211 protein-coding genes and 1 tRNA gene (1 of these 212 running past the window's edge) are annotated in these 228,749 nt (G+C 66.0%); 119 read left to right on the top strand and 93 right to left on the bottom strand.

What is annotated here, in order from left to right; all coding sequences use genetic code 11:
• Positions 1–68 precede the first annotated feature (68 nt).
• From QX108_RS12485 to QX108_RS12470, 4 genes are all read left to right on the top strand, one after another.
• On the top strand, positions 69–1,427 hold the full coding sequence (locus QX108_RS12485) for an NAD(P)H-dependent oxidoreductase (RefSeq protein ID WP_315782227.1): 1,359 nt from the start codon (positions 69–71) through the stop codon (positions 1,425–1,427).
• 173 nt (positions 1,428–1,600) lie between these two features.
• Positions 1,601–3,061: an aldehyde dehydrogenase family protein gene (locus tag QX108_RS12480; protein ID WP_315721589.1), complete on the top strand. Its 1,461-nt coding sequence runs from the start codon at positions 1,601–1,603 to the stop codon at positions 3,059–3,061.
• A gap of 128 nt (positions 3,062–3,189) precedes the next feature.
• Positions 3,190–3,594, top strand: a complete 405-nt coding sequence (locus QX108_RS12475) for a carboxymuconolactone decarboxylase family protein (RefSeq protein ID WP_172112312.1) — start codon at positions 3,190–3,192, stop codon at positions 3,592–3,594.
• Positions 3,591–4,484 (top strand): NAD(P)-dependent oxidoreductase, encoded by an 894-nt coding sequence (locus tag QX108_RS12470; RefSeq protein ID WP_315721588.1) that lies wholly within the window; start codon positions 3,591–3,593, stop codon positions 4,482–4,484. Before QX108_RS12475 ends, QX108_RS12470 begins: the two co-directional genes overlap by 4 nt.
• Here the strand turns inward: QX108_RS12470 and QX108_RS12465 are convergent, their stop codons facing one another.
• The 9 genes from QX108_RS12465 to QX108_RS12425 all read right to left on the bottom strand — a co-directional run bounded on the left by QX108_RS12465 (position 4,485) and on the right by QX108_RS12425 (position 12,979).
• Positions 4,485–4,769 (bottom strand): YciI family protein, encoded by a 285-nt coding sequence (locus QX108_RS12465; RefSeq protein WP_315721587.1) that lies wholly within the window; start codon positions 4,767–4,769, stop codon positions 4,485–4,487.
• A 66-nt stretch (positions 4,770–4,835) separates the two neighbouring features.
• The gene (locus QX108_RS12460; RefSeq protein WP_315782224.1) at positions 4,836–5,810 is read right to left on the bottom strand and encodes a sugar ABC transporter substrate-binding protein; all 975 of its coding nucleotides are present in this window, start codon (positions 5,808–5,810) and stop codon (positions 4,836–4,838) included.
• Between the two features lie 39 nt (positions 5,811–5,849).
• Positions 5,850–6,827 (bottom strand): ABC transporter permease, encoded by a 978-nt coding sequence (locus tag QX108_RS12455; RefSeq protein WP_315782222.1) that lies wholly within the window; start codon positions 6,825–6,827, stop codon positions 5,850–5,852.
• The gene (locus QX108_RS12450) at positions 6,824–7,774 is read right to left on the bottom strand and encodes an ABC transporter permease (protein WP_315721584.1); all 951 of its coding nucleotides are present in this window, start codon (positions 7,772–7,774) and stop codon (positions 6,824–6,826) included. The genes QX108_RS12455 and QX108_RS12450 overlap by 4 nt, the downstream gene beginning before the upstream one ends.
• Positions 7,767–9,311 (bottom strand): sugar ABC transporter ATP-binding protein, encoded by a 1,545-nt coding sequence (locus QX108_RS12445; RefSeq protein ID WP_409998499.1) that lies wholly within the window; start codon positions 9,309–9,311, stop codon positions 7,767–7,769. Before QX108_RS12445 ends, QX108_RS12450 begins: the two co-directional genes overlap by 8 nt.
• Complete coding sequence (locus QX108_RS12440) at positions 9,308–10,702, bottom strand: FAD-linked oxidase C-terminal domain-containing protein (protein ID WP_315782219.1); 1,395 nt, start codon at positions 10,700–10,702, stop codon at positions 9,308–9,310. The genes QX108_RS12445 and QX108_RS12440 overlap by 4 nt, the downstream gene beginning before the upstream one ends.
• A gap of 64 nt (positions 10,703–10,766) precedes the next feature.
• Complete coding sequence (locus tag QX108_RS12435; RefSeq protein ID WP_315782217.1) at positions 10,767–11,651, bottom strand: intradiol ring-cleavage dioxygenase; 885 nt, start codon at positions 11,649–11,651, stop codon at positions 10,767–10,769.
• Positions 11,652–11,664: 13 nt separating this feature from the next.
• Complete coding sequence (locus QX108_RS12430; protein ID WP_315782215.1) at positions 11,665–12,672, bottom strand: NAD(P)-dependent oxidoreductase; 1,008 nt, start codon at positions 12,670–12,672, stop codon at positions 11,665–11,667.
• Positions 12,653–12,979, bottom strand: coding sequence for a Dabb family protein (locus QX108_RS12425; RefSeq protein ID WP_315721581.1), 327 nt, complete (start codon positions 12,977–12,979; stop codon positions 12,653–12,655). Before QX108_RS12425 ends, QX108_RS12430 begins: the two co-directional genes overlap by 20 nt.
• 131 nt (positions 12,980–13,110) lie before the next feature.
• Between QX108_RS12425 and QX108_RS12420 the strand changes: the two genes are divergently transcribed.
• Positions 13,111–14,040 (top strand): LysR family transcriptional regulator, encoded by a 930-nt coding sequence (locus tag QX108_RS12420; protein WP_315721580.1) that lies wholly within the window; start codon positions 13,111–13,113, stop codon positions 14,038–14,040.
• Positions 14,041–14,065: 25 nt separating this feature from the next.
• Here QX108_RS12420 and QX108_RS12415 read toward each other — a convergent pair whose 3' ends face one another.
• The 4 genes from QX108_RS12415 to QX108_RS12400 form a co-directional block, all read right to left on the bottom strand.
• Positions 14,066–14,437 (bottom strand): hypothetical protein, encoded by a 372-nt coding sequence (locus QX108_RS12415; protein ID WP_315782213.1) that lies wholly within the window; start codon positions 14,435–14,437, stop codon positions 14,066–14,068.
• Between the two features lie 360 nt (positions 14,438–14,797).
• A complete protein-coding gene (locus QX108_RS12410) occupies positions 14,798–15,898 on the bottom strand; it encodes an ATP-binding protein (protein ID WP_315782211.1) in 1,101 nt (366 codons plus the stop codon).
• A complete protein-coding gene (locus tag QX108_RS12405) occupies positions 15,895–16,332 on the bottom strand; it encodes a response regulator (RefSeq protein ID WP_315721577.1) in 438 nt (145 codons plus the stop codon). Before QX108_RS12405 ends, QX108_RS12410 begins: the two co-directional genes overlap by 4 nt.
• Positions 16,332–19,073, bottom strand: a complete 2,742-nt coding sequence (locus tag QX108_RS12400; RefSeq protein WP_315782208.1) for a PAS domain S-box protein — start codon at positions 19,071–19,073, stop codon at positions 16,332–16,334. Before QX108_RS12400 ends, QX108_RS12405 begins: the two co-directional genes overlap by 1 nt.
• Before the next feature lie 383 nt (positions 19,074–19,456).
• Here QX108_RS12400 and QX108_RS12395 point away from each other — a divergent pair, with 383 nt between their 5' ends.
• Positions 19,457–20,476: a glycoside hydrolase family 113 gene (locus QX108_RS12395; protein ID WP_409998498.1), complete on the top strand. Its 1,020-nt coding sequence runs from the start codon at positions 19,457–19,459 to the stop codon at positions 20,474–20,476.
• Between the two features lies 1 nt (position 20,477).
• Here the strand turns inward: QX108_RS12395 and QX108_RS12390 are convergent, their stop codons facing one another.
• From QX108_RS12390 to QX108_RS12365, 6 genes are all read right to left on the bottom strand, one after another.
• A complete protein-coding gene (locus tag QX108_RS12390) occupies positions 20,478–21,242 on the bottom strand; it encodes a hypothetical protein (protein ID WP_315782204.1) in 765 nt (254 codons plus the stop codon).
• Positions 21,243–21,322: 80 nt separating this feature from the next.
• On the bottom strand, positions 21,323–22,282 hold the full coding sequence (locus tag QX108_RS12385) for a response regulator (protein WP_315782203.1): 960 nt from the start codon (positions 22,280–22,282) through the stop codon (positions 21,323–21,325).
• 27 nt (positions 22,283–22,309) lie between these two features.
• Complete coding sequence (locus QX108_RS12380; protein WP_315782200.1) at positions 22,310–23,809, bottom strand: hypothetical protein; 1,500 nt, start codon at positions 23,807–23,809, stop codon at positions 22,310–22,312.
• Complete coding sequence (locus tag QX108_RS12375) at positions 23,806–25,680, bottom strand: glycosyltransferase family 2 protein (RefSeq protein WP_315782198.1); 1,875 nt, start codon at positions 25,678–25,680, stop codon at positions 23,806–23,808. The genes QX108_RS12380 and QX108_RS12375 overlap by 4 nt, the downstream gene beginning before the upstream one ends.
• Before the next feature lie 8 nt (positions 25,681–25,688).
• Positions 25,689–27,653, bottom strand: a complete 1,965-nt coding sequence (locus tag QX108_RS12370; RefSeq protein ID WP_315782196.1) for a hypothetical protein — start codon at positions 27,651–27,653, stop codon at positions 25,689–25,691.
• A 158-nt stretch (positions 27,654–27,811) separates the two neighbouring features.
• Positions 27,812–28,204 (bottom strand): hypothetical protein, encoded by a 393-nt coding sequence (locus QX108_RS12365; protein WP_315782192.1) that lies wholly within the window; start codon positions 28,202–28,204, stop codon positions 27,812–27,814.
• 546 nt (positions 28,205–28,750) lie between these two features.
• Here QX108_RS12365 and QX108_RS12360 point away from each other — a divergent pair.
• Entirely contained in the window at positions 28,751–29,611 is an 861-nt protein-coding gene (locus tag QX108_RS12360; protein WP_315782190.1) for a response regulator, read from the top strand.
• Between the two features lie 311 nt (positions 29,612–29,922).
• On the opposite strand, the gene QX108_RS12355 is transcribed toward QX108_RS12360, so the two are convergent.
• Entirely contained in the window at positions 29,923–30,285 is a 363-nt protein-coding gene (locus tag QX108_RS12355; protein ID WP_315721567.1) for a hypothetical protein, read from the bottom strand.
• A 308-nt stretch (positions 30,286–30,593) separates the two neighbouring features.
• On the opposite strand from QX108_RS12355, the gene QX108_RS12350 reads away from it, so the two are divergent.
• The 6 genes from QX108_RS12350 to QX108_RS12325 all read left to right on the top strand — a co-directional run bounded on the left by QX108_RS12350 (position 30,594) and on the right by QX108_RS12325 (position 36,860).
• Positions 30,594–31,055 (top strand): response regulator, encoded by a 462-nt coding sequence (locus tag QX108_RS12350; protein WP_315782188.1) that lies wholly within the window; start codon positions 30,594–30,596, stop codon positions 31,053–31,055.
• Positions 31,052–31,726 (top strand): LuxR C-terminal-related transcriptional regulator, encoded by a 675-nt coding sequence (locus QX108_RS12345; protein ID WP_315782186.1) that lies wholly within the window; start codon positions 31,052–31,054, stop codon positions 31,724–31,726. The genes QX108_RS12350 and QX108_RS12345 overlap by 4 nt, the downstream gene beginning before the upstream one ends.
• Before the next feature lie 88 nt (positions 31,727–31,814).
• Complete coding sequence (locus QX108_RS12340; RefSeq protein ID WP_315782184.1) at positions 31,815–34,820, top strand: ATP-binding protein; 3,006 nt, start codon at positions 31,815–31,817, stop codon at positions 34,818–34,820.
• Positions 34,817–35,533: a response regulator gene (locus QX108_RS12335; protein WP_315782182.1), complete on the top strand. Its 717-nt coding sequence runs from the start codon at positions 34,817–34,819 to the stop codon at positions 35,531–35,533. Before QX108_RS12340 ends, QX108_RS12335 begins: the two co-directional genes overlap by 4 nt.
• A gap of 137 nt (positions 35,534–35,670) precedes the next feature.
• Positions 35,671–36,147 carry a response regulator gene (locus QX108_RS12330; protein ID WP_315782180.1) on the top strand — a complete coding sequence of 159 codons (477 nt, stop codon included), beginning with the start codon at positions 35,671–35,673 and terminating at the stop codon, positions 36,145–36,147.
• Positions 36,148–36,431: 284 nt separating this feature from the next.
• Entirely contained in the window at positions 36,432–36,860 is a 429-nt protein-coding gene (locus tag QX108_RS12325; RefSeq protein ID WP_315782178.1) for a tyrosine-type recombinase/integrase, read from the top strand.
• Positions 36,861–37,171: 311 nt separating this feature from the next.
• Here QX108_RS12325 and QX108_RS12320 read toward each other — a convergent pair.
• The 5 genes from QX108_RS12320 to mobA form a co-directional block, all read right to left on the bottom strand.
• Positions 37,172–37,247: transfer RNA gene (locus QX108_RS12320), tRNA-Ile, on the bottom strand.
• Positions 37,248–37,432: 185 nt separating this feature from the next.
• Entirely contained in the window at positions 37,433–38,398 is a 966-nt protein-coding gene (locus QX108_RS12315; protein WP_315721561.1) for a tripartite tricarboxylate transporter substrate binding protein, read from the bottom strand.
• A gap of 84 nt (positions 38,399–38,482) precedes the next feature.
• Positions 38,483–39,718 (bottom strand): ABC transporter substrate-binding protein, encoded by a 1,236-nt coding sequence (locus QX108_RS12310; RefSeq protein ID WP_315721560.1) that lies wholly within the window; start codon positions 39,716–39,718, stop codon positions 38,483–38,485.
• A 177-nt stretch (positions 39,719–39,895) separates the two neighbouring features.
• Entirely contained in the window at positions 39,896–40,486 is a 591-nt protein-coding gene (locus QX108_RS12305) for a cation transporter (RefSeq protein WP_315721559.1), read from the bottom strand.
• A 9-nt stretch (positions 40,487–40,495) separates the two neighbouring features.
• Entirely contained in the window at positions 40,496–41,116 is a 621-nt protein-coding gene (gene mobA / locus QX108_RS12300; protein ID WP_315782279.1) for a molybdenum cofactor guanylyltransferase MobA, read from the bottom strand.
• A 191-nt stretch (positions 41,117–41,307) separates the two neighbouring features.
• On the opposite strand from mobA, the gene mobB reads away from it, so the two are divergent.
• From mobB to QX108_RS12285, 3 genes are all read left to right on the top strand, one after another.
• Entirely contained in the window at positions 41,308–41,841 is a 534-nt protein-coding gene (mobB, locus tag QX108_RS12295) for a molybdopterin-guanine dinucleotide biosynthesis protein B (protein ID WP_315782175.1), read from the top strand.
• A gap of 104 nt (positions 41,842–41,945) precedes the next feature.
• The gene (locus QX108_RS12290; protein ID WP_315726356.1) at positions 41,946–42,182 is read left to right on the top strand and encodes a sulfurtransferase TusA family protein; all 237 of its coding nucleotides are present in this window, start codon (positions 41,946–41,948) and stop codon (positions 42,180–42,182) included.
• Between the two features lie 737 nt (positions 42,183–42,919).
• The gene (locus QX108_RS12285) at positions 42,920–44,575 is read left to right on the top strand and encodes an OFA family MFS transporter (RefSeq protein WP_315721557.1); all 1,656 of its coding nucleotides are present in this window, start codon (positions 42,920–42,922) and stop codon (positions 44,573–44,575) included.
• Between the two features lie 195 nt (positions 44,576–44,770).
• Here QX108_RS12285 and QX108_RS12280 read toward each other — a convergent pair whose 3' ends face one another.
• From QX108_RS12280 to QX108_RS12270, 3 genes are all read right to left on the bottom strand, one after another.
• Complete coding sequence (locus QX108_RS12280; protein ID WP_315782172.1) at positions 44,771–45,046, bottom strand: hypothetical protein; 276 nt, start codon at positions 45,044–45,046, stop codon at positions 44,771–44,773.
• Positions 45,047–45,173: 127 nt separating this feature from the next.
• Positions 45,174–45,458 carry a hypothetical protein gene (locus QX108_RS12275; protein ID WP_315782170.1) on the bottom strand — a complete coding sequence of 95 codons (285 nt, stop codon included), beginning with the start codon at positions 45,456–45,458 and terminating at the stop codon, positions 45,174–45,176.
• A gap of 18 nt (positions 45,459–45,476) precedes the next feature.
• Positions 45,477–45,902 (bottom strand): hypothetical protein, encoded by a 426-nt coding sequence (locus QX108_RS12270; protein WP_409998497.1) that lies wholly within the window; start codon positions 45,900–45,902, stop codon positions 45,477–45,479.
• Positions 45,903–46,195: 293 nt separating this feature from the next.
• Between QX108_RS12270 and QX108_RS12265 the strand changes: the two genes are divergently transcribed.
• The 7 genes from QX108_RS12265 (at position 46,196) to QX108_RS12235 (ending at position 54,513) form a co-directional block, all read left to right on the top strand.
• Positions 46,196–46,357, top strand: a complete 162-nt coding sequence (locus QX108_RS12265; protein WP_315782168.1) for a hypothetical protein — start codon at positions 46,196–46,198, stop codon at positions 46,355–46,357.
• Between the two features lie 10 nt (positions 46,358–46,367).
• Positions 46,368–46,457: a K(+)-transporting ATPase subunit F gene (locus QX108_RS12260; RefSeq protein WP_006614032.1), complete on the top strand. Its 90-nt coding sequence runs from the start codon at positions 46,368–46,370 to the stop codon at positions 46,455–46,457.
• 34 nt (positions 46,458–46,491) lie between these two features.
• The gene (gene kdpA / locus QX108_RS12255) at positions 46,492–48,195 is read left to right on the top strand and encodes a potassium-transporting ATPase subunit KdpA (protein ID WP_315782166.1); all 1,704 of its coding nucleotides are present in this window, start codon (positions 46,492–46,494) and stop codon (positions 48,193–48,195) included.
• A 16-nt stretch (positions 48,196–48,211) separates the two neighbouring features.
• On the top strand, positions 48,212–50,329 hold the full coding sequence (kdpB, locus tag QX108_RS12250; RefSeq protein WP_315782164.1) for a potassium-transporting ATPase subunit KdpB: 2,118 nt from the start codon (positions 48,212–48,214) through the stop codon (positions 50,327–50,329).
• A 121-nt stretch (positions 50,330–50,450) separates the two neighbouring features.
• Entirely contained in the window at positions 50,451–51,056 is a 606-nt protein-coding gene (locus QX108_RS12245) for a K(+)-transporting ATPase subunit C (protein WP_315782162.1), read from the top strand.
• Positions 51,057–51,109: 53 nt separating this feature from the next.
• Positions 51,110–53,827: a sensor histidine kinase KdpD gene (locus QX108_RS12240; RefSeq protein WP_315782160.1), complete on the top strand. Its 2,718-nt coding sequence runs from the start codon at positions 51,110–51,112 to the stop codon at positions 53,825–53,827.
• Positions 53,824–54,513, top strand: a complete 690-nt coding sequence (locus QX108_RS12235; RefSeq protein ID WP_315721548.1) for a response regulator transcription factor — start codon at positions 53,824–53,826, stop codon at positions 54,511–54,513. Before QX108_RS12240 ends, QX108_RS12235 begins: the two co-directional genes overlap by 4 nt.
• A gap of 38 nt (positions 54,514–54,551) precedes the next feature.
• Here QX108_RS12235 and QX108_RS12230 read toward each other — a convergent pair whose 3' ends face one another.
• The 4 genes from QX108_RS12230 to QX108_RS12215 all read right to left on the bottom strand — a co-directional run bounded on the left by QX108_RS12230 (position 54,552) and on the right by QX108_RS12215 (position 61,200).
• The gene (locus tag QX108_RS12230; RefSeq protein ID WP_315782158.1) at positions 54,552–55,826 is read right to left on the bottom strand and encodes a DUF2130 domain-containing protein; all 1,275 of its coding nucleotides are present in this window, start codon (positions 55,824–55,826) and stop codon (positions 54,552–54,554) included.
• Positions 55,827–55,928: 102 nt separating this feature from the next.
• A complete protein-coding gene (locus tag QX108_RS12225) occupies positions 55,929–59,006 on the bottom strand; it encodes an efflux RND transporter permease subunit (RefSeq protein ID WP_315721546.1) in 3,078 nt (1,025 codons plus the stop codon).
• A complete protein-coding gene (locus QX108_RS12220; RefSeq protein ID WP_315721545.1) occupies positions 59,003–60,079 on the bottom strand; it encodes an efflux RND transporter periplasmic adaptor subunit in 1,077 nt (358 codons plus the stop codon). Before QX108_RS12220 ends, QX108_RS12225 begins: the two co-directional genes overlap by 4 nt.
• Positions 60,076–61,200, bottom strand: coding sequence for an efflux RND transporter periplasmic adaptor subunit (locus tag QX108_RS12215; RefSeq protein ID WP_315721544.1), 1,125 nt, complete (start codon positions 61,198–61,200; stop codon positions 60,076–60,078). The genes QX108_RS12220 and QX108_RS12215 overlap by 4 nt, the downstream gene beginning before the upstream one ends.
• A gap of 345 nt (positions 61,201–61,545) precedes the next feature.
• Here QX108_RS12215 and QX108_RS12210 point away from each other — a divergent pair, with 345 nt between their 5' ends.
• Positions 61,546–62,184 carry a TetR/AcrR family transcriptional regulator gene (locus QX108_RS12210; protein ID WP_172112265.1) on the top strand — a complete coding sequence of 213 codons (639 nt, stop codon included), beginning with the start codon at positions 61,546–61,548 and terminating at the stop codon, positions 62,182–62,184.
• Positions 62,185–62,217: 33 nt separating this feature from the next.
• Here QX108_RS12210 and QX108_RS12205 read toward each other — a convergent pair whose 3' ends face one another.
• From QX108_RS12205 to QX108_RS12195, 3 genes are all read right to left on the bottom strand, one after another.
• Positions 62,218–62,916, bottom strand: a complete 699-nt coding sequence (locus tag QX108_RS12205; RefSeq protein WP_315782155.1) for a hypothetical protein — start codon at positions 62,914–62,916, stop codon at positions 62,218–62,220.
• On the bottom strand, positions 62,916–63,212 hold the full coding sequence (locus QX108_RS12200) for a hypothetical protein (RefSeq protein ID WP_315782153.1): 297 nt from the start codon (positions 63,210–63,212) through the stop codon (positions 62,916–62,918). The genes QX108_RS12205 and QX108_RS12200 overlap by 1 nt, the downstream gene beginning before the upstream one ends.
• Positions 63,213–64,352: 1,140 nt before the next feature.
• Positions 64,353–65,537, bottom strand: a complete 1,185-nt coding sequence (locus tag QX108_RS12195; RefSeq protein ID WP_315782151.1) for a urate hydroxylase PuuD — start codon at positions 65,535–65,537, stop codon at positions 64,353–64,355.
• Positions 65,538–65,661: 124 nt separating this feature from the next.
• Here QX108_RS12195 and QX108_RS12190 point away from each other — a divergent pair, with 124 nt between their 5' ends.
• Positions 65,662–65,967 (top strand): hypothetical protein, encoded by a 306-nt coding sequence (locus tag QX108_RS12190; protein ID WP_315782149.1) that lies wholly within the window; start codon positions 65,662–65,664, stop codon positions 65,965–65,967.
• 17 nt (positions 65,968–65,984) lie between these two features.
• Here the strand turns inward: QX108_RS12190 and QX108_RS12185 are convergent, their stop codons facing one another.
• Genes QX108_RS12185 through QX108_RS12175 form a run of 3 tightly spaced genes read right to left on the bottom strand, consistent with a single transcriptional unit; the run spans position 65,985 to position 70,945 of the window.
• Positions 65,985–67,382 carry a nucleobase:cation symporter-2 family protein gene (locus QX108_RS12185; RefSeq protein WP_315782147.1) on the bottom strand — a complete coding sequence of 466 codons (1,398 nt, stop codon included), beginning with the start codon at positions 67,380–67,382 and terminating at the stop codon, positions 65,985–65,987.
• A 27-nt stretch (positions 67,383–67,409) separates the two neighbouring features.
• The gene (locus QX108_RS12180; protein WP_315782145.1) at positions 67,410–70,124 is read right to left on the bottom strand and encodes a molybdopterin-dependent oxidoreductase; all 2,715 of its coding nucleotides are present in this window, start codon (positions 70,122–70,124) and stop codon (positions 67,410–67,412) included.
• Entirely contained in the window at positions 70,121–70,945 is an 825-nt protein-coding gene (locus QX108_RS12175; RefSeq protein WP_315782275.1) for an FAD binding domain-containing protein, read from the bottom strand. Before QX108_RS12175 ends, QX108_RS12180 begins: the two co-directional genes overlap by 4 nt.
• Before the next feature lie 137 nt (positions 70,946–71,082).
• On the opposite strand from QX108_RS12175, the gene QX108_RS12170 reads away from it, so the two are divergent.
• A complete protein-coding gene (locus tag QX108_RS12170) occupies positions 71,083–72,429 on the top strand; it encodes an 8-oxoguanine deaminase (RefSeq protein ID WP_315782143.1) in 1,347 nt (448 codons plus the stop codon).
• A 79-nt stretch (positions 72,430–72,508) separates the two neighbouring features.
• Here QX108_RS12170 and QX108_RS12165 read toward each other — a convergent pair whose 3' ends face one another.
• From QX108_RS12165 to QX108_RS12150, 4 genes are all read right to left on the bottom strand, one after another.
• Positions 72,509–73,588 carry a BMP family ABC transporter substrate-binding protein gene (locus tag QX108_RS12165; protein ID WP_315782141.1) on the bottom strand — a complete coding sequence of 360 codons (1,080 nt, stop codon included), beginning with the start codon at positions 73,586–73,588 and terminating at the stop codon, positions 72,509–72,511.
• A gap of 81 nt (positions 73,589–73,669) precedes the next feature.
• On the bottom strand, positions 73,670–74,587 hold the full coding sequence (locus QX108_RS12160) for an ABC transporter permease (RefSeq protein WP_172112256.1): 918 nt from the start codon (positions 74,585–74,587) through the stop codon (positions 73,670–73,672).
• A complete protein-coding gene (locus tag QX108_RS12155; RefSeq protein WP_315782139.1) occupies positions 74,574–75,665 on the bottom strand; it encodes an ABC transporter permease in 1,092 nt (363 codons plus the stop codon). The genes QX108_RS12160 and QX108_RS12155 overlap by 14 nt, the downstream gene beginning before the upstream one ends.
• Positions 75,649–77,217, bottom strand: a complete 1,569-nt coding sequence (locus QX108_RS12150; protein ID WP_315782137.1) for an ABC transporter ATP-binding protein — start codon at positions 77,215–77,217, stop codon at positions 75,649–75,651. The genes QX108_RS12155 and QX108_RS12150 overlap by 17 nt, the downstream gene beginning before the upstream one ends.
• Before the next feature lie 104 nt (positions 77,218–77,321).
• Here QX108_RS12150 and QX108_RS12145 point away from each other — a divergent pair, with 104 nt between their 5' ends.
• Positions 77,322–77,627, top strand: coding sequence for a hypothetical protein (locus QX108_RS12145; protein WP_315721533.1), 306 nt, complete (start codon positions 77,322–77,324; stop codon positions 77,625–77,627).
• Positions 77,628–77,781: 154 nt separating this feature from the next.
• The gene (locus QX108_RS12140) at positions 77,782–78,903 is read left to right on the top strand and encodes a hypothetical protein (protein WP_315782133.1); all 1,122 of its coding nucleotides are present in this window, start codon (positions 77,782–77,784) and stop codon (positions 78,901–78,903) included.
• Between the two features lie 53 nt (positions 78,904–78,956).
• On the opposite strand, the gene QX108_RS12135 is transcribed toward QX108_RS12140, so the two are convergent.
• Positions 78,957–79,475 (bottom strand): nucleoside deaminase, encoded by a 519-nt coding sequence (locus tag QX108_RS12135; protein ID WP_315782131.1) that lies wholly within the window; start codon positions 79,473–79,475, stop codon positions 78,957–78,959.
• Between the two features lie 123 nt (positions 79,476–79,598).
• Between QX108_RS12135 and QX108_RS12130 the strand changes: the two genes are divergently transcribed.
• Entirely contained in the window at positions 79,599–80,561 is a 963-nt protein-coding gene (locus tag QX108_RS12130; protein ID WP_315782272.1) for a cation diffusion facilitator family transporter, read from the top strand.
• Between the two features lie 168 nt (positions 80,562–80,729).
• Here QX108_RS12130 and QX108_RS12125 read toward each other — a convergent pair whose 3' ends face one another.
• Positions 80,730–81,866 (bottom strand): MFS transporter, encoded by a 1,137-nt coding sequence (locus QX108_RS12125; protein WP_315782129.1) that lies wholly within the window; start codon positions 81,864–81,866, stop codon positions 80,730–80,732.
• A 31-nt stretch (positions 81,867–81,897) separates the two neighbouring features.
• Complete coding sequence (locus QX108_RS12120; protein ID WP_315782127.1) at positions 81,898–82,671, bottom strand: DeoR/GlpR family DNA-binding transcription regulator; 774 nt, start codon at positions 82,669–82,671, stop codon at positions 81,898–81,900.
• A gap of 124 nt (positions 82,672–82,795) precedes the next feature.
• On the opposite strand from QX108_RS12120, the gene QX108_RS12115 reads away from it, so the two are divergent.
• Together QX108_RS12115 and QX108_RS12110 are read left to right on the top strand one after the other, a co-directional pair.
• Complete coding sequence (locus QX108_RS12115; RefSeq protein WP_315782270.1) at positions 82,796–83,725, top strand: 2-dehydro-3-deoxygalactonokinase; 930 nt, start codon at positions 82,796–82,798, stop codon at positions 83,723–83,725.
• Complete coding sequence (locus QX108_RS12110; protein ID WP_315782126.1) at positions 83,725–84,363, top strand: 2-dehydro-3-deoxy-6-phosphogalactonate aldolase; 639 nt, start codon at positions 83,725–83,727, stop codon at positions 84,361–84,363. The genes QX108_RS12115 and QX108_RS12110 overlap by 1 nt, the downstream gene beginning before the upstream one ends.
• 104 nt (positions 84,364–84,467) lie before the next feature.
• Here QX108_RS12110 and QX108_RS12105 read toward each other — a convergent pair whose 3' ends face one another.
• Positions 84,468–87,122, bottom strand: coding sequence for a flavin-containing monooxygenase (locus QX108_RS12105; RefSeq protein ID WP_315782125.1), 2,655 nt, complete (start codon positions 87,120–87,122; stop codon positions 84,468–84,470).
• 289 nt (positions 87,123–87,411) lie between these two features.
• On the opposite strand from QX108_RS12105, the gene serA reads away from it, so the two are divergent.
• Together serA and QX108_RS12095 are read left to right on the top strand one after the other, a co-directional pair.
• On the top strand, positions 87,412–88,659 hold the full coding sequence (gene serA / locus QX108_RS12100) for a phosphoglycerate dehydrogenase (protein ID WP_315782124.1): 1,248 nt from the start codon (positions 87,412–87,414) through the stop codon (positions 88,657–88,659).
• A gap of 19 nt (positions 88,660–88,678) precedes the next feature.
• Positions 88,679–89,158: a TOBE domain-containing protein gene (locus tag QX108_RS12095; protein WP_172181545.1), complete on the top strand. Its 480-nt coding sequence runs from the start codon at positions 88,679–88,681 to the stop codon at positions 89,156–89,158.
• On the opposite strand, the gene QX108_RS12090 is transcribed toward QX108_RS12095, so the two are convergent.
• The 8 genes from QX108_RS12090 to QX108_RS12055 form a co-directional block, all read right to left on the bottom strand.
• The gene (locus QX108_RS12090; RefSeq protein ID WP_172133463.1) at positions 89,067–89,489 is read right to left on the bottom strand and encodes a winged helix-turn-helix domain-containing protein; all 423 of its coding nucleotides are present in this window, start codon (positions 89,487–89,489) and stop codon (positions 89,067–89,069) included. The two genes, QX108_RS12095 and QX108_RS12090, sit on opposite strands and share 92 nt — an antisense overlap.
• 36 nt (positions 89,490–89,525) lie before the next feature.
• Positions 89,526–90,077: a DUF2478 domain-containing protein gene (locus tag QX108_RS12085; RefSeq protein ID WP_315782122.1), complete on the bottom strand. Its 552-nt coding sequence runs from the start codon at positions 90,075–90,077 to the stop codon at positions 89,526–89,528.
• A gap of 11 nt (positions 90,078–90,088) precedes the next feature.
• A complete protein-coding gene (locus tag QX108_RS12080; protein WP_315782120.1) occupies positions 90,089–90,952 on the bottom strand; it encodes a xanthine dehydrogenase in 864 nt (287 codons plus the stop codon).
• A gap of 207 nt (positions 90,953–91,159) precedes the next feature.
• Positions 91,160–92,254 (bottom strand): molybdenum ABC transporter ATP-binding protein, encoded by a 1,095-nt coding sequence (gene modC / locus QX108_RS12075; RefSeq protein WP_315782118.1) that lies wholly within the window; start codon positions 92,252–92,254, stop codon positions 91,160–91,162.
• Positions 92,251–92,940, bottom strand: coding sequence for a molybdate ABC transporter permease subunit (modB, locus tag QX108_RS12070; RefSeq protein ID WP_172133467.1), 690 nt, complete (start codon positions 92,938–92,940; stop codon positions 92,251–92,253). Before modB ends, modC begins: the two co-directional genes overlap by 4 nt.
• A 24-nt stretch (positions 92,941–92,964) precedes the next feature.
• On the bottom strand, positions 92,965–93,732 hold the full coding sequence (gene modA / locus QX108_RS12065) for a molybdate ABC transporter substrate-binding protein (RefSeq protein ID WP_315782115.1): 768 nt from the start codon (positions 93,730–93,732) through the stop codon (positions 92,965–92,967).
• A gap of 261 nt (positions 93,733–93,993) precedes the next feature.
• A complete protein-coding gene (locus QX108_RS12060; protein WP_315782113.1) occupies positions 93,994–95,616 on the bottom strand; it encodes an amidase family protein in 1,623 nt (540 codons plus the stop codon).
• 22 nt (positions 95,617–95,638) lie between these two features.
• On the bottom strand, positions 95,639–97,057 hold the full coding sequence (locus QX108_RS12055) for a M20 family metallopeptidase (protein WP_315782111.1): 1,419 nt from the start codon (positions 97,055–97,057) through the stop codon (positions 95,639–95,641).
• A 296-nt stretch (positions 97,058–97,353) separates the two neighbouring features.
• Here QX108_RS12055 and QX108_RS12050 point away from each other — a divergent pair, with 296 nt between their 5' ends.
• Entirely contained in the window at positions 97,354–97,599 is a 246-nt protein-coding gene (locus QX108_RS12050) for a hypothetical protein (RefSeq protein ID WP_315782109.1), read from the top strand.
• Between the two features lie 6 nt (positions 97,600–97,605).
• Here the strand turns inward: QX108_RS12050 and QX108_RS12045 are convergent, their stop codons facing one another.
• Both QX108_RS12045 and QX108_RS12040 read right to left on the bottom strand, forming a co-directional pair.
• Positions 97,606–97,794 (bottom strand): hypothetical protein, encoded by a 189-nt coding sequence (locus tag QX108_RS12045; protein WP_315721516.1) that lies wholly within the window; start codon positions 97,792–97,794, stop codon positions 97,606–97,608.
• A gap of 52 nt (positions 97,795–97,846) precedes the next feature.
• Positions 97,847–98,002, bottom strand: a complete 156-nt coding sequence (locus QX108_RS12040; RefSeq protein WP_315717764.1) for a hypothetical protein — start codon at positions 98,000–98,002, stop codon at positions 97,847–97,849.
• Positions 98,003–98,120: 118 nt separating this feature from the next.
• Here QX108_RS12040 and QX108_RS12035 point away from each other — a divergent pair, with 118 nt between their 5' ends.
• From QX108_RS12035 to QX108_RS12010, 6 genes are all read left to right on the top strand, one after another.
• Entirely contained in the window at positions 98,121–98,699 is a 579-nt protein-coding gene (locus QX108_RS12035; protein WP_315721515.1) for a cytochrome c oxidase subunit 3 family protein, read from the top strand.
• Between the two features lie 3 nt (positions 98,700–98,702).
• Entirely contained in the window at positions 98,703–98,966 is a 264-nt protein-coding gene (locus tag QX108_RS12030; RefSeq protein ID WP_315721514.1) for a cytochrome C oxidase subunit IV family protein, read from the top strand.
• A 100-nt stretch (positions 98,967–99,066) separates the two neighbouring features.
• The gene (locus QX108_RS12025) at positions 99,067–99,519 is read left to right on the top strand and encodes a c-type cytochrome (protein ID WP_172112231.1); all 453 of its coding nucleotides are present in this window, start codon (positions 99,067–99,069) and stop codon (positions 99,517–99,519) included.
• Positions 99,520–99,556: 37 nt separating this feature from the next.
• Positions 99,557–100,903 (top strand): cbb3-type cytochrome c oxidase subunit I, encoded by a 1,347-nt coding sequence (locus tag QX108_RS12020; RefSeq protein WP_315782106.1) that lies wholly within the window; start codon positions 99,557–99,559, stop codon positions 100,901–100,903.
• A 60-nt stretch (positions 100,904–100,963) separates the two neighbouring features.
• The gene (locus tag QX108_RS12015) at positions 100,964–101,773 is read left to right on the top strand and encodes a CbbQ/NirQ/NorQ/GpvN family protein (RefSeq protein WP_315721512.1); all 810 of its coding nucleotides are present in this window, start codon (positions 100,964–100,966) and stop codon (positions 101,771–101,773) included.
• A 3-nt stretch (positions 101,774–101,776) separates the two neighbouring features.
• Positions 101,777–103,690 carry a nitric oxide reductase activation protein NorD gene (locus QX108_RS12010; protein ID WP_315782103.1) on the top strand — a complete coding sequence of 638 codons (1,914 nt, stop codon included), beginning with the start codon at positions 101,777–101,779 and terminating at the stop codon, positions 103,688–103,690.
• A 21-nt stretch (positions 103,691–103,711) separates the two neighbouring features.
• Here the strand turns inward: QX108_RS12010 and QX108_RS12005 are convergent, their stop codons facing one another.
• Positions 103,712–104,146: a DUF2267 domain-containing protein gene (locus tag QX108_RS12005; protein ID WP_172112227.1), complete on the bottom strand. Its 435-nt coding sequence runs from the start codon at positions 104,144–104,146 to the stop codon at positions 103,712–103,714.
• Between the two features lie 435 nt (positions 104,147–104,581).
• On the opposite strand from QX108_RS12005, the gene QX108_RS12000 reads away from it, so the two are divergent.
• Complete coding sequence (locus QX108_RS12000; RefSeq protein ID WP_315782100.1) at positions 104,582–104,824, top strand: hypothetical protein; 243 nt, start codon at positions 104,582–104,584, stop codon at positions 104,822–104,824.
• A 204-nt stretch (positions 104,825–105,028) separates the two neighbouring features.
• On the opposite strand, the gene QX108_RS11995 is transcribed toward QX108_RS12000, so the two are convergent.
• Positions 105,029–106,015 (bottom strand): LysR family transcriptional regulator, encoded by a 987-nt coding sequence (locus tag QX108_RS11995; RefSeq protein ID WP_315782098.1) that lies wholly within the window; start codon positions 106,013–106,015, stop codon positions 105,029–105,031.
• The gene (locus QX108_RS11990; protein ID WP_315782096.1) at positions 106,012–106,167 is read right to left on the bottom strand and encodes a hypothetical protein; all 156 of its coding nucleotides are present in this window, start codon (positions 106,165–106,167) and stop codon (positions 106,012–106,014) included. Before QX108_RS11990 ends, QX108_RS11995 begins: the two co-directional genes overlap by 4 nt.
• Between QX108_RS11990 and QX108_RS11985 the strand changes: the two genes are divergently transcribed.
• Genes QX108_RS11985 through QX108_RS11955 form a run of 7 tightly spaced genes read left to right on the top strand, consistent with a single transcriptional unit; the run spans position 106,166 to position 112,674 of the window.
• Positions 106,166–107,140 carry an N-carbamoyl-D-amino-acid hydrolase gene (locus tag QX108_RS11985; RefSeq protein ID WP_315782094.1) on the top strand — a complete coding sequence of 325 codons (975 nt, stop codon included), beginning with the start codon at positions 106,166–106,168 and terminating at the stop codon, positions 107,138–107,140. The two genes, QX108_RS11990 and QX108_RS11985, sit on opposite strands and share 2 nt — an antisense overlap.
• Before the next feature lie 27 nt (positions 107,141–107,167).
• Positions 107,168–107,989 carry an ABC transporter substrate-binding protein gene (locus QX108_RS11980; RefSeq protein ID WP_315782092.1) on the top strand — a complete coding sequence of 274 codons (822 nt, stop codon included), beginning with the start codon at positions 107,168–107,170 and terminating at the stop codon, positions 107,987–107,989.
• Positions 107,986–108,837: an amino acid ABC transporter permease gene (locus tag QX108_RS11975; RefSeq protein ID WP_315782090.1), complete on the top strand. Its 852-nt coding sequence runs from the start codon at positions 107,986–107,988 to the stop codon at positions 108,835–108,837. Before QX108_RS11980 ends, QX108_RS11975 begins: the two co-directional genes overlap by 4 nt.
• Entirely contained in the window at positions 108,837–109,601 is a 765-nt protein-coding gene (locus QX108_RS11970; protein WP_409998496.1) for an amino acid ABC transporter ATP-binding protein, read from the top strand. The genes QX108_RS11975 and QX108_RS11970 overlap by 1 nt, the downstream gene beginning before the upstream one ends.
• A 4-nt stretch (positions 109,602–109,605) precedes the next feature.
• Positions 109,606–110,424, top strand: coding sequence for an ABC transporter substrate-binding protein (locus QX108_RS11965; protein ID WP_315782088.1), 819 nt, complete (start codon positions 109,606–109,608; stop codon positions 110,422–110,424).
• Complete coding sequence (locus QX108_RS11960; RefSeq protein WP_315782085.1) at positions 110,411–111,304, top strand: polysaccharide deacetylase; 894 nt, start codon at positions 110,411–110,413, stop codon at positions 111,302–111,304. The genes QX108_RS11965 and QX108_RS11960 overlap by 14 nt, the downstream gene beginning before the upstream one ends.
• Positions 111,301–112,674, top strand: coding sequence for an amidohydrolase family protein (locus QX108_RS11955; RefSeq protein ID WP_315782083.1), 1,374 nt, complete (start codon positions 111,301–111,303; stop codon positions 112,672–112,674). Before QX108_RS11960 ends, QX108_RS11955 begins: the two co-directional genes overlap by 4 nt.
• 970 nt (positions 112,675–113,644) lie before the next feature.
• Here QX108_RS11955 and upp read toward each other — a convergent pair.
• The 3 genes from upp to QX108_RS11940 all read right to left on the bottom strand — a co-directional run bounded on the left by upp (position 113,645) and on the right by QX108_RS11940 (position 116,910).
• Positions 113,645–114,274: a uracil phosphoribosyltransferase gene (gene upp, locus QX108_RS11950; RefSeq protein WP_257169913.1), complete on the bottom strand. Its 630-nt coding sequence runs from the start codon at positions 114,272–114,274 to the stop codon at positions 113,645–113,647.
• A 140-nt stretch (positions 114,275–114,414) separates the two neighbouring features.
• Positions 114,415–115,638, bottom strand: a complete 1,224-nt coding sequence (locus tag QX108_RS11945) for a URC4/urg3 family protein (protein ID WP_315782080.1) — start codon at positions 115,636–115,638, stop codon at positions 114,415–114,417.
• Positions 115,639–115,653: 15 nt separating this feature from the next.
• Positions 115,654–116,910 (bottom strand): GTP cyclohydrolase II, encoded by a 1,257-nt coding sequence (locus QX108_RS11940; protein WP_315782079.1) that lies wholly within the window; start codon positions 116,908–116,910, stop codon positions 115,654–115,656.
• A gap of 254 nt (positions 116,911–117,164) precedes the next feature.
• Between QX108_RS11940 and QX108_RS11935 the strand changes: the two genes are divergently transcribed.
• Complete coding sequence (locus QX108_RS11935) at positions 117,165–118,394, top strand: amidohydrolase family protein (RefSeq protein WP_409998495.1); 1,230 nt, start codon at positions 117,165–117,167, stop codon at positions 118,392–118,394.
• 127 nt (positions 118,395–118,521) lie between these two features.
• Positions 118,522–119,448 carry an N-carbamoyl-D-amino-acid hydrolase gene (locus tag QX108_RS11930; protein WP_315782075.1) on the top strand — a complete coding sequence of 309 codons (927 nt, stop codon included), beginning with the start codon at positions 118,522–118,524 and terminating at the stop codon, positions 119,446–119,448.
• 221 nt (positions 119,449–119,669) lie between these two features.
• Here QX108_RS11930 and QX108_RS11925 read toward each other — a convergent pair whose 3' ends face one another.
• Entirely contained in the window at positions 119,670–120,329 is a 660-nt protein-coding gene (locus QX108_RS11925; protein WP_315721497.1) for an aspartate/glutamate racemase family protein, read from the bottom strand.
• Positions 120,330–120,456: 127 nt separating this feature from the next.
• Here QX108_RS11925 and hydA point away from each other — a divergent pair, with 127 nt between their 5' ends.
• From hydA to QX108_RS11910, 3 genes are all read left to right on the top strand, one after another.
• Positions 120,457–121,926, top strand: coding sequence for a dihydropyrimidinase (hydA, locus tag QX108_RS11920; protein WP_315782072.1), 1,470 nt, complete (start codon positions 120,457–120,459; stop codon positions 121,924–121,926).
• Positions 121,927–122,095: 169 nt separating this feature from the next.
• A complete protein-coding gene (locus QX108_RS11915) occupies positions 122,096–123,067 on the top strand; it encodes an NAD(P)-dependent oxidoreductase (protein WP_315782070.1) in 972 nt (323 codons plus the stop codon).
• 1 nt (position 123,068) lies between these two features.
• The gene (locus QX108_RS11910) at positions 123,069–123,830 is read left to right on the top strand and encodes an SDR family oxidoreductase (RefSeq protein WP_315782068.1); all 762 of its coding nucleotides are present in this window, start codon (positions 123,069–123,071) and stop codon (positions 123,828–123,830) included.
• Positions 123,831–123,926: 96 nt separating this feature from the next.
• Here QX108_RS11910 and QX108_RS11905 read toward each other — a convergent pair whose 3' ends face one another.
• On the bottom strand, positions 123,927–124,823 hold the full coding sequence (locus QX108_RS11905; protein WP_315782066.1) for a LysR family transcriptional regulator: 897 nt from the start codon (positions 124,821–124,823) through the stop codon (positions 123,927–123,929).
• 210 nt (positions 124,824–125,033) lie between these two features.
• Between QX108_RS11905 and QX108_RS11900 the strand changes: the two genes are divergently transcribed.
• The 37 genes from QX108_RS11900 to QX108_RS11720 all read left to right on the top strand — a co-directional run bounded on the left by QX108_RS11900 (position 125,034) and on the right by QX108_RS11720 (position 168,397).
• Positions 125,034–126,449, top strand: a complete 1,416-nt coding sequence (locus tag QX108_RS11900) for an NAD(P)/FAD-dependent oxidoreductase (protein WP_315782064.1) — start codon at positions 125,034–125,036, stop codon at positions 126,447–126,449.
• A gap of 112 nt (positions 126,450–126,561) precedes the next feature.
• Positions 126,562–128,181: an ABC transporter substrate-binding protein gene (locus QX108_RS11895; RefSeq protein ID WP_315782062.1), complete on the top strand. Its 1,620-nt coding sequence runs from the start codon at positions 126,562–126,564 to the stop codon at positions 128,179–128,181.
• A 310-nt stretch (positions 128,182–128,491) separates the two neighbouring features.
• Entirely contained in the window at positions 128,492–129,523 is a 1,032-nt protein-coding gene (locus QX108_RS11890; RefSeq protein WP_315782060.1) for an ABC transporter permease, read from the top strand.
• Between the two features lie 2 nt (positions 129,524–129,525).
• On the top strand, positions 129,526–130,386 hold the full coding sequence (locus QX108_RS11885; RefSeq protein WP_315726344.1) for an ABC transporter permease: 861 nt from the start codon (positions 129,526–129,528) through the stop codon (positions 130,384–130,386).
• A gap of 14 nt (positions 130,387–130,400) precedes the next feature.
• The gene (nikE, locus tag QX108_RS11880; protein ID WP_315782058.1) at positions 130,401–132,113 is read left to right on the top strand and encodes an ABC transporter ATP-binding protein; all 1,713 of its coding nucleotides are present in this window, start codon (positions 130,401–130,403) and stop codon (positions 132,111–132,113) included.
• A gap of 269 nt (positions 132,114–132,382) precedes the next feature.
• A complete protein-coding gene (locus tag QX108_RS11875) occupies positions 132,383–133,798 on the top strand; it encodes an FAD-binding oxidoreductase (RefSeq protein ID WP_315782056.1) in 1,416 nt (471 codons plus the stop codon).
• A 203-nt stretch (positions 133,799–134,001) separates the two neighbouring features.
• Positions 134,002–135,198 carry a mannonate dehydratase gene (gene uxuA, locus QX108_RS11870; protein ID WP_315782054.1) on the top strand — a complete coding sequence of 399 codons (1,197 nt, stop codon included), beginning with the start codon at positions 134,002–134,004 and terminating at the stop codon, positions 135,196–135,198.
• 52 nt (positions 135,199–135,250) lie between these two features.
• Entirely contained in the window at positions 135,251–136,282 is a 1,032-nt protein-coding gene (locus tag QX108_RS11865) for an L-idonate 5-dehydrogenase (RefSeq protein ID WP_315782052.1), read from the top strand.
• Positions 136,283–136,328: 46 nt separating this feature from the next.
• Positions 136,329–137,228: a sugar kinase gene (locus tag QX108_RS11860; protein ID WP_409998509.1), complete on the top strand. Its 900-nt coding sequence runs from the start codon at positions 136,329–136,331 to the stop codon at positions 137,226–137,228.
• Positions 137,225–137,866 carry a bifunctional 4-hydroxy-2-oxoglutarate aldolase/2-dehydro-3-deoxy-phosphogluconate aldolase gene (eda, locus tag QX108_RS11855; protein ID WP_315782048.1) on the top strand — a complete coding sequence of 214 codons (642 nt, stop codon included), beginning with the start codon at positions 137,225–137,227 and terminating at the stop codon, positions 137,864–137,866. The genes QX108_RS11860 and eda overlap by 4 nt, the downstream gene beginning before the upstream one ends.
• Before the next feature lie 246 nt (positions 137,867–138,112).
• On the top strand, positions 138,113–139,078 hold the full coding sequence (ytfQ, locus tag QX108_RS11850) for a galactofuranose ABC transporter, galactofuranose-binding protein YtfQ (protein WP_315721483.1): 966 nt from the start codon (positions 138,113–138,115) through the stop codon (positions 139,076–139,078).
• Between the two features lie 212 nt (positions 139,079–139,290).
• Complete coding sequence (locus QX108_RS11845) at positions 139,291–140,841, top strand: sugar ABC transporter ATP-binding protein (protein WP_315782045.1); 1,551 nt, start codon at positions 139,291–139,293, stop codon at positions 140,839–140,841.
• On the top strand, positions 140,838–141,830 hold the full coding sequence (locus QX108_RS11840; RefSeq protein ID WP_315782043.1) for an ABC transporter permease: 993 nt from the start codon (positions 140,838–140,840) through the stop codon (positions 141,828–141,830). The genes QX108_RS11845 and QX108_RS11840 overlap by 4 nt, the downstream gene beginning before the upstream one ends.
• The gene (yjfF, locus tag QX108_RS11835; protein WP_315782041.1) at positions 141,827–142,855 is read left to right on the top strand and encodes a galactofuranose ABC transporter, permease protein YjfF; all 1,029 of its coding nucleotides are present in this window, start codon (positions 141,827–141,829) and stop codon (positions 142,853–142,855) included. The genes QX108_RS11840 and yjfF overlap by 4 nt, the downstream gene beginning before the upstream one ends.
• Positions 142,852–143,595: a FadR/GntR family transcriptional regulator gene (locus QX108_RS11830; RefSeq protein ID WP_315782039.1), complete on the top strand. Its 744-nt coding sequence runs from the start codon at positions 142,852–142,854 to the stop codon at positions 143,593–143,595. Before yjfF ends, QX108_RS11830 begins: the two co-directional genes overlap by 4 nt.
• Positions 143,592–145,328 (top strand): IlvD/Edd family dehydratase, encoded by a 1,737-nt coding sequence (locus QX108_RS11825; protein ID WP_315782037.1) that lies wholly within the window; start codon positions 143,592–143,594, stop codon positions 145,326–145,328. The genes QX108_RS11830 and QX108_RS11825 overlap by 4 nt, the downstream gene beginning before the upstream one ends.
• Positions 145,329–145,337: 9 nt before the next feature.
• On the top strand, positions 145,338–146,267 hold the full coding sequence (locus tag QX108_RS11820; RefSeq protein ID WP_315782035.1) for a dihydrodipicolinate synthase family protein: 930 nt from the start codon (positions 145,338–145,340) through the stop codon (positions 146,265–146,267).
• Positions 146,268–146,270: 3 nt separating this feature from the next.
• Complete coding sequence (locus QX108_RS11815) at positions 146,271–147,197, top strand: Gfo/Idh/MocA family oxidoreductase (protein WP_315782033.1); 927 nt, start codon at positions 146,271–146,273, stop codon at positions 147,195–147,197.
• Between the two features lie 3 nt (positions 147,198–147,200).
• Positions 147,201–148,280 carry an aldose epimerase family protein gene (locus QX108_RS11810; RefSeq protein ID WP_315782031.1) on the top strand — a complete coding sequence of 360 codons (1,080 nt, stop codon included), beginning with the start codon at positions 147,201–147,203 and terminating at the stop codon, positions 148,278–148,280.
• A 2-nt stretch (positions 148,281–148,282) separates the two neighbouring features.
• Positions 148,283–149,164 carry an SMP-30/gluconolactonase/LRE family protein gene (locus QX108_RS11805; RefSeq protein WP_315782266.1) on the top strand — a complete coding sequence of 294 codons (882 nt, stop codon included), beginning with the start codon at positions 148,283–148,285 and terminating at the stop codon, positions 149,162–149,164.
• Positions 149,165–149,271: 107 nt separating this feature from the next.
• Entirely contained in the window at positions 149,272–150,342 is a 1,071-nt protein-coding gene (gene chvE, locus QX108_RS11800; RefSeq protein WP_315721474.1) for a multiple monosaccharide ABC transporter substrate-binding protein, read from the top strand.
• A gap of 124 nt (positions 150,343–150,466) precedes the next feature.
• Entirely contained in the window at positions 150,467–152,017 is a 1,551-nt protein-coding gene (mmsA, locus tag QX108_RS11795) for a multiple monosaccharide ABC transporter ATP-binding protein (protein WP_315782029.1), read from the top strand.
• 21 nt (positions 152,018–152,038) lie between these two features.
• On the top strand, positions 152,039–153,229 hold the full coding sequence (mmsB, locus tag QX108_RS11790; RefSeq protein ID WP_315782027.1) for a multiple monosaccharide ABC transporter permease: 1,191 nt from the start codon (positions 152,039–152,041) through the stop codon (positions 153,227–153,229).
• A gap of 646 nt (positions 153,230–153,875) precedes the next feature.
• A complete protein-coding gene (locus QX108_RS11785; protein ID WP_315721471.1) occupies positions 153,876–154,199 on the top strand; it encodes an STAS domain-containing protein in 324 nt (107 codons plus the stop codon).
• Position 154,200: 1 nt separating this feature from the next.
• Positions 154,201–154,566 (top strand): response regulator, encoded by a 366-nt coding sequence (locus tag QX108_RS11780; protein ID WP_172112185.1) that lies wholly within the window; start codon positions 154,201–154,203, stop codon positions 154,564–154,566.
• Entirely contained in the window at positions 154,557–156,611 is a 2,055-nt protein-coding gene (locus QX108_RS11775; RefSeq protein WP_315721470.1) for a chemotaxis protein CheA, read from the top strand. Before QX108_RS11780 ends, QX108_RS11775 begins: the two co-directional genes overlap by 10 nt.
• Entirely contained in the window at positions 156,601–157,131 is a 531-nt protein-coding gene (locus tag QX108_RS11770; RefSeq protein ID WP_315782024.1) for a chemotaxis protein CheW, read from the top strand. The genes QX108_RS11775 and QX108_RS11770 overlap by 11 nt, the downstream gene beginning before the upstream one ends.
• A 192-nt stretch (positions 157,132–157,323) precedes the next feature.
• Entirely contained in the window at positions 157,324–159,729 is a 2,406-nt protein-coding gene (locus QX108_RS11765; protein ID WP_409998508.1) for a methyl-accepting chemotaxis protein, read from the top strand.
• A 45-nt stretch (positions 159,730–159,774) separates the two neighbouring features.
• Positions 159,775–160,599: a CheR family methyltransferase gene (locus QX108_RS11760; protein WP_172133509.1), complete on the top strand. Its 825-nt coding sequence runs from the start codon at positions 159,775–159,777 to the stop codon at positions 160,597–160,599.
• The gene (gene cheD, locus QX108_RS11755) at positions 160,596–161,237 is read left to right on the top strand and encodes a chemoreceptor glutamine deamidase CheD (RefSeq protein ID WP_172133510.1); all 642 of its coding nucleotides are present in this window, start codon (positions 160,596–160,598) and stop codon (positions 161,235–161,237) included. The genes QX108_RS11760 and cheD overlap by 4 nt, the downstream gene beginning before the upstream one ends.
• Positions 161,238–161,246: 9 nt before the next feature.
• Positions 161,247–162,305 carry a chemotaxis response regulator protein-glutamate methylesterase gene (locus QX108_RS11750; RefSeq protein ID WP_315782021.1) on the top strand — a complete coding sequence of 353 codons (1,059 nt, stop codon included), beginning with the start codon at positions 161,247–161,249 and terminating at the stop codon, positions 162,303–162,305.
• Positions 162,306–162,308: 3 nt separating this feature from the next.
• Positions 162,309–163,433, top strand: a complete 1,125-nt coding sequence (locus QX108_RS11745; RefSeq protein ID WP_315782019.1) for a methyl-accepting chemotaxis protein — start codon at positions 162,309–162,311, stop codon at positions 163,431–163,433.
• Positions 163,434–163,442: 9 nt separating this feature from the next.
• Positions 163,443–163,742, top strand: a complete 300-nt coding sequence (locus QX108_RS11740) for an STAS domain-containing protein (protein WP_172114063.1) — start codon at positions 163,443–163,445, stop codon at positions 163,740–163,742.
• Between the two features lie 6 nt (positions 163,743–163,748).
• The gene (locus tag QX108_RS11735; RefSeq protein ID WP_315721465.1) at positions 163,749–164,387 is read left to right on the top strand and encodes an ATP-binding protein; all 639 of its coding nucleotides are present in this window, start codon (positions 163,749–163,751) and stop codon (positions 164,385–164,387) included.
• Positions 164,384–165,673, top strand: coding sequence for a fused response regulator/phosphatase (locus tag QX108_RS11730; protein ID WP_315782016.1), 1,290 nt, complete (start codon positions 164,384–164,386; stop codon positions 165,671–165,673). Before QX108_RS11735 ends, QX108_RS11730 begins: the two co-directional genes overlap by 4 nt.
• Before the next feature lies 1 nt (position 165,674).
• Positions 165,675–166,031, top strand: a complete 357-nt coding sequence (locus QX108_RS11725; RefSeq protein ID WP_315782014.1) for an Hpt domain-containing protein — start codon at positions 165,675–165,677, stop codon at positions 166,029–166,031.
• Positions 166,013–168,397: an ATP-binding protein gene (locus QX108_RS11720; protein ID WP_315799405.1), complete on the top strand. Its 2,385-nt coding sequence runs from the start codon at positions 166,013–166,015 to the stop codon at positions 168,395–168,397. Before QX108_RS11725 ends, QX108_RS11720 begins: the two co-directional genes overlap by 19 nt.
• 301 nt (positions 168,398–168,698) lie before the next feature.
• Here the strand turns inward: QX108_RS11720 and QX108_RS11715 are convergent, their stop codons facing one another.
• The 5 genes from QX108_RS11715 to QX108_RS11695 form a co-directional block, all read right to left on the bottom strand.
• The gene (locus QX108_RS11715) at positions 168,699–170,315 is read right to left on the bottom strand and encodes a rhodanese-like domain-containing protein (RefSeq protein WP_315782010.1); all 1,617 of its coding nucleotides are present in this window, start codon (positions 170,313–170,315) and stop codon (positions 168,699–168,701) included.
• 190 nt (positions 170,316–170,505) lie between these two features.
• The gene (locus tag QX108_RS11710) at positions 170,506–170,760 is read right to left on the bottom strand and encodes a hypothetical protein (protein WP_315782008.1); all 255 of its coding nucleotides are present in this window, start codon (positions 170,758–170,760) and stop codon (positions 170,506–170,508) included.
• A 1-nt stretch (position 170,761) separates the two neighbouring features.
• Positions 170,762–171,280 (bottom strand): hypothetical protein, encoded by a 519-nt coding sequence (locus QX108_RS11705; RefSeq protein ID WP_315782262.1) that lies wholly within the window; start codon positions 171,278–171,280, stop codon positions 170,762–170,764.
• A 2-nt stretch (positions 171,281–171,282) separates the two neighbouring features.
• Positions 171,283–171,663 (bottom strand): hypothetical protein, encoded by a 381-nt coding sequence (locus QX108_RS11700; RefSeq protein WP_315782006.1) that lies wholly within the window; start codon positions 171,661–171,663, stop codon positions 171,283–171,285.
• 164 nt (positions 171,664–171,827) lie between these two features.
• Positions 171,828–172,232 carry a nuclear transport factor 2 family protein gene (locus tag QX108_RS11695; RefSeq protein WP_315782004.1) on the bottom strand — a complete coding sequence of 135 codons (405 nt, stop codon included), beginning with the start codon at positions 172,230–172,232 and terminating at the stop codon, positions 171,828–171,830.
• Positions 172,233–172,406: 174 nt separating this feature from the next.
• Here QX108_RS11695 and QX108_RS11690 point away from each other — a divergent pair, with 174 nt between their 5' ends.
• Positions 172,407–173,981, top strand: coding sequence for a flavin monoamine oxidase family protein (locus QX108_RS11690; protein WP_315799404.1), 1,575 nt, complete (start codon positions 172,407–172,409; stop codon positions 173,979–173,981).
• A 25-nt stretch (positions 173,982–174,006) separates the two neighbouring features.
• A complete protein-coding gene (locus QX108_RS11685) occupies positions 174,007–175,722 on the top strand; it encodes an ATP-binding protein (protein WP_315782001.1) in 1,716 nt (571 codons plus the stop codon).
• 225 nt (positions 175,723–175,947) lie between these two features.
• On the opposite strand, the gene QX108_RS11680 is transcribed toward QX108_RS11685, so the two are convergent.
• Complete coding sequence (locus QX108_RS11680) at positions 175,948–176,589, bottom strand: glutathione S-transferase family protein (RefSeq protein WP_315782260.1); 642 nt, start codon at positions 176,587–176,589, stop codon at positions 175,948–175,950.
• A 194-nt stretch (positions 176,590–176,783) separates the two neighbouring features.
• On the opposite strand from QX108_RS11680, the gene QX108_RS11675 reads away from it, so the two are divergent.
• On the top strand, positions 176,784–177,233 hold the full coding sequence (locus tag QX108_RS11675; protein ID WP_315781999.1) for a Rieske (2Fe-2S) protein: 450 nt from the start codon (positions 176,784–176,786) through the stop codon (positions 177,231–177,233).
• Between the two features lie 200 nt (positions 177,234–177,433).
• Here QX108_RS11675 and QX108_RS11670 read toward each other — a convergent pair whose 3' ends face one another.
• The 6 genes from QX108_RS11670 to QX108_RS11645 form a co-directional block, all read right to left on the bottom strand.
• On the bottom strand, positions 177,434–177,673 hold the full coding sequence (locus tag QX108_RS11670; RefSeq protein ID WP_315721454.1) for a hypothetical protein: 240 nt from the start codon (positions 177,671–177,673) through the stop codon (positions 177,434–177,436).
• 20 nt (positions 177,674–177,693) lie between these two features.
• On the bottom strand, positions 177,694–178,011 hold the full coding sequence (locus QX108_RS11665) for a hypothetical protein (RefSeq protein ID WP_315781997.1): 318 nt from the start codon (positions 178,009–178,011) through the stop codon (positions 177,694–177,696).
• The gene (locus QX108_RS11660; RefSeq protein WP_315782258.1) at positions 178,008–178,745 is read right to left on the bottom strand and encodes an ankyrin repeat domain-containing protein; all 738 of its coding nucleotides are present in this window, start codon (positions 178,743–178,745) and stop codon (positions 178,008–178,010) included. The genes QX108_RS11665 and QX108_RS11660 overlap by 4 nt, the downstream gene beginning before the upstream one ends.
• A gap of 79 nt (positions 178,746–178,824) precedes the next feature.
• On the bottom strand, positions 178,825–180,468 hold the full coding sequence (locus tag QX108_RS11655; RefSeq protein WP_315781995.1) for a nitroreductase family protein: 1,644 nt from the start codon (positions 180,466–180,468) through the stop codon (positions 178,825–178,827).
• Positions 180,469–180,787: 319 nt separating this feature from the next.
• Entirely contained in the window at positions 180,788–180,991 is a 204-nt protein-coding gene (locus tag QX108_RS11650) for a hypothetical protein (RefSeq protein ID WP_315781993.1), read from the bottom strand.
• Positions 180,992–180,996: 5 nt separating this feature from the next.
• Positions 180,997–181,959 (bottom strand): PDR/VanB family oxidoreductase, encoded by a 963-nt coding sequence (locus QX108_RS11645; RefSeq protein WP_315781991.1) that lies wholly within the window; start codon positions 181,957–181,959, stop codon positions 180,997–180,999.
• Between the two features lie 270 nt (positions 181,960–182,229).
• Between QX108_RS11645 and QX108_RS11640 the strand changes: the two genes are divergently transcribed.
• Positions 182,230–183,390: a PcfJ domain-containing protein gene (locus tag QX108_RS11640; RefSeq protein ID WP_315781990.1), complete on the top strand. Its 1,161-nt coding sequence runs from the start codon at positions 182,230–182,232 to the stop codon at positions 183,388–183,390.
• 40 nt (positions 183,391–183,430) lie between these two features.
• On the opposite strand, the gene QX108_RS11635 is transcribed toward QX108_RS11640, so the two are convergent.
• Positions 183,431–184,711 carry a gallate dioxygenase gene (locus QX108_RS11635; protein ID WP_315721448.1) on the bottom strand — a complete coding sequence of 427 codons (1,281 nt, stop codon included), beginning with the start codon at positions 184,709–184,711 and terminating at the stop codon, positions 183,431–183,433.
• A 136-nt stretch (positions 184,712–184,847) separates the two neighbouring features.
• Between QX108_RS11635 and QX108_RS11630 the strand changes: the two genes are divergently transcribed.
• Both QX108_RS11630 and QX108_RS11625 read left to right on the top strand, forming a co-directional pair.
• The gene (locus QX108_RS11630) at positions 184,848–185,804 is read left to right on the top strand and encodes a LysR family transcriptional regulator (protein WP_315781988.1); all 957 of its coding nucleotides are present in this window, start codon (positions 184,848–184,850) and stop codon (positions 185,802–185,804) included.
• Positions 185,805–185,845: 41 nt separating this feature from the next.
• On the top strand, positions 185,846–186,565 hold the full coding sequence (locus tag QX108_RS11625) for a class I SAM-dependent methyltransferase (RefSeq protein WP_315781986.1): 720 nt from the start codon (positions 185,846–185,848) through the stop codon (positions 186,563–186,565).
• A gap of 34 nt (positions 186,566–186,599) precedes the next feature.
• Here QX108_RS11625 and QX108_RS11620 read toward each other — a convergent pair whose 3' ends face one another.
• A complete protein-coding gene (locus QX108_RS11620) occupies positions 186,600–187,079 on the bottom strand; it encodes a VOC family protein (RefSeq protein ID WP_172114082.1) in 480 nt (159 codons plus the stop codon).
• A 375-nt stretch (positions 187,080–187,454) separates the two neighbouring features.
• Here QX108_RS11620 and QX108_RS11615 point away from each other — a divergent pair, with 375 nt between their 5' ends.
• Complete coding sequence (locus QX108_RS11615) at positions 187,455–188,351, top strand: peptidoglycan-binding protein (RefSeq protein WP_315781983.1); 897 nt, start codon at positions 187,455–187,457, stop codon at positions 188,349–188,351.
• 224 nt (positions 188,352–188,575) lie between these two features.
• Entirely contained in the window at positions 188,576–189,277 is a 702-nt protein-coding gene (locus tag QX108_RS11610) for a peptidoglycan-binding domain-containing protein (RefSeq protein ID WP_315781981.1), read from the top strand.
• A gap of 192 nt (positions 189,278–189,469) precedes the next feature.
• Here the strand turns inward: QX108_RS11610 and QX108_RS11605 are convergent, their stop codons facing one another.
• A complete protein-coding gene (locus QX108_RS11605; protein ID WP_315721439.1) occupies positions 189,470–189,814 on the bottom strand; it encodes a hypothetical protein in 345 nt (114 codons plus the stop codon).
• 402 nt (positions 189,815–190,216) lie between these two features.
• On the opposite strand from QX108_RS11605, the gene QX108_RS11600 reads away from it, so the two are divergent.
• From QX108_RS11600 to QX108_RS11580, 5 genes are all read left to right on the top strand, one after another.
• Entirely contained in the window at positions 190,217–190,825 is a 609-nt protein-coding gene (locus tag QX108_RS11600) for a nuclear transport factor 2 family protein (protein ID WP_315781979.1), read from the top strand.
• An 87-nt stretch (positions 190,826–190,912) separates the two neighbouring features.
• Entirely contained in the window at positions 190,913–191,311 is a 399-nt protein-coding gene (locus tag QX108_RS11595; protein WP_315781977.1) for a hypothetical protein, read from the top strand.
• Between the two features lie 304 nt (positions 191,312–191,615).
• Positions 191,616–192,659, top strand: a complete 1,044-nt coding sequence (locus QX108_RS11590) for an aromatic ring-hydroxylating dioxygenase subunit alpha (RefSeq protein WP_315721436.1) — start codon at positions 191,616–191,618, stop codon at positions 192,657–192,659.
• Positions 192,660–192,664: 5 nt separating this feature from the next.
• Complete coding sequence (locus tag QX108_RS11585) at positions 192,665–193,420, top strand: GntR family transcriptional regulator (RefSeq protein WP_315721435.1); 756 nt, start codon at positions 192,665–192,667, stop codon at positions 193,418–193,420.
• Between the two features lie 11 nt (positions 193,421–193,431).
• Entirely contained in the window at positions 193,432–194,412 is a 981-nt protein-coding gene (locus QX108_RS11580; RefSeq protein ID WP_315781974.1) for a PDR/VanB family oxidoreductase, read from the top strand.
• A gap of 12 nt (positions 194,413–194,424) precedes the next feature.
• Here the strand turns inward: QX108_RS11580 and QX108_RS11575 are convergent, their stop codons facing one another.
• Positions 194,425–195,093, bottom strand: coding sequence for a hypothetical protein (locus QX108_RS11575; RefSeq protein ID WP_315781972.1), 669 nt, complete (start codon positions 195,091–195,093; stop codon positions 194,425–194,427).
• Between the two features lie 136 nt (positions 195,094–195,229).
• On the bottom strand, positions 195,230–196,264 hold the full coding sequence (locus QX108_RS11570) for a cobalamin-independent methionine synthase II family protein (RefSeq protein WP_315726333.1): 1,035 nt from the start codon (positions 196,262–196,264) through the stop codon (positions 195,230–195,232).
• 160 nt (positions 196,265–196,424) lie between these two features.
• Here QX108_RS11570 and QX108_RS11565 point away from each other — a divergent pair, with 160 nt between their 5' ends.
• From QX108_RS11565 to hemC, 3 genes are all read left to right on the top strand, one after another.
• Complete coding sequence (locus tag QX108_RS11565) at positions 196,425–197,612, top strand: acetate/propionate family kinase (RefSeq protein WP_315781970.1); 1,188 nt, start codon at positions 196,425–196,427, stop codon at positions 197,610–197,612.
• Positions 197,613–197,705: 93 nt separating this feature from the next.
• Positions 197,706–199,331 carry a choline dehydrogenase gene (locus tag QX108_RS11560; protein WP_315781968.1) on the top strand — a complete coding sequence of 542 codons (1,626 nt, stop codon included), beginning with the start codon at positions 197,706–197,708 and terminating at the stop codon, positions 199,329–199,331.
• Between the two features lie 15 nt (positions 199,332–199,346).
• On the top strand, positions 199,347–200,324 hold the full coding sequence (gene hemC / locus QX108_RS11555) for a hydroxymethylbilane synthase (RefSeq protein WP_315721430.1): 978 nt from the start codon (positions 199,347–199,349) through the stop codon (positions 200,322–200,324).
• A gap of 4 nt (positions 200,325–200,328) precedes the next feature.
• Here hemC and hemE read toward each other — a convergent pair whose 3' ends face one another.
• Complete coding sequence (gene hemE / locus QX108_RS11550; protein ID WP_409998507.1) at positions 200,329–201,360, bottom strand: uroporphyrinogen decarboxylase; 1,032 nt, start codon at positions 201,358–201,360, stop codon at positions 200,329–200,331.
• Positions 201,361–201,559: 199 nt separating this feature from the next.
• Here hemE and QX108_RS11545 point away from each other — a divergent pair, with 199 nt between their 5' ends.
• Positions 201,560–201,802: a hypothetical protein gene (locus tag QX108_RS11545; protein WP_315721428.1), complete on the top strand. Its 243-nt coding sequence runs from the start codon at positions 201,560–201,562 to the stop codon at positions 201,800–201,802.
• 171 nt (positions 201,803–201,973) lie between these two features.
• Positions 201,974–203,884, top strand: a complete 1,911-nt coding sequence (locus QX108_RS11540) for a diguanylate cyclase (RefSeq protein WP_315781963.1) — start codon at positions 201,974–201,976, stop codon at positions 203,882–203,884.
• Between the two features lie 13 nt (positions 203,885–203,897).
• Here the strand turns inward: QX108_RS11540 and QX108_RS11535 are convergent, their stop codons facing one another.
• Both QX108_RS11535 and QX108_RS11530 read right to left on the bottom strand, forming a co-directional pair.
• Entirely contained in the window at positions 203,898–204,131 is a 234-nt protein-coding gene (locus QX108_RS11535) for a SlyX family protein (protein ID WP_315781961.1), read from the bottom strand.
• A complete protein-coding gene (locus QX108_RS11530) occupies positions 204,118–204,897 on the bottom strand; it encodes a rhodanese-related sulfurtransferase (protein WP_315781959.1) in 780 nt (259 codons plus the stop codon). Before QX108_RS11530 ends, QX108_RS11535 begins: the two co-directional genes overlap by 14 nt.
• A 132-nt stretch (positions 204,898–205,029) precedes the next feature.
• On the opposite strand from QX108_RS11530, the gene ggt reads away from it, so the two are divergent.
• Complete coding sequence (ggt, locus tag QX108_RS11525) at positions 205,030–206,616, top strand: gamma-glutamyltransferase (protein WP_172133541.1); 1,587 nt, start codon at positions 205,030–205,032, stop codon at positions 206,614–206,616.
• Positions 206,617–207,459: 843 nt separating this feature from the next.
• A complete protein-coding gene (locus tag QX108_RS11520) occupies positions 207,460–207,918 on the top strand; it encodes an FKBP-type peptidyl-prolyl cis-trans isomerase (protein ID WP_409998494.1) in 459 nt (152 codons plus the stop codon).
• A 482-nt stretch (positions 207,919–208,400) separates the two neighbouring features.
• Here QX108_RS11520 and QX108_RS11515 read toward each other — a convergent pair whose 3' ends face one another.
• Positions 208,401–208,616, bottom strand: a complete 216-nt coding sequence (locus tag QX108_RS11515; RefSeq protein WP_315781956.1) for a CsbD family protein — start codon at positions 208,614–208,616, stop codon at positions 208,401–208,403.
• Between the two features lie 145 nt (positions 208,617–208,761).
• Here QX108_RS11515 and QX108_RS11510 point away from each other — a divergent pair, with 145 nt between their 5' ends.
• Entirely contained in the window at positions 208,762–209,280 is a 519-nt protein-coding gene (locus QX108_RS11510) for a cupin domain-containing protein (RefSeq protein WP_315721421.1), read from the top strand.
• 121 nt (positions 209,281–209,401) lie between these two features.
• Here the strand turns inward: QX108_RS11510 and zigA are convergent, their stop codons facing one another.
• The 6 genes from zigA to QX108_RS11480 form a co-directional block, all read right to left on the bottom strand.
• The gene (zigA, locus tag QX108_RS11505) at positions 209,402–210,607 is read right to left on the bottom strand and encodes a zinc metallochaperone GTPase ZigA (RefSeq protein ID WP_315781954.1); all 1,206 of its coding nucleotides are present in this window, start codon (positions 210,605–210,607) and stop codon (positions 209,402–209,404) included.
• Between the two features lie 518 nt (positions 210,608–211,125).
• Complete coding sequence (locus QX108_RS11500; RefSeq protein WP_315781952.1) at positions 211,126–212,304, bottom strand: integrase core domain-containing protein; 1,179 nt, start codon at positions 212,302–212,304, stop codon at positions 211,126–211,128.
• 234 nt (positions 212,305–212,538) lie between these two features.
• Positions 212,539–213,765 (bottom strand): TadE/TadG family type IV pilus assembly protein, encoded by a 1,227-nt coding sequence (locus tag QX108_RS11495; protein ID WP_315781950.1) that lies wholly within the window; start codon positions 213,763–213,765, stop codon positions 212,539–212,541.
• Between the two features lie 294 nt (positions 213,766–214,059).
• The gene (locus QX108_RS11490) at positions 214,060–215,502 is read right to left on the bottom strand and encodes an MATE family efflux transporter (RefSeq protein WP_315781948.1); all 1,443 of its coding nucleotides are present in this window, start codon (positions 215,500–215,502) and stop codon (positions 214,060–214,062) included.
• Positions 215,503–215,750: 248 nt separating this feature from the next.
• Positions 215,751–216,899: a hypothetical protein gene (locus QX108_RS11485; protein WP_315781946.1), complete on the bottom strand. Its 1,149-nt coding sequence runs from the start codon at positions 216,897–216,899 to the stop codon at positions 215,751–215,753.
• Complete coding sequence (locus tag QX108_RS11480) at positions 216,896–217,597, bottom strand: FecR domain-containing protein (RefSeq protein WP_315781944.1); 702 nt, start codon at positions 217,595–217,597, stop codon at positions 216,896–216,898. The genes QX108_RS11485 and QX108_RS11480 overlap by 4 nt, the downstream gene beginning before the upstream one ends.
• A gap of 132 nt (positions 217,598–217,729) precedes the next feature.
• Here QX108_RS11480 and QX108_RS11475 point away from each other — a divergent pair, with 132 nt between their 5' ends.
• The gene (locus QX108_RS11475; RefSeq protein ID WP_315781942.1) at positions 217,730–219,064 is read left to right on the top strand and encodes a phospholipid carrier-dependent glycosyltransferase; all 1,335 of its coding nucleotides are present in this window, start codon (positions 217,730–217,732) and stop codon (positions 219,062–219,064) included.
• A gap of 66 nt (positions 219,065–219,130) precedes the next feature.
• Here QX108_RS11475 and QX108_RS11470 read toward each other — a convergent pair whose 3' ends face one another.
• Positions 219,131–219,781: an OmpA family protein gene (locus QX108_RS11470; RefSeq protein WP_172114108.1), complete on the bottom strand. Its 651-nt coding sequence runs from the start codon at positions 219,779–219,781 to the stop codon at positions 219,131–219,133.
• 360 nt (positions 219,782–220,141) lie between these two features.
• Between QX108_RS11470 and QX108_RS11465 the strand changes: the two genes are divergently transcribed.
• The 4 genes from QX108_RS11465 (at position 220,142) to QX108_RS11450 (ending at position 223,314) form a co-directional block, all read left to right on the top strand.
• On the top strand, positions 220,142–220,372 hold the full coding sequence (locus QX108_RS11465) for a hypothetical protein (protein ID WP_172181678.1): 231 nt from the start codon (positions 220,142–220,144) through the stop codon (positions 220,370–220,372).
• A gap of 73 nt (positions 220,373–220,445) precedes the next feature.
• Positions 220,446–221,618 (top strand): winged helix-turn-helix domain-containing protein, encoded by a 1,173-nt coding sequence (locus tag QX108_RS11460; protein ID WP_315781939.1) that lies wholly within the window; start codon positions 220,446–220,448, stop codon positions 221,616–221,618.
• 126 nt (positions 221,619–221,744) lie between these two features.
• Entirely contained in the window at positions 221,745–222,302 is a 558-nt protein-coding gene (locus tag QX108_RS11455; RefSeq protein ID WP_315781937.1) for a TetR/AcrR family transcriptional regulator, read from the top strand.
• 49 nt (positions 222,303–222,351) lie between these two features.
• Complete coding sequence (locus QX108_RS11450; protein WP_315781935.1) at positions 222,352–223,314, top strand: alpha/beta hydrolase; 963 nt, start codon at positions 222,352–222,354, stop codon at positions 223,312–223,314.
• A 222-nt stretch (positions 223,315–223,536) separates the two neighbouring features.
• Here QX108_RS11450 and QX108_RS11445 read toward each other — a convergent pair whose 3' ends face one another.
• Positions 223,537–223,974, bottom strand: a complete 438-nt coding sequence (locus QX108_RS11445; protein WP_315781933.1) for a DUF2809 domain-containing protein — start codon at positions 223,972–223,974, stop codon at positions 223,537–223,539.
• A gap of 371 nt (positions 223,975–224,345) precedes the next feature.
• On the opposite strand from QX108_RS11445, the gene QX108_RS11440 reads away from it, so the two are divergent.
• From QX108_RS11440 to QX108_RS11430, 3 genes are all read left to right on the top strand, one after another.
• Positions 224,346–225,677: an MFS transporter gene (locus tag QX108_RS11440; RefSeq protein ID WP_315781931.1), complete on the top strand. Its 1,332-nt coding sequence runs from the start codon at positions 224,346–224,348 to the stop codon at positions 225,675–225,677.
• Positions 225,678–226,005: 328 nt separating this feature from the next.
• Entirely contained in the window at positions 226,006–227,112 is a 1,107-nt protein-coding gene (locus tag QX108_RS11435; protein WP_315781929.1) for an efflux RND transporter periplasmic adaptor subunit, read from the top strand.
• 239 nt (positions 227,113–227,351) lie between these two features.
• On the top strand, positions 227,352–228,749 hold the 5' end (the start) of the coding sequence (locus QX108_RS11430) for an efflux RND transporter permease subunit (RefSeq protein ID WP_315781927.1). Its footprint extends 1,743 nt past the window's final position; the window shows 1,398 of its 3,141 coding nt (coding positions 1–1,398); it begins with the start codon at positions 227,352–227,354; the stop codon falls past the right edge of the window.

Raw genomic sequence — 228,749 nt, 5'->3', positions numbered from 1 at the left:
TCAAGCGTGCGCAAACAAATTGCCCGAGAACTTTAGATTCGCCCTGACCAGCCGAGGAGATCCGCCCCGTGAACCTCTACGCCAAGCTCATGGAGCGCAACGTCGCGCGCCGGCCCGTCAGGGTGGGACTGATCGGAGCCGGAAAGTTCGGCGCCATGTATCTGCATCAGGTTCTCCGAACACCCGGCATCCATCTCGTCGGCATCGCCGATCTGTCGCCGGCCCGCGCGACTGAGAACCTGAAGCGCGTGGGCTGGACCGAGGAGCGCTATGCGGCTGCTTCCCTTGATGATGCGCTCAAGCATGGCACGACCTTCCTCACCGACGATTGGGAGTCTCTGATCGGATGCGATGCGATCGACGTCGTTGCCGAATGTACCGGCAACCCCGTGGCCGCGGTCGAGCACTGCCTCGCGGCGTTTGCCGCGGGTAAGCCGGTCATCAACGTCACCGTCGAGGCCGATGCCTTCTGCGGGCCGATCCTGGCGCACAAGGCGAAGCAGGCCGGCGTCATCTACAGTCTTGCTTACGGCGATCAACCGGCGCTGGCCTGCGATCTGGTCGACTGGGCGCGCGCCTGCGGGTTTCCGGTGGTCGCTGCCGGACGCGGCCACAAATGGCTGCCGCAATATCGGGAGTCGACGCCGGAGACGGTGTGGGATCATTGGGGCCTGACCGCCGAGCAGGCCGCGCGTGGCGGCATGAATCCGAAGATGTTCAATGCCTTTCTCGACGGCTCGAAGCCGGCGATCGAATCCGCGGCGATTGCGAACGCGACCGGGCTCGCAGCGCCGTCGCAGGGGCTCGCCTTTCCGCCCGGCTCCGTGGACGACATTCCCACCCTGATGCGTCCGCGCGCGGAAGGCGGCGTGCTGGAGGCCAAGGGGCAGGTCGAGGTCGTGTCCTGCCTCACTGCGGAGGGGCAGCCCATCCCCAATGACATCCGCAAGGGCGTGTGGGTCTGCTTCGAGGGCGACAGCGACTACATCCGCAATTGTTTCGAGGAGTACAAGGTGGTCACCGATCCGAGCGGCCGCTACATGAGCTCCTACAAGAAATGGCATCTCATCGGCCTCGAGCTCGGCATCTCGGTGGCGTCGGTGGCGCTGCGGGGCGAGCCGACCGGGGCCGCGATCTGCTTCAATGCCGACGTCGCCGCGACGGCGAAACGTGATCTGGCGCCCGGCGATGTGCTCGACGGCGAAGGCGGCTACACCGTTTTCGGCAAGCTCACGCCGGCGGAGACGTCGCTGGCGCAGGGCTATCTTCCGCTCGGGCTCGCGCACCAGGTCCGCCTGGTCCGGCCGGTCGCCAAGGATGCCTGCATCACGTGGTCGGACGTCGCGATCGACGAGACTCTGCCGGCCGTACGCCTGCGCCGCGAGCAGGAAGCCCTCTATGCGCCGACGATGAGCCGGCACGCCTAGCAGCGCCGGGTGCCCCGGACGAGCGGCGCCGGCATCCGGGGTGATCGACGGCGAGCCGCAGAAGGTCTATCTGTCCCACGGACCCTCCCGATCGCCGCCCCTGGGACCTCAGCGGGCGCGAATGGCTGCTCCAGCCGGACTGCGAGGGGATCGAGAGACGTGGGAGACCTGTCATGAACGCCAATGTCAAACTGCCTGCCGCCAAAGGTGTCTTCATCGACAACACATGGCAGCCTGCGAGATCGGGCCGGACCATTGCGATGCTCGCTCCGGCGACCGGCCAGGTGATCGCCTCGATCGCGGCCGGCGACGCGGCCGATATCGATCTCGCCGTTGCTGCTGCGCGCCGCGCCCTCGAAGGTCCATGGGGCCGGCTGGCCGCGGTTGAGCGCGGGCGCCTGCTGTCGAAGCTCGGCCGCCTCGTCGAGGACAATGCCGAGGAACTGGCGAAGCTCGAAGCGGCCGACACCGGCAAGCCGATGAAGCAGGCCAGGGCCGACGTCGTCGCCGTGGCGCGCTACTTCGAATATTATGGCGGCGCCGCCGACAAGGTACACGGCGACACCATCCCCTTCCTCGATGGCTTCTTCGTCACCACGGTGTACGAGCCGCTCGGTGTCACCGGCCACATCATTCCCTGGAACTATCCGGGCCAGATGTTCGGCCGCACCGTCGCGCCGGCGCTGGCGATGGGCAATGCGACCGTGATCAAGCCGGCCGAGGAGGCCTGCCTGGTGCCGCTGCGGCTCGCGGAGCTTGCCGCGGAAGCCGGTTTCCCAGCGGGCGCGATCAACGTGGTGCCGGGCCTCGGCGAGGAGGCGGGCGCGGCGCTGTCGGCGCATGACGGCATCGACTTCATCTCATTCACCGGCAGCCCGGAGGTCGGCACCTTGGTGCAGACGGCGGCTGCGAGAAACCATATCGGCTGCACGCTCGAACTCGGCGGCAAGTCGCCGCAGATCGTGTTTGCGGACGCCGATCTCGATGCGGCATTGACATCGGTGGCGGCTGCGATCGTGCAGAATGCCGGCCAGACCTGCTCGGCCGGGTCGCGCGTGCTGGTGGAGCGTTCGATCTGGGATCGCTTCCTCGCCGACCTCACCTCGCGCTTCGAGAAGATCACGGCTGGCACGCCGGAGATGGACCTCGATCTCGGCCCGGTCATCAGCGCGGTTCAGAAGAAGCGCATCGAGAACATGCTGGCGCGGGCCGAAGGCGGCGGGGCCAGGCGGGTGGCGTCCGGCAGGATCGCCGAGGGCGTGCCCGGCGAGGGCTTCTACGTCGCGCCGGCGCTGTATCAGCAGGTCGCGCGCGACTCCGAACTGGCGCGCGAGGAGGTGTTCGGTCCCGTGCTGGCGGCGATGCCGTTCGACGACGAGGCCGATGCGATCAGGCTCGCAAATGACACGGAGTTCGGCCTGGTCGCCGGCGTCTGGTCGGGCGACGGCTCGCGGGCGATGCGCGTCGCGCGCAAGGTCAAGGTCGGCCAGATGTTCGTCAACGGCTACGGCGCCGGCGGCGGCATCGAGCTGCCGTTCGGCGGCATGAAGAAGTCGGGCCACGGCCGCGAGAAGGGTTTTGAGGCGCTTTACGAGCTTGCGGCGATGAAGACCCTGATCGTCAAGCACGGCTAGACTGCGGAAATCGAACTTGGATCAATTCCGCCGGGCGGACGACGATGACCGCGTCCCCGCGGCCGCGTTGTCGGTCCGCACGGCGGCGCGCTAAGACACTTCAGCCTTGCATCAGAGGAGACGAGCGAATGAGTGACGAGAGCGAGTTGTTCGAGAAGGGTCTGAAGGTGCGGCGCGAGGTGCTCGGCGCGTCCTATGTCGATGGCAGCCTGGCCAAGGCCGACGACTTCATGATGGCGTTCCAGCACATCACCACCGAGATGTGCTGGGGCTATGCCTGGACGCGGCCGGGTCTCGATCGCCGCACGCGCAGCATCGTCAATCTGGCGATGCTCACCGCGCTCAGCAAGCCGAGCGAATTGAAGCTGCACGTCAAAGGCGCGCTCACCAACGGCGTGACCGTCGACGAGATCAAGGAGATCCTGCTGCACGCCACCGTCTATTGCGGCATCCCCGCAGGTCTCGAAGCCTTCAAGGCGGCGCATGAGGTGCTGGTCGCGGAGGGCGCCATCGCCAAGAAGGACGGCGCATGAGCGCGCCGCAGAGCATCCTGTTCGTCGGCATCGGCAACATGGGCTGGCCGATGGCCGCGCGCCTGCTCGGCGCCGGCTTCACCGTGGCCGTCAATGATGCCGTGCCGGGCCGCGGCGCCGATTTCGTCCGCCAGGTCGGCGGCGTCGCGGCGGATGATCTCACTGCGGCCGTGGCGCTGGCCGATATCGTCATCACCATGCTGCCGACCAGCAAGCATGTCGCGGACGCGGTCGCCGTGCTGCGGGCTGGCCTGAAGCCGGGCCACGTCTTCATCGACATGAGCTCCGGCGCGCCGGCGGCCACGCAGGCCATCGCCGCCGATCTCGCTCCGCTCGGCGTCGTCATGCTCGATGCACCGGTCAGCGGCGGCGTGCCGCGCGCGGTGACCGGCGAGCTCGCGATCATGGCCGGCGGCGATGCGGCGACGGTCGACCGCGTCGAGCCGGTGCTGCGCGCGATGGGCACCACCATTCATCGCATCGGCGGGCTCGGCTCCGGGCAGGCGATGAAGGCGCTCAACAATCTCGTTTCCGCTGGCGGCTTCCTGATCGGCATCGAGGCGCTGCTGATCGGCCAGCAGTTCGGCATCGATCCCGGTCTGATGACCGACGTGCTCAATGCCTCGACCGGCATGAACAACTCGACGCAGAAGAAGTTCAGGCAGTTCGTGCTGTCGCGCCAGTTCAACAGCGGCTTCGGGCTCGATCTGATGGTCAAGGACCTGTCGATCGCCCTCGAAGTCGCGCGTGCCGCCGGCGTCGCCGCGCCGTTCTCCAATCTTTGCCGTGAGCTGAGCGCCAGCGCGCAAGGCCTGCTCGGGCCGGGCCAGGACCACACGGCGCTGGCCAAGCTGAGCGAGGCGCTGGCCGGAATCGAGCTCAAGGGCTGATCAGCCCTTGCGCCGGAAGAAGCCGGTGACCGTCACCTTCTCCCAGATGCCGGCCGCGGCGAACGGATCGTTGCGGTTGAACGCCTCGGCCTCGGCGCGGCCAGGCGCCTCGACCAGGAACAGGCTGCCGATCATCGTCGCGCCGTCGTCGGAGACCAGCGGGCCGGACATCACGATGGTCACCGGGAGTCCATCGCTCTCGAGATAGGCCCTGTGCGCGTCGTAATTGGCGAGTCGGTCCGGCAGCGCGCCGGGCTTGTCGAGAGCGTGAATCGCAAACAGCATGTGTCATCTCCGGAGTGGGAGCGGGACGGCGGCCATTGCGCGCCGTCCCGCTGCGACGAGCCGATCCTACTTCGCGCCGAGCTTGCTGGCGTCCTCGAAGCTCGGGCAGGTGCGCTGCTCCAGCGAGACGTCGAACGGCTGATAATTGTCCTTGGTGATCACGGTCGGCTTCAGCACGATCTCGTTGATGACGGGCTGGCCGCGCAGTGAGCGGATCGCCATCATGGTGCCCAGGCAGCCCTGCGCGAAGCCGTTATAGTCGCCGCTGGCCAGCAGCTTGCCGGACTTGATGGCGTCGATCGCCTCCTTGGTGCCGTTGATGCCGATCACCAGCGCCTTGCGGTTGGCGCCGTCCAGCGCCTCGATCGCGCCGACCGCCATCGCATCGTTGGCCGCGAGCACGCCGTCGATCTGCGGGTTGGACTGCATCAGGTTCTCCATCACCTGCAGCGCCTGCAGCCGCTGGTAGTTGCCGGGCTGCGACGCCAGCAGCTTCACGCCGGGGGTCTCCTTCAACGCATCGTTGAAACCGCGGACGCGATCGACATTGGTCAGCGAGCCCTTGACGCCTTCGATGATGACCACGTTGCCCTTGCCGCCGAGCGTCTTGAGCAGGAAGCGTCCGGTCTCCAGGCCGAGGCTGTAGTCGTCCGCGCCGATGAAGGAGACGAACTTGCCGCCGGCGGAGCGGTCGGTGATGTTGACGACGGGGATCTTGGCGTCGTTGATCTTCTCGACCCCGGGCACCATCGCCTTGTAGTCCACCGGCGTGAATACGATGGCGCTCGGCTTCTTCACCACGACGTCCTCGATCTGGCTGAGCTGCTCGGGGATCGAGTCCGGCTTGGTCGGGATGTAGTGCAGGATCTTGGCGTTCAACGCCTTCGCCATGTTGTCGGCGCCGACCCGCACGGTCTGGAAGAACGGGTTGGTCTGGTTCTTGGTGAACACGGCGATCGTCTCGCCGTCGGCGCGGGCCTGTGTCGTGACCGAGGCGATCAGCAACGATAAAGCGAGATAGCAGGATTTCCGGTGGTTCATTTCGTGTCCTCCCTGGTTGTCATTCTTGTCGTTGAAAGCTCATGTCGTCGGACGCCGCGTTTTCATGTCGAGCCAGACGGCGATGATCACGATGATCCCGGTGACGAGCGGCTGCCAATTGGCGTTGATCGACAGCAGGTTCATGCCGTTGAGCACGAGCGTCAGGATCAGTGATCCGACGAAGGTGCCGAAGATGGTGCCGACGCCGCCGAACAGCGAGGTGCCGCCGATCAGCACGGCTGCGATCGCCGGCAGGGTCAGGCTCTCGCCGATATCGGCCTCGGCCGAGTTCAGGCGCGACAGGAAGATGATGGACGCCAGCCCCGCCATGGTGCCCGATACGGTGTAGACCAGCAGCAGCCTTCGGTTGACCGGAATGCCCGAAAGGCGTGCCGCCACGGGATTGGCGCCGATCGCATAGATCTCCTGACCCCAGATCGTCCGCTGGGCGAAGAACGATCCGATCGCGAGAAACACCAGCAGCAGATAGACCGGGATCGGCAGCCCCAGGAAGTAGCCGCTGCCGATCTGGCGGAAGCCGGCGGGGAAGCCGTGGATCGTCTCGCCGGCCATGTACCAGTAGGTCACGCCGTTCAGCACCCACAGCATGCCATAGGTGGCGATGAAGGAGGGGATGCGCATCGCCGTTACCATGACCCCGTTCATCAGTCCGACGATGCCGCCGGCGAAGAGGCCGGTGACAATGCCGAGCGTGGGCGAGCCGGTCTGATGAATGACGGTGCCCGCGAGGCAGGCCGACAGCGCGACATTGGCGCCGACCGACAGATCGAGGCCGGCCGTCAGCACCACGAGCGTCAGGCCCGAGGCGATGAAGAAGGTGAGGCTCGCCTGTCTCAGCACGTTGAGAATGTTGCCGAGGCTCAGGAAGGACTCGCTCAGGACGCTCAGCACGAGGCAGATGAGGAAGGCGGCCAGCAGCCGGTAGAACAATTGCGCCGCATTCTGCGACAGGAACGACCATGGCGGCAGCGGCGCAGGTTTGGCGACATCGCTCATGCGCGGCTCCGCAATCCGTCGAGGAACATGGCAGCGATCACCAGCACGCCCACGCTCGCGACCTGGACGGAGGAGGGTAGCGAGATCAGATTGAGCCCGTTGCGCAGCACGCCGACGGCGAGGACGCCGAGCAGGGTGCCGAGCAGCCAGCCATTGCCGCGCTCGAACGACGTGCCGCCGACCGCGACCGCCGCGATCGCATCGAATTCGAGCCCCAGCCCCGCGGTCGGATGCCCCGAATTCATCCGCGCCGTCATCAGCAGGCCCGCAACGCCGGCCATCAAGCCGCCGATGGCGTAGACCGTGATCAGCAGCCGGGTGGGCGACAGGCCTGCATATCTGAGCGCCTCGCGGTTGCCGCCGAGCGCGAACACATAGGTGCCGAAGCGGGTGTGATAGAGCAGGCCGTGGAAGACGCCGTAGCTCGCGACGCCCATCAGGATCGGCACGGGAATGCCCAGCAGCTGCGCCGAATAGATGTCACGCACGCTGTGGGGGATGCCGACCACGCTCTGGCCGTCGCTGACGATCAGCGACAGGCCGTGCGCCATGCCGAGCGTCGCGAGCGTCGCCACGAAGGGCGGGATCTTGGCGATCGCGACCAGCCAGCCATTGGCGAGGCCGAACACCGTCCCGACCAGCACGGCGGCACAGAGGCCCAGCAGCATGGATGTCGTCGCAAGCGAGACGATGGCGACGCAGAGCGATGTCAGGGTGAGCACCGCGCCCATCGACAGGTCGATGCCCTCGGTCATGATGATCAAGGTCATCGGCAACGCCAGCATGGTCAGGATGGTGGATTGCACCAGCACGTTGGAGAGATTGGCGGCCGACAGGAAGCCCGGCGCGATCGCGCCGAACAGCGCGATCAGCAGCACCAGGACGATCGCCACGCCGGGCAGGCGCCGCAGCGTGCGGATCGGCGAGACGATGGCCGTGTCACTCATCATGCATCCCCAGTCGCACGATATTCTCCTCGGTCAGCTCGCTGCGCGCGAGGTGCCCGGCGACGCGGCCCTCGCGCATGACATAGGCGCGGTCGCAGACGTGGCAGATCTCGATCTGCTCGGACGAGATCATCAGCGCCGCCGCGCCCTCGGCGACCAGCCGGTCGATCAGCGCGAAGATCTCGGACTTGGCGCCGACGTCGATGCCGCGCGTCGGCTCGTCGAAGATGAACAGCCTGGCGCCGGCCGCCAGCCATTTGCCGATCACAACCTTCTGCTGATTGCCGCCGGAGAGCAGGCCGACCGTCTGCCGCGCCGCGGGCGTCGCGATCCGCAATTGCCGGATCAGCCCGTCCGCCGTGCGCTGCGCGCCGCGCGGATCGAACAGCCCGCTCGGAAACAGCTTCTTCAGCGCCGCCACCACGAGATTGTCGCCGACCGAGCGCAGCAGCGCCAGACCCTCGCTCTTGCGGCTCTCCGGGATCAGCGCGATGCCGCGCCGCGCGGCGACATCGGGCTCGCCGGCGATCGGCTTGCCGTCGAAGATGATCTCGCCTTCGCTGATCGGATCGGCGCCGAAGATCGCGCGCGCCACTTCGGTGCGGCCGGACCCGACCAGGCCGCACAGCCCGACGATCTCGCCGCGCCGCACCTCGATGTTGATGTCGGAGATGCCGGTCGGCGAACTCAGCCCTTTCACCTGCAGCACGAGCTCGCCCGGCTGCGCGGCGAAATGGCGCGGATAGGTCATGTCGACGTTGCGGCCGACCATCATGCGAACGAGCTGGTCGGGCGTGACGTCGGCGGGGCGGATCTGGTCGATGCGACGGCCGTCGCGCAGCACGGTGATGCGGTCGCCGATCGCGAACACCTCGGCCATGCGGTGAGAGATGTAGACGATCGCGACACCCTCGGCCTTCAGCCGCCCGATCAGCGCGAACAGCAGCTCCGCCTCGCGGTCGGACAGCGCCGCGGTCGGCTCGTCCATCACCAGGATGCGAGCGTTCTGGCTGATCGCCTTGGCGATCTCGACCATCTGCTGCTGCGCGACGCCGAGCGTGTCGACGATGACGGAGGGATCGATGTCGAAGCCGATGCCCTCGAGCACGCGCCGCGCATCGGCCAGGATCTTGCGGCGGTCGATCGTGCCGGGCAGACGGCCTTTCGGCTCGCGGCCGAGAAACATGTTCTGCGCGATGTCGAGGAACGGAACGAGCGAGAATTCCTGGAAGATGACGGCGATGCCGAGGGTCTGCGCGTCGGCCGTCGAGGCGATCGTGACCTCGTTGCCCTTGTAGTAGATCGCTCCGGCGTCGGCACGATAGGCACCGCACAGCACCTTCATGAGGCTGGATTTGCCGGCGCCGTTCTCGCCGAGCAGCATGTGGACTTCGCCGGGGTGGATCGCAAACGACACATCGTCCAGCGCCTTGACGCCGGGAAAGTCCTTGCTGATGCCGCGCAGCTCCAGCAGCGGCACGGGCGATGTCGCATCGAGCGTCGCAGTGCTGATCTCGGCGCTCATCCCGGCACTCATGGCAGCGCTCCGCCGGCAAGGATCTTGCCAGGATTCATCAGCCCGTCCGGATCGAGCGCGGCTTTGACGGCGCGCATCACCGCGACGGCCTCGCCGAGCTCGTCCTGGAGGTAATCGACCTTGCCGAGGCCAATGCCGTGCTCGCCGGTGCAGGTGCCGTCCATCGCGATCGCCCGCGCCACCATGCGCGCCTGCAGCGCCTTGGCGCCGGCGAGCTCGTTGGGATCGTCGGGATCGACCAGGATCAGCATGTGGAAATTGCCGTCGCCGACATGGCCGACGATCGGCGCAATGAAGCCGCTGGCATCGGCGTCCCGGCGCGTCTGCGTCAGGCAGTCCGCGAGGCGCGAAATCGGCACGCAGACATCGGTGATGACGGCGCGGGCGCCCGGCCGCAGGCCAAGGCCGGCATACAGCGTGTTGTCGCGCGCGTGCCAGAGGCGGCTGCGGTCCTCGGCGGCCTTGGCCCAGGCAAAGCCGCGGCCGCCATGCTCGATTGCGATCGCTTCCGCGGTCTGGGCCTGCTCGGCGACGGCCGCCTCCGAGCCGTGGAATTCGAGGAACAAGGTCGGCGTCTCCTGATAGCCGAGCTTGGAATAGGCGTTGATGCCGCGGATCATGACGTCGTCGACGAGCTCGATCCGGGCGGCAGGGACGGCCGACTGGATCAGCGCGATGGCAGTGTCGACTGCGCCGTGCAGGGTCGGGAAGCTGCATGTCGCGGCCGAAATCGCCTGCGGAATCGGATGCAGCTTCAGCGTGATCTCGGTGATGACGCCGAGCGTCCCCTCCGCCCCGACGAACAGCCGCGTCAGATCGTAGCCGGCGGCCGATTTGCGCGCGCGCCTCGCGGTGCGGATCACCCGGCCGTCGGCCAGCACCACCTCGAGGGCAAGCACATTGTCCTTCATCGTGCCGTAGCGCACCGCCATGGTGCCGGAGGCGCGCGTCGAGGTCATGCCGCCGATCGAGGCGTCGGCGCCGGGATCGATCGGAAAGAACAGGCCTGTCGTGCGCAGCTCGGCATTGAGCTGCTTGCGCGTGATGCCGGGCTGCACCACCACGTCCATGTCGGCCTCATGCACGGCCAGCACCTTGTTCATGCGGCTGAAGTCGATACACACGCCGCCCGCCACCGCCGCGGCATTGCCTTCGAGCGAGGTGCCGGCCCCGAACGGCACGATCGGCATGCCGGCCTCGGCGCACAGCCTGACGATGGCAGCGACCTCCCGCGTCGTCTCCGGGAACACGACGATGTCGGGCGGCATCGCCGGATAGTACGATTCGCTCCGGCCGTGCTGATCCAGCACGGCGCGCGCCAGGCTCGCGCGTGGCCCGATCAGGTTCGAAAGCCGCTCGGCCAATGCGCCGGTGCCGACCCGCAAATCCATCATTCCTCCCGTCCGCTTCTTCGACGATGACAGGACTCTTGACGGTCCTTGTCGTCCGCTCAGCTCAAGCCGGATCGTCTTGCTTCGCAAGCTGTTTCAGGCCGAAATCATAGTTGAGATGGAAATATCCCTCGCTCGCCATGCGGCCATCTGGCGCACGGCCCGGCGGGCAGCGCGTGAAGTCGCGGATCAGGCTGTCCTTGACGCCGAACACGACGTCGGAATCGAGATACTGGTCGCCCGCCACGAACACGTGGGTGACCAGCCGCTCGAAGCCCGGCGCCGAGATCATGAAATGCACATGCGCCGGCCGCCACGGATGGCGTCCCTGCGCCGCCAGCATGTCGCCGACCGGACCGTCATTGGGGATCGGGTAGGCCGCCGGCTTGATCGACCAGAAATGGAAGCGCCCCTCGGCGTCGGTGCGGAAGCGCGCACGCATCGCGAGATCGCCGATCTGCTCGAGCCGCTGCACGTCGTAATAACCGTCATCGTCGGAATGCCAGACGTCGACGACCGCTCCGGCGAGCGGCAGGCCGTCTGCGCTCGACACCGAGCCGGTCACCAGCAGCGGATCGCCCTTCATCGGCCCCGAGATGTCGTCGCCGCTGGCGCGCTCCGGCGCGGCCTGGACGAAGAACGGGCCGAGCACGGTGGTCTCGGTGGCGCCTTCCGGCACGGGATGGTTGATGGCGTCGACCAGCATGGAGACGCCGAGCGTGTCCGACAGCAGGATGAACTCCTGGCGCTTGTCGTCGCACATCCGGCCGGTGCGGGTCAGAAAGTCGATCCCGTATTCCCATTCCTGCTGGGTCGGACGGACCTCGCGCACGAAGGCATGGAGATGGCGCACCAGCGCCGCGCTGACCTGTTTGATCCGCGCATCACTCGCGCCCGCGAGGCGTTCGAGCACGGCATCGGTGATCGTGGTCTCGTTGAAGTTGCGCAAGAGGCGGCTCCTTTCAGACGGGCTCGCCGAGCCCGGACAGCCGTTCGACATGCCGGACGGTGGCGAGGAAGTCGGTCTCGGCATCGCCCTGCGCGATCAGCGCGACATAGGTCTCGCGCACCTGCGCCGCCAATTGCAGCGGCACGCCGACGGCGTGGCCGGCGCCGAGGATGAGATCGAGGTCCTTGGCCATCTGCGCGCAGGAGAATGTCGCGGCAAAGTCGCGGGCCAGCAGCGGCGCGGTCTTGTACTTCACCATCGGCGAGGCGACCGCGCTGTCGTGCAGCACCTGCAGAATGTCCGGCCAGGCGATGCCGCCCTTGCGCGCCAGCGCCAGGCTCTCGGCCATCATCGCCGCGGTCGTCGCGATCATCAGGTTGACGGCAAGCTTGGCGTAGCGTGCCTCTTCGGCCGAGCCGAGATAGGTCTGCGCGCGTGTGAAGCTCGCCAGCAGCGGCGTGACCCGTGCGAAAGCCTCTTTCGGCCCGGACACGAAGCAGGTCAGCTCGCCGGTGTGGGCGATGCTGGCATTGCCGGAGACCGGCGTGCGGAGATACGCGATGGCGCGGGGCTCGGCGGCCGTGGCGACTGCGTTCGACGCCTCGACGCCGACGGTGCTCGTCTCGATCAGGATCGTGCCGGGCGTCATGGCCGCGATCAGTCCACCGTCGCCCAGCATCGCCGCCCGCAACGCGGTGTCGTCCGGCAGCGACGAGACGACCGCGGCCTGGTCACGCACCGCCTCCGTCGCGGACGTCGCGGCGACGATGCCGAGGCCGCGCGCCTCGTCGAGCCGTTCAGCGTTGCGGTCGAAGGCGGTGACGTCGTAGCCCGCCTTGGCGAGCCGCGCTGCGATCGGCAGGCCGATCTTGCCGATGCCGATGAAGGCGAGGCGTTGGTCGGGAAGTGACATCGATGCGTCCGCTATTTGCTTGATCCGCCGCGCGCGCCGCAGCCAGGCTGGCGCGGGCGGGGCAGGTTGTGGAAGGTGAATGCCCCGGTCATGCGCCGGTCGCCGCATCGATCGGATAGTCGACCTGGAAACGGCCGATCCTGAGGTCGCCGAGCTCCTCGCGCACGCGCAGGTGCTCGGGGTGCGAGGCATAGGCCCGCAGCGCCGCGCTGCTGGCGAATTCGGAGAACAGGACGACGTCGCAGGCGTAGTCGACGTCGCTGACGTCGAGACCGACCTCGATGTGGGTCAGGCCGTCGATGCGGCCCTTGAGGCCCTCGAACAGGGTCTTGACCTTGAGCCGGGCCGCCGCGCGCTCGGCGGCCGTCTCGGCGCGCAGCCGCCACATCACGATGTGCCTGATCGGCCCCGTCATTCCTGCGTCCTCACCCTGAGCTTTGTTCTTTGGCTTTGTTCTTGTCGGACGATTTTGCCTTGCAGGAAATGGAAATAAAGCCCAAAAATAGTAACTCTGTTTTCCGCTTAGCGTAACAATTCAGCGCAATAATGGACCGTCTGCTCCAGCTCGAGGTGTTTTCCCGGACGGCCGAGCTGGGCAGCCTGTCCAAGGCCGCCGAGTCGTTGCGGATGTCCAACGCGGCGGCGAGCCGGCATCTCAGTGCGCTGGAGGAGCGGCTCGCGGTGCGCCTGATCGAGCGCAACACCCGCCGTCTCTGGCTGACCGAAGCCGGGCAGGAGCTGCTGCAGCGCTGCGGCACGCTGCTCAACGAGCTGGCCGAGGCCGAGGATGCCGTCAGCGATCGCGCGCTGTCGCCGCAGGGCATGCTGCGCGTCACCAGCTCGCTGTCGTTCGCCACGATCTATCTCGCGCCGATGCTGCCGGCGTTCCGCGCGATGTATCCGAAGCTGAACCTGCAGATCATCGCCGCCAACCGCTATCCGGATTTCATCGAGGCGGGCATCGACGTGGCGATCCGCACCCGTGAGCATGAGCCGGACTCGGGCATCGTCGTCCGCCGCATCGGCCAGATGCGGCGCGTGCTGGCGGCGGCGCCGTCCTATCTCGCCAGCCGTGGTTGCCCCGTCGTTCCCGGCGATCTCGTGCGCCACGACATGCTGATCTACAACCTCGCCAACGATCCGTATTCGCTGTCCCTGCGCAACGGCACGACCGCCCAGAGCATTCGGATCGCGCCGACGCTCGACAGCAATGACGGCCAGGTGATCAGGGGCGCTGCGCTCGCCGGACTCGGCATCCTGATCCAGCCGCTCTACATCGTGCAGGGCGACATTCTGGCCGGCCGGCTGGTGCCGCTCCTGCTCGATTGGGAGCTGCCCCTCCTGACGATGAACATCGCCTACCAGAACCGCGTCCGGCTGCCGGCAAAGATCAGGGTGTTCGCCGATTTCCTCGTCGACCACATCCGCACCCGTTCCGACCCGGGAATCTGGATCGAGCCGCCGAAGCCGGATTGAGCCTGATGCCCTTTGCGCGGCAGCGTCATTGAGTGTTCTGTAAAAAATAAATTGCTTGCCATTTTTCAGAAATAATGCTTTTCTCCCTGCAGCCCGCCTCGTGCAGAGGGACGTACGCGTCGTCACGAACGTTGAGGAGGGTGGCGATGGACGTGACGGCCGTGCCAGACGAGCGCGAGCCGTTGCGGACGGCGAAGTCGTGTGGTCCTGGCCTCTCGACGCTGAGGTCAAGCTCGCGGTCGTTGCTGTGACGGCACGCGCGGGTGATGGGGGCAAGAGAGCCGATCCCCAGGGAGAGCACGAAGGACACCGTAAAACCGTCGCGCGGGGAAGGCCGGATCTGTCCGGCTGTACCTGTGGTACCTGCCGCCTGCATTCTTTTGAGCAGGCGGGCCACGGGCCTCAGCCGAGGTCCGGCCTTCTCCGCGCCCTCTCGCATGTCAGGAGGGACATGATCGATGCATCACCCGGGCGCGATGTGCCGCGGGATGAACGACGCGCGTGTGGATGTTGGTCATGCAGCCAGGCCCCTTCGCCCCACATTCGGTGTCGGCCCCCCATTGCCGCAGGAAGATGTGCGAGGCACGATGGCCGGACAACGCCGATGGCCCCGAGTGAAGTCAGGACCACAAGGCATGTGAAGCGCGTTCAAAAAATCAGCGCCACAGGCACCGAGCAACTGGTGGGCCCGGCAGGACTCGAACCTGCAACCAGCCGCGAGTCTGAAACGTGGTCGTTGCCTTGGGTGTGCGGATCTTCAAGCCGAAAGGGGAAGCGTGAAATTGAATGTTGTCCCTCCCTCAGGATTGGACTCGCACCAGATCTTCCCATTGTGACGTTCCACGATCTTCCGGCAGGTCGCGAGTCCGAGGCCGGTGCCCTCGAACTCGTCCCGGCCGTGCAATCGCTTGAAAGGTTCGAAGATCTGCTGGTGAAATTCCGGAGAGATGCCGATGCCGTTGTCGCGAACGCCGATCCGCCACGTGTCCGCTTTCTCCGGCGTGGCGGAGACGTGCAAGGCCGGTACGGTGGCCTTGCAATATTTGATGCCGTTTCCGATCAGGTTCTGGAGGAGCTGTGTCAGCAGCGGCGCGTGACCAAAGACGATCGGAAGGTCGCCACGTGTCACCTTCGCTCCCCTGTTGCTGATGATCTGTCCCAGATTGGAGAGCGTGTCCTCCACCACGAGATTCATGTCCACCGGCTCGAAGACGACATGCGCGTCCGATTTGGTGTATTCGTGAAGGGTGTCGAGCAGCGCGACCATGCGCTCGCCAAGGTGAACCATGCGTCCGCAGTAGTCGCTGATCTTGGCCGGGTCGGCATTGCCCGACTTGACGGCATGGCTGATGATCGATGCAAATCCGCGGATCGAGGAAATCGGCGATTTGAGATCGTGGACGAGGACGTCGGCGAACCGTTCCAGTTCCTCGCGCTGCTGATCCAGCGCAAGCTGCATGGCTGCCTTCTTGCGCGCATAGCGGAGAATGCGGCCGACGGATCGCTCGTTGATGTGTTCCTTCGCGATATAGTCCGATGCGCCACGCTTCATCGCCTCGGTCGCGATGGCGGCGTCGCCCTGGCCCGTCGCCATGACGATGAACATCGCTGGAGCGATCCGGTGCAAAGCTTCCACGCCATCGAGCCCATCGCGTCCCGGAAGTTGATAGTCGACGACCGCAACATCGAATGACTGCCGCTCGCACGTGGCCAGCGCCTTGTCGATGCTGTCGGTCTCGACGCATTCGCAGGCGATCCCCGCGCGCTTTAGCGCGCGCATGACGTTCTTGCGGTCTGCGTCGTCATCGTCCGTGATCAGGATCGTCACGGCATCACTGGCGGCATGTAGCTGGCTCATGGGAGCTCCACGATCCGCCAATAGCCCTGCATCAATTCGACGAGCTTATGAAAATTCTCGCCGACGCGTTCCTTGAGGATGTACCCCGCAACATTGAGGTTATAGGAGGCAAACTTGTCCTCGTCCCGGCTCGAGGTCGTCAGCATGAACACGATGCTGCGCTTCAAGCCGTCGTCCAGCCGAATTTCTCTGACGAACTCGATGCCGGTCATGCGAGGCATGTTGATGTCGACGAGCAGGATATAGGGCGAGTTCAGCTTCGTCTTTCCATTCGTGCCGCGCAATATGTCGAGCGCATCGACGCCGTCGTTTGCCCTCAGCAGCGGATTGATGATTCTTGCGGATTTGAATGCGCGTTGCACGGATCTGGCGTCGCCTTCGTCGTCGTCGACGAGCAGGATCGTCACGTCACGCGCCCGTTCGGCGTCGGCCATCATCGTTTCCGTTCCTTCGCCGCGTTGGGAGTAAGGAGGCTGAAATAGAAGGTCGTCCCCTCGCCGACGGTCGATTCGAGGAGGATCGATCCGCCGGAGAGTTCAATCTGTTTGCGTACGATTGCGAGACCCATGCCACTGCCTTCGACTTGGTCTCGCGGTTTCAGAGTCTGAAACATCTTGAATATCCTGTCGTGGAACTGAGCCGGAATGCCGGGACCGTCATCCTTGACGGCAAAGGCGTGGTGCGACCCGCGATCCACGACGGAGATCTCGATGCGACCAGCCGCTTTGTGATGGTGCTTAATGGCATTGCCGATGAGGTTCATCATGATCTGCTGCAAGGGCATGCGAAAGACCTCGATCGCGCCGAATGCGGGGTCCACGATCACCTCGAAGCCATCAGGCGGCGTCATCAGGGCAAGTACGTTGTCCATGAGTTCGGCACCGGAAATGACTTCGCTGCCGGCGGCCTCGCGGCCAATGCGGGAGAATTCCAGGAGATCGTCGAGGAGTTTCTCAAGCCTTCTCACGCGGCCGCGCAAGAGCTGCATGCTCACCAGGTTTTCTCCGGTCAGGTGCGGCGCAAGATCCTCTTCGAGCCATCTCGAAGCATTGTCGATGACCCGCAGCGGCGCCTTGAGGTCATGCGATGCCGCATAGGCAAAATCGTCGAGCTCCCTGTTCGCGGCCTCCAGCTCGGCGGTGCGTTGCGCCACCTGTTGCTCGAGCCTCTCATTGAACTGCCGGCGTTCCTCCTCGGCCAGCTTCCGATGCGTGATATCGAAGATTGCGCCGAGCACCATGAGGCCCTCGTCCGTGTCGATCGGCGTGAGGCTGATCTCGATGGGAAACTCGCTGCCATCCTTGCGCCGGGCATAGATTTCGCGCCCTGGACCCATCGCTCGCTGCAACGATTCCCTGAGGGTCGGACTGGCGAAGTACCGCTCGATGTGGGCCTGATGCTTACCCCGTTCGTCGGCCGGCATCAGCAGTTCGACGCGCTGCCGGAGCAGTTCGTTGCCTTCGTACCCGAATAGCCGTTCGGTTTGTCGGTTCACCAGCGAAATCAGGCCGGCGCGATCGATCATGATCATCGCGGTCGGGGTCGACTCGACCACGAGACGAAATTGCTCCTCCGCGGCCTTGCGAGCCGATATGTCCCTGAGTGCGCCGACGATCCCGGTCGTCTCTCCCGAAGCCGGATCCCTGATCGCTCTCATCACGGCTTCGAGCCAGATCCGGCGGCCGTCGCGATCGTGGGCACGGATGGAGATCGAACTCTGCTCGACCTCGTCGGTCAGCAGCGAATTGAGGGCCGTCTGCAATTGCTCGACATCCTCGGGATGGATCGGGCCATACGGCTGTTGGCCGAGCAGCTCGCTTTCATCCACCCCCAATATGTCCCGACATGCCGGAGAGACGTAGCGGAGGCGAAGGTCGCGATCGAGCTGGATGATCAGGTCCGAGCTGTGATCGGCAAGAATGCGATACCGAGCTTCGCTCTCCTTGATCATGCGCTGTGCTTCGCGCATCTCCGTGATGTCGGTGATGAGCACGAACAAGCCGAGCACGTTTCCGCTGGCGTCGCGATGCGGGATATAGTTGGTCCAGGTGTTGCGGATGCTTCCATCCGCCTTGTTCAGCATGCGCTCGTAGTTCTGCCGCTGGCCCGACAGGGCGGCCTGGATGTGAGGCTCGGCCTCGGCGAACAGGGTCTCGTCCAGCAGGGACGTGACGTGGCAACCGACGAGCTCCTCCGGCGATCGGCCGAACCACTCCTCATAGGCCGTGTTTGCGAAGCGGCATCGAAGGTCGCGGTCCCAATACGCGATGACGCTCGGGACGGCATCGATGATGGTCTTGAGCTCTGCCGTTCTGGCGGCGACCTGCTGCTCGAGGGAGAAATTGCTCTTCCGAAAGTGGTCTTCCACCCGCTTCTGCCGGCTGATATCCCGCTCGATGATCGATGCGCCGATGATCGTCCCATCCTGACGCCGGATCGGTATTGCCCTGATCGACACGTCGATCGCAGTGCCGTCCTTGCGCAAACGGCGCGTCTCCAGATTGTCGATATGTTGTCCCCGTCTCACCTGATCGAGGATATAGTCGTCATGGATCAGCTGCTCGGGCGGGATGTGGATACGGATGCTCCGGCCAATGACCTCGTTCGGCCGGAATTGGAAGAGACGCTCGGCAGCGGCGTTCCATGACAGGATCGTGCCCGAGAGGTCCTTGGCGACGATCGCGTCCTCCGAGGAGTCGAGGAGGGCGTCGGCTATTGCGGCTTTTTCTTCGAGTTCTTTCTTCGCTTTTTCCAGTTCGCGGTGGCTCTTGCAGAGGATTCCGTTGATTTGTGAGCAGAGCGAAGTGGGATCGAAGGGCTTGGCGATGACACCTGCGACGCCGACGCGCCGAAGGTCGTCCACCTCCTTTGCGCTCGTGGCGGCAGTGACATAGATCACGGGAATGCCGGCGGTCTGCGGTCGCTCCCGCAAGCGCGCCAGCGTCGTGGGGCCGTCCATGCCGGGCATGTTGTGGTCGAGCAGGATGAGGTCAGGAGACCATTTTGCGGTTGCGGCTAGTGCCTCCTCGCCGGAGGCGCAACTGCGCACATTGAAGTTCGAATCGAATGCGATGGCCGTCCCGACGATCTCCCGGGCGTCGGCGTCGTCATCGACATGCAATACGTCGACCGAGCGCATCTGGAATTGCACATTCATGTCGATGTCGACCAACATCCAGTGATGAAAGTGAATACGCTGTCCATCGGATCAAGCGCCGACGAAAACTCGCAACTAATAAATGACGTGCATAAAAGGTGAGTTTCACTGATGCGCGTAATACTACCTAATGGTTGCAAGATAAACGTTTGCAGCGAGAATATAAACATCTAAGTGCAGGTTGATGCTGTTTGCGGAGTTTCATTGGCAGCGATATCCGGAGTTTTGCGGAGTTCGTTGTTCGATCTGTGCGACGACGGTTGCCGAAAGAGGAGCGATTCGACCGAGGTCCTGATCGCGGCGGTATCGGGGGCTTGGCGGTCATCGAGTCTCGACTCTGAGTTCTGCGGGAAAATCGTTGATGTGAGAACCGTTGCCAAAACAACGACAGGCCGAATCAAATGCGCAATAGATCCATGCGGCTGGTAATTCGATCGCTGGTATGGGGCGCATGTGCCAGCTGCCTCCTCGATCCGGCGCTTGGCCGTCGCCTGGACGGGTTCAACATTGTAGCGACACCAGACCATCCGTTCGGCTCCGCGACAGCGGAGCAGGCGTTGTCGATGGCGAAGAGGCTTGGCGCCACGTCGGTCGCCGTGATTCCATTTCTCTGGCAGTCGACGCCTTTGGCACCGGACATCGTCGCGGGAAGCGCCATGTCCGACGAGGAGCTGCGCGCGGCGATCCAGCAGGCGCGCCGGCTCGGTCTGACCGTGATCGTCAAGCCGCACGTCTGGGTGCCGGGCAGCTGGGCCGGCGCCGTCGAGCCCGCATCGGAGCAGGATTGGAAGGCCTGGTTTGCGCGGTACCAGGCCGAGCTCGAGCGGATTGCTCGAATAGCAGCCGATGAAGGTGCCGATGTCCTCGCCATTGGCACCGAGCTCGCCAGGACCACGCGGCGTACGGAATGGAACGCCGCAATCGCGGCCGTGAGGTCGGCGTTTCCACGGACCTTGCTTTACGTCGCGCACAATGCGGACGAAGCCGAAGCGATTGCGTTCTGGCCACTTCTGGATGTCATCGGCGTATCCTTGTATCCGCCACTCGGCGCCGATGACGACCGCGGCGGCCGTATCGCCATGATGGAAGCAGAGGCCGAGCGCCTCGATGCGCTGTCGAACCGTTGGCGTAAGCCCGTGCTGGTGGCCGAGATCGGATTGCGTTCGGCCAAGGGCGCTGCCGCCAAGCCCTGGGAGAGTGCCGAAGAGAGGGCCGCGCCCGTGGATGTGCAGCTTCAGGCCGATGTCATCGAGGACTGGCTCGCGGTGCTCAAGCGCCCGGCGGTTGCGGGCGTCCTGGTCTGGCGCTGGTTCACCGATCCGGCCGCCGGCGGGAATGCTGACACCGACTTCACCGTGCAGGGCAAGCCGGCGGAAGCCGTGCTGTCCTGCGCATGGGCCGGTGTCTGCCGCAAACCCTGAGTCAGAACCTGTACCAGGCTCCGACCACGAGGCCGTTCTCTTGCAGAGCATTCCGCCCCCAATAGGTCGAGTAGCCGCCGATCTGCAGCGACAGCGCCGGTGTCAACGCGTAGACGGCGCTGAGCTGGGCCTTGTGATAGGAGTAGCTGCCGAAGCCAGTGGTGCCGGCGCCCTCGGACAGCACATTGAACGATTGCGCGAGCAGCAGCCAGCGTTCGGTTGGGCGAATGCCGAAGGTGATATCGGTCCGGAATTCGCTCGGCGGACCATCCAGGCGATAACGTTGCGCGATCTGGAGATCGACGAAGGCGGGGAGCGTTCCGGCCTTGAAACTGTAGCCGGCGAGGCCGCGAAGCTCGATCTGCCGGTCGGTCTGACCAATCGCTGCCAGGTTCGATGTGTCGGACGTGCCGGGCATGCGGAAGATCGCCTGCACGGAAAACACCCAGGAGGAATCAGACCAGACACGGACCCGGGCTCCGATGTCGGTGTAACCGATGCCGCTGCGCTGCGCTCCGACAGGCGATCCGATGTCGATGTGCTGCAGCGAAGGCTGGACGATGCCGGTGATCCAGTCCGTGAGGCCATACTCGATCAGCAGCTGGGCTTCGTCCTTGCTGTAGCGCGGGATGCGACGCAGTGCGCTGCCGCTGTCGAAAAGGCGGGTCGACTGCATCGCCGTGCCGGTGAACACCAGGGCGCCCGTCCCGGCCTCGAGTGTCCAGGCGCCGGCCCACGCCTGGCTCGCGCAGCCCGCCGACGTCATGGCGATGAGGCACAGGATCTTGCGGCGCCCGGCCAGCGCGCTGAGGGAAGCCGTGGCATGCGTTCGGGCCGTCCAACGAGCTAAGCACATTGCGGCACGACACGGTCGCCGCCGGTTGCGGCAATGTCCGACACCGCCGCGATGGCGCGGGTGAGCAGATGGATGCGGCCTGCGCCGTTGACGCGCTCGGTCACGACGGCAACGCTTGCGGTCGCGTGATGCGCCGCGATCGCTTCCGGATTGGAGATCCTGAGACCCGCGATCGAGGCGCGCAACGTCTCGGCAAGCTTCATGGCGGACGCCCGCGACTGGTCGGGGAGGATGAGGACGATGAGCCCGTCGCGGTAGATGGCTGCGACCACGCCGACAGAGGCCGTGGCCGCGCGCACCGCGGCTGCGACCCTTGCCATGATGCCGGCTTCCGAGGCCTTCCCGGTCTCCAGTTGCACGCAAAGCCGATCAACGGCGAGCGCGATGATGGAGGTCTCTGTGCCGGGCGGAAAGTTCACATCCGCGAGCAGGTAAGCCTCGGCTATTTCGCCGACGAACAGACCCGTGCTCCGATCGATCCAGTTCGATGCGCGACGGTCGCCTGATCCCGATGCCAGTCGCGTCAACTCGGCCTCGCGGGCTTCGCGGCGGTCGAATTCTGCCTTCAGCTTGAGCGCCGATCGCACGCGGGCCAGCAGTTCGACTCTGTCCACCGGCTTGGTGATGTAGTCGGTCGCGCCGGCTATGAACGCATTGCCGAGGCTCGCGGTATCGCCGAGCGCCGTCACCATGATGATCGGCACGCTGGCGTAGCGCGGGTCGTTGCGGATCCGCGCGCAGGCCTCGATGCCGTCGACCTCGGGCATGACGATGTCGAGCAGCACGAGACCGACCGTCACCGGCTCTGCCGACGATGCACCGATCCCGAGCGCCCGGTAGGCATCGTGGGCCGACCCCGCCGTGACGACCTGTTCATAGCCTGCGGCCAGCAGCATCGCCTCGGTGATGTCCCGCCCATCTTCGGAATCGTCGACAACGAGAATACGCATGGTGAACTCCCTCGAATGATCCTCACTTCAGTCCCGGATGGCCGTCTGTCCCGGGATGGCGTCCGTACGCCTGAATAGTCGCCAGCCGGCCTTGTCGTAGATGAGCTCATAGCCCGCGGCTCCCCGCCGATAGAGCAGAGGGAAGGCCTTGTTCAGCCGGTCCTGCGCTCCGCTTCCGATGTCCGGATCGGGCACGGCGACGAACGGAGCGTCGATCCGCGAGAACAGGATCCCGAGCGTGAATGTCTCGTCGGATGGCGACAGCAATCCGCGCGCGCTGCCCCGCCCGATGACGATCGCGGGGGCGTTCAGCGTGTCGACGAGAATTCCATCTCGTCCGACGCTGGCCTGGCCCAGATCGATCGCCGCGCTCCGCTCCGCGTCGACGTGATGACTCTCCAGGGCGATGGCGACGTTGACGGCTCCGCTGGGGTCCGCGATCGCCAGGCCGGCGACGCCGCCGACCCAACCGAGCGCGAGCAAGGCCGTCACGATCTCCAACCGCTTGCGCAGCGGCGGCATGTGGATGATGACGATCGCCGCCAGGACCGGCGGCATCACCGCAAGCGCTGCGGGATCACCGAACAGGCCGGTCGTGACCGCGAGAACAGCCGCCGCGACGGTCGTCGCGACGAACATCAGGAGGGGCGCGAGCAGAGGTCGCTGGCGCCATATCGACACGATCGCGAAGCCCACGATGGGCGCGCCGATCAGGATCGCCGCCATGATCGCAAGGCCGGCGTCGATCGAGAGGGAGCCGGATAGTCCGTGGCCGAACAGGGTGAAAAATCCCGCCGCCCAGGTGGCGACCCCTTCGGCGGGCGCCACCAGGAAGGTCCAGCCGCTGCCGGGGAATATCCAGGACATGTAGGAGAAGGCCGCGACGCAGAACGCCGTCGGGAACAGCAAGGCGAGCACCAGGTTCAACGTCGTCCTGGAGAGCTGCTCGGGCTGGATCGCGAGAACCAGAAACGGGACGGCGGCGCAAGTGATCGCGGCGCCTATCGGATGCGAGAAGGTCAATCCGAGCAGCGCCAGCGCGACAGCCATCACCTCGGGCGCGCCGGTACGGGCGCGTAGTCTGAACACGGCGCAGCCGAGCAAAAACAGGAAGACCGTGAAGATCATCTCGGATGGCCCGGCAATGGCGGCACGCAGGATCGCGGGATGCATCACGATCAGAACGACGATCAACGGTGCGACAATCGCGGCGATGCCGATGCGGTGGAACGAGGTCAGCAAGCTGCCGGCGAGCAGCGCCAGGACGACCCCGGTCAGGAGAACGGGGGTGGGCGTCCCGGCAGGCGTGACGAATTGTAGCAGTGTCGTGGCGAGGAAAGGGATGGTCGGATAGGCCGCCAGAATGCGCCCGATCGGCATCTGCCCTTCGCCCGCGGTCATCGCGCTCGCCCACAACGTCACGGCATCGTTGGGAACGAGGCCGGCCGTTACGGCGCTGAGCGAGACGACGAAGACGGCCACGCAGGCGACGGCCATCAACGTCCCGAGCGGCAACAGGCGGCTCATGCGGCGGCCTCCTGCGCCCGCGCCAGTTCGCGAGCGACATGCTTGGACACGCCGTGGTGCGTCTTCTCCCAATAGAACGGATTGCGCAGCAACTGCCACAGGCCGCGATAGGTCGCGATCGAGAGCATGACCCAGTAGCCGAACGCCGTGAGGCTATAGGGAATGAGATTGAGCCAGCCGCGCCGGATCGGCGCCAGCATGTTGAGGAACATCAACGCGCCATTGCCGGCGAGAAGGTTGAACAGGGCCAGGAACAGCAGCGGTTCCGGAAACACCGCCTCGAGCCCGCTGATCGCGGCGATCATCCAGGCGAGATAGAGCAGCCAGAACACCGGGTTGAGCAGGCCGGACAGCACAGTGCCGCCGATGAAGAAGACGAAGCCGAGAAAACCCAACGGTCCGATCATGCGCATGAAGCGGAGCGGGCGCCTTGTGTGAACCAGCAGGGTCTGCATGTAGCCCTTCATCCAGCGCGAGCGCTGCCTGATCCAGTTGCCGGCGTGGCAGCTTGCCTCCTCGAACGTGGTGGAATCCACGATGCCCACGCGATAGCCATGCTGCGTCAGGCGCACGCCGAGGTCGGCGTCCTCGGTGACGTTGAACGGATCCCAACCGTGCAGTTCGCGCAGCACGTCGATCTTGAAATGATTGGACGTGCCCCCCAAGGGGATCGGAATGCGGAGGTGGTCCAGCCCGGGCAGCATCTGGTCGAACCACAGGCCATAGTCCAGCGTGAACATGCGCGTGAGCCAGTTTTCGCTGGCGTTGAAATAGCTCAGGCTGCATTGCAGGCAGGCCGTATCGGCCGAGGACTTCCGGAACGTCGCGACCACCTTGCGAAGCTGGTCCGGCTCCGGCCGGTCCTCGGCATCGTAGATCACGAGGAATTCGCCGCGCGCGAACTGCAGCGCGAAATTGCAGGCCTTGGGCTTGGTCTGCGGGAGCGATGGCGGGACCCGGATGATCTCGAACATGCCTTCGAGACCGAGCTTGCTGGCGACCTCGATCGTCTCGTGGTCGCTGGCCTCCAGCACCAGCTTGATGTCGAGCTTTCCCAGGGGGTAGTCGAGGTCGCGCAGCGCCTGAGCCAGCATCGGCAGCATGGCCGGCTCCTTGTACATCGGCACCAGCACCGTGAAGACCGGGAGCTCGTCGTCCGTGAGCGCGCGCGCTTCGATTGCGATGGTCTCGTCGGCCATGCGCACGCCGCCAAACAGCACGAGCAGGCCCTTGAAGGCGAAATTGCCGAGATAGAAGACGCTCATGGCGACGTTGAGGGCGATCAGCGTCGTGAGGGGCGATAGCGCCAGGCCGAGCAGGATCAGGCTGAGCAGCGCATAGCCGAAGACGATCTGTCCCGGGGTGAAAACCCGCTGCGCCGAGAGCTCCGGATTGAGGTCGGCGAGTTCGTAGACGGCGCGCGCCGACAATGCGTCGTCAAACGCGGCCTGCACCGCCCAGACGATGTCGAACTTGGTCGCGACGACGAAGCCGATGTTCGCTCCCCAGCGCTTTCTCGCAAAAAGCAGCGTCTCGGGCCCAGGCTCGGCGGTCGCGATCATCAGCCGCCCGTCGCTCTGCTTCCACGGCATGATCAGCATGCGGGCGTAGATGTCCGCCTCTCCCTCGCGAAGGAGTGCGAGGTCCGGTGGCTCACGGATCAGATCGACGAACGGCAATTCGTAATGGTAGGCGACAGCCTGATAGTAGATCGCCGGCTCGGCCCAGTTGCGCGACAGGATGGCGTTGCCGAGGCTGACGTGCCAGGCCTCGGCGAGAGCGATGGCCTCGTCGAGCTGGCCGAGCGTGAGGACGCGGCGGGCGACGAGGATGTCGCCGAGGGCGCGATCGGAAGCTGACAATGGCTGCATGGCAGGTCCTATTCGCCGGCGCGGCGAGCTGCACGGCGGCGGTACATGCGCTGGGCCAGCATCAGCAGTGCGAGAGTTGCGAGCACCCAGGTGATGCCAACGATCCATGGCCAGCCGCGATCGAGGTTGGCTGTCCACGACGGCTGGTCGGCATAGGTGACGCGCAGTAGGGTGTCGCGATAGCTGGAGAGCGCGAGGGCGACGCCGCTCCGGTCGAGAAATGCGACGTCGCCGCGGTCGAGATTGATGGCGGGCGAGGCGGACAATGATCCGTCGCCGCTCAGCGGGCGAACCCATAGTCCGGGAAATCCGTTCGCAGTGACGATCTGCGCGACCGCGCCGGTGGTCATCCCCCCGACATCGAGCAGAACGCGCTCGCTGCGATCGGTGATGGCGACGCGGCCGCGATCGAACCGCACGCGTTGATCGGCTCCGGCGGGAGGCGAGTTGCCGACCGAGATGAAGGGCGCCGACGGTGCCGCCGCGGCCCTGGCGTCGACATAGGTCACCTCGATCGGCGTCGTCCTGTTCGACAGGCCGCTCACCACGTTGGACAACGAGGCCAGCACCGAAAGGGGGCGATCAGCCGTCGATGCCGGAAGAAGAATCTGGATACCATTGCCCCACAAGCTCACCAGATCGGAGAAGTCGCGTGCTGCCGGGCCCGCTGGCGACAGCATCACCTGGCTGGAGCCGAGGAGCTCGGCAGGGTAGCCCTGCGGCTCGAACCGGCAGTCGCCCTGCGAACTGCGACGCTGCACGACCGTTCTGACATTCGCGATCGTGCCTACGAGTCCCTCTGGAAGAGCGAAATCGAGCCGCGTCGGTCCGCCGATCGCGGCGACCGTGCTGGCGAGCAGGTGTTCGTTGACGAAGGCGCTGACCACGGCCTTTTCGCCGGCACCGTCGGGAGCAACCATGACGTCGAGGACGAGGCGCGAGGGGCGGGTGCCTGCCGGCAGCGACTGGCTGGCGATCGTGATGGGAAGCTCGGCGCGGCCGAACACATCGACGCGCGGCGCGGTCAGACCGAGGTCGTTGAAACTGATTCGATCGGACAGCTTCCTGGCGGCCGAGATCGACCCGATCGACGCTGTCGGCGTATCGCGCAGGGCCAGGAGCGAGGGATCGCCGAGCAGCCTTCCGATCTGAGACGACCCGGAATCCGTGGCCAGAAGGACCGGAACGCCGCCGATCCGACCTGCTGCGAGCGCGTTGTTTGTCCGGGCCCCGCGCGCGTAGTTCACCAATGTTGCCGTCGGTCCATCGAGCCGATCCGCGATCTCATCGAACGATCCGACGACGATGAGGCCACGCGTCCAGCGCCCCCTGTTGTCCTGGTCGACCATGTCCGGCATGCCGTTCTTGCCGTGATGAAAGCTGACGGTCCGGCCGGCGGCCTTGAGGGATCGGGCGATCGTCAACGCGGTGGCGATATCGGCAGCCGGCGGCGATGCGCTGGACAGCAGAATGCCGACGTCTCGGGGCATCAGCGCCGCGGTCGCCGCAATGTTCGGCGTGCCCGAGAGTCCCAAGGCAAAGTCGACCATGGTTTCGGGGCGGATGGTGACGCTGTCTCCGACATAGCGGACATCGATGCAGCGATCCTGCGTCGCCGCGCCGGAATACACGAACGACAGCTTGAGAAAGCCCTCGCGTGCCGACACATTCGCAAGCGAGATGCGGGCCGTGCGCCCCGTACCCCTGCCGTCCAAGGTCAGCGCGGCGATCGAACGATCGTTCGCCAGGATTTCCAGGCTGCGGCGCGCCTCGTGAGCACTCACGTCGTCATAGGCCAGAACGAGTTCAGCCAGATTGAGTTCGACGCCCTGCGGAACGCGAATATAGAGTTCGCGCCGCCCGCCGAGATTCGACAAACGAAACCCTTCGGGAAATCCGGCATCGGCGATGGGAATACCGACCCGCAGCGATTTGGGTGTCGTCTCGCCGATCGCCGCCGGGAGCGCGGCCATGAGCGGCGACGGCTGGAAGGCGGCCGGTCGCGCCGGCTCCGGCGGAGCGGCTGGCGGCCTGCGTTGCTGGGCATGGACTGACGACGCCTGGATTGCGAGAGCCGCAGCCAGGACAAAACGCACGAAATACGACACGATATTCCCCCGTCACTACAATATTAGGTTCCCCGGCTCTCATCCGCGCCGCATTGCGCGGCTTCCGCGGCAGTTCGGAGCCGTCCGAAATGCTTGGTCAATTCATTGAGTTCCTCAGTCTCCAATCCTCGCCGAGAGCGATAGGGCTCGACCAGAATGATGTCGCATGCTCGCGCCGCCTCACCGACCGCCCCAAATCCGATCGTCGAGGCGATCCCGCAAATCTCGTGGATCCAGCAATAGGTCTTCGCAACCATCTCCGCCGAGGTTGCCTCATCTTCCCTCATTCGCACCAGGTCGATGGCGGCCTGCTGCAAGCGTTCGACCAGTCTTACCGAGAAGCGCCCGCGCACGACGGCGAGACGCGCCTCGAGTTGTCGGTCCATGGCGGTGATTTGGGACGTCTCGTCCAGCATCCGACGTTCCCTAGGTCTCGGCGGATGCGGCCGCGGCGGCAAAATAAGGTGGCGCAATGGACGCGCGCCGCTGACAGGATGCTGCTAGCCTGGCCGCAACTATCATCCTCTCCGATGGCGTGTTGACCTGATCGTGCATGGATGACTGCTCCACATCCAAGATGAATATTCAGCGCGGCATTTCCGCACGTCGATAAAAGCTGAGCGAGTTTTGTTACTTTTGGACGCATGCTTTCGCGCGTAGAAATACGCTCGCTGACGACGAAATCTCATCGTCGCGTCGAAGTCGCGCTGCGGGCGGCACGTTCGCCGGGAGCTCCAACGGCCACGATGCCGGCGCGATCACTGCGCGCCGGCGGAGCGCACCGGGCGGAAATCGCGTAGTTCTACCTGCGATGACCTTATCCTGACGTTTAGGCTGCCTTGATCGGATCGCGATGGGCCGGGCGTCGGATGCAGTCGGTGAGGCGTTGCGTGAGTCGGCTCGATCTACGGTGAAATCCCTCGTCAAGAACGGGATCTGGGACCAAAGTGGGAGCGCAAGCGATGGATGCACGGCAGGTGAGCAGGGCTACCTCGACAATTTTAATCGTCGACGATGATCCCCTGGTCCTCAAGGCGACCGCCGACTGGTGTACGTGGATGGGCTTCTTCGTCCTGACGGCGGCCACGGGATTGCAGGCTCTGATCAGGGCGGCCGAACACCGGCCCGATGTCCTTCTCATCGACGTCCACCTGCCGGAGATCGATGGATTGAGCGTCCTGAGCTATCTGTCGGACGCAGCCAAGAAGGCGCCTCATGTTATCGTGATGACCGGGCGGACCGATGAAAAAACCTTCGAGCTATGCGACGGGCTCGCCGCGACATGCATACCCAAAGGCCGTCTGTTCTGGAAAGAGCTCGCGGCAAGCCTCGCCGAGATCTATCCCGAGAGGAATGCCGCGATAGCACAAGCGGCCCGACAATTCTCTGCTGCCGACGTCAGGCGACGTCCACGCGTTCTGCTGGTTGATGACGACGTGAGCGTGAAGAGGATGCTCGAGCACCGGTTCGAAGGACTGGGAGTCGATCTTCTGTATGCCAGCGACGCTACACGAGGATTCTGGAAAGCGCGGCGTGAGCATCCGAGCGTCATCGTCACTGATTTCTGCATGCCGAACGGCGATGCCAACTATCTTCTCACGAAGCTGCGGAGTGCGTCAGAGACCCGCGACATTCCGGTCATCGTCCAGTCGGGACGGCATCTCAGCAGGCCGATCAAGCGCAAGCTTCAGGAGGAAATCGACGGTCGTCCCGGAGCGGCCCGGGTCCTGCGTAAATCGTCTGATGGCGCCGAGCTGCTGGACGCGCTGCAGAGGTATTGCGGGTTCGCCGCCATCCCTGAAGAGGCACCGTCTCCTTGTTGAGGGCAGCAATTCCCGCGTCGCAGGGATGCTCCTCCACCACGTCGTCGCATCGGGCATGGCCGTCACATACGCCGTCCGTTTCCATGCACGTCGTCCGGCGCCCTCGGAGTGATGTGGATAGCTGGCCCTTTGCCCCGCCGAGGATGCTAAGGCGGCGGAGGCAGGTCGGCCTCACTGCCTGACGGCAGCCGTTCCAAAATGGCGAAATGAGCGAAGCGACACCGCGCGCGGAGAGGGGCCGGCAACCAGGCCCGAATTGGCGGGGCGCCAGGACGTGTCGTCAGGCGCGTCCTGGCTTGGGGGCGGATCTCCTATCCACCGCGCTGATACATCATCCGCAATTCCGACGCTGCGGCCGATTGCAGATGAGCGAGCGCCTCCTTCAGGTTCGAGATCTCGCGATTGGTCGGCTTGCGCTTCTCAGCCATGGCGCGCAGCAGCGCCGTTTCGGCGGCGCGGGCCGCCTGCCCGGTGGCGGCGAAGCCGACCGTCGGACCGATGCCGCAGATGCCGTGCAGGTGACGATACGATTCGGAAACGAGTGCCCCACCGGCGTCGTCCCCCCGTGCCATACGGTCTGCAAAGATGAGAGTAGCCGTGATCTTGCTTTCGAGTGCGGTTGCGAAGCGGTGCCTCACTTTGGCAAGGCGGGCCTCGAATTGGTCGCCGGTCATGCAGTCCTCCTCGTGCTACATCCCAGCAGCGTCTCCCCGAAGAATTAATTTCACGTCATCGCACAAGGATCAATGCGTTCGATCGCGAACGTGATTATTCCGGTGGCCCGAGCATGGGACGGCTCGCCGGAGCAATCCGTAGGCGAAGCCGCTCGGGGCAGGAGGGGCGGACGGTCAGGTAGTTTTACGTGCAGTGAAATTAACGCACCGTCAGATATGGCTGAATAGCTTTGCCGAGGCGTAGCACCTCTGTTTGCACAGATCGCGGTGTTGCGAGGCTGTGAACTTGTCGCCGCTGGGGTTATACCATGTACGCGTCAGGGCAGGTCGCCCGTATCCAAGTCGATCGAGCCGTCACGGCTCCTCCGTTCTTGCGAGTGCTCGTCATCGACGACGACGAGAGCGTAGGAGCGGCGATCAAGGCGTTCCTGACGCGTCGCAGATGTCGTACCGAACTGGCATCGGGCGCCTATGCGGGTATTCAGGCGCTCGCGCATGCGAACTTCGACTTGGTTCTGGTTGATCTCTTCATGACCGGAATGAGCGGACTCGACGCGATTGACTATATCCGGCAACGATCAGCCATACCCATTGTCGCCATGTCCGGCTTCAGGTTGCGTAGCTCGCTCGAGCCGATCGACTATCTTCGCACGGCTTTGCAAAGGGGCGCCTCGTGCTATCTTCGCAAGCCGTTCTCCTCCCGCCAGTTGATTGAGGCCATAGATCTGAGCTTGCCCCCTCATGCTCATTCTGGAGCTCTGCTGCGATGAGCCGGTTCGGCGGCGAGATGACGGACGCGGCACGTTCCGAGGCGAAATCGCCCCGTGACGATCGTGCCATTGCCGCGAACGAGGTCGGCGCGGCGATCGCTCACCAATTGAATGGACCATTGACTGCGCTTCTGCTCTATCTCGAGGACCTTTGTCAGGGCGGCGGCGGGTTTCCTGAGATCGAACATGATGGCGTATCGCTGAGGGAAGTCGCTGAGAACGCGCTGCGCGAGGCCGAAGCCGTCTGCAGGTTGGTGCAGCGGCTTGGCGATACGTTCGAGGCGCCACTCAGGCAACAGACCGCATTTGCGCAAAGTCGTGATGTCATCAGGTGGTGGTCGCGGGTCGGTAACGCCCGCGACGAGGCACAACCGATTCCGCAAAACGCAGTCTGGCTGCGTTCGCTGACCACGCGCGAGCAGGAAGTTCTGGGGCTGGTCCGAGACGGGTATTCGAACAAGGAAGGTGCGGCGCGGCTGCAGATCAGCCCGCGAACGTATGAAGGTCACCGGGCCGCTCTGATGCGGAAATCCGGAGCGAAGAACCTCGCAGACCTGCTTCGCTTGGCGGCTCAAGATCAGGAGACAGCCGACCGTCAGTTGCCGGCGAAGGCCGTGCGACGCCGGGCGGCCGCGCCGCAGCCGCGCGGGAAAGTCAGATGCGGAAGTTGAACGGCGAGACCGAGATCGATCGTTCCGTCACCGAGCCGGCCACCCGCCAGATCCAGGCTGCCGGAAGCAGGCAAGGCCAATCCGGCGCATGTCATCGATCAATCAACGCGAGGCGTGGACAACATTGATCGCGGCATCCGGCAGGCACAGTGTTTCGCAGCGTGCGCGTCAGTCGATCCAGTCAAGGCTGTTTCGCATCATACTCATGCTGTCGGTTCCTGCCTTCGTCGGTCTGGCTGCACTCGCATGGGGGCTGTACCAGCACGAACGCGAGCAGGCCTCCCAGGGCGCGTTGGCGACGGTCCGCGCTCTCGCCGCAGCGCTCGACAGGGATCTGGCAGGAACGTCCTCCGCGGCTCAGGTCTTGGCAGAATCGGCAGCTCTCGCGACGGACGATCTGGGGGCCTTCTACAAAGAGGCCAAGGGCAGCCTCCCTCATCTGGAAGGTTCGGCCGTCGTGGTGGCGGATGCGGCCGGCCAGCAGGTCGTCAATACGGCGCTGCCCTATGGCGCCCCGCTGCCCATGCGCTCAGATCTGGCGAACCACAGGAAGGTGTTCGAAACCGGCAAGCCGTCGGTCTCCGACATCTTCATTGGTGCCGTGTCGAAGAGACCGGCTCTCTCCATCGATGTACCGGTGTTTCGAGAGGGAAAGGTGAAATACACGCTCGGCGTCGCCCTGGGCATTGAGAGGCTGAACGGCCTGTTCGCGAACCAGAAACTGCCGGCCGGTTGGATTGCGACCGTCACCGATTCGGCAGGCATCATCGTCGCGCGGACCCACGATCCCGAACTGATAGGCAGGCCTGCTCCTGTGAGGCTGGCTGACATCAAATCGTCGCGGCCGAATGTCGTCGACACATATCGGGCGGACGGGACGCCGATACTGGTGGGCTTCGGCCGGTCCGAGCGCTCCAATTGGACGGTCGCGCTCGGGATTCCGCTTTCCGATCTGTATCGCCGACCGAACTCCATTCTCCTGTACGGCATCACCGGCGTATTCTGCGTCCTACTCGTCGGGCTGATCGCGGTGATGTATGAGGCGAAGCGGATCGCGCGCGGCGTTCGAAGCCTGCTGCCCGCGGCGCTGGCTTCGGGATCGGACGAAACCACCGCCGCTGCGCGATCTCACGTTCAGGAGATTGACGACGTTGCCGTGGCGATCGAGCGGGCGCGCCGGTTGCTGCATCAACGCACGCTTGAGCGCGACAACGCTGAGATGGCCATCGCGGCAAGAAATCTAGCGGATGAGATGTTTCGCCTCGCGGTCGAGGCCTGTCCGAACGGAATGTTGATGGTCGATGCCGAGGGCAGGATCTCGATGGTCAACAATGAGCTCGAACGCCAGTTCGGATACACCAGACAGGAACTGATCGGCCAACCCGTGGATATGCTGGTGCCCGAGCGTTCTCGCGTGAGAAACGCCGTGCTCCAGCACGCGTTCAATTTGCGGCCCGAAACCCGTCAGATGGAATCCGGTCGCGAACTCACCGGATTAAAAAAGAACGGGACTGAGTTTCCCATCGAGGTCGGTCTCAATCCGATTCGGGTTGGCCAGGGGCTCATGATCCTGAGCGTCGTCGTCGACGTCAGTGAGCGCCGGCGCGCCGAACGTCTGAAGGACGAATTCGTTGCGACCGTGAGCCACGAACTACGGACACCGCTGACATCGGTCACGGGTTCATTGGGGCTGCTCGTCGGATGCTGGAGCAAGACGATCCCTGAGCCGGCGGCACGGTTGCTGAGCATCGCGCATGCCAACAGTGAGCGCTTGGTACGTCTCGTCAACGACATTCTCGACATGGAAAGGATCGAGGCGGGCGATGACACGTTCAACCTCAGGCGGGTTGAAGTCAGATCGCTGGTGGGGCGCGTCGTCGAGGAGAGTCGCGGCTACGCGGACGATGTTGGCGTTTGCGTCGAACTCGGTGCTGGTGTCGTGGGCGTCTATGCCAATGCCGATCCAGAGAGATTGGCGCAAGCGGTGGCGAACCTGGTCTCGAATGCAATCAAGTTCTCTTCGGCCGGCGGGAGCGTGCAGGTCACGGTGGAGGACAACGGGGACAGCCTGCGGATTGCGGTGCGTGATCACGGTCCGGGCATACCCGAGGATTTCGAGCCGCATCTGTTCGAGAGGTTTGCCCAGGCGGATGCGACCGATACGCGTCAGAAAGGCGGGACCGGTCTCGGCCTCAGTATTGTGAAACAGATCATGGCGCGCCTGGGAGGCAAAGCGGGCTTCGAGAATGCCGATGGCGGCGGCGCATTGTTCTTCGTCGAGCTGCCGATGTGGGACGATACCGTCGGAGGCGCGATCGAGATCGCCACCACCGGCAGTCCGTCACGGATCCTGCTGTGCGAGACCGATCCGGTCGTCAAGCAGGCGGTGCGGATGAAGTTGGCACCGGCCGGTCTTACGGTGGATTTCGCGCATTCGGTACAGGCCGCGTTACTGCGCTCCAGCGCCAACCGTTACGCAGCGATCGTCATCGGCCTTCCGCTCGACGAGGTCGAATGTCGCGACGTGGCGGCGCAGATTCGCCGGATTCCCCATCAACGCAACACCACGATCATCATCGCCTGCGATGCCTCCGCGGGCGGCCAGGCCGATGCCGGACTACGGGAGATGAGCGACCTGCAATGGATCAGGCGCCCGATCGACGTTGAGCAACTCGTTTCGCAGCTGTCTGCAACGGTGCCGTCGTCCCGTCCGAGGCCTCGCGTTCTTCATGTCGATGACGATCCGGAGACGCTCGTCGCCGTCGCACATGAGCTGGAGACGATGGCCGACATGGTGTCGGCCCGCAGCCTGGAGGCTGCGCGGCGCGTCTTGGCGACAGAACACATCGATCTTGCGATCGTGGATGTCCGCCTCGGTGCGGAGCCCGGGCTGGATCTGTTGCCGCATCTTCGCGACCGCGCCGGCAAGATCATTCCGGTGATCATCTTCTCCAACTCGGATCAGAATTTGCCGGAAGACGATCAACAGCAACTGACCTTTTCTAGGAAGACATCACCCCTCGATCGCTTGGCCTCAATCGTGCGCGATCGTCTGGGGCTATCCCCTCTATTGTCCGTCAGGGAGGTCGCATGACCGCAATTCATATTCTGCATGTCGACGATGAGCCGGATATCCGCGAAGTCGTCGAGCTGTCACTGGGTCTCGATCCCGATTTTATCGTCCATAGTTGCGGCTCGGGCCGCGACGCTGTGGCCATGGCGGCGGAGCTGGCGCCGGACATCATCCTGCTCGATGTCATGATGCCGGTGCTGGACGGGCCGGCGACACTGGCTCAATTGCGTCAGAGCCCCGCGACAGCCGATGTCCCCGTGGTCTTCATGACGGCCCGGACCCAGGCGCGGGAAACGGATCGCTTTCGGTCGCTGGGAGCCGTGGGCGTGATCCAGAAACCGTTCGATCCCATGACGCTCGCCGCATCGCTCCGGACCTATGTCCGGCCTTCGTACGATCCGCTCGAGCATTTGCGGGCCGAGTTCGGGCGCAGGGTCCAGCGCGACGCCGAATCTATTTCTGAGCACTGCAGGATGCTCGGGGCAGTGGGGCGATCATCGGATCTGCTGAATCAAATCAGAGTGATCGCGCATGCGCTGTCCGGTGCGAGCGGCATCTACGGTTTTACAGAACTAAGCGAAGCGGCAGCGAATCTGGAGGACGCCGTCTTGGCCGAGATCCGCGGCGACGGGCCCGGCGCGGACACGGATCGCCTGCTGGACGCTCTGCTCGTCGAGATGCAGCAGTGCGGTGGCCCCGCACCTCTCGCCGCTCGGTCTCTGCAGCGGGCCTAGGGTCGATGGTTCAGTCGGTCCGCGTAGTCATACCTGGGCGGCCGCTAAGGGAGCATTAGGCTCAACATCGTCATCTCGATCCAGGAAGCCGGGCGAGCGTTTGACCAGGATCCGGCAACGATGACAGGAGCGAAGACATGCGGCAGGCTGCGCAGCTGATCGAAGCTTTCAGGGGACGGGGATCGGTCGACGGTTTCGACACGGCGAGCTCATTTGGCCACGCGCCGAGTCTGCTGATCGCCGATGACGACGCAGCGGTGGTCGGGCTCCTCTCACATCACTTCGCGCGCCTGGGCTTCGAGGTGGACACGGCGTCTGACGGCCTTCAGGCGTTCTTGAAGGCGACGCGAGGCAAGCCAAGCGTGTTGGTGATCGACGTCAACATGCCGGAGCTGGACGGCCTGTCAGTCTGCGGGCATCTTCTCGATGCTGATCGTGCGCCGGCGAAAGTGATCATCATCACGAGCAGCAGCAATCAGCATACGCTGCAGCGATGCGAGCGCGTGGGGACCCGCCACGTCAGGAAAGGCCCCGATTTCTGGAGGGACCTCGACGCCGCATTGCTTGAGATCGATCCTCGGATGGCTCGTCGACTTCGGCGCACGACCTGCTAGCAGCCGACGTCGCTGGATCGCCGGACACGTCTAGGCGTTCGATGCCGTGACAGTCCAGGAATTGGGATGCGGTTTCGGATGAATGCTGTCGCGACCAACAAGAGCACGGGACCGGAGGGGAATTGCTCCGTCTCGACCTGCCGGCGATCTGCCTGGGAGACCAAGCATGTGCGTGCCGCGTTGAAAGGCCAGCGCAAAAAGACTGACCGCGCAGACTCTCATCAACCCGCTGATCAGAACGTCGCCGGCGTCAGCAGCGGCCTGTAGCACGGCGCGGTGTTGATATGCGCGCGCCGGAACGAGCCAGTGCGTATGATGTGCCGATCCCTTCGCGCCTGCTGGCCCATTTGCGGCGTTGGCACCGGATCGATCCGGAGACCAAGCATTTCGTCGAGTTCAATGGCAAGCCGGTTGCTTCCGTCAAAACTGCCTTCAAGAGCGCCGTGAAGCTCGCCGAGCTCGGCCCTGGAATATCGCCCCATACGCTCAGGCCTACGGCGGCAACGTGGCTGATGCGGCGTGGCGCGGACCCGTGGCAGGCCGCGGTCTATCTCGGAATGTCGCTCGATGTCCTGCTGAATACCTACGGCCACCATCATCCGGACTATCTGCTCGACGCTGTCGAGAAGATCGCGAAACGTGATTCCGTGCCCGGGCAAACGGCGACGACGTCGGGGACGGTCATTGCGTTGCAACGGGCCAAGTCGGAATGAACGCCTCGCGGCCTTGAGCGACGCGAACGGCCGACATCGCGTCGACGTCCGCGTGTCATGCGGGTCCCGCGGTGGTCTGCTTGCTCGGTCCTAGCTCATTTGCTGCGCGTGACAATGCTGGCGTTGGGCAGGGCAGCGTCTCTGCGGCCAGGAATTCTGCTACATCGTCGAGCCTTCCCGACGCTGGCGTGAAGCGGTGGTCGCTGAGCCTTGCGGCTTCCGTACGAGCGAAAAGTGGACGTATCTGGCGCGGTTTCTGGTGCAGCGAGGCTGAGGCGACAAAATCCGAGCGAGCAAACCATTGAAATTACTGGTGGGCCCGGCAGGACTCGAACCTGCAACCAGACCGTTATGAGCGGCCGGCTCTAACCATTGAGCTACAGGCCCCGCGGCGCGGGGGTCGTGGCGGTGGCGGGCGGGGACGGGCCTGCCCGCAGCGGCGCGGCGGACCCGGCGACGGTGCGGGCTTCGTTTACAGCCCCGGCGGCGATCCGGCAATGCCGCTGCCGGATCGTTTTGGCCGGTTGCCGGCACCTCCATCGGGACCACCCGCGCCCGGGACGGCCGTGGCGCTAATCCACCGAGACGCCGGCGAATTCCACCACCTTGCGCCACTTCTCGGTCTCGTCGGCGACCAGCTTGCCGAACTCGGCCGGGGTCATGGCGCGCGGGATGCCGCCAGTCTCGGCCAGCCGCGCCACCAGCTTGGGATCCTTCAGCGCTTCGCCGACCGCCTTGTTGAGGATCTCGACGATCTCGGGCGGCGTGCCCTTCGGCGCGGAGATGCCGTAGAAGCCGACCGATTCGTAGCCCGGCACGGTCTCGGCGACCGCCGGCACGTCCGGCACGGTCGGCCAGCGCTGCGGCGACGTCACGCCGAGCGCGCGCACGGTGCCGCCACGGGACTGCTCCAGCGCGGTCGGCAGGTTGTCGAAGATCAGCTGCACCTTGTTGGAGATGATGTCCGGGAAGGCCAGCGCCGAGCCCCGATAAGGCACGTGCAGCATGTCGCATTTCGTCATCGCCTTGAACAGCTCGGCCGCCATGTGCACGGAGGTGCCGTTGCCGGAGGAGGCGAAGGCGATCTTGCCGGGATTGGCGTGGCAGTAGTCGATGAACTCCTTGACCGTCTTGGCCGGCAGGTCGTTGCTGACCACCAGCATGTTGGTGAGCTGCATGATGCTGGCGACCGGCACGGTGTCGCGGATGAAATCGTAGGGCAGCTTCTTGTAGAGCGAGGTGCTGATCGCGTTGTTCGGCGCCACGAACAGCAGCGTGTAGCCGTCCGGCGGCGAGTTGATCGCGGCGGCGGCGGCGATGTTGCCGCCCGAGCCGGTGCGGTTCTCGACCACGACCTGCTGGCCGAGGCGGTCGGACAGCCATTGCGCCATGATGCGGGCGACGATGTCGACCGGGCCGCCCGGAGCGAACCCGATCAGCCAGCGGATCGGCCGGTCCGGATAGGCGGCCGCAGCCGGTTGGACGGCGAGCCCCGCCGTGACGATCAATCCGAACAGCAGTGCGCGCGCCAGCTTCATGCTCGTCTTCCCCCATGTGTTGTCGTTGTGCAGCTCGAATGCGCCGGCCCGGTCGCGCCGGGCCGGCCGGTGTCCAGTTCGCCGTCACTTCTTGATCAGCGGGCAGGCCGGATCGGGCGGACCGAACGCGTCATCGCCTTTGATGGTCGCGAGGATCTTGTAGTAGTCCCACGGATATTTGCTCTCCTCCGGCGACTTGACCTGGGCCAGCACAAGATCGTGCACCATCAGATTGTCGGCCCGGAGCTTGCCGTTGCGGGCGAAGAAGTCCTCGACCGGCGTCTCACGCATTTTGGCGGCCACCGCGAGCGGCTCGTCGCTGCCCGCGGCCTTGATGGCGTTGAGATAGTGCGTGACGGCGGAGTAGACGCCGGCCTGCCACATCGTCGGCATCCGGTTCATCTTGGCGAAATAGCGCTTCGACCATTCGCGGGTCTTGTCGTCCATGTCCCAGTAGAACGAGGTGGTCAGCAGCAGGCCCTGCGCCGCCGGCAGGCCGAGCGAATGGATGTCGGTGATCAAGGCCAGCAGCGCCGCCATCTGCTGGCCGCCCTTGAGCAGGCCGAACTCGGATGCGGTCTTGATCTCGTTGATGTTGTTCGGCGGGCCGGCGGCGATACCGATGATCTTGGCCTTGGAGGCCTGCGCCTGCAGGATGAAGGACGACAGATCGGGCGTCGCGAAGGGCGGCCTGACGGCGCCGACCACCTTGCCGCCATTGGCCGTGACGACGCTGGATGCATCGCGCTCGAGCGAATGACCGAAGGCGTAGTCGTCGGTGATGAAGAACCAGCTGTCGCCGCCGCGCTTGACGACCTCCTTCGCCGTGCCGGTGGCCAGCGCCCGGGTGTCGAACACCCACTGCATCGCGTAAGGCGAGCAGAACTTGCCGTGGAAATCGGCAGCCCCCGTCGACTGGGTGATGAACAGCTTCTTCTTCTCGGTGGCGATGGTCTGCACCGCGAGGCCGACCGCCGAGACCGGGACGTCGACGATGAGATCGACCTGCTCGGTGTCGTACCAGCGCCGCGCGAGCGCCGCGCCGATGTCGGGCTTGAGCTGATGGTCGCCGACGATGACGCTGATCGGCTTGTCCAGCACCTTGCCGCCGAAATCATCCACCGCCATCTGCGCCGCGGTGACCGAGCCCTGTCCGGTCGGCGTCGAGGCCGGTCCGTTCATGTCGCTGAGCACGCCGATCTTGACGACGTTGTCGGAAATCTGAGCTTGCGCCGCCGTCGTGGCCACCAGCGCGGCAGCGGCAAGCGCCGCCGTTCTCACCAAGCTGAGCTGCAATCCGTCCTCCACCGATGTCGGCATCACGCCGTTGTCCGTTGCGGCTCTGCCGGCCGCTCAGCCTATCTGCAATCAATCCAAGCCGGCCGTCAATCATGCCGGACGACGGATGGGGACGGCGATCATGTGTGCTGCAACGCCAGACATGTGTGCTGCAATGCCAGAGGCCGTGTTTCCAGGCCGGAGCAGCGTCTCGGCGGCTCACGCCTTGGCGGCCTTGTGCTCCTCATGTGCAGCCTCCCACACCTCGCGCGCGGCATCCGCGTTCATGAGTGCGATGCCGACGCCGACGATCAAGTCGGGCCACACCGACCGCCAGAGACCGGCGGTGACGAGGCCGACGGCGATGATCGCGATATTGGCATAGGCATCGTTGCGCGCGGACAGGAAGGCGGCGCGCGTCAGGCTGCCCTGGTGATCCCTGACCCGCGCCAGGATCAGCGCGCAGCCGAGATTGACGATCAGCGCGCCGAGACCGGTGACGGTGAGCGGCAGCGGCGCCGGCACCGCGGGCGTGAAGAACTTCTCGCCCGCGGTCCACAGTCCGGCGATGGCCGGCGCGAGCAGGATCAGCGCCAGCACCTTGCCGAGCTGGGCTCGCTTGGCCGGGCTCCAGCGCAGCGCCAGCGCGATCAGGATGTTGACGGAGGCATCCTCGAGGAAGTCGACGCTGTCCGCGAACAGTGCAACCGAGCCGATCGCGAGCGCGACCGCGAACTCGATGCCGAAATAGCCGAGATTGAGCGCGGCGACGGCGAGCACGGCGCGGCGGACCGGGGCGGTATCATCCATCGGGCGACCTCAATCGTCGAGCGCGGCGAGCCGCTCCGCCTCGGCGAGATCGTCGGCGGTGTTGGCATTGAAGAACGGGTCGAGTGGCACCACCGGCCAGCTCACGGTTGCGACCGCGTAGCGGGCCGTGAAGCGGGTGACCTTGCGGATGTCGTCCGTGACCAGCGCATGACGGAGATCGGCGCGCAAGCCCACCGGCCACAGGCCGACCACCGGATGGAGCTGGCCGCCGGAGGCCGCCAGCGCCAGCTCGCTGTGCTCCGCCGCGCGCGCGGCCACGAGGCGCGCAACGAGATCGCGCGGCAGGAAGGGGCAATCGGCGGCGGCGCTGAGCATCCATTGTGTTTCCGGCATGTGCGACGCCACCCAGTCGAGACCGGCGAGAATGCCGGCGAGAGGGCCCTTAAATCGGTCCACGCTGTCCGCCACGACGGGCAGGCTGGTGGATGCGAATCGTGCGGGGTCGCCATTGGCGTTGAGGATCAGCCGGCTGCACTGCGGCGCCAGTCGCTCCATCACGCGCTGCAGGATGGTGCGGCCATCGACCAGCCGCATCGGCTTGTCGCCGCCGCCCATCCGCTGCGCGAGGCCGCCGGCGAGCAGCACGCCGGGAATCGAGGTCGTGGTCATGGCTGTCATCACCGGTTCCGTTATCATGTCTTCCGCCGCAGAGTCGCGCTTTGCCTGCCGTCGCCTGGTCTGCATGGCTGCTGGCACGACACTGCCATCCGTGGATATAGAGCTTTGCGAAAGCCCATCGGGCCATCGATTGATCACGCGCCTGCCTGTGCCGAGCATCAGGGGCCTTTTGGGAGACTGCGATGAACGTCATCGGCCTCGCCGGGTGGAGCGGCGCCGGCAAGACCACGCTGCTGACGCGGCTGATTCCTCACCTCATCGGGCAGGGTCTCCGTGTCTCCGTGATCAAGCACGCCCATCACAAATTCGACGTCGACGTTCCCGGCAAGGATTCCTGGCGGCATCGCGAGGCCGGCGCGGAGGAGGTGCTGGTTGCATCCGGCACGCGCTGGGCGCTGATGCACGAGCTGCGCGGCGCCGGCGAGCCCGCCCTGGCGGAACTGCTGGCAAAGCTGTCTCCCGTCGATCTCGTCGTCATCGAGGGATACAAGGCCGGGCCGCATCGCCGCATCGAGGTGCACCGCACGGCCAACGGCAAGCCGCTGCTGTTTCCAGACGATCCCGGTATCGTCGGCCTCGCCACCGACGACGATGTCGACACGGCTTTGCCGCGGGTTCATCTCGACGATATCCCGGCGATCGCAGCGCTGGTCCGGCGGCTGGCCATGCCGTTGGCCGACGTGCTTGCGCTCGCGGACAAGGCTGCGGCGCCATGATGGAACTCGGACGTTCTGGTATCCCAGGAACCCGGTTCCGACATCCTGGGCGACATTCTACGAGCCGGTTGACGGGCCCGGACTGCTTCGCCATGGTCCCGCGCATGACGATGACGAGGCTGGATTTGACGGGCCTGAAGTGTCCGTTGCCGGCGCTGAAGACCCGCAAGGCGTTACAATCGCTCCAGGCGGGGGAGCGCCTCGAAGTGCGCTGCACGGATCCGCTTGCGGTGATCGACATCCCCAACCTGATTCGGGAGACCGGGGATCGGGTCGAGATCGTCGATCGCAGCGATCGCGGCATTCTGTTCCTGATCGAGAAGGCGACGGCGGCTGAATGACGAACGCAGGAGATTGCAGGCGCATCACATGCTGCAGGTTGTTCGAACTAAGTAGCTCGTCCGCGGTCTCTCGTGCGGGGGTGGTGTCAACAGCGCGCGCCGCTTCCTATCGTCGCAGCAGCGCCGGCGCCCGCTCACAACAATGCCGCGTTCTCGGTCAAAGCTTGCGCGCTGGTTGGGAGGCAAGGACAGGTTGTTCGTGCTTCACGTTTTCGAGAGCGCGTGCTCCCAGTTCGGTAACCTGCAGAGCGCTGATCGCTCGGCGATCTCATTAGTTGATTCTTTCAGGTATCGCCGTGGATCGTCTGGAAGTAATCGCGAGCAGAATGACTACAGCCGTGAGTGGCGACGGCGTCGGTTGCACGTGAATTTGTGTGTTTGTTAGCAACACATGGACGCTGCAGTGCAATCAATCCACGACGTTCGACCGATTATTACCATTTTACTATCGACAATTTGCCTTGGTTCTGCACCAATTGAGACGCTTCCGCGGAGGTTGCGAGAGGCGAGTCATGCCCGCTGGGGAGCGGGCCAGGTGGAGCCGCGGCACGAAGATGGTCGGGGCATAACTCTCGGGTGGGGGTGTTATGCGCATCGAGCAAGTCATCAATGTTTGTGCGTTGCGAAGCCGCTCTGGCACGTCGATAGCGGGCACGGTGAGTAAGCGTATTGATTCTGATCAAGGGGACAGAACATGACGTCGTTGCGTTGGACGGGAGTCCGTAGGGGAGGAATGCATGGCTACCATTGAAAGCGCGGGGGCTCTCCCGAACGCGCAGGCGGGGATCTTCGATCGTGAGCACACGGTCGCGAAAGCGGGATTCAACCGTTGGCTGGTTCCTCCGGCTGCGCTGTGCATCCATCTCTGCATCGGCATGGCCTATGGCTTCTCGGTGTTCTGGCTGCCCTTGTCGCGCGCGATCGGCGTGACGCAGAGCCAGGTCTGCGCCGACATGACGCTGGTGCAGGAGCTGTTCACCACGAGCTGCGACTGGAAGGTCGCGAGCCTCGGTTGGATGTACACGCTGTTCTTCGTGCTGCTGGGCGGCTCCGCTGCCATCTGGGGCGGCTGGCTGGAGCGGGCCGGACCGCGCAAGGCGGGTGCCGTTGCGGCCTGCTGCTGGGGCGGTGGCCTCTTGATCGCGGCGCTCGGCATCTATGTTCACCAGCTCTGGATGATGTGGCTCGGTGCCGGCGTCATCGGCGGCATCGGCCTCGGCCTCGGTTACATCTCGCCGGTGTCGACCCTGGTGAAATGGTTCCCGGACCGGCGCGGCATGGCGACGGGCATGGCCATCATGGGCTTCGGCGGCGGCGCCATGATCGGCGCTCCGCTGGCCAACCTGCTGATGAACTACTTCAAGACGCCGACCTCGGTGGGTGTCTGGGAGACGTTCGTCACCATGGGCGTGATCTACTTCGTGTTCATGATGATCGGTGCCTTCGCCTATCGCGTCGCCCCGGTCGGCTGGCAGCCCGAAGGCTGGACGCCGCCCGCGGTCAAGAAGGCGATGATCTCCGACCATCACGTCCATCTGAACAACGCGCACAAGACGCCGCAGTTCTGGCTGGTCTGGTGGGTGCTGTGCTTGAACGTGTCGGCGGGTATCGGCGTGATCGGCATGGCCTCGCCGATGCTGCAGGAGATCTTCGCCGGCAAGCTGATCGGGCTGCCCGACGTCAGCTTCAACCAGCTCGACGCCACGCAGAAGGCGACCGTCGCGGGTATCGCGGCAGGCTTTGCCGGCCTGCTCTCGCTGTTCAACATCGGCGGCCGCTTCTTCTGGGCGTCGATGTCGGACCATATCGGTCGCAAGGCCACCTATTACTGCTTCTTCCTGATCGGCATCGTGCTCTACGCGCTGGCGCCGACCTTCGCGGCGATGGGATCGAAGCTGCTGTTCGTCGGCGCCTTCGCCATCATCCTCTCGATGTATGGCGGCGGCTTCGCGACGGTGCCGGCCTATCTGGCCGACCTGTTCGGCACCCAGTTCGTGGGGGCCATCCATGGCCGTCTGCTGACGGCCTGGGCGACCGCGGGCATCATCGGCCCGGTGGTGGTGAACTACATCCGCGAGTTCCAGCTCGCCGCCGGCGTGCCGCGCGACCAGCTGTACAACACGACGATGTATATCCTCTGCGCGATGCTCCTGGCCGGCCTGATCTGCAACTTGCTGATCAAGCCCGTGGATCACAAGTGGAATATGAGCGCGGACGAGGTCGCGAAGTATCAGGCCCAGCTCGCCAAGAACGAGTCGGCGATCCAGCACGGGTCGTTCGGCATCGGCAAGGGTGGCCTGGATGCCAAGTCTGCCTTGTTCTGGGCTTTCGTCGGCGTTCCGCTGGCCTGGGGCGTCTGGAAGACGCTGGAAAGCGCGGTCAAGATCTTCTGATCGTGAGACGATGATGCAACGGGACGGCCGATCGGCCGTCCCGTTTTTTTGTCCGTAGCCTGCACGCTGCCCCCGGAATGCCGGTCCTGCGCGCCACGCCTTCATCCGCCCGCCTTCAATTCCCGATGACGAGCGGGCCTTCCAAGATCTCGGCCCTCTGACGCATGCCGCAGGGGATGATTGTGGAAGCATTCCTCATGCGACCGGCCGCTTGCCGCTCGCGAACAGCAGGCCGACCGGAGCCAGCCGGCCATCGGCATCGAGCTCGATCGTAAGCGAGAGCTCGACGATGGTTTCCGGATGATGGCCGTTCTCGAACAGCGCATATTTCATCGCCTCGGCCCGGCTGACGAACAGGCCGCCATAGAGCCCGTTCTGCTCCTGGGCGACCCACTGTCCCTGGCTGTTCCTGCCGATGAAGACGAGTGGGAGCCCGGGTATGTTGCGCGGTGGGAGGGGGAGACCTTTCACGGGGCTGATCCTTTGCGTGTGAGCAGGCCGATCGGAGCGGCCTGCGCTCGCGGTCGGAAATATCGAGGCGAGGGGTAGGAATTCGAGATGACGCCGCGTGCGTTCGCATAAAGGCGGCGTATGGGGCTTAGTTTCCTGCCCGCTGAATCAGCGCCATCACCGCGCAGTAGAGCGCGGTGTAGCCGATCATCTCGTCCCAATGGTTCAAGCTGGCGGCGAACACGCGCTCCCGGCGCAGCACCGCGAGCACGGCACACAGGATCGTCGTCATCCACAGCAGGGCTGCGAGGCTGCGGCCGAGGCTGATGCCGCCGAAAGTTGCGAACACGACGAGGATTACCATTCGCAGCAGAAATCGCAGCAGCACCCTGGCCGCCGGAAGCTCCGCGGGCTTTTCGGTGGACATGAGCATGGCGCGCGTGACGGCGGATCAGAAATTGTCGCAGCAGAGCAGGTCGCCGACCCCCGCTTCGGCCGTGACGCCGCGCCTTGCGCCCGGTGGCGAGACGTTTGACCCGAGACGGCGCGCTTCGGCTGCGGCGTGGAGAATGGCGAGGGCGAGATCGCTGTGGTGGGCTTCAGCGCAACGATCGAGCCAGTCCGGCAATTCGCGCTGTTGCGACAATGCGCAGTGCCATTCGCCGTCATCATAGGCAATCCGGCGGAGCTGCCATTGCGGCAATTGTAGCGCGATCAACTCCAGCGCGGCATCGATCCGTGCTTCGGCTTCCAGCAATCTTGCGATCCGCTGCCGGCGCCGCCCGTGCGCCGACAAGGGTGAGAGGCCCTCGTCGTCGCCAAGCAAAGCCGTGAGCATCGTCGTCGTGGTCTGCGCGATCTGCGCCAGTTCCAGCACATCCGGTCGTGTCGTCAAGGCAGCCATGCTGGCCTCCCCTCGTCGGTGAGCGATGGCCCGATGGGCCCTGACCGGCAATGTGGCCGACGGTGCCGTAGGAATGCGAGACGAGTGGGGGCGGGGAGAAATAGGCGGCGCATAAAGATGTCTCCGCTAGGAGGCCGCTCTTATGCGGGCGCCGCTGCGGCCGCGCGATTTTGCGCAGGGGAATGCCGCGGTCTTTATGGGATTCCTATAATTCTGTCGGCGGCGCCGTCTCGAAAACCTACGAGGTCCGATGCCATCTGTCCGCCATGGAACGGATCGTGGCCGCGGCGGCGCTCCCGGCCGCTCCATGCATTGCGCGCCTTCGCGCGCATGAGGAGCACACCATGCTGGACACCCTGATGCTGGCGCTGGCCGCCGGCTTCTTCGCTCTCGCGATCGGCTACACCTATGCCTGCGAGCGGCTGTAGGAGACGCACCATGATCGTCGACTACTCCCTCGCCGGCGCGGTGTCGCTCGGCCTCCTGATCTACCTCACCTACGCCTTGCTGCGGCCCGAGCGGTTCTGACCGCCGACCGTCGGCTCTTCGAGGACAACATCCCATGACCGTGATCGGCTGGATTCAGATCCTGCTCTACTGCGCCGTCGTCGTCGCGCTCACCAAGCCGCTCGGCTGGTACATGACGCGCGTCTTCAATGGCGAGCGCACCTTCCTCTCACCGGTGCTGCGGCCGGTGGAGTCCGCGATCTACTGGATCGGCGGCGTCGACGAGCGGCGCGAGCAGCATTGGCTGACCTACACGGTCGCGATGCTGCTGTTCCATGTCGGCGGCTTCCTGATCATCTACGGCGTGATGCGGCTGCAGGCCGTGCTGCCGTTCAATCCGGCCGGGCAATCGGCCGTCGCCGAGGATCTCTCCTTCAACACCGCGATCAGCTTCCTGACCAACACCAACTGGCAGAACTACGGCGGCGAGAGCACGGTCTCCTATCTCGTGCAGATGCTCGGCCTCACCCACCAGAACTTCCTGTCGGCTGCAACCGGCATCGTGCTGGCGATGGCGCTGATCCGCGGCTTCTCACGCGCATCCGCGCGCACCGTCGGTAATTTCTGGGTGGATGTAACGCGCTGCACGCTCTATGTGCTGCTGCCGCTCTGCATCGTCTACACGCTGTTTCTGGTGTCGCAGGGGATCCCGCAGACCCTCGGGCCGTACGTCGAAGCGACGACGTTGGAGGGCGCCAAGCAGACCATCGCGGTCGGCCCGGTCGCCTCGCAGGTTGCGATCAAGATGCTCGGCACCAATGGCGGCGGCTTCTTCAACGCCAATGCCGCGCATCCGTTCGAGAACCCGACCGCGCTGTCGAACTTCATCCAGATGCTCTCGATCTTCACGCTCGGCGCCGCGCTCACCAACGTGTTCGGCCGCATGGTCGGAAATCAGCGCCAGGGCTGGGCGATCCTTGCTGTGATGGGCGTGCTGTTCATCGCCGGCGTCGCCATCACCTACTGGGCCGAGGCCAATGGCACGTCGACGTTGAACGCGCTCGGCCTGACCGGCGGCAACATGGAAGGCAAGGAGGTCCGCTTCGGCATCGTCGCCTCCTCGCTGTTCGCCGTGATCACCACGGCCGCATCCTGCGGCGCGGTCAACGCGATGCATGACAGCTTCACCGCGCTCGGTGGCATGATCCCGCTGATCAACATGCAGCTTGGCGAGATCATCATCGGCGGCGTCGGCGCCGGCCTCTACGGCATGCTGCTGTTCGTCGTGCTCGCGATCTTCGTCGCCGGCCTGATGGTCGGGCGCACGCCGGAATATGTCGGCAAGAAGATCGAGGCCCGCGAGGTCAAGATGGCTATGCTGGCGATTCTCGTCCTGCCGTTGATGTATCTCGGCTGGACCGCGGTCGCGGTGGTGCTACCGTCGGCTGTTGCATCGATGGCCAATGCCGGCCCGCACGGCTTCACCGAGGTGCTCTACGCCTTCACCTCCGCGACCGCCAACAACGGCTCGGCCTTCGGCGGCCTCACCGGCAACACCTTCTTCTACAATCTGACGCTCGCCTCCTCGATGTTCGTCGGCCGCTTCTTCATGATCATCCCGGCGATGGCGATCGCCGGCTCGCTGGCCGAGAAGAAGTCGATCCCGCCGTCGGCCGGTACCTTGCCGACGACCGGCGGCCTGTTCGTCGGCCTGGTCGTCGGCGTCATCCTGATCATCGGCGGCCTCACCTTCTTTCCCGCTCTCGCCTTGGGTCCGATCGTCGAGCATCTCGCGATGACCGCCGGCACCGTGTTCTGATCTCGGAGCAACCTCCATGGAAACCGTCAAACTGCAGGCGCGCTCGTCGATGTCGACGATGCTCGATGCCAAGATCGTGCTGCCGGCCATCAAGGCCGCGGTCGTCAAGCTCGATCCGCGGCTGATGATCAAGAACCCCGTGATGTTCGTGGTCGAGGTCGTCGCCGCGCTCACCACGGTGATCTTCCTGCGCGACGTCGTCACCGGCGGGGCCAATCTCGGCTTCACCTTCCAGATCATTCTCTGGCTGTGGTTCACCGTGCTGTTCGCCAATTTCGCCGAGGCCGTCGCCGAAGGGCGCGGCAAGGCGCAGGCGGATTCGCTGCGCAAGACCCGTACCGAGAGCCAGGCCAAGCTGCTGACCGGCTCTGGGACGTCCGATCACAGCTACAAGCTCATCCCGGGCACGAGCCTCAAGGTCGGCGACATCGTGCTGGTCGAGGCGGGGGACACGATTCCCTCGGACGGCGAGGTGATCGAAGGCGTCGCCTCGGTGAACGAGGCCGCCATCACCGGCGAGTCCGCGCCGGTCATTCGCGAATCCGGCGGCGACCGCTCGGCGGTGACCGGCGGCACGCAGGTGCTGTCGGACTGGATCCGCGTGCGCATCACGGCCGCGCAGGGATCGACCTTCATCGACCGCATGATCAAGCTGGTCGAGGGCGCCGAGCGGCAGAAGACGCCGAACGAGATCGCGCTGAACATCCTGCTTGCCGGCCTCACCATCATCTTCGTGTTCGCGACGGTCACGATCCCGAGCTATGCCGCCTATGCCGGCGGCTCGATCTCGGTCGTCGTGCTGGTGGCGCTGTTCGTGACGTTGATTCCGACCACGATCGGCGCGCTGCTGTCGGCGATCGGCATCGCCGGCATGGATCGCCTGGTGCGCTTCAACGTGCTGGCGATGTCCGGCCGCGCCGTCGAGGCCGCCGGCGACGTCGATACGCTCTTGCTCGACAAGACCGGCACCATCACGCTCGGCAACCGCCAGGCGACGGCGTTCCGGCCGGTCAGGGGCGTGAGCGAGCAGGAGCTGGCCGACGCCGCGCAGCTCGCCTCGCTCGCCGACGAGACGCCGGAGGGGCGCTCGATCGTCGTGCTCGCCAAGGAGAAATACGGCATCCGCGGCCGCGACATGGCCGAGCTCGGCGCGAACTTCGTGCCGTTCACGGCGCAGACCCGCATGAGCGGTGTCGATGCCGGTGGCTCGACGGTGCGCAAGGGCGCGGTCGATGCGATCCTGAGCTATCTCAGTGGCGGCACCACGCAGGTTGCCTCCGGTAACACGGTGCGCGCGATCCAACCGGCTGAAAGCGAGCTCGCCCGCGAGATCCGCGGGATCGCCGACGAGATCGCCAAGTCCGGCGGCACGCCGCTCGCGGTCGCCAGGGACGGGCGCCTGCTCGGCGTCATCCAGCTCAAGGACATCGTCAAGGGCGGCATCCGGGAGCGCTTCGCCGAGCTGCGCCGCATGGGCATTCGCACCATCATGATCACCGGCGACAACCCGATGACCGCGGCCGCGATCGCTGCCGAAGCCGGCGTCGACGACTTCCTGGCGCAGGCGACGCCCGAGGACAAGCTCAAGCTGATCCGCGACGAGCAGGCCAAGGGCAAGCTGGTGGCGATGTGCGGCGACGGCACCAACGACGCGCCGGCGCTGGCGCAGGCTGATGTCGGCGTCGCCATGAACACCGGCACGCAGGCGGCGCGCGAGGCCGGCAACATGGTCGACCTCGACTCCAACCCGACCAAGCTGATCGAGGTCGTCGAGATCGGAAAGCAGTTGCTGATGACGCGGGGCGCGCTGACCACGTTCTCGATCGCCAATGACGTCGCCAAGTACTTTGCCATCATCCCGGCGATGTTCCTGGCGTTCTATCCGCAGCTCAACGTGCTGAACGTCATGAATCTCGCCAGCCCGCAGAGCGCGATCCTGTCGGCGATCATCTTCAACGCGCTCGTCATCATCGCGCTGATTCCGCTGGCGCTGAAGGGTGTCGCCTACCGCGCCATCGGCGCCGGCGCGCTGCTCGGCCGCAACATGCTGATCTACGGCTTAGGGGGCATCATCATCCCCTTCATCGGCATCAAGGCGATCGATTTGATCGTGACCGCCTTGCATCTGGCCTGAAGCCTAACCGCCGTCATTGCGAGCGAAGCGAAGCAATCCAGAACTGTCTCGACCTACACGACTCTGGATTGCTTCGTCGCTTCGCTCCTCGCAATGACGGCCGAGAACTCGGAGATACACAATGCTCAAAGAAATCCGTCCCGCCGTCTTCGTCCTGCTCGCCCTCACGCTCATCACGGGCCTGCTCTATCCGCTCGCCATGACCGCCGTCGCCGGCCTCGTGTTTCCGGCGCAGGCCGAAGGCAGTCTCATCACGCGCAACGGCCAGGTGATCGGCTCGGCGCTGATCGGCCAGGAGTTCAAGGACGACAGATACTTCCATGGCCGTCCGTCCGCGACCTCGGCCGCCGATCCGAACGATGCCACCAAGACCGTGCCGGCGCCCTACAACGCCGCCAATTCCGCAGGCTCCAATCTCGGCCCGACCAGCAAGGCGCTCGCCGATCGTGTCAAGGAGGACGTCGACAAGCTCAAGGCCGAGAATCCCGCGCAGGCCGTACCGGTCGACCTGGTGACCACGTCGGCGAGCGGGCTCGACCCTGACATCTCGCCGGAGGCAGCGCTGTTCCAGGTGCCGCGGGTGGCCAGAGCGCGCGGCATTCCCGAGGATCGCGTGCGGGCGCTGGTTGCGAGCACGACGGAAGGGCGGCTGATCGGGCTGCTTGGCGAACCCCGCGTTAACGTGCTTGCGCTCAATCTGGCGCTCGACGCCGCCAAGGCGCAATGAGGCCGCTCTACGCCCTGGCCTTGGCGCCGAGGTCCCTCCGTCTATAATGCCGCATGGCCCAGCAACGCCGCGATCCTGACCAACGTCCCTCGCCGGAGGCCCTGCTCGAAGCGGCCCGGCGGGAGGATAGTCCTGCCGGCAAGCTCAAGATCTTCGTCGGCGCCGCGCCCGGCGTCGGCAAGACCTACGAGATGCTGTCGAGCGCGCATGCCAGGATGAGGGCCGGCGTCGACGTCGTCATCGGCTTCGTCGAGACCCATGGCCGCATCGAGACCGAGGCGCTGGTGCGCGGCCTCGAGGTCATCCCGCGCAAGCGCATCTCCTACAAGGACCAGGTCGTCGAGGAGATGGACCTCGACGCCGTGATTGCGCGGCGGCCGAGGCTCGCGATCGTCGACGAGCTCGCGCACACCAACGTCGCCGGCAGCCGGCATCCCAAGCGCTATCTCGACGTCGAGGAACTGCTGTCGCACGGCATCGATGTCTACACGGCGGTCAACGTCCAGCACATCGAGAGCCTGAACGACGTCGTCGCCCAGATCACCCATGTGCGCGTGCGCGAGACCGTGCCGGACTCGATCCTCGACCGCGCCGATGCCATCGAGCTGATCGATCTCACCCCCGACGATCTGATCCAGCGGCTGAAGGAGGGCAAGGTCTATGTGCCCAAGCAGGCCGAGCGTGCGCTGGAGCACTATTTCTCGCCCGGCAACCTGACCGCGCTGCGCGAGCTGGCGCTGCGCCGGACCGCCGAGCGCGTCGACGAGCAACTGCTCACCCACATGCAGGCCAACGCCATCGCCGGGCCCTGGGCCGCCGGCGAGCGCATTCTCGTCTGCGTGTCGGAAGATCCGCGCGCGATGAGCCTCGTGCGCTACACCAAACGGCTTGCCGACCGCGTCCATGCGCCATGGACCGCGGTGACGATCGAGACCCGGCGCAATCTCCAACTCACCGACAAGCAGCGCGACCGGCTCGCCGACACGCTGCGGCTGGCGGAGAGCCTCGGCGCTGAGGCGCTGACGATCCCCGGCGTCGGCCGTCGCATCGCTGACGACATCATCGGCTTTGCGCAGTCCAATAACGTCACCCAGATCATTATCGGCAAGTCCAGCCGTTCTCGCCTGTTCGAGATGATCAGGGGCTCGGTGGTGCATGATCTCGTCCGGCGCGCCGGGAACATCAGCATCCACGTCATCGCCGGCGAGGAGGCGCCGGACGCCGCGGGCACCTCGGTGCAGACGCGCCCGCGCAGCGAGCCGCTGCAGCCGAAGCCCTATCTGAAGGCGCTGCTGATCACGGCCGTCGGGCTCGGTTTGGCCGAGCTGATTCAACCCTTCTTCGGTATCGAGAACGTCGATCTGGTGTTCCTCACGGCGGTGGTCGGCGTCGCCGCGCGCTATGGTCTGTGGCCGTCACTGCTGGCGAGCCTCGCCGCCTCGCTCTGCTACAACTTCTTCTTCCTGCCGCCGCTGTATACGTTCACGATCACCGATCCGACCAACATCGGTGCATTCTTCTTCTTCATGCTGATCGCGATCCTGGTGTCCAATGTTGCCGCGCGCGTGCGCGTTCAGGCTGACGCCGCCACCTACCGCGTCCGGACCACCGAGCAGCTCTATGCCTTCAGCCGGAAGCTTGCCGGCACCGCGACCCTCGATGACGTGCTGTGGGCCACGGCCTATCAGGCTGCGCTCATGCTGAAGGTCCGCGTCGTGCTGCTGCTGCCGCAGGATGGCAGGCTCACGGTGATGGCGGGCTATCCGCCGGAGGATCAGCTCGACGATGCCGATCTCGCGGCGGCGAGCTGGGCGTGGAGCAACGACCGCGCGGCCGGCCGCGGGTCCGACACGCTACCGGGCGCCAAGCGCCTGTTCCTGCCGATGCGCACGGGGCGCGGCTCGATCGGCGTCATCGGCATCGACGATGATCGCAGCGGGCCGCTGCTGACGCCCGACCAGCGCCGGCTGCTCGACGCGCTGGTCGATCAGGGCGCGCTCGCGATCGAGCGGGTGCTGCTGGTCGAGGACATGGACAAGGTCAAGCGCACCATGGAGCAGGACCGGCTGCGCTCGGCGCTCTTGACCTCGATCTCGCACGACCTCAAGACGCCGCTCGCCTCGGTGCTCGGCGCCGCCTCGACGATGCGCGATCTCGCGACGCGGCTTTCGGACAAGGAGAAGCTCGACCTGCTGGCCACCGTCATCGACGAGTCCGAGCGGCTGAACCGCTTCATCGCCAATCTGCTCGACATGACGAAACTCGAGTCCGGCGCGATCGTGCCGAACGCGGCGCTGCATGATATCGGCGAGATCGTCGGCAGCGCGTTGCGGCGGGCGAGCAAGATCCTCGCCGGCCACCACGTGTCGCTCGAAATGACGGCCGACCTGCCGATGGTCGAGGTCGATGCCGTGCTGTTCGAGCAGGTGCTGTTCAACCTGCTCGACAATGCCGCGAAGTACGCCCCGGCCGACACGTCGATCGCGATCCGCGCCATCAGGGACGGCAACTGGGTCGTGCTCGACATCCGTGACGAAGGCGACGGCATTCCCGCTGATGAGGTCGAGCACGTGTTCGACAAGTTCTATCGCGTGCAGAAGGGCGACCAGGTGCGGCCCGGCACCGGATTGGGACTTGCGATCTCGCGCGGTTTCATCGAGGCGATGCACGGCCGCATCTTCGCCGGCAACCGCACCGATCGGCGCGGCGCCATCCTCACCATCCGCCTGCCGGTGCCGGCGCAGGCCAGACCCCTGGACACGGCCGCATGACAGGCGCTCCCATCAAGGTCCTGGCGATCGACGACGAGCCGCCGATCCGCAAGTTGTTGCGGATGGGGCTGGCGACGCAGGGCTATGAGATCCTGGAGGCGCCGAGCGGCAAGGTCGCGCTGGAAAAACTCGCGGAAGGTCCCGCCCTGATCATTCTCGATTTGGGGCTGCCCGACATCGACGGTCACGAGCTGCTGCGCACCATCCGGGCGCGCAACGACAGCATTCCGATCGTCGTGTTGTCGAGCCGCGGCGACGAGGCCGGCAAGGTCAAGGCCCTCGATCTCGGCGCCGACGACTACGTGACAAAACCGTTCGGCATGGACGAGCTGCTGGCGCGGCTGCGCGCCGCGCTGCGTCATCAGCTGCAGGCGCAGGGCGAGCGCCCGGTGTTCCGCACCGGTGATCTCTCGGTCGATCTCGTGCGCCGCATCGTCAAGCTCGGCGAGCGCGAGATCAAGCTGTCGCCGAAGGAATACGACCTGCTGCGCGTGCTGGTGCAGCACGCCGGCAAGGTGCTGACACATCGCTTCCTGCTCAAGGAATTGTGGGATGAGCTCACCGACGCCCAATATCTGCGCGTCTATGTCCGCCAGCTCCGGCAGAAAATCGAGGCGGACCCCGAGCGGCCGCAATTCGTGCTGACCGAGACCGGCATCGGCTATCGCCTGCGCGCGCCGGATTAGCGCGTCTGCATCAGACGGGAGCAGGGCGGGCGCGCCGACTACTCCGCCGCCTGGCTCTTGCCCTCGATCAGCAGCACGTCGAGGCTCTCAATCTCCTGCATCGCGCGACCGGCGATGCCCTGCAAGTCGCCGTACAGTCCGGCCGTCGAATCCAGCACGCCGCGCAGCTGCTCTTCGCGCTTGGCCCAGAGACGCATCATGGTCTTGCGCTCGCGGTCGAGATCCGACTGCATCTCGGTGAAGCGCTCGACAATGGCGTCGATGCGGTGGCGGAATCGCGGCCCGGTGAGATAGGCGTAAACCATCTCCATCTTGGTCTGCTGGCCCTCCTGCGCGAGCTTGCTGCAGGCGACGTCGATCAAGGACTGTCGTAGGGCGAGCGACAGCGGCAGCGCGAAGCGCGGCTCGGCGACCCAGACGCCGTCGATGAGGTCGAAGCCGTCGACACCCTTGGGCAACGCGGTCGAGACGATCAGCGCGATGTCGGCCTTGGCCGCGCGCTGGTCGTCGCGCAGCTTGACGAGCCAGCCATCGCTCCAGTTCTTGGTGCGCTTGGATTCCCACAGGATCGCGCCGCAGGCCTGGCCGCCTGGGCCGACCACGCGATGGATGACGTCGCCGCCGAACTCGCCCTTCGGCACGGGCTCGACGAGGTCGCGCGGAAAGCGCGCGCGCAGCTGCGACTCCAGCTCGATCTCCAGCGCCTCGCCCTGCAGCTGCTGCGAGCCTTGCTCGGCCTTGCGGCGAAGCTCCTCGATCTGGCGCTGCATGCCGGCGATCTGGGTCTCCTTCTCGGCGACCTTGGCCTTCAGCGACTCCTCCGCCTCGAGCCGGGCCTTGTCGCGCACGGCAACCAGCGACTCCTGCACCTTGGTCTCGATGGTGAGATCGAGCTCGCGACGGGCCTCGTCGAGCTCGCGCTGCTTGCGCATCATCTCGGCCTGCGCCTTCTGCGCATCGGCGAGCTTGGCGTCCTTGCTGACGATGGCCTCGTGCAGCTCGGCGAGCTGGCGGTCGCGATTGCCCATCTCGTCGGCGACGGCCTGGCGCGCCTTCTCGGCCTCCGCTTGCGCGATGGCCGCACGCTCGGCCTTCAGCTTGGCGGCGACCTGCTGATCGATCGCGGCCTTGGCCTGCGCGATCTGCTCCTGCGCTGCCTTGAGCTGCGCCTCGCGACGGCCGAAATCGGCCTCCTTCGCCTGGAGCTGCTTCTCGAACTGCCGGCGCGTCTCCGCGATCAGGGGCGCGGCGAGCTGCTCGGTCAGCTTGATCTCGGTGCGGCAGGAGGGGCAGACGATCTGGGGATCGGTCATGATTCGCATCTCTCCATGGAGACCGAATCTAACCGGCCGCCGCGTGGCGTTTAACCCACGCGGACGGCTTATCCCACGCAATTATCCGCGATTCGCCGGGCGTCAGGCGCCGTGCGGCGTGGCCTCGGGCGAGGCATCCTTCTCCGGGGCCTTGATGCGGAACCAGGCGACGTAGAGCGCCGGCAGGAACAGCAGCGTCAGCACGGTGCCGACGATGATGCCGCCCATCATGGCATAGGCCATCGGCCCCCAGAACACCTCGCGCGCGATCGGGATCAGCGCGAGCGAGGCGGCGGCCGCCGTCAGCATGATTGGCCGCATGCGGTGCTCGGTCGCCTCCATCACCGCCTCCCACGGCGGCCGTCCTTCGTCGCGCAGATGCTCGATCTGCACGATCAGGATGACGGAGTTGCGGATCAGGATGCCGATCAGCGCGAGCACGCCGAGGATGGCGACGAAGCCCAGCGGCGCGCCGCTCGGCAGCAGCGCTGCGACGACGCCGATCAGGGCCAGCGGTGCCACCGCGAACACAAGGAAGAGCCGCTGGAAGCTCTGCAGCTGCAGCATCAGGATCGTGGCCATCGCGAACAGCATCATCGGCACCACCGCGACGATCGGCGCCTGGCTCTTGCCGCTCTCCTCGACGCTGCCGCCGGTGACGACCTTGTAGCCGGCCGGAAGCTTGGCGTTGAAGGCCGTGATCGCCGGGTTGAGCTGATCGACCACGGTGTTGGGCTGCACCTGATCGATCACGCTGGCCTTCAGGGTCAGCGTCGGCTGGCGTGAGCGGCGCCAGATCTCCGGCTGCTCGATCTGGTAGCGCAGGGTCGCCAGCGCCGCGAGCGGGATCGACTGGCCGTTCGATCCGGACAGCTGCAGGTCGCGCAAGGTCTCCAGCGACTGCCGTTCCTTGGCCTGGGCGCGGCCGCGGACGTCGATCAAATAGATGTCGTCGCGCACCTGCGTGATCGAGGTGCCGTCCAGCACGCTGTTCAGCGCATTGGCAATGTCCTCGGAGGTGACGCCGAGCTGACGCGCCTTGTCCTGCAGCACGTCGACCTTGACGACGCGCGCGGGCTCCATCCAGTCGAAGATGACCGCGCCGAGATGGCTGTTGCCGCGCATCACGCCGGCAACCTCCTGGGCGATCTCGCGCACCTTGGCGACATCGGGGCCGCTGACGCGGTACTGCACGGGGCGGCCGACCGGCGGGCCGATGTCGAGCAGATGCACATAGGCATCCGTGCCGGGGAAGGTCTTGGTCAGATAGGCCTGCAGCTTGCCGCGGGCGCGGTCGCGCGCCTCGAGGCTCTTGGTGACGATGATGATCTGGCCGAACGACACGTCGGCCGGCTGCACGTCGAACGACAGCACGAAGCGCTGCGCACCGGAGCCGACATAGGTCGACCAATGGTCGATGTCGGGATTGCCCTTCAGCGCCTCCTGCTCGAACTGCGCCATCTGCGCATTGGTCTCCGCGATCGAGGAATTCTGCGGCAGGTTGAAGTCGATGACGAGCTCGTTGCGGTCGGAGGAGGGGAAGAACTGCTGCTGCACGAAGCGCATGCCGAACACCGAGAGCCCGAAGACCAGCACCGTGGCGACGATCGTGGTCCAGCGATGCTGCATGCAGGCCTTCAGCATCGCACGGAACACCCGCGTCAGCCGGCCGCCCTCGGCATGATGGCTCGGCAGCGAGGCGGGGAGAATGGTGACGCCGAGCAGCGGCGTGAACAGCACGGCCACGATCCACGATACGACCAGCGACACCGCGATGACGACGAACAGCGTGAAGGTGAACTCGCCGGCGGCGCTGTTGTTGAGGCCGATCGGAATGAAGCCGGCCACCGTCACCAGCGTTCCCGTCAGCATCGGGAAGGCCGTGGAGGTGTAGACGTAGGTCGCCGCCTTGCGCAGGCTGTCTCCCACTTCGAGCCGCGCCACCATCATCTCGACCGCGATCATGGCGTCGTCGACCAGCAGGCCGAGCGCGATGATCAGCGCGCCGAGCGAGATGCGCTGCAGGGAAATGCCGGTATAGGCCATGACCAGGAAGGTGATCGCGAGCACCAGCGGAATCGAGATCGCGACGACGAGGCCGGCGCGCACGCCGAGGCTGACGAAGCTGATCGCGAGCACGATGATGACGGCCTCGTACAGCGCCTTGGTGAAGCCGCCGACCGCTTCCTCGACGATCTTCGGCTGATCGGAGACGAGATGCACGCCGACGCCGACCGGCAGGTCGGCGATGACCTTGGTCATCTCCTCCTTCAGCGCCTCGCCGAAATCGAGCAGGTTGGCGCCGGCCTTCATGCCGATGGCAAGGCCGATCGCAGGCTGGCCGTTGAAGCGGAACAGCGACGTCGGCGGATCCTCGTAGCCGCGCGTGATGGTGGCGACGTCGGTGAGCGGGAAGAAGCGATCGTTGATGCGCAAATTGATCGCCTTGAGGCTGTCCTCCGAGGTGAACTGGCCGGAGACCCGCACCGCGACGCGCTCCGGGCCCGCCTGCAGCACGCCGGACGGCGACACCGCGTTCTGGGCCTGCAGGGCGGTCAGGATGGTGCGCTGGTCGATGCCCAGCGCGGCGACCTTGCGCGGCGAGAATTCGAGATAGATCACCTCGTTCTGCGCGCCGACGATGTCGACGCGGCCGACATTGGGCACGGTCAGCACCTTGGCGCGAACCTCCTCGACGCGGTCGCGCAGCTGGCGCTGGCTCAATCCGTCGCTGGTGAAGGCGTAGATGTTGCCGAACACGTCGCCGAAGCGGTCGTTGAAGCCGGGTCCGATCACGCCCGAGGGGAAGTCGCCCTTGATGTCGTTGATGAGGTTGCGCACCTGCAGCCAGGTCGGCACGACGTCGCGCGCCTTCGTCGTGTCGCGCAAATTGACGAACACGGTGGTCTGGCCGGGCACGGTCAGGCTCTTGGTGTAGTCGAGCGCCGGCAGCTCCTCGAGCTTCTTCTCGATGCGGTCGGTGACCTGGCGCGTCATCTCCTCGGCGGAGGCACCCGGCCATTTGGCCTGGATCAGCATCGTCTTGATGGTGAAGGAGGGATCCTCCTCGCGGCCGAGATGCAGGTAGGAGTAGAGCCCCGCCGCCATGAAGGCGATCATGAAATACCAGACGAGCGAGCGGTGCTCGAGCGCCCAGTCGGAGAGATTGAAGGACTTCACGGCTGAGCTTCCTGATCGATGCGGACGGACTGGCCATCCTTGAGACTGTGCACGCCGGCGGTGACGACACGCTGCCCGGCCTCGAGACCGCCGGTGACGCGGACGCTGCCGTCCTCGTTGCGGGCGATGGTGATTTCCTGTCGCTTGACGGTCTTGCTGGCGGCGTCGACCAGCCAGACGAAGCTCTTGTCGTTCTGCTCGAGCACGGCCGAGCGCGGCAGCCTGATGACGGTCTTCTGCTCGGTGTCGAGCGTCGCGGTGACCGTTGTGCCGAGACGCATGCTCTCCGGCGGATTGTCGAGCGTGATGCGGATGCGGCGCGTGCGGGTCGTGGCGTCGGCGCGCGGCGCGATCTCGCGCACCTTGCCTGCCGCGCTGATGTTCGGATCGACCTGCAGCCGCACCGTGAACGGTGTGCCCGCCTGCAGGCCGCTGGCGATGTCGTCGCCGACATCGATGACCGCCTCGCGCACATCGGGCCGCGCCACGGTGACGACGCTCACGCCCGGCGAGACGACCTGTCCGACTTCCGCGCCCACCGCGGTGACGATGCCCGCGAAATCCGCCTTCAGCCGGGCGTAGCCGAGCTGCTCTCGTGCCTTGGCAAGATTGGATTGCGCCTTGATCACCGAGGCCTGTGCAGCCGCGCGCGACTGCTCGGCGCTTTCCAGCGTGGCCTTGGTCGTCGCATCGGTCTCCAGCAGCGTGCGCTGCCGTCCTTCGGTGCCGGTCGCATTGGTCAGCTGCGCCTGGCTGCGCGACACCTCGGCGGCGGAGGCGCGGACCGCGAGCTCGAGCGCGGCGGGATCGATCGCGGCCACCACCTGGTCCTGCTTGACCATGTCGCCGACGAAGACGGGCCGCGCGATCAGCCGTCCCAGCACGCGGAAGCTGAGATCGGCCTTGTAGCGCGGCTCGATCGTGCCGGTGACGGCCGAGCCGTTGGCGGCCTGCGGCTCGACCTTCATCGACAGCACCGGCCGAACCGGCTCAGGGGCCGCGGCCTTGTCGTTGCAGCCGGCGAGCAGAGCAAGCGCGAGAAGCGGAATGGCCCAACGCATCGGCGTCATCACGACCGCGTCTCCTCGTTGAATGTGATCTGTTGTCCGACGCTCAGCAGCTTGCCGCCGTCGGTGACGACACGGTCGCCCGGTTGCAGCCCGGCGGAGACGACGATGGCGCCGGTCTCATAGTCCTCGATCTTGATCGGCTTGAGCGAGACGGTCTTGTTCGCGGCGTTCACCAGCCAGACCGCCGGTGTCTTGCCGGCGGCGGTCAGCGCACTCCATGGCAGCACGATGCGCTGCTCCGGCTTGATGAAGCCGGTGGCGCTGACGGCGCTGCCGAGGGTCATCTCCGGCGGCGGATTTTCGATCGCGATCTTGACGCGGACGGTGCCGGATTTGGGATCGATGGTCGGCGACACCTCGCGCACGGTGCCCTTGGCTGTGACCGAGGGGTCCGAGAGCAGCGCCAGCGCCACCTTGGTATCGTCGAACTTCAGCGACAGCGCCGCCTCGTAGACGTCGATCACGGCGTCACGGTCGCCGTCATGCGCCAGCGTGAACACCGACTGCGCGGCCTGGGCGACCTGGCCGACCTCGATGTTGCGCGCGGTGATGGTGCCGCTGGCGTCGGCGCGCAGCTCGGTGAAGGTCAGGGCGTCCTTCGCGGTGTCGCGCTGGGCCTTGGCGGCCTCCAACGAGCCTTCGGCCGTGCGCAGCGTCTCCTGCGCCTGGTCGAAGGTCGCGCGTGTCGTGAAGCCGCTCGAGATCAGCGTCTGCTGGCGGTTGAAATTGGAGGTCGCGACTTTCACCTGCGATTCCGCAGCCGCCACGGCGGCCTCCGCGGAATCAAGGTCGGCCTGTTGCTCGGCCGGATCGATCTTGGCCAGCAGCTGCCCGGCCTTGACGTGCGCGCCGACCTCGACGAGCCGCTCGGTGACGCGACCGCTGACCCGGAACGACAGGTCGGCGAGCACGCGCGCCTGGACGTCGCCGGTCAGGGTGATCGATTGCCGCCGCTCCGACAGCTTGACCACCTCGGTTCGCACCACCCTGGCCGGAGGCGCCGTCGCGGCGGTCTTCTGCTCGCAGCCCGCCAGGAGCAGTCCGATCGCGGCGCAGCCGACGGCCGCAAGCAGGCGCGAGCTGGGCGCGCGAAACGCAGGTGGAGATCGCGTGGGTGAGGTCATGGTTGCACGTTCGAGCCCAAAGCAAGGTTGGCGGTCGCAGCTCCGACCGAGGTCCGGGACCGTCGGTCTGGCGCGTCCGGACGGAGGGGACGGTTGCCGCAATCAGCCGATGAACCCGAACCGGGCGTTGCCCGCTGGGAGGTTCATGGCCGTAGGGGAACAAGCTGAGCACCATCCCCTTGACAGCACGTGAATTAGACAATCATTTCTAGAAAAAAATGTCTAGTAACATTCCTGTTGACGGGTTTAAAATAACGCATGCCAGCCAATCCGCCGGAAGGCCGGTCGGGATGACGCCTTTGCGGGGGACTCCCGCGAACTGCGAAACCAGAGTGTGAACGTGACGTGCGACGAAAAGATCTAGCGGACAAAGAGGGGGCTGCGCGGGCGTCGGCGCGCGAGCCGCGCCAGGCTCGTGGACGCGAGCGCCGCGAGCAACTGCTCGATGCCGCAGCCGCCCTCATCGCGGAATCCGGCCTCGCGGCCGTGAGCATGCACGCCGCAGCCGAGCGCGCCGGCGCCTCGATCGGCTCGGTCTATCACTTCTTCCGCGACAAGGGGCAGATGCTCGACGCTCTCGCCGAGCGACACGATGCCGAGCTCCAGCCGGCGTTCGATCGCGTGCTGCAGCGGAGCGATGCGGAGTGGGCCGCCCTGTCGCCCGCCGAGGTCGTCGAGCAACTGATCGGCTGGGCGATCCGCTACTTTGTCCGTCATCCCGATGCGCTGGCCACGCTCGACCTGCACGACCAGACCATGCATGCCGAGTTCAGGGCCGTCATCGATCGCGTCATGCGCGCCAAGCTCGGGGAGGAGCTGGGTCCGCAGGCGGCCACGACGCTCGACGCCGTCGTGCTCGGCACGCTGCTGTTCACGCGTGAGCAGGACCCGCGCAGTCGCGACGTCGTCGTTGCGGCGCTGCCGGAGATGATGGCGACCTATCTGATCGCGCTGGAGGCGAAGCGGAAGCGGGCGAAGCGGTGAGGTAAGGGCGGCGTATCGACGCGATCAGCGCAGCTACTTGAACAGCCACGCGTTCTTCCTCCGATGGATCGCCACCAGGTGCGGCGTCGCCGTGTCCCCGACCGGCTTGGCCGAGAGGACGATCTGATCCTCGTTGTCCCAGCGTTCGAACTCGTAGCGCCATTTGCCATCCTCCGGCGTGCGATGATGCCAGTCCTTCAGGTTCCGATCGCGTTTCGCCGGGATGACATCGATGCCGTCAGCCGGCCCCGAGCGGCTCTGCCGCGATGCGACCGACACCAGCCAGCGCTTCTCCGGCGAATAATGCGGCGGGGCGACGATGCCGATTTCGTCCCCGGTGTCGCCGCGCACCAGAAGCCAGTCGACGCCATCCAGACGGCCGCATTCGAGCAGGATCAGATCATGATCGGGGAAATAGCCGGTGAGCTGAAACTTGACGCAGCCCTTGGCGTCACCGCTTGCGCATTTGGCGTCCTGATTTCGATAGACGCGCGTGTGGCCATTGCGAAAGGTCAGCTTCAGTGCGGAGCCATTGCGTTGCGCGACGTTCGGGATCTGGGCGAGGCAGGCCGTCTCCGAGCGGTCGAGATCGCCGCGCCCTCGATCGTCGCTGCAGCGGCCGTCCTGCGATGGATGGTCGACGACGGAGAAGGCCGGCCGCTCCGCGCCCGCGGCGATGCCGCTGATCAGGCAGAGAAACGACGCCGCCGCGAGGCCACGCATCCTGCTCATCACAGACGCCTCGCCGTCGAATGCGTGTCGACATGATCTACCGTCGTGATCGGCAGCGGCTTGGAGGCCGCGATGCCGCCTGAGTAGCGACGGCGGTGGCGCCGCCGCCGTTCTCCGTTCGAGTTGCGCTGCCGCGCGAGCCGTTCGACCAGCCAGGCCACGACGCCGACAACGGCGAAGCTCACCAGCAGCGAGACGAAAAGCAGCCCCAGATAGAGCTTCAGCACCGATCCTGCGAAGCAGGCAAGCGCGATGAGCGCGGCAATGGCCAGCCGGCCTTTGACGGAGATCGACATGATGGGGCGTTTCGCTAAGAGCTGATTGTTGGCGCCACTGTAGCGTCATCATGCCTGCCGCCAAGCCGCGTCCAGATGGGTGGTAAATTTTGCCGCAAGGTCATGCCGACAATCGAACGTGCTCGAACTCATTCGTCGTCGCACGCGTAGCAGTTCAACTGCCCGTTGCGAAAATCCGGCTGTTGCAGAGTTCACTTCGCGCAACAGTCGCGAGGGGACGGAGCTGTCTCGAGCCGCGTGCGGTTGCTCGTCTTGCGTGTGTTGATTGTCGCAGACGAGGTCTGCACGCTTCACCGCAAATGCGCGTCGCAATGACCGCGGAGAGAGCTTCATTCGTCGTTGTCATCCCGGCGACGTTGCCGCGGACGCAGAGCGTCGTCGGGTGCGAGCCGGGACCACAGCCATCGAACGTCACGGGACGGGCCGCCGTCAGCTCGCCTGCCGGCGCAGTCGATGTCCTTGGCGGAAGCGATGCCGCCACTGCCTGCCGAGGCATCTCGATCGCGTGCGCGGCCAGGCGATTTTCGCAAATCGTTTCAGGCTGATTTGCCCTGTCCAGTCTCTCGGCGAAAAATATTCGTCTTTCGTTTTATCGGAAGATGTGGTTGTCTGTCGCCATCCCGCCTCGTGAAGAGGGACGTACGCGTCGTCACGATACGTGAGGTGGGGAGCGGTGGCCGCGAAAGGCAGCGTGTGACGATCGCTGTGGCGCGGACGCGAAATTGCGTGGTCCTGGCGCCCCGATGCTGGCGCCAAGCCCTGCGGGGATGATGATCCGCTGGGTGACGGTGGCTAACAAGCCGGACACCGAGGAGAGCGCGACATAAGCGTGAAGACCATCGCGCAGGGAGGGCCGGGTCTGTCCGGCTGTACCTGTGGTTCCTGCCCCGTGCAATTTTTTCGCACGGGGGCCACGGGCCTCAGCCGAGGTCCGGCCTTCCCTGCGCCCTCTCGTTTGATGGGGCGGACATGACGCACAACCCGGACCGATGGGCCGCGGGAACGCCGTGGTGCGACGTCTCCTTGCCGACGAATGATGTGAGTAAAGAGGGGCTCGCCTGCCGCGCGTGAACTCATCGCAACGCTGCACGCGGCGAGATCGGTTGTTTGAGATGTGAAGCAGGGCGACAGACGACGCTGCTATTGCGCGCCGGCCCAGGCGGCCAGCACGGCGCGCTCCTCGCCGGTGATCTCGGTGATGTTGCCGGGCGGCATGGCGCTCGACCAGGCGGCGTTGCGCGCGATCAGCCGCGCGTTGCGCCGGATGTTGTCGGCGTTGTCCAGCAGCACGCCCTTGGGCGCCGCGACGATGCCGTCCCACACCGGCTCGGCGGCGTGGCACATGCTGCAGCGGGAGGTCACGATCTCCTCGACCTGCGCGAAGCTCGGCCGCGTCGTCGCGGCCGTCCTGGTATCGCGCGGACCGGCGGCCGACAGCAGCAGGATTGCGATCATGCCGGCTGCGGCTACGCCCCACACCCACCATGGCGACGGATTGCCCTTGTGGCGCTCGTTGAAGAAATGGCGGATGACCGGACCGAGCGCCAGCACGATGGCGACGATGGCCCAGTTGTAGCGGGTACCGAACAAGAGCGGGTAGTGATTGCTGATCATCAGCACGACGACCGGCAGGGTCAGGTAGTTGTTGTGGACCGAGCGCTCCTTGCCGGCCTTGCCGAGCCTGGGGTCGGGCGCCTGGCCCGCCAGCAGCGCCGCGACGATCTTCTTCTGGTTGGGAATGATCACCGCGAACACGTTGGCGACCATGATGGTGCCGATGATGGCGCCGATCTGGTTGAAGGCGCCGCGGCCGCTCAGCACGTGGGTGAAGGCGTAGGTGAGCGCGACCAGGAAGACGTAGCCGCCGATGGCGAACGGCAGCTCGTGCTTCGCCAGCCCGCTACGGCAGGCGGCCTCGTAGAGCAGCCACGCCAGGGCCAGCGAGCCGAAGCTGAACAGGCCGGCCTGGATGGGCGTCAGATCGAGGATCGACTTGTCGACCAGGAACAGGTCGGCATTGAGATAATACACCACGATCATCAGCACGAAGCCGGACAGCCAGGTGGTGTAGGCCTCCCATTTGAACCAGGTCAGCTCGCTTGGAATCTGCGCCGGCGCTACCAGATATTTGACGATGTGGTAGAAGCCGCCGCCATGGACCTGCCAGGCCTCACCCATCACGCCCTTCGGCAGACCTTCGCGAGGCTTCAGGCTGAGGTCGAGCGCGATGAAGTAGAACGAGCTGCCGATCCAGGCCACCGCCGCGATCACGTGCAGCCAGCGGAAGATCAGGCTCAGCCATTCCGATATGATCGAAGCCCACATCGCGCGGTCATCTCCTTGTATGTTCTACTTGCGTGCGGATCGCGCCGCTCTATGTGTTCGTTGCAGTGGACTTCCGCAAAGCGATTGCGTTCAATAAGTTCGAAAGCAAAGCGGAACGGTTGTGATGAAGAGACTGGGTCTGATGATTCTCGTGGCGGCGCAGGCGGCCCTGACACACGCCGCAATGGCCCAGACCACGCCGAAGGGCGCCGCCAAGCGCACCGATGCCTGCGCGCCGATCGGACGTACCGAGGACGGCAAGCTGGTTTACTCGATGAAATGCGAGAGCATTCCAAAGCCGGTCGCGCCCGCGTCGTCGCCGCAGGCGGCCGCGCCGCCGGCGCAGCCCGCTCCGGTCGCCGAGCCGGAGCCCGAGACCGAGCGGAGCGGCTTGTTCGGCTGGTCCTACGACCGCCGGCCGAAGCAGTAGCGCAGCCATCCCCGGCCTCAGACGTGCTGCGCGGACGACGCAGCAGCCGCCGCATCGGCCTCCGCGGCCTTGCCGCTGCCGAGCCCGTTGAAAAAGGCATTCAGCAGCACGGCGACGACGGCGCACAGCAGGATGCCGGACTCCAGCAGCGGCTGCAGGTCCTTCGGCAAGGCGTGGAAGAAGCGGGGAGCAACCAGCGGGATCAGGCCGAAGCCGACGGAGATCGCGACAATGAACAGGTTGAAGCGGTTGGTCTTGAAGTCGACATTGGCGAGGATGCGCGCACCGGTCGCCGCCACCATGCCGAACATCACGAGGCCTGCGCCGCCGAGCACGACCTGCGGCACGGCTTCGACCAGCGCGGCCATCTTCGGCAGGAGGCCGAGCAGCAGCATGATGACGCCGCCGGCGATCGTCACCCAGCGGGTGCGCACGCCGGTGACCGAGACCAGCCCGACATTCTGCGAGAACGAGGTGTAGGGGAAGGTGTTGAAGATGCCGCCCAGCAGCGTGCCGAGGCCGTCGGCGCGCAGCCCGCGCGACAGCGCCTCGCGATCCACGGTCTTGCCGGTCATCTCGCCGAGGGCCAGGAACATGCCGAGCGATTCGATCATCACCACGATCATGACGATGCACATCGTGACGATCGGCACGAGCTGGAATTGCGGAACGCCGAACTTGAACGGGATCACCAGCGCGCCCCAGGGCGCTGCCGCCACCTTGTCGAAATGCATCACGCCCAGCAGCGTGGCCAGCACGGCGCCGGCGACGATGCCGAGCAGCACCGAGACGTTGGCGAGGAAGCCGGTGCCCCACTTGATGAGACCAAGGATGAACAGCAGCACGAACAGCGCGATGCCGAGTCCCTGCAACTGTCCGTAGTTCGGATTGGGAAAGGCGCCGGGCACGCCGTCGACCACCTTGGTGATGGTCGGCAGGCCGCCGCCGGCCCAGTTGATGCCGACGCGCATCAGCGAGATGCCGATGATCATGATGATGGTGCCGGTCACGACGGGAGGAAACAGCGGCAGCAGCCGGCTGATGAAGGGCGCGACGATGATGCCGAAGATGCCGGCGGCAATGACCGAGCCGTAGATGCCGAGCAGGCCGATGTCAGGCGAGGCCGCCATCGACAGCATCGGACCGACGGAGGCGAAGGTGACGCCCATCATGACGGGCAGGCGGATGCCGACGCCGGGAAAGCCGATGCACTGCACGAGCGTGGCAAGGCCGCAGGCGAACAGATCGGCGCTGATCAGGAAGGCGACGTCCTCCGGCGGCAGCTTCAGGGCCCGGCCGATGATCAGCGGCACCGCGACCGCGCCGGCATACATCACCAGAACGTGCTGCAAGCCGAGCGCGAGCAGTTTCGGCACCGGCAGCATCTCGTCGACCGGATGAATATCCTTGCTCATGTGTCCCCCCAGGTCCCCAGAACGATCTCAGTCGCCGAACGTCTCCTGCAACTGCGGAAACAGGTGGTCCGGCTTGAACGGCACGGATGTGAAGCGGATGCCCGTCGCCGCGCGCAACGCGTTGCCCAGCGCAGCCGCCACCGGATTGTACGGGCTCTCGCTCATCGACTTCGCCCCCAGCGGGCCGATCGCGTCATTGGTCGCGGCAAACAGCACCTCGGTGCGCGGCACATCGGCATAGGATGGCAGATGATAGTCGCGGAAGCGCGGATTGACCACGCGGCCGGTGTCGTCGATCACGATCTCCTCGTAGAGCGCAGCACCCAGCGCTTGCGCCACGCCGCCCTCGATCTGGCCGCGGCACTGCATAGGATTGGCGATGCGGCCGGCATCCGCCGCCTGCACGCTCCTGAGGATCTCGATCACGCCGGTGTGCTTGTTCACGGCCACGCGAAAGCCCTGGACGTTGAACGCGACCGACCGCGGCGTGCCCCGCGAATGGCCGCTGGCGGCGAGGGACGATCCGTTGGCCATCGCGAGCTCCGCGAAGGAGAGACGACGAGCGCCGCAGCTGATCGCATCATCTGCGATCACGCAATCAGCCGGAGCGACGCTCCAGCGCTGCGCGGCGAGGCCCTTGAGCTCGGCGGCCAGCGCCTCGGCCGCAGCCTGGGTGGCGCGGCCCGCAACGAAGGTGCCGGTCGAGCCGTAGGCGCCGGTGTCGTGACCGCCATGGGCGGTGTCCGACTGCTTCAGTGCGATGCGGTCGACCGTGGTGCCCAGCACGGTCGCGGCGATCTGGCGATGCACGGTGCTGGTGCCGTTGCCGAACTCGGCGGTGCCGACGGTGAGCGTGAAGCCGCCGTCGTCGTGCAGGCTGATGGTGGCATCGGCGATGTGGCCGTCAGGCGGCACGGTGTCGATCATCGTCAGCGCGATGCCGTCGCCCGTGAGCCACTCGTCCGACAGTTCCGGTGTCGGCGTGGCTTCGGCCATGGCGCGCTCGACGAGATCAAGGCACTGGTCGAGCCCGTAGGAGCCGTACAGCACGTCGCTGTGCCCGGAGCCGGGCGGGGCAAGCATCGGATCGCCGGGCCTGACGATGTTGCGGCGGCGCATCTCGAAGGGGTCGATGCCGAGTTTCAGAGCGAGCTCGTCGATCGCAGCTTCGACGGCGAAGGTGGTCTGCGGCAAGCCGTAGCCGCGATAGGCGCCGGCCGGCACCGTGTTGGTGTAGACGGCGATCCCGTCGACCTTCTTGTTGGGACAATTGTAGACGGAGATCGACTCGCCGCAGGCGTGGAACAGCACGGGACCGGCGTGATTGCCATAGGCGCCGGTATTGGAGAGCACGTCGAGCTGCAGCGCGGTCAGCTTGCCATCCCGGTCGGCGCCGGCCTTGACCGTCACGCGCATCGGATGCCGCGTCGACGTGGCGATGAACTGCTCCTCACGGGTGAATTCGAGCTTCACGGGGCGGCCGGTCTTCAGCGCTGCGAGCGCCAGGATGTCCTCGACGAACATCTCCTGCTTGCCGCCGAAGCCGCCGCCGACGCGCTCGCAGAACACGCGGACCTTGTCCGGGGCGAGCGCGAAGATCTCGGCAAGGGCCCGGCGCGTCAGAAACGGCACCTGGGTGCTGGAGCGGACGTTCAGCACACCCTCGCCGTCGAGCCAGGCGAGACCACCATGCGTCTCCAGCGCGGCATGCTGAACGCGTTGCGTCGTGAACGTGCCTTCGTAGGTCACGGCGGCCGAGGCCAGGGCGGCAGCCACGTCGCCGAACTCGCCATGGGTCTCGGCGACGATGTTGCGATTGACGTCGGCGATGCGATGCTCGGTCGAACGGCCGGCGTGAATGACGGGGGCACCGGGCGCGGTCGCGGCGGCGGGATCGACGATCGCCGGCAGGATCTGGTAGTCGACGACGAGCCGTCGGCAGCCTTCCTCGGCGGCGGCCTCGCTGTCGGCGACCACGGCGGCGACCTTCTGGCCGACGAAGCGAACGACATCGTCGAGCACGCGGGTGTCGGCCGGATCCATCCAGGCCTGCTCGTGGCGCGCCGTCGAGAACGGCACGGCCGGCGCATCCTCATGCGTGAGCACCGCATGCACGCCGGGGACCGCCAACGCTGCCGCCCTGTCGATCCCGATGATGCGTGCATGGGCATGCGGCGAGCGCAACAGCTTGATGTGCAACAGGCCGCCGATCGCCGTATCGAACGTGTAGCGCGCCTGACCCTGAACCACGTCGGGCCCTGCGGGAGCGGGCAGGCTGCGGCCGAAGGCTTCGCCGGCCACGACCTCTTCGACATGGGTCCGCCCGAGCAGCGCGTCCTCGATGGCGCGATAGCCGGTGCAGCGGCAGAGATTGCCCTTCAGGGCAGCGCCGAGATCCTTCTTCTGAGCCTGGTTGAGCGAGGCGCAGGTGACGATCATGCCCGCGGTGCAGAAGCCGCATTGAAACGCCTGGGCATCGAGGAACGCCTGCTGCATCGGGTGCAAGCCATCATCGGAGGCGAGGCCTTCGACCGTCGTGACCGCCTTGCCATCGGCGCGGAAGGCCGGGATCAGGCAGCTGTGCACCGGCTCGCCGTCGAGCAGCACGGTGCAGGCGCCGCAATCGCCGGCGTCGCAACCCTTCTTGACGCCGAAATGGCCGGTGTCGCGCAGGAACGTCCGCAGACATTGCCCGGGACGCGGGACGGATTCGACGGCTCTCCCATTGACGATCACGCTCATGGCCTGACGCCTGCGAGCTCGGCGCGGATCGCCTCGGCGAGACGCAAGGTCATCGCCTTGCGCCAGGCAGGTTTGCCATGGACATCGTCATGATACAGCGCATCAGGAATGTCGCCGAGAATGCTGGCGCGCAGCGCGGCTTCGTCCGGCATCGTGCCGAAACGCAGCTGCAGCGGCTTGACGGTCGAACCGGTCACCGTCAGCAGCAGGTCGCCGTCGCGGCCTTGCGTGCCGATCAGCAGCGCGCCGGAGCGGCCAACCGGGCTGAGCGCGATCTGGCGGAACGCTGTCCGCCGCTTCAGCGCGGTCAAGGGAATGTCGATCTGACGCAGCAGATCGCCGGGCGCAAGCACGTTGCTATTGTTGCCCGTGACGAAGTCCACGACCGAGATGCGCCGCTCGGTGCCGTCATTCTTCCAGATCGTGCAGACGCCTTCGAGCGCGGCGAGCAGCGAGATCATCGGGCCGGCCGGCAGCGACATGCAGAGATTGCCGCCGACGGTCGCCGTCTTCCAGATCTTGAACGAGGCGAGGAACGCCCGGCAGCATTGGTCGATCAGCGGCGCCGCGATCCAGTCGGCCGGGCAGGGCAGCGCATCGAACTCGGCGACGCTGCAGGTTGCGGCGATGCAGAGGCCCAGGTCATCGATGGTGAGAGCCGGCCAGGCGAGGTCGCTGAGATCGATCAGCCGCGACAGCTGGACCTGCGGTTCCGAGAACAGCCATGTGCCGCCGGCCAGCCAGGCATCGCCTGCCTTCCAGGCGGGCAACTCGGCCCGTGTTGTCGGGCGCACGACCTCGGTGATGGTGTTCAGGTCCATGGTCACGCAAGCTCATCGGCGCAGCATCTCGCCGGTGAAATCCTTGCAAGACCAACGCCAACTGGCAATAGGATGATGCTGGCCCTGCGCTTGCAGGCAGGCGACACGAAGGCGCAATCAGCGAGACGAGGGCAGCCATGAGCACCACGCCGATCTGGATCAAGGACCCGCTCGCCATCCTGGCCGACGGCGCTGCGCGAGGGATCGTCATCAGGGATAGCCGCATCGTCGAGCTGGTGGCGGCCGGCGCCGAGCCGGCGACACCGGGCGCTGTGGCCTATGATGCAAGCGCGCATGTCGTCATCCCCGGGCTGATCAACACGCATCATCACTTCTACCAGACGCTCACCCGGGCGCTACCCGCCGCGATGGACCGCGAGCTGTTTCCCTGGTTGAAGGCGCTCTATCCGGTCTGGGCGAAGCTCACGCCGGAATCGCTCGATGCCGCGGTCACGCTGGCGATGGCGGAGCTGATGCTGTCGGGCTGCACCACGACGACTGATCATCACTATGTCTTCCCAGCCGGCCTCGAAGATGCCGTCGGCATCGAGGTCGCCGCGGCCAGGCGGCTCGGCATCCGCGTGCTGCTGACGCGCGGCTCGATGAACCTGTCGGAACGCGACGGCGGCCTGCCGCCTGACCGCGTGGTGCAGGACGAGGATACGATCCTCGCCGACAGCGAGCGGGTGGTCGCGGCCTATCACGAGCGCGGGCCGGACGCGATGGTGCAGATCGCGCTGGCGCCGTGCTCGCCGTTCTCAGTGACAGGCTCATTGATGCAGAAGACGGCGGCGCTGGCCGACAAGCTCGACGTGCGCCTGCACACGCATCTGGCCGAGACCGAGGACGAGAACCGCTTCTGCGAGGAGATGTTCGGGTGCCGTCCGCTCGACTATCTCGAGCAGAACGGCTGGCTCGGCCCGCGCACCTGGCTGGCACACGGCATCTTCTTCAATGCCGAGGAGATGAAGCGGCTCGGCAAGGCGAAGACCACCATCAGTCATTGCGCCTGTTCGAACCAGTTGCTCGCCTCCGGCTGCTGCCCGGTCTGCGAGATGGAGGAGGCGGGTGTCGGCATCGGCCTCGGCGTCGACGGCTCGGCGTCGAACGACGGCTCCAATTTGATGCAGGAGGTGCGCTCCGCCTTCCTGCTGCAGCGGGCGCGCTATGGCGTTGGCCGGATCAGCCACAAGGATGCCTTGCGTTGGGCAACCAAGGGCTCAGCCGCCTGTGTCGGTCGGCTCGAGCTCGGTGAGATCGCGGTGGGGAAGGCCGCGGATCTGGCGCTGTTCAAGCTCGACGAGCTGCGCTTCTCTGGCGCCGGCGATCCGATCGCCGCGCTGGTGCTGTGTGGCGCGCACCGCGCCGATCGCGTGATGGTTGGCGGCCGTTGGACCGTGGTCGACGGCGCCATCCCGGGTCTCGACATCGCTGGCCTGATTAGCCGGCACAGCGCGGCAGCGAAGACAATGCGGGGAGGGTAAGACGGAGCTTACTGAGCATCGATCGCGACTGCTCTCTCCCCGCTGGCGCGGAGAGAGAGGTCAGAACGGGACCGGGCGCCTACTTGCCCGGCAGCTTGTCGTCGACGCCCTTGACGTAGAAGTTCATGCCGAGGATCTGGCCGTCGGCGAGATGGTCGCCGCCCTTGCACTCGACCTCCTTGCCGTCCTGCGCCACGATCGGGCACTTGAACGGATGCAGCTTGCCGGAGGTGATCGCGGCCTGCGTCTCCTCGGCCATCTTCTTCACGTCGTCGGGCATGTTGGTGTAGGGCGCCATCTCGAACATCTTGGAGTCGAGGCCGCCCCAGGTGTCCTCGGACTTCCAGGTGCCGTCGAGCTCGGCCTTGACGCGGGCGATGTAATAGGGACCCCAGGTATCGAGGATCGAGGTCAGCTGCGCCTTCGGGCCGAACTTGATCATCTCGGAATCCTGTCCGAAGGCGAGCTTGCCGCGCTCGGCCGCGACCTGCATCGCCGCCGGACTGTCGGTGTGCTGCATGATGATGTCGGCACCCTGGTCGAGCAGCGCCTTGGCGGCGTCGGCTTCCTTGCCCGGGTCGAACCAGGTGTTGACCCAGATGATCTTGACCTTGATGTTCGGATTGATCGACTGCGCGCCGAGCATGGTGGCGTTGATGCCGGAGACGACCTCGGGGATCGGGAACGAGCCGATATAGCCGAGCACGCCGGCCTTCGACATCTTGGCCGCGATCTGGCCCTGGATGTAGCGGCCCTGGTACCAGCGGCCCGAATAGGTCGACATGTTCTTGTCGCGCTTGTAGCCGGTGGCGTGCTCGAAATGCACGTTCGGATACTTCTTGGCGACCTTCAGGGTCGGGTCCATGTAGCCGAACGAGGTCGTGAAGATCAGCTTGTTGCCGGCGCGGACCAGCTGCTCGATGGCGCGCTCGGAGTCCGGGCCCTCCGGCACGTTCTCGAGATAGGTGGTCTCGATCTTGTCGCCGAGCTCCTTGACCAGCGCCTGGCGACCGAGTTCGTGCTGATAGGTCCAGCCGAGATCGCCGATCGGGCCGAGATAGATGAAGCCGACCTTCAGCTTGTCTGCGGCGTGCGCCACGCCGGCGATGTTGCTCGCCAGCACCAGCGCGGCGGCAGCCCCCAGAAGCCTTTTCATCATCGTCAGTATCTCCAAACAGTGAGGGGAAAACCGGGTGGTCCCGAGCGCCGCGCCCCATCGCAGGCGATTGGGATGATGGCTTCAGCGGTCCGGTACGAACACGGTGCCCAACGCCGCGGGTGCGGTCGAGCCGCCGGTGCGGGCGCGCGACAGCAGCACGAGCACGATGACGGTCGCAAGGTAAGGCAGCGCCGACATGACCTGCGAGGGGATGCCGACGCCCGCACCTTGCGCATGCAGCTGCAGGATCGTCACCGCGCCGAACAGATAGGCGCCGATCACGAGACGGCCCGGTCGCCACGATGCGAACACGACCAGCGCCAGCGCGATCCAGCCGCGGCCTGCGGTCATGCCGGGAATGAAGAACGGCGTATAGGCCAGCGGCAGATAGGCGCCGGCGAGCCCGGCGCAGCCGCCTCCGAACAGCACGGCCAGCAGGCGAATGCGCAGCACGGGATAGCCGAGTGCGTGCGCGGAGACGTGGTTGTCGCCGCAGGCGCGCAGCACCAGGCCGGCGCGGGTGCGGTAGAGAAACCACCAGACGGCAATGATCAGGGCCAGCGACAGGTAGACGAAGGCATCCTCGCCGAACAGGATGCGGCCGACCAGCGGGATGTCGCTGAGACCGGGAACGGAGAGTTTCGGTGCCGTGGTGATGCGTTCGCCGACGAAGCGGGCGCCGATCAGGCCGGACAGGCCGATGCCGAGGATGGTCAGCGCGAGGCCGGTCGCTACCTGGTTGACGGCGAGGCCGAGCGTCATGAAAGCGAAGATCAGCGACATCAGCATGCCCGCGACGATGCCGCAGAGCGCACCGACGATGATCGAGCCCGACATCCAGGCGCCTGCGAAGCCGCAGGCGGCACCGACGATCATCATGCCCTCGACGCCGAGGTTGAGCACGCCCGCGCGCTCGGTGACCAGCTCACCGGTGGCTGCGAGCAGCAGCGGCGTCGATGCCGCGAGCACCGACAGGATGATTGCTTCAACCAGCACCACTTTGCACCTGCCGCGAGGCGAAGACGAGCTTGAAACGATAGAGGATGAGGGAGTCGCAGGCGAGCACGTAGAACAGCAGGATGCCCTGAAAGACCTTGGTGACATCGAGCGGAATCTTCATCGTGATCTGGGCCTGCTCACCCCCAATGAAGGTCAGTGCAAGGAAAAGTCCTGCAATTAATATTCCAACCGGATTGAGCCGGCCCAGGAACGCCACGATGATCGCGGTGAAGCCGTAGCCCGGCGAGATGCCCGGTTGCAGATGGCCGATGGGACCCGCGACCTCGATGATGCCGGCAAGTCCCGCCAGCGCGCCCGACACCGCGAAAGTGAGCAGGACAAGCTGGTTGGCGTTGAATCCACCGAAACGTGCGGCCCGTGGCGCGACACCGACGACGCGGATCTCGAAGCCCTTGATGGTCCGGTCGAGCAGAACGAAGGCACCGGCAACGACGACGAGCGCAATGATGCTGCCGAGATGAAGGCGCCCGCCTTCGATCAGGACCGGCACGGTCGCGACCGGATCGAATTCCGCCGTGGTCGGGAAGTTGAAGCCGGCCGGATCACGCCACGGCCCGCGCACGAGATAGTCGAGCAGGAGGTCTGCGACATAGACCAGCATCAGGCTGGTGAGGATCTCGCTGGCGCCGAACTTCACGCGGCACAGCGCCGGGATCAGCGCGTAGAGCGCGCCGGCAACGGCTCCCGCGACCAGCATCGCCGGCAGCACCCAGTGCCCGGCATCGGTGCCCTGCGTGTTCACCGCGATCCAGCTGCCAGCGACCGCGCCCATCAGGAACTGGCCCTCGGCCCCGATGTTCCAGGCATTGGCGAGGTAGCACAGCGACAGGCCGATCGCGATCATCACCAGCGGCGTCGCCTTCACCGCGATCTCCTGCAGGGAGTAGCCGTCGGTCAGCGGCGCGATGAAATAGACGCCGAGCGCGGTGATCGGGTTCTTGCCCAGGATGGCGAACAGAATGCTCATGGTGACCAGCGTCAACCCGATCGCGATCAATGGCGAGACCAGCGCGATGCTGCGCGAACGCTCGGCGCGCTTCTCAAGCACCAGCTGCATGCGAAGCCTCCTTCCGATCGAGATTGGCGCCGCCCATCAGCAGACCCAGTCTTTCGCGCGTGGCGTGCACGCGCGGCAGTGGCTCTGACAGATGCCCATGAAACATCACCGCGATCCGGTCGGAAATCTCGACCAGCTCGTCAAGGTCCTGGCTGGTGACGAGCACCGCGGCTCCCGCGCTGGCGAGATCGATCAGAGCCTGGCGAATGATCGCGGCGGCGCCGGCGTCGACGCCCCAGGTCGGCTGGTTGACGATGAGGACCGCGGGCTTGCGCAGGATCTCGCGTCCGACGACGAATTTCTGCAGATTGCCGCCGGACAGGCTCGCGGCCTCGGGGTCGCGCTTGGCCTTGCGAACGTCGAACGTCTCGGTTGTCAGGTCGACCGTGCGCAGGGTCGCCGCTGCATCGATGAAGCCGTGCCGGACCATGTCGCTGGCGGCGTGCCCTGTCAGCAAGGCATTCTCGGACAATCGCATGCGCGGCGCGGTGCCGTGCCCGAGCCGCTCCTCCGGCACGAAGGCTGCGCCCATCTTGCGGCGCTCCGTGATCGAGCGGTTGCCGCAGGCCAGGCCGTCGAGGATGATCGTGCCGGGCTCCTTGACGAGGCGTTCGCCGGACAGGGCGGCGAAGAGCTCGTCCTGGCCGTTGCCCGCGACGCCGGCAATGCCGAGAATCTCGCCGCCCTTCAGCTCGAAGGAGATATTCTGCAGGCGGACACCGTGCAGCTCGGCCGGCGCAAGTGTGAGATCGTTGACGACCAGCCGCGGCACCGTCGTGCGCCGCTCGGCCGGGGGAATCACCTCCCTGATCTCCGTGCCGACCATCATGCGGGCCAGCGAGGCTGCGGTCTCGCGCTTCGGATTGCAGGTCGCGACCTTCTTGCCGCCACGCAGGATGGTGGCGGTGTCGCACAGCCGCTTCACCTCATCGAGCTTGTGGCTGATGTAGAGGATGGCCCGGCCTTCGGCCTTCAGGCGCTCGAGCACCACGAACAGCTGGTCGGCCTCCTGCGGCGTGAGTACCGCGGTGGGCTCGTCGAGAATAAGGAATTTCGGGTTCTGCATCAGGGCGCGCACGATTTCGATGCGCTGCCGCTCACCGACGGACAATTGCCAGACCTCGCGCTTCGGATCGAGCGGCAGGCCGTAATCGCGCGCAACGTCGGCGAGCCGGGCGGTGATGGCCTTCAAAGGCTCCTTGCCGTCGAGCCCAAGAGCGACATTCTCGGCTACAGTGAGGTTGTCGAACAGCGAGAAATGCTGGAACACCATGCCAATGCCCAGGGATCGCGCCTCCGCGGGGCCGGACAGTCTGATGGGCGCGCCCTGCCAGCGCAGCTCACCCGCGCTCGGTTGCACCAGTCCGTAGATGGTCTTGACCAGAGTCGACTTGCCGGCGCCGTTCTCGCCCAGCAGCGCGTGAATCTCGCGGGGGACGACCTCGAGGTCGATCTTGTCGTTGGCGAGGAAGTCGCCATAGCGCTTGGTCAATCCGATCGCCTGCAGGAGCGGATGCGTGGTGTTCGGATCGGCCGGCGCGGGGTCAGGCATCGGGGTCATGGGCAAGGAATGGAACTGCCTTAATTGTGAGCTAATTCGTGGCGGCGCGTAAGAGGCGAAAAGCGCCAATCTGTGCTCAACGCTTGCTCAGCGAAATGTCCCGCGTCGCCGAGGATTGCCGTGCGATCCCGGTTGCAGAACGGTTGTGCTGCAATTTCCTGATCTCCACTCACATGTGGCAGTTCTGCGACAGTCCGCCGGAAATTCTCAGGCCGCAGCAGCATGCCCGTTGGATGAGCAGCGTCATGTCATCCTCGCCCGGGATGGTGTTCTCGCGGCTCGCGTGCTCGCGAAACACGCTCGAGATCGCAATCCGGCGTTCGGAAAAACTTCAGCAATGTGAAGCGGCAAGATCGCCTGCTGCGCCGGTGCCGCCCGCGGCCAATCGTCCCATGTTTTGAGACTGCTGCGCCACCGCAGCTTGGGCAATGCGGCCGAACCTTGATCAAACCGCGAGCAAGGCCTGGAGAAAGTTGAGGCTTCTCGCCCCGAGGCAACGGCGCAACTGTGCATGCAAGTCGGGGAATCGGCGCTTGTTAATTGGGGGTGATTGAGATGTCGTTCTACAAAACCATCGCGGCTGCCATCGCACTCGGCGCGGCAGCGCTTACGTCGGTCGGCTCCGCCGGCGCGGCTGATCTGCCTGCCAAGGCGATCGCGAAGAAGGCTCCGGCCGAGGTGCCGTTCTTCCTCGTCGTCGACAATCGCGTCAGCTACTCCTACATCTTCAACGCGGTTCAGCCGGGCGCGTGGAGCGTGAAGCCCAACGGCGGCTTCGACCCGAACACGGCCAAGCAGGTCTACTCGTTCACCCATTTCGACGTGTGGGGCTACGGCACCAACTTCTTCACCATCTCGCTGTTCAAGTCTGACCACAACGACCCGGCCGGGCCGTGCACGCAGACGGGCGGCATCGTCTCGCCCAACGCCGGCTTCGCGTTCACGCCGGCGAGCTGCGCCGGTGCGACCGAGATCTATGGTCTGTTCCGCTCGACCTTCGGCTGGAACCAGATCTTCAACACCAAGGCCTTTACCATGGGCCCGCTACAGAACATCTCGTTCGAGGTGGGCATGGATGCCAACACCGAGAACCGCTATTTCGGCGCTGCCAAGCGTGACGTGGTCGCCGGTCTGCAATTCGCGTTCAACCTGCCCTACAAGGGCTATTTCAACGTCGCTCCGTTGATGTACTGGGAGTTCGCCAACCACAACTCGTTCTCGCAGTGCGGTGCCGGATGGTCGAACCCTTGCATCGCCGATGGCAACACCTCGTTCAAGCCGACCTGGGCGGTCGAGACCAACTACTACATGGATCTCGGCTTCCTGCCGGAGAGCATGCAGTTCTTCTCGATCTCGGGCCGTGCCGGCTGGTACGGCAAGAAGGGCACCGACACCGAGCCGCTCCCGGCTAGCGTCGCGAACGGCGTCTATCCGACCAAGATCGAATTCAACTCCGAGCCGATCCGTCTGACCTTCGATGCGTCGAAGGCGATGTGGGGGGAGAAGCACAGCCACATGATCGACGTCTGGGTGGCCTATCGCTACTGGCAGAACAAATTCGGCCTGGACCACAACAACGCGGTCGGCTGCTCCGTGGCTGGTGCCGGCGGTACCCGCGTGAGCACCGGGGCGTGCACCGAATCCTCGCTGTATTCGGGCGTGACGGTGAAGTTCTAAGGGAGCACCGGTCGCACGGGCGCTGCAGCTTCGGCTGCGGCGCCCGTTGCTGTTCATTTGTCCCAGACGCCGACATGCAACGCGGCGGCCTCGTCTTCCAGTAGCGGACCGATGACCTCGGTCGGGCGCTGGCCACCGGCGAAGACGTTGCGGCAGGGCAGGTCCAGGGTCGGGTTTTCCGGATGGTTGCCGGTGAAGCGGCGCAACCGCCCTTCGCTGAGGCCGTAGACGACGCGGCCGATGCCGGCCCAGTAGATGGCACCCGCGCACATCGCACATGGTTCGGCCGACGAATACAGCGTCGCCGTCGCCCTGATCTCCGGAGCAATCGTCGTGCAGGCCTGCGTCGCGACCAATCGCTCTGCATGCGCCGTGGCATCGCGTGTCGGCATGTAGCCGTTCTCGGCCTCGATCAGCACTTGGCCATCGGCGCCGACGAGGATGGCGCCAAAGGGATGATTGCCGTGCGACAGCGAGCGGAGCGCGACGGAGAAGCTGTGGCGCAGGAAACGCGCGTCACGCGCATCCGGGTCGCCGACATTGCTCTCCTCTGAGGAGCTCGTGCCGCTCACCGTGATCTCCACTGCTCGTTTGCTCTTTCGCAATTCTGAGCCCTTCGGGTCTGCCCCGCAAGGGAACCGATACGCTCAGCCGGCGTTGCCCGGCGCATCGAGGAGAGAGAAATGGCGGGTTCGATGGCGGCGAGCACGGATTCCAGGATTGCCGTCTACGCCGCCCTCGTCGGAAATCTGCTGGTCGCCTGCACCAAGATCGCCGCGGCGCTCTGGACAGGAAGTTCGGCGATGATGAGCGAGGCGATCCACTCGGTCGTCGACACCTTCAATGAGCTTCTGCTCCTCTACGGCATGCATCGTGCGACCCGTCCGCCGGACCGACGGCATCCGCTGGGTTACGGTCGTGAGCTGTACTTCTGGAGCTTCATCGTCGCGCTGCTGCTGTTTGCGCTGGGCGCTGGCGTGTCGCTCTATGAAGGCGTTGCGCATCTGATGCATCCGCTGCCCATCGAAGATCCGACCGTGAACTACATCGTGCTCGGCCTGTCATTCGTGTTCGAAGCCGGCTCCTGGTGGGTCGCGGTCCGACGCTTCCGCGCAGCCGCCCCGGAGCTCAGTTATGTCGAGGCGTTCCGGCGCAGCAAGGATCCGCCGGCGTTCATGGTCGTGTTCGAGGACACTGCCGCGCTGATTGGTATCCTGATCGCTGCTGCCGCCACTTCAGCTGCGGTCGCATTCGACGAGCCGTCGTGGGACGGCATCGGCTCGATCCTGATCGGGCTCCTGCTCGCGGTGACCTCGATGGTGCTCGCGCGGGAGAGCAAGAGCCTCCTCATCGGCGAGCCTGCGGACCCGGAGCTCGACCGTTCGGTTCTCGAGATCGCGCGACGAGCAAGCGCAGTCCGTGCCGCCAATGGCCTGCTCACGGTGCAACTGTCGCCGCAGCAGGTCGTGGTCGCGCTGAGCCTCGAATTCGCCGACGATCTGCGCGCTGACGACATCGAGCGTGCGGTCGTTGCGATCGAGGCCGAGCTGCGCGCCCGCCATCCGATGATCGTGACGCTGTTCGTCAAGCCGCAGACCGGCGCTCGCTATCAGCAAATCCGCGAACGCCGGCTGCAGGGTGGGGCGGCCCCTGCCTAGGCTTCCAGTCCGTCGCCGGTGATGCGGCATCAAAGCGCCTCAGCGATAGACGACATCGCTTCGTGCAGAGGAGAGCCGCACAAGCATGCCGATCTGGTAGATCGCCGAAGGCGCGACCAGAACGTAGACCATGCGGGAGATCGGCGAGGAACACCGGGTGGCTCTTTCCTATCGCGGCGACCTCGCCACCAGAGGCGCGCTCGCCAGCACGATGACGAGCAGCGCGGCAAGGATCCAGAATGCGGTCGGCAGGCTGGTGGCGGCAGCGACGAAGCCGATTCCGGCAGGTCCGAGCAGCACGCCGGAATAACCGGCCGTCGTCACGGCGGCGACAGCCAGGCCGACCGGCATCGCGGTCTGTGCGCCGGCTCTCCGGAACAGCACCGGCACCAGGTTGGAGGCGCCGAGCCCGATGAGGGCGAAGCCGGTCATGGCGGCGAGAATCGAGGGAACGGCGAGCAGGGACGCAAAGCCGGCGATCGCGATGGCGCTGCCCCACAGCAAGGTGGCGCGATCGCCGATCCGCGCCACGACGGCATCGCCGACCAGGCGGCCGGCGGTCATTGCGATCGAGAACATGATGTAGCCCAGCCCGGCCTGAGCAGCGGGCAGGCGGCCGGAGCTGGTCAGCAGCAGGGCGCTCCAATCGAGCATCGCGCCTTCGACCAGGAACATGATCGCCGCGAGGGCGGCGAGCAGCAGCACCGCGCCATGCGGGAGCACGAGCATGGGGCCGGACTGCTCCGGCTTGCTCGCCAGCAGCCGTGGGGCCGCGACGATCATTGCAGCCAAAGCGAGCGCGCAGCACACCAGCGTGCCGAGCAGCGGCGCGACGTCCAGCGCAAGCAGGGCGGTCATCACGCCGGAGCCCGCAAAGCCGCCGATGCTGAATTGGGCGTGGAAGCCGGACATCAGCGGTCGCTCGCTGTGCCGCTCGACCTCGATCGCCTGAATGTTCACGGCCACATCGAGCGAGCCGAGCGCGGCACCGAAGACCAGCAGCGCGAGCGCGAGCGTGACCGGCGTCGCCGCAACCGTCAGCGGGGGCAGCAGCATGCTGAGAGCGAGGCCGCTGACGATCACCACCGGCTTACTGCCATAGCGGGCGCTCAGAAGACCGGCCGCGAGCATCGAAGCCACCGAGCCGACCCCGAGCGAGAGCAGCAGCAGCCCGAGCGTCGCGTCATCGACGCCGAGCCGTTGCTTGGCGAACGGCACCAGCGGCGCCCAGCAGGCAATGCCGAAGCCAGCGACGAAGAAGGCGAGGCGTGTCGCAATCCGCGACGCGCGATGGTCGAAGGTCATGTGAGAAATTCCTGATACTCTGAAAGCGCCGTCATTCCGGCGGGGCAGCCGTCGCGATGGTGGCTCCTGCCCGTCGGAGCAAAGCGAGCCGGGCCGCCGGCGCATCGTGTTCGACGGTGATCTGGCTGATCGACTTGGCGCTGGCGATTCGATGAGGCGCGCGTGTTTCGAGCTTCTCGTTCGTGACCATCGCGACACTGATGCGGCTCAACGACAGCAGCGTCCGCTTGAAGGCCGCGTCCGTGGGATCGACCGCGCTGATGCCGCCCTGCGCCGAGACGGCACAGGCGCCGATGAAGCAGCGGTCGATGTTGAAGCGCTGCACCTGGATGAGGGCGTCCGTGTCGACGCAGCCGCCGACTGCGGCGTGAACGGAGCCGCCGATCACGATCAGGCGCAGATCCTGGCGGTGCAGCACGGCTGCCGCGATGTCGATTCCGTTGGTGGCGATGGTGAGATCGAAGTCATCGGGCAGACGTTCGACCAGCGCAAGATTGGTGCTGCCGCTGTCGAGAAAGAGAAACTCCCCGCGCGCAATGTTGCGGGCAGCGGTCCTGGCGAGCGCCAGCTTGCGCTCCCGATCTTGGCCGATCCGCGCCGCCATCGGAACGACGCCGCCGGCCATGGGCAACGCGCCGCCGTACACCCGACGGCAGCGTCCTTCGGCGGCAAGCGCCCGCAGATCGCGCCGGATCGCATCCTCGGAGACGCCGAATTCAGTCGCGAGGGCCGCGGCGATGACGGCCTGCCCTGCGGAGAGGCGGCCGGCGATTTGGTCGCGGCGGGCCAGTGGAAGCTCTGACATGCGGCTTCCGTACCATGCATAAACAAGAGAAACAACGTGCATAAACGTGCATCATCAGTTTATTGTTTCCGCGGACCGCCGGGCATGCCATTGCGGAGCGGATCGAACTGTCCGGGAGCAGGATGTGACCACCGCCGCTTCGTCAGCAACGCCGGCCTTTGTTGCCGTCGACTGGGGAACTTCCAGCTTTCGCGCCTGGCTCATGGCCGCCGACGGAACGGAGCTTGCCGAGACCCGCGGCAGCGAAGGCATGCTGCATTGTGCGACGTCGGGCTTCGCGCCGGTTCTGCATGATCATCTCGGCAAGCTCCGTGCACCGGCCGAACTGCCCGTGCTGATCTGCGGAATGGCTGGGGCACGGCAGGGCTGGATCGAGGCGCCGTATCTGCACACCCCGACACGGCTCGACGCCCTCCACGCCGGTGCCATCCGCGTCGAGACGGAGGGCGATGTCAGGATCCTGCCCGGACTGGCTCAGGCGCGTGCCGATCGGCCCGACGTCATGCGCGGCGAGGAGACTCAGTTGCTCGGCGTCACCGAGCCGGACTTCTCCGGCACAGTCTGCATTCCCGGTACCCACAGCAAATGGATCCGGATCGAGTCCGGCGCCGTGGTCGAGTTCGCCACCTACATGACCGGCGAGTTGTTCGCCGTGATCTCGCAGCATAGCATCCTGATGCATGCGGTGGAGCCGAATGCCAGCTCGGAGGGCGGAGCCGCGTTTCGGGCGGGGCTCGAAACGGCGTTAGCGGCCCCGACGAGCTTGACCAACGCGCTGTTCCGGTTGCGTGCTGCCCAGCTCCTTGGATTCGAGCAGCGTGCCGAGGGCGCGGCTCGCTTGTCCGGCCTTTTGATCGGCAGCGAAATCGTGGATGCCCGCGCGCGCTTCGGCGCGGATCGCCCGGTCCGGCTGATCGGAGCGGGCCGACTCGGCCGCCTCTATCGTGAGGCCCTCGCCGCAAGTGGCTTCGATGTGAGTGAATGCGATGCCGAGCAGGCGTCGCGCCGCGGCCTGATCAAGGCGGCGCGGCAGATCTGGGGAGCGCGTTTCTGATGACACAGTCGGTTGCCTGGCCGCCCGTCAAGCGGTCGCTCGTTGCGATCCTGCGCGGCATCAAACCCGAAGAGGCCGAAGCGATCGTCGAGGTCCTGATCGAAGCCGGCTTCGAGATGATCGAGGTTCCGCTCAACTCGCCGGACCCGTTCGTGTCGATCTCGCGCCTGGCCGCCCGGTTCGGCAATGATTGCCTGATCGGGGCCGGGACCGTCGTCAATGCGCCGGATTGCGTGCGCGTCGCCGAGGCCGGCGGGCGCCTGATGGTCAGCCCCAACGTCGATGCCGAAGTGCTGGCGACGGCGCAAGCCTATGACATGGTGACCATGCCCGGCGTGCTCACGCCGACCGAAGCGTTCCTGGCATTGCGCTGCGGCGCCTCGGCCCTGAAGTATTTTCCGGCATCCGTGCTCGGCCCGTCCGGAATTTCGGCACAGCTGGCCGTGCTGCCGAAGGGCGTCGTGGTCGGCGCCGTCGGCGGCGTGTCGGACAAGAACCTCGCGACCTACGTGGCCGCCGGCGTGCGCGCCTTCGGCCTCGGCTCGAGCCTGTACAAGCCGGGCATGACGGCGAGCGATGTGCGCGAGACCGCATGGGCCTCGGTGAACGCCTATGACGCGGCGATGGCCCTGTATTAGCCGCGCCCGCCGCGAACTGCGTTCGTCCGCCGCAATCTCACCATCGCGGCCCGCAGATCTGCGGGCCGTTCCGATATCGATCAATCGGCCGCGGCCGCCGCTGGTCAGCTCGCCGCGGCGTTGATCTCCGGCGCGCTGCTTTCTTCCCCCGACTGCGTGAACGCCTGTAGCGCCTCCGCCATCTGCACGCGGCCGCCGACGCCCGTGATGACGACGTCCACCATCGTGAGCGATGAATGGAAGTGGCCGCGGGCCTTGAGCTGTCCGACCGGCACGCCAGCCGCCGCGAGCGCTTCCGCATAGGCGGCACCCTCGTCGCGCAGCGGATCGAACTCGCAGGTGACAATGTAGGCCGGCGGCAGGCCCTGCAGCTTGCCACGCAGCGGCGAGACGCGCGGATCGGTGCGGTCGGCCGGCGAGCAGTAGATGTCCCAGAACCAGTACATCAGCCCGCGTGTCAGGAAATAGCCGGCCGCATTCTCGGTGTAGGATGGCCGATCGAAGCTGCAATCGGTGACGGGGCACACCAGCAGCTGGCCGCCGATGACCGGACCGCCGCGGTCGCGCGCCAGCTGGCAGGCGACGGCGGCGATATTGCCGCCAGCGCTCCAGCCGGCGACCAGCACCGGGCCATCGCGGCCGCCGAGCTCCGCAGCATGCTCGGCGATCCAGCGCGTCGCCGCGTAGCCGTCCTCGGCTGCAGCAGGAAAGCGATGCTCCGGCGCATGGCGATAGCCGACGCTGACGAAGATCATGTTGGAGCGGCGGCACATGTCCCGGCAGAACGGATCATCCGACTGCTCATCGCCGAGCACCCAGCCGCCGCCATGGAAATACACGACGATCGGATGCGGGCCGGGCGTGGCCGGACGATACAGCCGGTAGGCGAGGGGGCCCTCGGCGCCCTGCAGCGTGCCGTCCTTCACCTCGCCGACGGGGCGTCCCGGCGGCCTTGCCGCATTGAACTGCGTCACGAATTCGCGGGCGCCCGTCGCGCCCATCGATTCGATCGGCGGCAGGTTCATCTCGGCGAGCATGTTCAGCACCAGCCGGACATCCGGCTGCAGCTTCACGATCTCGCCGTCGTTGCACTGGGTCGCGCCGTTCGGGCCGGTCAGCCTGAAGCCGAGCATGCCGCGGCTGACGATCTCGTTGCAGATGCCGCGATAGGGACCGACGCCGCCCGTATACGGCATCAGCGCCTGCGGCTTGCCGGGCACGTTGGCGCCTGTGTACCAGGTGTTGGCGAGCCGATGCAGCGTCACGGTGGCGCAGTCCGCCATGTGACGCGACCAGCCTGCCTGTGCGGTCTCCGTCGGCTCGATGGTCGTGAAGCCCGCGTTGCGCATCTCCGCGAGGCGATCGACCACGAAGTCGACATGCTGCTCGATCGACACCGCCATGTTCGACAGCACCGATGGGCTGCCGGGACCGGTGATCAGGAACAGATTGGGAAAGCCTGCGACGGTCAATCCGAGATAAGTCTCCGGCCCATTCGCCCAACTATCGTCGAGCGACTTGCCGCCGCGCCCCTTGATCGGATGCACCGCGCGGATCGCGCCGGTCATGGCATCGAAGCCGGTCGCGAACACGATGACGTCGATGTCGAAGCTGCGCTTGTCGGTCTTGATGCCGTTGCCGGTGATCGACGTGATCGGCTCCTTGCGCAGATTGACCAGGGTGACGTTCGGGCGGTTGAACGTCGCATAGTAGTTGGTATCCAGGCATGGACGCTTGGCGCCGAACGGATGATCATGGGGCGTGAGCGCCTCGGCCGTCTCGGGGTCCTTGACGATCTCGCGGATCTTCTCGCGGATGAGATCGGCGAGCAGCGCATTGCCGTCGGCATCGACGCCCTGGTCGGCCCACAGCTGGGTCAGCATGCCGACGAGATCGCCGGAGGCCCACATCTTCTCGAAGCGCTCGCGGCGCTCGGCCTCGCTCAGTGCCCAGCTGAATTCGGTCGCTGGTGGGATCGGCACGCCGGCCATCGACCAGCGCGCCTGCTCGCGCAGACCGGCGCGATCCTGTGCGAGCTGCGCGGCACGATCCGCCGGCGGCGGGCCGTTGTGCGCGGGGAGCGCGAAGTTCGGCGTGCGCTGGAACACCGTCAGCTGCGATGCCTGCTCGGCAATGATCGGGATCGACTGGATGCCGGACGAGCCGGTGCCGATCACCGCGACGCGCTTGCCGCGGAGGTCGACGCCGTCATGCGGCCAGCGGCTGGTGAAGTAGATCTCGCCCTTGAAGTCGTTGATGCCGTCGATCTCCGGCGGCTTCGGCTGCGACAGGCAGCCGGTCGCCATGATGTAATGGCGGCAGGACACGGCTGAGCCGTTGTCGGTCGTGAGCAGCCAGCGCTCCCTGGCCTCATCCCAGGAGGCGCCGAGGACGCGGGTGCCGAAGCGGATGTCGCGACGCAGATCATAGCGATCGGCCACGAAGCCGAGATAGCGCAGGATCTCCGGCTGGGTGGCGTATTTCTCCGACCACTGCCAGGCGGCCTCGAGCTCGGGATCGAAGGTGTAGCTGTAGTCGACGGTCTGGATGTCGCAGCGCGCGCCAGGATAGCGGTTCCAGTACCAGGTGCCGCCGACATCGTTGGCCGAGTCCAACGCGACGGTCGAGAAGCCCGCCTTGCGCAGCCGATGCAGCAGATACAACCCCGCAAATCCGGCGCCGACGACGGCGACGTCGACCGTCTGGGCTTCGCCGTGAGTCGCCTCCTGCTCGCGTGCCTCGACCATTCCGTCTGACATGCTGACCTCCCGATGATTTTGTGATTGCCGGAAAGGCTAGCTCTGCTCGCGGGGTTTGTCAGCACACAAAACAACGATCTGCGGTTGTTGCGGCGCAAGAGGCCGGGTGAATCCGGTATGCCAGGCGCTGATTTTGCATTGCCGCTGAAAATGCCGCTGCGGAGTGGACAAGACTCTGAGAAAGCGACAGAAAGCGATCCTGCCGCGCCGCATTCACCAAGTTTCAACGCATCGCGACTGTAACAACCGCTACACTACGCCACACCCACGATTGATTCAGGCCAGGCCCATGCCGCTCTCGCTGCCCAAGCAAAAGATCCGTGTTCTGCTCCTGGAGGGCGTGAACGACTCGGCCGTCCGCATGTTCGAGGCCAACGGCTATACCGAGGTCGAACGGCTGCCCAAGGCGCTCGGCTCGGCGGAGCTGAAGCGGATGCTGTCCGGCGTGCACATGCTCGGCATTCGCTCGCGGACGCATTTGACCGAGGAAGTGCTGCAGGCGGCGGACCGGCTGATGGCCGTCGGCTGCTTCTCGGTCGGCACCAATCAGGTCGATCTCGACGCGGCGCGGCGGCTCGGCATTCCCGTCTTCAACGCGCCCTATTCGAACACGCGCAGCGTCGCCGAGCTGACCATCGCCGAGGTCGTGATGCTGATGCGGCGGATATTCCCGCGCTCGGTGTCGGCGCATGCCGGCGGCTGGGACAAGTCGGCCAATGGCAGCCGCGAGGTGCGCGGCAAGACGCTCGGCATCGTCGGCTACGGCAATATCGGCTCGCAGCTGTCGAACCTCGCCGAGACCATGGGGATGCGGGTGATCTTCTTCGATCTCACCGACAAGCTGCGGCATGGCAACACCGAGCCGGTCGAGAGCCTCGAAGAGCTCCTGGCGATGAGCGACGTCGTCTCGCTGCACGTGCCGGAGACGCCGGCGACGGCGAACATGATCGGCGAGCGCCAGATCCGTCACATGAAGGACGGGGCTTATCTGATCAACAATTCGCGCGGCACGGTGGTCGACATCGACGCGCTGGCCAGCGCGCTGCGTGACGGCAAGCTCGCCGGTGCTGCGGTGGACGTGTTTCCGGTCGAGCCGGCGTCGAATGCCGATCCGTTCGTGTCGCCGCTGCAGGGCCTGCCCAACGTGATCCTGACCCCGCATGTCGGCGGCTCCACCGAGGAGGCGCAGGACCGCATCGGCGGGGAGGTCGCGCGCAAGCTGATCGATTATTCCGACGTCGGCTCGACCTTCGGCGCGGTCAACTTTCCGCAGGTGCAATTGCCGGCGCGCCCGACCGGCACGCGCTTCATCCACGTCCACCGCAACGTTCCCGGCGTGCTGCGCCAGGTCAACGAGGCGGTGGCGCGGCACAACATCAACATCCTCGCGCAATATCTGCAGACTGATCCGGAGGTCGGCTACGTCGTGCTCGAGACCGACGTGGTCGGCGGCGAGGGCGAGGAGCTGCTGTCGGAGCTGCGCGCGGTGGAGGGCACCATCCGGGTGCGCGTGCTGTACGACCACGACCGGCCGTGAGCGCGGAGAGCTGACGCCGATGAGCGCTCAGTCCACATCCTCGCCAGACTCAGCCGTCGTGCTCAGCACCACCGTTCCGGCGCGGGTGCTGCGGCATGATCCGCAATATGGCATGTCGACGTTGTTCTTCGCCGACGGCGAGCTGCGTGTGCCGATGGTCGATGCCGCTGTCGACGCCGGCGTCTCCGTGACCATCGAGGCCCGCGACGTGTCGATCGCGCTGTCGCGGCCGATGGATGTGTCGATCACCAACCGGCTGCCCGGCCGGATCGAGGAGATCCTGCCGCTCGATCCGCCCTATGTTCGCGTGACGTTCGATCTCGGTGCGACGAAGCTGCACGCCTTGGTCACGCTGGAGTCCGTCGAGCGGCTGGCGCTGGAGCCGGATTTGTCGGCCTGGGCGATGATCAAGAGCGTTGCGATCGGACCCGGCGCGGTTCGGCCTTCGGAGCTGCCTCGGCCGCGCCGCTGGCCCGCTTCTGATAGCGGGGATCCGTAGCCTTCTGCAGCTCGGCGAGCGCCGCAGCGGTGGCCGTGCGGGTGCGTCGCTCCATCGAGCGATACAGCGCGATCAGCCGCTCGCCGAACGGCGTGATCTCGGCCCCGCCGCCCCGCCGTCCCGGATGAGTCTCGAACACCGGCGTTTCGAAGGTGCGGTTGAGCGCATCGACCATCAGCCAGCACTTGCGATAGGAGATGCCGCTTGCGCGCGCCGCGCCCAGGATCGAACGCTCCTTGCGGATGAACTCGATCAACTGCAGATCCTCGGGCGACAGGCTGCCGCCATTGCTGAAGGTGATGGTCAGTTCGATCTGCGCTGCGCGCTTCATGTCCGTCCGATCTGGCGTCACATGACTCTGATCATGTCATACGCATGCCCGCGATGTCATGACCCGACGAGACCAGTCCGTCAACCAGGCGGCGCGCCGCGCGATTTCGGCTGGCACGTACTCAGCCAACCCGCCGGTATAATTTTGCCACTCACTCATCATCGCCGGCGAGACCGCGGTGATGACCGGAAGCCCGGCGGAGATCGCCGCGCCGAATGCGTCGGCGAGACCGCTGCCCGCCGCTTCCTGTTTGCCGAACTTGCTGAGAATGACGACGTCGGTGCCGCGCGCGATCGACTGCTCGACCGCGGCGCAGGCGAGCACGAGGCCTTCCGGATCGAGGTGGCAGGCCTGCGATCCCGGGCCGAGATCCTGCGAGATCGAGAACACGCTGCCATCGTCGAGGCTGCGCAGCATCATGGCCTTGCACGGCCTCGTCTTGTCGACGCTGCTCTCGATCACGCCGGAGACGCGCAGCCCCATGCCTGCGAGCCGCTTGGCAAGCTCGTCGAGCAGATCCTGGATCACACTGGACGCGGCGCCCTGCAGCGCCACGATCTGACGCGTCCCGACCTCAGCGACATCCATGGCAGTCCTCCTCACACATTGGCGGAGACGCGGCCCGCCTTCCGACCGGTTTGCATGATCTCGTGGACAGCCGAGACGACGCTCGCGGCGATCGACCGCCCGCGCTCGTCCATGCCGGTCCAGGCGGCGTGGCGACCGCGTGGATCGATCTCCAGCAGCTTGACGTTGGCCGGCACGCGCAGACCGTCGCGCGCGATGCCGCGCAGTGCGCCATCGAGCGGCGCCAGCACCGGCGCGCCGCCGAGCGAGCCGAGCTGCAGTCCCTTGTAGACGCGGGTGCCGATGTCGAGCGGCGTATGCCAGACGGCGTCCTGATCGGAATAGACGAAGCGCTCGCGGCCGGCGCCGCCGAGCGCGCGCGCCTTCCCGTCCGCGTCGCGCGTGGTGCCGCGCGCCACGATCGCGCCTGTCTCGCAAGGATGCGTCTCGATCGCGATGTCGCAATTGTGCCCGACCGCAAAGCGTGGCCCGATGCCGACCGCGATGCCGGCGACGCCGCGCAGATCCGGCGTGGCCAGATGCTTCTGCATCCGCGCGTCGACGATGACCGCGGGATAGCGGAACGCGATGATGTCGGTGAGATGCATCCCGGTGACGGCGACCTGGTCGGGCTCGCGATGAATGCGCACGACGTCCGCGATGTCCTCGGCCCGGCAGCCGATCACGCCGTCGATGTCGCACGCCTCACCGTAGAGGACGTCGTGAAACGCCATTCCGCGTCGGATCACCGGCGGAAAGGCGTCATGGCAGAGAACGAGCGCGAAGCGCACCTGGCTGAGCTTTGCCGCGATCGCCGAGGCGATCTCGTTGGTGCCCAGCACCAGCGCGAGCGGCTTGGGCGCGTTCGGATGCCAGGTGACGGCGGCGGCTTTCATGCGGATGACCTCGTGTTGCGAGATCGAATGAGCAAGCCGCGGGCCAGATCGTCATGCGCCGATCAACTTGTTCATTGCATTGAGGAAAAGCAAACGGGCATCGGCTCGTCTGCTTCTTAGCTATATTGTTTAGGATATAACATTAAATGCTATATTGTCGCTTATACAACATGGCGCGACGGCGCGGAGGGTGGCGGCGTGTGCCGATCAGGCGATGGGCTCTTCGCGCCGAACCAGCGCGACGCCCTTGACCTGGGCGTAGACGGCAAGCCCCGCCCGCAGGCCGAGCTCGTTCCACGAGCGTTGGGTGACCCGCGACAGCAACCGCGCGCCCTGGCCGTCCTCGCCGAGGCCGAGCAGGGCGGTGACGCGGTGGTCCGACTGGCTGCGGATTTCCAGGATCTTCGCGCGCAGCACGTTGACGATGGTGCTGCGGCTCGGCGTTTCCACGGCGAGGCTGACGTCATCGGCCAGCACGCGCAGGCGGCGGCGTGTTCCGGGCGCGAGCGGCTCGGCCGGCAGCACGAAATGCCCGCCCGGCACCGCAAGCGTCACCATGCCGTCGATGGCGTCGTGCTTCAGAACGGTGGCATCGAGACTCACCGCAGCATCGCGCGAGAGCGCGAGCGGCAGTGTCAGGTCGGCCTGGAGCACGGACAGCGGGCCCGAAGCCAGGACGCTGCCGTTGCGCATCAGCACCAGCTGATCGGCGAGCCGCTCGACCTCGGCGATATCGTGGCTGATGTAGAGGATCGGCAGGTCGAGCGCGGCGTGGAGCCGCTCCAGATAGGGCAGGATCTCGTCCTTGGTCATCTGGTCGAGCGCGGACAGCGGCTCGTCCATCAGCAGCAGCTTCGGCTGGCTGAGCAGAGCGCGGCCGATCGCCACGCGCTGCCGCTCGCCGCCGGACAGATGGCGCGGCGAGCGCTCCAGCAGCTTGGCAATGCCCAGCAGCGACACGACCTCATCGAAGCCGATGGCGGTGGGGCCGGTCGGGCCGGGATGCCCGTACATCAGGTTGCGACGGACGGAGAGATGCGGAAACAGATTGGCTTCCTGAAAGACGTAGCCGATCGGGCGCTGGTGCACTGGGCGGAAGGTCTTCTCGTCCTGCCAGACGTCGCCGGCGACCGAGCATCGTCCGTCCAGGCGGTTGAGGCCGGCGATGCTGCGCATGACGGCGGTCTTGCCGCAGCCGGATGGGCCGAAGATCGCGGTGACGCCGCGCGCCGGCACCTCGAACCGCGCGTTCAGCTCGAAGCGCCCGAGCGTCCCGTGGAAGTCGACCTTGACGGTGCTCATGACGCGCGTCGCGTCATCTTCTTCTCGATCAGCATCATCGTCAGAATGACGCCGAACGAGAACACGACCATGCCGAGCGCCAGCACCGAGGCTTCGGTCCATTGCGAGGTCTCGACGTAGTCGTAGATCGCGACCGACAGCACCTTCGTCCTGCCGGGAATGTTGCCGCCGATCATCAGCACGACGCCGAACTCTCCGACGGTGTGGGCAAAGCCGAGGATTGCGCCGGTGAGGAAACCGGGGCTCGCCAGCGGGACGGCGATCGTCCAGAACGCGCGCCATGGCGAGGCGCGCAGCGTGGCGGCTGCTTCCAGGGGCTTCTCGCCCATCGCTTCGAAGGCGTTGCGGATCGGCTGCACGACAAACGGCATCGAGAACAGCACCGAGCCGATCACGAGGCCCGGAAAAGTGAAGGCCAGGGTGCGCGCGCCCCACAAGGAAGCGAGCGCCCCGCCCGGACCGCTCGGGCCGAGCGCGACCAGCAGGTAGAAGCCGAGCACGGTCGGCGGAAGCACCAGCGGAATCGCCACCAGCGCTGCGACCGCCTCCTTCCACCACGCCTGCGACCGCGCCAGCCACCATGCGATCGGTGTTCCCAAGATCATCAGAATGACGGTCGTGATCGCCGCCAATTCGAGGGTCAGGCTGACCGGTTGCCAGATGTCGGCTGGGACGTGCAGGTTCATTCCTGGAGGTTCGTCGATAAGGGCTCAGCTGCCGGATTTCGGATCCAGAGCATAGCCGAACTTCTCGATGATCGCACGGGCTTCCGGAGTCCTGAGAAAGGTCAAGAACGCGGTCGCCGCCTCGTTGCCGGCGGATGGCTTCAGCAGCACGGCATCCTGACGGATCTCGCTGTAGAGGGTCTGCGGCACCAGCCAGCGCGAGCCGCCCGCATTCGGCATCAGCTGCGACAGCGCGACGAAGCCGACCTCGGCATTGCCGGTATCGACGAACTGGAACGCCTGCGAGATCGTGTTGCCCTGGACGATCTTGGGCTGGATCGTCTCATAGAGCTTGAGCGCCTTCAGCGTCTCGATCGCGGCGGCGCCATAGGGCGCGGCCGTGGGATTGGCGATCGACAGCTTGTTGAACGCGTTCCCCTTCAGCGTTTCCTCGCCTTTCACCGCGTTCGGGTCCTTGCTCCACAGCACGAGCTTGCCGATCGCATAGGTGAAGCGGCTCTCGGCGACGCCGAGGCCCTCGTCGACAAGCTTCTTCGGCCGTTCGTCGTCGGCGGAGAGCAGGATCGCGAACGGCGCGTTCTCCTTGATCTGGGTGTAGAACTGCCCGGACGAGCCGAAGCTCAGCACCAGCTCGTGGCCCGTCTTGGCCTTGAACAGGCCCGCGATCTCCTTGGCCGGCTCGGTGAAATTGGCGGCGACGGCGATGTTGGCGCTGCCGGCAAAGGCGTTCGCGCCGGTCAAGAGGGCAACGACGGCGCAGAGGGCGGCGGTAGCGAAGCGCATCGATCTCATCACAATTGTCCCTTTGTATTCACCGAACCTGGGTCGTGTCGGTGAATTGCAAGTCCCGTTCCGTCGCACCGGGCGGATCCGATGCCATGCTATATCCATTCGTATATATCAGAATAGACAGCTCGGCCGGTTCCCGTCAACACGAGGGCTGCCTCGTGCCGGCGCGATGCGCGTCAATGTTCGGGTTTCGACAATGGATGCGGGCGCCGTGTCGCAAACACGACCGGCCCGGGGATCACGATCCCCGGGCCCTTGGCAGGACTAGGCCATCCGGTCCCAGAGCTGCCGCACCAGCATGCCCGCGCGCTTCTCGATTGCCGCAGCGGCATCGAGGGCGAGATCCTCGCGATAGCGGCCGGCGATCAGCTGCACGCCGATCGGCTGGCCATTGTCGACCGTGACCGGCACCACCGCGCCGGGCAGACCGAGCACGTTGATCGCCGAGATGAAGCGGATCTCGTTGAAGAAGATCTCGCGCACGCGCTCCGGGCTGACGGTGTCGTCGCGCGGACCGGGCGTCGGCTTCACCGTGGTCGGTGCCAGGACCACCGGATAGTCCTCGAAGAACATCTGCCAGGCCCGGATATGAGTCGAGCGTTGCGCCGTCGCATTCATCCAGCCTGCGAGGTCGAGGATCTCGGCCTTGGCCCGCATCCCGCCCCACGCCTTGTGGAAGTCTTCCGAGGTGACGGCCAGCATCTTGGCCTCCTGCATCACCACCACCTCGGTGGTGATGACGTCGCACCAGGTCTGCCAGACACCGGAGATGTCGGGGACCTCGACCTCGCTGACCCGGTAGCCGGCGCGCTCCAGATGATCCGCGGCCTGCCGGAGCGCGGCCTGCACCGACGGATCGACGTCCATGTCATCAGGGATCTTGGCGAGCGCGACCTTGATCGGCCGCTTCGGCTTCTCGCCCTCGAGCGGGGCCGGCACCCACCACGGATCGCGCGGATCGCGCTGGCTCATCACCTCCAGCGCCAGCCTGACGTCGGCGACGCTGCGCGCCAGCGGGCCCTGCGACGACATCAGATGCGCCAGCATCGGCCGTTCGGTCGCGGCGCTTTCATTATAGGCTGGGATACGCCCCTGCGTCGGCTTGATCGTGACCACGCCGTTGCAATGCGCCGGCCAGCGCAGCGAGCCGCCGATGTCGTTGCCATGCGCGATGGTGCCGATGCCGGCGGCGACAGCAGCTCCGGCGCCGCCCGAGGAGCCGCCGCAGGTGATCTCTGGATCCCACGGATTGAGCGTCAGGCCATGCAGCGGATTGTCGGTGAAGCCGCGAAACGAGAATTCCGGCGTGTTGGTGAGGCCGAGTACGATCGCGCCGGCCGTCTTGAGGTTGCGCACGATCGGCGCGTCGGAGGGCGCAATGATGCCCATCTGCGCTGGAACGCCGTTCGGATTTGGCCGCCCCTCGTAGTCGACGTTCTCCTTGATCGTGACCGGCACGCCGTGCAGCAGGCCGCTCTTGTCGCGCGCCTTGTCGGCCGCACGCGCAGCCTTCAGGGCGTCTTCCGACAGATCCACGACGACCGCATTGAGCTTCGGGTTGACCTCGTGCATCCGCGCGATGTGCGCCTCGGTCACCTCGACCGAGGAGACGGCGCCGGAGCGGATCGCGGCGGCGGTGTCGACCGCCGACCACTGCCAGACCGGCCCCTTCGGCAGCCGTGGTTTCGGCGCGGCGGCCTTCGCCGGCGGTTTGGGTGATGTCTTGGTCTTGGTCTTGGTCGTGGTCTTGGCCTTGGCCGCAGGCTTCGTCTTCGCCGCAGGCTTCGTCTTGGCCGCAGGCTTCGTCTTGGCCGCGGCGCGCGCGGCCGCGCGTTTCGGCGCCGGCCGGGCGGTCTTCGCCGCCGGCTTCTTTGCTGTCTTTGCCATGTTATTCCCCCCAGTTCTGGTTTCAGGCCACCGACATCGTCAGCGGCGGCTCGACATCGGCAGGCAGCGGGCTGACATAGGGCGTGCGCGTCGTCCGCTTCGTGAGATCGGCCTTGGCGGCGGCGATCAGAGCGGGCTCATTGAGCGCCTTGATGCCGAGCCCGGCCATGGCCTTGGCGGCCTGCACCATCGCCTTGTGGGCGGCCGGCGTCTTGCCTTGCGCGACCACCTGCCAGGTGTGGAACGGCGTGCCGATCGCCACCGTTGGCGCGTGCACCTGCACGGTGGGCACCACCCAGCTGACGTCGCCGACATCGGTCGAGCCGATCTGCGGATTGCGCTTCGTGTTGAGCGGCACGAGGAAGTCGGCGAGTGGCTTGTCGGCCGGCTCCATGCCGATGCTGTAATAGACCGACTCGATGTCCTTGTCGGTCAAGGTCGCCTGGATCTGCCCGGCGAAGTCGCGGTCGCTGTCGTCGAAATGCGGCGGACCGAGCTCCTGCATGACCTCGTACAGCGCCTCTTCGAGCGGCGTGTTCGGCAGGATGTTGGAGACCGCGGAGATGATCTTCATCTCGACCTTGGTCTCGGTCATCATCGCCGCGCCCTGTGCGATCTTGTGGACGCGCCCGACCAGCTCGTTCATGCCGGGCAGGTCACGGGCGCGGATCGAATAGCGCACGCGCGCATGTGCCTGCACGACGTTGGGAGCGATGCCGCCGGTGTCGAGCAGCGCGTAGTGCACGCGAGCGTCGCTCGGCATGTGCTCGCGCATGTAGTTGACGCCGACATTCATCAGCTCCACCGCGTCGAGCGCGCTGCGGCCGAGATGCGGCGAGGCTGCCGCATGCGAGGTGCGCCCGGTGAAGATGAAGTCCGCCCGTGTATTGGCGAGCGACGGCGTCATCACCACCTCCCAGAAGCTCGACGGATGCCAGGTGATGGCAATGTCGGCATCCGCGAACGCGCCCGACCGCACCATGAACGCCTTCGCCGCTCCACCTTCCTCGGCGGGGCAGCCATAATAACGGACGCGGCCCGGAACCTTGTTGGCTGCCAGCCAGTCCTTCACGGCGGTGGCCGCAAGCAGCGCGGCGGAGCCGAGCAGATTGTGGCCGCAGCCGTGCCCATGGCCTCCGGTCTCGATCGGACGATGCTCGGCGACTCCCGCCTCCTGGCTGAGCCCGGGCAGGGCGTCGTATTCGCCCATGAAGGCGATGACCGGACCGCCCTCGCCCCATTCGCCCATCAGCGCGGTCGGAATACCCGCCACCTTTTCGGTGATGCGAAAACCCTGGTGCTTCAGCTCGGCGAGATGTTCGGCAGACGAGCGGGCCTCGGTGTAGCAGACCTCGGGCATGCTCCACACTCGGTCGCTGAGCTCAATGAAACGGGTCTTGATCGCGTCGACGCCGCGCCAGATCTCGCTGCGGTTGTCCATCTCCGGTCTTGTCCTCTTTAGCCGATAGGAAGCCGGTATGGTTATCAGCTAAGTTCCCGGACGCCTAGCGATCCGCCGCGAGAGCAGCCATGCGGCACGCGCCAACGCGCGGACGAGCGCGTCATCCCGTGAGCAGATGATGCCGCGATTGGATGCAGCGCGATGCTTTCGGCAGCGCAGCGTGACGAAGCGGGCGCGGCGTTCCCACATTTCGGAACTGCCGCTGTGCGCCGTTACCGCAACCGTCCAGGAACGATCGTGACCGCTTCCTGTTCTCGTGGCAGGAGTCGACCGCCATGCGTGCAGGACCGATCGCCGTCATCGTTGCATTGCTGCTGATTCTCGCAGCCGCCAGCGTATTCGCCTATCAGGGAATGACCCTGCCCGGCGATCCGATGCCGACCGAGGGCTGGATCGCACTCACGCTCGGCGTGGTGTTTTCGCTCATCGTGGGGATCGGGCTGATGGTGCTGTTGTTCTACAGCAGCCGCAAGGGATACGACGAGCCCGCCCATTTCCGGGCCGACGATCGTCCCGAGTGAGACCGCTCACGCCGGCTGCGGCGGATGCTCCGTGCGCGGGTGACGGTCGTGCAGCAGCTTCGCCAGCTCATGCCGCAGGTCGTCGTGACCGCGCATCGCAGTCTCGAACAGCGCCTCCTGGATGTCGCGTGGCATGTCGCCCCACACGCTGATTGCGGCGTTCCCGAGCAGCTCTGCGAATCGGTTGTCGTCCATGCCGCACCTCCGAACGATCTGACGCCCGAGGCCGGCAAAGGTTCCAGGCCGACTATTGCGTGGTGAACAGGACGACCGCGATCGCAACGGAGAGCGCAATCGCGGACACGGTCCCCGTGGTCGACAGCACGCCCATGCGCCGCAGCGCTGCCGCAAACACGATGATGATCGGGGTGGCGGTGACGAGGCCGAGCTGCGCTTCGGTCATGGACGTGCTCCTGATGGCGCCGATCCCGTAGCGCGTCCCGGCGCCGCGCTGTTTGTGCGCCGACAAAGAGCATGTCTGCTGCCCCGATTAGCTTTGCCGCATCTGATCGGAGATGACCGTGTCGGCACTCGCATATGAACCGGAAACGACGGAGCGCTGGGGCCTGCTCGACGGGCTGCCGGGCGACCCCATGATGTGGGTCCTGATCCTCAGCGAGCTTGTTGCCTTCGGGCTGCTGCTCGGCGCCTTCGTCGTGGCGCGAACGGTCAATCCAGTCGTGTTTGCGGCCGGGCAGGCCATGCTGGACGGCCCTCTCGCGGCATTGAACACGATCGTGCTGGTCACGAGCGGGTGGGCTGCGGCGCGCGGGGCGGCCGCGGCCAGAGGCGCGTCACCCGCTGTCGCACGGCGCTGGATCGCGCTGACGGTCCTGCTCGGCGCGGCCTTCATTGCCGTCAAGCTGACCGAGTATGGCGTGGAGATCGCAGCCGGCGCCGGTCTCGAGACGTCTCCGTTCTTCACGCTCTATTTTCTGCTCACGGGCTTCCATCTGCTCCACGTCGTGCTCGGGATGATCATTCTCGGAATCGTCGGTCGTCATGCCTCGCCCAACGGTGTCGAAACCGGGACGGCGTTCTGGCACATGGTCGATCTGGTCTGGATCGTGATGTTCCCGATCCTCTATCTGGTGGGATGAGCCATGGTCCGCGATCGCCTCACGCTCGCTTGGCTCACCCTGCTGAGCCTCGCCATCGCCACGCTCGCGGCCTCGCTGCTGCTGCCGAACCGCTGGCTGGCCGATGCGCTGGTGCTCTCGCTGGCATTAGCCAAGGGCAGGGTGATCGTGCTGGATTTTCTCGGCCTGCGCCATGCGCCCGCGCTGTGGCGCGGCCTGCTCACATCCTGGCTTGTGGGTCTGGTTACGTTCGCCGGGCTCGCGGTGGCGCTCCGCGCGCTGGTCTGACGGGCGATCGCCGTGCTGCTTGCGCCGCGACAAAGAGAGCCCCGGCGGTGTCGTTAGATTGCTTTCACCATCGATCTTCACCAACCGGAAAGGACGTGTCATGGCGGAACGCCTGACCAAGTCGGCCGCACGGAACGTCTTCTACGGCGGTTCGGCCTTCTTCTTCGCGATCTTCCTCGGGCTGACCGCGCACAGCCACTACTACATGGTCACGACCTCGACCAACGCCACCACGCTCTCGGACGGCGTCGCGCGCGGCAAGCATGTCTGGGAGAAGAACTCCTGCATCAACTGCCATACGCTGCTCGGCGAGGGTGCCTACTTTGCGCCGGAGGTCGGCAATGTCTGGGACCGCTGGGGCGGCAGGCAGGACCCCGCCGCCGCGCGCGAGATGCTGAAATCCTGGATGCAGTCGCAGCCCTCGGGCGCGCCCGGCCGGAGGCAGATGCCGCAGTTCAATCTCTCCGACCAGGAGCTCAACGACCTCGCCGACTTCCTGCAATGGACCGACACGATCAAGCGCCAGGATTGGCCACCGAACAAGGCCGGCTGAGCCGGCATCCCGCCCTTCACCATGAGAGAGATTCGCGATGAGATATGAGACCCAGAAGGTCGCGATGCTGTATTTCTACGGCGCGCTGACGCTCTTCCTCGCCCAGGTCATATTCGGCCTGCTCGCCGGCACGATCTATGTGCTGCCGAACACGCTGTCGGTCCTGCTGCCCTTCAACATCGTCCGCATGATCCACACCAACGCGCTGATCGTGTGGTCGCTGATCGGCTTCATGGGCGCTACCTATTTCCTCTTGCCCGAGGAGACCGAGACCGAGCTCTACAGCCCGCTGCTCGCCAAGATCCAGTTCTGGATGTTCTTCGGCGCCGCGGGTGCCGCCGTCGTCGGCTATCTCTTCCATTATCATGAAGGCCGCGAGTTCCTCGAGCAGCCCTTCATCATCAAGGTCGGCATTGTCGTCGTCTGCCTGATGTTCCTGTTCAACGTGACGATGACGGCGCTGAAGGGCCGCAAGACCACGGTGACCAACATCCTGCTGTTCGGCCTGTGGGGCGTGGCGATCTTCTTCCTGTTCGCCTTTTACAATCCGGCCAATCTCGCCGTCGACAAGATGTACTGGTGGTACATCGTCCATCTCTGGGTCGAGGGCGTCTGGGAGCTGATCATGGCCTCGATCCTGGCCTTCCTGATGATCAAGCTCAACGGCATCGACCGCGAAGTGGTCGAGAAGTGGCTCTATGTCATCATCGGCCTCGCGCTGTTCTCCGGCATCCTCGGCACCGGCCACCACTTCTATTGGATCGGCGCGCCCGGCTACTGGCAGTGGATCGGCTCGCTGTTCTCGACCCTCGAGGTCGCACCGTTCTTCACCATGGTGATCTTCACGGTGCAGATGACGCTCAAGGCCGGCCGCAAGCATCCGAACCGTGCCGCGCTGCTGTGGTCCGTCGGCTGCTCGGTGATGGCGTTCCTCGGTGCCGGCGTGTGGGGCTTCCTGCATACGCTGTCGAGCGTGAACTACTACACCCACGGCACTCAGGTGACAGCCGCACACGGCCATCTCGCCTTCTTCGGCGCCTATGTGATGCTCAACCTCGCTGTCATGGCCTATGCGGTACCGCAGCTGCGCCAGCGTGCGCCCTACAACCAGTGGCTCTCGATCGCGAGCTTCTGGATCATGTGCACGGCGATGATGGTGATGACCTTCGCCCTGACCTTCGCCGGCATTCTTCAGGTCCATCTGCAGCGCGTGCTCGGCCAGAGCTACATGGACGTGCAGGACCAGCTCGCGATGTTCTACTGGGTGCGACTAGGCTCGGGCGTGTTCGTGGCGATCTCGGCGCTGATGTTCGTTTGGGCCGTGCTGGTGCCCGGCCGCGCGAAGCAGGCCGTGATCCCCGGTGCCCTGCAGCCCGCGGAGTGAATGCCGGCAGGCGGCGGCCCCGCGGTCGCCGCCTGTAGTCCCCGCTTTTGGAGAGAGATCATGAAAACCGCGCTGCACGCGATCGACACCGTTCCCTCGTTGCCGCCGTACACGCCGACCGCCAACGAGTGCGCGTTGTTCGAGCATGCCTTCCGGCATCGCCTGCCGGTGCTGCTGAAAGGTCCGACCGGCTGCGGCAAGACCCGCTTCGTCGCGCACATGGCGGCGCGACTCGGCCTGCCGCTGCACACGGTCGCCTGTCACGACGATCTCACCGCCGCCGATCTCACCGGGCGCTATCTGCTCAAGGGCGGCGACACCATATGGACCGACGGGCCGCTGACCCGCGCGGTGCGTGACGGCGGCATCTGCTATCTCGATGAAGTGGTCGAGGCACGCAAGGACGTGACCGTCGTGCTGCATCCTCTCACGGACGACCGGCGCATTCTGCCGCTGGAGCGCACCGGAGAGGAGCTGGTCGCGCCCGACGGCTTCATGCTGGTCGTGTCCTACAATCCCGGCTACCAGTCGCTGCACAAGGCGCTGAAGCCATCGACGCGGCAGCGCTTCATCGCCATCGAGTTCGGCTTCCTGCCGGCCGAGCAGGAGATCGCGGTGGTCGCGGCCGAGAGCGGGCTGTCGCCCGAGCGGGTGCGGCCGCTGGTGGGGCTGGCGCATCGCCTGCGCGCGCTGCAGGGCCACGACCTGGAGGAGGGTGTCTCGACACGGCTCCTGGTCTATTGCGCGACGCTGGTTGCGGCTGGCACGCCGGTCGCCGATGCCGTGCTCGCCGCGATGATCGAGCCGCTCACCGACGACGCGGACGTCAAGGACGCGTTGCGCGAGGTCGCGCACGTCGTGATCGGGTGAGCCATGCTCGACTTCCTGGAACTGGAGGAGACCGTCGGCCGTGCCTGGCATCGCCTGGTCGGCACGACGTCGAGCTACCCGGTCCATCCGGATCATGCGGTCGCAATGACCGAGATCAGCGGGCGCATCGCCGTGATGTTCCGTGCGCTCGGTGGCGAGACCGGCGTGCAGATCGCGAGTAGCAAGGCGCGCAAGTCGGGCCACCGGCTCGGCTGGCGCCAGCGCATCGGGCTCGGAGACGAATGCCTCGACCAAGCCGGGCGCGATGGTGCCACATTGTTCCTTCCCGAGACCATCGCGCTGTTGCCGGATCGCGCGCTCAACGCGCAGCTCTACCGATGGCTTGCCGCGTGGTTTGCGACCATGTCGGTCGAGCCGATCGCGGAGGCGGATCCGCTGCGCCGGGATCTCATGATGCTGCGGCGTGCCGGCGAGACGACGGCGCTGGTGCTCGCGCGCTTTCCCGGGCTCGTCGCTCCTCATGCACAACTCGCCCAAGCGCTTGCCGCGGCTCGGCCGCGACGGCCGCTGCCGCGACTGGAGCAGCAGGTCGAGTCCATCGTCATGGCGCTGCTGGGCGCCGGAGCGCCTCTCCAGGACGGGTTGTGGGCCGCGGTCGTCGCCGACGGCGCTCTGCCGGACACGGCGCCGCCTGGCTACCGGCCGATGCTGCCATGCCCGTTGTGGGGTGATTGCTGGAGCCGCGACGGCATCGCCGCCGGGCGTGATGACGAGGAGAGTGAGGCGCCGGCGCAGGACGCAACCGCGCCCGACGGCCGCAAGCGCTTCGCGCAACGCGAGCGTGACGAGAGAACCCAGCGCGACCCATTCATCCTCAATCGCTTCGAGAAGATTCTCGCGATGGCGGAGATGGTGAACGTCGATCGGCCCTCCGATGACACGGATGATGACGACGCCCGCAAGGCGGCCGATGATCTCGACGAGCTCGCGATCAGTAGGCGCCAGGGCAGGCCGGCGAGCAAGCTGAAGTTCGATCTCGATCTGCCCCCCGAGGCGGTCGACAGCGCGCGGCTCGACAGTGGCCGGCTCTACCCCGAATGGAATTATCGCAGCCGCGCCTATCTGCCCGACCATTGCCGCGTGGTGACGGGCGACGCCACCGAGGCCGGAGAGAGCTGGGCTCCGGATGACGCGATGCGCCGTCGCATTCGAGGCGTGCGGCGTCGTTTCGAGACCTTGCGGCCGCGCCACGAGGTGATGCGCGCGCAGGCCGACGGGCACGATCTGGACATCGACGCGCTGGTCCGCGCGCGCAGCGACCTCAACGCCGGCCATGGTGGGCTCGATCGCGTGCACCTCGCGATGCGTCCGCTCGCGCATGATCTTGCGGTGACCCTGCTGGTCGATGTCTCGCTGTCGACGGACGCGTGGGTCGATGGCGTGCGCGTCCTCGACGTCGAGAAGGAGGCGCTGCTGGTGCTGGCGCACGGCCTGTCGGCCTGCGGCGACAGCCACAGCATTCTCACCTTCACGTCGCGACGCAATTCCTGGGTCCGCCTGGAGACCGTGAAGGCGTTCGGCGAGCCGATGAGCGGGCAGGTCGAGCGACGCATTGGTGCGCTCAGGCCGGGCTACTACACGCGTATCGGCACAGCCATCCGTCATGCGGCCGGCGAGCTTGCGGAGCGTCCGGAGCGCAAGCGCCTCTTGCTGGTGTTGACCGACGGCAAGCCGAACGACGTCGATCACTATGAGGGACGGTTCGCGATCGAGGACACCCGCAAGGCCGTGCAGGAATCCAGGCGAGCAGGTGTTGCGGTGTTCGGAGTCACGATCGATGGCTCGGCACAATCCTACTTTCCAACCTTGTTCGGCCGCGGCGGCTACGCCATCGTCGGCAATATTCGTCGCCTGCCCGCGGCGCTGCCGGCGCTGTACCGGCAGCTGGCGCATTGAATTTGGAAGCGGGCTTACGCCTCACGTCGCCGGCTCGCGCAGGTTTCGCAACGGCACCGGCAGGTGCCCCATCAGCTTGTCGAACTCGCCCGGATCCAGCTTCTCCCAGAGGATTTCGAAGATGCCGCGCGCGGCCTTGAGTGGATCGATCGGGAACTGCGGCGGCAGCTGGCGGAAGATGTCGTCGACGAATTCCTCCAGATGCCGGTCCTTCGTCGGTGTGGCCGCGTGCTGCCAGCCTTCGTAGTAGATGCCGCGGATGAGCAGCGGCAGCTGGGCGCCGAAGTTCGCAGCGGTGGCCAGCGGCAGACGGTCGCGCAACACGTGCAACACGGCTCGCAGCGCGTTGTAGGCCTGCTGGCGGCTCGCCAGCCCGAGCCTCTGCTCGATCGCCTTGAGCCAGATGTTGGTTTCCTGGACGGTATGGTCGAGTGCGGTCACGCCGATCTCGCTCATGTGATTCTCCATGACGATGCATAGGGATCGTTGGCGGAACGCCGAACGAGGGAACCGCAACGAGTGATTCGCTTGGACGCCGTGCCAGTAGGCGGCGTGTTCGAAGCGAGAATGTTGACATGCATCAATCTCACGATGTCGTGGTCGATCCTGAGGTAAACGAAGGGTCAACCGGTTCCTGCGGCCACGACGATTGCTCAAAAAGCAGGGAGCTGGTCGCAGGAGAATACCGGCCTGTCGCGGCCGCGTATCCGACATCCCGAGGTCGGTGCCGACCCTCGGTGCGCCATCAGGTTGAACCGTAATCGTCCTGCTTGTGCAGAACGCGTCTTCGCTTGCTCGTCGCGACAGACTCACCTTACATCGACGTCGTTCGAGGCGCGGCCATCTGCGCACTCGACGCCCCCTCAACTCACGAAACGACGTCGGCTCGCAATGCTCAAGTCTGCCCAAGAGAAGTCTGTTTCCAACAAGCCTGTTCAAGACAAATCCGGCAAAGACCTGCCGCTGAGCGGTTATGCCGTCGTGGTCGATGGTCAGATCAAGACGGAGTTCAAGACCAAGGAGGGCGCGCACAACGGTGCGCATGATCTGAAGCGCCGGTTCCCGATGTTGCAGATCAAGGTGTACGACGCCGAGACGAAGCAGACGCACGATATCGAGCTGGCACGCGCGTGAGGTTTGGGCCGCGGAGGCGTTGGAGCTAACGTCAGTAATTCCGTTCCTCATATGTCGCCGCAAGCGCGGTGCTCTTGATTGTGCCCTCGCCCCCAAGGCGAAGCGGAGCTTCGCCAGGGTGGGAGAGGGCATGCAGGGCAGATCAGCGAACTCGCTCGGGTGAGGGGTCTCTTTCGACGAGTCGCGCTTGTGGAAAGATGCCCCTCACCCGGGCGAGTGCGCGGATGAGCCGGTGATGCCCTCTCCCACAAGGGGCGAGGAGACCGTATTGGGCGGCGTTGTTGCTGAAACAATTGTGTTTGCCTTCTCCGTAAGACCCCGGCTGGCGTTGCGTACCTCGCTGCGAAACGTCTTTGCCAGATGCGATAGCGGCCTTGCCTCCGACCACAGCACGTAAGCCGAGACGGTCGTGCTCGGCGTGAATGGCCGTACCACGAGATCGTGTCCGCCCTGGCGCGGGGAGAACGGATCGACCACGGCGATGCCGACGCCGGCTGCCGCGAGCACGCAGGCCGTGTTGCAGTAGCGCACCTCGACGCTCGGCTGGAAATCCGCATCGAGCTGCCGAAAGCTCTCGCGCACGGCTTCGCCGAGCCGCGTGCCGCGCTCCAGCCCGATTAGTGGAAAGCCGGCGAGATCGCGCGCGGAAATCACGTCGCGCTCCGCGAGCGGATGCTGCGGCGGCACCACGCAGACCATCTCGCCGGTGTGCACGATCTCATGAGCGATGCCGGGATGATCCGACAGGCCGAGCGCGAAGCCGAGCTCGGCGACGTTGCCGAGCACGCCCTCGATGACGCCCTCATAGCGCCGGACGTCGAAGAACATCCGCGTCTGGGGCCTGCGTCGCAGGAAGCCAGACAAGGTCGGCGGGATGATGCTGTAGGCGAGCGGCGGCGTAGCGACGATCGACAGATGACCCGTTCGCTGCTCGCGCAGGTCGCGCACGCGATTTTCCAGCCGCGCATGCAAGGTGAAGATCGCCTCGCTCTCCTCGTACAAGGTCATCGCCTCCGGCGTCGGAAACAACCGGTTGTTGACGCGCTCGAACAGCGTGAAGCCGGCCTGCGCCTCCATCGCCTTGAGCGCATTGCTGATCGCCGGCTGTGACAGCGCCAATTCCTCGGCCGCGGCGACGGTGGTGCGATGGCGGATGACGGCCCGCAGGATTTCCAGCTGACGCAGGTTCATGTGAACGCCCTATAAGCCCGGGTGATGGTCTCGGCCAAAATATCATAGCGCGCGGCCGCATCGGCGGATTGCAAATCCCGCGCCGCTTTCGCCAAATGATCTCTTCTTTCGGTGCGCGCATACAGGCGGCCCTTCGCCTGATCCTTCGGCATGGCGCACAGATCGGAGGCACTCTTGAGCCGTATCTTCCGCGCCGCCGCCGCCCAGATGGGGCCGACCCAGCGCGCAGACAGCCGGGCGCATACGCTGTCCCGCCTGATAGAACTCCTGGAGCAGGCCGCCGGCCAGGGCGCGAAGCTGGTGGTGTTTCCCGAGCTCGCCTTCACGACCTTCTTCCCGCGCTGGATCCTGGAGGGCGATGTGCTCGACCAGTATTTCGAGCGCAGCATGCCGAATGCGTCGGTCGCCGCATTGTTCGATCGTGCGCGGGCGCTCGGGGTTGGCTTCTACGTCGGCTATGCCGAGCTGACGCCCGACGGCCGGCGCTTCAACAGCTCCATCCTGGTCGATTCCGACGGCGAGATCATCAGCAAGTACCGCAAGGTCCATCTGCCGGGCTCGGTGGAGCCGCGCGAGGGCGCCAAGTATCAGCAGCTCGAGAAGCGCTATTTCGGCTATGGCGATCTCGGCTTTCCCGCGGTGCGCGCAGGCAGCGACTGGGCCGGGGCGATCATGGGCATGATGATCTGCAACGACCGCCGCTGGCCGGAATCCTGGCGCGTGCTCGGCATGCAGGGCGTCGAGCTGGTGTGCGTCGGCTACAACTCCGCCGCCTATGATCCGAACGGCGGCAACACCGAGGATGCCGGCTTGCGCACCTTCCACTCGACCCTGGTGGCGCAGGCCAACGCCTACATGAATGCGACCTGGGCGATCGCGGTCGCCAAGGCCGGCGACGAGGACGGCAGCGGCCTGATCGGCGGCTCCTGCATCGTCGATCCCAATGGCTGCATCGTCGCGCAGGCCACGACGCTCGCCGACGAGGTGATCGTCGCCGACATCGATCTCGATCTGTGCCGGCAGGGCAAGGACAAGATGTTCAACTTCGCGGCGCACCGCCGGCCCGATCAGTACAAGGTCATCACCGAGCGTGCCGGCGTGGTCGAGCCGGTCGCCGTCGATTAGCCATTTCGCCCGGAGGAGTCTTGCACGATGAGCCGTTCGTTGTTCGCAGGTTTCGTCACCTTCGCGCTGCTGAGCGCGGCCGGCGCGGCAGAGCTTCCTGCCGACATCAAGCAGGCGGGGGCGCTCAAGCTCACGGTCAACTCGACCTACGCTCCGATGGAATATCACGACCCCGCCACCAACGAGCTGAAGGGTCTGGACATCGATCTCGCCAACGAGCTGGCGAAGCGTCTGGGCGTGAAGATCGTCTGGAGCGAGACGCCGTTCGCCGAGCTGATCCCCTCCCTCCAGACCAAGCGCGCCGACTTCATCATCTCCGGCATCTCCGACCGGGCCGCGCGTCGCGAGACGGCCGACTTCGTCGACTACCTCGTCACCGGCCCGCAATTCTTCGTGCTCGCCGAGAGCGATGCGAAGTCCGCGATCGATCTCTGCGGCAGGAAGATCGGCACGACCCGCTCGACCAGCTTCCCGCAGGAGATCGAGAAGTGGAGCAAGGCCAGTTGCGAGGCTGCCGGCAAGCCCGCCGCGCAATATGTGCCTGGGGAGAATTCGATCGACGTCCGCAACCAGCTGAAGCAGGGCCGCATCGACGCTGCCGTGCAGGGCAGCGAGACCTTGCCCTATGCGCAATCGCAGGAGGCCGGCAAGTACCGCATCGTCGGGGAGCCCATTGCGTTCGGTTATCAAGGCATCATGTTCCGCAAGGATGACGCTGTGCTGCGCGACGTGGTGACGGACCAGCTCAAGGCGATGATCGCTGACGGCAGCTACAAGGCGATCCTCGACAAATGGGGCCTCGGCGCCAATGCGGTGCGCGAGCCGATGCTGAACGCGGCGCCGCAATGAGCAGCGAAGCGCTCACCGACGGTTTTCCGGATCTCTCCGGCCATCGGATCGCGCGGCAGGCGCATTGGGGGCGCTGGCTGACAGCCGCCATCATCGTCGTCATCCTCCTTGCGATCGGCCGCGCCTTTGCGCGCGGGCAGATCGAATGGTCCTTCGTCGAGCGCTTCATCGCTGCGCCGGTGATCCTGCGCGGCATCGTCAACACCATGGTCATGGCGGTCGCTGCGATGACGCTCGGCATCGCGCTCGGCATTGTCGTCGCCATCATGCGGCTGTCGCCGAATCCGGTGCTGCGCTCGGTCGCCGCCGGATACACCTGGCTATTCCGCGGCACGCCGCTGATCCTGCAATTGCTGCTGTGGTTCAACCTCGCGCTGGTGTTTCCGACCATCGGCATTCCCGGCCTGTGGAGCGCGCGTGCGGTCGACGTGATGACGCCGTTTCTCGCCGCGCTGCTCGGGCTCGGCATCAACCAGGGTGCGTACACCTCGGAGGTGATGCGGGCCGGCCTGCTGTCGGTCGACATCGGCCAGTACGAGGCGGCGCAGGCGATCGGCATGGGCCGCTTGCAGGCGCTGCGCCGGATCATTCTGCCGCAGGCCATGCGCGTCGTGATCCCGCCGCTCGGCAACGAGTTCATCGGCCTGGTCAAGGCCACCTCGCTCGCGAGCGTGATCCAATATCCGGAAGTGCTGCATTCGGCCGAGAACATCTACTACGCCAACTCCCGTGTCATCGAGCTCTTGATCGTCGCGGGCCTCTGGTATCTGCTCGTGGTCTCGATCCTCACGCCGCTGCAGATGCTGCTCGAACGCCGCTTTGCGCGCGGCATCGCGCGGAGCCGCTGATGAAGCCGCTGGTCGCGATCCGCCAGGTCAGCAAGCGTTTTGGCGAGTTCCAGGCGCTGAAGCAGGTCTCGCTCGACGTGTTCGAAGGCGAGGTGGTCTGCCTGATCGGACAGTCCGGCTCCGGCAAGACGACCTTGCTCCGCTGCGTCAACCAGCTCACCACGGCCGACAGCGGCGGCATCTGGCTCGACGGCGAGCTGCTCGGCTTCCGCGAGCGGGACGGCCGGCTGCACCGGCTGTCCGAGCGCGAAATTGCGCGGCAGCGGCTCGCTTGCGGCATGGTGTTCCAGCGCTTCAATTTGTTCCCGCACATGACGGCGCTGGAGAACATCATCGAAGGCCCCGTGCAGGTGCAGAAGCGCAAGCCGGCCGAGGCGAGGGAGGCGGCGATGGCGCTGCTGCGCCGCGTCGGGCTCGCCGACAAGGCCGGCTCCTACCCGTCGCAATTGTCCGGCGGCCAGCAGCAGCGCGTCGCCATCGCACGCGCGCTCGCGATGGCGCCGCGGCTGGTGCTGTTCGACGAGCCGACCTCGGCGCTCGACCCGGAGCTGGTCGGCGAGGTGCTTGGCGTGATGAAGCAGCTCGCCAGTTCCGGCATGACCATGCTGGTCGTCACGCATGAGCTCGGCTTCGCGCGCGAGGTCGCCGACCGCGTGGTCTACATGGACCAGGGCGTGATCGTGGAGAGCGGTCCGGCCGGCGAGGTGCTGCGCGCGCCGCGCGAGCCGAGGACCAAGGCATTTCTGGCAGCTGAAGTGGGGTGAGATCATGAAGGTCAAGTCGATCATGTGGGCCGCCGTCGCGAGTGCGGCGATGGTGGGCGGTGCCGTTGCCGCCGAGCTGCCGGCCGAGATCAAGCAGAACGGCCTGCGCATCGCCGTGGTGCCGAACTATCCGCCGATGGAGTTCAAGGATCCGGCCACCGCGACCCTGACTGGCTTCGACGTCGAGCTCGGCGAGGCGCTGGCCAAGAAGCTCGGCATCAGGGCGGTGTGGCAGGAGACCAGCTTCGACCAGCTGATGCCCGGACTCGCCACCCAGCGCTTCGACATCATCCTGACCGGCATGACCGACCTGAAGAGCCGGCAGGAGACCGCGAGCTTCATCGACTATCTGCGCAGTGGCCCGCGCTTCTTCGTGCAGGCCTCGCGCGCCGCCGAGTTCAAGGAGCCGACGGCGCTGTGCGGCAAGAAGGTCGGCGCTTCCAGGCGCACGATGTTCCCGAAGGACATTGCGGCCTGGAGCGACAAGAACTGCGGCGCCACGCCGATCGAATTTGTCGGCACCGAGGGCTCGGCCGATGCGCGGACGCAGTTGAAGCAGGGCCGCATCGACGCTGCCGTGCAGGGCAATGAGACCTTGCCCTACATCATGGACCTCGAGCCGAACACCTATGTGCCGGTCGGCACGCCGATCGCCTTTCAGTATACCGGGCTGGCGACGCCGGTGAAGGCGGAGGAGTTGCGCGAGGCCCTGCGTGGCGCGCTTGAAGCGTTGATCGCCGATGGCAGCTACAAGGCGCTGCTGGCGAAGTGGAAGCTCAGCGACAACGCGATCGAGAAGGTGACGATCAATGCTGGACAGTAAGGCGCTCGCGGGCATTCCCCTCATTCCCTCCAATACGGCGCCGCCGGCGCCGGACTATCCGTGGCCGCAGCCCTATCGCGCGGCGATGTTCCTGTCGTTCGACATCGACGCCGAGAGCGCCTGGACCTCGAAGGACCCCGCACATGCCGCGCGCCTGGTCACGATGAGCTTTGGCGGTTTCGAGGCCCGCGTCGGCACGCCGAAGCTGCTGGAGCTGCTCGCCGAGCTGGATCTGAAGGCGACGTTCTTCATCACGGGGTGGGCGGTCGATGCGCATCCTGCAATGGCGGAGGCCGTGCTGAAAGCCGGCCACGAGATCGGCCATCACGGCTATCATCATCTGCTGCCCGATCCCGGTGATCCCTTCATCATCGAGGAGATCGAGCGCGGCTTCGAGACGCTGCAGCGCCGGCTCGGTGTCCGCCCGATCGGCTACCGCGCGCCGTTCGGCGAGTTCTGCGAGGAGCTGCGCGTCGCGCTGGTACGACAGGGCATCGTCTACACCTCGTCGTTCCGCGACGACGTCAGGCCCTACCGACATCGTCTCGCCGACGGCAAGCCCGGCACGATCGAAATCCCGGTGACGTCGAGCTACGACGACTGGATGCACGGCCTGTCGGCGCGGTTCTCGCCGCGCTCGATTTTCCCCAAGGAACACGTGCTGTCGATGTGGAAGGACGAGCTCGACGAGGTCCGCGACTGGGGCGCGATGGTCACCACCGTGCTGCATCCGCAGGTCTCGGGGCGGCCGATGCGTTTTCGTCTGCTGCGCGAGTTCCTGAACTACACCAAATCGTGCCAGGACGTCTGGATCACCACCGGGGCGGAGATTGCGGCCAACTACCAGCGTCATGAGGCGGCGGAAGCGAAGGGCGCATGAGCACCACGGCGATCTTCGGCAGCTACGTGCTGACGCGCAAGGACGGCGTGCAGCATGTGCTGCGCGACCATTGGGTGCTGGTCGAGGGCAAGCGCATCGCGGCGGTGACGCGCGACCGTCCCTTCGCCGACGAGGTGTTCGACCGGCCCGGCCGCTTCGTGCTGCCAGGCCTGTTGAATCTGCACAACCACATCTTCAGCGAAGCGATCGCGCGTACGCTCACCGAGGATGGCAATGGCCGGCGCAACAACAAGAGCATCGTCTACACGGTGCTGCTGCCGCTCTCCAAGCGCGGCGCGGAGATCCTGAGTGTCGAGGAGCGGCTGGCGATCGGCCGCATGGGCGTGCTGCAACTCCTGAAGGGCGGCGCGACCACCGTGATGGAGCCGTTTCGCAACACGATTCCCGAACTGTTCGACGCAGCGCTCGAGATGGGCCTGCGCTTCTACGGTGCGCCCTACCTGTTCTCGACGTCGGACGCCAAGGCGGATGCCTCCGGTGTCGTGCACTATGCCGGCGACGACGGCGAGGCCGACATGGCGACCTGGAACGCGCTGCATCGGCGCTGGCACGGGCAGGGCTACGGGCGCATCCGGCTGGCGATGAGCCCGCATGCGACCGACACCTGCGGACCTGATCTGTTGCGTGCTGCCGCCGCGCGCGCGCGCGAGCTGGACGTTCCCATCACCACTCACATGGCGCAAAGCGCTGGTGAGGTTGCGACCATCGGGCAGCGGTATGGCGGCCGCACGCCGGCGGAATATCTCGACTGGCTCGGCCTGCTCGGGCCCGATCTGCTCGCCGCGCATTGTCATGCCTCGACCGACGCGGACCTCGTACTGATGGCGGCGCGCGGAGCCGGCGTGCTGAATTGCCCGCGCGTGTTCGCGCGCGCCGGCGTCACCGCAGCGTTCGGTCGCTTCGCCGCGCATGGCGTGCGCACCGCCGTTGGCACCGACGGCTACAACATGGATCTGCTCGGCGAGCTCAACGCGGCGTCGCTGATCTCGAAGGTCGCGCTCGGCAACGCCGAGACCGCGAGCGCGCCGGAGCTGATCGATGCGGTCACCGCGACCGCGGCCGCGATGATCAGGCGCGACGATCTCGGTGTGATCGCGCCGGGCGCGACCGCTGATCTCACCGTCGTCGACATGACGCATCCGCATCTCCAGCCGCTGCACGATCCCCGCCGCGGGCTGATCGCGCTTGCCAACCGCGCCAATATCGACCAGGTGATGGTCGACGGCCGGCTGCTGATCCACGACGGCCGCTATCTGCATGGCGACGAGGCCGCGATCACGGCGGCAGGCGCGGCCGCGATCGAGAAGATCTGGGCGCTGCCGGAGGCGCAGGCGGCGTTCGCGGGCTGAGGCGTTTTCCTTCATCTCACTGAGCCTCGTCAAACAACGGGCAAGCCGCTTCGTTGCCGCGGCGCGGAGCGCGCCCGGATGATGCCGGTGTCTTGGCCCTCGTGAATGATGAGGGCGCAGGGAAGGCCGGGTGCCGGTCGCACCCATGGTCCGCGTGCAGCAAAAAGCACGCGGCAGAACCACAGGTACGGACCGGAGCATCCGGCCTTCCCTGCGCGATGGTTTACGGCTTATACGCGATCTCCCCGGCGCCCGGCTCGTTGGCCGCCGTCATCGTCCGATGCGTCACACCGGCCGACTTGATACCAGCTTCGGGGTATCAGAACCACGCGACTTCGCCGTCCGCAGAGCACCGCTCGTCCGCGCAAGCGCATCCGATGCTCCGACGTCCACCGCATTGCCGATCCAACATCTCGTGACGACGCGTACGCCCCTCATCCGGACCGGAACGGAGTGGAGGATAAATCAGAAAATCCGAAATTGGGAAGAGATTTATTTTTGCGTGAGGTCTTGAAGTCGATCTTGTTGTTGGATCCGCAGGGGAATATCGCGTTTTCGCGCCACGCAGAGCGACGGCCGCGACGAAAGAAATCGGCGGTGAGAACGTGTAGTGAGTGCCCGACGGGCGAATCAAGCCGCTGCGGCGTTGCCGGACGCTGTTGGTGCGGCTCGCAGCTCGGGCCTCATGGTTCGAGACGGCGCGCGCTTGTTCGTCGATTGCTCTCATGCGCAGATCGGCGCGCGCCTCCTCACCATGAGGGTCCGGCACGGACTTTGGTGCTGGATCCCGTGCTATGAACACGCCGACAGTCGTGTTCCTGGAGACCTGCCTCTCACGAGGCTTTCGCGTAGAGAACTTGGCCGACGCCGAATCCTGCCACTCCTCACCCTGAGGAGCGCGCCGAGAGGCGCGCGTCTCGAAGGGCGAGGCCCTGATTACTGCGTCCTCGTTGTCGAGTTGATGCGAGCCTTACCGCGTCCCATACGCGCGGTCGCCGGCGTCGCCGAGGCCGGGGACGATGAAGGCGTCGTCGTCCAGGCCTTCGTCGATGGCGGCGGTCCACAGCGTGACGTCGGGATGCAGGCCGCGGACGCGCTCGACGCCTTCGGGGGCGGCGATCATGCAGACCATGCGGATGTCCTTGGCGCCGCGCTCCTTGAGCCGGTCGACCGCGGCGACGGCGCTGTTGCCGGTCGCCAGCACCGGCGTCACCACCACGGCGAGGCGCTCCTGCAGGTCGGACGGCGCCTTGAAGAAGTACTCGACGGCGGTGAAGGTCTGCGGCTCGCGATAGAGGCCGATATGGGCGACGCGCGCGGTCGGCACCAGATCGAGCATGCCGTCGACGAAGGTGACGCCGGCGCGCAGCACCGGCACGAACACCAGCTTCTTGCCGGCGATCTTGGCCGACTGCATCCGCGCCAGCGGCGTCTCGACCTCGACCTCCGTCAGCGGCAGGTCGCGCGTGACCTCGTAGCAGAGGAGCATGCCGATCTCCTTGAGGAGCTCGCGGAACGACTTGGTCGAGATCGACTTGTCGCGGATCAGGGTCAGCTTGTGCTGCACCAGCGGATGATCGACGACCGTGACGCCTTCCATGGTTTTCTCCTATGCTCCAGCACATCGTCATTGCGAGGAGCGAAGCGACGAAGCAATCCAGACTTTTTTCCTGGCCCCTGGATTGCTTCGCTTCGCTCGCAATGACGAGCGGCGAGGCCGGCAAGTTTGGCTCAAACCCCTTAAAACACCGTGCCGTCGCTGATGATGGTCAAAGGCGGCGAGCCGTCCGGGCGGCGGGCGAAGGCGAGCTTGCGGCCGGCGGCCCAGGTGCCGCCTTCGAGGATGCGCGCCAAGGGCAGCTGTTCGGCGGTCCGGCCGGTACGCTGGCGGATCAGGGCGGCCAGCCGGTCGAGCAGGGCGACCGTCAGTGCACGCCATTCCACCACCAGCGGCGAGTCCACGGCGTGCGCCCGCGCGGCATCGGCGGGATCGCGCGGGCTCAGCACACCGCCGTCCACGAACAGGCCGCCATTGCGGTATTCGGCGAGGCCGGTGAGGCCGTCGACGTCGTCGACCACCAGGCCGGCGCGCTGCAGCGGTTCGATCAGCGAATAGCTCAGCCATTGCGACAGCTTGTGCAGCGGCACGAGGCCGATGGTCGAGTCGTCGGTGACCAGGGCCGGGTGTCGCCAGCAATCACCGAGTGCGAGGCCGTCCACGGTCAGCCGTGACGGCCAGATCGGGCCGAGTTGCAGCAGCACCTGCTGCAGGATGTCGGCGGCCTGCAGATGACCGCCGGACGCGCCAGCGGCGAGCTGATCGAACAGACCGCCGGGACGCGGATGATCCTTTGTTCCGAAGATCTCGGGCTTAGCAGCCGTCACCTCGCCCAACCGGCGCAACAGAGCGACGCGGCCTTCCAACCCGACCAATGGATTGTCGAGGCCCACCTGGAAGCCGCGTTCGAGATCGGCGACGGTGAGCTGCTGCAGCTTCGCGGCATCGGCGCGCAGCGGATCGTTCGCGTCGGCGGAGAACGCGCCGCTTGCGAACATGTCGAGGCTTGCCAGCGCCAGCCCCTCGGAGCGGCCGATGCGCGTGCCGGTCACGGCATCCTGATAGCGCCACGCAGCACCGGCGCCGGCGTCGAGCAGCACGCTGGCGATGGCGAGATCGAATTCGGCGCGCGCCCGCGCCGCCGCGTCCGGCCACCGCACCTCGGCCGCGATCGCAGCCCAGCGATCAACGCCGCCGACCACGAAGTGCCGCCAGCGTGAATGGAACGGCACCTCGCCATTTGGATAGGCCTTGCTCGTGACCTCCAGCACGAGATCGGCGATCGCATCGAGCTTGCCGAGATCGATGCGGAGATGCGGCAGCTTGTCATCGAGCCCGAGCGCAAGCAGCTGATGCGCCCGCTCGCGCACAGCGCGGGCGGACAGGAGATATGAGACGTCGGTCATGATCGGCCGCTTTGCTCAGTACTTTTCGAGCGGGCGGCCGACGGTGTCCCCGAGCGCTTCGGGCTTCTGCGGCTCCAGCGAAAAATAGCCGGCGGCCTTCTTCGCCGCGATCTCGACATGGGCGTCGGCCGGGATCAGCTCGTCCGGGATCGGCACGCGCTCGACGATGTCGACGCCTTGGCCGACCAGCGCGTCATGCTTCATGTCGCTCATCGAGATGAAGCGGTCGATGCGCGTGATGCCGAGCCAGTGGATCACGTCCGGCATCAGCTGCTGGAAGCGGGCGTCCTGCACGCCGGCGACGCATTCGGTACGCTCGAAATAGGCCGCCGCGGCGTCGCCGTCCTCCTGGCGCTTGCGCGCATTGTAGACCAGGAATTTCGTCACTTCGCCGAGCGCGCGGCCTTCCTTGCGGTTGTAGACGATGATGCCGAGGCCGCCATTCTGGCCGGCGGCGACGCATTCCTCGATGCCGTGGATCAGATAGGGGCGGCAGGTGCAGATGTCGGAGCCGAACACGTCGGAACCGTTGCACTCGTCATGCACGCGACATGTGATCTTCGTCCTGGAGTCATTCAGCTTGGTGACGTCGCCGAACAGATAGACCGTGGTGCCGCCGATCGGCGGCAGGAACACCTGCAGGTCGGGCCGCGTCACCAGCTCCGGATACATGCCGCCGGTCTGCTCGAACAGGCCGCGACGCAGATTGGTCTCGCTGGTGCCGAAGCGCGCGGCAACGCCGGGCAGGTACCACACCGGGTCGATCGCGATCTTGACGACCGACACGCTGCCATTGGCATGCACGACCTCGCCGTCATGGACGAGGCGCTTGGCGGCCATCGCCGCATGCAGCTCCGGCAGCTCGATGCGTGCCTTGGTCACCGCGATGGACGGCCGGATGTCGATGCCCTCGGCAATCTCGCCGCCAAAGTTCTCGGCAACCAGATGGCCCCAGGGATCGAGCGCGACGATCTTGGCGGGATCGCGCCACTGGCCGAACGGGCCAATCGTGGCGGCGGGATGGGTGTTGGTGAGATCGGGACGCCGGATCGGATCGAGCGCGCCGGACGACACCGCGAGCGCGCGGTACACCGTGTAGGAGCCGCCATGGCTGCCGATGACGTTGCGGTCCTGCGGACGCGACACCGTGCCGATCACAGGCCCGCGCTCGCGCGCGGTCTCGGCGCCCCAGTGGAGCGGGAAATTATGCTTGGCGCCTGGCACAGGGTGCGAGGTCAGGCGGATGTGATCCGTGCGGTTGGAGCGAGTCATCGGACAGCTACCCCCAAAACGGCAACGGCCCGCCTTGACGACGGGCCTGAGCAGAACGCGTTCACGTTTTCCATGCACCAATATAGCAGTTTTTCCACAGCAAACAAGTGGTCCGGGCAGGCCGTCTGTTTGTAAACGAATGGTGACGAAGGCCGCTTGCGATGCAGCGGGCCTGACCCGCTGGCATGGCGCTTGCCTTTTGGACGCGGCGCCGCCAGCGTGGCGAGCGCATGGATTCTTCGGCGGCAAAGGGCATGGACCTCATCATTCGCAACGCGGTGCTGGCGCAGCAGGGCGAGCTGCGCCGCGCCGATATCGGAATTTCCGATGGCCGCATCGTGGCGATCGAGGCGGCGCTGCAGGCCGACGCCGAGGAACGCGACGCCGAGACCTGCCTCGTCGTGGCCGGCTTCATCGAGACGCATATCCATCTCGACAAGACCTGCATCCTCGATCGCTGCACCATCCGGGAAGGTACGGTGGCGGAGGCGGTGCGCGAGACCGCTGCGGCGAAGCGCAATTTCACGGCGGAGGATGTCTACGCCAGGGCGAAGCAGACCGTGGAGCGCTGCGTCAGTCAGGGCACGATGCGGATGCGCACCCATGTCGAGCTCGATCCCGGCATCGGCTTCATTGCGTTCGAGGCGATCCGAGAGCTCGCGCGCGACTATGCCTGGGCGCTCGATCTGGAGATCTGCGTGTTTCCGCAGGAAGGCCTGACGAACTATCCGGGCACCGAGGAATTGCTGATCGAGGGCCTGCGCCGTGGCGCGCGCACCATCGGCGCGGCGCCATATTTCGACACCGACCCGCCGGCGCAGATCGACCGCATCTTCGCGATCGCAAGGGAGCACGACGTCGACATCGACATGCATCTCGACCTCGCCGAGACGCTGGATCACATGCAGATCGAATATGTCTGCCGCAAGACGGAGGAATATGGCTGGGGCGGCCGCGTCGCCGTCGGCCATGTCACGCAGCTGTCGCTGCTGCCGCCGGAGCGCTTCGACGCGATCGCTGTGCAGCTTGCCAATGCTGGCGTCGCCGTTACCGTGCTGCCCTCGACGGACCTGCATCTGATGGGCCGCCGCCACGATCACGCGATTCCGCGCGGCGTCGTGCCGCTTGAGCCGCTGCGCGCCAAGGGCGTGACCTGCTCGCTGTCGACCAACAACGTGCTCAACCCGTTCACGCCCTATGGCGACGGCTCGCTGATCCGCATGGCCAATCTCTACGCCAATGTCTGCCACGTCTCGCGCCCCGACCATCTCGCCGGCTGTCTCGACATGATCACGCATGATGCGGCCAGGCTGATGCGGCTGGGGGATTACGGCGTGACGATCGGCGCGCCGGCTGATCTCGTCTGCATCGATGCCCGCGATCCGACCGAAGCGGTGGCGACGCTGGCGCAGCCGCTGTGGGGCCTGAAGCGCGGCCGCCCATCGTTCTCGCGCACGCGGCCGGTGCTGCATCGGCCAGGATGATCTATTTGTTGCAATGTGATGGTCTATCAACGCGTCACTGCGAGCGAAGCAATCCAGAGTCCTTGCGCGGCCCTGGATTGCTTCGCTTCGCTCGCAATGACGGCGGAGTTACTACAGGAGTTCCTTCATGCGCATCATCAACGTTGCCGCCGCCCAGATGGGGCCGATCCAGCGGGCCGAGAGCCGAGAGGTCGTCGTCGCGCGGATGATCGCGCTGCTCGACGAGGCCAAGCGGAAGGGGGCCGACCTCATCGTCTATCCCGAGCTGGCGCTGACGACGTTCTTTCCGCGCTGGTACATGGAGGATCAGGCGGAGGTCGATACCTGGTTTGAAGCATCGATGCCGAACGCCGCGGTGCAGCCGCTGTTCGACCGCGCCGCGCAGCACGGCATCGCGATGTATCTCGGCTATGCCGAGCTGACACCGGACGGGCATCACTACAACACAGCCGTTCTCACCGACCGCGCCAGCAACATCGTCGGCAAGTACCGCAAGGTGCATCTGCCCGGCCATGAAGAGTTCGAGCCGGAGCGCAGCCATCAGCACCTGGAGAAGCGCTATTTCGAGCCGGGCGATCTCGGCTTTCCGGTCTGGCGCAATCTCGGCGGCATCATGGGCATGGCAATCTGCAACGACCGCCGCTGGCCGGAGACCTATCGCGTGATGGGCCTGCAGGACGTCGAGCTGGTGCTGATCGGCTACAACACGCCGTCGGTGAACTCGCTGAAGTCGGCGGAGGGACTGCAGCAGCGGCTGTTCCACAATCGCCTCTCCGCGCAGGCTGGTGCCTACCAGAACTCGTGCTGGGTGGTGGCTGTTGCCAAGGCCGGTATGGAAGACGGCCATCACCTGATCGGCGGCAGCCTCATCGTCAATCCCGACGGCGAGATCGTCGCGGAAGCTGAGACGGAAGGCGACGAGGTGCTGGTCGCGCCTTGCGATATGGATGCGACGCGCTTCGGCAAGCAGACGATCTTCGATTTCGCGAGGCATCGAAGGGTGGAGCATTACGGGCTGATCACCAGCCGCACCGGTGCGGTGCCGCCGGAGTGATGCAGTTCGTTATCAGCCGATAGCGCAGCCCAAATTCAGTGTCGTCCCGGCGAATGCCGGGACCCATACCGCGGAAGCTATCGAGGGACGTTGCTGGTAGTTGCCTGCCTCATCCCTGCCGGTGGCTATGGGTCCCGGCTCGGAGGCCGGGACGACAGCGGAGGGTGGGGTGGGCAGTCGGGCAGAGCAGCGCAGACGGCGCCGCGAGATTTGCGTAGCAGTCAGCTGCTAAACGCCACGGCGCCGAGCGCCATCGTCACTGCCGCCTGCGTCGGATCGATCACCGGAATGCCCAGCGCGTCCTCCAGACTCTTCCGGTGCCGCGCCATGCCGGCGCAGCCCATGACGATGGCGCCGGCGCCGTCCTCGTCCCGCAGCGCGCGGCCGACGGAAATCATCTTCGCCAGCGTGCCTTCGCCCGACGCCGTCTCCGCCACCGTCATGTCGAGCGGGCGCTCCGCGGCCAGCCGATCCATCAGCCCCATCTGGCGGAGATAGCGGATGTGGCGGCGGATCGAGCGCTGCGCGATGGCGAGCACGCCGAAGGTGTCGGCGCGGGTCAGCGCGGTCAGCACGCCGCATTCGGCGATGCCGAGCACCGGCCGCGTCGTCGCCTCGCGGCAGACATGCAGACCGGGATCGCTGTAGCAGGCGATGACGAACGCGCTTGACGCATTGTCGCCCTCGACGAAGCGGCGCAGCGGCAGCGCGACGCTGTCGGCATCCTTCTGGCTCTCGACGCCGTAGGGGCCTTCCTTCAAGGTCTCGCAGACGATCTCCGGTCCTTCCGCGAACATCAGCGGCTTGAGCGCCGCCGCGAGGCCGTCGGTCACCACCTGGTTGGAGTTCGGGTTGATCACGGTGATGCGCGGGCGGGACATGGGAGCTACCTGCTTCTTCGGAGTTGACGGCGCCCGACAGGCAACCACTATGCCACCGCGGACGCAAGCAGGCCGACGCGGCTTCGCGTGTCCACGCCGTTCCATCTGGCAGAACTAGGAGATCGCGATGACCGAGCCGGCCTATGACCTGATCATCCGGGGAGGGCGCGTCGCCACCACCACCGACACGTTCGAGGCCGACGTCGCCATCTCCGGCGAGACGATCGCGGCGATCGGTCGCGGCCTGGGGCCGGCGAAGCGCGAGATCGACGCGCGCGGCAAATACGTGCTGCCCGGCGGCGTCGACAGCCACTGCCATATCGAGCAGCTCTCGGCCGCCGGCATCGTTAACGCCGATACGTTCGAGAGCGCGACGACCTCGGCGGCGTATGGCGGCACGACGTCAGTGATCTCCTTCGCCGCGCAGCATGTCGGTATGCAGCTGCCGCAGGTGCTCGAGGACTATCATGCGCTGGCGCGCAAGGGCGCGGTGATCGACTACGCGTTCCACATGATCATTGCCGATCCGACCAAGGAGACCTTGGAGCGCGATCTGCCGGCGCTGATCCGGCAGGGCCATGGCTCGATCAAGATCTTCATGACCTACGACCGGCTTAAGATCGACGATGAGCCGCTGCTCGACATTCTCGTCGCCGCGCGCGAGGGCGGCGCGATGCTGTGCGCGCACGCCGAGAACCACGGCATCATCTCCTGGATGGTGAAGCGACTGCTGGCGCGCGGCTACACCGCGCCGAAGTATCACGCCATCAGCCATGCGCGCTTTTCCGAAGCCGAGGCGTTCAATCGCCTGATCGGCATGGCGGCGCTGGTCGATCAGCCGATCATGATCTTCCACGTTTCGACCGCCGAAGGCGCCAAGGTCATCCGCGATGCGCGCGGGCAGGGGCTGAAGGTGTTCGCGGAGACCTGTCCGCAATACCTGTTCATGACGGCCGAGGATCTCGACAAGCCCGGCATCGAGGGCGCGAAGTGGATGTGCAGCCCGCCGCCGCGCCGCGCGCCGGACCAGGAGGCGCTGTGGCAGGCGCTGTCGCTCGGCGATCTGCAGACGATCTCGTCGGACCACGCGCCGTATCGCTTCGATGAGACCGGCAAGCTGCGCGCCGGCCCGAACCCGAACTTCAAGCAGATCGCCAACGGCCTGCCGGGCCTGGAACTGCGGTTGCCGCTGCTGTTCGACGCGATGGTGTCGAAGGGCCGGCTCGGCCTCAACAAGTTCGTCGAGCTGACGTCGACGGCGCCGGCCAAGATCTACAATCTGCATCCGCGCAAGGGCGCGATCGCGATCGGCGCCGACGCCGACATCGCGCTGTGGGATCCGGACAAGCGGGTCACGATAAGCGATGCCGCCATGCACGACCTCGCGGGCTACACGCCGTTCGCGGGCCGCAGCGTGCAGGGCTGGCCGGTGACCGTGCTGTCGCGCGGCCGCGTCATCGTCGACGACGGCAAGGTTTCGGTGCAGCCCGGCTCCGGTCAGTTCCTCGCCCGCAGCGGCGGCGAGGCGGCGAAGCCGACCGGGCGGCTGGTGGCGGACATGGACCCCGCGCAGAATTTCGGGGCGACGCTGCTGTGATCGGCGTGGGGAGAGCGTGGCCTCGTGCTTCGAGACGGGCGCTTCGCGCCCTCCTCAGCATGAGGGGAGAGAGCGAGATATGGAGCGTTGTTGCTGCTGACCCTCATGGTGAGGAGGCTGCGCCAGCAGCCGTCTCGAACCATGAGGCCCCGATGGAGAGGCTTCTCGCATGAATGTCCTGATCTTCGGTGGCGCCGGCTTCGTCGGGCTCAACATCGCGCAAGGACTGCTTGAACGTGGGCATAAGGTCACCGTTTTCGATGCGGCCGGACTGCCGAGTGCCGCGCAACGCGCCTTCGCTTCTCATGGTGAGCGGCTGCAAGTTATCAAAGGCGACGTGACCGACGCGACGGCCGTCGCAACGGCGGTCGGCAGCGGCTGCGATGCCGTCGTCATGGGCGCCGCGATCACTGCCGGTCCCGAGCGCGATGCGTCCGATCCCGAGCGCATCCTCGCGGTCAACCTGCTGGCGCAAGTGCCGATCCTGCAGGCGGCGCGGCGCAGCGGTGTTCGGCGCGTCATCAATCTGTCGTCCGCTGCATCCTACGGCGCCAGCGGCCAGCGCTTTGCCGTGCTGGAGGAGACGACGCCGTGCGAGCCGGTGTCGCTGTATGCGATCACGAAATTCACCTCCGAGCGCGTCGCCGCGCGGCTGTCGGATCTTTGGAAGACCGACGTGATCAGCGTGCGGCTGTCCGCGGTGTTCGGCCCGTTCGAGCGCGGCGGTGGCGTGCGCGATACGCCGTCGCCGCAGGCGCTGATCGCGGCCTGTTGCGCGCGCAACGAGGCGGCGTTGCTGAATGAGCCGGGCGACAAGGACTGGGTCTACGCCGTCGACGTCGCCGATGCTGTCTGCCTGCTGCTGGATGCCGAGAAGCCGCAGCAGACGCTCTACAACATCTCGAACGAGGCGACGTTCACGGCCGAGGCGTGGGGCCGCGCTTTCGCGACCGGCCGGACTGGATTTACGTGCCGGCTCGCGGAGCCCGGCGAGACGCCGACGGTGCCGGTGTTCGCGCCCGTGCGCGGGCGGTTGTCGACGACGCGGCTGGCCGATGAATTCGGCTGGCGCGCGCGGTTCGACTGTGCGGCCTCGGCCGAGCATTTCGGCCGCTGGTTCGATCAGTACGGGAGAGACTGACATGAGGCTGAAGGATAAGGTCGCGGTCATCACCGGCGGCGGCTCGGGCATCGGCCGCGCCAGCGCCGTGATGTTCGCGCGCGAAGGCGCGTTCCTCGCCGTGGTGGATCGCGATGCCGCCGGCGCCGATGAGACGCTGGCGCTGGTCCGTGATGCCGGCGGGAACGGCAGCGTCCATGTCGGCGATGTCGGCGATGCCGCGTTCGCCAAGGCGACCATTGAAGGCGTGGCCGCGGCGCGTGGCCGGCTCGACGTGCTGATGACCGCGGCGGGCTTCTCCTGTGGCGGCACGGTGGTCACGACCGATCCTTCCGATTGGGACGCGGTGTTTCGCGCCAATGTCGGCGGCACCTGGCTGTGGGCGAAGGTCGCGGTGCCGATCATGCAGGCGCAGAAGGCGGGCTCGATCATCACCGTCGCGTCGCAGCTCGCGGTCGCCGGCGGCAAGGGCAACAGCGCCTATATCGCGGCCAAGGGCGCGATCATCAGCCTGACCCGCACCATGGCGGTCGATTTCGCCACCGACGGCATCCGCGTCAACGCGCTGGCGCCGGGCGCCATCGACACCCCGCTGCTGCGCCGGAGCTTCGCGCGCCATGCCGATCCTGAGCCGGTGCGCGACGCCTCGCGCCAGCGCCATGCGATGAAGCGGTTCGGCGAGGCGGATGAGGTGGCCGCGGCGGCGCTGTTTCTGGCCAGCGACGAGGCGTCGTTCACGACGGGCATCGTGCTGCCGGTGGATGGCGGGTGGCTGGCGGCATAGGGGCAGATCGCAGGGATCGAGACAGGCAAGTCCTGATTCTCAGTTGAAAGCGGAGCTATCGCCACGATCGCGGTTGGCTCCCAACAAGTAGGTCAGTCATCTCTTCCCCGTCGCGCCCTTCCGATCCCGTCCGCGCAAGATATCCGCCAGCGCCGCGGCATTCCGTGACAGCGGTTCGAACCGCGGCGTCAGCAGATAGGCGCGCATCGGGGTCTTCGGCGCGAGCGGGCGCGCAATGAGGTCGGGCCAGGCGCGGCCCCGAAGGACGAACTCGTCGACGACGGCGAGGCCGGCGCCGGCGCGGACCATGGCGCAGGCGTCGGGCGTGTAGCGCACGATCGTGGTCGGCTCCGGGCCGCCGGCGAGCGCTGATGTCACGATGTGGCCGTAGGGCGTCTGCGGGCCGAAGCCGACCAGCGGGTAGGGCAGCATGTCCTTCGGCCGGATGCTGCGCAGTTTTGCCAGCGCATGATCCGCCGGCATGATCACGTGCAGCGCGCCTTCCGCGATCGTCTCGACCGCCACCGTGGGCTCGTCGACCGGCAGCACGGTGACGCCGACATCGGCGCGCGCGGTGCCGACGCGGCTGACGATCTCCAGAAGCGTCAGCGACTCGAACTCGACGCGCAAATCGGGAAAACGGCTGCGCAGGCGCGCCAAGGCGTCCGGCACCATGCCGTATCCCGCGCTCGGGCTGGCGACGACGCGAATGGTGCCGGTGCCGCCGGCACGCAGCTCGTCGGCGAGGTGGTTGATGCGCGCGACGCCGCGATGGATGTGCTCGACCTCGGCGAACAGCCGCTTCGCCTCCGGCGTCGGCTGCACCCGGCCGCTGATGCGCTCGAACAGCTTCAGCTTCAGGCCGTCCTCGGTGTAAGCGAGCAGCCGGCTGATGGCGGGTTGTGACACCGACAACAGCCGCGCGGCGCCGCTGATCGAGCCGGTGATCATGATGGCGCGGAAGACCTCGATCTGGCGCAGATTGAGCGGCATGCGACCTCTTGTCTCGCTGCAGGTGCCGTCCGACTGTACGCGCGAGACCCATCCCATAACAAGCTGTTATGGGCGGCGGACAAATCGGTATGGAAGGCTCCCGGCCCGCTTTGCTAAGCTTCACCGGCCGGGTGACATGACTGATGGAGAGAGCGTGAGCGACAGCAAGCGTGTCGACCGCGATGGCGCGTGTTTCACCCGGTGGCCGGCATGAGCGACGGTCTCGCCGCGCTGACGGCCCAGGTTCGCGGCGATCTTTCGAAAATCGCCCATCCCACCATGCCATGGCTGACGCCCGTCACCGGTCCCGACGGAAGGGCGGCCTTCGATGTGCTGATCGTCGGCGGCGGTCAGTCGGGTCTCGCGACCGCGTTCGCTTTGCTGCGCTCCCGCGTCAGCAACATTCTCGTGCTCGACAAGGCCGAGGAGGGCCGCGAAGGGCCGTGGCTCACTTATGCGCGCATGCCGACCTTGCGCAGCCCGAAGGATTTCACGGGCCCCGATCTCGATATTCCCTGCCTGACCTATCAGGCGTGGCATGAGGCGAAGTTCGGCGAAAATAGCTGGCGCGATCTTAACCTGATCCCGCGCGAATATTGGGCAGACTATCTCGCCTGGTATCGCGAGGTGCTCGATCTTCCGGTGCGCAATGCTTGCGAAGTGGTCGACATTGCGCCGGCCGCTGATGGACTGCTCAAGGCGACGGTGCGCAGCAAGGACGGCGAGACCGCGCTTCATGCGCGCAAGATCCTGCTCGCGACCGGCCAGGAAGGCATGGGCGATTGGAGCATCCCGGAACCGCTTCGCAGTCTCCCCGCGACGCGTTGCGCGCATTCCGGCGCCGAGATCGACTTCGAGAGCTTGCGTGGCCGCCGCGTCGCCGTGATCGGTGCCGGCGCGTCCGCCTTCGACAACGCGGCGGTTGCCCTCGAGGCCGGTGCTGACAGCGTCGATCTGTTGTGCCGTCGCGCGGAAATCCAGTTGATCCAGCCGTATCGCTGGCTGACCTTCCGCGGCTTCCTGCGGCACTTCTCCGAGCTCGACGATACCTGGCGCTGGCGCTTCATGAACGCGGTCCTGGGGCTGCGCGAAGGCTTTCCGCAGCACACCTATGATCGCTGCGCCCGCCATGCCGCCTTCCATCTCTACGAAGGGGCGCCTTTGGTCGCTGCGCGCGAGACCTCCGATGGTGTCGTGCTCCAGACGGCGAAGGGTGAGATCACGGCCGACTTCGTGATCAGCGCGACCGGCATCTCGATGGACTTCACCAAGCGGCCGGAGCTGCAGCGCTTCGCGACGAACATCGCGCGCTGGTGCGACCGCTACACGCCCGATCCAGGCGAGCGCAACGACCGGCTCGGCGCCTTCCCCTATCTCGCCGACGACTATGCGCTCTGCGAGCGTGTGCCCGGCGAGACGCCGTGGATCCGCGACATCCACGTGTTCGCCATTGCCTCGACGATGAGCTTCGGCGCATCGGGATCATCCATCAATGCGATGACGACGGCGGTGCCGAAGCTCGTGCATGGACTGACGCGTGGATTGTTCACGGCTGATATCGACAAGCATTGGGCCAACTTCCAGGCCTATGATGTGAGACAGGCCGAGGTTCGTCGTGGCACGTGATTTGCTGCTGCGCTGCGATCTGATGGGCTGCGATCTGATGTGCTGACATTGCTGGTGATCACTGGCAGATGTTTTAGTCCCGGATTTTGAGACTAGCGAGGGAACAGGGGCGATGAGTTTTAAAATGTCCAAACGTTCGTTGTTCGCGGCGACCGCGTTGCTTGCGGTGACACTGGCGGCGCCGGCGGCGCATGCGCAGAGCCGCGCGGAGACGTTGCGCTACGTCACCGGCGCGACCGTCAACACGCTCGATCCGAACATCCCCGGCTCGACGCGCGAAGCCTTCGCGCTGTCGATGTCGAGCTACGACCGGCTGGTGTCGTTCGGCCGCAAGCAGCTGAATGGTAAGTGGGTGTTCGATCTCGACACGATCACCGGCGAGCTCGCCGAATCCTATTCGGTCAGCGCCGACGGCTTGAAGATCACCTTCAAGCTGCGCCCCGATGCCAAGTTCCAGGATGGCTCGCCGGTCACGGCAGAGGACGTCAAATGGTCGCTCGACCGCTGCGTCACCGCGCCGATCCTCGGCAAGGCGCAACTGCTGACTGGCTCGCTGACCTCGGCCGATCAGTTCAAGGTCATTGATCCCCTGACGATCGAAGTCACCTTGCCGAAGCCGGACAAGCTGGCTCTGCCGAATCTGGCGACCGTCTATCCGATCATCATCAACTCCAAGCTCGCCAAGGCGCATGCGACGGCGGACGATCCGTGGGCGCTGAACTGGACCAAGGAGAACGCGGCAGGCAGCGGCGCCTACATCGTCGAGACCTTCAAGCCGGGCGAGCAGGTGATCGCCAAGCGCAACGACGCCTGGAACCGCGGCACGCCGGACAAGCCGGCGGCATTCAAGCGGCTGATCATCCAGTCGGTGCCGGAGCCGGCGACGCGCGCCAACCTCGTCGAGCGCGGCGACGCCGATCTCGTCATCGACCTGCAGGCCAGCGACGTGCAGTCGCTCGAAGGCAAGGGCAAGCTGAAGGTGATCTCGACGCCGCAATACAATGCGGTGACCTTCATCTCGATGAACAACACCATCCCGCCGTTCGACAACGTCAATGTGCGACGCGCCATTGCCTATGCGCTGCCCTACGACGACATGTTCAAGGCCGCCTTGTTCGGCCGCGGCGCGCCGCTGTACGGCGCGACCTGGGCCGACGGCAAGCCGCCGAGCGGCGGCTATCCGATCCCGCAGCCGATCAAGCTCGACCTGGAAAAGGCCAAGGCGTACCTGAAAGATGCCGGCATGCCGGACGGGTTCTCCACGACGTTCAGCTTCAACGTCGGCCAGGCCGCGACGGCCGAGCCGATGGCGGCGCTGGTGAAGGAGTCGCTGGCCAAGATCGGCATCACGGTCGACATCCAGAAGCTGCCGGATGCGCAGATGTCGACGGCGATCAACGAGAAGAAGCTGCCGTTCTTCATCGAGGGCATCGTCGCCTGGCTGCCGTCGACCGACTATTTCTACCGCAACTTCTACACCGGCAAGCAGCGCTGGAACTACTCGTCCACCGACAATGCCGAGCTGGAGAAGATCGCCCAGGAGGCGCGTTTCGAGGCCGACAAGGCGAAATACGAGGCCGAGGGCAAGGCGCTCAACGCCATCCATTTCGACCAGATGTTCCAGATCCCGATCTGGCAGGCGTCGCAGGACGCGGTGATGCAGCCGACGGTGGACGGCTACGTCTACCAGTTCACGCGGCAGGTCGATTATCGTAACCTGAGCCGGAAGTAGGACGATCATCGGTGGAGCGCAGCCGCGTAGCGGCGCTCCACCTCGCTGTCGTTGAGAGAGTAATCCTCTCTGCAGTTCGGCTGAAGCTCGTGCCGCGCTGCAGCTGCGCTCCCTCTCCCCGTTCTTACGGGGAGAGGGTCGGGGTGAGGGGCAGCCGCACGGGTGGTGCGAGTTGATAGACCTGTACCCCCTCACCCGGATTGCATCTGTCGATGCAATCCGACCTCTCCCCGCAGGCGGGGAGAGGTGATACCGAGCGTGGCGCCCCGGTGTGCGTCAATGATGAAGAAGTTTAGGAGACGGCAACCCCATGAACACGATCGGCGCAACTCTGCTGCGGGCGGGACGACGCTTCGTCTCGTCGCTGCCGGCGCTGTTCGGCGTCCTGGTTTTCACCTTCCTGTTGATGCGCGTGCTGCCGGGGGACCCAGCCGTGTTCTTCGCCTCCGGCCCCAATGCCGGCAAGGAGGAGATCGAGGTCATCCGCCGGCAGCTCGGGCTCGACAAGCCGCTGCCCAACCAGCTCGTGATCTATCTGACCGACGTCGCCCGCGGCAATCTCGGCCGCTCGATGATGACTGGGCAGGCGGTTGCCAAAGATCTCAAGGAGCGGCTGCCGGCCTCGCTCGAGCTGACCTTGACGGCGCTCCTGATCGCGCTGGTCTCCGCGGTGCCGCTCGGCGTCATCGCCGCGCTCAGGCCGGGATCGCTTATCGATCACGGCGTGCGGCTGTTCTGTTCGCTCGGCGTCTGCGTGCCGACCTTCGTCTCTGGTCTGTTGTTGATCTACGTGTTCTACTATTTGTTCGGCATTGCGCCTGATCCCACGGGCCGCATCGACATCTTCGCGAGCCTGCCGCCGCAGCGCACCGGCTTCCTGATCATCGACTTCCTGCTCGCCGGCGATATCGAGGGCTGGTGGGCGGCGGCGCGGCAGCTGATGCTGCCGGCCGTCACGATGGCGCTGTTCGTGATCGCGCCGCTGGCGCGCATCACCCGTGCTTCAATGCTGGTCTCGCTCGGCAGCGACTTCGTCCGTACCGCGCGCTCGGTCGGGCTGTCGTGGTGGCGCATCGTCGTCACCTATGCCTTGAGGAACGCGATCCTGCCGGTCATCACCATCGCCGGCATCGTGTTCTCGACCATGCTGGGCGCGAACGTGCTGGTCGAGAAGGTGTTCTCCTGGCCGGGTGTCGCGTCCTACGCGCTCGATGCGCTGTTGGTCTCCGACTACGCGCCGGTACAGGGTTTCGTGCTGCTGATGGCGACGATCTTCGTGATCGTCAATCTCCTGGTCGATCTGCTCTACGGCATCGCCGATCCCCGCGCGACGGTGGCATGAGCATGACCACGATCGAGACCTCATCCACGCTGCGCCATACCGCCTTCGTGCTGCGCGGCAATCCGGTCACGGCGCTCGCGGCCGGCGGCGCGCTGCTGCTGGCGCTGATGGCGATCTTTGCGCCGTGGCTCGCGCCTTACGATCCGATCGCCTCCGACGTGCCGGCGGCGCTGCAGCCGCCCAGCGCAGCGCATTGGTTTGGCACTGACCAGCTCGGCCGCGACGTGCTGAGCCGCCTGATCGTGGCGAGCCGGCTCGATCTCACCATCGCCGTGACCGCGGTCGCGGTGTCCTTCGCGATCGGCTCGGTGATCGGCGCTCTCTGCGGTTATGCCGGCGGACGGCTCGACAAGGCGGTCGGCCGCTTCGTCGACGTGCTGATGGCGTTCCCGCTGTTCGTGCTGGCGATGGCGATGGTCGCCGCGCTCGGCAACCGCGTCGAGAACATCGTGATCGCGACCGCGATCATCAACCTGCCGTTCTACATCCGCTTCGCGCGCGCCGAGGTGAACATCCGCCGCAACCTCGGCTGGGTCGAGGCCGCGCGCGCCTGCGGCGAAAGCCACGTCGCGGTGGTGTTGCGCTTCCTGCTGCCGAACGTGCTGCCGGCGATGGCGGTGCAGATGTCGCTCAATCTCGGCTGGGCGATCCTCAATGCCGCCGGCCTCTCCTTCATCGGCCTCGGCGTCAAGCCGCCGACGCCGGAATGGGGCATCATGGTCGCCGAGGGCGCGCGCTTCATCTCCACCGGACGGTGGTGGCTGGTGGCGTTCCCTGGCCTCGCGCTGATGAGCGCGGTGCTGTGCTTCAACCTGCTGGGCGATGGTTTGCGCGACATCCTTGATCCCCGGATGCGCACATGACGGCGGATCTCAGAATGAACAGGCGTGGCGCTTCCGAGGATGCGCTCGTGAGCGCATCTGAAAGCAAGTCGCCGCTGCTGGAGGTCGAGAACCTCAAGGTCACGTTCTCCACGCGCCGCGGCCTCGTCGAGGCCGTGCGCGGCGTGTCGCTGTCGCTGCAGCCGGGAGAGATGCTCGGCCTCGTCGGCGAGAGCGGCTCGGGCAAGTCGGTGACCGGCTTTGCCATCACCCATCTACTGGACAAGGCCGGCCGCATCGCTGACGGCCGCATCCGTTTCAAGGGCCAGGACATCACCCGTGCCGGCGGCGCCGATCTGCGCAGCCTGCACGGCGCTGCGATGTCGATGATCTTCCAGAACCCGCGTGCGGCGCTGAATCCGATCCGCACCGTCGGCCAGCAGGTCGCGGATGCGATCCTCGCGCATCGACGGCTGTCGCGGCAGGAGGCGCTGGCCGAGGCGCTGAACCTGCTCAAGGCTGTGCAGATCCGCGATCCCGAGCGGCGCATGAGCGCCTATCCGCACGAGCTCTCCGGCGGCATGTGCCAGCGCGTGATGATCGCGGTCGCGATCTCCTGCAATCCGTCGCTGCTCATCGCGGACGAGCCGACCACCGGTCTCGATGTCACCACGCAGAAGGTGGTGATGGACCTGCTCGCCAAGATCGCGGCCGAGCGCGGCATGGCGACGATCCTGATCACGCACGATCTGGGCCTCGCGGCGCGCTATTGCGCCCGCGTCGTGGTGATGGAGCAGGGCAGGCTGGTCGAGGAGGCCGCGCCGCTGACCTTGTTCCACCGGCCGCAGCATCCCTACACCAAGCGGCTGGTCGCGGCGTCGCCGACGGCGACCTCGCGCATCGAGGACCTCGTGCCTGATGGCGAGACAATTCCGCTGGTCGAATTGACCGCGCTGCCGCCTCCGCCGCACGGCACGCCGCTGCTGCTGGACGTCAAGAACATCGTCAAGCGCTTCGACGACGGCACCATCGGCGTCGCCGACTTCTCGATGACGATGCGGGGCGGCGAGAGCGTCGGCCTGGTCGGCGAGAGCGGCTCCGGCAAGAGCACGACCTCGCGCATGATCTGCCGGCTGATCGATGCCAGCGAAGGCGAGATCCTGTTCGATGGCCAATCGATCGGGCAGATTCCGTCGCGTGACTTCCACCGCTCCGAGCTGCGCAAGGACATCCAGATCGTCTTCCAGGATCCGAACGACAGCCTCAATCCGCGCTACACGGCGTTCGACTGCATCGCGCATCCGCTGTTCCGGCTGATGAACATGCGATCGGGCGACACGATGCGCCAGCGTGTCGAGGAATGCGCCGAGCGCGTCGGACTGCCGCGCGAGCTGCTGTCGCGCTTCCCGCATCAGCTCTCGGGCGGGCAGAAGGCGCGCGTCGGCATCGCCCGCGCGATCGCCTGCAAGCCGCGCCTGCTGGTGCTCGACGAGCCGACCGCCGCGCTCGACGTCTCCGTGCAGGCGGTGGTGCTGCAGCTTCTCAACAAGCTCAGGCGCGAGGACAATCTCGCCTTCCTGTTCGTCAGCCACGATCTCAACGTCGTGCGCATGATGTGCGACCGCACCATCGTGCTGCGCACCGGCGCCATCGTCGAGCAGGGCGAGAGCCGGGCGCTGTTCGCCAATCCGCAGACCGACTACACCCGCGAGCTGGTCGACGCGGTCCCGCACATCGCACCACAGGCGCTTGATGTCTGTCCGGTGTGACGAGGCGTGGAACGGCAGGCGTGCCGCCAACCGTCCTTCGAGACGCCCGCCTTCGGCGGGCTCCTCAGGACGAGGCTGGTATCCGCAGCGAAACTCTCACTCCTCACGGTGAGGTGCGCCGCGTGCGGCGCGTCTCGAACCATGAGGCCCCGCTCTCACCACCCATAACAATCGATTATGGACGGCGGACAACTTGGTATTGGGGCCGATGTCGCCCATCCTGTTAGTTTGCAGCCGTCTCGAGAGTCCAGGGTTCAAAAACACGGATCATGACTGAGCTGATCGAAAGGCTGCAGAGCGCCGTCGGCGCGAGGCATGTGCTCGTCGCGCCCGAGGATCAAGCGCCGTATCTGCGCGACTGGCTCGGCAAGTATCAGGGCGCCGCGATCGCCGTGGTGCGCCCCGGTTCGACGGAGGAGGTTGCAGCCGTGATGGCGGCCTGCGCCGAGGCGCGCGTCGCCGTGGTGCCGCAAGGCGGCCACACCAGCCTGTCCGGCGGCGCGACGCCGGATGCCAGCAGCCATGCGATCGTGCTGTCGCTGTCGCGCCTGAACCGCATTCGCGCGATCGATCCGATCGGCCAGACCATCGTCGTCGATGCCGGTGTCGTGCTGGCGAAAGTGCAGGATGCCGCGCGCGAGGCCGGCCTGCTGTTTCCGCTGAGTTTGGGCTCCGAAGGCAGCTGCACCGTGGGCGGCAATCTCGCGGCCAATGCCGGCGGCGTCGCTGTGCTGCGCTATGGCGTGATGCGCGAGCTGACGCTTGGTCTCGAAGTGGTGCTGCCAGATGGCCGCATCTGGGACGGCCTGCGCGCCTTGCGCAAGGACAACACCGGCTACGCGCTGCGTGATCTCTTCATCGGCTCGGAAGGCACGCTCGGCATCATCACCGGCGCGGTGCTGAAGCTGTTTCCGCAGCCGACCGCCCGCGCCACTGCCTTCGTCGCGGTCGCCGATGCGGCCGCGGCGCTGAAGCTCTTGCAACTGTCGCGCGCGCGGTGCGGCGACCGCCTGACGGCGTTCGAATTCCTGACCGCGGCGACGCTGGAGATGATCCTGCGCCAGATGCCGGATACGCGACTGCCCTTCGGCGCACTGCCGGATGCGGCCGTGCTGATCGAGCTCAGCGACATCGGCGACGAAGCCGCGCTGACGGCGCGCCTCGAAGCCACGCTGACCGCTGCGATGGCGCAGGGGCTCGCGTCCGACGCTGCCGTCGCGCAGGACGGCACCCAGACCAAGGCGTTCTGGCGTGTGCGCGAGAGCGTGTCGGAAGCGCTGGTGCGCGAGGGCAAGGCGCTAAAGCACGACATCGCGGTGCCCGTCGCCGAGATCGCCGAGTTCGTCGACGTGATGGACGCCGCGGTCGGCGCGGCGCTGCCCGGCATCCGCCCCATGGTGTTCGGCCATCTCGGTGATGGCAATCTGCACTACAACCTGATGCGGCCGCTCGCCATGACCGAAGCCGAGTTCTACGAACAGGGCTCGCGCATCACCCGCCTCGTCCACGACGAGATCACCTGCCGCCGCGGCTCGATCAGCGCCGAACACGGCATCGGCCAGCTCCGCACGTCCGAGATGCCGCTGTGCAAGCCGCCACTCGAACTCGAGCTGATGCGTCAGCTCAAGCGCACGCTCGATCCCCACGGGCTGATGAACCCGGGCAAGCTGCTGCCGAACGTGTAGTTCAGCTCTCCGATCTCAATCCGCCTCGTAGCCATGCACCTGGCAGGATGAGGGGCGCGGCCGGCAGTCCCGGTCGGATCGAGGCTTGAGGCGTCTCTTGCAGACCTCGCGGGCGTCAGCCAATTTCATGACGCAAAGCCGTGAGATCGATAGGCCATGAGCGGCATGCGACAGGCAGGCGGCCTCGGGGCGGGGGGAATGACATGCAACAGACATGGCGCTGGTTCGGGCCTGACGATCCCATCACCCTGTCGCAGGTTCGCCAGACCGGCGCGACCGGGATCGTGACGGCGCTGCATCACATTCCCTATGGCGTGGTGTGGAGCACCGACGAGATCATCAAGCGCATCGGAATCATCGAGGAGGATGCGTCGCTGCGGCTGCGCTGGAGCGTCGTCGAGAGCCTGCCGGTGTCCGAAGCGATCAAGCTGGGGGAGGGCGATCTCAGCGAGCTGTTCGACAATTACCGGCAATCGCTGCGCAATCTCGCCGCCTGTGGCATCACCACCGTCTGCTACAATTTCATGGCCGTGCTGGACTGGACCAGGACGGAGTTGGCGTTCCGCCTGCCGGGCGGCGCCACGGCGCTGCGCTTCGACATGGATCGCTTCGCCGCCTTCGACTGCTACATCCTGCAGCGTCCCGGCGCCGAGGCGGAGTTCTCCGCCGATGTGCTCGACCGTGCGAAAGCCTGGGTGACGCGGGCCTCGGAGTCCGGCAAGGACCGGCTGCTCGCGGCCATCATGGCCGGCCTGCCCGGGGCCTATGACCGCTACGACGTGCCCGGCCTGCGCCGCATGCTCGAGAAATACCGCGGCATCGGTCACGCCGAGCTGCGCGCCAACTACGCGCGTTTCCTGCGCGAGGTGGTGCCCACGGCCGAGGAGTGCGGCGTCAGCCTGTGCGTGCATCCCGACGATCCGCCGCGCGATCTGCTCGGCCTGCCGCGCGTGGCGTCGTCGGCCGACGACCTCCAGTTCATCGTCGATGCCGCCCCTTCCAGGGCCAACGGCCTCACCTTCTGCACCGGCGCGCTCGGCGCGGGCGGCCACAACAACGTGCCGGCGATGGCGGAGCGCTTTGCCCCGCACATTCGCTTCGTGCACCTGCGCAACGTGACGAAGATGCTCGACGGTTCGTTCATGGAGGCGGAGCATCTGCGCGGCGATGTCGACATGGTTAACGTGGTCACGACGCTGCTGAAGGAGCAGGCGCGCCGCAAGGCGGAGGGCGAGCCGGACTGGCGCATCCCGTTCCGGCCCGATCACGGCCATGAGCTGGCCGACGATAGCGGCCGCGGCACTCATCCTGGCTATCCGCTGGTCGGGCGGCTGAAAGGCCTCGCCGAGATCCGCGGGGTCATGACCGCGGTTGCTGCCATCAACCGCTTGCCGGTCTGATCCCGTCGTGGTCTAGGATCAGCGGATAAGACGAGACAGGGAGAACCGGCCCATGCGTGCCGTCGTGATTCACGCGCCCAAGGATCTGCGCATCGACAGCTTCCCCGATCCGGCGCCGGATGTGGGGCAGGTCCGGGTGAAGATCGAGGCTGGCGGCATCTGCGGCTCGGACCTGCATTATTACCACCATGGCGGTTTCGGCACGGTGCGGATCAAGCAGCCGATGGCGCTCGGCCATGAGATCGCCGGCGTGGTCGCCGCGGTCGGCGCCGGCGTGACCGGACTGTCCGAAGGCACCCGCGTTGCCGTGAATCCGAGCCTGCCCTGCGGCTACTGCGCCTATTGCCGCGAGGGCCTGCGCAACCAGTGCCTGGACATGCGCTTCATGGGCAGCGCGATGCGCGATCCGCACGTGCAGGGCGGCTTCCGCGAATTCGTCACCGTCGATGCCTCGCAGGCGGTGCCGATCGCACCGTCGCTGTCGCTCGGAGAGGCGGCGATGGCCGAGCCGCTGTCGGTCTGCCTGCACGCCGCGCATCAGGCGGGATCGCTGCTCGGCAAGCGCGTTCTGGTCACCGGCTGCGGACCGATCGGCGCGCTGGCGATCCTGGTCGCGCGTTACGGCGGGGCGGCCGAGATCGTTGCGACCGATGTCGCCGAGGCCCCGCTCGCGGTGGCCCGCAAGCTCGGCGCCAGCCATGCGTTCAACGTCGCCGCGGAGCCGGCCGCGCTCGATCCGTGGCGCGCCGGCAAGGGCACGTTCGACGTGTTGTTCGAGGCGTCCGGCAACCAGGCCGCGCTGCGCGCGGCGCTCGACGTGATGAGGCCGGGCGGCGTCATCGTCCAGCTCGGGCTCGGCGGCGAAATGACGTTGCCGCTGAACACGCTGGTCACGAAGGAGCTGCAATTGCGCGGCACCTTCCGGTTCGACCGTGAATTCGATCTGGCGGTGCGGCTGATGGGCGAGGGCCTGCTCGACGTGAAGCCGCTGATCTCAGCCACGCTGCCGTTCCAGGAGGCAATTTCCGCCTTCGAGCTCGCCAGCGATCGTAGCCGGTCGATGAAGGTTCATTTGACGTTTTGATCGCGGGATTACGCCGATGAGAGTCGCCTGCATCGGAGAGTGCATGGTGGAGTTCGCGCAGGAGGACGGCAGCCTGTTCAGGCGCGGCTTCGGCGGTGACACGCTCAACACGGCGCTCTATCTGTCCCGGCTCGGCGTGCTCACCTCCTACGTGACCGCGCTCGGCGACGATCCCTTGAGCGCGATGATGCTGGCGGCATGGCAGGCGGAGGGCATCGAGACCGCGGAGGTGCTCCGCGTTGAGGGCCGCGTGCCCGGCCTCTACATGATCGAGCGCGATGCCCGGGGGGAGCGCAGTTTCCTGTATTGGCGCGACCGCGCGCCGGCCCGCGAGCTGTTCGATCGCGCCGATCCCGCCATGCTCGACCGTCTCTCCCGCTTCGAGGTGATCTATCTCTCAGGCATCAGCTTGTCGCTGTATGGCGAGACCGGCAAGGCCAAGCTGCGAGAACTGCTCACGGTGGCGCGCAAGCGCGGGGCTCGCGTGGTGTTCGACGGCAACTACCGGCCGCGCGGCTGGGCCAGCCGCGAAGTGGCGCAGCGCGCATTTCGCGCCATCCTGCCATTGGTCGACATCGCGCTGCCGACCCTCGAGGACGAGCAGATGCTGTTCGGCGATGCCGATGCCTCGGTCTGCCTGCGCCGCTTCAGGGATGCCGGCGTGGCCGAAATCGTCATCAAGCGCGGCCCGCGCGGCTGCCTGATCCACGCCGATGGCGTGCTGGTCGATATCGCGCCGCCCGCCGTGCTGCAGCCGGTCGACACCACGGCGGCCGGAGATTCCTTCAATGCGGGTTATCTGGCCGCACGGATCAAGGGCGCACCGCCGCGCAAGGCGGCGTTGGCCGGCCACCGGTTGGCCGGCGCCGTGATCATGGCGCCAGGCGCGGTAATTCCGGCAAATGCGATGCCGCAGGACATTCTGACATCGAGCGAGGCGTCATGAGCAGTTCGGACAAGCGCGCGAAGCTCGATGCGGTGTTTGCGCTGGCACCGGTGATCCCGGTGATCACGATCGACGACGCAGCGCAGGCCGTGCCGCTGGCGCGGGCGCTCGTCAGCGGCGGCCTGCGTGTCATCGAGATCACCTTGCGCACGCAGGCGGGCTTCGACGCGGCGCGTGCGATCATCAGCGAGGTGCCGGAGGCGAGGGTCGGCATCGGCACGGTGCTGACACCGGCGGACTACGAGCGCGCCGCAAAGCTCGGCGTGGCGTTTGCGATCAGTCCGGGCCTCTCAATCGAGCTGCTGGACGCGGCAAACGCCGGCGAGCTGCCGTTCGCGCCGGGCATTCAGACCCCCTCGGATCTGATCGCCTGCGTGACGCGCGGGTACGAGCTGGTGAAGTTCTTCCCCGCGGTGCCGGCCGGTGGGCTCGCCGCGCTCGATGCGCTGGCCGGGCCGTTCCCGAACGTGCGCTTCTGTCCGACCGGCGGCATCAATGCCGGCAACGCCGCGCAATGGCTCGCGCATAAGAAGGTTGTCGCGATCGGCGGCTCCTGGGTGGCGCCTGCGTCCGACATCAAGGCGGGCGCGTGGGCCGCCATCAAGCAGCGCGCCCGCGAGGCGACGACGCTGCGCTGAAATCTTCGCCAACTCCAAATCGACGTGAGGGCTGTAGCCTATCTGCTGCAGCGCACTCGCATGAGCCAGCGCGCCCTATCCACAGCTCCCTCAAAAAGTATTACAGTCAAATAATATGACTAGTCAGGTCGGAGGTTCCGTGGAATAACGGACCCCGTCAGCCACCGAGCTGACGATAACGGTGCGAAGACACCGCTGTGAGCGGCGCCGTACCGAGAACAGATACTTTGTGGGAGAGAACGTCTGATGACCCTGAAAGCCCTCTTTGCGGCCTCGGCAACGGCCGCCTTGCTGCTCGCGACCTCCGCCAGCGCTGCTGAGCTGACCGTCGGCTTTTCGCAGATCGGATCGGAGTCCGGCTGGCGCGCCGCCGAGACCTCGGTCTCGAAGTCGGAAGCCGCCAAGCGCAAGATCAACTTGAAGATCGCCGACGCCCAGCAGAAGCAGGAAAACCAGATCAAGGCGATCCGCTCCTTCATCGCGCAGGGCGTGGACGCGATCTTCCTGGCGCCGGTCGTCGCCTCCGGCTGGGACGCCGTGCTGAAGGAAGCCAAGGAAGCCAAGATCCCGGTCGTGCTGCTCGACCGCGACATCGATCCCGCGGGCAAGGACCTCTATCTGACCGCCGTGACCTCCGACAGCGTGCATGAAGGCGCGGTGGCCGGCGAGTGGCTCGCCAAGACCGTCGGCGGCAAGGACTGCAACGTCGTCGAACTGCAGGGCACCGTCGGCGCCAGCGTCGCCACCAACCGCAAGAAGGGCTTCGACTCCGTCGTCGCCAAGAATGCCAACCTGAAGGTCGTGCGCAGCCAGACCGGCGAGTTCACCCGCGCCAAGGGCAAGGAAGTGATGGAGAGCTTCATCAAGGCCGAGAATGGCGGCAAGTCGATCTGCGCCGTCTACGCCCACAACGACGACATGATGGTCGGCGCGATCCAGGCGATGAAGGAAGCCGGCCTCAAGCCGGGCAAGGACATCCTGACCGTCTCGATCGACGCGGTGCCGGATATCTTCAAGGCGATCGCCGCCGGAGAGGCCAATGCGACCGTCGAGCTGACGCCGAACATGGCCGGCCCGGCCTTCGACGCCATCGTCGCCTTCAAGGAGAAGGGCACGGTGCCGCCGAAGTGGATCCAGACGGAATCGAAGCTCTACACCTCGGCCGACGAGCCGATGAAGGTCTACGACAGCAAGAAGGGCCTGGGCTACTGAGCCTGGCTTCTTTGACCGTCGTCCTGGCGAAAGCCAGGACCCATAACCACCGCAGCTGATGAGGCGCACGGTATTGGCCAAGTGCCTCAATCAACCCATCCGCGGTATGGGTCCCGGCTTTCGCCGGGACGACGGAGATAGATCGCTGGCGTCTGCACGTTGTGCAGGCGTCAGCTTTCCGGATGTTGGCCGAGTAATTCGTGTAGTTCCTCATGTCTGATCCCTCAGCTCCGCCGGCGACGCGTCCCTCGCTTCTGGACATTCGCGGCCTGTCGAAGAGCTTCGGTACGCTGAAAGCGCTCGATGGCGTCGACTTCACGCTGGGTGAGGGCGAGATCCACGCGCTGCTCGGCGAAAATGGCGCCGGCAAGTCGACCCTGATCAAGGTTGTCACCGGCGTGTTCGCGCGCGACGCCGGCACGGTGCGGCTCGCCGATCGCGAGATCGCGCCGCGCTCGGCCAAGGACGCCGTCGATGCCGGGATCGCCACCGTCTATCAGGAAGTGAACCTGCTGCCGAACCTGTCGGTGGCGCAGAATCTGTTTCTCGGCCGCCAGCCGACGCGCTTCGGCGTCGTGCGCGAGGGCGAGATGAAGCGGCGCGCGCGTGCGCTGCTACTCGATTACGGTCTCGACATCGACGTCGGCGCGCCGCTTTCGAGTTTTTCGGTTGCGGTCCAGCACATCACGGCGATCGCGCGCGCGGTCGACCTGTCGGCGCGGGTGCTCATCCTGGACGAGCCGACCGCGAGCCTCGACCGCCACGAGGTCGAGATCCTCTTCAGCGTGATGCGCAAGCTTGCGGATCGCGGCATCGGCATCGTCTTCGTCAGCCATTTCCTCGATCAGGTCTATGAAATCTGCGATCGCGTCACCGTGCTGCGCAATGGCCGCCTGATCGGGTCGCGCGACATCGCCGACCTGCCGCGGCTCGACCTCATCCGCATGATGCTCGGCCGCGAGCTTGCCGAAACGACGCATGAGCGCGCGGCGAGCCAGCCCGACACGGCGCGCGAGGTCTGCGTCAGCTTCAAGGGCTTTGGCAAGCAGGGCTATGTCGCGCCGTTCGATCTGGAGCTGCGCCGCGGCGAGGTCGTCGGGCTCGCCGGGCTGCTCGGCTCCGGCCGCACCGAGACCGCGCGGCTGGTGTTCGGCGCCGAACGCGCCGACAGCGGCGAAGCGACGATCGACGGCAAAGTCATCAAGCTGAATTCGCCGCGCGATGGCGCAGGCTTCGGCTTCGGCTACTGCCCGGAGGAGCGCAAGACCGAGGGCATCGTCGCCGATCTCACCGTGCGCGAGAACATCGTACTGGCGCTGCAGGCGCGGCGCGGACTGCACCGTCCGCTGTCGCGGCGCGAGCAGGACGAGATCGCGATGCGCTACATCCGCATGCTCGACATCCGGCCGCCGGATCCGGAGCGGCCGATCGGGCTGCTGTCCGGCGGCAATCAGCAGAAGGCGCTGCTCGCCCGCTGGCTGGCGACGTCGCCGAAGCTGCTGGTGCTCGACGAGCCGACCCGCGGCATCGACGTCGGCGCCCATGCCGAGATCATCCGCCTGGTCCGCGAGCTGTGCGACCAGGGCCTGGCGCTGCTCGTCATCTCCTCGGAGCTCGACGAGATCGTCACCTACTCGAACCGCGTCGTGGTGCTGCGCGATCGCGAGCATGTCGAGGAGCTGAAGGGCGACGCCATCGAGGTCTCCAGCATTCTCGCGGCGATCGCCGCCGACACCTCGCCGGCGCACGAGGCCGCATCATGACGCTCCGCATTCCCCGCCGCGGCATGGCACAGGCCTTGGCGCTGATCATCATCCTGATGATCGATCGCCTGGTGTCGCCGCAGTTCTTCAACCTGCATCTGCAGGACGGTCGTCTGTTTGGCAGCGTGATCGACGTGCTCAACCGCGGCACGCCGGTGGCGCTCCTGTCGCTCGGCATGGTCTTGGTGATCGCCACCGGCGGAATCGACCTCTCGGTCGGCGCCGTCATGGCGATCGCGGGCGCCACCGCCGCGAGCCTCGCCGACACGCATTCGCTGCCGGTCGTGCTCGCCTCGGCGCTGGCCGTCGGCTTGGCGTGCGGACTGTGGAACGGCATCCTCGTCGCCGTGCTGCGTATCCAGCCGATCGTCGCGACCTTGATCCTGATGGTCGCGGGTCGCGGCATCGCGCAGCTCATCACGGAAGGCCGCATCGTCACCTTCACCTCGCCGGATCTCGTATGGATGGGCAACGGCGCCGTGCTCGGCCTGCCGACACCGGTGGTGATCGCCTTGGGCATGCTGCTGGTGACGGCCGCTGTCGTGCGCGGCACCGCGCTCGGGCTTCTGATCGAGGCGACCGGCGGCAATGCGCGCGCCAGCGAGCTCTCCGGCGTTGGCACCCGCGCGATGATCCTCTCGGTCTATGTCTGGTGCGGCCTGTGCGCGTCGCTCGCCGGCGTGATCGCCGCGGCGGATATCATGGGCGCCGACGCCAACAATGCCGGGCTCTGGCTCGAGCTCGATGCCATCCTCGCGGTCGTGATCGGCGGCACCTCGCTGTTCGGCGGCCGCTTCAGCCTGGTGCTGGCGGTGGCCGGCGCGCTGATCATCCAGGCCATGAACACCGGCATTCTGCTGTCGGGCTATCCGCCGGAGCTCAACCTGCTGGTGAAGGCCGTCGTCGTGCTGGCCGTGCTGCTGGCGCAGTCGCCGCGGCTCGGCGATCTCTCGCGCTTCACCGCGCGCTGGCGGAGGACCAAGCCATGAAGGCCTCGACCTCGGTTGCGATCACCGCCTTCGTGCTGGTCGCCGGCTTCGCGCTGTGCGCGCTGCAATTCCCGAACATCGCCTCGACACGTGTCGTGGCCAATCTGCTCACCGACAATGCCTTCCTCGGCATCGTCGCGGCCGGCATGACCTTCGTCATCATCTCTGGCGGCATCGACCTCTCGGTCGGCTCGGTGATCGGCTTCACCACGGTGTTCACCGCGCTCGCGATCGAGCGCTGGGGCATCCCGCCGCTGGCTGCGTTCGCGCTGGTGCTGGTGCTGTGCGCGCTGTTCGGCGCCGCGATGGGCACGGTCATCCACGTGTTCGAGCTGCCGCCGTTCATTGTGACGCTCGCCGGCATGTTCCTGGCGCGCGGCATCAGCTTCCTTCTGTCCACCGAGTCGATCCCGATCACCGCGCCGATCTACAGCGCCGTTTCGGATTTTGCGATCAAATTGCCCGGCGGCGGGCGGCTCACTGCAATCGCGATTGCGATGCTGGTGATCCTCGTCGTCTGCGCGCTGTTGTTGCACCTGACCCGGTTCGGCGCCAATGTCTACGCGCTCGGCGGCAGCCGTGCCGCGACGGCGTTGATGGGCATCCCGGTCGGGCCGATGACGATCCGCATCTATATGCTGTCCAGCGTGCTCGCGGGCCTCGCCGGCATCGTCTTCTCCTTCTATACGGCGGCCGGCTATTCGTTGTCGGCGGTCGGCGTCGAGCTCGACACCATCGCGGCCGTCGTAATCGGCGGAACTTTGTTGACCGGCGGGCAGGGCTCCGTCATCGGCACCTTCCTTGGCGTCCTGATCCAGGGCATGATCCAGACCTACATCAATTTCGATGGCACGCTGTCGAGCTGGTGGACCAAGATCGCCACGGGGGTTCTGTTGTTCGTCTTCATTGCGCTGCAGCAAGGTCTGATGGCGCTCGCGCGCCGCTCATCCGTCAAGCCCGCAGGGGCCAAGCTGGCGGGCGTCAAGCCTGCAGCAGAGGTCAAGCCCGCGGGAGCGCCGACATGACGTCGTCGCACATCGTCTCGATCCCGACGCGCCGGGCACATTCCAACCACGCCGAGGTCGCCCGCAGCATCGGCATCGACATCATCTCTGGCAAACTCGGCGAAGGGGCGCGGCTGCCGGGCGATGCCGAACTGACGGCGACGTTCGGCGTCTCCAGGCCGGTGCTGCGCGAGAGCGTCAAGACGCTGGTTGCCAAGGGCCTGCTCTCGACCAAGGCCCGCGTCGGCACCGTGGTGCGCGAGCGCTCTGCCTGGAACATGTTCGATCCCGACGTGCTGGCGTGGCATCTCGACGCCGGCATCGACAAGCGCTTCCTCGCCGACCTTGCCGAGATCCGGCTGGCGATCGAGCCGCGCGCAGCGGCGCTCGCGGCCGAACGCCGCACCGAGGACGACGTCGCGGCCATGCGCACAGCGATGGCGAAGATGGAGCGCGAACCGTCCACCTCGGTCGCCTTCGCCGACGCCGATCTCGCCCTGCACATCGCGATTGCCAATGCGTCCGGCAATCCCTTCATGCGCTCGATCGGCGCGGTCATCGAGGCGGCGCTGCGCGCCTCCTTCGTGTTGAGCGCGCCCGTCGAGACCGCCGATCGCGACACCGTGCTGGTCTGGCACCAGCGCATCATCGACGCGATCGCCAATGGAGACCCCGAGGGCGCCTCGGAAGCCATGATCGAAGTCATCTACAACGGCCGGCGGCGTCATGCGCAATCGGCTGCACGAACGGACCAGGAATGAGCAACGACAAATCAGACAAGCAGCTGCGCAGCCAGGCGTGGTTCGGCCGCCAGGACAAGATGGGCTTCTATTATCGCTCATTCCTGAAGAACAGCGGCACGCCGCAGGACCGCTTCGAGGGCCGGCCTGTCATCGGCATCTGCAACACCTGGTCGGAGCTGACGCCCTGCAACGCGCATTTCCGAATCATCGCCGAGCACGTCCGCCAGGGCGTGCTGGATGCCGGCGGCTATCCCTTGGAATTCCCGGTCTCCTCGCTCGGCGAGGTGACGATGCGCCCGACCGCGATGCTGTTCCGCAACCTCGCCTCGATGGACGTCGAGGAGGCGATCCGCGCGCATCCACTCGACGGCGTCGTGCTGCTGATGGGCTGCGACAAGACCACGCCGGCGCTTTTGATGGGCGCGGCCTCGGCCGACCTGCCGGCGATCGGCGTCTCCGGCGGGCCGCAATTGCGCGGCGTCTATCGCGGCCAGATCATCGGCTCCGGCACCAACATCATCTCGATGAGCGAGCAGCTGCGCGCCGGCGAGATCACGCTGAAGGAGTTTCATGAGGCCGAGGCCGGCATGAACCGCTCGGCCGGCAGCTGCATGACCATGGGCACGGCTTCGACGATGGCTTCCATGGTGGAGGCACTCGGCATCGGCCTGCCGGAGAATGCCGCGATCCCCGCCGCCGACGCGCGCCGCAATCTGCTCGCCCGCATGGCCGGTCGGCGCATCGTCGAGATGGTCCATGAGGATCTCAAGCCGTCGGACATCCTGACCCGTCAGGCGTTCGAGAACGCGATCCGCACGCTGGCGGCGATCGGCGGCTCGACCAACGCCGTGGTGCATCTGCTCGCGATCGCCGGCCGCGTCGGCGTCGAGCTGACGCTCGATGATTTCGACCGGCTCTGCCGCGACGTGCATTGCCTCGTCGACCTGATGCCGTCGGGCCGCTTCCTGATGGAGGACTTCTACTACGCGGGCGGCCTGCCGGCGGTGCTGCGCGCGCTCGGGGAGCGTGGTCTGCTGCACAAGGATGCGCGGACGGTCAACGGCAAGACGCTGTGGGACAACGTCGCCGAGGCGCCGAACTACAATGCCGAGGTGATCACGCCGTTCGAGACGCCGTTCAAGACGGAAGCCGGCATCGCGATCCTCAACGGCAATCTCGCGCCGAACGGCGCGGTCATCAAGCCGTCGGCGGCCTCGCCGGAGCTGATGAACCACACCGGGCGCGCGGTGGTGTTCGAGAGCGTTGAGGAGATGCATGACGCGGTCGACGACGACACTCTCGACATCGACGCCTCCTGCATCATGGTGCTGAAGAACTGCGGCCCGAAGGGCTATCCCGGCATGGCCGAGGTCGGCAACATGCCGCTGCCGGCCAAGGTGCTGCGCCAGGGCGTGCGCGACATGATCCGCATCTCCGATGCGCGCATGTCCGGCACCGCCTACGGCACCGTGGTGCTGCATGTCGCGCCGGAGGCCACCGTCGGCGGACCGCTGGCGCTGGTCAAGAACGGCGACATGATCACGCTCGACGTTCCCGGCCGCCGCCTGCATCTGCATGTCAGCGACGAGGAGCTCGCCGCGCGCCGCGCCGCCTGGACGCCGCCGAAGCCGCATGCCGACCGCGGCTATCAGAAGCTCTACATCGATCACGTGCTGCAGGCCGATCGCGGCGTGGATTTCGACTTCCTGGTCGGCCGCACCGGCTCGCCGGTGCCGCGCGACAATCACTAAGAGGGGCTCATGACCGCTTCCGCCAAAAAGCTCTATAAGGGCGTCTTCCCGGTCGCGCCGACCGTGTTCGATGCCGACGGCCGCCTCGATCTCGAGGGCCAGAAGCGCGCGATCGACTTCATGATCGACGCCGGCTCGCACGGCATCTGCATCCTCGCCAACTTCTCCGAGCAGTTCGTGCTGACCGACGACGAGCGCGATCTCGTCATGACCACGGTGCTAGAGCATGTCGCCGGGCGCGTGCCGATCATCGTCACGACCACGCATTTCTCGACCTTCGTCTGCGCCGAGCGCTCGCGCCGCGCGCAGGACAAGGGCGCCGCCATGGTCATGGTGATGCCGCCCTATCACGGCGCCACCTTCCGCGTGCCGGATAGCTCGATCTACGAGTTCTATCGCGGCGTGTCGGATGCGATCTCGATTCCGATCATGGTGCAGGACGCGCCGGTCGCGGGCACGCCGCTGTCGGTGCCGCTGCTCGCGCGCATGGCCAAGGAGATCGAGAACCTCGCCTATTTCAAGATCGAGGTGCCGCGCGCCGCCGACAAGCTGCGCGCGCTGATCGAAGCGGGCGGCGCGGACATCCAGGGCCCGTGGGACGGCGAGGAGGCGATCACCTTGATGGCCGATCTCGACGCCGGCGCCACCGGCGCGATGACCGGCGGCGGTTATCCCGACGGCATCAGAAAGATCATCGATCCCTATTTTGCAGGCGATCGCGATGCCGCGGCCGCGGCCTATGAGCGCTGGCTGCCGCTGATCAACTACGAGAACCGGCAGTGCGGGCTTGCGACCTGCAAGATCCTGATGAAGGAAGGCGGCGTGATCAAGCACGACACGCTGCGCGCGCCGCAGCCGCCGATCCACCCGGCCACGCAGAAGGGTCTGATCGAGATCGCGCGCCGGCTCGACCCGCTCGTGCTGCGCTGGGGACGCTGAGCCATGAGCGAGCTTCGTGTCGCCATCGTCGGCTTCGGCAAGATCGCCAAAGACCAGCACGTGCCTGCGATCGCCGCCACCGCCGGCGTGACCCTGACCGCGGTGGCGAGCCGCAACGCCTCGCTGCCGGGCCTGCCGCATTTCGGCTCGATCGAGGAACTGCTGCGCGATGGGCCGGAGATCGACGCGGTCTCGCTGTGCACGCCGCCGCAGGTCCGCCGTGCCCAGGCGCTGGTCGCGCTCGAGGCCGGCAAGCATGTGATGCTGGAGAAGCCGCCGGGCGCCGCCGTGAGCGAGCTCGATCCGCTGGTCACGCTCGCGGCGAAGAAGCAGCGCACGCTGTTCGCGACCTGGCATTCGCGCTACGCGCCGGCCGTCGAGCCTGCGCGCGAGTGGCTGTCCCGGCGCGAGATCCGCAGCGTGCGGATCGACTGGAAGGAAGACGTCCGCGTTTGGCATCCCGGGCAGGCCTGGATCTGGCAGCCGGGCGGGCTCGGCGTGTTCGATCCCGGGATCAACGCGCTGTCGATCTTGACGCGCATCCTGCCCGAGCCGGTGTTCGTCACCGAGGCCGAGCTGTCGTTCCCGTCGAACTGCCAGGCGCCGATCGCGGCCAATCTCTCGATGTCCACGGCGAGCGACCTGCCGATCGCGGCCGAGTTCGACTTCCGCCAGACCGGGCCGCAGAGCTGGGACATCCGCATCGAGACCGATGCCGGACAGCTGAAGCTGTCGCTCGGCGGCGCGCGCATGACCGCGGATGATCAGTTGATGATCGACGAGAAGGAGCGGGAATATCCCGGCCTCTATCGTCGCTTCGTCGAGCTGACCAAGACTGGCGCCAGCGACGTCGATCTGGCGCCGCTGCGACTGGTGGCCGATTCCTTCCTGCTCGGCCGCCGCAACATCGTCGAGCCGTTCGAGGACTAAGCCATGGCCGAGACCCGGATCACCAGGGATGTGTTTGGCAGCCTGCCGGATGGCCGCGAGGTCGAGCGCGTCACCTTGCGTGGCGCCGGCGGCTTCGAGGCGCGGATCATCACCTTCGGCGCCGCGCTGCAGGCGCTGCTGGTGCCGGATGCGCATGGCGCCGTCGACGACGTCGTGCTCGGCCATGACGACCTCTTGAGCTACGTCAAGCTCCGCAAGTTCTTCGGCGCCACGGTCGGGCGCTACGCCAACCGCATCGCCGGCGCGCGCTTCACGCTCGACGGCGATGACGTGCGGCTGGAGGCCAATGACGGCGCGCACGCACTGCATGGCGGCCCCGATGGCTTCGACCGCAAGCTCTGGCAGATTGTCGCCGCCGAGGACGACGAGCAGCCCTCGGTGACGCTGCTCTATGTCAGCCCCGACGGCGAGGCGAACTATCCGGGACGGCTCGACGTCCGCGTCACCTATCAGCTCACCGGGCCGACGGAACTGTCGGTGACCTTCGCGGCGCGGACGACCCGCACCACGATCGTCAATCTGACCAATCACAGCTTCTTCAATCTCGACGGCCTCGCGGCCGGCACGGGTATCCTCGACCATCGTCTCACGCTCGCGGCCGACCACTATCTCGCGATCGACGAGACTGCGATCCCGCTGCCCGGCCCGCCGCATGACGTTTCCGGCACGCCGTTCGATTTCCGCGACGCCCAGGCGATCGGCGCGCGCATCCGCGCCGACGATGCGCAGATCAAATGCGGCCGCGGCTATGACCACAATTTCTGTCTGCGTGCGGGTGATGGCGTGCGCCTTGCCGCCCGGCTGGAGTCGCCGCGCTCGGGGCGCGTGATGGAGCTGCACACCGATCAGCCCGGCCTGCAGGTCTATTCCGGCAACTACATCGACGCGACCGTCAGTGGCAAGGGCAGGGTGTTCCGGCAGTCCGACGCGCTCTGCCTGGAGCCGCAGGTCTGGCCGGATACGCCGAACCGCCCGGATTTCCCGAGCGCCAAGCTCTCGCCTGATGACGTCTACAAGCACGAAACCATCTATCGCTTCTCGACCACGGGAGCGTCCGCATGATGATGGAGCAAGTGCCGACCACCATCCTTTGCGCTGAGCACTGCCATCTCGGCGAGGGACCGACCTACGATCCGGCGACCGACACCGCCTGGTGGTTTGACATCCGCGAAGGCCTGCTGTTCGAGGCCAAGATCGGCAGCGGCGAGGTGCGCCGTCATGTGTTAGGAAAGATGGCGAGCGCGCTCGGCCGCATCGATGCGCAGCGGCAGCTGATCGTGGCCGAGGATGGACTCTACATCCGCAGCATCGCCGACGGCGCGCTGGCGCTGTACCGGCCGCTCGAGGCGGACAATCCGGCGACCCGGTCGAACGACTCTCGCGTGCATCCCTCCGGCACGTTCTGGATCGGAACCATGGGCCGCAAGGCCGAGCGCGGGCTGGGCGCGATCTATGCGCTGCATCGCGGCGAGATCGTTTGTCTCTTTCCGAACGTCACCATCCCGAACGCAATCTGCTTCACCGCTGATGGCGCGACCGGGTATTTCGCCGACACCGACGAGAACGTGCTCTACCGCGTCGCGCTCGATCCGCAGACCGGTCTGCCGCGCGGCGAGCCGGAGGTGCTGCTGCGCCATACCGGCATCGGCGGCCTCGACGGCGCCGTCGTCGATGCCGAGGGGCGGATCTGGAACGCGCGCTGGGGCGGCGGTTGTGTGGACGTCTACAGCCCGCGGGGCGAGCATCTGCGCAGCATCGCCGTGCCGGCAAGCCAGGCCAGCTGTCCGGCCTTCGTCGGCAAGGACCTCACCCGCCTGCTGGTCACCTCGGCCTGGCAGGACATGGACGCGGCGGCCAAGGCTGCCGATCCCGGCCACGGCCAGACCTTTCTTCTCGATGTCGGCGCAAGGGGACGCGCCGAGCCCGACGTCGTGCTGTCGATCTGAGAGGAGGAACAATCAGTCGAGCGTCGTTCAGCCTAACAGCTAACTGGTATCACGATACGCAATCGCGTAGTCTTGTTGAAATTCGAAAATCCAAGAGGGAGTGAAGCATGCTGAATTTCAAGACCATCATGGCCGCCGCTTTGGCCGGCCTCGGCGCCCTGGCGCTGTCCAGCGCCGCCATGGCGCAGAGCAAGGGCACCGTCGGCATCGCGATGCCGACCAAGTCCTCGGCGCGCTGGATCGACGACGGCAACAACATCGTCAAGGTGCTGAAGGATCGCGGCTACGCCACCGACCTGCAATATGCCGAGGACGACATCCCGAACCAGCTCTCGCAGATCGAGAACATGGTGACCAAGGGCGCCAAGGTGCTGGTCATCGCGGCGATCGACGGCACCACGCTGTCGGACGTGCTGAAGCAGGCCAAGGCCAAGGGCATCACCGTGATCGCCTATGACCGCCTGATCCGCGACACGCCGAACCTCGACTATTACGCGACCTTCGACAACTTCCAGGTCGGCGTGCTGCAGGCGCAGTCGATCGTCGACAAGCTTGGTTTGAAGGACGGCAAGGGCCCGTTCAACATCGAGCTGTTCGGCGGCTCGCCGGACGACAACAACGCCTACTTCTTCTACAACGGCGCGATGTCGGTGCTGCAGCCCTATCTCGACTCCGGCAAGCTGGTGATCGGGTCCGGCCAGAAAGGCATGGACAAGGTCGCGACCCTGCGCTGGGACGGCGCCACCGCCCAGGCCCGCATGGACAATCTGCTGAGCGCGTTCTACGGCAAGAAGCGCGTCGACGCGGTGCTGTCGCCCTATGACGGCCTCTCGATCGGCATCATCTCCTCGCTGAAGGGCGTGGGCTATGGCAGCGCCGACCAGCCGATGCCGGTCATCTCCGGCCAGGACGCCGAGGTGCCGTCGATCAAGGCGATGCTGCGCGGCGACCAGTACTCGACCATCTTCAAGGACACCCGCGATCTCGCCAAGGTGACCGCCGACATGGTCGATGCCTCGCTGGCCGGCAAGGAAGTCCCGGTCAACGACACCAAGACCTACAACAACGGCGTCAAGGTCGTTCCGTCCTACCTGCTCAAGCCGGTCGTGGTCGACAAGAGCAACTGGGAGAAGGTCCTGGTCGAGAGCGGCTACTACAAGAAGTCGCAGTTCGAGTGATCCTGGTCTAACAGACAAGCAGCCCTCTCCCCGGTCTCCGGGGAGAGGGATATCCTATTGGAGCTCGCGCGGCGGGGGCGAGTGGCGCTAGAACTGAGTGGCGTCAGAACAGAGACATGACACGATGACCGCAATCCTGGAAATGCGAAACGTCAGCAAGAGCTTCGGCAATGTCCAGGCCCTGCGTGACGTCAGCTTCACCGTCGAGCCCGGCGAGATTCACGCGCTGGTCGGCGAGAACGGCGCCGGCAAGTCGACCCTGATGAAGGTGCTGAGCGGCGTCTATCCGCACGGCCGCTACGAGGGCCAGATCATCTTCGAGGGCGAGGAGCGGAAGTTTCGCGACATCAATGATTCCGAGGCGCTCGGCATCATCATCATCCACCAGGAGCTCGCGCTGATCCCGCTGATGTCGATCGCGGAGAACATCTTCCTGTCGCATGCCCCGTCGCGCTTCGGTGTCATCGACCGCGACGAGGTCTACCGCCGAACCCAGCAATTGCTGGCTCAGGTCGGCCTGAAGGAATCCCCGGACACGCTGATCACCGACCTCGGCGTCGGCAAGCAGCAGCTCGTCGAGATCGCCAAGGCGCTGTCCAAGCGCGTCAAGCTGCTGATCCTGGACGAGCCCACCGCCAGCCTCAACGAGGCCGACAGCGCCGCGTTGCTCGACCGCCTCGTCGCCTTCCGCGAGCAGGGCATCTCCTCGATCCTGATCACCCATAAGCTGAACGAGGTCGCCCGCGTCGCCGACCGTATCACCGTGCTGCGCGACGGCCGCAGCGTCGACGGCATCGATTGCCGCGCCGAGCCGGTGCTCGAGGACCGCATCATCAAGAGCATGGTCAACCGCGACATGGCGCACCGTTTCCCGGAACGCCAGCCCAAGATCGGCGAGCCGGTGTTCACGGTCGAGAATTGGACCGTGTTCCATCCGCAGCATTCGGACCGCCGCGTCATCAAGAACGTCGATTTCCAGGTGCGCCGCGGCGAGATCGTCGGCATCGCCGGGCTGATGGGCGCCGGCCGCACCGAATTCGCGATGAGCCTGTTCGGCCGCTCCTGGGGCGTGAACATCTCCGGCCGCGCCCGGGTCGAGGGCCGCGACGTCAATCTCACCAGCGTGCCGGCCGCGATCGATGCCGGCCTCGCCTATGTCACCGAGGACCGCAAGCAGCTCGGCCTGATCCTGGCCGACGACGTCCGCAAGAACATCACGCTCGCCAGCCTCAGCCAGGTCGCGCCGAAGGGCGTGATCGACGACATCGCCGAGCTCAAGGCGGCCTCCGGCTACCGCGGCCGCATGCGCATCCGCTGCTCGGATGTCTACCAGGAGGCCGGCCAGCTCTCCGGCGGCAACCAGCAGAAGGTGGTGCTGTCGAAATGGCTGATGACCGATCCCAAGGTGTTGATCCTCGACGAGCCGACCCGGGGCATCGACGTCGGCGCCAAATATGAGATCTACTGTATCATCCAGGAGCTTGCGGACGCCGGCCGGGGTGTGGTGGTGATCTCGTCGGAAATGCCCGAGCTGCTCGGAATCTGCGACCGGATCTGCGTCATGAACGACGGCGCCTTCGTCGGCGAGTTCGCGGGCCCAGACGCGACGCAGGAAAAGATCATGCGCGCCATCATGCGCAACGAAGCCCTTAAGAACCAGGAGACGGCCGCCTAAGCGGCCGGGAGGACACCAGCCATGACCGACAAGACGGTTTCACTCCCGGAAGAGAAGCCCCACACCGGCTTCCTGAAGAACAATCTGCGCAGCTACGGCATGCTGATGTCGCTGTTCGTCATCATGCTGTTCTTCCAGATCATGACCGACGGCACCCTGCTGCAGCCGCTCAACCTCACCAATCTGGTGCTGCAGAACAGCTACATCGTCATCATGGCGCTGGGCATGCTGCTGGTGATCGTCACCGGGCATATCGACCTCTCGGTCGGCTCGGTCGCCGGCTTCGTCGGCGCGGTCGCGGCCGTGCTGATGGTGCGCTATCACATCGACTTTCCGCTCGCCATCATCGCCTGCCTGATCGTCGGCGCAGCCATCGGCGCGGCGCAGGGCTATTGGGTGGCCTATTTCGGCATTCCCTCGTTCATCGTCACGCTCGCCGGCATGCTGGTGTTCAAGGGCCTGGCGCTGGCGCTGCTGCAGGGCCAGTCGGTCGGCCCGTTCCCCTCGACGTTCCAGAAGCTGTCGTCGGGCTTCATTCCGGAGCTGCTTCCCAGCGCCGGCAGCGTCAATCTCACCTCGCTCGCCATCGGCGCGGTGCTGACGCTCATCCTGGTCTATGCCAGCGTCAAGGGCCGCGCGCGTGAGGTCGAGCACGGCATCGACGTCGAGCCGTTCGGCGTGTTCGCCGCCAAGAACGTCGTGCTCGCCAGCGTGCTGATGTACTTCACCTACCTGATTGCTTCGCATCGCGGCCTGCCCAACGTGCTGGTGATCATGGTCGCCTTGATCGCGCTGTACGGCTTCATGACCCGCCGCACGGTGGTCGGCCGGCAGATCTACGCGGTCGGCGGCAACGCCAAGGCGGCCAAGCTGTCGGGCATCAAGACCGAGCGGCTGGTGTTCCTGACCTTCGTCAACATGGGCGTGCTGGCCGCGCTCGCCGGCCTCATCTTCGCCGCCCGTCTCAACACCGCAACCCCGAAGGCGGGTCTCGGCTTCGAGCTCGACGTCATCGCGGCCTGCTTCATCGGCGGCGCCTCGGCCTATGGCGGCGTCGGCCGGGTCGGCGGCGCGGTCATCGGCGCCATGATCATGGGCGTGATGAACAACGGCATGTCGATCCTCGGCATCGGCATCGACTATCAGCAGGTCATCAAGGGCCTGGTGCTGCTCGGCGCCGTCTGCATCGACGTCTACAACCAGCGCCGCTAGCAACTGCGATCTCCTTCCCTGGGCTGTCGACGGTTTGCAGTTGCGGGGAGGAGATGGAAGCCACGACTGCGACGCGCGGCGTATCGCCGCGGGTCATGTGCTCGTCATCTTTGCTGATCGTTGAAGCTCGCGCATGAGGGCCGTTCGGAAATGGAGCGGCCGGGCAATTGCGCCGGACCGTAGTCTTCCGGCCCGCCAGTGCAGCAGTTCGCGTGAATTCCTTTAACTGACGCATTGATATCAGCTGCGGCAACTGGCCGAGCTGAAATGCATGTGCACGACGATCACCTTACCGCCGCGCGCGGGATCAATCTTGAAGCGGCGCCCACAGGACCACCGGCGATCGCCGTGGCTCGTGTGCGTTGCTGTCGCTCAGCCCGGCGAAGCGGGCCGAGCCGCCTTTCAAACAGACAAGAAGGCTCCGCGATCGCATGGACGCGGCAAGCGCCGGTCGCGAACAGCTCTAGGTAGAGTCGCCGTAATATTACGGCTCTCATATTTAACGATCCAACAATCGAGTTCCACGCAATTTGAGCGAGTTCCGGCGAACAATGCGGCCCCGTCGGTCGGGTGAATCCAAGTCATGTGTTGCCAGCGGCGTATGGGCGCCGCGGCCGGAGTTCGGCGGACCACGGATGCTTAAAAGATGACGGACACGATGCCGACGACAGAGCCTGACGACGCTGGCGACAAGCAGCGGGCGTCGCATGCGCTTCCTCAGATGCTGGATCTGACGCAGGCGGCGCAGCTGCGTGAGGAGATGATCCGGATCGCAGCCGACAGCAGCATCGTGCTCGACGCCAGCGGGGTCGAACGGATGTCGACGCCCTGTGCTCAGATTCTGCTTGCCGCTGCCCGCAGCGCGCAGGCTGCCAACAAGCCCTTCAGGATCACGCAGGCCTCCGAACTGTTCAGGACGGCGATCAGCGACCTCGGACTTCGGCACGAACTCGATAAGTGGATGGAGTGACATGACCAAGCGAATTCTCGCAGTCGACGACTCGAAGACCATGCGCGACATGGTGTCCTTCACGTTGAAGAAGGCCGGCTTCGACGTTGCAGAGGCCGAGGATGGCAAGGCCGCGCTGAACGTGCTGACCGGCGGCAAGTTCGATCTGATCATCACCGATCTGAACATGCCGAATATGGACGGCATTTCGCTGATCAAGAACGTCCGGGCCGGCAGTCAGCACCGCGCGGTGCCGATCCTGATCCTGACGACCGAGAGCGATGGCGCCAAGAAGGCCGACGGCAAGGCGGCTGGTGCGACCGGATGGCTGGTCAAGCCGTTCAATCCCGAGCAGCTGATCGCGACGGTCAACCGCGTATGCCCGTAAGCTCCGAGCAGGAATCCTATCCGGTCGCGCAGTTCCGCAAGACCTATTTCGAGGAATGCGCGGAGCTGTTGGACGCCCTGCAGTCCAACCTGGAGCTGTTGTCTTCCGGGCAGGAGGATGACGAGACGCTGCATGCGATCTTCCGATCCGTGCACTCCATCAAGGGCGGAGCGGGGGCCTTCGGCTGCACCGATCTGGTGGCCTTCTCTCACACCTTCGAGAGTCTGCTGGACGCCTTGCGCGACCACAAGATCGCCGCGAGCCAGGAGATCAAGCAGCTTCTGCTGCGCGCCAGCGACGCGCTTGCGGACATCGTGAACGCAGCGCGGCTCGAGCAGCAGCTGCCGCCAAATTTTGCCGCCGATACCAGCGCGGCCATGCTGGATGCGCTGCAGGGCGCCGGGCAGGCGTTCGAGGTGCCGGCCGGCTCCGCCGCGGTGGAGACGAAGTCGCTCGGCGAGCAGAGATATCGCATCAGGTTCCGGCCGCACACGGAGATGCTGAAGAAGGCGAATGAGCCGCTGCTGCTGATCCGGCAGCTGCGCAAGCTCGGCGTGCTCAGCACCGAGGTGGACAGCTCCAGCCTGCCGGCGCTCGCCGCGCTGGATCCCGAGGCGGCCTACCTCAATTGGACATTCACCTTGGACACGGCGGTGCCGCGCGGAGCCGTCCAGGACGTGTTCGAGTTCGTCGAGGACGATTGCGATCTCGACATCGAGCTGGTCGAGGTGGCCGCTGGTCCGGTGGAGGCGGCCCCCAGCGATGCCGGCGGCGCAGTCGCGACGGCCGTCGCCGCGGTCAGCGTCGCACAATCGATTCGCGTCGACGTCGATAAGGTGGACCGGCTGGTCAATCTGGTCGGCGAGCTGGTGATCAGCCAGGCGATGCTGACCGAGCAGGGCCTCTCGTTGCCGGCCGACAAATATCCGCAGCTCATTCAGGGCATCGAGGCGCTGGCCCAGAGTGCCCGCGAGCTGCAGGAAAGCGTGATGGCGATCCGTGCCCAGCCGGTGAAATCGGTGTTTGCGCGGATGCCGCGGATCGTGCGCGAGCTTGCCGCCACCTTGGGCAAGGAGGTGCGCATCGTCACCTCCGGTGAGATGACCGAAATCGACAAGACCGTCATCGAGCAGCTCAACGATCCCCTGACGCACATGATCCGGAACGCGCTCGACCACGGCATCGAGCCGCCGGCCGAGCGAGCCGCTGCCGGCAAGCCGCGCCAGGGCACGATCCATCTCTCGGCCGCGCAGCGCAGCGGCCGCATCGTCATCGAGGTGTCGGACGACGGCCGCGGCATCAATCGCGAAAAGATCCTTGCCAAGGCGAGAGCCCGCGGCCTGGTGCCCGCGGGTGCCAATCTCAGTGATGACGAGGTCGACGATCTGATCTTCCTGCCGGCGTTTTCCACCGCCGACGTGATCTCGAACATTTCGGGCCGCGGGGTCGGAATGGACGTCGTCAAGCGCAACGTGCAGGCGCTGGGTGGACGGATTTCGGTGCGCTCGCGTTTCGGGCAGGGCTCCTCATTCTCGCTGTCGTTGCCGCTCACGCTCGCGGTCGTGGATGGCATGGTGGTGTCGGTGGGCGGTGAGACGTTCATCATCCCGCTCGTCGCCATCGTCGAGAACCTGCGTCCGCAGGTGTCCGAAATTCATCCTGTCGTCGGGCGCGGGCATGTCCTGGCGCTGCGCGGCGAATATCTTCCCCTGGTCTACCTGCACCGCGTGTTCTCGATCAGCGATGCGATCGGCGATCCCTGCCGCGGCATCGTTATCATCGTGCAGAGCGAGAACGCCGGCCGTGTCGGGATCGTCGTCGACGAGCTCCTCGGCCAGCAGCAGGTCGTGGTGAAGAGCCTCGAAGCGAACTACGAGCCGGTCGACGGCATCAGCGGCGCGACGATCCTGGGCAACGGCCGCGTCGCGCTGATCCTCGACGTCGCGCGCCTGCACGAGATCGACATCCGCGGGACGGCCGGCCGGCTGCCCGCGTCGGAGGATTCGAGAAATGAACCCGCAAAGGACATGATCCATGCAGCCTGACAACAAGCCGGCCGCGCAATTCGGCCAGGAAGCGGCCGTCAGCGAGAACGTGCAGCAGTTCATCACCTTCACGCTGGGCGAGGAGGAGTACGGCATCGACATCATGGTGGTCCGCGAGATCAAGGGCTGGACCGAGACGACGATGATTCCGAATTCGCCGGCGCACGTGCGAGGCGTGATCAACCTGCGCGGCATCATCGTGCCGATCTTCGATCTTCGTGCCCGATTTGGCGTCGGCGTGACCATCCCGACCAACATGCATGTCGTGATCATCGTCGCTGCGGGAACACGAACCGTGGGCCTGCTGGTCGACACCGTATCCGACATCATCTCAGTCGATCCGAAGGAGATCCGCGAGGTGCCGGACATGGGCATGCCGGTCGAAGACCAGTTCCTCGAAGGCCTGGTCGCGATCGAAAACCGGATGGTGACGCTGGTGTCGCTGTCCGGGCTGTTCGGAATATCAGCAGATTCAGCCAATCGTACGGTCCCCCAGGCCGATGCGGCCGCGGCCGCCTAAACCCCCAAGCAAATTTGCGAGATCGTCATGAGCGACACTTTCGAGGATAACATCATGCAGGACTTCACCGCTGACGGCGCCCCCGGCGAAGACAACGCGGCAACCAAGAAGGCCCGCTCGCGGAGCAGCCGGCCGCGGCCAGCGGCCAAGTCGGCGCCTGCCTCGGACCGGACGCCGGCACGGGACGGTCAGATGGCGGACATCGCTGCACAGCTTGCGGCCATCAAGCGCTCCCAGGCGGTGATCACCTTTGCGCTCGACGGCACGATTCTCGATGCAAACGACAATTTCCTGAATGCGCTGGGCTATACGCTGGCCGAGATCAAGGGGCAGCATCACTCGATGTTCGTCGATCCGGCCTATCGGGCCAGTCACGAGTATCGGCTGTTCTGGGACAAGCTTGGCCGCGGTGAATTCGATGCGGGCCAGTACAAGCGGATCGGCAAGGGCGGTCGCGAGGTCTGGATCCAGGCCAGCTACAATCCGATGATGGACTCCAAGGGGAAGCCGTATCGGGTGGTGAAATGCGCCACCGACATCACCGAGCAGGTGATGCGCAATGCCGATTTCAGCGGGCAGATCGCGGCCATCAACAAGGCCCAGGCGGTCATCGAGTTCACGATGGACGGCAAGGTGCTCAATGCCAACGAGAACTTCCTGAACACGCTCGGCTATACGCTGGGCGAGATCAAGGGCCAGCATCATTCGATGTTCGTCGAGGGCGCCTATCGAAGCTCCAACGAGTATCGCATGTTCTGGGACAAGCTCGGCCGCGGCGAATACGACGCCGGCCAATACAAGCGCATCGGCAAGGGCGGCAAGGAGATCTGGATCCAGGCCAGCTACAACCCGATCACGGGACCGGACGGCAGGCCGTTCAAGGTCGTGAAGTATGCGACCGACATTACCGAGGACGTGATCCGGAACGCCGATTTCAGCGGTCAGATCGCGGCGATCAGCAAGGCCCAGGCGGTCATCGAGTTCACGATGGACGGCAAGGTGCTCAATGCCAACGAGAACTTCCTGAACACGCTTGGCTATACGCTGGGCGAGATCAAGGGCCAGCATCATTCGATGTTCGTCGAGGGCGCCTATCGAAGCTCCAACGAGTATCGCATGTTCTGGGACAAGCTCGGCCGCGGCGAATACGACGCCGGCCAATACAAGCGCATTGGCAAGGCCGGCAAGGAGGTCTGGATCCAGGCCAGCTACAATCCGATCATGGGCCCCGACGGCAAGCCGTTCAAGGTCGTGAAATACGCCACCGACGTGACCGAGCAGGTGAAGGCTGCACAAGCGCTCGAGGCGACGGTCGGCCAGATCCAGAGCGTCGTTGCCTCGGCAAAGGCGAATGATCTGGAGCCGCGGATCTCGATGGCCGGAAAGTCGGGCGATCTCGGCGAGCTCTGTTCCGGCGTCAACGGCCTGCTCGACACGATGGCGGCACAGGTCAGGGCCGCGGAGGCGCTGCGGGCTGCCGCCGTGCAGATCCAGGACGCGGTGGCCGCGGCCAAGCAGAACGATCTGCGTCCGCGTATCCCGATGGACAACAAGGCGGGCGAGATTCAGGAGCTGTGCGGAGGCGTCAACGGCCTTCTCGACACCATGTCCTCGATCATCAGCGACGTCGCGGACAGCTCGCACACGCTGTCGAGCGCCGCCCGGGAGATCGCGACCGGCAATACCGACCTGTCGCAACGCACCGAGGAGCAGGCCGCCAGTCTCGAGGAGACCGCGGCGAGCATGGAGGAGCTGACCTCGACCGTGCGGCAGAACGCCGAGAACGCGCAGCAGGCCAACAAGCTTGCTTCGTCCGCTTCCGACGTCGCGATCAAGGGCGGCTCGGTCGTGGCGGAGGTCGTGCAGACGATGGATGGCATCACGCAGGCCAGCCGCAAGATCGCCGACATCATCGGCGTGATCGATGAGATCGCGTTCCAGACCAACATCCTGGCGCTGAACGCCGCGGTCGAAGCCGCGCGCGCCGGTGATCAGGGTCGCGGCTTCGCCGTCGTCGCGGCCGAGGTGCGCAACCTCGCGCAGCGCAGCGCCAACGCCGCCAAGGAGATCAAGGGGCTGATCTCCGACTCCGTGTCGAAGGTGGAGTCGGGCTCGCGCCTGGTCGACACGGCCGGCAAGACGATGGAAGAGATCGTGCAGTCGGTGAAGCGCGTGACCGATATCATGGCCGAGATTTCGGCGGCTTCGCAGGAGCAGCGCGGCGGCATCGAGCAGGTCAACAACGCCGTCACGCAGATGGACAAGGTGACGCAGCAGAACGCTGCGCTCGTCGAGGAAGCGGCGGCCGCCGCCAAATCGATGGAAGAGCAGACCGCGGCCATGGCCGAGATGGTCGGCCGGTTCATGGTGCTGCCGGAATTCGAGCAGAGCCGGCCGCATCCGGCGCGGACCGGAAACCCGGTGGTCGATCGCTCGCTCGGCGCCTCCAAGGAAAAGCTCGCGACGATGCGCAACGCGGCTGCCAAGCCCGCGCCGGCATCCCCCCGGCACTCCGCTCCGGCAGCCAGATACTCCGAGACCGAGCCGACGCGTCGCCGCGTCGTCGGTGCGGGAGATGCGGATTGGAAGGAATTCTGACGCTCGCGGGGCGCCTCTGTGGCGCCCCGCAGGGTCTGGGAGGTGATGGTGGAAGAAGAGTTCGCGCTACACGACACGGACTTTCGCAAGCTCTCGAAGCTTGTGATGAGCACCGCCGGTATCGTGCTGAGCGAGCGCAAGCGCGCGTTCATTCATGGCCGGCTTGGCCGTCGCCTGCGCGCGCTTGGGCTGACCAATTTCTCACAATATTGCCGACTGCTGGAGGGGCGCGATGGCGACGACGAGCTGCGCAACTTCATCAATGCGGTCACGACGAACCATACGAGCTTCTTTCGCGAGCCCCACCACTTCGACTACCTGACGAAGGAGATCGTTCCCGGACTGCTCGATTCGAACCGCGATACCCGGCGCATGCGCATCTGGTCGGCGGGCTGTTCGAGCGGGGAGGAGCCATACAGCATTGCGATGACACTGCTGAGCGGTCCGCAATCATTGGCCGGCTGGAACGTCAAGATTCTCGCGACCGACCTCGACACTAACGTCATAGCGCATGCCGCACGCGGCATCTACGATTCGGAGCGTGCCGAAAGCATTCCTGCCCCCCTTCGCAAGCGTTTCACCACGATGCAGGAGGGGCAGGTCGCCATGAATGATGAGACCTGCGATCTCATTACCTTCGCTCATCTCAATCTGCTCGAATCCTGGCCGATGTCGGGACCGTTCGACGTGATCTTCTGCCGCAACGTGGTGATCTACTTCGACAAGCCGACCCAGCGCAGGCTGTTCGATCGCTATGCCGACATGCTCAAGCCGGATGGTTGGCTCATCGTCGGTCATTCCGAGAACCTGCTCGGCATCACCGACCGTCTCGAACTGGTCGGGCGCACCATCTACCGGAGGTGCAGATGACGGCCAGGACGAAGCGGCACCATTCGCACCCCCCTCACGTCAGCCATGAGCTTCCGGCCCGCGCGCGCCGGTACCTAGACAAGCGGTTCGACGCGATGGTCGTCAAGGTGCTGCCCGGTGAGCACTACGTCAGCGGCGAACGGCAGGAGATGCTGGTCACGATTCTCGGCTCTTGCGTGGCCGCCTGCATCCACGATCCGGTCGCGAAGGTCGGCGGCATGAACCATTTCATGCTGCCGGAGGCCTTCGACGACGAATGGGGCCACGCATCGGCGGGCATGCGCTATGGCAACGTTGCGATGGAGCGGCTGATCAACGACGTGCTCACGCGCGGAGGCACGCGCCGCCGGCTCGAGGTCAAGGTGTTCGGCGGAGCCAACGTGCTCAAGGGCCTGTCGAATATCGGTCACCGCAATGCCGATTTCGTCGAGGCATATCTGACGGCGGAAAATCTCCCGATCGCGGCCCATCATCTGCGCGGCTCGCAGCCGCGCCGCATCCACTATTTTCCCTTCAGCGGCAGGGTCATGCTGCTCGAGTTGCCGCGAAGCGACAGGTACGCCGTGGCGCGCGAAGAGACGTCATACAACTCCAAAATCCAGGCCAAACCCGTCGACGGATCGGTCGAGCTATTTTGAGGCAGCAGCATGAGTGTCATCCGCGTTCTGATCGTCGACGACTCTGCGTTCGTGCGCCAGGTTCTGACCGAGATCATGTCCAGTGATCCGGACATCGAGGTCATTGGTGCCGCGCCCAATCCGATCGTGGCGCGCGACATGATCAAGACTCTTAATCCGGACGTCCTCACGCTCGACATCGAGATGCCGCGCATGGACGGTCTGGCGTTTCTCGACAAGATCATGTCGCTGCGGCCGATGCCCGTGCTGATGATCTCGTCGCTGACCCAGAAGGGAGCGGACACCGCCGTCCGCGCGCTGGAGATGGGCGCATTCGATTGCGTCGCAAAGCCAGTGGTGGGGCTCGTCGAGGGGCTGCCGGCTCTGCGCAGCGAGATCGTCGGCAAGGTCAAGGCTGCGGCTGCGGCGAAGATCCGCCCGCGGGCGGGGGAGCCGGTCCGGCCCGCGCACCGACCTGGCGTGTCCTACAATTCGTCCGAGAAGATCATCGCGATCGGCGCCTCCACGGGCGGCGTCGAAGCGCTGCAGCAGCTGTTGACCGCCCTGCCGTCCGACGCGCCCGCAGCCGTGATCACGCAGCATATGCCGGCGAGCTTCACCGCATCCTTCGCCAGTCGGCTGAATCAGCTTTGCGCGGTGACCGTCAAGCAGGCCGAGAGCGGCGAGCGCGTGCTGCCCGGCCACGCCTATATCGCGCCGGGCGGCTTTCATCTCGAGCTCGCGCGCAATGGCGCGAACTACGTGTGCCGCGTTCATGACGAGCCGGCCGTCTCGGGCCACCGGCCGTCGGTGGACGTCCTGTTCCGTTCGGTTGCGCATGCGGCCGGCGCGAATGCGATCGGCGTCATCCTGACCGGCATGGGCCGCGATGGGGCGACCGGACTGCTGGAGATGCGATCGGCGGGGGCGCCGACGATCGGGCAGGATGAGGCGAGCTGCGTGGTCTACGGCATGCCGAAGGCGGCCCGCGACTGCGGCGCCGTCGAGATCGAGCTGCCGCTCGGCAAGATCGCCGATCACGTGCTCAAGCGGTGTGAAGCGCTCGCTGCGCGCGGGGTCAGGGTGTAGCTCATGTTCGGTTGGAAAAACAGCAATGCGGCTGCGGTGAAGCTGCCAAGTCCCGAGCCGTCCGACGGACCGGCGCCCGAGGTGCCGCAACGCCAGGACGAGCTGATGCGGCGGTGGATTGCGTTCGCCGACATGCAGCAGCGCGTCATCAGAACGCTGGTCCACGAGATCCAGCAGACGTCCGCCGTCGTCGAGACGGAAGCCGACAACCTCAGCAGCCGGTTTCAGAATCTGGCGATCTGCGCCGGACAGCAGACGGAGCGCGTCGAAAGCCTGAGCCGGCTTGCAATCGGCATCGAGGTGGACGGAGAGGCCGTGGCGATCGACCGCATCGCGGTGCTGCTCGAGGAGACCTTGAGCGACGTCGTCGAGAAGATCCTCATGTTGTCGAAGGACGCGATGTCGATGGTCTATGCGCTGAGCGAGCTCAGCGCCAACGTCGATCGTGTCGACAGCTGCATGGAGGAGCTCAACAAGATCAATCGTGTCACCAACATGCTGGCACTGAATGCGCGGATCGAGGCGGAACGGGCCGGCACGGCCGGAGCCGCCTTCAGGGTCGTCGCCGGGGAGGTGCGGGAGCTATCCGGGGCGACACAGCGCCTGTCGGTCGACATGGCGACCGAGCTCAAGGCGGTCACCGAAGGCATCGCCGATGGTCATGCGACGTTGCAACGTGTCGCCACCATCGATCTGTCGCAGAACCTGATGGCCAAGGATCGGCTTCAGGTTCTGATGGAAGCCCTGATCCAGCGCAGCGGCAACCTGACGGAGGTTGTCGCCGACGCGATGAAGGAGGCCGAGGTGATCTCGGCCGACGTCGCCGGCATGGTGACGGGCATCCAATTCCAGGATCGAACACGTCAACGGCTCGAGCACGTGGTGGATACGTTGCGCGTGGTCGACGAGGCGCTCGACGAATTGAAGACCACGACGGCGGAAACGCTCGATGCGCCGGTCGCGGAGACGTCGGGCGACAACGAGTGGGTCAAGGCGATGCTCGATCGCTTCACGCTCGGCGATATGAGGTCGCGGTTCGTTGCGCAGATTCTCGAGGGCAGGCAGCCGGCGGATCACGCCGATGCCGTCGCCGCTCCATCGACGACCGGCACGGTCGAGCTGTTCTAGGAGACATGCATGCAGATTCAGATTGACCGCACGGGCGGGCAGATTGCGATGAGCGGCGAGTTCACCTTCACCGACCACATCCCGTTCAAGCAGATGGTGACGGAGATCTTCGCGGCGCCGGGGAAAGCCGTGGTGATCGATCTTTCCAAGCTCGATTTCATCGACTCGGCGGGCCTGGGCATGCTGCTGCTGGCGCGTGACGAAGCCAAGAAGACCCATCGCGAGCTGATCCTGCGCGGGCCGATCGGGCAGGTGAAGCGAATGTTCACGGTGACCAAGTTCAACACGCTCTTCAAGGTGGAGGAGTGATCCTGGATGTGCGTGTCGGTCGATGAGCAGGTCGAGGCGGATGTGCTCGTGTCGTCCTGGAACGGCGTCTCCGAGGAGACGCTGGCGGCGGCGCTTGCGCAGCCCGTCCGGCAGTGCATCGAAGCCGTGCTGTTCGAGAGCCCCAGCAATGGTGCGGAGCGCGAGCAGCCCGCTGGAGACGGCCTGAGCCTGGTCGTCACGACGCGTTCGGCCTATCGCCATTCGATCGTGAGGACCTTCGTCGAGGCGCTGCGGAGCCGGCTGCCGCTGACCGAGGACCTGAAAATCAGGATTCACAGCGCCGCGCAGGAAGCGCTGATGAATGCCGTGCTCCACGGCAATCTGCGCATCGACGGCGCGCTACGCGGCGGCCTCGACGGCCTGATCGCGGCTCAGGCGATCATCGAAGCCCGGCTGGAGTCGCCCGACATCGGCGGCGCCATGATCCGCCTCGATGCCGCGTGGACCGCGTCGGACGTCGAGATCACGGTCAGCGACAGCGGCGACGGCTATGATTGCAGCAATGTCCGTCCCGCGGCCGAGGACGGCGCATCGGGGCGCGGCCTTGAGATATTGCAGGTGTTTTCCGATCGCGTCACGGTGCTGAACGGCGGCACGACGGTGCGGCTGGAGTTTCGCCGATGAGCCCGGTCATGGCGACGGTCGAGACCGCGGTCGACGAGAGAGCCGTGCCGGAAGGTCTTGCGGATGCCCGGATCCTGATCGCCGACGACGATCCCCTGTGCCGGCGTCTGGTCGCCGGCGTGCTGCGCGCGCAGAAGTTCACCAACATCGAATTTGCCGAGGGCGGGCTGTCGGCGATGGAGCAGGTCCGGCGCTTCCGGCCCGACCTGCTGCTGCTGGATATGCAGATGCCGGATATGAGCGGCCTGGACGTCTGTCGGCAGATTCGCGCCCAGCCCGATTTCGCCGATGCGCCGATCCTGGTGCAGACCGCGACGGTCGACCGCAAGAAGATGGGCGAGCTGTTCGCCGCAGGCGCCTCGGATTTTCTGTCCAAGCCGATCAATCCGTCCGAGTTGATTGCCCGCGTCGTGGTGCATCTCGAACGCTGGAACTCGCTGCGCGCCCTGCGTGACTATCGCGAGCGCATCTCGCGGGAGGTCGAAGCCGCCCGTCGCATGCAGGTCGAGCTGCTGCCGGATCCCATCACCCTGCAATGGGCTGCGCGTACGGCGGATCTGCGGATCGCCAGCTACAACAGGTCGTCCTCGGAGCTCGGCGGCGATCTGTGGGGCATGCTCCCGATCAGCAATGGCGCGTTCGGAATCTTTCTCGCCGACTTCACCGGCCACGGCATCAATGCGGCCCTGAACACGTTCCGCCTGCACGCGTTGATCCACGAATACAAGGCGCTGCACCACGATCCCGGTGCCTTGCTGTCGATGCTCAACGAACGCCTGGTCCGCCTGCTGCGCATCGGACAATTCGCCACTTTCATGTACGTCGTCGTCGACCATCGCGCCGGGGTGCTGAAATTCGCCTCCGCAGGCGCGCCCCCGGCGCTGCTCGTGCAGGGGATGAAACGCCGCGCGCGCCTGTGCGACAGCAGTGGATTTCCGCTGGGCGTCGAGCGCGGCGTGCGCTATCGCACCTCGCGCCGCAAGTTTCCGCTGGGCTCGCTGCTGCTGTTGTTCAGCGACGGTCTCTCGGAGTTTCCGGATGCCGAGGGTAAGCGGATCGGCGACGACGGGCTGCTGGCGACGCTCGATACGTGCGCGCTCGCGCTGACGCCGCAGGAGGTGATCGACCGGCTCTGCGCTGCTGCCGGAATGACCGAGGGCAGCCCGCTGCCCGACGACACCACGATCGTCTGCATCGATCGTCGCGCGAGCCGCCGACCGAACGATGGATTGCGTGATCGCGCCACGACGCAGCCGGTGACGAGTTCGTCCTGCGGAGGCCGATGACGTGGCGACCGCCGCCGACGTTCCCCTGATCGACCACGATCAACTGGAACTGCTGCAAGCCGCGCTCGACCCGGGCGAGCTGGGCGCGATGCTGGTTCAGCTTCCGTCCGCGGCCGACCAGGCGCTCTCCGCCATCAAGACAGCGCTTGCTGCCGGCGATCTGCCGCAGGCCCGCAAGGCGGCCCATGTCCTGAAAGGATCCGCGTCCAGCCTCGGCGCGGCGCGGCTTGCGGAGATCGCGCGAACGATCGAGCTGGAGCTGAAGACGCCCGGCGAGATCGAGGCCTGCCTGCCGGTCCTCGCCGACATCATCGCCGCCACCTCGGGCGAGCTGGCACGATGGGCCGAGCGCGCATGAAGCCGGCGGATCCGGACCCGGTGTCGTCGCCTTCATCTCCGGAGGGGCGGGCCGCCGCGCAGCGATCGCCGCGCATCGCCGAGCGCGGAAAGTTGTCATACCCGGCGATCATCGCCTCGGTTCTGGCCGCGGCGCTCTCGACTGCGCTCGTCGAATTGGTGACCGGCCTGCGGCAGGATCGTATCACGTCGCTGCTGATGCTCGCGGTCGCGGCCGTCATGGTCATGATCGTCCTGACATCGATGCTGATCCGGAAGAACCGGCACGCTCTGTCGCTGGCGCATGTGCTGGCGCGGCAGAACGCGCAGCTCGCGCAGACGACGCGGCTGCTCAACGACGCGCAGCGGATCGGCCGCCTTGGCCATTGGATGTCGGACGAGACCGGGGAGTTCGCGGTCTGGTCCGAGGAGCTGTTCGACATCTTCGGGCTCGCGCCGACATCCCGCGTGTCCTTTGTCAAGATTCTCGAGATCGTTCATCCGGAGGATGTCGGCACCTATGTGCGCGCCCGCGATCGCTCCCGCGCCACTGGCTGTGCGTTCATCCAGGAGCTCCGTATCATTCGCCCGGACGGCCAGGTTCGCTGGCTGAGGATCGAAGCCGATGCCAACGATGCATCAGCGGAAGCGACGCAGTCGCGCTTCGGCATCGTCCAGGACATCACCGAACGGAAGCTTGCCGAGATCGCAGCGGAGCAGGCGCGGCTGCTGCTGATGGATGCGATCGAATCGCTCACCAACGGCTTCGTGCTGTTCGACAAGGACGACCGGTTCGTGATGTCGAACACGACGTTCCGCGAGATGTTTCCGTCATGGACCGTCCTGATGAGGCCGGGCGTCTCGTTCAGCGACCTGATGCGGCAGGCGTATGACCACGGCCTGATCCGGTCGAAGGGCGACCGGTTCGAGGAATGGCTCGAGCGCAAGCGCGCCTGGCATCTCGGCGGCAGCCGCATGATCGAGCGCCGCGAGCTCAACGGACGCTGGATCCAGAGCGTCGACCATCGGATCTCCGATGGCGGCACGGTCTGTCTCGTCACCGACATCACCGCCTTCAAGACGGTGCAGGCCGAGCTCGAGCAGAAGCTCGCTTACGTCGAGGCGATCCGCTCCGACCTCGAGAGGCAGAAGCAGGAGCTGGAGGCGACCGGGGCCGAGCTGCGCGCCGCGCGTGACGCGGCGGAGGCGGCCAATCGCGCCAAGTCCGACTTCCTCGCGATCATGAGCCACGAGATCAGGACGCCGCTCAGCGGGATGGTCGGCATGGTCGATCTGTTGCGCGGCACCTCGCTGACCGGGGAGCAGAAGCGCTACACCGCGCTCGCCAAGGAATCCGCGGACCTGCTGCTCGAGGTGATCAACGACATCCTCGACTTCTCCAAGCTCGAAGCCGGACGGCTACAGTCGGAATGCATCGACTTCGACGTTCCGAATTTGATCCAGAGCGCGGTCTCGTTCATGGGGGAGAAGGCCAGGAAGAGGGGCCTCGATCTGGCGGTGACGCTCGCGCCGGGGCTGCCGCAATATCTCGAGGGCGATCCGACGCGCATCCGCCAAGTGTTGCTCAACCTCGTCGGCAACGCGATCAAGTTTACCGAGCAGGGCTCGATCCAAGTGCGTGCCTCGCATCGCCTGCGGGCCGACGGCGCGATCGATCTCACGATCGAGGTCATCGACAGCGGCATCGGCATGTCGCCGGAGATCCAGGCCCAGATCTTCGATCCGTTCGTCCAGGCCGATACGTCGATCTCGCGCAAATATGGCGGCAGCGGTCTCGGGCTCGCGATCTGCAAGCAGCTCTGCACCATCATGGGCGGCAGCATCGGCGTCGACAGCGAGCTGGGCCGCGGCAGCCGGTTCTGGTTCGAGGCCAAGTGTCGGCAGGGCGACGCTTTGGTGCTTCCGGCCGAGCCGGTGGTCTCGGCCATCGATCGCCCGCTCGAGATTCTGGTCGCCGAGGACAGCCCGATCATTGCGACGCTGATCCACAGCCTGCTGGTCAAGCAGGGATTCAAGCCGACCAGGGTCGTCAACGGCGCCGAGGCCGTGGCGGCGGTCTCGGCGAGACCTTACGACATCATCCTCATGGACGTGCAGATGCCCGAGATGGACGGCATCTCCGCGACCCGGGCGATCCGGCAATTGCCGGGACCGCAGAGCCACGTGCCGATCATTGCGCTGACCGCGAATGCGCTGGTCGGCCAGCGCGAGGCCTACCTCGCCGCCGGCATGAACGACTACGTCACCAAGCCGATCCAGCCGCCGCTGTTGTTCGCTGCGATCCGGCGCTGCGCGCTGCCGCAATATGCCGACGCGCCGCCGCTGCAACCTGGCAGTCTCGGTCAGCTCGAAATGTTCGTGTCGTAGAAGCTCCGTGCGGCGTGTCGCGACGCCGGGTGGGCAAAGCGACGCCGCAGACGGCGCGTGCCCACCTCCCGAATCTCAACTACTACTACTGCGTCAGAAAAGGGCTTTGCTCTCTCCACGTGTCGTTCCGGGGCGCCCGAAGGGCGAGCCCGGAACCCATACCCACAGGCAACAGTGTAAGGCAGGCTGGTTGTAGGCACTTTGCCGCCAAACATCTGTCTGTGGCTATGGATTCCGGGCTCGCCCTTCGGGCGCCCCGGAATGACGACGGCTAGCGGGCAGTGTTTCTGACGCAATAGTACTACACCACATGGAAGTTCGACACGGAGTCGTTCGCGAGCTGGGCGACCAGCTGAAGCTCCCAGTCGATATAGGCCTGCATCGCCTCGGCGGCGTTGTCGGTGCCCTCATAGGGACGCTTGTAGACGTCGTCCGCGGTCGAGATCCATGAATGCCGGTCGCTCTCGAGTGCGTGCCCGGCCGCGGTCCAGGCCTGCGTGCCGCCGGTGAGCACGCGAAGCTCGCGGCCCGTCGCGGCGCGCGCATCTGCCAGCGCAAACGCGGCCTCGGCGCCGTCGCTGCTGGTCAGCACCAGCGGCCCGTCGCCCGGCAGCTTCGCAAGATCCGATGAAAAGCGCGATGCCAGCACGAAATGTGCTCCCGGGATGTGCCCGGCCTTGTAGCTCGGGCTGCGCGCGAGGTCGACGACCGTCCACCCTGCGGCGTCAACCGCAAGCGCTGCGGGGCTGATTGCTGCGCCCGCAACATCCGGCAGCGGCGGTCGGCGGCCTATCGGAATCTCGGTTTCCGTCGGCGCCACCACGTCCGCTCCAACGATCGACGCGTCCCAGCCCATCTGCTTCAGCCACGATGCGGTCATGCGTGCCCGCACGCCGTCATCGTCGAACAGCACCAGCCGCGCGCCGCGCACGCCGACCCATTCGTCGGTCGCCTGCACGAGTTGGCCGCCCGGCGCCGACGCGAAGCCGGCAGGATGGCCCGCGGCATATTCCTCCGGCGTGCGGACATCGAGGCAATGGAGCGTGCGCATCGCGGCCTCGGACCGATAGCGCGCGAAGGTCGCTGCATCGAGCACCGCGACGCCGACGCGCTCCGCCCAGACCTTGGCATCGGCCAGCGCCGCCGCGTGGCTCGCTTGCGGCCGCTTCAGGAAGCGGGCCGTCCGGCCGCGCTCGACCTGATGGCCGGCCAGCGTCCAGCCGATGGTGCCGTTGCGCAGCGCGTAGATCCTGTTGCGAAGTCCCGCATTGATCAGCGACTGCGTGCCGATGATCGAGCGCGTGCGGCCGGCGCAATTGACGATGATCGTGGTGTCGGGCGACGGCGCGATCTCGCGCGCCCGGAACGCGAGCTCGCCGCCGGGGACGCTGACGCCACGCGGAATGCTCATGGTGCGATATTCCTCGAAACGGCGGGCATCGAGCACCACGAGATTGGTCTCGCGCTCGATCAGCGCCTTGGCCTCGTCGGCCGACAGCGACGGCGTATGCCTGATGGCCTCGACCAGCTCGCCGAACGCCTTGCTCGGCACGTTGACGTCGCGGAATACCTCGCCCGCACGGGCATAGCCCGACAGCCCGCCTTCGAGGACCGAGACGTCGGTGTAGCCCAAGGCGCGGATCCGCGGCACGGCGCGGACGGCATAGCCCTCGCCATCATCGTAGACGACGACGGGCGCAGTCAGCCGCGGGATCAGGTCGAGGATGCGCAGCTCGATCTGCGACAGCGGCAGCGACACCGCGAAGAACGGATGCGACAGCGAGTAGGGGCCTTCCTCGCGGACATCGAGCAGCGCCACCTCGTCGCCGGCGCGCCAGCGCCGCCGCAGCTCGGTGGGGCTCGTCAGGCGAGGTTGATCGGATGAAGCGGGCGGGCGAGGGGGCGTCGGCGACGTCATTCGAGGTTCCGCAAGTGAGGTCCGGCGCGGTCCCCGGTCCCGTGCATGCGCGTGTTGCAGACCTGCGGCATGGAAGGTTGTTCACGGTGCGCAGCCCGGGCCGGGACGCATGGAATGTCGTCCCTCTGTGGCGGCATGGCGGCCGTTTGTCCAGCCCATCGTCTCCGATCGCGCGCGGCGGCAGCGCCGGTCAGACGTGCGGGCCCAGCATGGCGATATAGAACAGGTCCTCGCTCGAGAGCTCAGCCGAACGGCGCGGCGCGACCGCGCTTCTGCGGCTTCTCTTCTCGGCCGACACGCGCTCGGGCAGCAAGTGATCAAGCCAACCTTCAATCCACGAGACGTAACGCACGACACGCTCCGCAGTTGCTGTGGCAAGAGGAAAGATCACGCAGCAGAACAGTCCCGGCAAGAGCTGCGCATGGCGCCGCGCAAAGTTTGACACATCATGCTCGTTGCAACGCCTCGACGGAAAATTCCTTTTCCGCATCGTGCGGATCGCATGGCTCCGCGTCCCCGGTGGATCCGTCCACATCGCCATTTCGACCCATCAGGCTGTCGTGCCAATGGGTGCGGAACGCCATCCACGAGGCGTGATCCTGGAATGCGACCTCGGCGAACCACTCGACCGTCACGGCGCCGCTTGGCCAATAGCGTTCCCGGTCATGCCAGCACACGACCGGCCAGCGCGGGTTGCGATAGGAGCGGCCGCTGTCATCGTGCAGCGAGGGCCGGCCGAGATGATCGATCAGCCACGACATCACCTCCGGCAGGAACGTTGCGGCAAACGACACGCCGTGGCGGCCGAGCCGCTGCGGCATCCGCATGATCCGCTGATCGATGATCGCGAAGGCCGGCGGCACCGCACCGACGTTGAATTGCCGGATCATCAGCACGCGGAAGCCGCAATCGCAGAGCTCGGCGGGTACGGCGTGGATCGCCGTCGGCTGCAACGGAGCCGTCATATTCATACCAGTGCTCCTTTCGCCTGCGCGAGCATGTCGTCGGATGAAAGCGGCGCGCCGTCGCGCTCGACGACGGCACCGAAATCCTTTGCGAGCGCGGCGCAGACGGCGAGTGCGGCGGCCTCCTCGCGCGGATCTCCCGCCCATTTGAAGGTCATCATGGCGTCGCGCGCATCCGCGCGCGTCTCGGAGATGTCGGCGAAACGCAGATCAAATCCCGCATCCTCGCCGTCGAGCGTGCAGGGCAGATACCCGGAGCTCCGAAGCGGCGCGTAGCCCTCATCGAGCGTCAGCGCGAAGGGGAGGCGGTCGATGGCCTGCTGCAGCGCTGCGCGCATCGGCACATCGCTGCGCGTCAGATAGGCGGTCAGTAGGCGTGCCATCCGCATCTCCCCGTCGACCTCTGCACGATGCTGGTCGCAGCGTGCAGATGGCTTGGCGCGGAGCCGGAGATTTGGCCCGAATCCGACGCGACGAAAATCAACAATCCCCGACATTGCTGCCGGTCAGGGAGAGCAGATCAAGTTTCGTGCCAGACGTGCGGAGGTCAGTGCAGGCTGTAGCCGTCCGGATCATCGTCCGGTGTCGCAAGCTGCGCGATCGGGCTGGACTGGTGATGGATCATCCGCCAAGCGCGGCCAATTCGCGTGAAGTGATTGGCGGCCGCCAGTGCCGCGCCATCCACCAGCTCGATGCACAGCACGTGGCCGTGGTCGCCGTCGACGATGGCGTGCGGATCGGCGCAGACGATGTTCGGCCGGCTTGCGTTGCCGAGGATGTCGCGCCAACTGCCGATCACGGCGGCGCGACCGACGATCGCCGGCCATCCCGGATGAATGCAGGAGATGCCGTCGCCATCGGCCCAGAGCGCCGCGAGTGCGCCGAAGTCGCCGGCCTTGAAGGCTGCGTAGAAGGCCGCGTTGGCGGCCAGGATCTCGCTCTCGTCGCTCATTGCAATGAGGTGGGCCAATCGTCTGCGAAAATCAAGCCATGTCTGGAAACGTACACCCCGCGCCGGAAAAAACTTGCAAGCTTCTTGCAAGACCCCGGCGAGACGCGATCGCAACGCATCAGCCGAGGTCCCGCCATGCTCGAAACGGCCATTGTCGGAGGTGGATTGTGCGGAATGGCACTCGCACGCAGCCTGCAACAGCGCGGCGGCTCGTTCGCTGTGTTCGAAGCCCGACATCGCCTCGGCGGCCGGGTGCTGTCAGCCAGGAGCAGAGCGGGGCTGGCGCTGGATCTCGGCCCGACTTGGTTCTGGCCTGACACCCAGCCGCTGTTGGTCGGCCTGATCACGGAGCTTGGCCTGTCCGACTTTGCCCAGCACGATGATGGCACGGTCCTTCATCTGAAAGAGGCGGACAAGCCGGCCGAGCAGATCAGCGGGCCGCCGATTCATCAGGGCGCGCGTCGGCTGTCCGGCGGCATGACGCAACTGATCACGGCGCTGTCGCGCGACCTGCCGCAATCCTGCATCCATCTCGGCCACGAGCTGATGCGCATCGTCGATTGCGGTACGCATGTGCGGCTGATCTTCGCTACCGAGGCGGAGTCGGTTGCGATCGAGGCCAGGCGCGCCGTGCTGGCGCTGCCGCCGCGGCTCCTGATCGATCACGTTGGCTTCTTCCCGGCGCTCGACGATGCGACCTTCGAGGCGATGCGCAGCGCCGAGACCTGGATGGCGGCGCAGGCCAAGGTCGTGGTCGCTTACGACCAGGCGCATTGGCGCGACAAGGGCCAGTCCGGCAACGCCTTCGTCAGTCACGAGCAGGCCGTCGTCGGAGAGATCTTCGATGCCTGCGACGAAGGCGGCGATCGCGCTGCGCTCGGCGGCTTCCTCGCCTTCCCGCCGGACCTGCGCGAAGCCTTCAATGTCGGTCTGCCCATGCTGATGGACAGCCAGATGGTGCAACTGTTCGGATCGGCGCTGGAAGGCGGCGAGCAGCACTATCAGGACTGGGCGAGCGAGCGCTTCACCTGCAGCGCGCTCGATCGCACCACCCCGCGCGGCGAGCACAGCGAGATCGCCAATCCGATGCTGCGGCGGGCCCTGTGGGAAGGACGGCTGCACCTCGGCGGCGCGGAGACGGCGAGCCACGCGGCCGGCTATCTCGAGGGGGCGCTCAATGCCGCCAAGCGCATCGAGCGTGCGATCGCGCGCATAGGGGCCGCGCCCCCGAGCGGGCGCGCTCCTGCGGCGGGCGATGGTCTGTCCGGCAATGCTGCGAGCCTCGCCTGGTTCGCCGCCTGGGTCGCCGCGCAGCGCGATGCGGCGTTCGACGACTATCGGCAGCGGCTCGCCCGCAGTCTCGCCACGCAGCAGCGCGAGCAGCTCACGCAGCTCGCCGTCCTCGGCGCCATCGAGCAGGTGTTCGCCGCGGCCTTGCAGGTGCTGGATGCACTGACCCTCGACCTGCGCGAGGTCGCGGTCGAGCGCGGGCGCTCGGCTCTGATGCCGGAGATCCAGAAGCCGTTCCGCGACGTCATGCAGTCGCTGCTCGACGACGCCGTCGCCTTCAATCGCACCTCCTGCGCGCTGTCGAACTTCCCGTTCGAGCACAAGCCGTCGAAGGACTATGTGCAGACGATTCTGCGCGACATCGCGGCGGCCTGGCAGGAGTTCTCGCTGGCGGCGAACCGCCTGCTGCTGGCCAAGGCAGAAGCGGTGCGGCGGCAGCCGACGGGCGTGTCGTCGTGATCAGGATGGATGTGAGTGGCAAGCGATGAAGTTGCAGATCGAACGTCCGGCCATCGAGGCGATGGCGGCCGCCTTCCCGAATCTGGCGTCGCTGATGGAGCAGCTGCGCTTCGGCGACAAGGTCGAGGTCAACCTCGCCCAGCTCGCGAGCGCCGAGCTCGACTTCCTGCGCGAGCTCTATCAGAAGGCCGGGCCCGAATGGCACGCCCGCGCCGCACATATCGCGACGTTGCAGCGCGCCTTCAGCGATTCCGGCACCCGCTTCTCGGAGCACGAGCTCGAGCAGGTGCTGCCGGCGATCGCGCGCTACCTGATCTCGGGGGCCATCCGCGGCTGGATGTTCACCGCCAACGTCGCCAGCCGGCCGCTGCCCTATGTCGTCACGCGGCTCGACTACACGGCGCCGTCGAACGACGAGGCCGGGCGTGTCTTCATCGAGCTCAAGGCCAATGCCAAGGGCGCGATCACGACATCGACCCTGCGCATCTCAGTCGGGGACATCGTCGGCAGGACGGTGGCCGAGATCTTCGCCGCCAAGGGCTTTCTGAAGGAGACGCCCGAGCTGATCGCGGCCTATGACGAGACGGCGGAGCGCTATTTCGCCTGGCGCGGCCGCTACGGCGCGCAGTTCTCCGGCCGCGGCATCGGCTTCTTCGCCGATGATCCCAACTCCTCGCATCGCGACATGGACTGGTCGCGCAAGGACGTCATCGTGCTGTCGTCGGGCGGCGGCAGCGCGCGCCTCGTCAATGACGAGGGCATCCTGACCGAGCGTGCGTTGACGCTCGAGGTGACCGGCGACATTCTCGGGCAATATCTGCGCAAGGCGGCCAAGAGCAACCTCTATGACGCCGAGCAGGAGGTGGAGGAATCCAAGGCGGCGATCCCGAAGGGCGTCTTCTGCAAGATCCCCGTCCATCCCTACATGCTGATGTTCCATCTCGACCTGCACCATTATCTGTGGGTGCACGCCGACGACATGACGCCTTACGCCTACCAGCCCGAACTGAAGCAGAAGCTTGTGCTGCCGGAGGAGCAGACCGATCTGATCGACATCCTCACGGCGGAGATGGACCTGTTGATGGACGACATCGTCGCCGGCAAATCCGGCGGCACCACGGTGCTGTGCGCCGGCCCGCCCGGCGTGGGCAAGACGCTGACCGCGGAGGTCTATGCCGAGATCATTGGCCGGCCGCTGTATCGCGTGCACTCTGGCCAGCTCGGCCTGAATGTCGCGGCGATGGAAGGTGCGCTGAAGGATGCGCTGACGCGCGCGCAGCGCTGGGGCGCGGTCATGCTGATCGACGAGGCCGACGTCTACATCAAGCGGCGCGAAGACGACATGACGATGAACGCCGTCGTCGGCGTGTTCCTGCGGGTGCTGGAGTATTTCAACGGGCTGTTGTTCCTCACCACCAATCGCATCGACGACATCGATGAAGCGATCGTGTCGCGCTGCATCGCGCTGATCAAGTTCCAGGCGCCCGACGCCGATGCGCGCGGGCGGATCTGGCGGGTGATGTGCGAGCAGTTCGGGCTGACCGTCGACGCCGGCCTGGTCGCGCTGCTGGTGGAGACCTTCCCCGGCGCCTCGGGCCGCGACATCAAGGGACTGGCCAAGCTGGTCGCCAAATACTGCCATCACAAGCGCGCGCGTCCGACCATCGACGTGTTCCGCCGCTGCGCCATCTTCCGCGGCATCGACCTCGGCGAGCACGAGCAGTTGGAGGCGGCGGAGTAGGGGCTGGAAACGCCGGCCGTAGCTGTTTCGGCAGATGCATGCGTCAGTGATCGCCGCCGGATCTCTCTGCACGTCATTCCGGGCCGCGCGCAGCGCGAGCCCGGTATCCATAACCACAGTCAGTCGTGATACGGGAGAGATGGATTCCGGGTTCGCGCTGCGCGCGGCCCGGAATGACGAGAGGAGAGAATCCGCTTCAACGCAAACAGTCCGATGGGGACAAGCCTACTCGCTCATCTTCCCCAGCGCCGCCGGATTGTAGCCCTCTTCCCGCAGCACCCGCTGAACCACCGGTCGCGCCAGCATCCGCCGGTAGTGTGCGAGCAGGGTGGCGGGCAGTGCGATGCCGGTCTTGTCGGCCCAGAATTCCACATAGAACAGGATCGGATCGGCCACGGAGAAGTCGCCGCCGAGATAGGGCCGCTCGCCGAGCATCCGGCTCAGGATCGCAAAGCCCTTCACGACGATGTTGCGCCCGAGCGCGCGCAGGGACTCCTGGTCGGCCTCGTTGCGGCTGAAGGTCGGCGTGGCGAAGATGCGGGCGAAGCCGTGGCCGTGCACGGTGCCGGCGATGTAGGTCATCGCCTCGAGCAGCCGCGTCTCGGTCTCCACATCGCTTGGCCACAGCCCGGCGCGCGGCCGCGAGCGGCCGAGCCAATAGGCGATCGCGGGCACCTCGGTGAGTACGCTGCCGTCGCTGCGGACCAGGGCGGGAATCGTGGATTTCGGATTGATCGCGACGTAGTCGGGCTTGAAATTGTCGCCGGCAGGAAGGTTGACGATGTAGGCCTCGAACACCTCCTCCAGCTCTTCGAGGATGATGTGGATGCCGGTCGAGCACGAGCCCGGCGTCATGTAGAACTTCATCGCGGCCATCATCGTCTCCTCACCGACATCATCAGTCGAACATCGCGGCATGCGGCACGCTTCATGCAAGGATCGGGACAGTTTCGACGATGACGCGCCGTGGTCCGACGATCCGGGCCACCGCCGTCAGGTTTGCGACAGGAGACGTCATCACGATCCAGGGCTCCCGTCGCGCCGTTCAGGGAGGTCAGCGCATGACGGAACGCGAGCCGGAAGTCTTCGTGATCTGTCCGACCACGAGCATTGCGCGGGGCGAAGCCAAGGCATTCAGCCTGTCGCGGATCGGCGACAATGGCGAGGCGCGGCCGTTCCCGATCGTGATCATCCACACGGCGGCCGGCGCCTTCGTCGGCTACGTCAACACCTGCCCGCACGAGGGCAAATGGCTGAACATCGGCAGCGGCCAGTTCTTCAACGCGGAGCACACGCTGCTGCGCTGTGGCCGGCACGGTGCGACCTTCGAGATCGACACCGGCCTGTGCAACACAGGGGCGTGTGCAGGCCAGAGCCTCGAGCCGATCGCCCTTGCCGTGATCGACGGCGACATCTGCCTGTGCGGTGTCGTCCTGGTGGAGGATCTCAGCTTCCCCGATCCGTTCGACGATCTCGACGAGACCATGGAGATCATGATCCATCCGGATTGAGGGGGATGAGTCTGATTTTGAAGGATCACTCCTCCTCTTGGCCGATTGGGACGTAAGCTCTTGAGGCGAGGGCGGTCCGCTCCCTCTCCCCGTGAAGGACGGGGAGAGGGAGCGCGGCGTCGCTTGGGGTGGTCGCACGGCTTGATTCATCAAGTCCGGCAGGAGGACGTCGCTATCCGCGAAATACGCACTCCTTGCCGTCAGAACCCATCTGCCTTCTTGCCCCAGGGATGGCTGCCCGGCACAAGCTGCGCCTTGATGCCGGCCTTTTCGACATCGGCCCGCGTCTTGAAGAAGGTCGCCTCGTGCACCAGCGTGCCGTTCTTGGTGGTGACGGCGACGTAGCGCGCCACCGTATCGATGTCGCACAGATAGCCGCCGCCGGGATCGGCGGCGCTGCGCAGATTGCCATCCCAGTCCACGAAGAAGCCGTCACTCATGTCGTTCTCCACCTTCAATGTCATTCGGCTTGCGGTTGATCGGCGACCAGCTGCGCATAGGCGCGCGCGACGATCGCCTGGCATTGCAGCAGGCGCGTATGCTCGGCCTTGCTGATGCTGATCGTCTCGCCGCCTTCGTCGGCGGACGCGGTGGCCGCCTGCAGCGCCTCGAACAGCGCTTTTTCGAGCTGGTAGATGCGCTCGCTGGCGCGCTCCAGATAGGGGATCGGGTTGGCACGGACATTGGCCTCATGCAGCGCATCGAGGCTGAGCAGCGCCCGGAAGCGGCGCTCGACCTGTCGCTGCTGCATTCCGAAATCGTGCTCGATGACGGTCATGGCCGGACCTCGGCGATCGGTGCCTTGGCCGCCTTGGCGGCGTTCCGCAGCAGGGTCAGACACTCGACCGAAGCGGCCATGTCGAGCGCGGAAAAGCCGTCGAGCGTCTCGGTGCCGATATTGGCGCCCTTGGCCAGCAGATGCGCGACTACATCGGCTTTGCCGGAGGAGGACGCATACATCAGCGCCGTGGCGCCGTTGTCGTTGCTGTTGTCGACATCGATGCCGGCCTCGACCAGTGCGTCGATGGCGTCGAGATGCCGACCGACGCAGGCGAGCCATAGCGCATTGTTGCCGTCGGCGTTTCGAGCCGAGATATCGGCTCCGGCGGCGAGCAGTTCGCGGATGACGGCGACGTTGCCGAGATGCGCGGCCTTCATCAGCGGCGTGGTCCGATTGGCAATGATGGCGTCGACGTCGTCGGCTGGAAATCCCTGCGCTGACAGCCATGCCGCCAGGCTAGGGCCGACCTGTGCGGCGCCGCTGCGCGCCGGGCGATGCTGCCGCCACGCCTCGTAGCCGCCGTCGAGGCTGTAGACCTCCGTGAAGCCGAAATCGGAGAAGGTCTGCGCGTACTCCTGGCTGGCATGGCCGTGATAGCAGTAGATCAGGATCGGCGTGCGCCGCGTCGTGCCGGCGATCAGCTCCGACAGATTGCGCTGCGTGAGGTGTTGCGCCCCCGCGAGGTGCCCGGCAGCGAACGCGGCCTGGTCGCGGACGTCGAAGCGCAGCACGTCGTCGCGCTGCAGCAGCTCGGCCGCCTGGCCGATGTCGATGCGCTGGAACGGAACACGCGGTCTCATGGCCATCCTTTCATGGCAGGACTCCCGCTTCATTGCGCGTGCGGCCGGGATAGGCCGGCAGCGTCGTGATGCGATCGTCGGTCAGGGGACGGCCGACGGTGAAGTGATAGAGGATCTGGAATTGAGAGCCGACGACGCCGAGCATCTCGTGCACGGAGTCGTCGAAATAGCAGCCGATGCCGGTGCCGCGCAGGCCGGCCGCCTCGGCTTCGAGATAGAGCGCGTGACCGATCAGCCCGGCTTCCCAATGCAGTTGGCGATAGCGCCACGGATTGTCCGCGACCAGCGGCGCGAACTCGGCGAGCATCGCCACGGCCAGGCAGCTGTCGCCGGCAATGGCCTGGTGACAGCTCGCGGTGCGGATCACGCCGCGGCTGTCGGTCGGCAGCAGATGAAACAGCGGCAGGTGATCGGGCGCGCCCTCGACGCGGCGCCAGTCGAAATCGGGGCGCAGCGCGCGGCGTAGCCGGCTGTCCGCGCCCTCGCTGCGCGGCAGCGCATAGAGCCCGGGCGTCATGCCTTCGACGCGATGCACGAACAGCAGCGGATGCAGCCGCGGCGCATAGGGCCAGGCGTTCCACGGCGGCCTCGCATGCGGCAGCAGCGCATCGAGCAGCTCATGAAGCGCGCCCGCGGTCATCGTGAACCTGGCGTCGAAGCGTTGCGCGCTGCGGCGATTGAGGATGAGCTCGGCCGCGCGCGTTGCCGGTCGCGGGGCCCGCGGCGGGCAGGCCGGAGGGGCCGCGACGGCGTCCTGCGCCGCGCCGGCTGTCGCCGCGCTCACCTCGGGAATGATGGGCCAGCGATAGAGCGGATGCCGGTCGAGCCGGTTGGCCGTGCCCTTCCAGCTATCGACGGCCGTGTCGGCGAGGGGAAGGGCATCATGCGTCGGCGGACCGGCGTCGCGCGGGGTGATCGCGAGCAGCACGTCCGCATCCTCGGCCTCGACGCCGGCGAAATCGCTGGCACGATCGAGACCCATGATGGCGGCCAACTGCGTGCCGCCGACGCCTTCGATCACATGCGCATGCCAGCCGAGCGCGGCCGCCGCGTAGCTGATGGCGCCGAGCGCGTGGCCGAGGTCGAGCTGGCAATAGCGGAAGGCGCGCTCGCCATATTTCCACGCCTCGCGCCAGTGGATCGAGGACAGGCCGAGCCACAGCCGCGGCTCGCCTCGTGCCGCCGCGCCGCGCCGGCAGCGCTGCTCCAGCACGTGATCGCGGCTGACATAGTGGTAGAGGCCGTCGCCGAGGCCGCTCACATTCGCCGCGATCACATAGGCCTCGGTCGGATGCAGATTGCCGCTCGACGGATTGCAGCGCAGCGCCCAGCGGTCCGGGCCATGCTCCTTCCACGCCGCCAGCCCGAACGACAGTTCAAGCAGCAGCGCAACGCCGTCGACGGTGAGCGGATGGATCGGCGCCGTGCAGTCGCAGGCCTCGGCGAAGCTCGTCGCGAGACGATCCGAGGTCAGCGGCAGATCAATGCGCGGGCAGCCGGCGAATTCGCGGAACGGGTTGGGCTGGGCGTCCCAGTCCAGCGTCTCCGGTCCGGCCGCATAGCGCTTCAGATGATGCTTGGTGCGGGCGTGATAGGCGAGCGCGATGTCGGCGGCGGCAGGCAGCCTGGCCACGCTGGACGGTGACACGGACATGGTTCCTCACAAGGCGCGATGTCGGAAGTCGCGCATGCTGGATGGTCGGTTGGCGACCAGATGTGGCTGAGCAAATTTCGTTCCGGAAGACCGACCTTTCTCCGCTCGTCATTCCGGGATGCGCCCGCTTGGGCGCAGGCCCGGAATCCATAACCACGGCTGGTGGATATGGATTCCGGGCTCGCCGCTTGCGCGTCGCCCCGGAATGACGATGGGGAAGCAGGTCGCATACGATCGGCAGATCGGTGGATACTGTAACGACCGCGATCGTGTGCGAATCCGGACAGAGCGCCTTGTGGGCTCTGTCCGTTTTTCGACATCAATGCCGATGCGCGTTGCGCGACGCAGTGGTCTCGATCAGCACGACGACCTTGGCCGCGATCGAAAGCCACGCCTGATGCGCTGCCAATTTGTGGCCCAGCCTGAAGCTATCGGCCATGCGGCTCGCGAAGGCCGGTCCGTCGGGACCATGCTGTTCGGCAATGATCCACGCCGTCTGCCACAGGTCGGTCTCGGTGGTCACGGCCGCTACAGATCCAGCACCAGCCGGTCGCCCTTGCCGCGCGATACGCAAGGCAGGAAATAGCCTTCCGCGCGCTGCGCCGCCGACAGCCGCTTGTCGCGATGATCGATCTCGCCCTCGACGACCCGGGTCTTGCAGGTGCCGCACATCCCCTGTTCGCAGGAGGTCGCGATCTTGACGCCGTTCTCCTCGAGGAAGGCGGTGACGGTCTTGTCGCCGGGGATCTTGAAGGTTGCGCCGGTGCTCTTGATGGTGACGTCGAACACCTTGTCGAGCAGCGCGGCAGCAGCCTTGGCGGTGAAGCGCTCGACATGGATGCGCTCCTCGGCAAAGCCCTTCTGCTTGGCCTGCGCGATGATCGGATCCATCCACCAGTCCACGCCGCAGATGAACAGCTGGGTGTCGTCGGGACGGTCGGCCAGCAGCTCGGCCGCCTTCAGCAGCTGATTATCCTCGGTCGCTTCCTTGTAGTATTTGGTATCGGCGGCAAACGCCGAGGCATCGATCCGGCCGCGGAATGCGTCCGGCGACATCAGCGCGAACACGTAGTGCAGCTCGAACGGGATGTTCTTGGCCTTCAGCGTGTCGGCGATCGACAGGATCGGCGTCACGCCGATGCCGCGCGCAATCAGCAGCGCGCGCTTGGTGTCCTTGGGGATCTTGAAGCGGTTGCGCGGGCGGCTGACCTGCAGCCGGTCGCCCTCGTTGATGTCGAGATGCAGCGCCTTGGAGCCGCCGCGGCTGTTGGCATCCTTCCAGACGCCGATGCAGTAGCAGTTGCGTTCGGCCGCGCTGTTGAGCAGCGAATATTGCCGCGTCAGTCCGTTCGGCAGGGTGACGTCGATATGGCTTCCCGGGGTGAAGCCGGGCAGTGGCTGATCGTCGGCCGGGACGAGCTCGAACGAGGCCATGTTGTGCGCCTCGATGGCTTTCTTTGCCACGACGACGGTGTGCAGGCTGTCGGACATCTGACAACTCCATGGAGCAACCCGGCTGACAAGGAGACGATGCAAGGAGAAGGCCAATTGGCCGCGCCCGCCGCGTGCCGCAGCTTTTGCGCTTGCGCTCCTAGCTGATGAGATGTACGTACGCCGCCCGTTTCAACTCCAGACGCGTTCAACGCGAGAGGCCACCAGCCATGTCAAGTCCACTGTGCGCGACACGATCCGTGCCGACGCTCGCAGTGCGTCCGGCTGATAGTCACTCTTTGATGTTGAACGACTTGATGTTGAACGACGATGGCCAAGTCATTGATCGCGCGCCGGCAGGAGGCCGAGCGCGCACGAGTTGAAGCCTATGAGCTGACGCTGCGCCGTGTGGCGCGGCCGACGCGTCCGCCGCCGGACCTGCACAATGCGATCCGTGAGGCGGAACGTGGCTTCGCTGCCGACACCATCCGCGACCCTGCGAGCTGGAAGCCGAAGCTGAAGACGCGCGATCCCGCGCGTCTGCGGCTGGCGGCCGCACGGCATCTGTTCGCGCGCTATCCGGTCGCTCCGCACCTGGAGCAGGTCTGGATCGACGCGACCGGGCTCGACCGCGCCGAGACGGAGTTGCGCAAGCGCTGGTACGTCGCGGCCGCCGGCGGCGGCTCGCTGTACAAGGCGGGCGCGTCGGCGTTGTTGTCGCGCAAGGAGGTTCACGCCTTCCTCAACCCGCTCGGCACGGTCGGCTTCGACGAGGCGATCTGGCAGGCGATCGCGCGCTCCACCACCGATGATCCGGCCCTGGTGTCGCGGATCACGCGGTCCAGGATCGCGCGGACGCCGCGCGGCGAGCTCGCCTTCTGGCGCGAGGCGGCGCAGTTCTTCTGCGCGCAGCCGACGACGGTCGAGGAGATCGACGATCTCTGCGACTACATCGCCGATCGCCGCCGGCGCGAGCGCAAGTTCAGCCTGAAGGGGCGCTCGCTCGCGGCGTTGCGTCGTCTGATGCAGGCCTGGCATCGCGACCTCGCGGTGGTCGCACGCATCGAGGCGGCGCGGCGCCGCGCGGAGCTGGCGCGTCATCGCTCGGCCGGAGAGGCGGATCTCACCGTGCATTGGCCGGGCGCCCAGCTGGCGGACTGGTCGTGGAGCCCGTCAGCCAAGGCATCCGCCAAGCGTGACGAGTATGTGATCACGCAGCTGCGCACGGCGGAGTCGTTGGTCGCGGAGTCCCGCGCCATGCGGCACTGCGTCTCGAGCTACGCGGCGAAGTGCATCGCCGGCTTCGCCTCGATCTGGTCGCTGCGTTACCGCCGTCCCGGCAACGTCGATCGGCTGCTGACGATCGAGCTCGACCGGCAGCACCGCGCGGTGCAGGTGCGCGGCTTCGCCAACCGCCCGGCGCATCCGGACGAGCGCAAGGTGCTGGAGCGCTGGGCCAAGGCGCGCGGCATCATCCTGCTCGAGACATGACCTGCGCCGCTCCTCGTGGGCGGCGCAGGCCGTGCGTGTCTCAATGCGCGTCGATCGCGTCGGCCTTGGCGCCGCCGGCGACCGAATAGCGCATCGGCACCTTGCGCGTCTTGAGGAAGGCCTCCAGGGTCTCGCCGCGAAAGGCGGCATAGACTTCCGGGTTGGAGACGCCGATCACGGCGGCCATCTTCTCCAGCACGAAGAAGCTCACGCCACGCCTGATCATCTCGATCCATTTGCGGTTCCGGATCAGCTCGCGCTCCTCTGCCGTCAGCTCATATTCGTCTGCGAGCGCATCGAATTCCTCGACGAATCTCTTGCGGTGCGCGGGGATGACGAGGCGGTGCAGGAAGTCGTTGATACGGAAATTGGCCTGGCTGCGGCCATGCGTGAACGGATAGGTGCCCGCCAGCGTCTCGGCGCCCTGCAGCTCGTGGCCGACATGCGCGCGATAGGCCGCGATCGCCTGCGGATCAGGCGCGTCGCCGAGATCCTCGAACACCAGCGTGGCGATGTTGGTGACCGACGGCGCATAGGTCTGCTTGTGCACGAGCCTGACCTGGTCGGACAGCGCGCCGCGCATGATCAGCCACATGATCACCTCGGCGCCTTCCATGCCGCCCTTGATCGCGTAGTCGGCGATCCGCATCGCGGTCAGCTTCGCCGGATCCTTCTCCAGCAGATCGAGGAATTCGCGGTCCCAGTCTTCGTTGAGGAAACCGGCGCGCTCGCCATGCACCTGGTGCGACAGCCCGCCGGTGGCGAAGATCGCGACGTTGAGATCCTCCGGATAGCTCTCGATCGCCTTGCGCAACGTCCTGCCCAGCTTCCACATGCGCTTCGCGTTGGGGATCGGCAGCTGCAGCACGCCGACCTGCAGCGGGACCACGCTGCCCGGCCACGGGCCGCTCGCGTCGCCCATCATCGACAGCGGCGAGAGCAGGCCGTGATCGACCGGCTTGCCCTGGAAGAACGACATGTCGAACTCATCGGCCACCATCGCCATGGCGATGTGCTGCGACAGGCCGAGATGACCCTTGGCGGGCGGCACGTCACGCGGCCCGCCGCCTTCGTCGGCCGCGACGTAGCGATCGTCGATGCCGAGCGCGAAGGCCGAATAGTGGTCGAAGAAGAACGAGGTGATGTGGTCGTTGTAGATCATCAACAGGACGTCGATGTCCTTGCGCTTGACCCAGTCGCGCACGGCGTCGAAACCGTCGAAGATCGGCTTCCACGCCGGATCGTTCTGCTTGTGGGTGTCGAGCGCGAAGCCGATCGTTGGCGAGTGCGACGCGCCGATGCCGCCGATGATCCGGGCCATGTGTCCCTCCTCGAATGCGGGCCGCATCAGGCAATGACGCGCGGCCGCGCCTCGAGGGACCTTACGAAGTTTCCCCTGTTAGACAACAATGCTAGTGTGCACGGATCGTTTCTCCCAATGAACGAGCGGGCGCGAGATGAAGTGGCGGATCGAGGACATTCCGGTATTCCATGCCGTGGTGGCGACCGGAGGCATGACCGGCGCCGCGCGCTCTCTCGGCATGCCGAAATCCTCGGTCAGCAAATCGGTCGCACGGCTCGAGCAGGACCTCGGGATCCGCCTGTTCGACCGCAACTCGCGGCGCGTTCGCGTCACCCGCGAGGGCGAGCTGTTCTTCCAGCAATGTCAGAAGATCCTCGACCAGGTCTCGGAAGCCGATGCCGTCATGACCGGGCTGGTCGGCGTGCCCGGCGGCCGGCTGTCGGTGGCGCTGCCGCCGGCCTTCTGCGAGGAGATCCTGGCGCCCAAGCTCGCCGAATTCCACCGCCGCTATCCGCGCATCGAGCTCGACGTCGAGGCGACCACGCGGGCCATCGACATGCTCGCGGATCGTTTCGACATCGCGGTCGTCGTTGGCGTGCAGGAGGATTCGGAGCTGGCGCAGAAGGTGCTGATCGGCGGCCGCCTGATCTGGGTGACGAGCCCCGCTTATCTTGCCGCCCATGACGTCGGCGACGACGTCCGCGCCCTCGAGCGTCATCTCATGATCTGCGAGCGGCGCTATGGCGACCGCACCCTGACGATCAAGCAGCATGGTCATCTCGTCCGCTTCGACGTCGGACCGCATGTCGCGCGCATCAACAACCCTCTCGCCGTGCGCCGCGCCGTCGCCCACGGCGCCGGCGTCTCGTTCCTGCCGGAGCATTATTGCGTCGAACTGCTCGCCGAGGGCCGCCTCGTCGAGATCGGCAGGGAGGTCGTGTTCGATACCCGTGCCGCCCAGCTCACCGCGATCTTCCCGAGCCGGAAGCTGATCTCCTCGCGCGCTCGGGCCTTCCTCGATTTCCTCGAGGAGATCTGCGCCGAGCCGGCGCGCGGCGGCGCGGCGCCTGCAATGAAATCGTCACATGACTTCCCTCGCGAAGGCGTCTAAGACGCGCGGCTCTTGAAGCGATCCGTCCGACGAGGGCTGTCATGACCATGCGTGAGCGATGGGAAGATCAGGCCGGCCAGTGGCTCGCCTGGGCGAGGGCGCCGGGGCACGACAGCTTCTGGCGTCATCACGGTGAGCAGTTCAGCCGCCTCCTGCCACCACCCGGAGAGCTCACGCTCGACATCGGGTGCGGCGAGGGCCGGTTGTCCCGGCAGCTCAAGTCCGGCGGGCACCGGGTCATCGGCCTCGATGCCTCGCCATCTCTGATCGCCGCGGCCAGACAGAGCGATCCCTCCATTGCCGTCATCCGCGCCGATGCGGCTTCGCTGCCGCTGGCGGATGCCTGCGCCGACCTCGCGATCGCGTTCATGTCGCTGCAGGACGTCGACGCCATGCCGGCGGCCGTCCGCGAAGCGGCGCGGGTGCTCCAGCCGGGCGGCCGGCTCTGCATGGCGATCGTCCATCCGCTCAATTCGGCCGGACGATTTGCGGGTCTGGCGGCGGACGCGCCGTTCGTCATCCAGGGAAGCTATCTGGACTGCTTCACCTACAGCGATCCGGTCGAGCGCGACGGTCTCAGCATGACCTTCCACAGCGCGCATCGCCCACTGCAGAGCTATTTTGCCGCGCTGGAGCAGGCAGGCTTCCTGATCGAGGCCCTGCGCGAGCCGTCGACGCCCGAGGCGATCATCACGCGGGACAGCAGCCGGCGCTGGCTGCGCGTGCCGCTGTTCCTGCATCTGCGCTGCCTGCGCCCGTGAGACGGAGCGCGCGGCGCTCCGTCTCGCCACGCACTCATCCCCGCCGCGCCGCCTCGATCGCGGCGACGTCGATCTTGTGCATCGTCATCATCGCGGCGAACACGCGCTTGGCCACCTCGCCGCCTTCGGCCATGGCGTTGGTCAGCACGTGCGGGGTGATCTGCCAGGAGAGTCCCCATTTGTCCTTGCACCAGCCGCAGGCGCTTTCCTGGCCGCCATTGCCGACGATGGCGTTCCAGTAGCGGTCGGTCTCGGCCTGGTCGTCCGTCGCGATCTGGAACGAGAAGGACTCGTTATGGGTGAACATCGGGCCGCCATTGAGGCCGATGCAGGGGATGCCGCACACGGTGAATTCCACCGTCAGCACGTCGCCCGCCTTGCCGGAGGGGTAGTCGCCGGGCGCGCGGTGCACGGCGCTCACATGGCTGTCGGGAAAGACTTCGGCATAGAAGCGCGCGGCCGCCTCTGCGTCCTTGTCGTACCACAGACAGATCGTGTTCTTGTGCTTTGCCATTGTGAGTTCCCTTCAATTCCCGGTGCAGGCCGCGCATCGCGCGATGCGGGCCGTTGGGCTGTGCTCAGGCCAGCGCGTCGTCGATCTGGCTGATCCAAGGACGGTGCCGGGCTGCACCATCCGACACGCTCGGCCGGCGATTGGGAAAAATAAATTCTCGAGATCCCCGACCGAACGTCACCTTCGCGCGACCAAAGGTTGAGGCCGGCTCGAAACGCCCCCGACGCGATCGTCGCCATCGGCCGATCAGCGTCGATCGGAGAGCCGGAAGTGTCGCGATGCAGCAATCGCCTGCAGCGGCCCCCCATGCTGGCGTCGGATGTGACTGTTTCGAAGACCGTTTCTCGTGTGACATTGTTTTCGGGAGTGTTTGCGATGCGCATCGTCTCCATTGTCCGCAAGGTTGCTCCGCGTTGCTACCCCAACTACTTGAAGGCGTTCGAAACCGGCGACGAGCAGTTCGAACGCTTCAAGATAGACACGCCGCTGCGCATCGCGCATTTCCTCGCCCAGGCGCTGTACGAGACCGGGCGGGGCACCGTTCTGTTCGAAAGCCTCAAATACAAGACCGCGGCGCGGCTGCTGGAGATCTTCGGCGTCGGGCATCACAGTGCGGCGATCCGGCCCGATGAGGTCGATCAGTACCTCAACAATGATCGCGCCTTGGCCGAACGGGTCTACGGCCTGGGCAATCCGAAGAAGGCCAAGGAGCTCGGCAATACCAAGCCGGGAGACGGCTACAAATATCGCGGCGGCGGCCTGCTGCAGACCACGGGCGGGGCCAACTACGCCAGAATGGGCAAGCTCACCGGCGTCGATTTCTACGCCGATCCCGATCTGATCGTGTCTCCCGAGGCAGCGTTGCTGCCGGCGCTGCACGAATGGGACGAGGGCGGCCTCAACCGCTACGCCGACCAGAACGATATCCGCAGGATCACGCGCATCATCAATGGCGGCTACAATGGCCTGAGCGGGCGAACCGATCTGTTCGAGACCATCTGGGCCATCGTCGGCAAGGCCGGCGCCCTCGACGTGGCCTGGAAGGCGGCCGCAGCCTCCGACGAGACCCGCGAGCTTCAGGAGGCGCTGAACGATCTCGGAGCCACGCCGGCGCTGGTGGTGGACGGACGCTATGGCCCGGCCACGGCGCAGGCGGTCGAGTGGTTCCAGGCTCACGCCAAGATTCCGGTGGACGGCAATGCCGGCGTGGTGACGCAGGCGGCGCTCGGACTTCGCTTGAATGCGCGGCCGACGTCGGATCGCGCCGCCTAGAGCATGATCCGGAAAAGTGGAAACCGGTTTTCCGAAAAGATCATGCTCAAACAAAGAGATAAGATCATGATGCGTTTCCGCCGAAACGCATCATGATCTAACGCGGCGCTGGGATCCGAGGGCCGATCGAACGTCGTCGCATTTCTTTTCGTGGCCGCTGTCGCGTCTCGGCGCGACCGTGCGCAGTTTTCATGACGCAGTTTTCAGAGGCAGGAGGGATGTCGATGACCGACGGCGAGAAGATGCTGCAATTGGCGAAGACGCGCATTGGCGAGAAATACGTCAATGTATGCGTGCCGAAGAACAACAAGAACTGGCATGGTCCATGGGACTGCGCCGAGTTCATGTCGTGGCTGGTCTATCAGATCGGGGGATTTCTCTACGGCTGCGTCGATGACAAGGCCAATCCCGCGACGGTCGAGGCCTACACCGGCGCCTGGAAGACGGATTCGGAACGGCTTGGCAAGCGCATTCCGTGGCAGCAGGCCGCGTCGACCGTCGGCGCCATCCTGCTTCGCTATCCGCCCGGTCCAGGCATGATGGGGCACATCGTGGTGTGCGACGGCAAGGGCGGCACCGTCGAGGCCATGGGCACGGCCTATGGCGTCCGCGCGGGCAAGGTCTCCGGCCGGCATTGGGACACGGGTGTCCTGCTGCCGAACTTCACCTATCGCGAGGCGGGAGAGGAGCTCGAGCTGGAGGAGCCGACCAAGCTCTATGCGATCGGCCGGCCCAACATGAAGGCCTCCGTCATCAAGGACATCCAGCGCGCCCTGCGCGATCTCGGCTTCAATCCGGGTCCGATCAACGGCGAGTACAACGATCTCACCGTGGCCGCCGTCGCGGCCTTCCAGGCGACCAAGGGCCTCATCGTCGATGGCCAGGTTGGTCCGCAGACCGCCAAGCGACTGAAGATCGAGCTGTAAGCACGCGGCGACCGCGCGTGCGGCGCCTTGCACCCATCGGCTGGTCAGGACCGGGCGTCGCGCTCGGAACGTGTCGGGCGTCCCGTTCTCCCTGGAGCCGCTCGCCCGGGTGATCTCGATCAGGAGGAGCCGTCGTGCACCGCCATCGGTGCGGGTCGGCTCCTCTGGTTCGTTGTCGCTCGCGTAACTTTTCTATTGCGTTTTTTCAGAAATCATGTTTTTCTCTGCGCAACCCGCCTCGTGCAGAGGGACGTACGCGTCGTCACGAACGTGGAGGTGGGCGGCGATGGACGTGACGGCCGTGCCAGACGAGCGCGAGCCGTTGCGGACGGCGAAGTCGTGTGGTCCTGGCCTCTCGACGCTGAGGTCAAGCTCGCGGTCGTTGCTGTGACGGCACGCGCGGGCGATGGGGGCAAGAGAGCCGATCCCCAGGGAGAGCACGAAGGACACCGTAAAACCGTCGCGCGGGGAAGGCCGGGTCTGTCTGGCTGTACTCGTGGTGACTGCCGCCTGCTTTTCTTTCTGCAGGCGGGCCACGGGCCTCAGCCGAGGTCCGGCCTTCCCCGCGCCCTCTCGTGATCAGGAGGGACATGACGATGCATCACTCGGGCACCCCGTGCCGCGAGACGGCGATGATGTGTCTCGATATTTGTCCCCACTCGATCCTTGTCTCCAGATGAGCCGTGTGTTGGAAGGCGCCAGCCGAAACCTCCGCTGTCGTCCCGGCCTTGAGCCGGGACCCATAACCCCAGGGAGTTTTTTAGGGCACGCGTGTTGACGGATCTCACCCGGCCACATCCGGCGCGGCGTAGTGGTCCTGGCTCGAGGCCGGGACGACACTGAATTTGACACGCGGTCCGGGCAGCTATGAGCAGCCGTGACTTTGCAGTACGTCCGCGATCCCGTATCCAGCAGCGACAACTTGCAGAGGAAACCGTCATGACCAAGACCGCCGCCGAGATCGAAGACGACCGCCAGATCCGTGAGCTGCTGCAGAACTGGGCGATCTGGCGCGATGCGGGCGATTGGGAGCGCTTTCGCACCGTGTGGCACCCGGACGGGCGGATGATGGCGACCTGGACGCAGGGCACCGGCGACGAGTTCATCGAGATCAGCAAGGCGGCCTGGGCGAAGGGCGTCAACATCCTGCACTTCCTCGGCGGCATCTCGGTCGATCTCGCAGGAGCCCGCGCGATTGCGCAGACCAAGATGACGATCTCGCAGCGCGCCGAGGTCGAGGGCGTCGCGTGCGACGTGCTCTGCACCGGCCGCTTCTACGACTTCCTCGAGAAGCGCGCAGGCAAATGGGGCATCGTGCTGCGCCAGCCGATCTACGAGAAGGACCGCATGGACCCGGTCACTCCGGGCGCGGTGCCGGCGCTCGATCGCGCGCTGCTGGAGCAGTTTCCGGTCGGCTATCGCCATCTTGCTTATTTGCAGACCCGCATCGGCTACACGGTCAAGCGCGACATGCCGGGATTGAAGGGACCGGAGGTCGAAGCGCTGTATGCGCGCGGTGCGGCATGGCTGGAGGGTGCTCCGCTGTGAGCATTGAACCGCTCATCACCTCGCCGCGACGGATGCGGTTCAGCCGGGGCCGTGGCGCCTGGGCGGCGGGTGGTGAAGGGGGCCTGCATGTCGAAGACGATGGTGACGGTGGCGTGTCTTGGTGTTCTTTCCTCCCGCCCTTCGTCATTCGCGCAAGCCCCATCGACTGCCGGCGCCGAGACGGCGCCAGTCGAATGCACGATCAAGGACGCCGTCGAGGATGCCGCCTGCCGCACGCGTCTGAAGGGGCTGTTCGCACGCAAGGCGGAGACGCTGGCCTTGATGCTGGAGGGCGGCAAGTCCAAGGCCTATCGCGGGAACCGCGCGGCCTGCGATGGCGACGATAGCGAGACGTGCGTCGGCTGCAACCTGCTGCGCTACTTCCCGGCGATCGATGAGTCTGATCCGCCGAAGCTCGAGTTCCGTTACAAGGCCAAGCAAAACGAAAACGGGAGGTGGCGGGGCGGGACGCCGATGACCGGCTGAGGCTGCGCGCCGAGGTGGAGCACCGACAAAGGCGCTTACGACCAGGACGCCGAGTTGCTCCGCCGGGATGGCAACTGGACGCTCGTCCCTGGGACGCGGATGAGCAGGCCGAAATGATGGGTGTCCATCAGTTTTTCGACTGGGAACGGCCGAGGAGATGTTCCATGCTGGTATGCCAGATGGAGTATGTATACCAAAATGAGCGCAAAACGGTAAATTAACGTGTGTTCTTGTCAGATACGGGCGCTCGCTGTATACAATGGTCTGCAGAGAGTATACTAAAATACCAGCAGAGGACACGCCCATGGTCGCTTCCTTCCCCATGAATGCCTGGTACGCCGCCGCCTGGGACGCCGAGGTGAAGCAAGCGCTGCTGCCGCGGACGATCTGCGGCAAGCACGTCGTGATGTACCGCAAGGCGGATGGCTCCATCGCCGCGCTCGAGGATGCGTGCTGGCATCGGCTGGTGCCGCTGTCGAAGGGGCGGCTCGAAGGCGATACCGTCGTCTGCGGCTATCACGGACTGAAGTTCAGCCCGCAGGGGCGCTGCACCTTCATGCCGTCGCAGGAGACGATCAATCCTTCGGCCTGCGTGCGCGCCTATCCGGCCGTCGAGCGCCATCGCTTCGTCTGGCTGTGGATGGGCGATCCGGCGCTCGCCGATCCCGCTGACATCCCCGACATGCATTGGAATCACGATCCGGCATGGGCCGGCGACGGCAAGACCATTCAGGTCAAATGCGACTATCGTCTGGTGGTCGACAACCTGATGGACCTGACGCACGAGACCTTCGTGCACGGCTCGTCGATCGGCAACGACGCCGTGGCGGAAGCGCCGTTCGACGTCACCCATGGCGAACGCACCGCGACCGTGACGCGCTGGATGCGCGGCATCGAGCCGCCGCCGTTCTGGGCCAAGCAGCTCGGCAAGCCCGGCCTGGTCGATCGCTGGCAGATCATCCGCTTCGAGGCGCCGTGCACGGTGACCATCGATGTCGGCGTCGCGCCGGCCGGGACGGGCGCGCCGGAGGGCGACCGCTCGCAGGGCGTCAACGGCATGGTGCTCAACACCATCACGCCGGAGACCGACAAGACATGTCACTATTTCTGGGCCTTCGCGCGCAACTACCAGCTCGCCGAGCAGCGCCTGACCACCGAGATCCGCGAAGGCGTGTCGGGCATCTTCCGAGAGGACGAGCTGATTCTTGAAGCGCAGCAGCGCGCGATGGACGAGAACCCGGGCCGCGTGTTCTACAATCTCAACATCGATGCAGGCGCAATGTGGGCGCGGCGGATCATCGACCGGATGATCGCACGTGAGACGCCATTGCGCGAAGCCGCGGAGTGAATGGAATGGCAGAGCGTGAGAACGAGCGCTCGATCTCGCAGACCGTCCGGGCGCAGCTCACGCTGCGCGACCTGATCCTGACCGGCGGCTTGCGGCCTGGCGAACGGATCTCGGAGCTGCAGGCGGTCGAAGCTGCCGGCGTTTCGCGCACGCCGGTGCGGATGGCCCTGGTTCGGCTGGAGGAGGAGGGGCTGCTCGAGGCCATTCCATCCGGCGGCTTCATGGTCAAATCGTTCTCCGAGCGTGACGTCCTCGATTCGATCGAGGTGCGCGGCACGATGGAAGGCCTCGCCGCGCGGCTGGCCGCCGAGCGCGGCGTGTCCGTGCGCGACACCGAGCCGATGCGCGAGTGCCTCGCCCAGATCGACGAGCTGATCGCGCCGCAGGAGATCTCCTTCGATGCGTTCTCCGCCTACGTCGCGCTCAATGCGCGTTTTCATGCGCTGCTGGCCGAGCTGTCGCGCAGCCCTCCGGTGATCCGCCAGGTCGATCGTGCCAGCGCGCTGCCGTTCGCCTCGCCGAGCGGCTTCGTGATGGCGCAGTCGGCGTTGCCGGAAGCGCGTCACATCCTGGTGGTCGCGCAGGAGCATCATCGCATCGTCATCGACGCGATCGAGAATCGCGAGGGCGCGCGTGCCGAGGCCATCATGCGCGAGCACGCCCGTCTCGCCGCCCGCAATCTGCGGCTGGCGGTCAAGGCCCGCGGTCCGATGGATCTCGTGCCGGCCGCCGTTCTGATCAAGGCATCGAACCCGAGCTGACGGAGACGATCATGCGCTTCCAGGACAATTGGTCGCCGGCAACGCTGGTCTCGACGCGGGACCTCGCGGCCAGCATTCGCGAGTTCATCCTGCGGCCCGACGACTACGTCTGCGCACCCTATCCGGTCGGCAGCCACATCAAGGTCAGCGTCCTCGTCGGCGGCCAGCCGGATGTGCGCTCCTATTCGCTGGTCGGCGAGGCCGATCCGCGGGGCTACCGGATCGCGGTGCGCTTTGCCGAGGATTCCCGCGGCGGCTCGCGTTATCTGTGGTCGCTGCAGCAGGGCGCGCGGCTGGAGGTGACGAGCCCCACCTCGCTGCTGCAGGTCGACTGGCAGCGGCCGCATTATTGTCTCGTCGCCGGTGGCATCGGCATCACGCCGATGGTCGGCGCGGCGCAGGCGCTTGTCCGCAAGACGCCGAACGTGTCGCTGCACTACGCGGTGAGATCGCAGGCCGACGCCGCCTATGTCGAGGAGCTCTCTTCCTTGCTCGGCGACAGGCTTGCCGTCTATGCGGCCGACCAGTCGCAGCGGCTGGATCTGGCCAGCCTGTTTGCGGGCCTGCCGGCCGGCGCCGCGGTGCTGTTCTGCGGGCCGATGCGAATGCTGGATGCGGCACGCAGCGCCTGGGCGGCATGCGGCCGTCAGCCCGCCGATCTCAGCTACGAGACGTTCGGATCATCAGGGCGGCTGTCGACCGAGCCGTTCAAGGTTCGCCTGCGCGATAGCGGCGAGGAGATCGTCGTGCCGCGTGACCGCTCGATGCTGGATGTGCTGAACGCCGCCGGCCACGAGGTCATGGCGGATTGCCGGCGCGGCGAGTGCGGCGTCTGCGCCGTCGACGTGGTCGAGGTCGAGGGCGAGATCGATCATCGCGACGTGTTCTTCAGCGCCGAGCAGAAGCACGAGAGCCGCAAGCTGTGCGCCTGCGTCTCGCGCGCCCATGGCGTGGTGACGATCGATACGCTGGAGCGCGCCGACGCGCTGTGAGCTTTCGGCGGGCTATTTGTCGGTCAGGCTGACCGGCATTGCGGGCTGTGGCCGGGCGGTCTGCTTCCGGCCGGCCTGTTCCGCGGCAAGCGCCTCGCGCGCCGCCTTGAGGCGCGCATCGGTATCCTTGTCGGTGAGCAGCGCGTCGGTGAGATTCGCCTCGGCGACGTGGGCAGCCTCGGCAGCCGCCTTCGCCGCAGCGATGTTGGCGGGCGTGGGATTGGCCTTCGCCAGCGCGTCGGCCGCGTTGCGCTCGGCGACCGCCTTCTCGTTGGCCGCCAGCGCGGCGTCGAGATTGGCGTCGGCGATGGTCTCTGCGGCATCGGCGGCGGCGACCGCCGCGGCGGCAGGACTGGGCGGTGCAGGACTGGGCGGTGCAGGACGTGTCCTTGCCGTCCGCTCGGGGACAGGCGGCGGCTTGCTCGCCGCCTGCGGAGCGGGCGTTGGCGGCTGCTGCACGGCAACGGGCGGCGGGCCGGGTTGCTGGATCGGAGGAGGCTGCAACGACGGCATCGTCGGCACGAGCTCGAGCGGCACCATGCGTGCGAACGAGCTGCGCGCGTCGCGCAGCAGCCCGCCCATGACGTCGTCGATCGGATCGGCGCTTGCAGTCCCGCTGCACGCCCAGCCGAGCAGGGCGATCGCACCGGCGACGTGTCTCGAGGTGACGCAGACGGCCATCGGAGCCTCCATTCCGACAAGATCGGCGCAGCCGACCCGGGGCATTCGTCGCCTGCCTTATTCCGGCAATGGGGTCGCAGGGTGGCGCTGCCGTGGACGGCGCTGCCCGACATGCGCCGCGTCTGCCACATTGGCGTCAGGCGAGCTCCTCGCGCACTCGCGCCGCCGCGGCGCTCATCGCCTTCAATTTACCGAAGGCGGTCGCGCGCGGCAGATACTTCATGCCGCAGTCCGGCGCCACGACGAGCCGCTCCGGAGCCACGACCTTGAGTCCGTTGCGGATGCGCTCGGTGACCACCGCCACCGGCTCGACCTCGGGATCGCCAAGATCGAGCACGCCGAGCACGATCGTTTTGGCCGAGAGATCCTTGAGAACGCCAAGGTCGAGCCGCGGCTGCGCCGCCTCGATCGCGATCTGCGTTGCGCAGCAGTCGGCCAGCTCGGGCAGAAAGGCGTATCCGCTCGGCTTGCTCGAGCCCGGCACGATGGCGGCATAGCCGAAGCAGACATGAACGATGGTCGGCACCGTGATCTGATCCAGCGCGCGGTTGATCGCCTTCACGGCATAGCGCCGCGCCGCCTGCGGGTTGTTGCGCACCCACGGCTCGTCGAGCTGGATGACGTCGGCGCCAGCCCGCTGCAGATCGCGGGCCTCGGCATTGACGACTTCGGCAAAGGCCATCGCGAGCGCCTCGTCGTCGCGGTAGAAATCGTCCTGCGCCTGCTGGCTCAAAGTGAACGGTCCGGGCAGGGTGATCTTGGCGGCGCGGGCGGTGCTGCGGCGGAGAAACTCCATGTCGCGCAGCTCGACCGGATATTTCCGCCGGATTGGGCCGACGACGCGCGGCACCGGCGTCTTGATTCCGGAGGGCGAGATGATGATTGCGGGATTGTCGGCATCGATGCCGTCGAGCGCGGTGGCGAAGCGGTTGGAATAGCTCTCGCGGCGGATCTCGCCGTCCGACACGATGTCGATCCCGGCCTGTTCCATGTCATGGATCGCGACGATCGTGGCGTCGTCCTGCGCCTCGTCGAGCAGCGGCCGCTGAATCCGCCACATGCCCTGCAACCGAATGCGGGGAACGGATTTGGAGAGCATGGCGCGATCGACCAGCCAGTCCGGCTGCGGGTAGCTTCCAACCACTGTGGTCGGCAGGAGATGTCGAGGCATGGTCACCGCAATGGTCCTCCTAAGTCTCGCCGAGCGAGCATCGGGCCATGATAATGCAACCTAGCGTTTTGTTTGTCTTTGGATCGTCATGAAAATGGGTCGTATTTTCTGCAGTTTGACAGCTGGCGGCGGGCTGCCGAGAGACCAGGCGGGGTGACGAATGCGACACGTCCTGACCCTCAATGCGGGCTCGTCCTCGATCAAGTTTGCATTGTTCGAGCAAGATGCCGAGCTGGTCGAAATCCTGCGCGGCCAGATCGAGGGACTGGGCAGCGCGGCGGCGAAGCTGACTGCGAAGTCGAATGACCGCATGGTCGTCGACGAACGGATCGATGCCGTCGACGCTGCCGATCATGAGGCGGCTCTCGGTCGCGTGCTCGACGTCTTGCAGCGCGCCGTCGGTCGTACCTCGGTCGACGCGGTCGGGCATCGCATCGTCCACGGCGGCCTTGCATTCGCCGGACCAGTCGTCATCGAGAACGATGTCCTGCAACGGCTGGAGACGCTCGCCCCGCTGGCGCCGCTGCATCAGCCTCATAATCTCTCCGCCGTGCGAGCCGCGCAGCGTGCATTTCCCGATGCGCTGCAGGTCGGTTGCTTCGACACCGCGTTCCATCGCGCCCACCCCTGGGTGAACGATACCTATGCGTTGCCGCGCGATTTCTACGATCAAGGCATCCGGCGTTACGGCTTTCACGGCCTGTCCTACGAGTACGTGGTGTCGCGGTTGAAGGAGATCGCGCCGCAGGACGAGAAGGGCCGGGTGGTCGTGATGCATCTCGGCAATGGCGCGTCGATGTGTGCCATCCGCGACGGACGGAGCATCGGCTCGTCGATGGGCTTCACCGCGCTGGACGGCCTGCCGATGGGCACGCGCTGCGGGCAGCTGGATCCGGGCGTCGTGCTCTACCTGCTTCAGGAGCAGCGGATGACGGCCGAGGCGGTCGCCGATCTGCTCTACCATCATTCGGGTCTCAAGGGCTTGTCCGGACTGTCTCAGGACATGCGCGAGCTGGAGACGGCCGGAACGCCCGAGGCGCTTCAGGCGATCGACTATTTCGTCGATCGCATCAGGCGCGAGCTTGGCGCAATGGCTGCGGTCCTCTCCGGCCTCGACACGATCGTGTTCTGTGGCGGCATCGGCGAGCACGCATGGCGGATCCGGGCACGCATCTGCCAGAACTTCGAATGGCTCGGGATCGAGCTGGACGAGGGCAGGAATCGCGCGGGCGAAACCGTGATCTCCTCGGATCGCTCGCGCATCCGCGCGTTCGTGATCAACACCAATGAGGAGATGATGATGGCACGGCATGCGGCGGGGTTGCTCGCCGAGCGCCGCAGCGGCTGACGGGGCCGGCCTGACCTGCGGATTTGCCGCTTGCATGTCCTGGATTTTTGGTATCTCCAGGATGAAAGAACAAGAGAGCCGGGTGGGGAAGCGATGGAAGGCAGCGTGGCGTTGCGTGACGCGGACCTGGAGTTCGACTACGTCGTGGTCGGTGCCGGCTCGGCCGGCTGTGTTCTCGCCAACCGGCTCAGCGGCGATGGCAGGCACAAGGTGCTGCTGCTGGAAGCGGGTCCGAAGGATACCAACATCTGGATTCACGTCCCGCTCGGCTACGGCAAGCTGTTCAAGGAAAAGACCGTCAACTGGATGTATCAGACCGAGCCGGAGCCTGGGCTCGACGGTCGATCGGTGTTCCAGCCGCGCGGCAAGGTGCTCGGCGGCTCCAGCTCGATCAACGGCCTGCTCTATGTCCGCGGCCAGCACGAGGACTACGACCGCTGGCGGCAGCGCGGCAATGTCGGCTGGGGCTATGACGACGTGCTGCCCTATTTCAAGCGCGCGGAAAATCAATCGCGTGGCGGCGATGATTTTCACGGCGTCGGCGGCCCGCTGCCGGTCGCCGATTGGCGGCACGAGGATCCCTTGTCGGAGGCCTTCGTGAAGGCGGCGGTCGAAACCGGTCTGCCGTTCAATGCCGACTTCAACGGTGCGACCCAGGAGGGCGCGGGCTTCTTCCAGACCACGACAAGGCGCGGCCGCCGCGCCAGCAGCGCCGTCTCTTATCTCCGGCCGGCGCTCGGCCGCAGCAATCTCCATGTGGAGACGGACGCGTTGGCCCAGCGCATCCTGTTTGAAGGACGTAAGGCGTGCGGCGTGACCTTCAGCCAGCGCGGCCGGCTGCGGACAGCACGCGCTCGCAAAGAGATCCTCGTGTCGAGCGGCGCCTATAATTCGCCGCAGCTGCTGCAACTGTCCGGTGTCGGTGCTGGTGACCTGCTGAAGCAGCATGGCATCGACGTCGTGCTCGATGCGCCCGGTGTGGGGAGCGATCTGCAGGACCATCTGCAGGTGCGCATCGTCATGCGCTGCAGCCAGCGCATCACGCTGAACGACATCGTCAATCATCCCGTGCGCAAGATGCTGGCCGGTGCGCGCTACGCGGCCTTCCGCAAGGGGCCGCTGACGATCGCAGCCGGTACCGCCGGCGCCTTCTTCAAGACCGATCCGCGGCTCGCGAGCCCGGACATCCAGATCCACTTCATCCCGTTCTCGACCGACAAGATGGGCGAGAAGCTGCACACCTTCTCCGGCTTCACCGCCTCGGTCTGCCAGCTCCGGCCGGAAAGCCGGGGATCGCTGCGGATCAGGAGCGCCGACCCGGCGGTGCCGCCGGAAATCCGCATCAATTATCTCGCCAGCGAGACCGATCGCCGCGCCAATGTCGACGGCCTCCGAATCCTGCGGAAAATTCTGGCGGCTCCCGCCCTGAAGCCGTATGTCTCGGATGAAGCCTATCCGGGGTCCAAGATCGTGAGCGACGACGACATCCTGGCCTATTGCCGGCAGACCGGCAGCACGATCTATCATCCGACCTCGACCTGCCGGATGGGAACGGACGCGCTGGCCGTGGTCGACCAGCGCTTGCGCGTGCGCGGCATCGACGGCCTGCGCGTCGTCGACGCCTCGATCATGCCGGACCTGGTTTCGGGCAACACCAATGCGCCGGTCATCATGATCGCGGAGAAGGCCTCCGACATGATCTTGCAGGACGCGCGCTGACGTAGGAATGAGTTCGTGACACGTTTCCGGATCGGCACCCGCAAGAGCACGATGGCCCTGGCGCAGACGGAGGAGATCGCGCGCCGGCTGCAGGCCGCCATTCCGTCGCTCGACATCGAGATCGTCAAATTCGAGACGACCGGCGACTCCGACCAGACCAGCAAGCTCTTGACCCATGGCGGCAAGGGCGGAGCGTTCGTCGCCGAGATCCGGCGGGCGATGCTGGACGGCAAGCTGAACGCGGCGATGCACTCTCTGAAGGACATGCCCGGCAACGAGGAGACGCCGGGTCTCGTGATTGCGGCGCTGCTGTCGCGTGATCCGCCGGGTGACGTGCTGGTGCTGCGCAAAGGGCTGTCGCTGGAGGACTTTCGCAAGGATGGCGGCCGGGGCTTCAAGATCGGCACCAATGCTGTGCGCCGGGCGGCCTATGCGCGGCGGCTGTTTCCACATGCCGAGCTGATCCATTTCCGCGGCGCCGCTGACACCCGCATCCGCAAGCTCGACAATGGCGAGCTGCAGCGGCTGCCGGATGGCGGTGCGGTGGGACCGGCGGATGCGCTGATCATGGCGCGCTCCGGGCTTGAGCGGGTCGGCCTTGCCGACCGCGCCTCCTACGAATTTCCAGTCGCCGACATGCTGCCGGCCGCCGGGCAGGGCATCGTCGCGGTCGAATGCCCTGCGGCCGACTTCGAGACACGCCGCATCCTGGCGACCATCGACGATGCGGCGGCGCGGGCTTGCGCCGATGCCGAGCGCGAGGTGCTGTGGGTGCTGAACGGCCACTGCAACTCGCCGATCGCCGGCTTCTCGACCATCGACGGTGCGCAGATGACGCTGACCGCCTCGGTGCTCGACGAGGACGGCGGCCGCTTCATCGAGGCCCAGCGCAGCGGCCCCGCTGATCGTCCGCGCGAGCTCGGCCGGGCGGTCGGGCTCGAACTGCTCGGCAACGGCGCGGCTGAGCTGATCGAGCGCAGCCGGCCCCGTTAGTCGGTCATCCCTTGTAGGCGCGCACGCGCGCCAGCATCTGCTCGACATTTGCGATCGGCGTCTCCGGCAGGATGCCGTGGCCGAGATTGAAGATGTGCCGGCCGCCTGAATAGCTCGTCAGCACGTCGTCGACCGCCTGGTCGAGCGCCGCGCCGCCGGTGATCAAGGCCAGCGGATCGAGATTACCCTGCACGGCGACCTTGCTCTGCACCCGCTCACGCACCAGGCCCGGCTCCGCGGTCCAGTCGATGCTGACGGCATCGACGCCGGTCTCGGTGACATAGCCAGGCAGCAGCGCGCCGGCGCCGCGCGGAAAGCCGATGATCTTGGCATCCGGCCTGAGCTTGCGCACGCCCTCGACGATGCGGCGGGTCGGTGCGACCGACCAGCGGGCGAACTCGCGGGGGGACAGCACACCGGCCCAGGTGTCGAAGATCTGCAGCGCGTCGGCGCCGGCCTCGAGCTGCTTCAAGAGATAGGCGATCGAGCTGTCCACCAGCGCGTCGATGATTTTCTGGAAGGCATCGGGATGACGATAGGCGAGCAGCCGCGCCGGCGCCTGGTCGGGCGTGCCATGGCCGGCGACCATGTAGGTCGCGACCGTCCACGGTGCGCCGCAGAAACCGATCAGCGCGGTGCTCTGCGGCAGCTCCGCACGAACGCGGCGCAAGGCCTCGAACACCGCATCCAGCTTGGAAAGGTCGGCCTGCGCGGACAGCGTCGCGATCTTCTCCGGCGTATCGAGCGGATCGAGCCGCGGTCCCTCGCCGACCTCGAAGCGGACGCTGCGGCCGAGAGCGTGCGGAATCACCAGAATGTCGGAGAAGATGATCGCCGCATCGAAGCCGAAGCGTCGGATCGGCTGCAGCGTGACCTCCGCCGCGAGCTCCGGGTTGAAGCAGAGGTCGAGGAAGCCGCCCGCCTTGGCACGGACCTCGCGATACTCCGGCAGATAGCGGCCAGCCTGCCGCATCATCCAGATCGGAGGTACGCTTTTGCGCTGACCGGCCAGCACGTCGATGAAAGGCTTGTTCACGGCAGTCTCACTCACGCTCGGGGCTCCGCAACCTCGGGGGAACAGCTTACCGTCCGTGATACATGGCCGGGCGGTTCCGGCCAAGCTCATATCGGTCCGCCAGCGCCGGGGTGCGGGGGCCACTGCGGCAGCTGGACGCCTTGGTCATCGGGGAACACGCGTTTCGCGGCCGCGTTGTCGTCCGACAGGGAGATCGATCATGGCCGAGAAATTCAACCCCGCTCCGCACGACAAGCACGCCGTCGATCCGCGCGAGGCCGTTCGCCTCGATCGCGAAGCCAAGACGCAGCTCGACAAGGGACTGATGGACACGTTCCCTGCATCCGATCCGGTCAGCCTGCAGCAGCCGTCAACGACGCGCATGAAGGACGACGTTGCCAATGGGCGCGAGCACCAGGAGCCCTCACTTTGGGACAAGGTGCGATCGGTGTTCGCGCGCTGAACTAACAAGCGCGACGGCAGCCGAACTGCGCTTGTTGGATGCGAGAATTCCGTAATTGTACGGTGATTGCCGTAGTCTTACGGTTCGCTTCGAACGGCTTCGGATGGGGCGCATTTCAGAGTTAAATAAGATGTCCATGGGACTCTCCCGCCGTCCGGAGAGTCCCGCGGAATGGACGTTGTTGCGACCAGAGTCGATCGAAGCCGCCTGCCAGTGTGGGCGGCGGGCGTCCTCACGCTCGTCTGCGGCGCCATTCTTGCCTTCAGTGTCTGGAGCGAATGGACCTCCCGGAACGCGGAGATGCGCAATGCGGAGATTGATCTCGGCAACCTTGCGCGCTCGCTGACCCAGCATGTCGAGGACACCGTCGAGCTTGCGGATTCGTTGCTGCGCGGCGTCGTCACCGCGCTCGAGACCGATGACGGCAAGCCGGGCGCGATCGCTCGCCTGCAGACGATCCTGAAGTCGAGAAAACCGGGCCTCGGCCGCATCCGCGGCGTCTTCGCCTATGGCGAGAACGGCGACTGGCTCGCCACGACAGAGGACGTCACGCTCACCAACTACAACAATTCGGATCGCGACTACTTCGTTCATCACCGCACGTCGGCCGACCGCTCCCTGCTGATCGGCCGTCCGGTGCAGAGCAAGTCCGGCGGGCAATGGGTCATCACCCTGTCGCGGCGTTGGAATCACGCCGATGGCAGGTTCGGCGGCGTCGTGCTGGCGACCATCGACGTGGCCTATTTCGCTCAGTACTACCGACAGTTCGACGTCGGGCCGCACGGCACGATCAGTCTGATGAGCCGCGATGGTGCCGTGCTCGCGGACAATTCCGTGCCGGACCCGAAAAGTCTCGGTCGGCCGGTCGACGAGGCGATCCCCTATCATCCCGCATCCGGCATCTTGTCCTTCCGCCGCTCCGGCGAGATTTCCGGGCGCATCGGCTTCTATCAGCACGCGCAGCGTTACCCCTTCCTTGTTCTTGCCACGCGCTTGGAAGCCGAAGTGCTGACCTCGTGGAGACGCGAGGCCTTCGTCCGTCTCGCGGTGCTGGTCTCCCTGGTCGCGCTCGTGATCGCGATCGGCATTTTCCTGGTGAAGCAGCTGTTGCAGCGGCAGCAACTCGCTTCGGCGCTGGCCGCCAAGGAGGAGAACTTCCGGCTGCTTGCCGAAGGCTCCAGCGACATCGTGACGCGAATCGAGCTCGACGAGTGCATCGGCTACGTCTCGCCCTCCACCTCGCGCGTTCTCGGCTGGCATCCGTCGCAGCTCCTGGGCAAGCGCGCAATCTCGGGGGTCAACCCGCTCGATCGTCCGCAACTCCAGGAGATTCTCGATCAGCTCCGGAAGGGCGCCGCGGACGAGGCGCGCGCGACCTACCGGATGCGTCGGCGTGACAAATCGGAGATCTGGGTCGAGGCCACCATCCGTGCCACCCGCCGTCCTGATGGCGAGCTCGACGGCTTCGTCGCGGTGACCCGCGACGTGACGCAGCAGAAGACGCTGCAAGGCCGGCTGGAGACGCTCGCGATCGAGGACGGCCTCACCGGGCTCGCCAACCGTCGCCGCTTCGACGAGCGGCTGTTGGAGGAATGGGGCAGGGCCTACCGCGAAAGGACTTCGCTGGCGTTGTTGATGATCGATATCGATCACTTCAAGGCCTACAACGACACCTATGGCCATCCGGCGGGGGACGAATGCCTGCACACCGTCGCCGGCATCCTGGCTGACGAGGCGCAGCGCAGCTCGGACCTCGTGGCCCGCTATGGCGGCGAGGAGTTCGCCATCCTGCTGCCGAACACCGATGCCACCGGATGCGCCCGACTCGGCGAGCGCATCCGGCGCGCCCTGCATACGGCCGGCCTCGTCCACGAGCACAACGTTGGGGGCGTCGTGACGGCCAGCCTCGGCGGCGCGGTCTGCCGTCCGGGTTTCGAGCGCTCCGCCGGCCCGGCCTCGCTGATCGAAGCCGCCGACCGCGCGCTCTACGCTGCCAAGGACGGCGGCCGTGACCGCATGGTCATGGCCGGCGAGGTCGTCGAGTTGCCGTCGAGCAGGGCCCCGGCGACCGTTCCGGCCTGAGATGCCGCTGCCGTCAGTAGTGCGGCGGCGGCTCATGGCGCGGCCCCTCGGCGGTGCTCTGGGCCTCGGCCAGGCGCTCCACCAGCAATGCGATCTGCCGCTTGAGCGCATCGATCTCGCGCCATTGCGCCGTGATGGTCTGGTTCAGCGTCTCGATCGTGTCGTCCTGGAACGTCAGGCGCATCTCCAGCGCATCGATCCGCTCGCTGAGCTCCTGGCTCGACTGCGGCTGCTCAGAGCTGCTCATGGCACGCGCCCTCCGGGTGTGTCGGGGTGGCAGCGTGGCCGAGCTCGCGCAGGCCGTGACCGAGCGCCACCCGCTCGTCGAACACGAAGCAGCCGCCACGCCAGCGGCTCTCGGCCTCCGGAACATCCTCGAGATATTTGAGGATGCCGCCCTTGAGATGGTAGACTTCGGAAAAGCCGCGCGCCAGCAGCAGCGCGCTCGCCTTCTCGCAGCGGATGCCGCCGGTGCAGAACATCGCCACCCGCCTGTGCCGCGCCGGATCGAGCGAGCTGGCCACGAAATCCTTGAACTGCCCGAAGCTGCGCAGGCCGGGATCGACCGCGCCTTCGAACGTCCCCATCGCCACCTCGAACGCGTTTCTGGTGTCGAGCACGACCATGTCGGGCGCGGCGATCAGCGCGTTCCAATCCGCGGGACTGACATAGGTCCCGACCTGGCGGGTCGGATCGGCGGCGGGATCGCCGAGCGTCACGATCTCCCGCTTCAGCCGGACCTTCAGGCGCTGGAACGGCATGGAAGCGGCGCGAGAATATTTCAGCTCGAGGTGATCGAGGCGGCCAGCGAACAGCGTTCCCTGGCAAAGCTCGTCGACCAGCGCGGCGATCGCCTCGGCCGATCCGGCGACCGTCCCGTTGATGCCCTCCTCGGCCAAGAGGATGCTGCCCTTGATACCGCGCGCGGCGCAGAAGGCCCGGAGCGGCGGTCGCAGATTGCGGACATCCGGCAGGGCGACGAACTGATAGAAGGCGGCGACGGTCAGGGGCATGCGGCCGTTTACCAGCAGACCTGACCATAGAAAAGCTGGTATCCCCGGCCATTGCCGAGGCTGGAAAGAATGTGCCATGTAGCTGGCCGGGACTGGCATTACGGCCACCACGAGATCACGCAGCGAGCAACGATGAGAAGCTTCCACTTTCCCGGCAGGTCCACGGTCCACGCCCAGAACGGCATGATCGCAACCTCGCACCCGCAGGCCGCGCTGGCCGGGATCGAGGTGCTGCGCGCCGGCGGCACCGCGGCGGACGCGGCGGTGGCGGCCTGCGCCCTGCTCGGGGTGATCGAGCCGCAATCGACCGGCATCGGCGGCGACTGCTTCGCTTTGGTGCAGCCCAAGGGCGAGGGCCGGATCATGGCCTATAACGGCTCCGGCCGGGCGCCCGCGGCGGCCACTGTCGACTGGTATCTCGAGCGCAAGATCCATTCGGTACCGCTGACCTCGGCCCACGCCGTGTCCGTGCCCGGCGCGATCGACGCCTGGGACCGTATCCTGCGCGACCATGGCCGGCTCGGCCTCGACCGGCTGCTGCAGCCGGCGATCCGCGCCGCCGAGGACGGCTATGTGGTGGCGCCGCGCGTCGCCTTCGACTGGAACAACCAGTTCGAGAAGCTCAAGAACGGCACCAACACCGCGCGCCACTTCCTGCCGGGCGGCAAGGCGGCGGTGGCCGGCGACGTGATCCGCCAGCCGGAGCTGGCGCAGACCCTGCGCGTGATCGCCAAGGACGGACCGAAGGGCTTCTACACCGGCGCCGTCGCCGAGGACATGGTGCAGACCCTGCGCGGCATCGGCGGTCTTCATACGCTGGAGGATTTCGCCAACCACCAGACCGAGGTGACCGCGCCGATCGGCACCACCTACAAGGACCACGACGTCTGGCAGTGCCCGCCGAACGGTCCGGGCATCACCATGCTGGTCATGCTCAACATCCTCGCGCGCTTCGACCTCACGCGCATCGCGCCGCTCAGCATCGAGCGCTTCCATCTCGAGGCCGAGGCCGCGCGCATCGCCTACATGATGCGCGAGCAGCATATCGGCGATCCCGCGCACATGACCACCGAGGTCGCCAGCATCCTCGCCAAGGAATTCGCCGACGAGTACATCTCGCAGATCAGCCTCGACAAGCTGCTCGACCTGCCCAACGTCGCGCCGCCGATGAATCCCGAGACGGTCTACATCACGGTCGTCGACCGCGACCGCAACGTCTGCTCCTTCATCAACTCGATCGCGCATTCGTTCGGCTCCGCGATCGTCTCCAACGAGACCGGCGTGCTCCTGCAGAACCGCGCCGGCGGCTTCCGCATTCAGCCGGGTCATCCGAACTGCATCGGTCCGGGCAAGCGGCCGCTGCACACCATCATCCCGGCGCTGGCCACCAAGGCCGGTCGCGCCCAGATGTCGTTCGGCGTCATGGGCGGCCAGTATCAGCCCGTGGGCCAGACCCACGTGCTCACCAACATTCTCGACTATGGCTGCGACGTGCAGGAAGCCATCGATATGGCGCGCGGCCTGCACTACGAGGGCGTCTATCAGCTCGAGGACGGCGTCCCGGCCGAGGTCGTCGAGGGGCTGCAGAAGATCGGCCACAAGACGGCCAAGGTGGTCTCGCCGCTCGGCGGCGGCCAGGCGATCTGGATCGACTGGGACAAGGGCACGCTCACCGGCGGCTCCGACCCGCGCAAGGACGGCTGCGCGCTGGGCTATTGAGGCGGGCGCGTTCTCAGGAACGACCTCACCATCACTGCGCGCAGGCATTGCTGTGTCCGCATCCTCTGCTGTCGTCCCGGCCTTGAGCCGGGACCCATACCCCCAGGGAGCGGTTCGGGGCAGGCTGGTCATTGGCATTTTGCCCATCACGTCTGCTGCGGCGTATGGATCCCGGATCGGCGCCATGCCGCGCTTCGCGCGTCACGGCTTGTCCGGGATGACGACAGTGGACGGAGCAGATTCACGGCTCAAACAGCTGGGGCAGGTGACGGACGTGGCAGCGCGTTCTCGCGGCGATATCGCCCGAGGTCTGCGATCGCTCGTCCCTCGCAAACATGCAGAGGGCGCAGGGAATGCCGGGTGAAGGCCTCACCCATGGCCCGCCTGCGGAAAAAAATGCAGGCGGCAGGTACCACAGGCAAAGCCGGTTCAACCGGCATTCCCTGCGCGACGGTCTTCACGCTTATACGCAGTCTCCCTGGTGCGCCGGGCTTGTTGGCCACCATCACCACGCGGCACGTCAGCGCCATCGCGGCTTGATACCAGCGTCGGGGTATCAGGACGCTGCGATTTCACGTCCGCAGCAAAGCCGTTCGTCGGCGTGCCCGAAGACACGCTGCGGCAACACCGCGGCCATCGCATCCCCACCTCGCGTGTCGTGACGATCGCGCGCAACGCCCCTCTGCGGTGAGGCGGGATGACGGCAATCAATCATGAATTCCGATAAAGCGCAAGAGGTTTATTTATTTCGGAAGCCGATGCCGGGCTGGTCACTTGCGCCGCCATGCGCTAAACCGCGGCTCCCGTGAACGAGCAGAGGCAGTCTGGAGCATGCGGCGTCCGATGAATCGAAGAGTTGCGCTGATGGCGGCGGCATCCGCTGCGGCCGGCGCCGTGCTGGGCTTCCATCCGGTCTCGGCACAGACCAGTTCCGCCAAACCGACAGGAAAGACCATGACGACTCCCTCCGGATTGCAGATCATCGACACCAAGGAAGGCACCGGCGCCACGCCGTCGCGCGGTCAGACCTGCGTGATGCACTACACCGGCTGGCTCTACGAGAATGGCCAGAAGGGCAAGAAATTCGACTCCTCGGTCGACCGCAACGAGCCGTTCGAATTCCCGATCGGCATGAAGCGCGTGATCGCCGGCTGGGACGAGGGCGTTGCCACCATGAAGGTCGGCGGCAAGCGCACGCTGATCATTCCGCCGGAGCTCGGCTACGGCGCCCGCGGCGCCGGCGGCGTCATCCCGCCGAACGCGACGCTGATGTTCGATGTGGAGTTGTTGGGCGTGAAGTAGGACGCCTGATCGCCAACTTCACACGTAGCACTGCGCATGGATGCGGTGCTGATGACTGCGCCCTCTCCCCTTGTGGGAGAGGGCATGTAGGACAGAGCAGCGTACTCGGTTGGGTGAGGGGTTTCTCTCCACGAGCGCATCCGGTGGAGAGAGACCCCTCACCCCATCGTGGACGTGGATGAGCCGTACATGCCCTCTCCCACAAGGGGAGAGGGCGCTATATCAGGCAGCGCTAGGCTGTCGATCTGCTGTCGCGTAGGGTGGGCAAGGCAGCACGCATGCCCACCGCCGATCTGCGGGTGTGGTCAGAATGGTGGGTACGGCAGGTGAGCTTCGATGGAAGTAGCTCGGCGCCTTTGCCCACCCTAGGGATCACAACTAACAAACAGGCAAAGCCGGCCCCGTGAGGAGCCGGCTTTGAGATCTCGCTCTGCCGCGATCAGCAGCGCCGCGTCAGCGGCGCGCTGTCGCGCTCACCTCGATCAGAGGTTCTTGTTCGCCGCGCCGGCCGCAGTGTTCACGGCGTCCTTGGTGGCCTGCTTGGCATCGCCCAGCGCCTGCTGGCCCTTGCCCTTCACTTCCTGAATGGCGCCTTCGCCCTGCAGGCGGTCATTGCCGGTGGCTTCGCCGATGCCCTGCTTGGCCTTGCCGATGGCTTCGTTGGTCGCGCCTTTGATCTTGTCCATGGTCGAACCCATAGTTGCTCTCCGTTGTTTGCGTGAACTGTGCGGGATCAACGCGGGCGGCGCGAAAAGGTTCGCGGGGAACCGGAATGGCGCCGCCGCGGCATTTCGACTAGGATGTGGGTTCCTATCGACCATCACGAATTCGAGAAGAAGAAAAATGTCAGGTTCTCACGACCACGCGCACGGCCATTCCCACGATCACGGCGACGAGCGCTGGAAGCACGACGGCGTGCGCGTCATTCCCGGCAATCAGCTCGACGGCAACGTGCCGTCGACCCCGGGCATGGACCGCAAGGCTGCGATCAACTTCGCGCGCGTCGGCGCGCAGAAGCTGTGGGCCGGCACGGTGACGATCAGGCCCGATGCCAAGACCGGCGCGCATCATCATGGCCATCTCGAGAGCGTGATCTACGTCGTGAAGGGCAAGGCGCGGATGCGCTGGGGCGAGCAGTTGCAATTCACCGCCGAAGCCGGTCCAGGCGACTTCATCTTCGTGCCGCCCTATGTGCCGCATCAGGAAATCAATGCCAGCCCCGACGAGGTGCTGGAATGTGTGCTGGTGCGCAGCGACGGCGAGGCGGTCGCCATCAACATCGACATCGAGCCGGTCGAGAAGCCGGAGACGGTGCTGTGGATCGATCCGGTGCATCGCGACCCCGGCGAGACCCGATCCTAATGCCGGCGAAGATTTGGCGGAGCCATCTCGCGATGGCTCCGCCGGGCAGGGAGCGGCTGTACCGCCCCCTTCACACGCGAAGCAGGGGCGACTGTCGCGCGTGTGTCTCGTCGGTCGCCCGTCAGGCGGCCTCGTTGGCGCGGCGCCACACCGGAAACGGATCGGACAGCCGGGCCCAGGCGGCGACATCCATCGCCGGCTTGCCGGGCAACAGGCAGGCGTCGAGCCGTGCGCTCAATCCGGCCTCGTCCATGTTGCTGCCGATGAACACGATCTCCTGGCGGCGGTCGCCGTAGATCTCGTCCCAGCGCTGCAGCATGCGAGCCCGCCAGTCGGGATTCTCGGGCCATAATTTTTGCGGCACCGAGGCCCACCAGAAGCCGAGCGCGCTGGTGCGCACGATGGCGCCCGCCTGGCTGAGCTCGCCCAGCCATTGCGGCCGCGTCGCCAGCCAGAAATGACCCTTGGCGCGAATCACACCCGGCCACGGCTCGCGCAGGAACTGATCGAAGCGGGCGGGGATGAACGGACGGCGGGCGCGATAGACGAAGCTCGTCACGCCATAGGTTTCGGTCTCCGGCGCGTGATCGGCAAAGCCGTAGAGCTCATTGTACCAGAGCGGATGCTGCTGGGCGCGTTCGAAGTCGAAACGTCCGGTCGCCAGCACGCGCTCCAACGGCACGACGCCGTGGCTGGCCTCGATCACGTCGGCATCCGGATTGAGCGACCGGATGATCTTGCGCGCGGTGTCGCGCTGATCCGCGCTGGCATCATCGATCTTGTTCAGCACGATCACGTCGGCGAACTCGATCTGCTCGACCAGCAGATCGACCAGCGCGCGCTGGTCGCCGTCCAGCGCCTCGCCGCGCTGCGCCAGGAAATCGGACGACCCATAGTCCTTCAGCAGGTTCACCGCGTCGACGACGGTGACCATCGTGTCGAGCCGTGCGACGTCCGACAGGCTCATGCCGTCCTCGTCGCGGAAGTCGAAGGTCGCGGCCACCGGCAGCGGCTCGGAGATGCCGGTGGACTCGATCACGAGATAATCGAAGCGGCCGCTCTCGGCGAGCGTGCGGACTTCCTTCAGCAGGTCGTCGCGCAGGGTGCAGCAGATGCAGCCATTGGTCATCTCCACCAACTGCTCATCCGTCCGCGAAAGATTGGCACCGCCATCGCGAACGAGGTCCGCATCGATGTTCACCTCGCTCATGTCGTTCACGATCACCGCTACCTTCAGATCCTGGCGGTTGTTCAGGATGTGGTTGAGCAAAGTGGTCTTCCCAGCCCCGAGGAAGCCGGACAAGACCGTGACGGGGAGTTTGCGCATCGAGATCGAACAGTCTCTTCAGGGGGAGCGGTCGGTGCCGGCGAGCAGGCATGCGGCCTCGTATGTGATGTTATAACATAACAATCGTCTAGAACAACTCGTGCTGTCAAGGGGAGGCCGGTGACGAAGGTGTGAGCGGGTGGTCGTCCGGCGCCATCGCGCTCGGCGGCGCCGAGCCGGGGAGGTGGACGCGATGACGGAAGCGTCGGCCGGCCATGGCCCGGCCGACGGGGGGCACGAACGATGCGCGAGAGACGACGCGCCTTCGCCACGAGCGACGCTGCGCCCCCTCTCCCCGTTCTTCACGGGGAGAGGGTCGGGGTGAGGGGCAGCCACACGAGCGGTCTCAATTCCATGGACGTGGAGCTGAAGCAGATCGCATCAAAGATGAAATCACGCGACGAACAGGTCTGATGGACTCATGAGATCTGCCGTGCATCATGGAATGGTTGCCCGTGGGTGTCCGACCGGGCTGATCCCTGACATTTTAGACCGGGCTGATGCCTGACAATATTCCATCATTGGTGGGTTGTCTCCGCCGTTTCCTGCGCGACGCGGAGCCGCGCACGCGGCGGAGCAAAGCGCAGGAAACGGCGGTCGCGATTGATGATCCCAAGGTCCCGATCCGAGAAGCGGACGATGTGGTTGCCGCTCTCGTGCTTGGTGAGACCGATGAGTTCGCCGGCGAGCGCCTCGCCGACGAAGACGTGGTCGCCGCGCCATTTGATGACGCCGTTGGGACGCACGCGGCGGACTTGGTGATCGGCGTCGTACCAGGGGTCATCGAGGCGGCTCGGCATGGAGCGCTGCGGCGAGCGCCAGAGCTTGACGGGTGCCACTTGGCCGAGCGCCTCGTGCGGCCGCTCCTCGTTGAAGTGGCGCCGAAAGGCGTCGAAGCGGCGCTGCTGCTCGACAGCGGTGCCTGCCGGCGGCTTCGATGTCTCGGCCTTCAGCGTGCGATGCATGCGCTCGTGCCGGCCGTTGTCCTGCGGGCTGGATGGTGGGATGTAGCGCGGCTCGATGCCGAGCTTGAGCCACCAGATCGAGAGCGTCGAGAGGCCGCCGGCTCCAGTCGATCCGAACGGTACGCCATTGTCGGAGCGGATCGCGCGCGGAAGTCCGATCTCCTTGAAAACAAGCTCCATCGCGTTCTTCACACCGGTCGCGGTCGGATCAACAATGCGCACCTCGATCAGGTAACGGCTCGCCGCGTCGGTGATTGTCAGTGGATCACAGCGCGTTCCATCCCGGGTGCGAAACCAGCCCTTGAAGTCGATCGCCCATTCGTCATTGGGACCTTCCGCCGGCATCACCAGTTCGCCTTGCGCAATCGCCCGACGCCGGCGCGGTCGCGCTTGGACCAAGCCTTCGCGCTTGAGAATGTCGCCGATCGTCGAAGCCGCCGGCCAGTCGACCTGGGGCCGCTCGGACCCCAGCCAGGCCTTGATCTTCTTCGGGCCAAAATGCGGAAACCGTTGCCGAGTTGCGATGATCTGCCGAACCAACCGGTCCGCTGTCGCGTGCGGACAGTTCTGCACCGCATGGCTCTTCTCCTCGAACCACTGCGGATCCCCGCTCGCGCGGCGGCGCTCCCATACGTAGAACGTCTCCCGGCTGACGCCGTGCCGCGCGCACAGCTCCGTCACCGTGAAGGCTCCCGTGTCGTACTCCCGAAACAACCCAATACGCTGCTCCACAGGACTGCTCTCCCTGAAAGGCATCGTCCGATTCTCCTTCGAATCAGACGAAATTGGCCTGTCAGGAATCAACCCGGTCTAAAACGTCAGGAATCAGCCCGGTTCATACCGGGGCTGCCCCTCACCCCAGCCCTCTCCCCGTGAAGAACGGGGAGAGGGAGTGCACCGTCTGCGCGGCATCGCTTGGAGATCATGTCTCAAAGCAGCAAGCGGGAGCATGACTCCCGGCAGCAACTACTTCGACAGATAGGCCGTTCCCGCCGGGCCGTTGGCAACCGACATCGAGAGTGCGCCCGGGGCGATGGACCAGTTGGTGGCGTTCAGGATCAGGGTGTTGAACACCATGGTGACGCTGTTGCTGCTGACGTTGGAGACCGAGTTGATGGTGACGTTGCGGCTCGGCAGATACATCAGGCCGGTATAGGAGGAGCCGCTGGTGCCATTGATCGGCAGGTTGGTCGGCGACAGGCCGTTCGGCTCGTACATCAGGATGTTGGCATAGGTGCCAGTGGTCGGCGCCGACAGCGTCGCGCTGACGTTGCCGTTGAAGGTGAGCGTGGCATTCTGATCGACGAGATAGAACGTCACGCCGTTGCCGGTGACCGTCCAGCCCGAGTTGAAGGTCATCGTGCCCTTGATGACGTACAGGCCCGGGTTGAGCGTCAGCGTGCCGGAGCCGTTGAAATTGGTCGAGCCGCAATAGACGCCCGGATTGAGCGTGACCGAGCCGGGATCGTACACCTTGTTGTTGGTGGTGCACGATCCGACCGTCACCGCCGGCAGCGTGCCGGCGAACGGATCGGAGATCGCCGCGCAATTGGTTTCGGCCGGCGGGGTGACGCCGCCGTTCTTGATGATGGTCGAGCCCTTGATGCAGATGCGCTTGGCGTTCAAGGTCGCGTTGAAGATGGCGGCCGGGCTCTGCGTCGACAGCACGTGCACCTCGCAGGTCGGCGCCTTGAGCTGAGCGCCGGAATTGACCAGCAGCGATTGCGAGTTGAGCGTGCTGACGAGCAGGATGCACACCGGCGTCTTGCTTTGCGCGCCTGCCTTGGCGGTGGCCGAGGCCGTCACGCCGAGCGAGGTGGTACCCATCACGTTCAGGAACGACGTCTTCACCGTGGCCGTCGCGGTGCCGGTGAGCGTGCCATCATTGTTCGAGGTGAAAGCGGCCGAGGCGGACGAGCCGAAGCGGCCGCCGAAATCGCCCTTGAACACCGCGGTCGCCGTCGAAATCTGCTGCGCGCTGGGCTGGATCACGCCGGCCAGCACGGCCGCATCGACGGCCTTCTGCAGCTGGGTCTTGGTGTCGCTCGACTTGGAGAAGTCGACGGCGGCGCCGATCGAGATCACGATCGGAATGATGGCGATGGCGAAGATCATGCTGATCTGGCCGTCCCGGGCGCGCCAGAACCGGCGGCACCGGGCACGGAGACTCTCGGATGAAATCGATGCGGTCATCTACGACGTTTCCCCTGCTGGCTGCTCAGGGCTCGCCGCCGCCACATCGGAGCCCCCTCAGTCCACGACATGGGCCGGAGACATTACCGCGAGCTGAATCCGGTTCCCGAAACGGAACCTGTGTGCTGCGCGCGGGAACTCAGGGTTATCAGTCCATTGGAGCGATCGTCGACAGAAGGGTGATGTTACCTCTCGGGGGTGGTGATTGCACACAACACCTGCTCTGGAGGGTGGTCTCCAAGTCTCGCTTGTTAGTTGTGAAACGGTGACGCTCGCTTGTTCGTCGACGTGCGGTTAGCGCCGGGCCGAGAGCCAGATCCGGTCCGACGGGAGGACCAGGCTGCAGACCAGCGCGTAGGCGACCAGCGAGACCGCGACCGTTGCGGCGAGCGAGGCCATGCCGCCGCCCAGCGTCACGACGGCGATGGCGCCGCCGCCGGCGGCGATCAGGATGCGCAAAACGGAGCCGACGAAAGGCCACAGCACGTGCCCGGCGCCCTGGCCGGCAAAGGACAGCACGAAGCCGAAGCCGAGCGCGGCATAGGCCGGCGCCACGGTGCGCAGATAGATCGCGCCGTCCCGCAGCACGTCGGGGTCATGGCTGAACAGCGTCAGCCAGAGCGGCGGATGCAGCGCCACGACCAGCCCGATGGTGCCCACCAGCACCGCGCCGGTCAGCGCGCTGACCCAGGCGATGCGGCGGGCGCGTCCGCCCTGGCCGGCGCCGACATTGATGCCGACCATGGTCAAGGCCGCCGTGCACAGACCGAACAGGATCGGGATCATGATGTAGTCGAGCCGCGAGGCGATACCGTAGGCGGCGAGCTCCGAAGTGCCGAAGCGGCCGGCCAGCGCGGTCACCAGGATCACGGTGAGGTTGACGAGCACGGCGTTGAGCGCGGTGGGCAGGCCGACCCTGAGGATGTCGGCGAACAGCCGGAGCTGCAGCGGCGCGACGCGGACATGCAGGCTGGAGCGGCCGCTCGCCATATAACGCAGCAGCACCAGCATGGCGCCGCAATAGTACAGTCCGAAGGCGATGCCGGCGCCGGCGATGCCGAGGCCCGGCAGCGGACCGAGGCCGAAGATCAGGATCGGCGACGCGGGGATCATGACCAGCGCGCCGACCAGCGTGACCAGCGCGGGCACCCGCACATTGCCGGCGCCGCGCAGTGCCGCCGCCTGCAGATTGACGATCCACACGGCGATCGCGCCCGCGAACAGATAATTCGAATAGCGCAGCGCCGCCTCCAGCGCGCCGGCGCGGCCGCCGAGCGCGTGATACAGCGCCGGACCGAACAGCGCGGTCGTGACCGTGAACAGGCCGCCGGCGATCACCGCGAGCACGATGGCGTGGAAGGCGATGGCGTCGGCATCGGCGTTGCGGCCGGCGCCGACGGCGCGCGCGACCGCCGAGGAGACGCCGCTGCCGATGCCGCCATTCGACATCATCGTCATCAGCATGAAGATCGGGAACACCATCGCCACGCCGGCGAGCGCGTCGGTGCCGAGGAAGCCGACATAATACGCCTCGGCGACGTTGACCGCGGTCTGCGCCACCAGCACGGTCATGGTGGGAAGCGCGAGCCGGATGAGCGTGGGCAGCACCGGGCCGGTCAGCAAGGCCGCGCGCGCCGCCGCGGCTTTCGTGCGCTGGGCGTCCGGAGGCGGCGGGCAGGGCGTCGCTTCGGACGCAGCGGATTGTGCGGCCGTGCGCGGCTCCGTCGATACGTCCATTTTGCCTCCGCGCGCGCCGGCCGGCGGCGTTGCATTTGAATGATGATCGTCATCCAATATGACCGCGGCCATTGGCGGGTCAAGCAGGCCCGGGCGCAGACCGGTCATGATTTCTTGAACGGGGACGGCAGCCGAGCGGCGCGGCGTCTAGATCATGATGCGTTTCGGCGGAAACGCATCATGATCTTATCTCTTTGTTTGAGCATGATCTTCTCGGAAAACCGGTCTCCACTTTTCCGGATCATGCTCTAGTAATGGATGCGCAGGCCGACGCCGCCATGGATGGTGTTGCCGACCGGCTGCGGGCCGAGCGTGCCGTTGACGAACAGATCGGCGATCCAGCCCTTCTGGAGACGGAAGCCGAGCCGGCCGCCATACTCGAACCAGCCCTGGTTGCCCATGGTCGGCGTCACCGTGCCATTGCCGGTCACGGTAGCGACGAGGCCGGATCTGCTCGCGAACGACTGCACATAGCCGCCATTCACGTTGGCTTCGATGCTGGAGCCGAACAGATGCGTCCACTGGCCGCCGATCTTGACCAGGCTGGTGCGGTCGGTGCCGCCGGCGACCGAGGCGTCGAACGGGTTGAAGGCGGCAGCCGGATCGCGATAGCCGGCCACGCGCTGCCACAGCTGCCACAGCTCGACGGAGGCGGCGACCTCGTCGCGCGGCGACATCCGGCTGATCCAGCCGGCGCGGCCATAGACCGCGTAGTTCGAGGCCGTGGTGGTGCCGTCCACGGTGACGTTGCCGAGGCTGGTCGCGTAACTGCGGCCGTAGCGCACCTTCTCATAGGGCGTCAGGATCGTGCCGATGTCGAAGAACGGCCGCGACGAGCCCCAATCGGCGAAGTCGTAGCGCAGCGCGAACGCGCCGATCGGCGCCGAGGTCACGTGATAGCCGTTCTCGTTGTAGTGCGTGTAGGCGAGGCCGGCGAGCAGCGCGAGATTGCCGGTGAGCTGCTTGCGGCCGTGGATGCCGGCCGAGAACGAGCCGGCCGAGCCGAACGCGCTGATGCAGTCGTTGCAGTTGATTTGCTCGTTGACGCCGAGCAGCACCAGGCCGAGCACGCGATTGGTGATCATCTGGTTGAAGCGCTGGTCGGCGAGGCCGGTGATCGAGTTTGCGCTGCTTCCCGCGCCGGTCGGCGCAGGCGTCGGTGTCGGCGAGATCGAGGGCGTCGGGGTCGGCGTCGGAGTTGCGGTCGGCGTGGGCGTTGCGCTGGGTGAGGAGGTCGGTGACGGCGTTGGGGTCGGGCACAGCGCTGCGGCGACATTCTCCACGCCGCAGCTGCTCTGCGCCGTGGCCGGTGCCGCCTGCACCGCGAGCGCAAGCAGCCCGCCTGCGATGGCGGCCGTCCATGCAGCGAGCTGATTGCGGCGTGCGTGCATCGTCATCGCCCGCACAGAATGCCGGTGAAGTCCTGCGGCGGCGCGCTGCTGGCGAGATCGGTGACCGTGCAAAGGCCCGAGGTCGATGTGCAGGTCGCCGCGAAGCTCCAGGACGGATTTGAGGTCTTCCTGATCGCGCTGCGGCCCTGGCCGGTCGCGGTGATGATCGCGGTGTCGCCGGGCTGGGTCAGCTCGAGGCATTGGAAGGTGAGGGTGCAGACCCGCGAGGCACCTTCCTGCAGCACCACCATGGTCTCACCGCGCCTGGAGCGGATGTCGAGGATGGTGCCACGGACGCCGATGGTCGCGAGCGGCGTGTTGATCTTGTAGGCGGTCTTCTCGGAATGGCCGGTGACGAAGCGGAACGCGCCGGTGCCGAGCCGGATCGCGATGTCGCGATAGCTGGTCTCGTCGTTGAACACGGTGCGATCGAGCGTCAGGCTCGCATTGGCCCCGAGCGAAAGATTGGTGCTGTCGATCATGACGAGACGTGCGGCGCTGTCGGTGCCGGTACGCACCGTCTCGTTGCGCACCACGCCGTCGCCGACATTGATCGGGCTGGTCGACGTGCCGGCGATGCGCAGCACGTCCTTCTGCACCAGCACGGCTTCGCCGATGCGATTGTCGGCGCGGGCCTGTCCCGCGACGCCCAACAAGGCGGCGGCCGACAGCGCAGCAACGCAGGTTCGGTGACGCAGATTCATATCCACACCGAAGATTGTTCCCCGTTCAATCTAGCCGAGGTCCCTGCGCGAGGTTGTTGTAAAATGGACACAAGTTTGCCTCGATGCGTCGACGATGTTTAGTTGCGCTCACCCTGAGGTCAGTTCAATCGCATGCCCATGAAGTCAGCTGCGGCTCGCCGTGACGAGGATGACGACGACGGCGATGTCGCGCAGGATGGCGCCTTGCCGGCGCGCCGCTGTGCGCTCACGGCGTTCATGATCTTCGTCATCACGCACGTCATCTTGATGATCGGCCTCGCCTCGCCGCCCAAATTCGTGTTCGACGAGGTGCACTACGTGCCCGCTGCGCGGCAGATGCTCGGGCTGGCGCCGGCATCGCCGCAGCTCAACCCGATGCATCCGCCGCTCGCCAAGGAGCTCATTGCGCTGTCGATCAGGACGTTCGGCGACAATGCGTTCGCGTGGCGCTATCCCGGTACCGTGCTCGGCGGCCTCGCCGTCGCCGCGATCTATCTGTGCGGCCTTGCGCTGTTTGCGGCGCAGTCGCCGGCGATCGCCGCCGCGCTGGTCGCCTTCTTCAACCAGATGCTGTTCGTGCAGGCGCGCATCGCGATGCTCGACATCGGCGCGCTCGCCTTCAGCCTGCTCGGGATCGCGGCGTTCCTGTTCGCGTTCAGGCTGCGGCGGCCGCACTTCGTCCTGGCGCTCGCGGGGGCGATGTTCGGTCTTGCGATCGCCTGCAAATGGAGCGGGCTGTTTCCGCTGCTGACGACGCTTCTCATCGTCGGCCTGATCAAGCTGCTGCAGCACTGGCAGACCTCGTTCGGCGATCCCCAGCCGACCGACTGGTACCAGCCGGAGCAATGGCCGCAATTGCGATGGGCGTCCATCGCGCTCTGCCTCGTCGCTGCTCCCACACTCTGCTATCTCGCGACCTTCGTGCCGCTGCACGGCCTGTCCATCGGCGCGATCGCCGAAGCGCAGCGGCGCATCTTCGCCGACAGCGTCACCACGGCGATTGCCGGCCATACCTATATGAGCGCTTGGCCGACCTGGCCGCTGCTGGTGCGCCCCGTCTGGTTCCTGTTCGACAAGGCGAGCGAGACCGACATTGCCGCGGTGGTGCTGCTCGGCAATCCGCTGGTGCTGTGGCCGGCGCTGCCGGCGCTCGCTGTCTGCGTCAGGGATTTCGTCGCACAACGCAGCGCGGCGGCGTTCCTGATCCTGACGTTCTATCTCGGCTGCTATCTGCCCTGGGCGCTGCTGCCGCGCGCGCTGAGCTTTCTCTACTACTATCTGCCGTCGGCAACGCTCGCGAGCCTCGCGCTCGTCCATGTGCTGCTGCGATGGCCGCGCCGGGTGATGTGGGCCTATGTCGCGATCGCGATGCTCGGCTTCGCCCTGATGCTGCCGATCAGCGCCGCCTTCATCGGCACGACGATGCGGACGTTCACCCGGCTGATGCTGTTCCAGAGCTGGATCTGACAGGGCAAAAAGCGCCCCACCTGCCGGGGACCGTCGGCAAGCGGGGCGATACGCGCGGCGGAGCGCTCACTTCGCCGCGGTCTTGGTGTCCATGTTGACGACCTGCACACGCCGGTTGAGCGGATCGGCCGGGTTGGCGGCATCCTTCAGCTTGGTCTTGCCATAGCCGACGGTCACGAGGTCCTGGCCGGTCAGGCCGAACTTCTCGACCAGATAGCGCTTGATGGTGTCGGCGCGACGCTCGGACAGATCCTGGTTGAAGCCGTCGCCGCCGATGCCGTCGGTATGGCCGGCGACCACGAAGGTCGAGCCCTTCAGGTTGGGATCGGACAGCGCCTTGCCGAGCTCCTGCACCGCAGGCATCGAGGCCTTGCTGATCTCGGCCGAGTTGTAGTCGAACTGGATCTCGAGATCGATCTTCGGCTTGGTCGCCGCCAGCTCGGCGATCTGCTCGCGCTCGCCGAGCGACAGCGAGCGGGTCTTGCGGTTGCGCATGCTGTCGATGAAGGCGGATTGCTTGGCCTGCGTCGCCGCATCGACCTGCGGGGCCGTCTGCGGTCCGACCGAGATGCCACGGGTGGCGGATTTCGGCTTCAGCGCGTTCAGGATCTGATCGGCGGACACCGCCTCGCCGGCGAGCGCGGCGCCGGCGCTCATCGTCAGCATGGCGGTCAATGCCGCCGCTCGAACTGCAATACGTCCAAAATATGCGGTCATCGTCGTCATCCTCGGGTGGTCATGGCTCATAGCCATTGGATGCTTGGACGATAGAACGGGTTCAAAACGTTCGAATGTGATCGATATCACGCATGACCGGTCGCGCGCCCCACTGCTGCGAGGTTGTCGCAAAGCCATCGGCGCGTGGCCGGTCTGCGAACAACAAATCGGCCAGATGCGGTTCTACCGGATATCTCTCGCCGGAAAAAAATCGCAAACCGTGGGAAGCGAGGCGGGCAACAAACGATTGAAGTCAAGAAACGCCAACGGAAAAGCATAGCCGTGTTCAACTCATCCCCCAGGCGCGACTACCAGTCCCATCGGGCCAGCAGCCAGGACTCGTCGGGATCGACGAGTTCCATGTCGACGCTGATCGGCGCCGGCATCATCGCCGCGGCGATCCTGCTGTCGACGCTGATCACCGCGGTCGGCAACCGTTATGTCGGGCTGGAAAGTCCCTCGGAGGATACGGCCTGGCTGGTCGACCGCCTGACCGGACGGATCTACAAATGCCGCGCGCCGGATCCGGGCCGCGCCAGCTGCAAGGCCGAGATCGCCACCGGCAGCATCCCAGAAAAGAGCAAGCCATAGGTTCCCGAACCGGATCTGTCAGGCATGATTGGCGTTGCGGGAGCACCGCCGAATCTCGCACGATCGCGCCGTCATGGCCGCCGTTCCTGCTCCCATTCCGTTGTCGAAGATCACCGCACGTCGTCTCTGGCTGCGCGCCCAGCGCCTCGACACCGAGGCGCCGTTCGGCGCCGGCCCGCAAGCCGTCGCGGCGGCGATCGCGCATCTCGGCTATGTGCAGATCGACACCATCAACGTGATCGAGCGCTGCCACCACCACATCCTGTTCAGCCGCATCCCGGCCTATCGGCGTGCCGATCTCAGGCAGGCGCAGAGCAGCGACAAGACCGTCTTCGAATATTGGACCCATGCGCTGTCCTACGTGCCGGTGCAGGACTTCCGCTTTTTCGTGCCGGCGATGCGGCGCTATCGCCGCGAAGGACATCGCTGGCTGCAGACCGTCAAGCCTGAGGATTCGCGCAAGGTGATGCGGCTGATCCGCCAGGGCGGCGCGCTGACCATCCGCGACATCGACGACGATGAGCTGCGGGAGAAGGACCACGCCTGGGCCAGCCGCAAGCCGTCGAAACGGGCGCTGCAGCTCGGCTTCTACGAGGGCACGCTGACGGTCGCCGGCCGCGACGGCATGCTCAAGACCTACGATCTCACCACCCGCCATTTCGGCTGGGACCGGCTGCCGAAGGGCGCCACCGAGCGCGAGATCGCAGCCTATCTGCTCGACCGCGGCCTGCGCGCGCAGGGCGTCGTCAGCCTGGACTCGCTCTGCCATCTCAATGCGCCGCGCAAGGCGGATGTGCGACGGGTCATCGACGCGCGGGTCCGCCGTGGCGAACTTGTGCCGGTCGCGCTGGAGGGCGGCGGCAGGCACGAGCATTGGGCGATGCCGGCCGCGCTGGAGGAGGCGATCGCGATCGACCCTGCGCGTGTGCACATCCTGTCACCGTTCGATCCGCTGATCATCCAGCGCAAGCGGACGCAGGCGATCTTCGACTACGACCATCGCTTCGAGGCCTATGTTCCGAAGGACAAGCGGCTGTTCGGCTACTTTGCGCTACCCGTTCTGGTCGGCGAGGAGATCGTCGCGGCGATCGATTTGAAGACCGACCGGCAGAACAGCAAGCTGCTGATGCAGAAATGGAGCTGGGTCGGCCAGGGCAAGGCGGCGCGCGGCGACCATCGCAAGGCGCTGAAGCGGACCATCGAGGACGAACTGCACCGGTTCCAGCGGTTTCAGCTCGGCGATTGACCTTCCGCCAGACCGAGCGCTCATCCGGCTTGATTTGGAAACAAATGTTCCCTAAAAGGGGGCATGACGAAGCCGCAGACGAATTCATCCGAGCGCCGCGGGCCAGGCCGGCCGCGCGAGTTCGACATGGACACCGCCCTCGGCAGGGCGCTGGTGGTGTTCAGCGAGCGTGGCTACCACGGCGCCTCGCTGGCGGAATTGCGGGCTGCGATGAAGCTTGCCACCGGCAGCCTCTACAAGGCCTTCGCGGACAAGAGCGCGATTTTCCTGGCGACGCTGGACTACTACATCGCGCGCCGCGACCGGCAGCTGCGCGAGCGGCTCGATGCGCAACAACGCGGCCGCGACAGACTGGAGGCCTTGCTGGCATTCTATGCGGAGTCCGCCAGCGACAGCGAGGGCCGGCGCGGCTGTCTGGTCGTTACCAGCGCCACCGAGCTCGCCACCTTGGATGCGGAGGCCGCGGCCAAGGTCCGCAATTCGTTGCGCCGGGTCGAGACCCTGTTGCGCGACCTGATCAGGCTCGGCCAGGCCGACGGATCGATCCGGCCGGATCTCGATGCGGAGGTCGCGGCGGGGGCTCTGTTCTGCGTCATCCAGGGCTTGCGGGTGGTCGGCAAAACGGGACGCACCAAGGGCGAGATGACGAAGGTCGCAAAACAAGCCGCGGCCCTGTTCGCGTGATGTTGCGCGAAATTAGGAAACATTTGTTCTATAATAACGAGGATGATCCATGTCGGAATTGATGAACGCCGTTTCTCCCCAAGCTCCGTCGCGGCTGGTCCCGGCGGAGCCGTTCGCGCGCGATGACGCCGCGCTGTCCGGCTTCACGCACCGGTTCGAGACCATCGACGGCCTCAGGCTACACTATGTCAGCGGAGGCCGGCCTGACGGCGAGGTCGTCGTGCTGCTTGCCGGCTTTCCAGAGAGCTGGTTCGCTTGGCGCAAGGTCATGCCGCTGCTGGACGCGCGTTATCGCGTCATTGCGATCGATTTCCCGGGGCAGGGCGACTCGGACCGGCCGGCTGATGGCTACGACACCCAGACGCTCGCCACGTCCGTGCATCGCCTGCTGCAGCAGCTTGGCGTCACCAGCCATCATCTCGTCGGCCACGACATCGGCGCGTGGGTGGCCTATCCCTATACGGCACTGTTCGGAGATGCGGTGCAAAGCCTGGCGCTGCTGGATGCCGGGATTCCCGGCGTGACCTTGCCCGAGGCTTTGCCCTACGCGCCGGACCGCGCGTGGCGCACCTGGCACTTCTCGTTCCACGTCGTCGCGGACCTTCCGGAGATGCTGATCCAGGGCCGCGAGCGCGACTATCTCGCCTGGTTCCTGCGCCGCAAGGGTGCCAATCCCGAAGCATTCTCCGAGAGCGATCTCGACGAATACGCGCGCGTGCTGACCAAGGCCGGCGGCCTGCGCGCGGGACTTGGCTATTATCGTGCGGCCGCACTGTCGGCGGATCAGAACCGCGAGCTGAAAGCCAAAGGCAAACTCAAGCCGCCGGTGCTGGCGGTCGGTGCCGATCAGGGATCGATCGTCGACATGGCCGCGCCGCTCAGGGAGGTCGCTGAGCACGTCGATGGCATCACCATTGGCTCGTGCGGCCACTATATCCCGGAGGAGCAGCCGGCCGTCCTGGCGGAGGAACTGATGGCTTTCTTCAGCCGCGCCGGTGCCGATTCGAACTGAGATCTCAGCCGGCATGGAGCCTCGCCCCAGGCAACCTAAGCCGTGCTGGGCGATCGCATTGGGACGGCAGTTTTGCGCTCGTCCATCTCCACGTCGTCATGGCCGGGCTTGTCCCGGCCATCCACGTCATCCGGCATATTGGGAACGACGTGGATGCCCGGGCCTTCGCCGCGCCGAAGCGGCTTCGGCCGCGCAGGCGGGACAAGCCCGGGCATGACGGAGTTACAAATTGGCAGCATCTTTCGCCGTGCTGTTAGGCCGAGGAGACCGCAACGTGATCCGATCGATCGCCATGCCGATGAGGATGCCGATCGCATAGGCGACGATGTTCCACAGCGAAAAAATGCGCCCGAGCAGCAGCGCGCCGGCCAGCGTCAGGCGGAAGCTGTCGAGCCAGGGCGTATGGATCAGCCGGCTCGCCTCGACGGTCACGGCGACGGCGAGCGCGAGCCCGCCGATCTGCCGCCATGACCTCAGCGGCAGCAGCGCGACCAGCAGCATGTACACCATCGTCGCCCAGAGGATGGAACCGCCGTATTTGACGATGAAGGCGGGAAGGCCGAGGCCCAGACCGTAGAAGCGCAAGGCGAGGCCGAGCGCGATGACGATCAGTGCCGACGCCAGGGCCAACGCACGGCGGTGCTCATTCAGTCGCGTCATGGTCGGCCACCCTCCACTGTCGTCCCGGACAAGCTGTGACGCGCGTCCGCGCGGAACAGCGCCGATCCGGGACCCAGACGCCGCGGCCGATGTGAGTTGCGAAAAAGCCAATCACCAGCGTGCCTCAAACTGCACGCTGGGGGTATGGGTCCCGGCTTTCGCCGGGACGACAATGGGGCGTGTCGTGACGGCGATGCGTGTCGAGCCGGCGCGGCCGGGAGCATCAGGCCCTGAGCTCGCCATGCGCACGCCGCGCGCCCGCGATGCACCGACATGCTGTGGGATTGCTTGTTTTCCAATTGACTTGCCACCGTTGATGCTCAACACCGCCATCAACTATCAAACTCTGCAATGCTCCCGGGAGGAGATCGATGAGCTCGTCAACCATTCGTCCCGCCGCGTCTGGCCGGTCCGACATCGAGGCCGCAACCATCCGCGTCATTTCGTGGCGGCTGATTCCGTTCCTGGTGCTCGCTTATTTCTTCTCCTATCTCGACCGCGTCAATCTCGGCTTCGCCGCGCTGACGATGAACGCCGAGCTGAAATTCTCCCCGCTGGTGTTCGCCTGGGGGGCGGGCATCTTCTTCATCGGCTATTTCATCTTCGAGGTGCCGAGCAATCTGGCGCTGGAGAAATTCGGCGCCAGCCGGTGGATCGCGCGCATCATGGTCACCTGGGGGATCATCTCGGCGCTGATGGCGCTGGTCTCGGGTCCCTGGAGCTTCTACGCGCTGCGCTTCCTGCTCGGCGTCGCCGAGGCGGGCTTCTTCCCAGGCATCATCCTCTATCTCACTTATTGGTACCCGGCGCAGTATCGCGCCCGCTTCCTTGCCGCCTTTGCGGTTGCCGTGCCGATCTCGACCGTGATCGGTGCGCCGGTGTCGGGCCTGCTGCTCGGCATGCACGGACTGATGGGATTGCAAGGCTGGCAGTGGCTGTTCATCATCGAGGGTATCCCTTCGGTGCTGCTCGGTGTCGTCACCTGGTTCTATCTGACCGACCGGCCGGAGCACGCGACCTGGCTGTCGGCGGAGCAGAAGGCCTGGCTCGCGGCCAGGCTCGAGGCGGAGACCGCGGCCAAGCAGGCGGCGGGACACATGACGCTTGGCGAGGCGCTGTCGTCGCCGAAGGTGATCGTGCTCAGCCTGATCTATTTCGGCTTCGTCGGCGCGCTCTACGGCATGCAGTTCTGGCTGCCGCAGATCGTCAAGGCGTTCGGCCTGACGAATACGCAGACCGGCTTCGTCACCGCGATCCCCTATGCGTTCGGCACCGTCGCGATGATCCTGTGGGCGCGTCATTCCGATGCGACGCGCGAGCGCGTCGTGCATGTCGGCGCGCCGATGATCCTGATCGCGATTGCGCTGGCGGCATCGAGCCAGATCGGCGATCCCACGCTGACGATGGTCGCGCTGACCTTCGCCGCGATCGGCGTGTTCTGCGTGTTCGGCGTGTTCTGGACGTTGCCGACGGCGTGGCTGTCGGGCACGGCCGCCGCCGGCGCCATCGCGCTGATCAACTCGATCGGCAATCTCGCCGGCTTCGGCGGTCCCTATCTGGTCGGCTGGATCAAGGACACGACGGGCTCGACGACGCATGGCCTGCTCGCATTGTCGGCGCTGCCGCTGATTGCGGGGCTCCTGGTGTTCTTCGGCGGCCATGAAAGCAAGGTGGAGTTCGCCGGCCAGGCGCCGGCGGAGTGAGCGCGTGCGGTGATCCGCACTGCGGACACCGTGTGTTGGGACCAGGCGCCGTCATTCCGGGGTGGTCGCGACAGCGACCGAACCCGGAATCCCGAGATGAGTCGCTGTGGTGCAAACCAAGCTCGAGATTCCGGGTTCGACCGCTGTCGCGGTCGCCCCGGAATGACACCGTAGGGTGATGGACGCTCCCGCCAATCGAGATCTGCCCTTCTCCTGAGCACCTGCGGCAACATGTCTTAACGGTCACGAAGTGATGATCTATGACGATTATTGACAATCGTCACTCGACACTCGACACTCTCTCGCAACAGCAGCGAAGGGGTGTCCGATGCTCGTCCAGCAGGTTTTTTCCAGCTTTTCCAGGCTGTTGAGCGGCGTTGTGCTGGCCGCGGCGGCCGTTGCCTTGGCCGGCTGTAATGAGACCGTCGCCCAGAAAGCCGAGCCTGTCCGGCCGGTCCTGGTCGCAACCGTCCATTTTGAGGCCGAGACGCCGGAGCGCAGTTTCGTCGGCACCATCCGGCCGCGGATCGAGGCCGACATCGGTTTCCGCGTCGCCGGCAAGGTTGCCAAGCGCCTGGTTGAGGTCGGCCAGACGGTGGAGGTCGGCCAGCCGCTCGCCACGCTCGACGAGGTCGACCTGAAGCTGCAGGCCGAGCAGGCCGAGGCCGAATTCCGCGCCGCCACCGGCGTGCTGGCGCAAGCCTCCGCGGCCGAGACCCGCGCCAAGGAATTGCGCGCCAAGGGCTGGACCACGGATGCGCAGATGGACCAGGCCAAGGCGTCCGCGGATGAAGCCCGCGCGCGGCTCAATCGCGCCGAGCGTTCGGTCGAACTGACACGCAACTCGCTGTCCTACGCGACGCTGGTCGCAGATGCCCGCGGTGTCGTCACCGCCTCGATGATCGAGCCCGGCGTTGTCGTCGCCGCCGGCCAGGCCGCGATCCGCGTCGCGCGCTTCGCCGAGAAGGAGGCGGTGGTCGCGATCCCCGAGACCTTGCTGGACCGCGCCAAGAACGGCGTCGCGACGGTGTCGCTTTGGTCGGAGACCGGCAAGACCTACGCGGCGCGGCTGCGCGAGATCGCGCCCGCGGCCGATCCCGCGACCCGCACCTATCTCGCAAAATTCTCGCTGCCGGACGCCAAGGACAGCGTCTCGCTCGGCATGACTGCGACGCTCACGCTGTCCGACCCCGCCACCACGCGCGTGGCGCGGCTGCCGCTGTCGGCGCTGTTCAGCGACGGCCGCGATCCCTCGCTCTACGTCGTCAACGACAAGGGCGAGGTGACGCTGAAGCCGGTCAAGGTGAAGGCCTACGACAGCAAGGACGTGCTGGTCACGTCAGGTGTCGACGAGGGCGAGAAGGTGGTGGCGCTCGGCGTGCAGAAGATCGACCCCGCGCAGAAGGTGCGCGTGGTCTCGGCGCTGACGTTCTGATGCGCGTCGTTCCGGGATGGTCCGAAGGACCAGACCCGGAACCTCGAGATTCCGGGTTCGCTCGCTAATGCGAGCGCCCCGGAATGACGAGACCAAACACGGCCGTCATTGCGAGGAGCGCAGCGACGAAGTGATCCAGGGCTACGCGTGCGACTCTGGATTGCTTCGCTTCGCTCGCAATGACGGTCACTGAGACTGTCGGCCTGAACTAAAGACTTCGGATCATCGGGGAGCGTGCCATGAAGCGGTTCAATCTGTCGGCCTGGGCGGTCAGCCATCCGCCGCTGGTGCTGTTCCTGATCGTGGCGCTGGGCCTGTTCGGCTTCATCTCCTACGAGCGGCTGGGGCGCGCCGAGGACCCGTTCTTCACCGTCAAGGTCGTCAACGTCTCGGTGATGTGGCCCGGCGCCACCGCCACGGAGATGCAGAGCCAGGTCGCCGATCCCATCGAGAAGAAGCTGCAGGAGCTGCCTTACTTCGAGAAGGTTCAGACCTATTCGAAGCCGGCCTTCGCGGCGATGCAGGTTACCTTCCGCGATTCGACGCCGCCGAAGGACGTGCCATATCTGTTCTATCTGCTGCGCAAGAAGCTCGCCGACGTGCAGGGCTCGCTGCCCTCGGGCGTGCTCGGACCATTCGTCAACGACGAGTTCTCCGACGTCGATTCGATCCTGTTCATGATGACCGGCGACGGCGCCGACTACGCGCAGCTCAAGAAGGTCGCCGAGGGCCTGCGGCAGCGCCTGCTCAAGGTCAACGGCGTCACCAAGGTCAACCTTTACGGCACCCAGGACGAGCGCATCTATGTCGAGTTCAGCCACGCCAAGCTGGCGACGCTCGGCCTCACCGCGCAGGCGCTGTTCGATTCGCTTGCCAAGCAGAACAACGTGACTCCCGCCGGTACGGTCGAGACGTCGTCGCAGCGTGTGCCGCTGCGCGTCACCGGCGCGCTCGACGGCGCCAAGGCGGTCGCAGAGACTCCGGTGGAGAGCAATGGCCGCGTGTTCCGGCTCGGCGATATCGCCACCATCTCGCACGGCTTCGTCGATCCGCCGACCTACAAGGTGCATCAGGAGGGCAAGCCTGCGCTCGGCATCGGCGTCGTCACCGCCAAGGGCGCCAACATCCTCGAGCTCGGCAAGGACGTTCACGCCGCTTCCGCCGACTTCATGAAGGCGGTGCCGCAGGGCATCGAGCTGAAGCAGATCGCCGATCAGCCGAAGGTGGTCGAGACCGCGGTCGGCGAGTTCGTGCACTCCTTCGTCGAAGCGCTGGTCATCGTGCTGTTCGTCTCGTTCCTGGCGCTGGGCTGGCGCACCGGCATCGTGGTGGCGCTGTCGGTGCCGCTGGTGCTCGGCATCGTGTTCATCGCGATGAGCGCCATGGGGCTCGATCTGCACCGGATTTCGCTCGGTGCTCTCATCATTGCGCTCGGCCTGCTGGTCGATGACGCGATCATCGCGGTCGAGATGATGGTGGTGAAGATGGAGCAGGGCTGGGACCGCGTCCGCGCGGCGTCCTATGCCTGGGAATCCACCGCATTCCCGATGCTCACCGGCACGCTGGTGACCGCCGCCGGCTTCCTGCCGATCGGCTTCGCCAATTCGGCGGTCGGCGAGTACACCGGCAGCATCTTC

Origin of the sequence: Bradyrhizobium sp. SZCCHNR1002 (genome assembly GCF_032381435.1) — a bacterium.
Lineage (GTDB): Bacteria > Pseudomonadota > Alphaproteobacteria > Rhizobiales > Xanthobacteraceae > Bradyrhizobium > Bradyrhizobium aeschynomenes.
Note: the sequence above shows the minus strand (reverse complement) of the source record. Positions and strands in the feature narration are given on the sequence as shown.

Bases quoted from the DNA above. Each gene is read 5' to 3' on its own strand.
- QX108_RS12480 (WP_315721589.1), top strand. From the start codon at position 1,601: ATGAACGCCAATGTCAAACTGCCTGCCGCCAAAGGTGTCTTCATCGAC.
- QX108_RS12475 (WP_172112312.1), top strand. From the start codon at position 3,190: ATGAGTGACGAGAGCGAGTTGTTCGAGAAGGGTCTGAAGGTGCGGCGC.
- QX108_RS12470 (WP_315721588.1), top strand. From the start codon at position 3,591: ATGAGCGCGCCGCAGAGCATCCTGTTCGTCGGCATCGGCAACATGGGC.
- QX108_RS12465 (WP_315721587.1), bottom strand. From the start codon at position 4,769: ATGCTGTTTGCGATTCACGCTCTCGACAAGCCCGGCGCGCTGCCGGAC.
- QX108_RS12460 (WP_315782224.1), bottom strand. From the start codon at position 5,810: ATGAACCACCGGAAATCCTGCTATCTCGCTTTATCGTTGCTGATCGCC.
- QX108_RS12455 (WP_315782222.1), bottom strand. From the start codon at position 6,827: ATGAGCGATGTCGCCAAACCTGCGCCGCTGCCGCCATGGTCGTTCCTG.
- QX108_RS12450 (WP_315721584.1), bottom strand. From the start codon at position 7,774: ATGAGTGACACGGCCATCGTCTCGCCGATCCGCACGCTGCGGCGCCTG.
- QX108_RS12445 (WP_409998499.1), bottom strand. From the start codon at position 9,311: ATGAGTGCCGGGATGAGCGCCGAGATCAGCACTGCGACGCTCGATGCG.
- QX108_RS12440 (WP_315782219.1), bottom strand. From the start codon at position 10,702: ATGGATTTGCGGGTCGGCACCGGCGCATTGGCCGAGCGGCTTTCGAAC.
- QX108_RS12430 (WP_315782215.1), bottom strand. From the start codon at position 12,672: ATGCGGCGACCGGCGCATGACCGGGGCATTCACCTTCCACAACCTGCC.
- QX108_RS12425 (WP_315721581.1), bottom strand. From the start codon at position 12,979: ATGACGGGGCCGATCAGGCACATCGTGATGTGGCGGCTGCGCGCCGAG.
- QX108_RS12420 (WP_315721580.1), top strand. From the start codon at position 13,111: ATGGACCGTCTGCTCCAGCTCGAGGTGTTTTCCCGGACGGCCGAGCTG.
- QX108_RS12410 (WP_315782211.1), bottom strand. From the start codon at position 15,898: ATGAGCCAGCTACATGCCGCCAGTGATGCCGTGACGATCCTGATCACG.
- QX108_RS12405 (WP_315721577.1), bottom strand. From the start codon at position 16,332: ATGGCCGACGCCGAACGGGCGCGTGACGTGACGATCCTGCTCGTCGAC.
- QX108_RS12400 (WP_315782208.1), bottom strand. From the start codon at position 19,073: ATGTTGGTCGACATCGACATGAATGTGCAATTCCAGATGCGCTCGGTC.
- QX108_RS12395 (WP_409998498.1), top strand. From the start codon at position 19,457: ATGCGCAATAGATCCATGCGGCTGGTAATTCGATCGCTGGTATGGGGC.
- QX108_RS12390 (WP_315782204.1), bottom strand. From the start codon at position 21,242: ATGACGTCGGCGGGCTGCGCGAGCCAGGCGTGGGCCGGCGCCTGGACA.
- QX108_RS12385 (WP_315782203.1), bottom strand. From the start codon at position 22,282: ATGCGTATTCTCGTTGTCGACGATTCCGAAGATGGGCGGGACATCACC.
- QX108_RS12380 (WP_315782200.1), bottom strand. From the start codon at position 23,809: ATGAGCCGCCTGTTGCCGCTCGGGACGTTGATGGCCGTCGCCTGCGTG.
- QX108_RS12375 (WP_315782198.1), bottom strand. From the start codon at position 25,680: ATGCAGCCATTGTCAGCTTCCGATCGCGCCCTCGGCGACATCCTCGTC.
- QX108_RS12370 (WP_315782196.1), bottom strand. From the start codon at position 27,653: ATGGCCGCGCTCCCGGCGGCGATCGGCGAGACGACACCCAAATCGCTG.
- QX108_RS12365 (WP_315782192.1), bottom strand. From the start codon at position 28,204: ATGCTGGACGAGACGTCCCAAATCACCGCCATGGACCGACAACTCGAG.
- QX108_RS12360 (WP_315782190.1), top strand. From the start codon at position 28,751: ATGGATGCACGGCAGGTGAGCAGGGCTACCTCGACAATTTTAATCGTC.
- QX108_RS12355 (WP_315721567.1), bottom strand. From the start codon at position 30,285: ATGACCGGCGACCAATTCGAGGCCCGCCTTGCCAAAGTGAGGCACCGC.
- QX108_RS12350 (WP_315782188.1), top strand. From the start codon at position 30,594: ATGTACGCGTCAGGGCAGGTCGCCCGTATCCAAGTCGATCGAGCCGTC.
- QX108_RS12345 (WP_315782186.1), top strand. From the start codon at position 31,052: ATGAGCCGGTTCGGCGGCGAGATGACGGACGCGGCACGTTCCGAGGCG.
- QX108_RS12340 (WP_315782184.1), top strand. From the start codon at position 31,815: ATGTCATCGATCAATCAACGCGAGGCGTGGACAACATTGATCGCGGCA.
- QX108_RS12335 (WP_315782182.1), top strand. From the start codon at position 34,817: ATGACCGCAATTCATATTCTGCATGTCGACGATGAGCCGGATATCCGC.
- QX108_RS12330 (WP_315782180.1), top strand. From the start codon at position 35,671: ATGCGGCAGGCTGCGCAGCTGATCGAAGCTTTCAGGGGACGGGGATCG.
- QX108_RS12325 (WP_315782178.1), top strand. From the start codon at position 36,432: ATGCGCGCGCCGGAACGAGCCAGTGCGTATGATGTGCCGATCCCTTCG.
- QX108_RS12315 (WP_315721561.1), bottom strand. From the start codon at position 38,398: ATGAAGCTGGCGCGCGCACTGCTGTTCGGATTGATCGTCACGGCGGGG.
- QX108_RS12310 (WP_315721560.1), bottom strand. From the start codon at position 39,718: ATGCCGACATCGGTGGAGGACGGATTGCAGCTCAGCTTGGTGAGAACG.
- QX108_RS12305 (WP_315721559.1), bottom strand. From the start codon at position 40,486: ATGGATGATACCGCCCCGGTCCGCCGCGCCGTGCTCGCCGTCGCCGCG.
- mobA (WP_315782279.1), bottom strand. From the start codon at position 41,116: ATGACCACGACCTCGATTCCCGGCGTGCTGCTCGCCGGCGGCCTCGCG.
- mobB (WP_315782175.1), top strand. From the start codon at position 41,308: ATGAACGTCATCGGCCTCGCCGGGTGGAGCGGCGCCGGCAAGACCACG.
- QX108_RS12290 (WP_315726356.1), top strand. From the start codon at position 41,946: ATGACGATGACGAGGCTGGATTTGACGGGCCTGAAGTGTCCGTTGCCG.
- QX108_RS12285 (WP_315721557.1), top strand. From the start codon at position 42,920: ATGGCTACCATTGAAAGCGCGGGGGCTCTCCCGAACGCGCAGGCGGGG.
- QX108_RS12275 (WP_315782170.1), bottom strand. From the start codon at position 45,458: ATGCTCATGTCCACCGAAAAGCCCGCGGAGCTTCCGGCGGCCAGGGTG.
- QX108_RS12265 (WP_315782168.1), top strand. From the start codon at position 46,196: ATGGAACGGATCGTGGCCGCGGCGGCGCTCCCGGCCGCTCCATGCATT.
- QX108_RS12260 (WP_006614032.1), top strand. From the start codon at position 46,368: ATGATCGTCGACTACTCCCTCGCCGGCGCGGTGTCGCTCGGCCTCCTG.
- kdpA (WP_315782166.1), top strand. From the start codon at position 46,492: ATGACCGTGATCGGCTGGATTCAGATCCTGCTCTACTGCGCCGTCGTC.
- kdpB (WP_315782164.1), top strand. From the start codon at position 48,212: ATGGAAACCGTCAAACTGCAGGCGCGCTCGTCGATGTCGACGATGCTC.
- QX108_RS12245 (WP_315782162.1), top strand. From the start codon at position 50,451: ATGCTCAAAGAAATCCGTCCCGCCGTCTTCGTCCTGCTCGCCCTCACG.
- QX108_RS12240 (WP_315782160.1), top strand. From the start codon at position 51,110: ATGGCCCAGCAACGCCGCGATCCTGACCAACGTCCCTCGCCGGAGGCC.
- QX108_RS12235 (WP_315721548.1), top strand. From the start codon at position 53,824: ATGACAGGCGCTCCCATCAAGGTCCTGGCGATCGACGACGAGCCGCCG.
- QX108_RS12230 (WP_315782158.1), bottom strand. From the start codon at position 55,826: ATGACCGATCCCCAGATCGTCTGCCCCTCCTGCCGCACCGAGATCAAG.
- QX108_RS12215 (WP_315721544.1), bottom strand. From the start codon at position 61,200: ATGACCTCACCCACGCGATCTCCACCTGCGTTTCGCGCGCCCAGCTCG.
- QX108_RS12205 (WP_315782155.1), bottom strand. From the start codon at position 62,916: ATGAGCAGGATGCGTGGCCTCGCGGCGGCGTCGTTTCTCTGCCTGATC.
- QX108_RS12200 (WP_315782153.1), bottom strand. From the start codon at position 63,212: ATGTCGATCTCCGTCAAAGGCCGGCTGGCCATTGCCGCGCTCATCGCG.
- QX108_RS12195 (WP_315782151.1), bottom strand. From the start codon at position 65,537: ATGTGGGCTTCGATCATATCGGAATGGCTGAGCCTGATCTTCCGCTGG.
- QX108_RS12190 (WP_315782149.1), top strand. From the start codon at position 65,662: ATGAAGAGACTGGGTCTGATGATTCTCGTGGCGGCGCAGGCGGCCCTG.
- QX108_RS12185 (WP_315782147.1), bottom strand. From the start codon at position 67,382: ATGAGCAAGGATATTCATCCGGTCGACGAGATGCTGCCGGTGCCGAAA.
- QX108_RS12180 (WP_315782145.1), bottom strand. From the start codon at position 70,124: ATGAGCGTGATCGTCAATGGGAGAGCCGTCGAATCCGTCCCGCGTCCC.
- QX108_RS12175 (WP_315782275.1), bottom strand. From the start codon at position 70,945: ATGGACCTGAACACCATCACCGAGGTCGTGCGCCCGACAACACGGGCC.
- QX108_RS12170 (WP_315782143.1), top strand. From the start codon at position 71,083: ATGAGCACCACGCCGATCTGGATCAAGGACCCGCTCGCCATCCTGGCC.
- QX108_RS12165 (WP_315782141.1), bottom strand. From the start codon at position 73,588: ATGATGAAAAGGCTTCTGGGGGCTGCCGCCGCGCTGGTGCTGGCGAGC.
- QX108_RS12155 (WP_315782139.1), bottom strand. From the start codon at position 75,665: ATGCAGCTGGTGCTTGAGAAGCGCGCCGAGCGTTCGCGCAGCATCGCG.
- QX108_RS12150 (WP_315782137.1), bottom strand. From the start codon at position 77,217: ATGCCTGACCCCGCGCCGGCCGATCCGAACACCACGCATCCGCTCCTG.
- QX108_RS12145 (WP_315721533.1), top strand. From the start codon at position 77,322: ATGTCCCGCGTCGCCGAGGATTGCCGTGCGATCCCGGTTGCAGAACGG.
- QX108_RS12140 (WP_315782133.1), top strand. From the start codon at position 77,782: ATGTCGTTCTACAAAACCATCGCGGCTGCCATCGCACTCGGCGCGGCA.
- QX108_RS12130 (WP_315782272.1), top strand. From the start codon at position 79,599: ATGGCGGCGAGCACGGATTCCAGGATTGCCGTCTACGCCGCCCTCGTC.
- QX108_RS12125 (WP_315782129.1), bottom strand. From the start codon at position 81,866: ATGACCTTCGACCATCGCGCGTCGCGGATTGCGACACGCCTCGCCTTC.
- QX108_RS12120 (WP_315782127.1), bottom strand. From the start codon at position 82,671: ATGTCAGAGCTTCCACTGGCCCGCCGCGACCAAATCGCCGGCCGCCTC.
- QX108_RS12110 (WP_315782126.1), top strand. From the start codon at position 83,725: ATGACACAGTCGGTTGCCTGGCCGCCCGTCAAGCGGTCGCTCGTTGCG.
- QX108_RS12105 (WP_315782125.1), bottom strand. From the start codon at position 87,122: ATGTCAGACGGAATGGTCGAGGCACGCGAGCAGGAGGCGACTCACGGC.
- serA (WP_315782124.1), top strand. From the start codon at position 87,412: ATGCCGCTCTCGCTGCCCAAGCAAAAGATCCGTGTTCTGCTCCTGGAG.
- QX108_RS12095 (WP_172181545.1), top strand. From the start codon at position 88,679: ATGAGCGCTCAGTCCACATCCTCGCCAGACTCAGCCGTCGTGCTCAGC.
- QX108_RS12090 (WP_172133463.1), bottom strand. From the start codon at position 89,489: ATGAAGCGCGCAGCGCAGATCGAACTGACCATCACCTTCAGCAATGGC.
- QX108_RS12085 (WP_315782122.1), bottom strand. From the start codon at position 90,077: ATGGATGTCGCTGAGGTCGGGACGCGTCAGATCGTGGCGCTGCAGGGC.
- QX108_RS12080 (WP_315782120.1), bottom strand. From the start codon at position 90,952: ATGAAAGCCGCCGCCGTCACCTGGCATCCGAACGCGCCCAAGCCGCTC.
- modC (WP_315782118.1), bottom strand. From the start codon at position 92,254: ATGAGCACCGTCAAGGTCGACTTCCACGGGACGCTCGGGCGCTTCGAG.
- modB (WP_172133467.1), bottom strand. From the start codon at position 92,940: ATGAACCTGCACGTCCCAGCCGACATCTGGCAACCGGTCAGCCTGACC.
- modA (WP_315782115.1), bottom strand. From the start codon at position 93,732: ATGAGATCGATGCGCTTCGCTACCGCCGCCCTCTGCGCCGTCGTTGCC.
- QX108_RS12060 (WP_315782113.1), bottom strand. From the start codon at position 95,616: ATGGCAAAGACAGCAAAGAAGCCGGCGGCGAAGACCGCCCGGCCGGCG.
- QX108_RS12055 (WP_315782111.1), bottom strand. From the start codon at position 97,057: ATGGACAACCGCAGCGAGATCTGGCGCGGCGTCGACGCGATCAAGACC.
- QX108_RS12050 (WP_315782109.1), top strand. From the start codon at position 97,354: ATGCGTGCAGGACCGATCGCCGTCATCGTTGCATTGCTGCTGATTCTC.
- QX108_RS12045 (WP_315721516.1), bottom strand. From the start codon at position 97,794: ATGGACGACAACCGATTCGCAGAGCTGCTCGGGAACGCCGCAATCAGC.
- QX108_RS12040 (WP_315717764.1), bottom strand. From the start codon at position 98,002: ATGACCGAAGCGCAGCTCGGCCTCGTCACCGCCACCCCGATCATCATC.
- QX108_RS12030 (WP_315721514.1), top strand. From the start codon at position 98,703: ATGGTCCGCGATCGCCTCACGCTCGCTTGGCTCACCCTGCTGAGCCTC.
- QX108_RS12025 (WP_172112231.1), top strand. From the start codon at position 99,067: ATGGCGGAACGCCTGACCAAGTCGGCCGCACGGAACGTCTTCTACGGC.
- QX108_RS12020 (WP_315782106.1), top strand. From the start codon at position 99,557: ATGAGATATGAGACCCAGAAGGTCGCGATGCTGTATTTCTACGGCGCG.
- QX108_RS12015 (WP_315721512.1), top strand. From the start codon at position 100,964: ATGAAAACCGCGCTGCACGCGATCGACACCGTTCCCTCGTTGCCGCCG.
- QX108_RS12010 (WP_315782103.1), top strand. From the start codon at position 101,777: ATGCTCGACTTCCTGGAACTGGAGGAGACCGTCGGCCGTGCCTGGCAT.
- QX108_RS12005 (WP_172112227.1), bottom strand. From the start codon at position 104,146: ATGAGCGAGATCGGCGTGACCGCACTCGACCATACCGTCCAGGAAACC.
- QX108_RS12000 (WP_315782100.1), top strand. From the start codon at position 104,582: ATGCTCAAGTCTGCCCAAGAGAAGTCTGTTTCCAACAAGCCTGTTCAA.
- QX108_RS11995 (WP_315782098.1), bottom strand. From the start codon at position 106,015: ATGAACCTGCGTCAGCTGGAAATCCTGCGGGCCGTCATCCGCCATCGC.
- QX108_RS11985 (WP_315782094.1), top strand. From the start codon at position 106,166: ATGGCGCACAGATCGGAGGCACTCTTGAGCCGTATCTTCCGCGCCGCC.
- QX108_RS11990 (WP_315782096.1), bottom strand. From the start codon at position 106,167: ATGCCGAAGGATCAGGCGAAGGGCCGCCTGTATGCGCGCACCGAAAGA.
- QX108_RS11980 (WP_315782092.1), top strand. From the start codon at position 107,168: ATGAGCCGTTCGTTGTTCGCAGGTTTCGTCACCTTCGCGCTGCTGAGC.
- QX108_RS11975 (WP_315782090.1), top strand. From the start codon at position 107,986: ATGAGCAGCGAAGCGCTCACCGACGGTTTTCCGGATCTCTCCGGCCAT.
- QX108_RS11970 (WP_409998496.1), top strand. From the start codon at position 108,837: ATGAAGCCGCTGGTCGCGATCCGCCAGGTCAGCAAGCGTTTTGGCGAG.
- QX108_RS11965 (WP_315782088.1), top strand. From the start codon at position 109,606: ATGAAGGTCAAGTCGATCATGTGGGCCGCCGTCGCGAGTGCGGCGATG.
- QX108_RS11960 (WP_315782085.1), top strand. From the start codon at position 110,411: ATGCTGGACAGTAAGGCGCTCGCGGGCATTCCCCTCATTCCCTCCAAT.
- QX108_RS11955 (WP_315782083.1), top strand. From the start codon at position 111,301: ATGAGCACCACGGCGATCTTCGGCAGCTACGTGCTGACGCGCAAGGAC.
- upp (WP_257169913.1), bottom strand. From the start codon at position 114,274: ATGGAAGGCGTCACGGTCGTCGATCATCCGCTGGTGCAGCACAAGCTG.
- QX108_RS11945 (WP_315782080.1), bottom strand. From the start codon at position 115,638: ATGACCGACGTCTCATATCTCCTGTCCGCCCGCGCTGTGCGCGAGCGG.
- QX108_RS11940 (WP_315782079.1), bottom strand. From the start codon at position 116,910: ATGACTCGCTCCAACCGCACGGATCACATCCGCCTGACCTCGCACCCT.
- QX108_RS11935 (WP_409998495.1), top strand. From the start codon at position 117,165: ATGGACCTCATCATTCGCAACGCGGTGCTGGCGCAGCAGGGCGAGCTG.
- QX108_RS11930 (WP_315782075.1), top strand. From the start codon at position 118,522: ATGCGCATCATCAACGTTGCCGCCGCCCAGATGGGGCCGATCCAGCGG.
- QX108_RS11925 (WP_315721497.1), bottom strand. From the start codon at position 120,329: ATGTCCCGCCCGCGCATCACCGTGATCAACCCGAACTCCAACCAGGTG.
- hydA (WP_315782072.1), top strand. From the start codon at position 120,457: ATGACCGAGCCGGCCTATGACCTGATCATCCGGGGAGGGCGCGTCGCC.
- QX108_RS11915 (WP_315782070.1), top strand. From the start codon at position 122,096: ATGAATGTCCTGATCTTCGGTGGCGCCGGCTTCGTCGGGCTCAACATC.
- QX108_RS11910 (WP_315782068.1), top strand. From the start codon at position 123,069: ATGAGGCTGAAGGATAAGGTCGCGGTCATCACCGGCGGCGGCTCGGGC.
- QX108_RS11905 (WP_315782066.1), bottom strand. From the start codon at position 124,823: ATGCCGCTCAATCTGCGCCAGATCGAGGTCTTCCGCGCCATCATGATC.
- QX108_RS11900 (WP_315782064.1), top strand. From the start codon at position 125,034: ATGAGCGACGGTCTCGCCGCGCTGACGGCCCAGGTTCGCGGCGATCTT.
- QX108_RS11895 (WP_315782062.1), top strand. From the start codon at position 126,562: ATGAGTTTTAAAATGTCCAAACGTTCGTTGTTCGCGGCGACCGCGTTG.
- QX108_RS11890 (WP_315782060.1), top strand. From the start codon at position 128,492: ATGAACACGATCGGCGCAACTCTGCTGCGGGCGGGACGACGCTTCGTC.
- QX108_RS11885 (WP_315726344.1), top strand. From the start codon at position 129,526: ATGACCACGATCGAGACCTCATCCACGCTGCGCCATACCGCCTTCGTG.
- nikE (WP_315782058.1), top strand. From the start codon at position 130,401: ATGAACAGGCGTGGCGCTTCCGAGGATGCGCTCGTGAGCGCATCTGAA.
- QX108_RS11875 (WP_315782056.1), top strand. From the start codon at position 132,383: ATGACTGAGCTGATCGAAAGGCTGCAGAGCGCCGTCGGCGCGAGGCAT.
- uxuA (WP_315782054.1), top strand. From the start codon at position 134,002: ATGCAACAGACATGGCGCTGGTTCGGGCCTGACGATCCCATCACCCTG.
- QX108_RS11865 (WP_315782052.1), top strand. From the start codon at position 135,251: ATGCGTGCCGTCGTGATTCACGCGCCCAAGGATCTGCGCATCGACAGC.
- eda (WP_315782048.1), top strand. From the start codon at position 137,225: ATGAGCAGTTCGGACAAGCGCGCGAAGCTCGATGCGGTGTTTGCGCTG.
- ytfQ (WP_315721483.1), top strand. From the start codon at position 138,113: ATGACCCTGAAAGCCCTCTTTGCGGCCTCGGCAACGGCCGCCTTGCTG.
- QX108_RS11845 (WP_315782045.1), top strand. From the start codon at position 139,291: ATGTCTGATCCCTCAGCTCCGCCGGCGACGCGTCCCTCGCTTCTGGAC.
- QX108_RS11840 (WP_315782043.1), top strand. From the start codon at position 140,838: ATGACGCTCCGCATTCCCCGCCGCGGCATGGCACAGGCCTTGGCGCTG.
- yjfF (WP_315782041.1), top strand. From the start codon at position 141,827: ATGAAGGCCTCGACCTCGGTTGCGATCACCGCCTTCGTGCTGGTCGCC.
- QX108_RS11830 (WP_315782039.1), top strand. From the start codon at position 142,852: ATGACGTCGTCGCACATCGTCTCGATCCCGACGCGCCGGGCACATTCC.
- QX108_RS11825 (WP_315782037.1), top strand. From the start codon at position 143,592: ATGAGCAACGACAAATCAGACAAGCAGCTGCGCAGCCAGGCGTGGTTC.
- QX108_RS11820 (WP_315782035.1), top strand. From the start codon at position 145,338: ATGACCGCTTCCGCCAAAAAGCTCTATAAGGGCGTCTTCCCGGTCGCG.
- QX108_RS11815 (WP_315782033.1), top strand. From the start codon at position 146,271: ATGAGCGAGCTTCGTGTCGCCATCGTCGGCTTCGGCAAGATCGCCAAA.
- QX108_RS11810 (WP_315782031.1), top strand. From the start codon at position 147,201: ATGGCCGAGACCCGGATCACCAGGGATGTGTTTGGCAGCCTGCCGGAT.
- QX108_RS11805 (WP_315782266.1), top strand. From the start codon at position 148,283: ATGGAGCAAGTGCCGACCACCATCCTTTGCGCTGAGCACTGCCATCTC.
- chvE (WP_315721474.1), top strand. From the start codon at position 149,272: ATGCTGAATTTCAAGACCATCATGGCCGCCGCTTTGGCCGGCCTCGGC.
- mmsA (WP_315782029.1), top strand. From the start codon at position 150,467: ATGACCGCAATCCTGGAAATGCGAAACGTCAGCAAGAGCTTCGGCAAT.
- mmsB (WP_315782027.1), top strand. From the start codon at position 152,039: ATGACCGACAAGACGGTTTCACTCCCGGAAGAGAAGCCCCACACCGGC.
- QX108_RS11785 (WP_315721471.1), top strand. From the start codon at position 153,876: ATGACGGACACGATGCCGACGACAGAGCCTGACGACGCTGGCGACAAG.
- QX108_RS11780 (WP_172112185.1), top strand. From the start codon at position 154,201: ATGACCAAGCGAATTCTCGCAGTCGACGACTCGAAGACCATGCGCGAC.
- QX108_RS11775 (WP_315721470.1), top strand. From the start codon at position 154,557: ATGCCCGTAAGCTCCGAGCAGGAATCCTATCCGGTCGCGCAGTTCCGC.
- QX108_RS11770 (WP_315782024.1), top strand. From the start codon at position 156,601: ATGCAGCCTGACAACAAGCCGGCCGCGCAATTCGGCCAGGAAGCGGCC.
- QX108_RS11765 (WP_409998508.1), top strand. From the start codon at position 157,324: ATGGCGGACATCGCTGCACAGCTTGCGGCCATCAAGCGCTCCCAGGCG.
- QX108_RS11760 (WP_172133509.1), top strand. From the start codon at position 159,775: ATGGTGGAAGAAGAGTTCGCGCTACACGACACGGACTTTCGCAAGCTC.
- cheD (WP_172133510.1), top strand. From the start codon at position 160,596: ATGACGGCCAGGACGAAGCGGCACCATTCGCACCCCCCTCACGTCAGC.
- QX108_RS11750 (WP_315782021.1), top strand. From the start codon at position 161,247: ATGAGTGTCATCCGCGTTCTGATCGTCGACGACTCTGCGTTCGTGCGC.
- QX108_RS11745 (WP_315782019.1), top strand. From the start codon at position 162,309: ATGTTCGGTTGGAAAAACAGCAATGCGGCTGCGGTGAAGCTGCCAAGT.
- QX108_RS11740 (WP_172114063.1), top strand. From the start codon at position 163,443: ATGCAGATTCAGATTGACCGCACGGGCGGGCAGATTGCGATGAGCGGC.
- QX108_RS11735 (WP_315721465.1), top strand. From the start codon at position 163,749: ATGTGCGTGTCGGTCGATGAGCAGGTCGAGGCGGATGTGCTCGTGTCG.
- QX108_RS11730 (WP_315782016.1), top strand. From the start codon at position 164,384: ATGAGCCCGGTCATGGCGACGGTCGAGACCGCGGTCGACGAGAGAGCC.
- QX108_RS11720 (WP_315799405.1), top strand. From the start codon at position 166,013: ATGGGCCGAGCGCGCATGAAGCCGGCGGATCCGGACCCGGTGTCGTCG.
- QX108_RS11715 (WP_315782010.1), bottom strand. From the start codon at position 170,315: ATGACGTCGCCGACGCCCCCTCGCCCGCCCGCTTCATCCGATCAACCT.
- QX108_RS11705 (WP_315782262.1), bottom strand. From the start codon at position 171,280: ATGACGGCTCCGTTGCAGCCGACGGCGATCCACGCCGTACCCGCCGAG.
- QX108_RS11700 (WP_315782006.1), bottom strand. From the start codon at position 171,663: ATGGCACGCCTACTGACCGCCTATCTGACGCGCAGCGATGTGCCGATG.
- QX108_RS11695 (WP_315782004.1), bottom strand. From the start codon at position 172,232: ATGAGCGACGAGAGCGAGATCCTGGCCGCCAACGCGGCCTTCTACGCA.
- QX108_RS11690 (WP_315799404.1), top strand. From the start codon at position 172,407: ATGGCACTCGCACGCAGCCTGCAACAGCGCGGCGGCTCGTTCGCTGTG.
- QX108_RS11685 (WP_315782001.1), top strand. From the start codon at position 174,007: ATGAAGTTGCAGATCGAACGTCCGGCCATCGAGGCGATGGCGGCCGCC.
- QX108_RS11680 (WP_315782260.1), bottom strand. From the start codon at position 176,589: ATGAAGTTCTACATGACGCCGGGCTCGTGCTCGACCGGCATCCACATC.
- QX108_RS11675 (WP_315781999.1), top strand. From the start codon at position 176,784: ATGACGGAACGCGAGCCGGAAGTCTTCGTGATCTGTCCGACCACGAGC.
- QX108_RS11670 (WP_315721454.1), bottom strand. From the start codon at position 177,673: ATGAGTGACGGCTTCTTCGTGGACTGGGATGGCAATCTGCGCAGCGCC.
- QX108_RS11665 (WP_315781997.1), bottom strand. From the start codon at position 178,011: ATGACCGTCATCGAGCACGATTTCGGAATGCAGCAGCGACAGGTCGAG.
- QX108_RS11655 (WP_315781995.1), bottom strand. From the start codon at position 180,468: ATGTCCGTGTCACCGTCCAGCGTGGCCAGGCTGCCTGCCGCCGCCGAC.
- QX108_RS11645 (WP_315781991.1), bottom strand. From the start codon at position 181,959: ATGTCCGACAGCCTGCACACCGTCGTCGTGGCAAAGAAAGCCATCGAG.
- QX108_RS11640 (WP_315781990.1), top strand. From the start codon at position 182,230: ATGGCCAAGTCATTGATCGCGCGCCGGCAGGAGGCCGAGCGCGCACGA.
- QX108_RS11635 (WP_315721448.1), bottom strand. From the start codon at position 184,711: ATGGCCCGGATCATCGGCGGCATCGGCGCGTCGCACTCGCCAACGATC.
- QX108_RS11630 (WP_315781988.1), top strand. From the start codon at position 184,848: ATGAAGTGGCGGATCGAGGACATTCCGGTATTCCATGCCGTGGTGGCG.
- QX108_RS11625 (WP_315781986.1), top strand. From the start codon at position 185,846: ATGACCATGCGTGAGCGATGGGAAGATCAGGCCGGCCAGTGGCTCGCC.
- QX108_RS11620 (WP_172114082.1), bottom strand. From the start codon at position 187,079: ATGGCAAAGCACAAGAACACGATCTGTCTGTGGTACGACAAGGACGCA.
- QX108_RS11615 (WP_315781983.1), top strand. From the start codon at position 187,455: ATGCGCATCGTCTCCATTGTCCGCAAGGTTGCTCCGCGTTGCTACCCC.
- QX108_RS11610 (WP_315781981.1), top strand. From the start codon at position 188,576: ATGACCGACGGCGAGAAGATGCTGCAATTGGCGAAGACGCGCATTGGC.
- QX108_RS11600 (WP_315781979.1), top strand. From the start codon at position 190,217: ATGACCAAGACCGCCGCCGAGATCGAAGACGACCGCCAGATCCGTGAG.
- QX108_RS11595 (WP_315781977.1), top strand. From the start codon at position 190,913: ATGTCGAAGACGATGGTGACGGTGGCGTGTCTTGGTGTTCTTTCCTCC.
- QX108_RS11590 (WP_315721436.1), top strand. From the start codon at position 191,616: ATGGTCGCTTCCTTCCCCATGAATGCCTGGTACGCCGCCGCCTGGGAC.
- QX108_RS11585 (WP_315721435.1), top strand. From the start codon at position 192,665: ATGGCAGAGCGTGAGAACGAGCGCTCGATCTCGCAGACCGTCCGGGCG.
- QX108_RS11580 (WP_315781974.1), top strand. From the start codon at position 193,432: ATGCGCTTCCAGGACAATTGGTCGCCGGCAACGCTGGTCTCGACGCGG.
- QX108_RS11575 (WP_315781972.1), bottom strand. From the start codon at position 195,093: ATGGCCGTCTGCGTCACCTCGAGACACGTCGCCGGTGCGATCGCCCTG.
- QX108_RS11570 (WP_315726333.1), bottom strand. From the start codon at position 196,264: ATGCCTCGACATCTCCTGCCGACCACAGTGGTTGGAAGCTACCCGCAG.
- QX108_RS11565 (WP_315781970.1), top strand. From the start codon at position 196,425: ATGCGACACGTCCTGACCCTCAATGCGGGCTCGTCCTCGATCAAGTTT.
- QX108_RS11560 (WP_315781968.1), top strand. From the start codon at position 197,706: ATGGAAGGCAGCGTGGCGTTGCGTGACGCGGACCTGGAGTTCGACTAC.
- QX108_RS11545 (WP_315721428.1), top strand. From the start codon at position 201,560: ATGGCCGAGAAATTCAACCCCGCTCCGCACGACAAGCACGCCGTCGAT.
- QX108_RS11540 (WP_315781963.1), top strand. From the start codon at position 201,974: ATGGACGTTGTTGCGACCAGAGTCGATCGAAGCCGCCTGCCAGTGTGG.
- QX108_RS11535 (WP_315781961.1), bottom strand. From the start codon at position 204,131: ATGAGCAGCTCTGAGCAGCCGCAGTCGAGCCAGGAGCTCAGCGAGCGG.
- QX108_RS11530 (WP_315781959.1), bottom strand. From the start codon at position 204,897: ATGCCCCTGACCGTCGCCGCCTTCTATCAGTTCGTCGCCCTGCCGGAT.
- ggt (WP_172133541.1), top strand. From the start codon at position 205,030: ATGAGAAGCTTCCACTTTCCCGGCAGGTCCACGGTCCACGCCCAGAAC.
- QX108_RS11520 (WP_409998494.1), top strand. From the start codon at position 207,460: ATGAATCGAAGAGTTGCGCTGATGGCGGCGGCATCCGCTGCGGCCGGC.
- QX108_RS11515 (WP_315781956.1), bottom strand. From the start codon at position 208,616: ATGGGTTCGACCATGGACAAGATCAAAGGCGCGACCAACGAAGCCATC.
- QX108_RS11510 (WP_315721421.1), top strand. From the start codon at position 208,762: ATGTCAGGTTCTCACGACCACGCGCACGGCCATTCCCACGATCACGGC.
- zigA (WP_315781954.1), bottom strand. From the start codon at position 210,607: ATGCGCAAACTCCCCGTCACGGTCTTGTCCGGCTTCCTCGGGGCTGGG.
- QX108_RS11495 (WP_315781950.1), bottom strand. From the start codon at position 213,765: ATGACCGCATCGATTTCATCCGAGAGTCTCCGTGCCCGGTGCCGCCGG.
- QX108_RS11490 (WP_315781948.1), bottom strand. From the start codon at position 215,502: ATGGACGTATCGACGGAGCCGCGCACGGCCGCACAATCCGCTGCGTCC.
- QX108_RS11485 (WP_315781946.1), bottom strand. From the start codon at position 216,899: ATGACGATGCACGCACGCCGCAATCAGCTCGCTGCATGGACGGCCGCC.
- QX108_RS11480 (WP_315781944.1), bottom strand. From the start codon at position 217,597: ATGAATCTGCGTCACCGAACCTGCGTTGCTGCGCTGTCGGCCGCCGCC.
- QX108_RS11475 (WP_315781942.1), top strand. From the start codon at position 217,730: ATGCCCATGAAGTCAGCTGCGGCTCGCCGTGACGAGGATGACGACGAC.
- QX108_RS11470 (WP_172114108.1), bottom strand. From the start codon at position 219,781: ATGACCGCATATTTTGGACGTATTGCAGTTCGAGCGGCGGCATTGACC.
- QX108_RS11465 (WP_172181678.1), top strand. From the start codon at position 220,142: ATGTCGACGCTGATCGGCGCCGGCATCATCGCCGCGGCGATCCTGCTG.
- QX108_RS11460 (WP_315781939.1), top strand. From the start codon at position 220,446: ATGGCCGCCGTTCCTGCTCCCATTCCGTTGTCGAAGATCACCGCACGT.
- QX108_RS11455 (WP_315781937.1), top strand. From the start codon at position 221,745: ATGGACACCGCCCTCGGCAGGGCGCTGGTGGTGTTCAGCGAGCGTGGC.
- QX108_RS11450 (WP_315781935.1), top strand. From the start codon at position 222,352: ATGTCGGAATTGATGAACGCCGTTTCTCCCCAAGCTCCGTCGCGGCTG.
- QX108_RS11445 (WP_315781933.1), bottom strand. From the start codon at position 223,974: ATGACGCGACTGAATGAGCACCGCCGTGCGTTGGCCCTGGCGTCGGCA.
- QX108_RS11440 (WP_315781931.1), top strand. From the start codon at position 224,346: ATGAGCTCGTCAACCATTCGTCCCGCCGCGTCTGGCCGGTCCGACATC.
- QX108_RS11435 (WP_315781929.1), top strand. From the start codon at position 226,006: ATGCTCGTCCAGCAGGTTTTTTCCAGCTTTTCCAGGCTGTTGAGCGGC.